Genomic DNA, 230,686 nt, shown 5'->3' with positions numbered 1-230,686 from the left:
GGTGGCATTGGCGCCGTTGTCCCAGTGCTGAACACCCGGGTCGACCATATAGGCGCGCTTGGCGCCGAAGTTCTTGGCGTAGGCCATGGCCGCTTCGTCAGTGGTATTGGGACCATCGAGAATGGCCAGGCCACGCAGCTTGTCGGCCAGGGCCACCAGGGCGGTACCGACCGCCAGGGTCGAGCTGTGCTTGGGGGTAACCAGCAGACGTGGCTGGGCGTTGAAACGGCTCTTGCCGTCCAGCAGCGCCTGCAGACCGGTACGCTTACCGTCGGCCAGCACCCCGCCGATGATCGCCGAAGTCTGCTCGGCCGCGTCGGTCATCTTGGCCACGCCACAGGCGACGATCACCGCCTTGGCCCGCTGGTAGATGGCCTGGCAGGCCTTGGTGATGGCCGCATCCGGGCCCCAGGCCGCAATGGCCTCGCGCTCGCTGGTGATCAGCAGCAGGTCGTTGACCTTGGCGGTGACGCCTGGGCCTTCGGTGAAAGTGTCCACCAGGCCGATGATCGAAGACGACGGCAGCGAAATCGTGCGCGAGCCGGTGTCGACGTTGGTAACGGTAACGCCGTGGAAAAAACCACTCATGGATAAACTCCAGACATGAAAAAGCCCCCGGTGAAGGGGGCTTGTAGGGATGATTGATTAGTGGGAGCGGGAAACAAAACGCCCCGTCGGTGCGGGGCGTTTATTGGGTTTGCTCGGCGATCCAGGAGGGGGCTACCGGGCGGTGCTCGGCTTGTGGGAAGTCCGGGGATTGGGGCCAGTCGCGTAGCGATTGCATGTACACAAGCAGCTCGTTGTACTGATTGTCCGAAAGGGCTGTAGGAACTTTGATTTCAAGCTGATCTCGATGGCGGTCGCGCAACCATGTAACGGCCGCCAACTCGGCAGCTCGCCAGATTCGTTCATCCTCACCCTGGTTGAACGGTTCTACTATAGCGTGGAGCGCATCAGGCAGCGGCAACGTGACAGCTGGTGCCGGCCGCATACCTTCGATGACTTTTGCCAATACCACCGAGTCGATATCGGGGTTAGTCAAGATTTCTTGGGGAATGTAGTGGTTTAACGTCACATTTCCCCAGTCGACAAGCATGGTGCCGGCAGTAGCCGACACAGAGAGAACTTTAAATCCATTCACAAGATATTCCCCTTTACTCGATCAGGGCTATCGCCCCCTTCAAAGATCAAGTTGTTGCCATTTTTCTCAATCGAATAGCCGCCAGCACCAGGTGCATTGGTCGACGCGACACCAGGGCTACCAGGAGCGCCGCCTGCGCCACCGCTCCATCCGGCTGTATACCAGCCCCCAGCGCCACCAGCATCCAAACTGCCTGCCGCTGGGTAGCCATAGCCGTAAGTAGAAACTTGATACATCCCGCCGCCTGCGCCGCCAGGACGTCCAGCGCCGCCACCACCGCCGGTATGCAGTACGTTGGGCCAGTAGGCATCCCCGCCGCCACCTCCGCCACCGAAAATGTAGCCATTGCGGTTATCGAGCGTTGCAGGGAAATCAAGAACAACAGCTGTGGCGCCTGGCAAGGGCCGAGCGGGATAAGCCCCCGCGCCACCCGCACCACGGATGTAGTGTTCATTGACGATTTTTAGCGTGGAGCCTGGTGGAAAGACTCCCGTTCTCAATGAAAACCCCGTACCACCGCCGTAAATCATTGCCCGGTTGATAAAGAGATAACGTCGCGCTTTGGTCGGCTTGCCCATGAGGTCAAAAATGCTCGCACCTGCTCGTTCTACTGTGTTGATAAAGACAACGGTTCGACGCCAGACCGTGCGCCACCCACTTTCGGTTTTGATGAACAGCTCTGCCCCTTCTCGCCAGCCATCTGCAAGCTTTACATAAGGCATAACACCGGGTCGGTAACCTCCATCCAGCTTTACGTGGAAGTTCATTATGGTTCCTCGTATTGCAGCCAAAGCGTACCAACCGACCCGTCAGTTGGTTTAGGGGCATTTGGAGAGTAGATAAAACGGTTGGCCGGCAATGCATCGGTGATGCCGTATCCCGCAAGGGTGGTCGCCTTGTCTGCTTTGTGTGTCGGGTCAAAATTGGCGGCGTCCCATAGCAAGTTGCCAAAGACGGTTGCGGACTTGTTGGCAAGGCTCAGAAGAAGCGGCGTTATTGTTTCCCCGCCATAATTTGCAAAAATCCTCACATTGTCATTCAGAAGATCCATGCGGGCTTCGCTGCTGGGCGTCACCCATCCAAACTCCGGAGAGTCGCTACCTTCACTCGACAGTAATATTGAGCCCTGCAACCGTCCACCCGTTATGGGAAGGAGCTTGCTGACTGCGCTAGTCAGTTCTGCCTTTGTTGCCCCATCTGCAATCCCATAACCAGACAGAGTTGTGGGGTTGATACCACTAACAACTATGCCTCGTTTATCGATCGTGACTTGTCGATAAGTACCAGCCACCTTATCCGCCGGAAGTGCAGCAGACAGGGTGTCGTCCACATACTGGCGGGTAGCAAGCACCACCGCCGGATCAATCTTCAACACGATCTGCGCGGTATTGGCGACGATGAAGTTCATGCGGATGACTTGGGTCTTGCCGGTGCCCTGGGCCAGCAGGGGCTTGAAGCTCGGGGCGCAGTTGGCCACCGCCACCAGGTCGTCGTCTGCGTCGAACAGGCCGATCTCGCGGATCCAGCGACCGCCAACATCAGGCGGGATCACTTGTTCGGTGATGATGATGTTGGGGTTGGCCGGGTCGGTGCGCACTTGGTTGACCGGAGCACGGCGCCATTCGCTGATCAGCTTGGTCTGAGCCCGGTTCGGGATGGGGTCGGTGCCGTTGGCATCGCCGACCGCCATTTCCTTGAAGGTCCAGGGCGTGCCTAGGGCCGTGGCGTTGGCCTGTTTCGCCTCGCCCACTGCCGTGAGGATGGCGAAGAACTGACTGTTGGAATCAATCATGAGTACACATCCAGGGTGTCTGTTTCATCAATACACATGACCTGGCCATAACGGCCGGTCACTTCAATATCGCGGGGTGTCGGGGGATAAACGTCGAGCACTTCGCCTTGATCCACGTAGGCGCTGTAGCCAATGACACCGGAGCTTTCCAGGCTGATGGCAAGCCCGGTCATGTGCCGGCTGACAGGCCTGGCGTCGTCGATGAGCCGGGTCAGCTCCTGGTACGTCTGTTCGCTGATGCCGGTGTCCAGCACCCCAACCTTCAAGGCAAAGGTGGCCGGTTCGCCTTCAGGGACCGTCTGCCACCATTCGACCACTTCGATCAGGTAGCCCAGGGGTTCAACCACCCGGCGCAGCGCACCGATGGTGCCTTTGCGAGCGTGGATGAAGTACGAGGCACGAATGGCGTTGCGCTTGACCGTCTCGCTCCAGCCCGGGTCCCAGCGATCCACCGACCAGGCCCAGGCCAGTTGCGGTAGCAAATGCACCGGGCAGGTGGACGGGTTGTACAGGGTGCGCAGCATGATGGCGGTATCGCCTGCGCTGGCCGCCTCAAGGGCGCGCTCCAGCAGCGTGCTATTGATCGGCAATAGGCTGCTCATCTCAGCTCCCCAGCGTGACGCTGTAACCAGTGCAATACGCCGCTTGAGCCTTGGTTGGGGTGATGTCTTGCCAACCCGCCAGATCGACCCGAGCCACGCCGGCCACATGCAACTGCGCATCAATGGCCGAACGGGCCACCTCGATGCCCAGGCGCCGGCGTGGGTTGACCCAGGCAGCCAGCTTGCGCTCGGCTTCTGCCAGGGCAGCATCACCTTCCGGGCCGGAGCCCTTCATGTGCAGCACCGCGTCGATGCGATACGGCAAGACCTGGGCACTCTGGACCGTGACCCGGTCGCCGAGCGGTCGCACGTCTTCATCATTGAGGGCTGCGGCAACGGTCGCCAGCAAGTCCGGACTGGCCGCGCCATTGCCTTCCAGGCTCAGCACCGTGACCGTCACCCGGGCCGGTGCCGGGCTTTCGGCCTCGGCGTCTGCTACCAGCGCGGAAGCATTGCGGGCATGCAGGATGTAGCTGTTGCGCGGCCCGGCCGTGGTCAGGCCTTCGTAAGCCAACTGGACACGCTCGCGCAGAGCGTCGTCAGCTTCCTTGACCTCCTCCACCGGCGGCACCGCCTGCGGGTCACCGGGCTGGATCACCAGGCGCTGCAGTTTGACGTTGGCCGCCAGGTGATCCAGGTCCGTACCCTGGGCGTGGGCCAGCAGCAACGCCTTGGCGGCGTCGTTGACCCGGGCTCGCAGCAGCATGTCAGCGTAAGCCGAGACCTCCAGCAGTTTGTTCACCGGGTCGCTTTCCAGGTTGGCCGTCCAGTTCTCGCCCATATGCCGACGAAAGGTGTCCAGTTTGCCCTGGTACAAGGCCTCGAAATCCAGGGCTTCAAGCACCTGGGGTGCCGGCAGCGCCGACAGGTCCAACGTACTCATGCCGTCACCTCCAAAACTGCGCTATCGCCCAGGTACTGGCCGGTCAGTTGAAAGCTGATCTGACCCTCCATCACCGCGACGACTCGTACCCGCTCCAGTTTCAAGCGTGGCTCCCAACGCAACAGCGCCCGGGCCACTTCAGCCTGCACCGCGCTTTTCCAGCCGCCGGTTACCGGCAAGTCGACGTAACGGCGCAGGTTGCTGCCGTACTCCGGGCGCATCCGCCGGCTGCCCAGGGGTGTGGTCAGGATGTCCTCGATGGACTGCCGCACATGCTCGATGCCGGACAGCGACAGGCCGGTACGGCGATCCATTCCGATCATCGCCTTACTCCTGTACTTGCAGATCCGGGTGGCTGGCGAGGTAGTCCAGGGCAACGCGGTCGCCGGCCTTGACCGACACCCGCCCCTGGAGCACCAGTAACTGGCGGCCATCCGGCAGGATCAAATTGCGCGAGGTGTAAAGGCTGTCGCGAAACACCACAGCGCCGGCGCCCGCTGGGCGTCCGGGGGTTTTCTTGAGGGTGGGCATTGGATTCTCCGGGTACAAAAAAACCGCTCGGGGCGGGTTGATGGATGTTCGGTGATAGGTGAGCGCCGAGTCGTGAGGACCAAGACCCGCATGGATCACTGCGGCGTTGCAGTTGAACCGGGACCCGGCATCACACCCAGATGGGTGTGGGTCGAACCGACGTTGACCCCGTTATGTTTCAGGCTCCCACCGTTGATGTGCACGTCGCCATTCAAGGTGATCGCTCCGCTCAGGGTGATGCTGTCGGCCTTGCCGGTCAGGGCGCTGTCGGTCACCACCGCCGAGCTGCCGCCGACCTGAATGGTCACCGTGCCGCTGGGCAGGCTGATGCTGTAACTCTTGGCTTGCCAGTCATAGACCAGCGAGCCGCCATCCTCGAAACGCCAGACCTCGACGTGGTCACGGTTGTCCGGCTGGGGACCGGCGTTGCCATACAGCCCGGGAACGAAAGTACCCTGGGCCGGCTCGCCGCTGGGGCTGATCAGCACGCCCTGCTCCCCCAGGCTCGGCGCCCGCCAGTGCCGGGCCTTGCCGGCGGCCTGGCTGTGCCAGCGCAACCAGGCGCTGGTCCAGCCGGCGCCATCGGAAACCCGTACCAGGCCGGCAGCCAGATCCACGCCGACCACGCTGCAAGGCAGGATCAGGCCGGCAATCATGCGGTCGTGGCTTGCAGACACGTAACTCACGCCATGTGCTCCGGCGACTGGTAGCCGCCCTCATGACCGGGGCCAGTGTCGGGACTGAAACCCAATACCAGCGTACCCGGTGGTTGATTCGGCCAGGACCATTGCTCCTGGCCCAAGTAGATAAGCTGCTGCCACTGCACGATCCACTCGGCCCGGTAAACCGACTCTGCAGCCGTACCAACAGGCTTAGCCCACACCGCCGTCGCGCCTTCGACAAAGTCCAGATCCCACTGCTGACCACGCAGCAGCTCGATTAACTGAGCCGCCAGAATGGCCGTCTGCAAAGGTGCCTGTGCAAGCTCGGGGTCAACCCGTACCCGGGCCTCCAAAGTGGCCCGCATGCAGCAGCGACCGTCACCTGGATCGGCTGCCTGGTCCAGGCCGGTGACGGCAAAGTAGAGCGCCGGCTCAGTGACGCCTTCAAACGCCTTGGGGAATGCCTCAACCGTATGCAGATGGGGCATCGCCAGCTTGATCGTGGACGTGATGGCGTCTTTTAGCTGGGTCAGTTCGTTCATTGTCTAGTTCCAGAAAAGGTCGAGGCGGCCCAGCCGCTGGGGCCGATGGACCTTGTTGAAGGCCGGCACTGATCAGGAATCAGCGCTGATCCGGGTTAGAGTCCCGCGAAGGCGGCTCACACACCCCGATACGCTTGGCCGCCCAACGCTCATAGAGCCCGATGGCGACGTCGGCACCAGCCATGGCGGTCAGGCAGCCAAAGGCGCAGGCGGTCCAGATCGAAACGCCGGCGGCATACAGCAGCATGATGGCCGAGACCCCGCAGACCACACAGGCCCCGGAGCGCAGCGCCAGGCGCCGTAGCAGCGACCAGCCACGAGCGCCCTCCTTGTCGGCGCGCCACATTTCGCCGGAAACGCCACCGACCAGCGCCAGGACGATGACCAGCCAGATCGGCATGTCCAGCAACGCTTGTTGCTCGTTTGTCATTCACGTCTCCCGTGCGGATTGAGGCCAGCGAAATGGCCAGTTGGTAGAAGGTTGATAACGGTGGTTCAAAGGGTCCCTGTCTGTTGGTGGCCCACGTTAGGCAGGCATTCCAAAAAGCCCGGTCGCCCGGGCTTTTCAGCAATGCAAACCTTGGTCTTTCGGCACGACTGGTGCGGTACGGACCCATTCAAATTGTTCCTCCGACCGCGACCCTGTCCGCCGGATAACTGCTTCTGGTGCTTTACGCTGCACACCCGGGTCAGTTGCCAACCCTCTGAACCGTCGAGGCCGGTTCATCGCTGCCTTTGCTTTGCCACTAAAGAGCATCGTTGCCGCCGTTGTTGAACGGCTTGAGACGGATAATATGCATTAATGCATGATCAGTCAATGCGCAAATGCATTTATTTATGCGAAAAATTTGCGCTCGTGCATGCAGACCGCATAAATGCGGGGCGGGGGATTTTTCGAGGGCGAAAAAAAACCCGCTCAGTGGCGGGTTTGGTCTGACAGCGAGGACTTAGCGGGCGTACATACCCCACCAGAAGACGTGACCGAGGATACTGATCTGCTCCTCCTGGATCTCCTGGAAGGTGTAGTCCTCATCCGGATGTTCATCGCGGTTGAAGCTGCGCAAGCGAATCCCGGTGGGCAAGCGATACAGCTGCTTCACTCGCAACTGGCCATTGTGGTTGATCGCGTACAGATCGCCATCGACGATATCGCCAATGGCACACTTGCCGGCATTGACCCCCACCGTGGCACCATCGCGCAACACCGGTAACATGCTGTTGCCCCGCACCGTGACGCATTTGGCTTGATCGAACTGCACGCCGTTGTGCCGCAGGCTGCGCTTGCCGAACCGCAGGCTCGCGCGCTCGCTTTCCTCGATGACGAATCTTCCTGATCCAGCAGCCAATTCAACCTCACGCAGAAAGGGAACCGACACCTCGTCGTCATCGACAGGAGTATCGTCGTCCCACAGGCTTATATCCTTGAGTTCCGAATGAATCTCGTCACGGGGCGCAGCAGCCCGAGCAGGCGCGATGTCCACGCGCCCACGCAATTGGTCGGTGCTCACCTGGAAGTATTCGGCAATCCGCGAGATGTGTTTATCCGAGGGATCGACGATCTTCCCGCTGAGAATCCGCGAGAGGGTTGATTGAGGCACACCGGTACGACGGTGAAGCTCCGTGGGGGAGATTCCGTCGCGATCCAGCAGCTCTCTTAAGACGGTAGAAACATTGCGTATTTGCATAAAGCGCATACTGCTCGATCTTTTCGCCAATGACAAATGCTGTTTTGCATGTTTTATGCATTTCTTGAATAAAACGTGCTTGCACCTGGGTGCCTGCGAGCCCTGGGCGCCCGTGGTAACCTTGCCGCCATCTGCAAAAAGCCGAACGCAGCCGTTCTATACAGCTGGCAAGCGCTCCTTTGTGTTACCCATTCAACGAATCCGCCTAAATACCCCAATGAGTAAAAATACTTCCGATCTGTCCTCCCACACGCCGATGATGCAGCAGTACTGGCGCCTCAAGAACCAGCACCCTGATCAGTTGATGTTCTACCGCATGGGCGACTTCTACGAGATCTTCTATGAAGACGCGAAGAAGGCCGCCAAGCTGCTGGACATCACCCTGACGGCGCGCGGACAGTCGGCGGGCCAGGCGATTCCCATGTGCGGTATTCCCTACCACGCCGCCGAGGGTTACCTGGCCAAACTGGTCAAGCTCGGCGAGTCGGTGGTGATCTGTGAGCAGGTGGGCGACCCCGCCACCAGCAAGGGCCCGGTGGAACGTCAGGTGGTGCGCATCATCACTCCGGGTACTGTTAGCGACGAGGCCTTGCTGGATGAGCGTCGCGACAACCTGATTGCGGCCGTGCTAGGCGATGAACGCCTGTTCGGCCTGGCGGTTCTGGACATCACCAGCGGCAACTTCAGCGTTCTGGAGATCAAGGGCTGGGAGAACCTGCTGGCCGAGCTGGAGCGGATCAACCCAGTGGAACTGCTGATCCCCGATGACTGGCCGCAAGGCCTGCCGGCGGAAAAGCGCCGGGGGGTTAGGCGTCGCGCCCCCTGGGACTTCGAGCGTGACTCGGCCCATAAGAGCCTGTGCCAACAATTTTCCACCCAGGACCTCAAGGGCTTTGGTTGCGAAACCCTGACCCTGGCCATCGGCGCCGCCGGTTGCCTGCTCAGCTACGCCAAGGAAACCCAGCGCACCGCCCTGCCTCACCTGCGTAGCCTGCGCCACGAACGTCTGGACGACACCGTGGTGCTGGACGGCGCCAGCCGCCGCAACCTGGAGCTGGACACCAACCTGGCCGGCGGGCGCGACAACACCCTGCAATCGGTGGTCGATCGCTGCCAGACCGCCATGGGCAGCCGCCTGCTGACCCGTTGGCTGAACCGCCCGCTGCGCGACCTCAAGGTCCTGCAGGCGCGCCAGTCCTCCATTACTTGTTTGCTGGACGGTTACCGCTTCGAACGGCTGCAACCGCAGTTGAAGGAAATCGGTGATATCGAGCGGATTCTCGCGCGAATCGGCTTGCGCAATGCCCGTCCGCGCGACCTGGCCCGTCTGCGCGATGCCCTGGCCGCCTTGCCGGAACTGCAACAGGCGATGACTGAACTGGACGCGGACCACCTCAAGCAGTTGGCGGTCACCACCAGCACCTACCCGGAACTGGCCGCGCTGCTGGCCAAAGCGATCATCGACAACCCGCCGGCGGTGATCCGCGACGGTGGCGTGCTCAAGACCGGCTACGACGCCGAGCTAGACGAACTGCAATCCTTGAGCGAGAACGCCGGGCAGTTCCTGATCGACCTGGAAGCCCGCGAGAAAGCCCGCACCGGCCTGGCCAACCTCAAGGTCGGCTACAACCGCATTCACGGCTACTTCATCGAACTGCCCAGCAAACAGGCCGAACAGGCACCTGCGGACTACATTCGCCGCCAGACCCTGAAGGGCGCCGAGCGCTTCATCACTCCAGAACTCAAGGAGTTTGAAGACAAGGCGCTGTCGGCCAAGAGCCGTGCCCTGGCCCGGGAAAAGATGCTCTACGATGCGCTGCTGGAAACCCTGATCAGCCATCTGCCGCCGCTGCAGGACACCGCCGGCGCCCTGGCGGAGCTCGATGTGCTGAGCAACCTGGCCGAGCGCGCGTTGAACCTGGACCTCAATTGCCCGCGCTTTGTCAGCGAGCCATGCATGCGCATCACCCAGGGTCGTCACCCGGTGGTGGAGCAAGTCTTGACCACGCCGTTTGTGGCCAATGACCTCAATCTGGACGACCACACGCGGATGCTGGTGATCACCGGTCCAAACATGGGCGGTAAATCCACTTATATGCGCCAGACCGCGCTGATCGTGCTGCTGGCCCATATCGGCAGCTTCGTCCCTGCAGCGAGCTGCGAGCTGTCCCTGGTTGACCGGATCTTCACCCGGATCGGCTCCAGCGACGATCTGGCGGGCGGGCGCTCGACCTTCATGGTGGAAATGAGTGAAACCGCAAATATCCTGCACAACGCCACTGAACGCAGCCTGGTGCTGATGGACGAAGTGGGCCGCGGCACCAGTACTTTCGATGGACTTTCCCTGGCCTGGGCTGCGGCAGAACGTCTCGCCCAACTGCGGGCCTACACCCTGTTCGCCACCCACTATTTTGAACTGACCGTGCTCCCGGAAAGCGAGCCGCTGGTAGCCAACGTGCACCTCAACGCCACGGAGCACAACGAGCGCATCGTCTTCCTCCACCATGTTTTGCCAGGCCCTGCCAGTCAGAGCTATGGCTTGGCGGTAGCCCAGCTGGCCGGGGTTCCCAGCGCTGTTATCGGGCGAGCCCGTGAACATTTGAGCCGCCTGGAAACCACCAGCCTGCCCCATGAAGCCCCGCGTCCGGCCGCGGGAAAAACCTCGGTTCCGCAGCAAAGCGACATGTTCGCCAGCCTGCCGCACCCTGTCCTCGATGAGCTGGCCAAACTGGATCTGGATGACCTGACACCACGCCGGGCATTGGAAATGCTCTATACATTGAAGACACGCATCTAACGCGAACGCCTTCAAGCTGTTAGAATCTCGCGCGGTTTGGGATGCTGTGGACTATTAGCCTGGTTCGCAGACTATCGCTCCCAAACCTGGCGACCCCGTCCTGTAGGGGCTCCGCTGCCGCCGCCTGAGGAGAGAATTAGAAATGACCTTCGTCGTCACCGACAACTGCATCAAGTGCAAGTACACCGACTGCGTAGAAGTCTGTCCGGTGGACTGCTTTTACGAAGGGCCGAACTTCCTGGTGATTCACCCGGATGAGTGCATTGACTGCGCACTATGCGAGCCTGAATGCCCGGCTGTAGCCATTTTCTCCGAGGATGAAGTCCCGGAAGAGATGCAAGAATTCATTCAGTTGAACGTAGAGCTGGCAGAAATCTGGCCGAACATCACCGAGAAGAAAGAATCGTTGCCGGATGCCGAAGAGTGGGATGGCGTCAAAGGCAAGATCAAAGACCTCGAACGCTGATGCCCCCGCGTTCCAATAAAAGGCCCCTTGCGGGCCTTTTTGCGTTTCTGGAATCAGGGATTGCGCCGGAACTTTTCGACAGGCAAAAAAAGGGGCGGTATGACCCGCCCACATTTTTCCCTAGTCCCTGTGTTCCTTTTCATCGTCCTGATGAATCGCTTCCTGCGATGTCCTGACCATCGTCCTTGATGGTTGTGTCTATCCGTCGACACAGGGTTGATATTAGAGAGTTCCCGGCTAAGAGCAATCGCACCTTTTACAGCAGTGCGCGTCTTAAGCAGGCAGCAAAAAAATAAAATATCCTTATAAATCAATAACATTAAAAATAACTTAACCCAATCTAGACAACTTGGACGTAGTAGATGCCCAAATGCCTACGGAAAAGTAATCTTTGGCTTACACGCCAGTCAAAAATAACTCCATTTGCTAGCGCAATAAGAGAAGCCAATAAAAAGGCTCTTCACGGATTACCGGGAAAGACGCTCTTGATCTTCATGAAAAAGAATTCGCTATCTCGGTAACCGTACGCCATCCGCTTAATGACGTTTATTCGATTGTTTATTCCTTCCAACTGCCCCGTGTGCATCGGCCAGCGAACCCGGCTCACGATGCCCCGCCAGTAATCCTTTAGCCGTTTGGCGAACTGGATCAGTGCTGGTATTTCGCTTTCATGCGCATGGCGCAGCCATTGCTTCCAGGCCGATCGCCAGCCCCAGGCAGTACTCGGGGTCCAGAGTGTTTTGAGTTCAGCCTTCATCAAATAGACCGTCATCAACGCTTGGTTGGCTGCCAGCAGATCCTCCAGGCGGACTTGTTGTTCCGGCGTTTTCAAGTTCTGCGCATTGCGCAGCAACAACCATCGCGCCTGCTTGATAACCTTGCGGGCAGGCTTGTCGTGACGCAATCGATTAGCCTCATCGACGCGGACCCGGTCAATCACCTCTCGGCCATATTTGGCCACCACATGGAAGAGGTCGTAGACCACTCGCGCGTTGGGACAGTGCTGACGAACCTCCAGGTCAAAAGCGGTGTTCATGTCCATCGCCACTGCTTCGATTCGAGCACAACCCTCTGGCCCCAGCTCTTCGAAGAAAGGCCTGACCGCTGCTCGGCTGCGACCTTCACCGATCCACAGCACTCGCCGTGTATCGGCATCCAGGACAACGCTGGCGTAACGATGACCTTTGAACAGAGCAAACTCGTCCATCACTAGACGTCGCGGTTGCGCCTTTGGCAAAACGCTCAACGCCGCTTGCAGGGCTCGACGCTCCAGCAACCGAACGGTGTCCCAGTGCAGCCCAAACAGTTGGGCCACGTGCAGCGTGGGAAGGCGCTCGCAGGCTTGAATGACCGCCTCGGCCAGACGCCGCGTCATGCGGGCATAGCGATCCAGCCAACTGACGGCCTCCATGCGTTTACCGCAGTCACGACAGCCAACACGTCTGAGCAACACGTTGAGGCGCACCGCACGGCCGAGAATCGGTAAATCGCGGACAACTCGCTCGCAATACTCATGGGTGGTTGAACAGGTTTTTTGGCAGCCGCTACAGGAAGGGAGTCGGGTGGCGTGGGGAATCAGGTCGATCTGAAGCGCATCGCCATCAGGCTTGATGGTGACGACAGAAAAGCCCTCCCAAAAAGGAAGGAAAGTATTAATATCGCGCATAAGAACGCCGGTTTTTTAGATGTGTTTGCTCGCACGAACATCATCAATCAAATCGGCGTTCTTGTTTCTATGTTTCCCGGGATTCCGTGAAGAACCAAAAAAAAGCCCCGAACGCGTCGGGGCTTGGGTGCATCAGAACGAGCGGCTACTGAAACAGTGACTCGCTGGATAATCCATTCTTTTCGAGGATCTCCCGCAGGCGCTTGAGCCCCTCAACCTGAATCTGCCGAACCCGTTCGCGGGTCAGGCCAATCTCCAGGCCAACATCTTCCAGGGTACTGCTCTCATGACCGCGCAGCCCGAAGCGACGTACCACCACCTCACGCTGCTTCTCGGTCAACTCGGAAAGCCACTGATCGATGCTCTGTGACAGATCGTCATCCTGCAGCAGTTCACAGGGGTCCGTTGGACGATCGTCGGTCAGGGTGTCAAGCAGGGTTTTATCAGAGTCAGGGCCCAGCGAGACATCCACCGAAGACACCCGCTCGTTCAGGCCGAGCATGCGTTTGACTTCGGCCACCGGCTTCTCCAGCAGGTTGGCGATTTCTTCGGGAGAGGGTTCATGATCGAGTTTTTGCGTTAACTCACGGGCGGCGCGTAAGTAGACGTTGAGTTCTTTGACGACATGAATCGGCAATCGAATGGTCCGGGTCTGATTCATGATTGCCCGCTCAATGGTCTGCCTGATCCACCACGTCGCATAGGTTGAGAAACGGAAACCGCGTTCCGGGTCGAATTTCTCTACTGCTCGAATCAGGCCGAGGTTGCCCTCTTCGATAAGGTCCAACAGCGATAACCCTCGATTGACATAGCGTCGAGCGATTTTCACCACCAGTCGCAAGTTGCTTTCAATCATGCGTTTTCGCCCCGCAGGGTCGCCACTTTGCGAAAGACGCGCAAAGTGCACTTCCTCTTCGGGAGAGAGCAATGGAGAAAAACCGATTTCATTGAGATACAACTGCGTCGCATCAAGTGCGCGCGTGTAATCAATGTATTTGTGTTGCTTGAGTGAAGCGGAGCTTTTGGATTTGGCGCGAACGGAAGGTGGAGTTGCCCCCTCATTATTCGACATCGAATCCATACCGATACTGCTCTCCATAAGGAGAACTTCATCGTCGATGTCAAACTCCGGCACTTCTTTACTGAGAGCCATTGTTATAGTCCTTTGGTGAGTTCGACCTCAGGCTCAAGCGGCGCCTCTATCCTTGGCAACGCTGGAGCCTGTTCCCTCTACGCGAGTGGAACAGGCTGGTAACGGATCAACGACGTGGCAGGAATTGCAGCGGATCTACAGGTTTACCTTGTCGGCGAATCTCAAAGTGCAGTTTCACCCGGTCAGTACCAGTTGATCCCATCTCGGCAATTGTCTGTCCGACTTTGACCTGCTGCCCCTCCCGAACCAATAGCTTGCGGTTGTGGCCGTAAGCACTGACGTAGGTTTCGCTGTGCTTGATGATGACTAATTCGCCGTAGCCCCTTAAGCCACTCCCGGCGTAAACAACTGTCCCATCAGACGCAGCTAAAACAGGCTGTCCCAAATCCCCGGCGATATCAATGCCTTTATTCAAACTACCGTTTGAAGAGAATTTTCCAATAAGAACGCCGTTGGAAGGCCAGCCCCAACCCGTGGGAGCGGGGCCTGCAGGGGTGACCGGAGCAGGCGCAGGCTTGCTTGCCGGATTCGCCGTGGCGCCCTTGGATGGCGCTGCTGTTGTCCCCGCAGGACGACGGATCACCGTAGTTTTACTGGAGGACGAAGTGCTGGATCGAGTGCTGGTAACCACCGTAGTCGGCGCCGCGCCGCTGCGTCCATCAAAACGGATGGTTTGTCCTGGATGAATGGTGTACGGCTCGGCAATCCTGTTACGGGCCGCAAGAGCCTTGTAATCCCAGCCATAACGAAAGGCAATGGAAAACAGCGTATCGCCGCGCCGCACGACATATTGGCCAGTGGTCACCGTAGGACGTTGAGGCGTCGCATTACTATTGCGCTCAACCACACTCACGCTGCTGGACTTGGTGCTGGAGCAACCGACCAACAAGGAACTCAAGACAAGGCCAATCATCAGTCGCTGAAAGCTTGTTATACCCATACGCTGCGCAATGACTGTGAGACTCACCCGCCGCTCCCTTTGTGGTAGTTGACGATATAGATTGCCCTGCTCAGGCGTGAAGTGACGCAAGTATAACTGGAGGCCGAAGCTTTACCGCTGGCAAAGGACAACAGGCCGCTGCAAGACGTTGCCACAGGTTGGCGCCCCATTCATTGACGATCAGTACGGCACTAAGACACAGCCAATCAAACAGAATTCACCCAGGCTCAACAAATGCTCAGGCTAATGGACCATTGAGCAGAGGCACAAAACGCACCGCCCCCAGCACCTGCCGGGAAAAACCGTGCTCGTCACGAATGATCAGCATCAGTTGTTGCACTTCCCCTGCGCCCACCGGGATCACCAAGCGCCCGCCGGGTGCCAGTTGATCGAGCAGAGCCTGAGGAATGTCAGTGGCCACGGCGGTAACAATGATGCCGTTGTAAGGCGCCAATGCCGGCCAGCCTTCCCAGCCATCGCCCCAGCGGAACACTACGTTGCGCAAGTTCAGTTCTTGCAAGCGCTCTTTGGCCCGGTCTTGCAGCACCTTGATCCGCTCCACCGAAAACACCCGTTCCACCAGTTGCGACAAGACCGCCGTCTGATAGCCGGAGCCCGTCCCGATCTCCAGTACCTTGTCCAACGGGCCGGCCGCCAACAGCAGCTCGCTCATGCGGGCCACCATGTAAGGCTGGGAGATGGTCTGGTTGTGGCCGATTGGCAGTGCGGTGTCTTCATAAGCACGATGGGCCAGCGCCTCATCGACAAACAGATGCCGCGGTGTGCGACGAATGACTTCCAGTACCTGGGGATTGGACAAGCCTTCATCATACAAGCGCTGAATCAGGCGTTCACGGGTACGCTGGGAGGTCATGCCGATTCCCCGACGCAGTAGATCGTCTTGCTCACGGGCCATCAGCGCAGCCCCTCCAACCAGCCATCCAGGCTCCTGAATGCGTCATTGAAGGTACGGTCCAACTGCAATGGCGTGATAGATACGTAGCCTTGCATGACCGCATGAAAATCAGTACCTGGCCCGCCATCTTCAGCGTCGCCGGCAGCAGCAATCCAGTAACCCGACTTGCCGCGAGGGTCGACGACCTTCATCGGCGCAGCGGCGCGTGCGCGGTGACCCAGGCGGGTCAGTTGGATGCCACGAATATGATCGAGTGGCAGATTCGGGATATTCACGTTCAACACCGTCCGTGGTGGTAAATCCAGCAAGCGCTGTGCTTCGACAAGCTTGCGCGCGAAATGGGCTGCGGTCGCGAGGTTTTCCACCTGACGCGACACCAGCGAAAAGGCAATCGCCGGACGCTGCAGGAAGCGCCCTTCCAGGGCGGCAGCGACAGTCCCGGAATACAACACGTCATCCCCGAGGTTGGCCCCCAGGTTGATTCCTGACACCACCATATCCGGCTCATGCTCCAGCAGGCCATTGAGCCCCAGGTGAACACAGTCGGTTGGTGTGCCGTTGATGCTGATATAGCCATTACTCAGGGTATGCGGATGCAACGGACGGTCGAGCGTCAACGAGCTGCTGGCGCCGCTTTTGTCTTGGTCCGGTGCGATAACCACACACTCGGCGTAATCCGCCAGCGCAGCATGCAGCGCAGCGATACCGGGTGCAGTCACCCCATCATCGTTAGAGATCAGAATACGCATGGGCTGTCCGTCTGCCCCACTGGCGCTAGATCGACGAGCTCGCGCACCAATGCGGTGGCGAAGCATCCGGCCGGCAGGACGAATTCCAGTTGCAGAATGTCAGGCACAGGATAATGCCACGTCAAACCGCCAATGGGCAGCCGCAGGATGCGTCGTTCGTGGCTCATGCCGGCTTTTATCAGCCAATCGCACAATGCGGCCTCGCGCGTGGCGACGTCCTGCTCAAGGTCGTGGGTCATGCCGCCAGCGGGAGACGCCCCTTCACCCCACAATGGCCCCGTGGGGTGCAGGTCGAGAATCGCCAATCGTGGGTCCGAGCACTCAGCTTGCCCTGCCATGAAAAAACTGCGGCTATCGGTAAACGCCAGCAGATCGCCCTCCTGGGCCCGCTGCCAACTGCCATCGGCCACTCGCGCCGCCAGCACCTGATTGAATAGGTAGCTGCGGGCCGTGGACAGCAACCTTGAGCGCACATTGCGCTGTTCTGGTAGCGCCTGACGCGCCGCCCAGTCACGGGCATCCACCAGATTGCCGCCCTCATGGCCGAAACGCTGGGCACCGAAATAGTTGGGGATCCCTTGCTGGGCAATGCATTTCAAACGCTCATCGATGGCAGCCTGATCAGCCTTGAGCGCAGTCAGTCGCAGCGTGAAGCCATTGGCCGCATGAGCACCGCGTTGCAGCTTGCGCTTGTGACGGGTGGTCTTGAGAATGTTCAAGGTGTGGTCTTGTGCCGCGCCAAGGTCCGGATCGGCCTTGCCAGGCAGTTGTACGCTGAACCACTGACGGGTCAGCGCTTGTCGGTCCTTGAGCCCGGCGTAGCTGACCGTACGCAATGGTACTCCTGCCGCCTTGGCAATTCGACGCGCCGCTTCTTCGGTGTTCAAGCCACGCTTTTCCACCCACAGCCACAGGTGTTCGCCGTCGCCGCTCAGTGGAATATCAAGCACCTCATCGACCTGGAAGTCTTCGGCGGTGGCTTTGAGTACCGCGCAGCCCAAGGTCTCGCCATAGGCCCGCGGGCCCAAGAGTTGCAGTTCATTCATGGGCGTTGCAACAAGGCTACGGAGTGCACCGCAATGCCCTCTTCACGGCCAACGAAACCGAGCTTTTCAGTGGTGGTTGCCTTCACGTTCACTTGGTCCAGTTCAATTTGCAGATCAGCGGCAATCAAGGCACGCATGGTTTCAATATGAGGCGCCATTTTCGGGGCCTGGGCGATGATGGTGTTGTCGACATTACCGATCGTCCAGCCCTTGGCATGAATCAGCGCCACGACATGCCGCAGCAGTACCCGACTGTCGGCGCCTTTGAATTGCGGGTCGGTGTCCGGAAAATGTAGGCCGATATCCCCGAGCGCAGCGGCGCCCAATAGCGCATCGCTGAGCGCGTGCAACAGCACGTCACCATCGGAATGGGCCAGTAACCCAGAATGATGGGAGATACGCACACCACCCAAGGTGATGAAGTCGCCCTCCGCGAAACGGTGCACATCGTAGCCGTGGCCAATACGCATAAAAAACGCCCCGAAAAAGTCAGGGCGTGATTCTACCCGCTTTGGCAGGTATTAAGGCGCCATGGCCGATGTGCAGCGCGTTTTAGTCGGGCACCTGAGGGTTAAGAGCACGCGCATGGTGCTGTAAGTGCTCGTCAATGAAACTGGCGATAAAGAAATAGCTGTGGTCGTAACCCGGCTGCATGCGCAACGTCAGTTCATGGCCGGCATTCTTTGCCACCTGCTGCAACACTTCCGGCTTGAGTTGGGTGACGAGAAAATCATCACGGTCTCCTTGATCCACCAGCAGCGACAGCTTATGGGGCACCTCGGCAATCAATACGCTGGCATCCCATTCGCGCCAACGTGAGCGCTCGTCGCCCAAGTAACGGGAAAATGCCTTCTGCCCCCAAGGACAGTCCATAGGGTTACTGATGGGTGCGAAAGCCGACACCGACTGGTAGCGCCCTGGATTACGCAATGCACAGACCAAAGCCCCGTGCCCGCCCATGGAATGTCCGCTGATACCCCGCTTCTCCGAGGCTGGGAAATGCGCCTCCACCAACGCGGGCAGCTCATCGACCACATAATCGTGCATCCGATAGTGCTGGGCCCAGGGTTCTTGGGTTGCGTTCAAGTAGAACCCGGCACCCAGACCAAAATCCCAGGCGCCGTCAGGGTCATCGGGCACACCGGCACCACGCGGACTGGTGTCCGGAGCGACGATAATCAACCCAAGCTCGGCAGCCATGCGCTGGGCGCCGGCCTTTTGCATGAAGTTCTCGTCGGTGCAGGTCAGTCCGGACAGCCAATACAGCACGGGCAGCTTGCCGCCCTGCTCGGCTTGCGGCGGCAAATACACGGCGAACACCATGTCGCAGCCCAATACCTGGGAATGATGCTTGTAGCGTTTGTGCCAGCCGCCGAAGCTCTTCTGGCAGGACAGGTTTTCCAGACTCATGACAGGCCTCCAGCCGCAAGCCGCAAGCGCTGAGCTGCAAGTGGGAAACCCGCTTGATGCTCATGGCTTGCAGCTTGTCGCGGCTCTTAGAAGTGAATGACGGAACGAATGCTCTTGCCTTCGTGCATCAGGTCGAAAGCCTTATTGATGTCTTCCAGGCCCATGGTGTGGGTGATGAAGGTATCCAGGGGAATTTCACCGGTCTGGGACATTTCTACGTAGCTCGGCAACTCGCTGCGACCGCGCACCCCGCCAAACGCCGAACCGCGCCAGACGCGGCCAGTCACCAGTTGGAACGGACGGGTGGAAATCTCCTGGCCCGCACCGGCAACGCCGATGATCACCGACTCCCCCCAACCCTTGTGGCAGCACTCCAGCGCAGCACGCATCAATTGCACATTGCCAATGCATTCGAAGGAGAAGTCTACGCCGCCGTCGGTCATGTCGACGATGACGTCCTGGATCGGACGGTCGAAGTCCTTGGGGTTGACGCAATCGGTTGCCCCCAGTTGCTTGGCGATTTCGAACTTGGCCGGGTTGATGTCGATGGCAATGATGCGTCCGGCCTTGGCCTTGACCGCGCCGATTACCGCCGACAAGCCTATGCCGCCCAGACCGAAGATGGCCACGGTGTCACCGGCCTTGACCTTGGCAGTATTGATCACCGCACCAATACCGGTGGTCACGCCGCAGCCCAGCAGGCAGACCTTTTCCAAAGGCGCGTCCTTGGGAATCTTGGCTACGGAGATTTCCGGCAACACGGTGTACTCGGAGAAAGTCGAGGTGCCCATGTAGTGGAAAATCGGCTGACCTTTGTAGGAGAAGCGCGTGGTGCCATCGGGCATCAGCCCTTTACCTTGGGTCGCACGAATCGCCTGGCAGAGGTTGGTCTTGCCCGACAGACAGAATTTGCACTTGCCGCATTCCGGGGTGTACAGCGGAATCACATGATCGCCCACTGCTACCGAGGTCACGCCTTCGCCCACCGCTTCCACCACCGCGCCACCTTCGTGCCCAAGGATCGCCGGAAAAATGCCCTCGGGGTCGGCGCCAGAGAGGGTGTACGCGTCGGTGTGACACACGCCAGAGGCAACAACCCGCAGCAAAACCTCACCGGCTTTGGGCATGGCAACGTCCACTTCGACGATCTCCAGAGGTTTCTTGGCCTCGAAGGCTACGGCAGCACGCGACTTGATCATCCTGACTCTCCAGCGAATAAAAACGAGGCAACGAGTGTAAAACAGTGCGATGCGATGAATAATCCAGGTAAAAGCAAAACATTATTGCTATGCAGGGATAATCAATGATTGAAAACCGCTGGGAGGGTATCGACGAATTTGTCGCCGTCGCCGAATGCAGCCAGTTCACCGCAGCCGCCGAGCGCCTGGGCGTGTCCTCATCCCATATAAGCCGCCAGGTGGCGCGCCTTGAAGAGCGTCTGCAGACCCGACTGTTGTATCGAAGCACCCGCCGAGTGACTTTGACCGAAGCCGGGCAAACCTTTCTTCAGCACTGCCAGCGTCTACAGGACGGACGCGACGAAGCGTTACGAGCCGTGGGCGACCTGACCAGCGAGCCTAAGGGCATGCTGCGCATGACCTGTGCGGTGGCTTACGGCGAACGCTTTATCGTGCCGCTGGTAACTCGCTTCATGGGGCTCTATCCACAACTGCGGGTGGACATCGAACTGAGCAACCGAACCCTCGATCTGGTGCATGAAGGGCTGGACCTGGCAATTCGCCTGGGACGTTTGCAGGACTCACGCCTGGTAGCCACTCGCCTCGCCCCGCGACGCATGTACCTGTGCGCCTCACCTTCTTACCTGGAGCGCTACGGGCGCCCCCACAGCCTCTCGGAACTGAACCGCCACAACTGCCTGGTGGGCAGTTCGGACCTCTGGCAATTGGTACAGGATGGACGGGAGTTTTCGCAACGGGTGCAGGGAAATTGGCGCTGTAATAGCGGGCAGGCGGTACTGGAGGCTGCACTACAAGGGGTTGGACTGTGTCAGTTGCCGGATTACTACGTATTGGAACACCTGCAAAACGGTACCCTGATCTCTTTGCTGGAAGCCCACCAGCCGCCCAACACCGCCGTCTGGGCGCTGTATCCGCAACAACGTCACCTGTCGCCAAAAGTGCGCAAGCTGGTGGATTATCTCAAGCATGGCTTGGCCGCTCGCCCGGAGTACCGCGATTTGTAGCCTCAGCCGCAGACTGCGACAAGGCCCACAACTCCCTCAAGCGCCGCACCGCCCTTCAGCGTCGCTCGCAACCTGCGGCAGTGGCACAAGGTTCAGCGCATCACCACTCAAGGCCGATTGGACCAGCGCTGGCGCAGCCATTCCAGGTCTTCGGGGCGAGTAACCTTGAGGTTATCGGAGCGCCCTTCGATCAGCCGCGGTGCCTGGCCGGCCCACTCCATGGCCGATGCTTCGTCGGTAATCGCCACATCCGCTACCAGGCTGTCGGCCAGAGCACGATGCAAGGCCCCAAGGCGGAACATCTGCGGCGTATAGGCTTGCCAGATCAGGCTGCGATCCACGGTTTCCAGTACCCGACCGTGTTTATCAATTCGCTTCAGAGTGTCACGGGCCGGCACTGCCAGCAGACCACCCACCGGATCCGCCGCCAACTCAGCCAGCAGCTTGTCCAGGTCATCCCGAGAAAGATTCGGTCGTGCGGCATCGTGAACCAGCACCCAATCCTCATCAGCAGCCCCCTGGGCGTGCAGATGGAGCAATGCATTGAGCACCGAACCGGAGCGCTCCGCCCCCCCTTCGACCCGCTGGATGCGCGAATCATCGGCACAGGCCAAGGTCGGCCAATAAGGATCATCAAGCGCCAGACTGACCACCAGTCCCTTAAGGCCAGGGTGATCGAGAAAACAGCCAAGGCTGTGTTCGAGAATGGTACGTCCGCCCAATTGCAGGTACTGCTTGGGACGGTCCGCAGCCATGCGAGCACCAATGCCCGCGGCAGGAATCACGGCCCAGAAGGCCGGTAATTTTTCGCTCATTGGGCCAACTGGTAGAGGGTTTCACCCTCCTTGACCATGCCCAATTCATGGCGAGCCCGTTCTTCAACGGTCTCCATGCCTTTCTTCAGCTCCAGGACTTCCGCATAAAGCACGCGATTTCGCTCCAGCAAACGTTCATTTTCAGAACGCTGGTCGGCAATCTGCTGAGTCAAGTCAGCAACCTGGGCCAAACTGCCGTCCCCCACCCACAGGCGGTACTGCAAGCCAGCCAGCAGCAGGAGCAAGACCAGGAACAACCAATTGGGACTGCGCATCGAATATCGGGTATCCAGTGAAAAAAGACTGCCATGCCAACAACTTCGGAGCTACTGATAGCACGAAGCCTGGAAGACCCAGGCTTGTGCTCTTAAGGCATCAGATTAGTGGTAAAAACTCAGTGTTGAGACTTTCCCGACACAATCCGCTGTCTTTTTACCACCTAAGGCTTAACCGCGAAACTCAGCACGACCGTTGTACTTGGCCTTGCCGTTCAATTGCTCTTCGATACGCAGCAATTGGTTGTATTTGGATACGCGGTCGGAACGGCACAGGGAGCCGGTCTTGATCTGGCCAGCCGACGTCCCCACGGCCAGGTCGGCAATGGTCGAATCCTCGGTTTCACCGGAACGGTGAGAGATCACGGCGGTGTAACCAGCGGCCTTGGCCATCTGGATGGCTTCCAGGGTTTCGGTCAGGGTGCCGATCTGGTTGAACTTGATCAGGATCGAGTTGGCGATCTTCTTGTCGATGCCCTCTTTGAGGATCTTGGTATTGGTCACGAACAGATCGTCACCCACCAGTTGCACCTTTTCGCCGATCTTGTCGGTGAGGATTTTCCAGCCAGCCCAGTCAGACTCATCCAGGCCATCTTCGATGGAGATGATTGGGTAACGCTGGGTCAGGCCTTTCAGGTACTCGGCGAAACCTTCGGCGGTGAACACCTGGCCTTCGCCGGACAGGTTGTATTTGCCGTCTTCGTAGAACTCGCTGGCGGCGCAGTCCAGCGCCAGGGTCACGTCAGTACCCAGGGTGTAACCCGCGTTGGCCACGGCTTCGGAGATGACTTTCAGCGCATCTTCGTTGGAGGCCAGGTTGGGCGCAAAACCACCTTCGTCGCCCACCGCAGTGTTCAGGCCACGGGCCTTGAGCACAGCTTTAAGGTGATGGAAAATTTCGGTGCCCATGCGCAGGCCTTCCGAGAAGGACTTGGCGCCAACCGGCTGCACCATGAACTCCTGGATGTCGACGTTGTTATCGGCGTGCTCGCCACCGTTGATGATGTTCATCATCGGTACCGGCATCGAGTAGACACCTGGCGTGCCATTGAGATTGGCGATGTGGGCGTACAGCGGCAGGTCCTGGTCTTGAGCGGCTGCTTTGGCTGCTGCCAGGGACACGGCGAGAATCGCGTTGGCGCCCAGGGTCGCTTTGTTCTCGGTACCGTCCAGCGCGATCATCGCCTGGTCCAGCGCCTTCTGCTCGATCGGGTCTTTACCCAGCAACAGGTCGCGGATCGGACCGTTGATGTTGGCTACCGCCTTGAGCACACCCTTGCCCAGGTAACGGCTCTTGTCGCCATCACGCAGCTCCAACGCTTCACGGGAACCGGTGGAAGCACCAGACGGCGCGCACGCACTGCCGATGATGCCGTTGTCGAGAAGCACGTCCGCTTCGACAGTGGGGTTGCCACGGGAGTCGAGAACTTCACGACCTTTGATGTCGACGATTTTTGCCATTGTTGTAAACACTCCAAAGTTGACGAAAACGACGCAGCTGTAGGAAATTTTTGACCGTCGGCAAGGCGAGGAAAGCGGGCAGTCTTGCAGACGATAAAACTCAGACCCGAGGGCCTGAGCAATAATCGTGCGGTACTTTACCGGAGAAATCGGATCTAGGCGGTTTCTACCGTCGGAAAACTCTTGACCAGTTCATCCAGAGCCTTGAGCTGGGCCAGGAAAGGCTCCAGCTTGTCCAGACGCAGAGCGCAAGGACCATCGCACTTGGCGTGATCGGGGTCCGGATGGGCTTCCAGAAACAGGCCCGCCAGGGATTGGCTCATACCGGCCTTGGCCAGGTCAGTGACTTGAGCACGGCGACCACCGGCCGAGTCAGCACGACCGCCAGGCATCTGCAGCGCATGGGTAACGTCGAAGAACACTGGGTACTCGAACTGCTTCATGATGCCGAAGCCGAGCATGTCCACCACCAGGTTGTTGTAACCGAAGCTGGAACCACGCTCACAGAGGATCAACTGATCGTTACCCGCTTCTTCGCACTTGCTCAGGATGTGTTTCATTTCCTGAGGCGCGAGGAACTGGGCTTTCTTGATGTTGATCACCGCACCGGTCTTGGCCATGGCCACCACCAAGTCGGTCTGCCGCGACAGGAAGGCCGGCAGCTGGATGATGTCGCAGACTTCGGCGACCACGGCGGCCTGAGCCGGTTCGTGGACGTCGGTGATGATCGGTACGCCAAAGGCCTGCTTCACGTCTTCGAAAATCCGCATGCCCTCTTCCAGGCCGGGACCACGATAAGAGGTCACCGAGGAACGGTTGGCCTTGTCGAAGCTGGCCTTGAACACGTAGGGGATGCCGAGCTTTTCGGTCACCCGTACGTACTCCTCACAGACCTGCATGGCCATGTCGCGGCTTTCCAGCACGTTCATGCCGCCGAACAGCACCATCGGTTTGTCGTTGGCGATTTCGATGTTGCCTACGCGGATGATCTTTTGCGCCATCAGGTTCACGCCTTCTTCTGGTGTTGAGCCAATGCAGCTTTGACGAAACCACTGAACAGCGGGTGACCGTCACGTGGCGTCGAGGTGAACTCAGGGTGGAACTGGCAAGCGACGAACCATGGATGATCCGCCGCCTCGACCACTTCAACCAGCGCGCCATCACCGGAACGACCGGAGACTTTCAGGCCTGCGTCGATCAGTTGAGGCAGCAGCTTGTTGTTCACTTCATAACGATGGCGGTGACGCTCGACGATAACGTCCTTGGCGTAGCAATCGTGAACCTTGGAGCCCGGTTCCAGCAGGCAGTCCTGGGCGCCCAGGCGCATGGTGCCTCCCAAGTCGGAGGCTTCGGTACGCACTTCAACGGAGCCGGTGGCGTCTTCCCACTCGGTGATCAGGCCGACCACTGGATGGCCACTGGCACGATCGAACTCGGTGGAGTTGGCGTCTTTCCAACCCATGACGTTACGGGCGAACTCGATGACCGCCACCTGCATGCCCAGGCAAATGCCCAGATAAGGCACCTTGTTTTCGCGAGCGTATTGCACAGCGGTGATCTTGCCTTCCACGCCACGCAGACCGAAGCCGCCCGGAACCAGGATCGCATCGACGCCTTCCAGCAGTGCAGTGCCCTGGTTCTCGATGTCTTCGGAATCGATGTAGCGCAGATTGACCTTGGTGCGGTTGCTGATGCCAGCGTGACTCATCGCTTCGATCAGCGATTTGTAGGCGTCCAGCAGTTCCATGTACTTGCCAACCATAGCGATGGTGACTTCGTGCTCGGGGTTGAGCTTGGCATCGACCACTGCCTCCCACTCGGACAGATCAGCACCGGCGCATTGCAGGCCAAAACGCTCGACGACGAAATCATCCAGCCCCTGGGAGTGCAGGATGCCCGGGATCTTGTAAATGGTGTCGGCGTCTTCCAGGCCAATCACTGCACGCTCTTCAACGTTGGTGAACTGAGCGATCTTGCGACGCGAGGAGATATCGATCGGATGATCGGAGCGACACACCAGCACGTCCGGCTGCAGGCCGATGGAACGCAACTCCTTGACCGAATGCTGGGTCGGTTTGGTCTTGGTTTCGCCAGCCGTGGCGATGTACGGAACCAGGGTCAAGTGCATCAGCATCGCGCGCTTGGCGCCGACTTCGAAACGCAGTTGACGAATGGCTTCCAGGAACGGTTGCGACTCAATGTCACCCACGGTGCCACCGATCTCGACCATGGCCACATCGGCATCACCGGCACCCTTGATAATGCGGCGCTTGATTTCGTCGGTGATGTGCGGGATCACCTGGATGGTGGCGCCCAAGTAATCACCGCGGCGTTCCTTGCGCAGCACATGTTCGTAGACACGGCCAGTGGTGAAGTTGTTGTTCTGGGTCATGGTCGTGCGGATGAACCGCTCGTAGTGGCCCAGGTCCAGGTCGGTCTCGGCGCCGTCGTGGGTGACGAACACTTCGCCGTGCTGGAACGGGCTCATGGTGCCCGGGTCGACGTTAATGTACGGGTCCAGCTTGAGCATGGTGACCTTAAGTCCCCGCGCCTCCAGGATGGCCGCCAATGAAGCCGAGGCAATGCCTTTCCCCAATGAAGAAACAACACCGCCCGTGACGAATATGTAGCGCGTCATGAAAAACCCTAGAAGTCTGCGTTAAAGCGGTCAGTGCCGCCGGGGAAAGCGAAGGAAGGCCGAAGCCCCCGATCACCTGCATTAATCACAGTGCACCTTTCAAAAAAACCGCCGCGTGGTGACAGACCGGATGCAAAAACACCGGTAGGTTGCTCGCTACACATTTTTTGGAATCGCCCAGCAAAGACTGCTTGGTAATCGGCAACTCCTGTAATTCAGGCGAATCCACAGAAGTTGTATCAAGAAGGGAGCGTAGTCTACCGGAAAGCCCCTTTCAGCTCAAACCTTGATCGCTGGTCGGAGGCATCCAATGCAACTGCCACTCAGCCTGGGCGTTTGCGCCAAACCCTGGCAGGTTAGCCGCCGCAAGCAACCGCTCTTCCTGATACAGCAGCGGCAATCTGCCACGGGCGAAGCTCGGCAACCCGGACTCGTTAAGCAACCGCTTGAGGTCACGATGACCGCGCCCGCCCAGTTGCATCACCTCCCCTCCCTGGCGGTAACGAATGCGCAATGGTCCGCCCGGTGCCTGACCGCTGAAACAGACATAGCCATTCCCAGGCAATGGCAATGGATTGAGCGGATCAACCCATTGCGCCCCTTCGCCAATGGGCTGCAGCCAAGGACCCGACAGCCACCAGATACGTCCTCCTCCACGCCGCAATTCGCCATCTGCCAAACGCCACAGCGGCTGCCCTGATCCGGCAGCGTCCCGCAGGCTTTCCCAGCCGGCCCAGTGATCGGTGTCCGGCAAACGAGTCAACCTGCTGAGCCAATGACTCAACGCATTGCGCTGACGCGCGGGGGACAAATGCTGCAATGGCGCAAGGGCCAGCGAAGGCAAACCTAACCATGGGAAATCGCCCCCACCTTCGGCGGCTGCCAGGTCCATCCGCGCCAAGTCGTCCAGCAAGCCCTGTGCCTCGTTCAAGTGCGCCGCACTGCGACTCATACTGGCCACAGCCTGGGGCCAGCGCGCCAGCAACGACGGCATGACCTGATGCCGCAGGTAATTGCGCGAGTACTGGGGATCGGCATTGGAAGGGTCCTCGACCCATGTCAGGCGATGCTCGACAGCATAACGTTCAAGCTCGGCGCGAGAGGCGCTGAGCAAAGGCCGCAGCAAATGCCCGCGCCCCAGCGGCCGACAGTCCGGCATCGCCGACAAGCCCCGGACCCCAGCGCCGCGTAACAGACGAAACAATAGAGTCTCCGCTTGATCGTCACGGTGCTGCGCCGTCAGCAGCAACTCATTGGCCTGGGTCAATCCTGCAAAAGCGCCATAACGCGCCTCACGGGCAGCGCGCTCCAGGCTGGCACCGGCCCGTACTTGCACATGAACTACCTGCAAAGGCACGCCCAGCGCAGCGCAGACCGCCTGACAATGACTCGGCCAGGCATCTGCAGCGGCTTGCAGACCGTGATGAACATGCACAGCCGACAGGAGCGGAAGACGATGGTTTTGCGCGAGATCGGCGAGAAGATGCAGCAGGACAGTGGAGTCAAGCCCACCTGAGAAGGCCACACGCCAAGTCGTGGCATCGCGCCAGGGCGTAAGGTTTTGCAGCAGTTTGACGGAGAGAGGATTCATACAACTTCAAGACCTGTAGGAGCGGCCGACCGGCTGCTCCTACAAGCGGGAGCGAGGGTCTGTTAGAGACCGTAGCTCATCAGACGCTCATAACGACGAGCCAGCAAGGTGTCGTTATCCATCTCCTTGAGCATCGCCAGTTGCGAGCTGAGCTCGGCACGGATCGACGCCGCAGCAGCAGCCGGGTCGCGATGGGCGCCGCCCAAGGGCTCACCAATGACTTTGTCGACAATCCCCAAGCCTTTCAGGCGCTCGGCAGTGATGCCCATGGCTTCTGCGGCATCCGCGGCTTTTTCCGAGGTTTTCCAGAGGATCGAAGCGCAGCCTTCTGGCGAGATCACCGCGTAGGTGGAGTACTGCAGCATGTTCAACTGATCGCAAACACCAATTGCCAAGGCACCACCCGACCCCCCCTCACCGATCACGGTGGCGATGATTGGGGTCTTCAGGCGCGCCATGACGCGCAGGTTCCAGGCAATTGCTTCGCTCTGGTTGCGCTCTTCGGCGTCGATGCCCGGGTAAGCGCCCGGGGTATCGATAAAGGTCAGGATCGGCATTTTGAAGCGTTCGGCCATTTCCATCAGGCGGCAGGCCTTGCGGTAGCCTTCTGGACGCGGCATGCCGAAGTTGCGGCGAACTTTCTCGCGCACTTCACGGCCCTTCTGGTGACCGATGATCATCACCGGCTGCTCGTCCAGGCGAGCAACACCGCCGACAATCGCCGCGTCGTCGGAGAAGTGGCGATCGCCATGCAACTCGTCGAACTCGGTGAAGATGTGCTGGATGTAATCCAGGGTGTAAGGACGACGCGGGTGCCGCGCCAGACGTGCGATCTGCCAGCTGGTGAGCTTGCCGAAGATGTCCTCGGTCAGGGTATTGCTCTTGTCCTGCAGGCGGGAAATCTCATCGCCGATATTCAGCGAATTGTCATTACCGACCAAGCGCAACTCTTCGATCTTGGCTTGCAGGTCGGCGATCGGCTGTTCGAAATCAAGAAAATTCGGGTTCATAGGCGTCCGTCTGGGCTCGACGTCCAAGGGAGCTTGGGCCGGCCGGTTGTCTATTCGCGCCCTACCTTAAGGGACGGACGCGTTGAGGTCGAGATTAAAAATTCAAGCAACGGCAAGGCCCAATAGTGGCGCCTTACCGTCAACGGTATTGGAGGAAGACGTTGTCTCGCCCGAACTGGTCACGCAGCGCTTGAATCAAGCTGTCCGCCGGATCAATTCGCCAGTTCTCGCCGAACTGCAGCAAGGCTTTGGCGTCATCCCGGGTGTATTCCATGGTAATCGGGCAGGCGCCGCGGTGACGCTTGAACAATTCCCCAAGCCAGCGTAGCTGATCGCCCTTCAGGGCATCGGCATGAACTTTCAGACGCAAGCTTTCTGCCAGATTGGTTCGCGCGTCCTCCATACTCATCACCCGCTTGACCCGCAGACGCAGGCCGCCGGAGAAATCGTCATTACTGACCTCGCCTTCAACGACCACCATGGCATCGGTCTGCAACAACGACTGCGCCGAATGGAACGCATCGGCAAACAACGAAGCCTCGATGCGCCCGGAGCGGTCATCAAGGGTGATGAAGCCCATCTTGTCGCCTTTTTTGTTCTTCATCACCCGCAGGGCAATGATCATGCCCGCCACCGTCTGGGTATCCCGGGCAGGCTTCAGGTCGACAATGCGCTGACGAGCAAAGCGGCGGATCTCGCCTTCGTACTCGTCGATTGGGTGCCCGGTCAGGTACAGGCCGAGGGTATCCTTCTCGCCCTTCAGTCGCTCCTTGAGGGTCAGTTCCTTGGCCTTGCGATGATTGGCATAGACGTCCGCGTCTTCTTCGACGAACACACCGCCGAACAGGTCGTCGTGGCCACTGTCGTGGGTGCGGGCAGTTTGTTCGGCCGCCTTGATCGCCTCTTCCATCGCCGCCAGGAGCACCGCGCGGTTCTGATCGATATTGGCTTGATAGGCCTTGGGTTCATCAAAGAAATGCGGCCCCAGACGATCCAAGGCACCACTGCGGATCAGACCGTCCAGGGTGCGCTTATTGATGCGTTTGAGGTCGACCCGGGCACAGAAGTCGAACAGGTCCTTGAACGGCCCCTGCACACGGGCTTCGGTAATGGCTTCCACCGGCCCCTCGCCCACCCCCTTGATCGCTCCCAGGCCATACACGATGCGCCCTTCGTCGTTCACCGTGAACTTGAACTCCGAGGTGTTCACATCCGGCGCGTCGAGGCGCAGTTTCATGGTCCGCACTTCCTCGATCAAGGTCACGACCTTGTCGGTGTTGTGCATATCCGCGGAGAGTACCGCCGCCATGAACGGCGCCGGGTAGTGAGCCTTCAACCAAGCGGTCTGATACGACACCAGGCCGTAGGCGGCGGAGTGGGACTTGTTAAAACCGTAACCGGCGAATTTTTCCACCAGGTCGAAGATGTTGCCCGCCAGGTCGGCATCGATATTGTTGTTGGCGCACCCCTCGATGAAACCGCCACGCTGCTTGGCCATCTCCTCGGGTTTCTTCTTACCCATGGCCCGGCGCAGCATGTCGGCGCCACCGAGGGTGTAACCGGCCATGACCTGAGCAATCTGCATCACCTGTTCCTGATACAGGATGATGCCGTAGGTCGGCGCCAGTACTGGCCGCAAGCCTTCGTATTGATAGTCCGGATGCGGGTAGGCCAGCTCGGCGCGACCGTGCTTACGGTTGATGAAGTCATCCACCATGCCCGATTGCAGCGGCCCCGGACGGAACAGGGCCACCAGTGCGATCAAGTCTTCCAGGCAGTCGGGCTTGAGCTTCTTGATCAGTTCCTTCATGCCCCGGGATTCAAGCTGGAACACCGCGGTGGTTTCAGCTTTCTGCAACAGGCTGTAGGTCGGCTTGTCGTCCAGCGGGATAAAGGCGATATCCAGCGGTTCCTCGCCAACCTTGGCCCGATCGCGGTTGATGGTTTTCAGTGCCCAATCGATGATGGTCAGGGTCCGCAGACCGAGGAAGTCGAACTTCACCAGACCGGCCGCCTCGACGTCATCCTTGTCGAACTGGGTTACCAGGCCGCCACCCTCTTCATCGCAATAAATAGGCGAGAAGTCCGTGAGCTTGGTGGGCGCGATCACCACACCACCGGCGTGTTTGCCGACGTTACGCACCACGCCTTCGAGCTTGCGCGCCATCTCCCAGATTTCCGCCGCTTCTTCATCGACCTTGATGAAGTCCCGCAGGATCTCTTCCTGATCAAAGGCTTTTTCCAGCGTCATGCCGACTTCGAAGGGGATCATCTTCGACAGACGGTCGGCCAGACCATAGGACTTGCCCTGGACCCGCGCCACGTCACGTACCACCGCCTTGGCCGCCATGGAACCGAAGGTGATGATCTGGCTCACCGCATTGCGACCGTATTTCTCGGCCACGTAGTCAATCACCCGGTCACGGCCGTCCATGCAGAAGTCGACGTCGAAGTCGGGCATGGATACCCGTTCCGGGTTAAGGAAACGTTCGAACAGCAGGTCGTATTCCAGTGGGTCAAGGTCGGTGATCTTCTGTACATAGGCCACCAACGACCCCGCACCCGACCCTCGCCCGGGGCCCACCGGCACGCCATTGCTCTTGGCCCACTGGATAAAGTCCATAACGATCAGGAAGTAACCGGGAAAGCCCATCTGGATGATGATATCCAGCTCGAAATTCAGCCGGTCGACATACACCTGGCGCTTGGCTTCATAGTCCTCGGTGGTGTCTTTGGGCAGCAGCACGCTAAGGCGCTCTTCCAACCCGTCAAACGAAACCTTGCGGAAGTACTCGTCGATGGTCATGCCATCGGGAATCGGGTAGTCGGGCAAGAAGTGCTTACCCAGCTTGACCTCGATATTGCAGCGTTTGGCGATCTCGACCGTGTTTTCCAGCGCCTCGGGCAGGTCACTGAACAGTTCGGCCATTTCCTCGGCGCTTTTCAGGTACTGCTGATCGCTGTAATTCTTCGAGCGGCGCGGGTCATCCAGGGCCCGGCCTTCGCCAATGCAGACCCGGGTTTCGTGGGCTTCGAAATCTTCCTGCTTGATAAAGCGCACATCGTTGGTGGCCACCAGCGGCGCACCGATCTTGTCGGCCAGCGCCACCGCCGCATGCAGGTGCTCTTCATCATTGGGCCGGTTGGTGCGCTGCACCTCCAGGTAGAAACGATCCGGAAAAACCGCCATCCACTCCCGGGCCAGGGTTTCGGCGACCTCCAGGTCGCCGGCGATCAGGGCCATGCCGATCTCGCCTTCCTTGGCCGCCGAGAGCATGATCAAGCCTTCTGCGGCCTGCGCTACCCATTCGCGCTCGATGATGATCTGACCATTGCGCTGACCTTCGATAAAGCCGCGGGAAATCAGCTCGGTCAGGTTGCGATAACCCAAGGCATTCATCGCCAGCAGGCTGATACGGCTCAAGGGGTTATCGGGGTCTTTGTTCGACAGCCACAAGTCGGCGCCGCAGATCGGCTTGATCCCGGCGCCCATGCTGTTTTTGTAGAACTTGACCAAGGAACACATGTTGTTCTGGTCAGTCACCGCTACCGCCGGCATGCCCATGCCGGTAAGGGCCTTGACCAGCGGCTTGATCCGCACCAGACCGTCAACCAGGGAGTACTCAGTGTGCAGGCGCAGATGAACGAATGAAGCCGGCATAGTGATCCTGTAATAAACGCGAAAACAACAAGGCCCGGATTGTACCGGGCCCTGACTAAAACATCAGCCTCAGGACAGCATCTCGCCCTGAGCCTCAAGCGCTTCATAGGCCTGGCGCACGGGGGCAAAGGAGCGTCGGTGAATCGGCGTTGGTCCCAAACGGGCCAAGGCCTCCAGATGCACCGGGGTTGGATACCCCTTGTGACCACCGATGCCATAACCGGGGTAGATGGATTCGAAAGCCGCCATTTCACGGTCGCGGCTGACCTTGGCCAGAATCGACGCCGCGGCGATCGCCGGCACCTTGCTATCGCCTTTGACCACCGCTTCTGCCGGCATGGCCAGCTTCGGGCAGCGATTGCCGTCGATCATCGCCAGCTTCGGCGTCACGCTCAGACCTTCCACCGCCCTCTGCATGGCCAGCATCGTGGCATGAAGGATGTTCAATTCATCGATCTCTTCGACTTCCGCCCGGGCAATGCACCAGCTCAGGGCTTTTTCGCGAATCTCGTCGAATAGCTTTTCACGGCGGGCCTCGGTGAGCTTCTTCGAGTCGTTAAGGCCAAGAATCGGCCGCTTTGGATCAAGAATCACCGCCGCTGTCACCACCGCGCCACACAAGGGCCCACGGCCAACCTCGTCAACACCGGCCACCAGATCCTCGGCATCGGCGACCAAGGTGAAATCCAGGCCCATTTGCATTTTTGATTGACTCACAGAGGTGTACCGATCAGTTCGAGTACCGCTTGTGCGGCTTGGTTGGACGCATCGCGACGCAGCGTGCGATGGATTTCATCAAAGCCACGGGTTTGCTCTTCCCCCCCTTCAATCAGCGGCGACAGCGTCTGAGCCAGCGCTTCGGCAGTGGCATCGTCTTGCAGCAACTCGGGCACCAGCAACCGCTGGGCCAGCAAGTTAGGCAAGGAAATGTAGGGGCTCTTGACCATGCGCTTGAGGATCCAGAAGGTCAGCGGCGCCAAACGATAGGCCACCACCATCGGACGCTTATACAGCAGGGCTTCCAAGGTCGCGGTGCCCGAGGCGATCAACACCGCGTCGCAGGCCGCCAGAGCCTTGTGCGATTGCCCGTCGAGCAAGGTCAACGGCAGGTCGCGGCTGGCCAGCAACTCTTCCAACTGCAGCCGGCGCTCCGCACTGGCGCACGGCATGATGAAACGTACCCCGGGGCGCAAGGCCCGCAGACGTTGGGCCGCGTCGAGAAACAGCGCCCCCAGACGCCCGACTTCACCGCCGCGACTGCCGGGCATCAAGGCCACCAACGGCCCATCCGGCAAGCCCAACTCAACACGCGCTGCCGCCCGATCAGCTTGCAACGGAATGGCATCAGCCAGAGAGTGGCCGACAAACTTCACAGGCACGCCCTTCTCTTCATAGAACCGCGCCTCGAAGGGAAACAGGGTCAGCATCAGATCACAGCCTTCGCGGATCTTCAGCACGCGTTTCTGCCGCCAGGCCCACACGGACGGACTGACGTAATGCACGGTCTTGATCCCGGCCCGACGCAGTTTAAGTTCGATATTCAGGGTGAAGTCCGGAGCGTCGATACCGATGAATACATCCGGTTTTTCGGCGATCAGGGTCTGGATCAGCTTTTTGCGTCGAGCCAGCAGCTCACGCAGACGCCCGAGCACTTCCACCAAGCCCATGACCGCCAGACGCTCCATGGGAAAATAAGATTCCAGGCCTTCTGCCTGCATCAGCGGACCGCCAACACCGATGAACTCGACAGACGGGTGTTGGGCCTTGAGGGCGCGCATCAAACCGGCGCCGAGAATGTCGCCGGAGGCTTCGCCAGCCACCAACGCAATACGCAGAGTGTTCATGATTAACGGGTGATACCGCGAGTCGAAGACTGGATCGAGTCACGAAAGACCGCGACTTCGGGAAACAGCGTAGCCGGCTCAGCCAGCTCGGCCAACGCCTGGTCAACGGTCAGCCCCTGGCGGTAAACCACCTTGTAGGCTCGACGCAGGGCATAAATCGCATCTTCGCTGAAACCACGGCGGCGCATGCCTTCGAAGTTCATGCTACGGGCTTCGGCGGGGTTACCGAACACCGTGACAAACGCTGGTACATCCTTACCAATGGCGGTGCCCATGCCAGAAAAGCTATGGGCGCCAATGTGGCAGTACTGATGCACTAGGGTGAAACCAGAGAGAATCGCCCAATCATCGACGTGCACGTGGCCGGCCAACGCGGTGTTGTTGACCAGGATGCAGTGGTTGCCGATGACGCTGTCATGGCCAATGTGGGCGTAGGCCATGATCAGGTTGTGATCGCCCAGGGTGGTTTCGGAACGGTCCTGTACGGTGCCACGGTGAATGGTCACCCCTTCGCGGATCACGTTGTGGTCACCAATAACCAGGCGGGTTTCCTCACCCTTGTATTTCAGATCCGGTGTGTCTTCACCCACCGAAGAAAACTGGTAGATGCGGTTGTGCTTACCGATCCGGGTGGGGCCCTTGAGGATCACATGAGGCCCGATCACTGTACCCTCGCCGATTTCCACACCAGCGCCGATGATCGACCACGGGCCAACCTCAACGTCGTCGGCCAGAACGGCCGTCGGATCGATGATTGCGCGAGGGTCAATCAAACTCATAGTTTGCGTTCCGCACAGATGATTTCAGCGGAGCAGACTGGTTTGCCATCGACCGAAGCCTGGCACTCGAACTTCCAGATCTGGCGCTTGCAACTGATGAACTTGGCCTCAAGGATCAACTGGTCCCCCGGCAGCACCGGCTGACGGAAGCGCAGCTTGTCGGAGCCCACGAAGTAGTAGAGGGTGCCGTCGGCGGGCTTCACGTCGAGCATCTTGAAACCGAGAATACCCGCAGCCTGAGCCATGGCTTCGATGATCAGCACGCCCGGCATGATCGGATGCGCGGGGAAGTGACCATTGAAGAATGGTTCGTTGATGCTGACATTCTTGTAGGCACGAATGCACTTGCCCTCAACATCCAAGTCCACGACCCGATCCACCAACAGGAAAGGGTAACGGTGGGGCAAGTATTCGCGAATCTCGTTGATGTCCATCATTTCGGGAGGAAGCCTGTAGTAAAGAGTGGGAGCGTGCGCCTAACGCACGCCCCTCTAGCAAATCAAGGAGGCAGTCTAGCGGCTGTGCACACTTGATATGGAAATGGTATCAGCCATCTGATGAAGCATTGCCGTCGGGGGTCACGTCCCCAACGCGCTTTTCCAACTGTCGTAGACGCCGCGCAAGGTCATCGAGCTGACGGATACGTGCCGCGCTTTTGCGCCACTCGGCAGCAGGTTGCATGGCTGTACCGGAAGAATAGGCGCCCGGTTCAGTAATCGAGTGGGTCACCATAGTCATTCCGGTGAGGAATACGTTGTCGCAAATCTCGATGTGCCCCACCAGGCCCACACCGCCGGCGAGCATACAGTGCTTACCGATTTTGGTACTGCCGGAAATCCCCACGCACGCGGCCATGGCGGTGTGATCACCGACCTGGACGTTGTGAGCAATCTGGATCTGGTTGTCCAGCTTCACGCCGTTACCGATCAGGGTATCGGCTAACGCCCCCCGGTCGATTGCCGTATTGACGCCAATCTCGACATCATCACCGATGGTCACGCCACCAATCTGCGCAATTTTCTGCCAGATGCCTTTCTCATTGGCGAAGCCGAAGCCTTCACCGCCCAGCACTGCACCCGACTGGATCACCACACGCTTGCCGATACGCACATCGTGGTACAGGGTCACACGGGGGGCGAGCCAACCACCTTCGCCGATTTCACAGCGCGCGCCGATGAAGCAATGGGCACCAACGGTAACCCCGGCCGCGATCCGCGCACCGCTCTCGATCACCGCGAACGGGCCAATACTGGCCGCAGGATCCACCCAAGCATCGGCAGCGATCACCGCAGAGGGATGAACGCCCTCTGGCGACTTGGGCTTTGGATCGAACAGATGGGAAATGCGCGCGTAGGACAGGTAGGGGTCAGCCACCACCAGTGCATCGCCGGCGTGGGCTTGCGCATCAGCCGCCTTCAACAGTACCGCACCGGCCCGGCTATCCACCAGGTACTTGCGATATTGCGGGTTTGCCAAAAAGCTCAACTGAGATGGGCCAGCCTCCTGCAAGGTGGCTAGCCCAGTGATTTCCTTCTCCGCGTCACCACGTAGTGTGGCGCCGAGGAACTCGGCCAACTGGCCGAGTTTTATGGTCGCGGTCATGGCTTACTTCAGCTGATTCATACGCTCGATAACTTGGCGAGTGATGTCGTACTGAGGTTTGACATCAATCACTGCACCCCGCTCGAAGACCAGGTCGAAACCACCTTTCTTGATGACTTCTTCCACGGCGCGATCCAGCTTCGGCTTCAGTTGCTTGAGCATTTCACGGTCGGCAACGGCCTTGGATTCGTTCAATTCCTTGGACTGGAACTGGAAATCACGGGCCTTCTGCTTGAACTCAAGCTCCAGACGCTCACGCTCGCCTTGCTGCATCTTGTCGCCACCGGCAACCAGACGGTCCTGGATGCCCTTGGCGCTGCTCTCCAGAGTCTTCAGCTTGGTCAGTTGCGGACCAAATTTCTTCTCGGCATCCACTGCGTATTTCTTCGCAGCATCAGATTCCAGCAGTGCCATCTGATAGTTCAGTACGGCAATTTTCATTTCAGCAAATGCTGGGCTCGCGACCAGAACAGTGGCCAGGAGAACCAATTGAGTCAACTTACGCACGATGCACTCCTACAAAATCCATTGTCGTTATCTTGGGTCAGGCTATTAGAAAGTCTGGCCGAGGGAGAATTGGAACACCTGAGTTTCAGCGTTATTCGGTTTCTTCACTGGCATTGCCAAGGCAAAGCTCAATGGACCCAGGGCTGTGACCCACGTCACACCAACACCCACGGAACTGGCCAGATTGCTGAGACTGATGTCGTTGCACTGCGTATTGGAGGAAACGCCATTGGTGTTTTTTACGTTCGAGCATTTGGAGTCGAACACGTTACCCACATCCCAGAACACCGAAGTCCGCAGAGAACGTTGGTCTTTGACGAATGGCAACGGGAACAACAGCTCGGCACCACCTTGGATCAAGACGTTACCACCGAATGGCAGGGGATCCTGATCACTGTCATAAGCCGTTCCAGCATTACCAGTTACGCCAACACCACGACTTGGGGTACTACGTGGGCCCAAGGTGCTGTCCTTGAAACCACGAACCGAGTTGAAGCCACCAGCATAGTAGTTCTCGTAGAACGGCAAGCCGTCGGTCGAACCATAGCCATCACCGTAACCCAGCTCGGTGTGGAAACGCATGGTGTAGTTTTCAGTCAGCGGCTGGAACAGCTGGCCACGGTAGTCAAGCTTGAAGAACGACAGATCGCTACCTGGAGTGGTGGCTTCCAGAACCAGGCTCTGAGAGTGGCCACGAGTCGCCAGCACGCCTTTGTTCAGAGTCGACTCGGACCAGCCGGCAGACGCTTTGAAGTTCAGATAGCTACTGCCCTGCTGGTTAACGAAATCGAAAATCTCGTCAACGGTGTACAGACCCGTCTTGATCTTGTCCTGCTGCGCAGTCAGACCGAAGGTCAGGCGCGAGGTCTCACTGATCGGGTAACCCACGCTGACGCCGGCACCCAAGCTATCTACCGCATAGCTGGCTACGTTGACGTCAAGGTCCTTGTAGTCAGTGGTGCGATAGAAGGCGTTGTAACCCAGGCTCACGCCATCGGCGGTCCAGTAGGGGTCAACATAGCCGAAGTTGTAGCGGCTCTGGTATTCGCTGCGGGTCAGGCCGATGCTGACCTTGTTACCGGTACCCAGGAAGTTGTTCTGGGTAATGGAACCACCGAGGATCAGACCAGCGCTTTGGGCAAAACCAACACTGGCAGTAATCGAACCGGACGCTTGTTCTTCAACCGCGTAGTTCACGTCAACCTGGTCATCGACACCCGGAACGGCCGGAGTCTCAACGTTGACTTCCTTGAAGAAGCCCAGACGTTCAAGACGGGTCTTGGACTGATCGATCAGGTAAGTCGAAGCCCAGCCACCTTCCATCTGACGCATTTCACGACGCAGCACTTCGTCCTCGGACTTGGTGTTGCCACGGAAGTTGATGCGATTGACGTAAGCACGCTTGCCTGGGTCCACCACGAAGGTGATGTCTACGCTGTGATCTTCGTCGTGAGGCTGGGGCACGCCATTCACGTTGGCGAAGGTGTACCCCTCGTTACCCAGGCGACGAGTGATCAACTCAGAAGTGGTGGTCATCAGCTTGCGCGAGAACACTTGCCCCTTCTCAACCAACAGCAGCGCCTTGATCTGATCTTCAGGCACCTTCAAGTCACCGCTGAGCTTCACATCACGAACGCTGTACTTCTCGCCCTCGTTGACATTCACAGTGATATAGACGTGTTTTTTGTCCGGAGTAATGGACACCTGGGTCGAAGCGATATCCATATTGATATAGCCACGATCCAAGTAGTAGGAACGCAAACGCTCCAGGTCACCGGAGAGCTTTTCACGAGCGTACTTGTCGTCGTTCTTGAAGAACGACAACCAGTTGGTGGTTTTAAGCTCGAACAGGCCGATCAGGTCTTCATCCGGGAAAACCGTATTGCCTACCACGTTGATATGCTGGATGGCAGCAACCGTTCCTTCATTGATATTGACCTTCAGGCCAACACGGTTGCGTGGCTGCGGCACAACTTCCGTGTCGACGGTAGCCGAATAACGACCCTGAGCGACATATTGCCGCTGCAGCTCGTTACGCACACCTTCGAGGGTTGCACGCTGGAAGATTTCACCCTCGGCCAGACCAGACTGTTTCAAGCCTTTCATCAGGTCTTCAGTAGAAATCGCCTTGTTGCCCTCGATCTCGATACTGGCAACCGACGGGCGTTCGACTACCGTAATGACCAGGACGTTGCCATCACGGCCCAGTTGGATGTCTTGAAAGAAACCGGTTTTGAACAGCGCACGAGTGGATTCCACCAGGCGACGGTCGTCCGCCTGCTCGCCGACGTTCAACGGCAAGGCACCAAAGACGCTACCCGCGGAAACGCGCTGGAGGCCGTTGACGCGGATATCGGAGATAGTGAAGGACTCGGCGTGAACTTCGGCGATCATCAATACGGTGAGAACCGCAGTTAGCAGCAGACGTTTCATGAAGTCCTTTCTTATTCCAACTGGCAATAAACAAACTGCCGCAAAATGCGGCAGATTCGCAATTCAGCGAAGCGTTACAGACGACCCAGATCGTTGACCAGAGCAAGCAGCATGACTCCGACCACCAAGCTGATACCGATCTGCATCCCCCAACCTTGCACCCGATCCGACAAGGGACGACCACGCGCCCACTCGATCAGATAAAACAACAGATGCCCCCCATCCAATACGGGGATGGGCAACAAATTCAGAACACCCAGACTGATACTCAGATAAGCCAGGAAATTCAAGAAATCAGCCATGCCCGACTGGGCAGAAGCGCCCGCCACTTTAGCAATGGTTATCGGTCCACTCAAGTTTTTTACCGAGAGCTCGCCGAACAACATTTTCTTCAGTGATTCGAGGGTCAGAACGCTCATGGTCCAAGTGCGCCGGGCACCTTCACCGATCGCCTCCAAGGGCCCGTAGCTGACCTCACGAAGCATCTCTGGCGGCCAATCAACGGCCTTCACCCCGGCCCCCAGGTAACCGCTCGGGGCGTTGCTCTCACCACGACGAGCCAAGGTCACGGGGAGGTCGATTTGAGCACCCTCGCGCTCGACCTGCAGCACAATTTTGCTATCAGGGTGCGCGCGCACCCAATCAACCACTTGCTGCCAGTCATTGAGCGCCTGCCCATCAAGGGCCAACAAACGGTCACCCGTTTTCAGACCAGCAGCCTGTGCCGGGCCTTTCGGATCAAGCTCGGCCAATACCGGTGGCAGCGCTGGGCGCCACGGACGAATTCCCAAAGATCGAATCGGGTCTGGCTCATCCGCGCCCTTGAGCCACTTGTCCAACTCCAACTGACGTGGCGAATCGACTGTTGCGCCCTGCTCGCGCACCATTACCTGCAACGCCCCGGTTTCGCCAAGACGACGCACAAGCTGCAGATTCACCGCCGCCCAACCGGAAGTCGGCTCACCGTCGACGGCGACAATTTCCTGGCCGGCGCTGAGCCCGGCCTTGGCCGCGATACTGCCAACCTCGACCTCACCAATAACCGGCCGCACCTGCTGGCTACCAAGGATCGCCAACCCCCAGAAAAACACCAGAGCCAAGAGAAAGTTGGCAATCGGGCCGGCCGCAACAATGGCAATGCGCTGACGAACAGACTTGCGATTGAAGGACTGATCAAGCTCCTCGACGGCGACATTACCTTCACGCTCATCAAGCATTTTCACGTAGCCGCCCAATGGGATCGCGGCGATGACAAACTCAGTGCCACGGCGATCATGCCAGCGCAACAGAGGCATGCCGAAGCCCACGGAAAAACGCAGCACCTTGACGCCGCAGCGACGCGCGACCCAAAAGTGACCGAATTCGTGGAAGGTGACCAGCACGCCCAGGGCTACCAGGGTGCCGACAATCATATAGAGCGCGCTCATCTACTTTCTCCGCAATCCTATCCGCCGTCACTCGCGCGAGTCGCGAACCCTATCGCCCGTTACGCTGCAGCCATTGTTCAGCCAGGAACCGAGCCTGGACATCTGCGGCAAACACCGCATCCAGCTCATTGACCACAACCGTCGGCTCACGACTCAACACTTCATCGATGATACTCGCGATCTCTGGGTAGCGGATGCGCCGCTCGAGAAATGCCGAAACCGCCACTTCGTTGGCCGCATTCAACATCGCCGGGGCACTGCCTCCGGCTTCAGCCGCTTGGCGGGCCAGGCGCAAACAAGGGAATCGCTGCTCGTCGGGCGCCTGGAAATCCAAGCGAGCAATGGCAAACAAATCCAGCGGCGCCACACCCGAGTCGATGCGTTCCGGCCAAGCCAGGGCATTGGCGATAGGCGTGCGCATGTCCGGATTACCCAACTGCGCCAGCACCGATCCATCGACATAATCCACCAACGAATGAATCACGCTTTGTGGATGCACCACCACTTCGACCTGGGAAGGCTCGGCATCGAACAACCAGCAGGCTTCGATCAGTTCCAGGCCCTTGTTCATCATGCTCGCCGAGTCCACCGAGATCTTGCGCCCCATGGACCAGTTCGGGTGAGCGCAGGCCTGCTCCGGGGACACATGCTCCAACTCTGCTAGCGGCGTTTGACGGAAGGGACCGCCAGAGGCCGTCAACAAAATCCGCCGCACGCCCACCTGACTCAGTCCTCGGGCGAAATCCGCGGGCATGCATTGAAAAATCGCATTGTGCTCACTGTCGATGGGCAGCAACACCGAGCCACTTTTACCCACTGCCTGCATGAACAGCGCGCCGGACATCACCAGCGCTTCCTTATTGGCCAGAAGTATTTTTTTGCCGGCCTCGACCGCCGCCAGGGTTGGACGCAAGCCCGCGGCGCCAACAATAGCAGCCATCACCGCATCGACTTCAGGGGCCGCCGCAACCTCGCACAGCCCTTGCTCGCCCACCAGCACTCGAGTCGCCGAACCGGCCGCTTGCAAATCCTCCTGCAAGCGCCTGGCCGCCGCAGCCTCTGGCACCACCGCAAAGCGTGGCGTGTGGCGCACGCACAAAGCCAGGAGTTCAGCCAAACGACTGAACCCGGTGAGCGCAAAGACCTGATATCGATCTGGGTGCCGGGCAATGACATCCAGCGTACTCAACCCAATGGAGCCAGTAGCCCCAAGAACCGTAATCTGCTGCGCTCGTCTCACAGTGCAGCCATCCACAGCAGCACCGCAAACACAGGAATCGCCGCCGTCAGGCTGTCGATCCGATCGAGCACACCGCCGTGCCCCGGCAACAGGTTGCTGCTGTCCTTGATCCCGGACTGACGCTTGAACATGCTTTCGGTCAAGTCGCCAATCACCGAGATAAAGACCACGATAGCGGCGCCCAGCAGCCCCAGAACGATCTGCCCCAGGGTCCAATCACGAAACACCCCAACCACCGCGGTAATCACCAGGCTCAACGCCAGGCCACCATAAACGCCCTCCCAGCTCTTGCCAGGGCTGACTTGCGGCGCCAACTTGCGCTTACCAAAAGCCTTGCCAGAGAAATAAGCGCCGATATCCGCCCCCCAAACCAGCACCATCACCGCCATGATCAGCCAGTTACCCAGCGGCAACTGCTTGATGAACACCAGGCCCTGCCAGGCCGGCAACAGGATCAACAGACCAATCAGCAGCTTGGGAGCCGCGCCGGACCATTGCTCGCTGGTGCGCGGATAAGTGAGCACCAGGAAAGTCGCCAGCCCCCACCACATCACCGCCGCCCCCAAAACCCAGGGCGCAACACCCGGAACCAAGTGCATCAAAAACAACAGCGCCGCCACCGCCAGGGCGTAGCCAAAACGAGCCGGCTGCGCCTCGAAACCCGCCAGGCGCGCCCATTCCCAAGCCCCCAGTGTCACCACCAGGCCGATAAACAGAGCGAACCCCGAACCTGTAAGCAGGAAAAACCCGCACAAGGCGATTGGCAACAGGATCAGCGCAGTAATGATTCGTTGTTTAAGCATTAAACCCGGGCTCCAGCCTCGACTTGCTCGCTCGTTTTACCGAAACGTCGCTGTCGAGATGCATAATCGGCCAGCGCAGTACGCATGGCTTCGTGTTTGAAGTCCGGCCAGAACAGGTCGGAGAAGTACAGTTCGGCGTATGCCAACTGCCACAGCAGAAAATTGCTGATGCGATGCTCACCGCCGGTGCGGATGCACAGATCCGGCAACGGCAGATCGCCCGTCGCCAGACAGGTCTGCAACAGATCGGGAGTGATGTCCTCGGGCCGCAGATGACCGGCCTGAACCTCACGCGCCAGCCGCTGGGCAGCCTGGGCAATGTCCCACTGCCCGCCATAGTTGGCAGCAATCTGCAGAATGAAACGATCGGGGCCGGCAGTGATAGCCTCCGCTTCGCGCATCGCCGCTTGCAGCTCGGGATGAAAACGCGAGCGATCGCCAATGATCCGCAGACTGATGTTGTTCTCATTGAGGCGCTTGGCCTCACGGCGCAGCGCCTTGAAGAACAGATCCATCAAGGCACTGACTTCATCAGCCGGGCGTTGCCAGTTTTCACTGGAAAAGGCAAACAGGGTCAGGACTTCAACCTTGGCCTCGGCACACACTTCGATCACTGCACGCACCGCATCGACACCCGCTTTATGCCCGGCAACACCCGGCATAAAGCGTTTTTTGGCCCAGCGGTTATTACCGTCCATGATGATCGCGACATGACGCGGCACCGAGGACAACACGGACTGCTTGGTCTTTTCCATGAAAACGCCTGACCCTTAAACGGCCATCAAGTCCTTTTCTTTTTCCTCAGTCGCCTTGGCGATCTGAGCTTCAAAGTCCTTGATCAGCTTATCGATTTCGGCGCTGCCACGACGCTCTTCGTCTTCGCTGATTTCCTTGTCCTTGGTCAGTTTCTTCAACTCGCCCAGGGCATCGCGACGGATATTGCGCACGGCAACCCGTGCATCTTCGGCAGCGGCGCGCGCCTGCTTGGTGAAGCCCTTGCGGGTTTCCTCGGTCAGCGGCGCCATCTTGATCAGCAGCAGCTCGCCCAGGTTGGTCGGATTGAGGTTAAGACCGGCACTGCCAATGGCCTTGTCGATGGCTCCGAGCATGTTGCGCTCGAATGGCACCACTTGCAGGGTCTGGGAGTCCTTCACGGTGACGTTGGCAACGCCGCTCAACGGCGTGTCGGCACCGTAGTAAGGCACCATCACACTGCCCAGGATACTGGGGTGCGCCTTGCCGGTGCGGATCTGGCCGAATGCATGGGCCAGCGACTCCACTGATTTCTTCATACGCTCTTGAGCGTCTTTTTTGATTTCGTTGATCATTGCTCGCCTTCCTCGATCAGGGTTCCTTCAGCGCCACCATGCACGATATTCAGCAGGGCGCCAGGCTTGTTCATGTTAAATACCCGCAGCGGCATCTTGTGGTCGCGGCACAGACAGATAGCCGTCAGGTCCATCACTCCCAGCTTGCGATCCAGCACTTCATCGTAAGTCAGATGATCGAACTTCTCGGCATGCGGGTCCTTGAACGGGTCGGCAGTGTAAACACCATCGACCTTGGTTGCCTTGAGCACTACGTCGGCATCGATCTCGATAGCGCGCAAGCAGGCTGCGGAGTCGGTCGTGAAGAACGGGTTGCCGGTACCGGCCGCGAAGATCACCACCTCCTTGGAGTTCAGGTGGCGCATGGCCTTGCGGCGGTCATAGTGATCGGTCACGCCGACCATGGAAATGGCAGACATCACGATCGCCGAGATATTCGCACGTTCCAGGGCGTCGCGCATGGCCAGGGCATTCATCACAGTGGCCAGCATGCCCATGTGGTCGCCCGTAACCCGATCCATACCGGCTGCGCTCAATGCAGCACCACGGAACAGGTTGCCACCACCGATCACCAAGCCCACCTGCACACCGATGCCAACCAACTGGCCAACTTCCAGCGCCATGCGATCCAGCACCTTGGGATCGATCCCGAACTCTTCCGAGCCCATCAGGGCCTCGCCGCTAAGCTTGAGTAGAATGCGTTTATAGCGAGCTTGATAACCACTGCCCTGCTGAGCCATTGCGAATCTCTCCTGCGGCGTATTTTAAAAATTCTTTGCGGGCTGTTTGCAGCCAGCGCGTTCACTCTAGCTTGGCGCTGTCACAGCGCCATCAGAACACGGCTTTGTAAACCGGTTCCGAGGATAAACAACTAAATTACCCTGCCCATTTGAAAAGAGGCTGCGCGCGTGAGCGGGCAGCCTCTTCTGGGCGACAGTTAAAAAACCGTCTTATTGCTTGCTGGCAGCAGCCACTTGAGCAGCAACTTCTTCAGCGAAGTTGTCGACTGGCTTCTCGATGCCGTCACCTACTTTGAAGTAAGTGAAGGAAACGATTTCAGCGTCACCCTGCTTGGCCAGAGTACCAACGGTCACTTCTGGGTTCTTCACGAAGGCTTGCTCGACCAGGCTGGCTTCGGCCAGGAACTTGCTGATACGGCCAGCAATCATCTTCTCGACGATCTCAGCAGGCTTACCTTTCATCTTGTCTTCGTTGAGGCTCATGAACACGCCTTTCTCGCGTTCGATCGCTTCAGCGGAAACCTGCGAAGGCAGCAGGAACTCAGGGTTGCTAGCCGCTACGTGCATGGCGATGTCTTTGGCCAGCTCGGCATTGCCGCCCTTGAGCACCGCAACCACACCGATTTTGTTGCCGTGCAGGTACGAACCAACAACGTCACCTTCAATACGAACCAGGCGACGGATATTGACGTTCTCACCGGTCTTGGCAACCAGAGCCAGACGCGCTTCTTCCTGAGCTTCGATCAGCGGAGCGACGTCAGTCAGTTTCTCGGCGAAAGCCTTGTCAACGCTGGCAGCAACGAAGTTCTTGAAGTCGTCCTGCAGAGCCAGGAAGTCGGTCTGCGAGTTAACTTCGATGATCACGGCAGCTTTGCCGTCTTCTTTGATAGCGATGGCGCCTTCAGCAGCAACGTTGCCTGCTTTCTTGGCAGCCTTGATGGCGCCGGAAGCACGCATGTCATCAATGGCTTTCTCGATGTCGCCGCCAGCCTTGGTCAAGGCCTTTTTGCAATCCATCATGCCTTCGCCGGTACGCTCGCGCAGTTCTTTGACCAACGCTGCAGTAATCTCTGCCATTTTCAAATTCCTCTTGGATAGGTTTTCAACCATTCCACCCGATCGAACGGGCGTTCAATTCTTGGGCACTGCCCCGAACTCACTTCATAGCAGCCCTGCGTTACAAAAACGCTCGGGGCGCAACGGCAAAATGATTTTCGAGCTGGCAAAAAGGGGGCCAAGCCCCCTTTTTGCGTGCTGAGTAACGCTAAGCGTCAGTTACTCAGGCTTCAGCCGCCGGCGCTGCAGCTTCTTCGAACACTTCGGTGCCGCCAGCAACGTTGTTGCGACCACGGATTACAGCATCAGCCATCGAACCCATGTACAGCTGGATGGCGCGAATGGCGTCATCGTTGCCTGGGATGATGTAGTCAACGCCTTCCGGGCTGCTGTTAGTATCGACAACGCCAATGACCGGGATGCCCAGCTTGTTGGCTTCGGTGATCGCGATGCGCTCGTGGTCAACGTCGATCACGAACAGCGCGTCAGGCAGGCCGCCCATGTCCTTGATACCACCCAGGGAACGATCCAGCTTTTCCAGATCGCGAGTGCGCATCAGCGCCTCTTTCTTGGTCAGCTTGGCGAAGGTGCCGTCTTCGGCTTGCACTTCAAGGTCACGCAGACGCTTGATGGAAGCACGGATGGTTTTGTAGTTGGTCAGCATGCCGCCCAACCAGCGGTGATCGACGTACGGCGAACCGCAACGTGCTGCTTCTTCAGCAACGATCTTGCCAGCGGAACGCTTGGTGCCGACGAACAGAATCTTGTTTTTGCCCTGGGCCAGACGCTCTACGAAAGTCAGCGCTTCGTTGAACATTGGCAGGGTTTTTTCAAGGTTGATGATGTGAATCTTGTTACGCGCGCCGAAAATGTACTTACCCATTTTCGGATTCCAGTAACGGGTTTGGTGACCGAAGTGCACACCGGCCTTCAGCATATCGCGCATGTTGACTTGGGACATGATAGTTCCTTAATAAGTCGGGTTAGGCCTCCACGCATCCCAATGACCAACCAACAGCATCCGCTGAGGGCACCCAGGTCATCGTGTCGACACGTGTGTGGGTTTGGGCTTTTCGGGGCATCCCCGGAAAGCGGCGCATTTTATACCACAGCAAGGGCCAAAACGGAACCCGGATTCACACTCTGTGATCGGTACGGTTTTTGCCGTGCCCTTCGAATCGGTCCAAAATACGCCCCTGTACCAAGACAAGCGCCAGCAGAACCTCAGATTTGCGCTGGGCGTCTGTTAGAATCGCACCTTTGCGGCTTCTGAAAACCTCACCGGCCCTACTCAGGTCCAGCCTTGCAAAGGCGTGTTTTCAAGCCATTCCGTGTTTATCGCGCCCTAGGGCGTCAAGAGAGCCTGTATGACCGTCACCCTCAAAACTCCCGAGGACATCGCCAAAATGCGTGTCGCCGGCAAACTGGCCGCCGAAGTGCTGGAAATGATTGCCGAGCATGTCAAACCCGGGGTCACCACCGAAGAACTGGACCGCATCTGCCATGACTACATCGTCAATGTGCAGGGCGCGATCCCGGCCCCGCTGAACTACAAGGGCTTCCCCAAGTCCATCTGCACCTCGATCAACCACGTGGTGTGCCACGGCATCCCCAACGAGAAGCCGCTCAAAGATGGCGACACCCTGAACATCGACGTCACCGTCATCAAGGACGGCTACCACGGCGACACCAGCCGCATGTTCCACGTCGGCACCGTGCCAGTCTGGGCCGAGCGCCTGTCGCAGATCACCCAAGAGTGCATGTACAAGGCCATCGAACTGGTGAAGCCGGGCTGCCGCCTGGGCGACATCGGCGAAGTGATCCAGAAGCACGCGGAAAAGAATGGTTTCTCGGTGGTACGCGAATTCTGCGGCCATGGCATCGGCAAGGTGTTCCACGAAGAGCCGCAGATCCTGCACTACGGCCGCGCCGGTACCGGCATGGAACTCAAGGCCGGCATGACCTTCACCATCGAGCCGATGATCAACCAGGGCAAGGCCGACACCAAGGTGCTGGGCGATGGCTGGACCGCCATCACCAAAGACCGCAAGCTTTCGGCGCAGTGGGAGCACACCCTGCTGGTGACCGAGACCGGCTACGAGATCTTCACCCTGCGCAGCGATGACACCATCGCCCGGGTTTCTGCCTGATCCACAACGCCGCGTCCCGACCTTATAGATAGAAAGGAAAGCCATTCGATGCCGCAGGTGGACCCCGAACTCTTCGACCGCGGCCAGTTCCAGGCGGAACTGGCCCTCAAAGCCAGCCCTATCGCAGCCTTCAAGAAGGCGATCCGTCAAGCACGGGACGTGCTCGACAACCGCTTTCGCAGTGGACGCGAGATTCGCCGGCTGATCGAAGACCGTGCCTGGTTCGTCGATAACATCCTGCAAAAGGCCTGGGACCAGTTCAGCTGGAGCACCGAGGCCGACATTGCCCTGGTGGCGGTCGGTGGCTACGGACGCGGCGAGCTTCACCCCTATTCAGACATCGATCTGCTGATCCTCCTGGACAGTGCCGATCACGAGATCTTTCGCGACTCCATCGAACGCTTTCTCACCCTGCTCTGGGACATTGGCCTGGAAGTCGGGCAAAGCGTGCGCTCGGTGGACGAGTGCGCCGAGGAGGCCCGGGCCGACCTGACGGTAATCACCAATCTAATGGAAAGCCGCACCATCGCCGGCCCCGAGCACCTGCGCCAGCGCATGCTGGACGTCACCAGCACCGCGCACATGTGGCCGAGCAAGGACTTCTTCCTGGCCAAGCACGCCGAACAGAAGGCCCGCCACCACAAGTACAACGACACCGAATACAACCTGGAACCCAACGTCAAAGGCTCCCCCGGCGGCCTGCGGGATATCCAAACCATTCTCTGGGTCGCACGCCGTCAATACGGCACCCTGAACCTGCGTGCCCTGGCCGGCGAAGGCTTCCTGGTAGAAAGCGAGAACGCCCTGCTGGCCTCTTCCCAGGAGTTTCTGTGGAAGGTCCGTTACGCCCTGCATATGCTCGCCGGGCGTTCCGAAGACCGCCTGTTGCTGGATCACCAGCGCTCCATCGCCGAACTGCTGGGGTTCACTGGCGAAGACGCCAAACAGTCGATTGAAAGCTTCATGCAGCAGTACTACCGGGTGGTGATGAGCATCGCGCAACTGAGCGACCTGATCATCCAGCACTTCGAAGAAGTGATCCTCGCCCCCGAGGACGAAGCCCCGCCCCAGCCGATCAACGCCCGCTTCCAACTGCACGACGGCTATATCGAGGCGATCAACGACAACGTATTCAAGCGCACGCCGTTCGCCATGCTGGAAATCTTCGTGCTGATGGCCCAGCACCCGGAGATCAAGGGCGTGCGCGCCGACACCATTCGCCTTTTGCGCGAACACCGGCACCTGATCGACGACGACTTCCGCCACGACATCCGCAACACCAGCCTGTTCATCGAACTGTTCAAGTGCGAAATCGGCATCCACCGCAACCTGCGGCGAATGAACCGCTACGGCATCCTCGGGCGCTACTTGCCGGAGTTCGGCTTCATCGTTGGGCAGATGCAGCACGACCTGTTCCACATCTATACCGTGGACGCTCACACGCTGAACCTGATCAAGCACCTGCGCAAAATGCAGTACACGCCGATCTCCGAGAAATTCCCCCTGGCCAGCAAGCTCATGGGCAAGCTGCCCAAGCCCGAGCTGATCTACCTGGCTGGCCTGTACCACGACATCGGCAAGGGCCGTCACGGCGATCACTCGGAAATCGGCGCGGTGGATGCCGAGGCCTTCTGCGTGCGCCACCAACTGCCGCAGTGGGACACCCGACTGATCGTCTGGCTGGTGCAGAACCATTTGGTCATGTCCACCACCGCCCAGCGCAAGGACCTGTCAGACCCGCAAGTGATTCATGATTTCGCCCAGATCGTGGTCGACCAGACCCGCCTCGACTACCTCTATGTACTGACGGTCGCCGACATCTACGCCACCAACCCGACCCTGTGGAACTCCTGGCGCGCCAGCCTGTTGCGCCAGCTCTACACCGAGACCAAGCGCGCCTTGCGCCGCGGCCTGGAGAACCCGGTGGACCGCGAAGAGCAGATCCGCCAGACCCAGAGCGCAGCCCTGGACATCCTGGTGCGCAACGGCACCGACCCGGACGAAGTGGAGCAACTCTGGTCCCAACTGGGGGACGACTACTTCCTGCGCCACACCGCCGGCGACGTGGCCTGGCACAGCGACGCGATCCTCCAGCAGCCAGCCGAGGGCGGACCGCTGGTGCTGATCACGGAAATCACCCAGCGCGAATTCGAGGGCGGCACCCAGATCTTCATCTATGCCCCGGACCAGCACGACTTCTTCGCGGTGACCGTGGCCGCCATGGACCAGCTCAACCTCAACATCCATGACGCGCGCATCATCACCTCCAGCAGCCAGTTCACCCTCGACACCTACATCGTCCTGGACAACGACGGCGAATCCATCGGCAACAACCCGCAGCGAGTCGAGCAGATCCGCAAGGGCCTGACCGACGCCCTGCGCAATCCCGACGACTACCCGACCATCATCCAGCGCCGGGTACCGCGCCAACTCAAGCACTTCACCTTCGAGCCCGAGGTGACCATCCACAACGACGCCCAGCGTCCGGTCACTGTGCTGGAGCTCAGCGCCCCGGACCGCCCCGGCCTGCTGGCGCGGATCGGCAAGATTTTTCTGGAGTTCGACCTGTCGCTGCAAAATGCCAAGATCGCCACCCTGGGCGAGCGCGTGGAAGACGTGTTCTTCATTACCGATGCGCACAACCAGCCCCTTTCCGACCCCCAGCTGTGCAGCCGCTTGCAGGACGCGATCGTCGAACAACTGAGTGTCAGTCACGAACCAACGGTCGAAATGACCCGCCTGAGCATCTGATGGCTCTGAACCAGCGCTTTGAGTGAGATACCGCACCGATGAACAACGCTCTGAACCAGTTGCAGCCCTACCCGTTCGAAAAGCTGCGCGCCTTGCTTGGCACCGTGACGCCCAACCCGGACAAGCGCCCCATCGCCCTGTCCATCGGCGAACCCAAGCACCGCTCACCGAGCTTTGTCGCCGAGGCCCTGGCCAGCAACCTCGATCAGATGGCGGTCTACCCCACCACCCTGGGTATCCCGGCGCTGCGCGAAGCCATCGCCGGCTGGTGCGGACGGCGCTTTGGCGTGCCCGCAGGCTGGCTCGACCCGGCGCGCAACGTCCTGCCGGTCAATGGCACCCGCGAAGCGCTGTTCGCCTTCACCCAGACCGTGGTCAACCGCGGTGATGACGCCCTGGTGGTCAGCCCCAACCCGTTTTATCAGATCTACGAAGGCGCGGCCTTCCTCGCCGGAGCCAAGCCGCACTACCTGCCGTGCCTGGACGAAAACGGCTTCAATCCGGATTTCGACGCCGTGCCGGCCGAGATCTGGCAGCGCTGCCAGATCCTCTTCCTGTGCTCGCCGGGCAACCCCACCGGCGCGCTGATCCCGCTGGACACTCTGAAAAAACTGATCGCCCTGGCCGACGCACACGACTTCGTGATCGCCGCCGACGAGTGCTACAGCGAGCTGTACTTCGACGAACAGACCCCACCGCCAGGCCTGCTCAGCGCCTGCGTCGAACTGGGCCGCAAGGACTTCAAGCGTTGCGTGGTATTCCACAGTCTGTCCAAGCGCTCCAACCTGCCAGGCCTGCGCTCCGGCTTCGTTGCCGGCGACGCCTACATCCTCAAGGGCTTCCTGCTGTACCGCACCTACCACGGCTGCGCCATGCCGGTACAAACCCAACTGGCCAGCGTCGCCGCCTGGAACGATGAAGTGCACGTACGCGCCAACCGTGCCCTGTACCGTGAGAAGTTCGACGCGGTGCTGGCAATCCTCGCGCCAGTCCTGGACGTGCAGCGCCCGGACGGCAGCTTCTACCTGTGGCCGAACGTGGCCGGGGATGACGCCACCTTCTGCCGGGACCTGTTCGAGCAGGAGCACGTGACCGTGGTTCCGGGCTCCTACCTGTCACGAGAGGTGGACGGCAGCAACCCGGGCGCCGGACGGGTGCGCATGGCGCTGGTCGCGCCGCTGGCGGAATGTGTTGAAGCCGCCGAGCGGATTCGCGATTTCGTATTGCGTCGCCGCTAAGCGAGTTCGCCGGCCAGCCAGCTCCGGGGGGAGTGACACTGGCTGGCCAGCACCTCACCGCATCACTTCACCTGCCCCAGATTCGCCTCGCTCATGTCCAGGTCCGCCAGCACTTCGCGCAGCACATCATCACCGATCTGGTGATGTCGGCTCAGGCGGTACAGTTCCAACCGTTGCGCACGCAAGGCCTTGAGCCGTAGGCGCTGCTCCAGCAAATCCATCTGCAACGCCAGGGCCTGGGCCTCGGCAGAATCGTTGTAGACCTCCAACTGATGCCGATACTCAGCCATCAAGCGCCCTTTGAGCTCTATGGCCAATGCCGCTTGGGCAGCGTCCGGGACCTCACTGGTTTCGCCGACCTCTTCCCCTTCCAGCGCGTGGATCGCTGCTTCGGCCGTCTTGCGCCAGGCATCACGAACCTCACCACGGCGCTTGTCGTCAGGGCTTTTCACAAGCCCGCGCAACAGCAAAGGTAGAGCGATGCACGCAGCCACCAGGGACAGCAGGATCACCCCGGCGGCAATGAAAATCAGCAGATCACGCTCCGGGAATGCTTCGCGCCCGCCGAGGAATAAAGGCACCGACATCACGCCGGCCAGGGTCACCGCCCCGCGCACACCTCCCAGAGTCAGCAGCCAACAGGAACGCGCCGTGGGCACCAGGGTCAGTTCGCCCTTGCCACGCCAGCGCCGCAGCAGGCCGGACAGACGCCAGATGCTCTGCACCCAGATGAAGCGCAACAGCAGCAGCACCAGGAAAATCGCCAGCACATCCAGGCAACGAAAGAACAGGGTCGGCCAGAGCGAGGTTTCGTGACTGACCGCCGCCTTGATGATGTCTGGCAGTTGCAGGCCCAGCAGCAGGAAAATCAACCCGTTGAAGGCAAATTCCAACAGCGACCAGACGCTGCGGTTGAGCAACCGGGTGCTGGTCTGGCGTGGCAGCAGGTCGAGCCAGCTCTGCATCATCCCGGCCGCCACCGCCGAAAGGATGCCCGAAGCGCCCAGACGCTCGGCCACGACATACGCGGCGAACGGCAGCAGCAACATGAACACCACATGAGTCGCCGGATCATCCCAGCCACGGCCGATCATCCAGGCCCTCAGGCGTCCCACCAGCCAGCTCAGGGCCACACCCACGGCCAGACCACCTACCGCCACCAGGACAAAAGCCAGACTGGCATTGGCCAGGGAGAACACCCCAGTGATGGCTGCCGCCAACGCGAACTTAAACGTCACCAGGCCGGTGGCGTCATTCATCAGCGCCTCGCCCTGGAGCATATGCATCAACGGGGTCGGCAGGCGGTGCTGAGAAATGGCCGACACCGCCACGGCATCGGTGGGCGACAGCACGGCGGCCAGGGCGAAGGCCACCGACAAGGGAATGGTCGGCAACAGCCAGTGAATGAAGTACCCGGCCCCCACCACGGTGAACAACACCAAGCCCACCGCCAGCGTCAGAATCGGACCACGCAGGTGCCAGAACTCACGCTTTGGCATACGCCAACCATCGGAAAACAGCAGCGGTGGCAAAAACAGAAAGAGGAACAGCTCCGGGTCCAGGGCCACATGCAAACCCAGGGTCGGCCAGGCGAGCAAGGCTCCAGCAGCAATCTGCAGCAGGGGCAGAGGCAGTGGAATCAGCCGTCCGACAAGGCGCGATAGGCTCACCAGCATCAGCAGGATGAGGACGGTATAGGCGGTTTGCATAAAGCGAAAATCCAGGGTTTAACAGGAAAAATCGTACACATCTCAGCCGAGAATCGCCGACGAAGTGCCATATTAGCCCCTTAAACTCATCACCGACCGCTGCACAAAAGTCGCAAGCCCCGTCACCCGCTGCGCAACAACCTGCGACAAAGCCGAGTTCAGGCCGACGCCGAAGCGCCGTGGTCGTGGCATAATCCGTGACCTTTCATCTCCGGCATCTCCAAAGGGGGCAATTCCTTGACCGCTTCAAGCAAAACGTTGCACCTTTTCGGCATCAAAGCCTGCGACACCATGAAAAAGGCGCGCACCTGGCTCGATGAACACGCTGTCAGCTATGACTTCCATGATTACAAAACCTCCGGCATTGACCGTGAGCACTTGAACCAATGGTGCGACGAGCACGGCTGGCAGGTGGTGTTGAACCGCGCAGGCACAACCTTTCGCAAACTCGATGACGAAAGCAAAGCCGATCTCGACCAAGCCAAAGCCGTTGAACTGATGCTCGCGCAACCTTCGATGATCAAGCGCCCGGTGCTCGACCTCGGAGACAAGACCCTGATTGGCTTCAAGCCAGACCTTTACGCAGCGGCGCTCAAGTAAGCCTGCTCACTCAATTTCGCAAGAGGTAACTGCATGTCCACTACTCTGTTCAGCCTGGCATTCGGTGTCGGCACCCAAAATCGTCAAGGCGCTTGGCTGGAAGTGTTCTACGCATCGCCACTGCTCAATCCTGCCGCCGAAATCGTTGCCGCTGTCGCACCGATCCTCGGTTACAGCGAAGGCAACCAGGCCATCACCTTCAGCACCGCCCAAGCCGCGCAGATGGCCGATGCGCTGAAAAGCATCGACGCCACCCAAGCCGCTCTGCTGACCCGCCTGGCCGAAAGCCACAAGCCGCTGGTCGCCACGCTGCTGGCTGAAGACACCCAACTGACCTCCACCCCCGAGGCCTACCTCAAGCTGCACCTGCTGTCCCATCGCCTGGTCAAACCCCACGGCCTGAGCCTGGCCGGGGTGTTCCCGCTGCTGCCGAACGTGGCCTGGACCAGCCAGGGCGCCATCGACCTGGGCGAATTGGCCGAGCGTCAACTGGAAGCCCGCCTGCGCGGTGATCTGCTCGAAGTGTTCTCGGTGGACAAGTTCCCGAAAATGACCGACTACGTGGTGCCGAGCGGTGTGCGTATCGCTGACAGCGCGCGGATCCGCCTGGGTGCCTACATTGGCGAAGGCACCACCGTGATGCACGAAGGGTTCGTCAACTTCAACGCCGGTACCGAAGGCCCGGGCATGATCGAAGGCCGTGTCTCGGCTGGCGTATTCGTCGGCAAGGGCTCGGACCTGGGCGGCGGCTGCTCGACCATGGGCACCCTGTCGGGCGGCGGCAACATCGTGATCAAGGTCGGCGAAGGCTGCCTGATCGGCGCCAATGCCGGTATCGGCATTCCCCTGGGCGATCGCAACACCGTGGAGTCGGGCCTGTACGTGACCGCTGGCACCAAGGTCGCACTGCTGGACGAGCACAACCAACTGGTCAAAGTGCTCAAGGCCCGGGAACTGGCCGGCCAGCCGGACCTGTTGTTCCGCCGCAACTCGGAAACCGGCGCCGTGGAGTGCAAGACCCACAAGTCGGCGATCGAGCTGAACGAAGCGCTGCACGCTCACAACTAGGCCTGTAGGACAACTCGCCGAGCAAAGATCAGGCAAGACAAAAGCGGGCGAGGAAGCGCAGTGTAGGGACCTACATGAGCATTCCGAGCCTGCTTCTACGTAACGCCGAAGGCGCCCAGCGCGCCAGCGCGATCGAAGCGCAGGCAGTTTTCCTGCAGAGCTGAAGCAGTGATTCGGTTTCATCGGAACCGGCCGGGCGCTTATTATCAGCGCCCGGCCGGTTCAAACGAGTTCTACCACCATGCTTGTAGCCTCCCTCTGGCGCGCCGATTTCCCGGCCATCGCCGCCCTGCAACGCCAGGACCAGACGTACCTGGACAACGCCGCCACCACACAAAAGCCCCAAGCCCTGCTGGATGCACTGGCCCACTACTACGCCAATGGCGCGGCCAATGTGCATCGCGCGCAACACTTGCCCGGCGCCCATGCAACCCAAGCCTTCGAGAACACTCGCCACAAAGTTGGCCATTGGCTCAATGCCGGTGACCGCGGGCAGATCGTCTTCACCCACGGCGCCACATCCGCGCTGAATCTCCTGGCTTACGGCTTGGAGCACCAATTCGACAGCGGCGACGAGATTGTCATCAGCGCCCTGGAACACCACGCCAACCTGCTGCCCTGGCAACAACTGGCCCAGCGCCGTGGCCTGACGCTGATCGTCTTGCCCCTGGATGCCGACGGCCTGATCGACCTCGATACGGCGAGCCGCTTGATCGGCCCGCGTACCCGCCTGCTGGCCGTCAGCCAACTGTCCAACGTGCTCGGCGCCTGGCAGCCCTTGCCTGCGCTACTGGCCATGGCCCAAGCCCAAGGTGCGCTGACCGTCATCGACGGCGCCCAGGGCGTGGTCCACGGCCGCCACGACGTGCAGGCCCTGGGCTGCGACTTCTATGTGTTCTCCAGCCACAAGCTCTACGGGCCGGACGGAGTCGGCGTGCTGTTCGGCCGTCATCAGGCGCTCAAGCAACTGCGCCACTGGCAGTTCGGCGGCGAAATGGTCCAGGACGCCGACTACCAGCACGCCAGTTTCCGCCCGGCGCCCCTGGGCTTCGAGGCCGGCACGCCGCCGATTGCCGCAGTCATCGGCCTGGGCGCCACCCTGGATTACCTCGCCGGCCTGGATCAGCAAGCGCTGAGCGAGCATGAAGCGGCACTGCATGCCTACCTGCTGCATGGCCTGCAGGCGCGCAATGGCATCCGCTTGTTGGGCTCGCCGCAGGTGGCCCTGGTCAGTTTTGTCGTCGATGGCGTGCACAACGCCGACCTGGCCCACCTGCTGACCGAACAAGGCATCGCCGTGCGCGCCGGGCATCACTGCGCCATGCCACTGATGAAAAGCCTGGGGCTGGCCGGAGCGATCCGGGTGTCCTTGGCCCTGTACAACGACTCCGAAGACCTGGAACGCTTCTTCGAAGCCCTGGATCAAGCCCTGGAGTTGCTGCGATGAGCCTGCCGGCGGAAGCTCTCGCCGCCCTGGAGGTGTTCCAGGGGGCTACCGGCTGGGAACAGCGGGCACGCCTGCTGATGCAATGGGGCGAGCGCTTGCCGGCCCTGAACGAGGCCGACAAGGTCGAAGCCAATCGGGTGCATGGCTGTGAAAGCCAGGTCTGGCTGGTGGCGGCCCTGGAGAACGGTCATTGGCAATTTGCCGCCGCCAGCGACGCGCGGCTGATTCGCGGTTTGGTGGCCTTACTGCTGGCCCGGGTCAACGGCCTGACGGCGCAGCAATTGCACGAAGTGGACCTGGCGGACTGGTTCAACCAGCTGGGCCTGTCGCGCCAGCTCTCGCCATCGCGCAGCAATGGTCTGAACGCCGTGCTGCAACGCATGAACCAACTGGCCGCCCCCCTGTAGCCGCTGCCGAGCCTGCGAGGCTGCGAAAAGCTCCACAGGACCTTGCTTGGCGATCTCCCGCCAGACCTCTAGCGGCCTCAAGCCCCCACGGCCCGCCGGGCCGCTCGCGGCAGCAGCGGCTACAGAGGGTTGCTGCGTTCAGATGGGCGACGCACGCCGGCAACGATCTTGTCCACCGCCTTGGTCGCGGCCACCATGCCGAAGGTTGCGGTGACCATCATCACCGCGCCGAAGCCGCCAGCACAGTCGAGCTTGACCCCATCGCCGACAAAGCTCTTTTGCAGGCAGATGCTGCCGTCCGGCTTCGGATAGCGCAGTTGTTCGGTGGAGAACACGCAAGGCACGCTGTAATGTCGGGTTACGGTGCGCGAAAAACCGTAGTCGCGGCGCAAGGTGGAACGCACCTTGGAGGCCAGCGGGTCATTAAAGGTGCGGTTCAGGTCACAGACCTGGATCAGCGTGGGATCGATCTGCCCGCCGGCGCCGCCGGTGGTGATGATCTGAATCTTGCGCCGCTTGCACCAGGCGATCAGCGCCGCCTTGGCGTTCACGCTGTCGATGCAATCGATCACGCAATCGATGTTCGGGGTGATGTACTCGGCCATGGTGTCGCGGGTGACGAAATCCGCCACCGCGTGCACCCGACAATCCGGGTTGATCCCGCGCAGGCGCTCGGCCATGACCTCGACCTTGGGCCTGCCCACGGTACTGTCCAGGGCATGCAGTTGCCGGTTGCTGTTGCTGACGCAGACGTCGTCCAGGTCAAACAGCGTGATTTCACCAACGCCGCAACGGGCGATGGCTTCCGCTGCCCAGGAACCGACGCCACCGACGCCGACGATGGCCACATGGGCCGCCCGCAGCCGTTCCAGACCATCAGTCCCATACAAACGGGCGACGCCGGCAAACCGTGGATCTTCTGTACTCATGACCATCACCTAAAAAACCGGCGCGCATTATAGAGCTTCACCGCGACAAGTTCTCAGCCGCCAGCTACAAGTTAAGAACTTAAACGCAAATACAGTGCCCAAGGCCCGCTTTCCTTTGTGCGCTGTACGCTCAGTTGAAGGCCGGTGTAGGATGCCCGCCGTTTGGCCCCCGCCAACCTTTCCCTCGTTCCACACCCTTTGGAACCCGAAATAGCTATGTCATCGCGTAAATTTGGACTCAACCTGGTGATCGTGCTGGCCATCGCCGCACTGTTCACTGGCTTCTGGGCGTTAATCAATCGCCCGGTCTCGGCTCCTGACTGGCCGGAACAGATCTCCGGCTTCTCCTATTCGCCTTTCCAGCAGGGCCAGTACCCACAAAAAGACCAGTACCCGTCCGACGATGAAATGCGTCGTGACCTGGAGATCATGAGCAAGCTGACCGACAACATCCGTACCTATTCGGTGGACGGCAGCCTGCAGGATATTCCCAAGCTGGCGGAAGAGTTCGGCCTGCGGGTGACCCTGGGGATCTGGATCAGCCCGGACCTGGAACGCAACGAACGGGAAATCATGCGCGCCATCGAACTGGCCAACAGCTCGCGCAGCGTAGTCCGCGTGGTGGTGGGCAACGAGGCGATTTTCCGTAAGGAAATCACTGCTGACCAACTGTCGGTGGTGCTCGACCGAGTCCGTGCTGCGGTGAAAGTACCGGTGACCACCTCGGAGCAATGGCACGTCTGGGAAGAAAACCCCGGACTGGCCAAGCACGTCGACCTGATCGCCGCGCATATCCTGCCCTACTGGGAATTCATCCCGGTGGACAAAGCCGGCCAGTTCGTCCTCGATCGCGCCCGGGACCTGAAAAAGATGTTCCCGAAAAAGCCGCTGCTGCTGTCCGAAGTCGGCTGGCCGAGCAATGGCCGCATGCGTGGCGGGGCAGACGCCAGCCCTGCGGATCAGGCGATCTACTTGCGAACCTTGGTCAACGAGCTCAATCGCCAGGGCTACAACTACTTCGTCATCGAAGCCTTCGACCAACCGTGGAAAGCCAGCGACGAAGGTTCGGTGGGCGCCTACTGGGGCGTGTTCAACGCCGCGCGCCAGCAGAAATTCAACTTCGAAGGGCCGGTGGTGGCGATCCCGCAATGGCGAGTGCTGGCCATCGCTTCCGGGGTGCTGGCACTGCTGTCGCTGACCCTGCTGATGATCGACGGTTCGGCCCTGCGCCAGCGTGGCCGCACCTTCCTGACCTTCATCGCGTTTCTCTGCGGCTCGGTGCTGGTATGGATCGGCTATGACTACAGCCAGCAATACAGCACCTGGTTCAGCCTGACCGTGGGCTTCCTGCTGGCCCTCGGCGCGCTGGGGGTGTTTATCGTGCTGCTCACCGAAGCCCACGAACTGGCGGAAGCGGTGTGGATCCACAAGCGCCGGCGCGAATTCCTGCCGGTGGAAGGCGACTCCAGCTACCGACCGAAAGTCTCGATCCATGTGCCCTGCTACAACGAGCCGCCGGAGATGGTCAAACAGACCCTCAACGCCCTCGCCAACCTCGATTACCCGGACTTCGAAGTCCTGATCATCGACAACAACACCAAGGACCCGGCGGTCTGGGAACCGGTGCAGGCCTATTGCCAAACCCTGGGCCCGCGCTTCAAGTTCTTCCACGTCGCGCCATTGGCCGGCTTCAAGGGCGGCGCCCTGAACTACCTGCTGCCGCACACCGCCAAGGATGCCGAAGTGATCGCGGTGATCGACTCCGACTACTGCGTCGACCGCAACTGGCTCAAGCACATGGTGCCGCACTTCGCCGATCCGAAGATCGCCATCGTGCAGTCGCCCCAGGACTACCGCGACCAGAACGAAAGCACCTTCAAGAAGCTCTGCTACGCGGAATACAAAGGTTTCTTCCATATCGGTATGGTGACCCGCAACGACCGTGACGCGATCATCCAGCACGGCACCATGACCATGACCCGGCGCTCGGTGCTGGAAGAACTGGGCTGGGCCGACTGGTGCATCTGCGAAGACGCCGAGCTGGGCCTGCGAGTGTTCGAGAAGGGCCTGTCGGCTGCCTACTACCACGAAAGCTACGGCAAGGGCCTGATGCCCGACACCTTCATTGACTTCAAGAAACAGCGTTTTCGCTGGGCCTATGGCGCGATCCAGATCATCAAGCGTCATACCGCCAGCCTGCTGCGCGGCAAGGACACCGAGCTGACCCGTGGCCAGCGCTACCACTTCCTTGCGGGCTGGCTGCCGTGGGTGGCGGACGGCATGAACATTTTCTTCACCGTCGGCGCCCTGCTGTGGTCGGCAGCGATGATCATCGTGCCGCAACGGGTCGACCCGCCGCTGCTGATTTTCGCCATCCCGCCGCTGGCGCTGTTCGTGTTCAAGGTGGGCAAGATCATCTTCCTCTACCGCCGGGCGGTGGGGGTCAACCTCAAGGACGCGTTCTGCGCGGCCCTGGCCGGCCTGGCCTTGTCCCATACCATCGCCAAGGCGGTGCTGTACGGTTTCTTCACCAGCAGCATTCCGTTCTTCCGCACGCCGAAGAACGCCGACAACCACGGCTTCTGGGTGGCGATCTCGGAAGCCCGGGAAGAGCTCTTCATCATGCTGCTGTTGTGGGGCGCGGCGCTGGGGATCTTCCTGGTGCAAGGCCTGCCGAGCAACGACATGCGCTTCTGGGTGGCCATGCTCCTGGTGCAGTCGCTGCCCTATGTGGCGGCTCTGGTCATGGCCTTCCTTTCGTCGCTACCAAAACCTGCGGAACACCCCGAGCCGGCTCCAGCCGCCTAAATCGATGCAAAGCACTAAACGGCGGCCTCAGGCCGCCGTTTTGCTTTAAGATATGCGCCATTTTGCGCGCCACGCCCACCACTTGTAGGAGCTGGCTTGCCAGCGAACAGAGCGCCACGGTATGTCTGCCCAACCGCCATTGCCGCCCCGCCGGCACCTACACAATGCCTTGCACCGGAGTTACCCATGACGGCCCACGCCGAGCTTTCGCCGACCCTGCAACTTGCCTGTGATCTGATCCGCCGCCCCTCGGTGACGCCGGTCGACGCCGACTGCCAGAAACTGATGATGCAGCGCCTGGGCGACGCCGGCTTCAAGCTGGAACCGATGCGCATCGAGGACGTGGACAACTTCTGGGCCACCCATGGCCGGCATGAAGGCCCGGTCTTGTGCTTCGCCGGTCACACCGACGTGGTGCCCACCGGCCCAGTCCAGGCCTGGCAGAACGACCCGTTCGAAGCCCTGATCGATGAGCACGGCATGCTTTGCGGTCGTGGCGCGGCGGACATGAAAGGCAGCCTGGCGGCGATGCTGGTGGCTGCCGAACGCTTCGTCGCTGATTACCCGGATCACAAGGGCTCGGTGGCCTTCCTCATCACCAGCGACGAAGAAGGCCCAGCGCACCACGGCACCAAGGCGGTGGTGGAACGCCTGGCGGCGCGCAAGGAGCGCCTGGACTGGTGCATCGTCGGCGAGCCTTCGAGCACCAGCCTGGTGGGCGACGTGGTCAAGAACGGCCGCCGCGGCTCCCTCGGCGCCAAGCTCACGGTGCGTGGGGTACAGGGCCACGTGGCCTACCCGCACTTGGCAAAGAACCCGATCCACCTGGCGGCTCCGGCCCTGGCGGAACTGGCGGCCGAACATTGGGACGACGGCAATGCCTTCTTCCCGCCCACCAGCTTCCAGATTTCCAACCTCAACTCCGGCACCGGTGCCACCAACGTGATCCCCGGTGAGCTGGTGGCGGTGTTCAACTTCCGCTTCTCCACCGAATCCACCGTCGAAGGCCTGCAACAGCGGGTCGCGACGATCCTCGACAAACATGGCCTGGACTGGCATGTGGAGTGGGCCTTGTCCGGCCTGCCGTTCCTCACCGAACCCGGCGCCCTGCTGGACGCGGTCTCGGCCAGTATCAAGCAGGTCACCGGCCGCGAGACCCAGGCGTCCACCAGCGGCGGCACCTCCGACGGACGTTTCATCGCCACCCTGGGCACCCAAGTAGTGGAGCTGGGCCCGGTCAACGCCACCATCCACCAGGTCAACGAGCGGATTCTGGCCAGCGACCTGGATGTGCTGACCGAAATCTACTACCAGACCCTGATCAAGTTGCTCGCCTGATGCTCGCCTGCCCTCTTTGCAGCGCCCCGCTGAACGCCCTGGATAACGGCGTGGTGTGCCCGGCTGGGCATCGTTTCGACCGCGCACGCCAGGGCTACCTGAATCTGCTGCCGGTGCAGCACAAGAACAGCCGTGACCCGGGTGACAATCAGGCCATGGTCGAGGCCCGTCGCGACTTTCTCAACGCCGGCCACTACGCGCCGGTGGCCAGGCGCCTGGCGCAACTGGCGGCCGAGCGTGCGCCCCAGCGCTGGGTCGACATCGGCTGTGGCGAGGGTTACTACACCGCGCAACTGGCCGAGGCCCTGCCCGACGCCGATGGCTATGCCCTGGATATTTCCCGGGAAGCGGTGAAACGTGCCTGCCGCCGGGCGCCGCAGCTGACCTGGATGGTCGCCAGCATGGCGCGCATTCCCCTGGCCGATGCCAGCTGCCAGTTCCTCGCCAGCGTCTTCAGCCCCCTCGATTGGCTGGAGGCCAAGCGCCTGTTGAGCCCCGGTGGCGGCCTGATGAAAGTCGGTCCGACCAGCGGCCACCTGATGGAGCTGCGCGAGCGCCTGTACGACGAAGTGCGCGAATACAGCGACGACAAGCACCTGGCCCTGGTGCCGCCAGGCATGGCCCTGGCCCACAGCGAAACCCTGGCGTTCAAGCTGAGCCTGGAGCGCCCGGAAGATCGCGCCAACCTGCTAGCCATGACGCCCCACGGCTGGCGCGCCAGCGCCGAGCGACGGGCCGCGGTGATCGAGCAAGCCGAGCCTTTCGAGGTCAGCGTATCGATGCGCTACGATTACTTCGTGCTGCAATAACCCCACTTAATCCACGACCTCGGGCATGAGCCCGGGGCCGAATAAATCCGCGAATGGATTTTTCAGACCGGCAATGAGGACATCCATGCGCCAGCCCGATATCGAGATTTACCTGAAAGACGCCGACGTCGACTACAAGGCCATCGCCGCCTGGCTTGGCGCCGTGCTCGGCCCATGCAGCGAGTGGGTGCAGAAGGGCCAGACCTACAAATGCACCGCAGGCAGCGTACCGGTGACCTGGCTGCCCAAAGCGGTGGGCAAATGGAACAGCCTGTACCTGGAAAGCGACCAGACCCCGTGGGACGACGACATCGCTTGTGCCCGTGCCGCATTCGCCGCGCTGAATGTCGAAGTGCGCTGCGCACCGGGCAGTTGGGTCGAGGAAGAAGGTGAAGAGTCCGCCGATCGCTGGATTCGCATCAGCACCGACGGTGAAGAAGAGATTACCTGGCGCACCGCCTGACAGCTGCGCCATTCAAACCTGTAGCAGCCGGCGAAGAGGCCTTGGAGACAGACGCTGCCTTCGCTGACCAGCCAGCCGCTACAGGATCGGTTACAAGCCGACGACGTCTTCGGCTTGTAGACCTTTCTGGCCTTCGACCACGGCGTATTCCACCTGCTGGCCTTCAGTCAGGGAGCGATGGCCTTCGCCACGAATCGCCCGATAGTGGACAAATACGTCCGCCCCGCCTTCACGCTGAATAAAGCCGTAGCCCTTGGCGTCGTTGAACCACTTCACGTTGCCGGTCTCACGAGTAGTCATGCATCCATACCTCATTTTTTTATTATTGGATTGGCGCGCTGCAACCAAACCTTGAGAACTTTCCCTCGGGCAGCCTCTCTATGACTGGAAGCGATACGACCGCGGGAGAGTCGGCCGAGTATATGACAGGCGTAAAAACTCTCAACTCAATCTTGTTTCGGCGCTTTTTTGCCGATTTTCGACGAATACGGCACACTACCGGCCCCGAGCGCGTGCTCGGTTTTATATTCACTCATGCAGAAGCCGTATGACCCGCTCCCCGATTCGCCGTCTTGTGTTTGGCACCTTGCGCCGACTGCTGTACCTCTGGGTCCGCTCGGAAACCATCAACCAGTCGTCCTTTACCCTCGACCTCGACCGCAGCCGACCGGTGTTCTACGTCCTGCAAAACCCGTCCCTGACCGACTTGGCAGTGGTGGATAGCGAATGCACCAAAGCCGGCCTGCCCCGCCCGGTACTGCCAGTGTCAGTGGGCAATCTGCTGGAACCTGCGGCGTTCTTTTATCTGACGCCCGACCCCGACTGGCTCGGCCGCCAGGACAAGCGCGGCGCACCGCCGACCCTGACGCGACTGGTCAGCGCACTGACGCAAAATGCCGCCGAGGATGCGCAGATCATTCCGGTCAGCGTGTTCTGGGGACAGTCGCCGGACAGTGAATCCAGCCCATGGAAACTGCTGTTCGCCGACAGTTGGGCCGTCACCGGACGCCTGCGCCGGCTGCTCAGCATCATGATCCTGGGACGCAAGACCCGCGTGCAGTTCTCGGCGCCGATCAACCTGCGCGAGTTGATCGAGCACGACAAAGGCCACGAACGCACGGTGCGCATGGCCCAACGCATCCTGCGGGTGCACTTTCGCAACCTCAAGAGCGCAGTCATTGGCCCGGACATTTCCCACCGACGCAACCTGGTCAAGGGGCTGCTCAACCAGCCCCTGGTGAAACAGGCCATTCTCGACGAAGCCGAACGCGAGAACATCTCCCCGGAAAAAGCCAAGACCCAAGCCCTGCGCTACGGCAACGAAATCGCCTCGGATTACACCTACACCGCAATCCGCTTCCTGGAAGTAGTGCTCAGTTGGTTCTGGAACAAGATCTACGACGGGATCAAGGTCAACCACCTCGAAGGCGTGCAAAAGATCGCCCAGGGCCACGAAGTGATCTACGTGCCTTGCCACCGCAGTCACATCGATTACCTGCTGCTGTCCTACCTGCTGTTTCGCAACGGCCTGACCCCACCGCACATCGCCGCCGGAATCAACCTCAACATGCCGGTGATCGGCAGCCTGCTGCGCCGCGGCGGTGCCTTCTTCATGCGCCGCACGTTCAAGGGCAACCCGCTGTACACCTCGGTGTTCAACGAGTACCTGCATACCCTGTTCACCAAGGGTTTCCCGGTGGAGTACTTCGTCGAAGGCGGCCGCTCGCGCACCGGACGCATGCTGCAACCCAAGACCGGGATGCTGGCCATCACCCTGCGCAGCTTCCTGCGCTCCTCGCGCATGCCCATCGTCTTCGTGCCGGTGTACATCGGCTACGAGCGGGTCCTGGAAGGCCGCACCTACCTGGGCGAGCTGCGCGGCGCGAGCAAGAAGAAGGAGTCGATCTTCGATATCTTCAAAGTCATCGGTGCCCTCAAACAGCGCTTCGGCCAGGTGGCGGTGAACTTCGGCGAACCGATCAAGCTCGCGGAGTTCCTTGACCAGGAGCAACCGGACTGGCGCTCCCAGGAGCTGGGCCCGCAGTACCGTCCGGCCTGGCTCAACGAGACCACCAACCGCCTGGGCGAGCGGGTGGCCCAGCACCTCAACGAAGCCGCGGCGATCAACCCGGTGAACCTGGTGGCCCTGGCCCTGCTCTCCACCAGCCGCCTGGCATTGGATGACCGCGCCATGGCCCGAGTCCTGGACCTGTACCTGGCCTTGCTGCGCCGCGTGCCCTACTCGCCCCACACCACGCTGCCGGAAGGCAATGGCCAGGCGCTGATCCAGCACGTCATGGACATGGACCTGCTGGCCGAGCAAAGCGACGCCCTGGGCAAGATCCTCTACCTGGACGAGCAGAACGCCGTCCTGATGACCTACTACCGCAACAATGTGCTGCACATCTTCGCCCTGCCGGCGCTGCTGGCGAGCTTCTTCCAGAGCTCGTCGCGCATGAGCCGCGAACAGATCCTGCGCTACACCCGTGCGCTGTATCCCTACCTGCAGTCGGAGCTGTTCATTCGCTGGTCCCTTGATGAGCTGGATGCGGTGGTGGATCAGTGGCTGGAGGCCTTTGTCGAACAAGGCCTGCTGCGCTTCGAGAAAGACCTGTACCTGCGTCCGGCGCCCAGCTCACGGCATTTTGTCCTGCTGACGCTGCTGTCCAAAAGCATCGCCCAAACCCTGCAACGCTTCTACATGGCCATTTCCCTGCTGCTCAACAGCGGCCAGAACAGCATCAGCGCCGAAGAACTGGAAGACCTGTGCACCGTCATGGCCCAGCGCCTGTCGATTCTGCATGGCCTCAATGCCCCGGAGTTCTTCGACAAAAGTCTGTTCCGCCACTTCATCCAGACCCTGCTGGATGAGGGCGTACTGCGCCGTGATGACGCTGGCAAGTTGAGCTACCACCCGCTGTTGGGCGAATTGGCCGAAGGCGCTGCCAAACGTGTACTGCCGGCGGAAATTCGCCTGTCGATCCGCCAGGTCGCCCTGCACCGCACCGAGGATGCCGCCGAGCAACTCGCGGCTCCCGAACATACCGACTAGATTCTTATGGGCGCCGCAGAGCCTGCGGCGCCCTCGATACGGAGATTCACGATGAAAAAACTCATCCTGCTGGCCGCCACCGCACTGCTGGGAGCCTGCCAATCCATGCAGCCTGCAGCCACCGCCAGCCTCGACGGCGAAGTCTTCTACCTGCAACGCATCGCCCTGCCCCCTTCGGCCACCCTGAGCGTCACCTTGCAAGACGTGTCCCTGGCGGACGCTCCCGCCGTGGTCCTGGCCAAGCAAAGTGGCCCGATCAAAGGCCAGGTGCCACTGCCTTTCCACCTCAGCTACGACCCGGCCCAGGTCAAGCCCGGCCACCGTTATGCAGTCAGCGCGCGGATCGAACTGGACGGTAAGCTGATGTTCATCACCACCGAACACAACGGGGTCAATCTCGACGGCAAGGACCCGCAGCCGTTGAAACTCCGTGTCGACGCCGTACGTTAACTTTCATTGCCCAAGGAAGCCGCCATGCTCCGTACCTCACTCCGTTTTACCAGCCTGTGTGCTGGCCTGATGATCTCCGCCAGCGCCCTGGCCCTGTCCCTGAGCGACCTGTCCCAGGGTGACGCCAGCGGCGGCCTCAAGGACGCCCTGACCCAGGGCGCACAGATCGCCGTCAAACAGCTGGGCACGCCCGGCGGTTTCAGCAACAACCCCGATGTGCGCATCGAGCTGCCGGGCAACCTCGGTAAAGTCGCGAAAAAGATGAAGATGTTCGGCATGGGTGACCAGGTCGATCAGCTGGAAACCAGCATGAACAAGGCCGCGGAGGCTGCCGTGCCCCAGGCGCAGGCGTTGCTGGTGGATGCCGTGAAGAAGATGACCGTGGCCGACGCCAAGGGCATTCTCAGCGGTGGCAAGGACTCCGCCACCCAGTACCTGGACAAGAGCAGCCGCGAGCAGATCCGCGCCAAGTTCCTGCCTATCGTCAAACAGGCCACCGACCAGGTGGGTCTGGCCAAGCAGTACAACGCCTTCGCCGGCCAGGCCGCGAGCCTGGGCGTGCTGGATGCCAAGAGCGCGAATATCGAGAACTACGTGACCGAGCAAGCGCTCGACGGCCTGTTCGAGATGATTGGCAAGCAGGAAGAAGCCATTCGCCAGAACCCGGCGGCCGCGGCCACCAGCCTGGCCAAGAAAGTCTTCGGCACCCTGTAAGACCTACCCCTCACCTGTAGGAGCCAGCTGGCTGGCGAAGGCGTCTGCAGACAGACGCGGCCTCAAGGGCCACTTCGCCGGCAAGCCGGCTCCTGCAGGAGGCAACCCTGCGTAACGCTTCCTAGGTTTTCTTGACGCGGAACCATGCCGCATAAAGTGCTGGCAGAAACAGCAGGGTCAGCGCCGTCGCCACGATCAGCCCGCCCATGATGGCCACCGCCATCGGCCCGAAGAACACACTGCGCGACAGCGGAATCATCGCCAGCACCGCCGCCAGGGCGGTCAGCACGATGGGCCGGAAACGCCGCACCGTGGCTTCGATGATCGCGTCCCACGGCTTGAGCCCCGCCTTGATGTCCTGCTCGATCTGATCCACCAGAATCACCGAGTTGCGCATGATCATCCCGGACAGCGCGATGGTCCCGAGCATCGCTACAAAACCGAAGGGTTGACGGAACACCAGCAGGAACAAGGTGACGCCAATCAACCCCAAAGGCGCGGTGAGGAACACCATGGCCGTGCGCGAGAAGCTGCGCAACTGGATCATCAGCAAGGTCAGCACCACCACGATAAACAGCGGCACTCCAGCCTTCACCGAATTCTGACCACGGACCGAGTCTTCAACGGTGCCACCCACTTCCAGCAGATAGCCATCCGGCAATTGGGCTCGGACCGATGCCAGGGTGGGCAAGATCTGCTGCACCAGGGTCGCGGGTTGTTCCTTGCCGTAAATGTCGGCACGCACGGTGACGTTCGGCAGACGGTTGCGGTGCCAGATCACCCCTTCCTCAAAGCCGTATTCCAAAGTCGCCACCTGGGACAACGACACGCTCTGACCGTTATCGGTGGGCACCGCCAGACTCGGTAGCAACGACAGCTCACCGCGCTCACGCGGGGTACCGCGCAGCAGAATCTCGATCAACTCGTTGTCTTCACGGTACTGGCTGACAGTGGAACCGATCAGCGTGCTCTGGAGGAACTTCGACAGGTTTGCGGTGCTGACACCCAGGGCCCGAGCCCGATCCTGGTCGATGTTCAGGTAGACCATCTTGCTCGGCTCTTCCCAGTCCAGGTGCACGTTGACCACGTGGGGATTCTGGCGAACCTTGGCCGCTACCTCGCGCGCCAGGGCGCGCACCTTTTCGATGTGCTCACCGGTGACCCGGAACTGCACCGGATACCCCACCGGCGGACCGTTCTCCAGACGCGTAACCCGCGAACGCAAGGCCGGGAACTGCTCGTTGAGGGTCTCGATCAGCCAACTGCGCAGGTCCTCGCGCTCCTCGATGCTTTTGGCCAGCACCACGAACTGGGCAAAGCTGGTGGCCGGCAGTTGCTGGTCCAGCGGCAGGTAGAAACGCGGTGAACCCGTGCCCACGTAGGCCACGTAGTTATCGATGCCCGGATGTTCCTTGAGCATCGCTTCCAGGCGCTTGACCTCGTCGGCGGTGTTGCTCAGGGAGGCGCCTTCCGCCAGTTTCAGATCGACCATCAGTTCCAGGCGCCCGGAAGCCGGGAAGAACTGCTGTGGCACAAAGCGGAACAGCATCACCGAGCCGATGAACAGCAAGAGGGTCAAAACGATCACCGTCTTGCGCCGCTCCACGCACCAGCCCACCACCCTGCGCACGCGCTGATAGAACGGCGTGCCGTGGGGATTGGATTCAGCGCCGTGCTTGGCGGCGTGGATCTTCGCCAGGTCTGGCAACAGTTTCTCCCCCAGGTAAGGCACGAACACCACCGCGGCGATCCACGAAGCCACCAGGGCAATGGTCACCACCTGGAAGATCGAGCGGGTGTACTCGCCGGTGCCGGACTGAGCCGTGGCGATCGGCAGAAAACCCGCCGCCGTGATCAAGGTGCCGGTGAGCATCGGAAAGGCCGTGCTGGTCCAGGCAAAGCTTGCAGCCTTGATCCGGTCGAAGCCCTGTTCCATCTTGATCGCCATCATTTCCACCGCAATGATCGCGTCGTCCACCAACAGGCCCAGCGCCAGTACCAGGGCGCCGAGGGAGATCTTGTGCAAGCCGATCCCCAGGTAGTACATGGTGGCGAACGTCATCGCCAGCACCAGGGGAATCGCCAACGCCACTACCATCCCGGTGCGCAACCCCAGGGAGAAGAAACTCACCAGCAGCACGATGATCAGGGCTTCGGCCAGCACCTGGACGAACTCGCCGACCCCGCTCTTCACCGCCGCCGGTTGGTCGGACACCTTGCGCAGCTCCATCCCCAGCGGCAGGCTTTTCTGCAGACGATCGAACTCGCCTTCCAGGGCCTTGCCCAATACCAGGATGTCGCCCCCTTCCTTCATGGCAACGGCCAGGCCAATGGCGTCTTCGCCCATAAAGCGCATGCGCGGTGCGGGCGGATCGTTGAAGCCACGACGCACATCCGCCACATCACCGATGCGGAAGGTGCGACCAGCGACTCGGATCGGGAAATGACGGATCTGTTCAACGCTCTGGAAGTTGCCGGACACCCGCAACTGCACCCGCTCGCTGGGAGTCTCGAAGAACCCGGCGGTGGACACCGCGTTCTGTTCTTCAAGGGCCTTTTGCACCGCCGCAAGCGGCAGCCCCAGGGTGGCCAGCTTGACGTTCGACAGCTCGATCCAGATTTTCTCGTCCTGCAGGCCCAGCAGATCGACCTTGCCCACGTCCTTGACTCGCTGCAACTGGATCTGGATGCGGTCGGCGTAATCCTTGAGCACCGCGTAATCGAAGCCCTGCCCCGTCAGCGCGTAGATATTGCCGAAGGTGGTGCCGAACTCGTCATTGAAGAACGGGCCCTGGATACCCGGCGGCAAGGTATGCCGGATATCGGCAATTTTCTTGCGCACCTGATACCAGAGTGCGGGGATTTCGTTGGAATGCATCGAGTCCCGGGCGATGAAGGTCACCTGGGACTCCCCGGGGCGGGAGAAGGACACGATACGGTCGTACTCACCGGTTTCCATGAGCTTTTTTTCAATGCGCTCAGTCACCTGGCGCGAGACTTCCTCGGCGGTAGCCCCTGGCCAATTGGTGCGAATCACCATGGCCTTGAAGGTGAAAGGCGGGTCTTCACTCTGTCCCAGCTTGGTGTAGGACAGCGCGCCGACAACGGCCAGCAACAGCATCAGAAACAAGACGATCTGGCGATTGCGCAACGCCCAGGCGGAAAGGTTGAAACCCATCGGGGATTACTCCTTGTCCGCCAGATTGACCACGCGGTTGGAACGATCCACCGGGCGCACCTGCATGCCCTCGTGGAGCACATGAACACCCGCCGCCACCACCCAGTCGCTGACCGCCAGCCCCTCCAGCACCGGCACGCTCTTCTCGCCGAAAGCACCAACGCGCACCGGGGTCTTGTGCAGGGTATTGTCGGCATCGACCCGCCAGACGTAGGTCGCGCCGTTTTCCGCAGTCAGGGCTGACAAAGGCACTGACAGCGACATCGCGTCGCCGTTCTGGATGAACACTCGGGCACTCTGGCCCAACTCGGCCGGGACCTTGCCGGCAGTGAACGCAATGCGTGCGGCAAAGGTACGCGACTTGGGATCGGCAGCGGGCGACAGCTCGCGGATGTGCCCGTCAAAACGCTGCCCCGGCTGGGTCCAGAGTTCCACCGTCACCGGCTGGCCAATTTTGAAACGGCCAAAATTCTGTTCGGGAATGCTGATCAGGACCTCACGCTCGCCGTCGGTGGCCAAGGTGAAAACCGTCTGCCCGGCCGCCACCACTTGCCCGACTTCCACCGCACGCTTGGCCACCACGCCATCCTGTGGCGCCCGCAGTACGGCATAACCGGCCTGATTGTTGGCCACATCGAATTCGGCCTGGATCTGCTTCAGGCGAGCCTTGCCCGAACGGTAGAGATTCTCGGCGTTGTCGTATTGCGAATGGCTGACCATCTGCCGGTCCAGCAGGGTCTTGTAGCGATCACGTTCGGCGCGCACCAGATTGAGGTTGGCGCTGGCGGCACTGACCTGAGCACGGGCGGCTTCCAACCGCAAGCGCACATCCTGCGGATCGAGTTCGGCCAGAGGCTGATTGGCCTTGACCCGCTCGCCCTCTTCGACCCAGCGACGATTGACCTTACCGCCGATCCGAAATGCCAGGTCCGGTTCATAGCGGGCCCGGACCTCGCCGGGGTAGCTGTCCATGCCCCTCGCCGAGGGTTCTGGCTGAACCACCATGGCTGGCCGAACACCAATTTGGACGGGCTCTTCATGCCCACAAGCAGACAGAAAAAAAGCCAGGCTGACTGGCAAGGCATAGCGGAACATGGCGGCGACCTTTCGCTAATGGTGCTTGGAATAATTATACTGGCGGGCATGTTATTAATAGCAAACTCACCAGTCCAGTATTAAAAGCGAAAAAATGTCCGCCAATACTTCCGCAAACATTGGGCCAGGCAGGCCCAAGGATCTGGCTAAACGCCAAGCCATTCTCGAAGCAGCGAAACGGCTGTTCCTGAGCAATGGCTACGCCAGTACCAGCATGGATGCGGTCGCCGCCGAAGCCGGCGTGTCAAAACTCACGGTGTATAGCCACTTCAACGACAAGGAGACCCTGTTAACCGCCGCAGTCATGGCCAAATGCGAAGAACAGTTGCCTACGCTGCTCTACGAATTGACGCCTGACACGCCGGTGAAAACCCTCTTGTTGAACATCGCCCGCGGCTTTCATCAACTGATCAACAGCGACGAGTCGGTCAACCTGCACCGCCTGATCATAGCCCTGGGCAGCCAGGACCCCAAACTTTCGCAAATCTTCATCGAAGCCGGCCCCGAGCGGGTGCTGCAGGGCATGGAGGGGCTGCTGGGCAAGATCAATCAGATGGGTGCGCTGCACATCGACAAACCGCGCAACGCCGCCGAGCACTTCTTTTGCATGCTCAAGGGCGGAGCGAACTTTCGCCTGTTGTACGGCTATGGCGCGCCCTTGACCGGAGAGGCGGCGGAGGCGCATGTGCAGGAAGTGGTAGACCTGTTCATCCGCGCCTACCGCCCCGAGCCGGGCTGACAGCGCCGACGCCTGGCGGACATGGTCAGGCTTTGAGCGCCTTCTTCGGATAAATGTCGTAGCGACTGGATTTGCCTTCAATCCCATGGCTGGGCTTGGGCCCCTCGATGCAAGGCGCCTTGCGCGGGCGCTTGACCACCACCCGATGACTGGCCAGGGCCAACGCCGCCGCCAATAGCGCTGGAGCATCGTTGTCATCCCCCACCAGCGGCCGGAACAGGCGCATTTCCTTTTTCACCAGGGCGCTTTTCTCCCGATGGGGAAACATCGGGTCGAGGTAGATCACCTGGGGCGGCTCGCCTTGCCAGTTGCGCATCAGCTCGATGGAGTTGCCTTTAAGCAAACGCATGCGGGCCACGATCGGCGCCACCTCGGCATCCAGCGCGCCGCGGGCCAAGCCGTCTTCCAGCAGCGCGCCGATCAGCGGCTGACGCTCGATCAGGCTCATTTCGCACCCCAGGGTCGCCAGGACAAACCCGTCCTTGCCCAGCCCCGCCGTGGCGTCCAACACCCGAGGCCGCACGCCAGAAGCCACGCCCACCGCCTTGGCGATCATCTGCCCGCTGCCGCCACCGTACAGCCGTCGATGAGCGGCGCCCCCTTCTACGAAATCGACCCGTACCGGCCCCGGGGCGTCTGCTCCCAACTGTTGCAATTGCAGGCCTTGTTCACCGATCTGCAGAGCGAACTCGGCCTCCTCCATCTGCAACGGCAGCCCCAGGCGCTCGGCCCATTGCTGGGCTTGAGGCTCAAACCCTGCGCCCAACGCCTCGACTTTGATGCGGCAGACCGCGGGATGCTCATTCATCTGAAAACACACTCAAAAAATTAATGATCGGCAAAAACTGCCGATAACAGAACTATCGGCCATTTTGCCAGAGCTCAAGCGTCGACCGAGAGCAATGTCAGACATTCAACGCACATCGATAGGTTATCTCTCGCCCCACGGCGACTATGGCCTGCGCAATTCCCAGGCACTGAGCGGCGTCAGCCATCTGTGGCAGGACTTCTTTGCCCAGGCCCTGGCCGAGCAACGAGGTGATGGCGCCGGCGTTGAAGCGGCACCGGCGGTGGCCATCGACGGCCCGGTGGAGCCCGTAGGCGGCAACGATGTACTGAGCCAGATCGTCAGTCAACGCCATTGCGATGTGCAAGACACCGAAATCCGCCCACCCGAGCCGCTGTTCCTGCCCATCGCCGAGTTCGAGCTGGAACTGCTGGACAAGCCGGCAGCGCCCTTCCCGCCAGAAGAAATCGTCGCCCAGCAACGCCAACAGGATTTTGAAAGTGGCTGGGTCCGGCCGATCGTGCTCAATGCCGGTCAACCGCTGCCTGAGCCAGGCCCAGCGCCAACCCCACGCGCACTGCACTTACCCATCGCCGAGTTCGAACTGGATCTGCTGGACAAGCCGGCCGAACCGTTCCCACCGCAGGCGCTCATCGAACAGCAACGGCAGATGGACTTCGACATGGGTTGGGCGCGCCCGCTGATTCTGCAGAATCTGCGCATCGCCGCCTGAACCAATTCCTCAGCGACACACCCACCAAGGCCCGACATCCAGGTGAAAGTGATTGCGATGGGCCGCGTTGTAATCTGGTCCCAGCACGACATTGAACGCATCGCAGGCACCGTCCCGGGCCAGCCTTAAAAAGCGTCCCTCTTTACTGTCCTTCGGCCAATCCTTGAGCACGCTGATGCTGCGTCCGTCCGCCAGTCGAAAGCCGGCGATATCCAGGGCGTTGGCACTGGCATGCTGACTGCGCGCGCCACTCTGGCGGTTGTACATATTGCGACAGGCGAAGCTGCCTAGATGATCGACCCGAGCGACTCGCTGCCCATACACCGCCTGTGCCGCCGGCTGCAGACCATGACGCTGGTACAGGGCGAAGGCCACCGCCAGCGGGCAACTGGCCAGGAAGCTGCTGTTCAGGGCAACCGCACCACCTTGCACCCGCAAGGTATTGCGCAAGGGGCAGGCGACATCATCTCGACTGTCGGCCAGGCGCGTGGTGCGCAGACCGGAGCGGGCAAGCACCAAGTCACACAACGGCGGATCATCCCGCAGACGCGCCAGCTTGAAGCGGGTCAACAGATTCGGCCTGGCCTGCACATCCAGCGGCGCCCAGGGATTCCAGGCATCCGCCAGCGGCAGCCAGCCCAGGCGCACGCCCAGCAACAACAGCGCCCCCAGTAACAACAAGGCGCCCAAGATCTTTACCCCCCGCACGAAAACGACCTCTATGGCTGCTTGAACATTTGATTGATCTGGCCAAACGGCATTGCTCGATCGGCAAAATCGAAGCGGCCATGCTCGCGGATATCCTCCGCTGCGCGGTAGAAGGCACCGTAGGCCGCCAGGGCCAGGGCTGAACCGACGCTGATACGCTTGACGCCCAACTCCGCCAGCTGTGCGACGCTCAGCGTGAGGCCGCCGGACATCAGCACGTTCACCGGCTTGGGCGCCAGCGCCCGCACCACTTGCGCAATCTGGTCGGCGCTGCGCAAGTTCGGCGCATAGAGCACATCGGCACCGGCTTCGGCAAAGGCCTGCAAGCGGCCAATGGTCTCCGACAAATCATCAGGACCGTGAACCGGGCTCTCCGCTCGGGCCGTCAGGGTAAAAGGGAACGGTAAGCTGCGCACGGCGGCAACACACGCCTCGATACGCTCCACAGCCAGATTGAACTCGTAGATTGGGTCGTCAGCACGTCCGCTGGCGTCCTCGATCGAGCCGCCCACCACACCTGAGGCCGCCGCCCGCAGCACGGCCTGGGCACACCCTTGCGGACTGTCGGAAAACCCGTTCTCCAAGTCCACGGCCACAGGCAGGTTGCTGGCACCGACAATGGCGCGCACGTTGTTCAAGGTGTCCTCCAAACTGACCGCGCCCTCGGCATCCGGACGCGCCAGAGAAAAGGCATATCCGGCACTGGTGGTGGCCAGCGCCTCGAATCCGAGCCGGGTCAACATGCTCGCGGAACCGGCATCCCAAGGGTTGGGAATAACAAAGGCGCCCGCACGCTCATGCAGGGCCTTGAAGGCATTGGCTCGTAGGGTTTGCGCGTCCATTTGCTCGCTTCAGTAGAAGGCGATGAAAACGCCTCAGAGCAAGCCGAGCTGCTCCGCGGCGGGCTCTCTGTATAACTCAGGCAATGCACACAAGCCAGGCAAACGTTGCATCAGCCGGGCGTGAAAGCGCCGGGCCAGTTCGGCGGCCAGGCGGTTGTCAGAGGTGTGCAGGAACACATAAGGCGCGCGCCCTTCTTCGATCCAGCCGGCGACCTTGTCGATCCAGGGCAGCAGAAACGGATCGTTGGCCTCAAGCTCTGGATGACCGATGAAACGCACTTGGGGAAACTGAGTGAACGCCGCCGGACGCGGCGGCACTTTGGGCTTTTTCGACTGCGCGTGGAGCACCGCAGGCGCGGTTGAGGTGCAACTGAACAACGCTCGCGGGTCCAGGCAGATACGCTCGACGCCGCGCTCGCGTAACAATCGGTTGAGGCTGCGTTCGGCATCCCCCCTGGCGAAGAACTCAGGATGCCGGACTTCCACCGCCAACGGCCGCTCCAGCCCATCGATGAACCCCGCCAACTCCGCCAGACGCTGCGGAGCGAAACTGGCCGGCAGTTGCAGCCACAAGGGCGACACCCGCTCTCCCAAAGGGCTAAGCAATTGGATAAAGGTTTGTGCGGCACTCAGTTGCTCGCGCAGATCACCACCGTGGCTGATATCGCCGGGAAACTTGGCGGTGAAGCGAAAGTGCTCGGGCATGATCTGCGCCCAACGCTGCACCGTGCTCGGCGCAGGCCGGGCATAAAAGGTGGTATTGCCTTCTACGGCATTGAAGACCTGGGAATACAAGCCGAGAAAATCATTCGGGCGCGCATCTTCCGGGTACAGGTACTCACGCCAGGCATTTTCGCTCCAGGAAGGACAGCCAAGAAAATAAGGCAGCATCAGATGTGCAGGTCGAGCCCCACCACTTCCATGTCCCAATCGACGAAACCGGCGGTGGTCAGGTAACTGGCCAGGGCATTGGCCACGCTCTTTTTCATCGCTCGCTGGAAGATCATGTCCTGAGGACGGGCGGGAAGGTTATTGGTACGGGACGCCGAAGCCTGGGAGCGGCTTTGCGACGAAGACTCGGGCTGAACATCAATGGCATCGGCATCTTCCAGCGACTCGTCTACCTGCGCCCTGCCTTTGCGAGGCTTGCGCTTGATGGGGTAGGAATGAGAGGAAATGCCTTCTATGCGCATACTGAAAAGCCCGGAGTCAATGATGGCAATTTAGCGGCACCGCTTCCACTTAGCAATTGCCCAAGTGATAACTAGAACACAGAAACAAGAAAAGGTTTAAAACCGGGCGGAATCAGACCTTGAAACCTGACGATTGGCGGTTGTACACCGAAGTTATCCGCACAACCGCTTACCGTTCGGACCGCTTCAACGAGCCTTGGGCGTGGCAACCTTGTCCCGCAGGTAGACTGGCTGCGCGTCGTCGGCGGCTATGGTCTCGCCCCGCTCCCAGGCGAATTGCGCCAGGGTCAGCAGGTCTTGGGCGTGGGGCAGCATGCCGGCATCCTGCCCAGTGAGATCGACCGCGATACGCTCGCCATAACCCCAGCCAGTACCCGCGCCAAACCAATCGCCGCCGGCGCCTTCGGGCAAGCGGGCGACTTCCGGCGGCAGCACGGCCTCAACCCCGACCAGACGCATCTCACCGGCGCTTTCCCGGTAGCATCCCCAATAGACTTCATCCATGCGGGCGTCGATGGCGGCCGCGACCTGGGTTGCGCCGTGTTCACGCAAAGCGCGTTGAGCCAGCACCGCCAGATTGGACACCGGCAGCACCGGACGCTCCAGGGCAAAAGCCAGACCTTGCACCACACCGATAGCGATGCGCACGCCAGTGAACGCACCCGGCCCGCGCCCAAAGGCGATGGCATCAACGGCCTGCAAGGTCGTACCGGCATCGGCCAGCAGTTGCTTGATCATCGGCAATAATTTCTGCGCATGCAGGCGCGGGATCACCTCGTAATGGCTCGTGACCTTGCCGTCATGCAGCAAGGCAACAGAGCAAGCTTCAGTTGCGGTGTCCAGGGCCAGCAAGGTGCTCATCGGGGGTTCCATTGGCATTGAAAAAGTGACGCATTATAAACAGCAACGGCCCGCAAGCGGGCCGTTGAACGAACAAAGGATCAGGTCAATCAGCTCAGGGCTTCAAGCACCTTGGCGGTGATCACTTCCACCGAGCCCACGCCAGGAATATGGCTGTACTTGGGCTTGCCCTGAGTCGCGGCCAGCTCCTGGTAGAACGCCACCAACGGCTTGGTCTGGGAGTGGTAGACCGACAAGCGATGACGCACGGTTTCTTCGGTGTCGTCTTTACGTTGCACCAGATCTTCACCGGTGATGTCGTCCTTGCCAGCGATCTTCGGCGGGTTGTAGACGGTGTGGTATACACGGCCCGAAGCTTCGTGCACACGGCGGCCGGCAATACGCTGGACGATTTCTTCATCATCAACGGCGATTTCCACCACGCTGTCCAACTCGACACCGGCTTTGACCAGGGCTTCAGCCTGAGGAATGGTGCGCGGGAAGCCATCGAACAGGAAACCCTTGGCACAGTCAGGCTGGCTGATGCGTTCCTTGACCAGGTTGATGATCAGGTCATCGGACACCAGGCCACCGCTGTCCATCACGCTCTTGGCCTTGAGGCCCAGCTCGGTGCCGGCCTTGACCGCTGCACGCAGCATGTCGCCGGTGGAGATCTGTGGAATGCCGAACTTTTCGGTGATGAACTTTGCCTGAGTACCTTTACCGGCCCCGGGAGCTCCCAGCAGAATTACGCGCATCGATGTGCTCCTCAATTTTTTATTTAGAAACGCTCAGATTCGCCTCGTTGGGCCAATCTTAAAAATAGGGTTGTGGCCGCCCAAACGGCCAAAGGCTGATCAAGATACACAGCCGACACAGTGCACACAAGCAGTCGAAAGTCGGAGGAACCCGGCCCTTTTGTGCCGTTGTGGCGAGGTAGAACAAGTCGCAACCCCCTCACAAAGTGTCGCCAGAGGAATCCGCTCGACACCTTGTGATTGGCCTGATAAGGGCTGCGCCAACGCCGGAAAAGCGCCGTGGCGGACCTCAGCCGGTATTGCGTAAACCGGCAGCGATACCCGCCACGGAGACCAGCAATGCCTGTTCCACGGGGTTTCCTTGTGGCGCGTCCTGCTGGCGCGAACGCGCCAACAGTTCGGCCTGCAACAGATGCAACGGATCGAGGTAGGTATTGCGCAGGCGGATGAACTCCAGGGTGTCGGGGCTGTGCGCCAACAGTTGCGACTGTCCAGTCAGGCCCAGGACTACCTTGCAGGCCTGCGACAATAGGTCGCGTAAACGCGCGCCCAATGGCAGCAACTCTGGCTCAACCAGACGCTCGTCATAGGAGCGGGCGATGTCCGCATCGGCTTTGGCCAGGACCATTTCCAACATATCGATGCGGGTGCGGAAGAACGGCCACTGCTCACGCATTTGCGTGAGCAGTGGCCCTTCACCCCGCTCCAGGGCGTTGCTCAGGGCCGTCTCCCAACCCAGCCACGCCGGCAACATCAGACGGGTCTGAGTCCAGCCGAAAATCCACGGGATTGCCCGCAGGCTTTCAATTCCACCTGCACGGCGTTTGGCCGGACGGCTGCCCAACGGCAAACGCCCCAGTTCCTGTTCTGGCGTGGACTGGCGAAAGTACTCGACGAACTGTGGATTCTCCCGCACCACCGCGCGGTAGGCCTGAACCCCATCTCGGGCCAGCTCATCCATCAGATGACGCCAGGACGGTTGTGGTGGCGGCGGCGGTAATACGGTGGCTTCCAGTACCGCGGCCAGATAGAGGTTGAGGTTCTGTTCGGCGATGTCTGGCAGTCCGAATTTGAAACGGATCATTTCCCCTTGCTCGGTGGTACGGAAACGCCCCGCCACCGAACCCGGCGGCTGCGACAAGATCGCCGCGTGCGCCGGACCGCCGCCACGCCCCACGGTGCCACCGCGCCCGTGGAACAGCAGCAGTTCCACCTGTTGCTCACGGCAGATGTCCACCAGTCGCTCCTGAGCCCGGTATTGCGCCCAGGCCGCGGCGGTGGTACCGGCGTCCTTGGCCGAATCGGAGTAGCCGATCATCACTTCCTGAGGCCCTTGCAGACGCGAGCGGTAACCCGGCAGGTGCAGCAGCTTTTCCATCACGGGACCGGCATTGTCCAGGTCGGCCAAGGTCTCGAACAGCGGCACCACGCGCATCGGCCGCAGCACGCCAGACTCTTTGAGCAGCAACTGCACCGCCAGCACATCGGAGGCCGCGCCGGCCATGGAAATCACATAGGAGCCCAGCGAGGCCGCGGGCGCCGCAGCGACCTCGCGGCAGGTAGCAAGCACTTCGGCGGTATCTGCCGACGGCTTGAAATAACCCGGCAGCAATGGCCGTCGATTGTTCAATTCCCGCGAGAGGAAGCTGATGCGGTCTTCTTCGCTCCAGTCCTCATAACGCCCCAGGCCCAGGTAGTCGGTGATCTCCGTCATCGCCGAGGTATGCCGACTGGAGTCCTGGCGCACGTCGAGGCGTACCAGGAACAGGCCGAAGGTCACCGCACGCCGCAAACAGTCGAGCAACGGGCCATCGGCAATGACCCCCATCCCGCATTCATGCAGGGACTGGTAGCACAACTGCAATGGTTCGAGCAGTTCACAGTTGTTGTGCAAGACCTCGGCGCCCGGAGCCACGGCGCCGGCAAGGGAGGCCTGGGCCCAATTGCGCGTGGCCCGCAGACGCTCGCGCAGTTGCTTGAGCAGCGCCCGATACGGCTCGGCACTGTTCCCGGCCCTGGCCAGCAGGGCTGCACTGGCCTGCTGCATGGACAGCTCGGCGGCCAGGTGGTCGATGTCTCGCAGGTACAAATCCGCCGCCATCCAGCGCGCCAGCAACAGCACTTCGCGAGTCACGGCGGCCGTGACATTGGGGTTGCCGTCGCGGTCACCGCCCATCCACGAAGCGAAGCGGATCGGCGCCGACTCCAGCGGCAGATGCAAGCCGGTGGCGTCGAACAACGCCTTATCGGCCTTACGCAGGTAATTGGGAATCGCTTGCCATAGCGAATGCTCGATCACCGCAAATCCCCACTTGGCCTCATCCACCGGCGTGGGCCGGGTGCGACGGATTTCCTCGGTGTGCCAGGCCTCGGCGATCAGGCGCTGCAAGCGCTCCTGGATCTGTTGACGTTCAACGCGGGTGAGGTCGCGGTGATCCTGGGCCGCCAGTTGCGCGGCGATGGCGTCGTATTTCTGGATCAGGGTGCGGCGTGCCACTTCAGTGGGATGCGCGGTCAGCACCAGTTCGATCTCCAGGCGCCCCAACTGACGGGCCAGCGCATCGGCGCTGTGCCCTTCGGCCAGCAGACGAGCGAGCAATTCCGGCAAGACCCGGGCCTCGAACGGTGCTGGCTGCGCATCGTCGCGACGGTGGATCAATTGATACTGCTCGGCAATATTCGCCAGGTTGAGGAACTGGTTGAAGGCCCTGGCCACCGGCAGCAGCTCGTCCTCGCTCAACGCGTCCAGACTGGCGCTCAATTCGGCCCCCGGCGAGCCCCGGCGGTCGGCCTTGGCGCCCTTGCGAATCTGCTCGATCTTGTCGAGGAATGCCTCCCCATACTGATCTCGGATGGTATTGCCCAGCAGTTCACCCAGGAGGTGAACGTCTTCGCGCAAGCGCGCATCAATATCGGTCATCGAAGTGTTCTCCAGCAGACTCAAGGCGGCACGCAAGGCTCAAGAGTGCCGCCTGCACGCCTTGCTTAGCAAGCCTGCGGCGAACCGGCATCAAACCTGCGAGCAAGGGCTAGTCTCAAGAGTAGGCCGCACAAGGACCGCATACCGGCCCAGGCCGGGCCACTCAAGCCAACCTGCCACGAGCAGGCGTTCATTGAGGTCATCATGAAAATCCGTGAACTCGCGCAACATTGGGAAGAAACCGCCAAGGGTCGCCTGACCAAGACCGGCTACCGCATTCACCTGGACCTTGAAGCCGCCGCGCGCCTGGCGGCACTGGTAGAGATGTACCCCAAGCGTCAGGCCGAAGAACTGCTTGGCGAATTGATCGGCGCCGCCCTGGAAGAACTCGAAGCCAGCTTCCCCTACATTCAGGGGCAGCAAGTGGTGGCCCTGGATGAGGAAGGCGATCCACTGTACGAAGACGTCGGCCCCACCCCGCGCTTCCTGGCCCTGTCACGACAGCATCTAGGGCTGATATCGAGCCACCTGGACAAACCGAAACACTGAGTCCACAGCGTCTCTGCCTGGGTAGAAAAGCACTGCTCCCGCCCCTGAAACAGGGCCGGGAGTACCTCCGTACGGCGCAAAAGTTCCCAGGTTAGCGGCCTGTCCGAGCAGTCAGTTTTTTTCCGGCCAGTTGCCATCTTTCTCTGAACTATTCAAAAACGCCTCGGGTCACACCCATTAGCCATCACTGGAACGGCCGTTTCAAATGGGCCAACAGCGCTGGTCGCCAGCCAGGCGTCACGGCGCCAGAACCGGGATGGATTTTGATGTTTTCCAGGAGTTACCCAATGGAGTTGAAGACCATGAAGATCAGCACAGCCAAATCCTCGTTCACTTCTCTGCGCGGGCTGAAACTGGCCGCGCTGGCCCTCGCGAGCAGCATGGTCCTGGTCGGTTGCGCCGGGAACCCACCTTCCGAGCAGTACGCCGTCACGCAGTCTGCGGTCAATAGCGCAGTCAGCGCCGGAGGCACTGAGTTCGCCGCGGTGGAAATGAAGTCTGCACAAGACAAGCTCAAGCAAGCCGAGATTGCCATGCACGACAAAAAATACGACGAGGCCCGGCGCCTGGCTGAACAGGCCGAGTGGGACGCCCGTGTCGCCGAGCGTAAAGCCCAGGCCGCCAAGGCCGAGCGAGCGCTGAAAGACTCGCAGAAAGGCGTTCAGGAACTGCGTCAGGAAGGCATGCGCAGCGTGCAGTAAGCCGCCGCTGATTCCCACGTACTCGTAAATGATTGAAAGGACGAACACTATGCGCAAACAACTGATGATCCCTGCCCTGCTGGCCATGAGCGTAGCCCTGGCGGCGTGCTCCACCCCACCTAACGCCAACCTGGAAAACGCCCGTACCAACTTCTCCGCCCTGCAGGCCAACCCGCAGGCCAGCAAGGTCGCCGCCCTGGAAACCAAGGATGCCGCCGACTGGATGGACAAGGCCGACAAAGCCTACATGAACAAGGAAGATGAGAAGAAAGTCGACCAACTGGCCTACCTGACCAACCAGCGGGTTGAAGTGGCCAAGGAAACCATCGCCCTGCGTACCGCCGAGGCCAAGCTCAAGGACGCCAGCGACCAACGCGCCCGGGCCATCCTCGAAGCCCGTGATGCGCAGATCAAACAACTGCAGCAAAGCCTCAACGCCAAGCAGACCGATCGCGGCACGCTGGTGACCTTTGGCGACGTGCTGTTCGCCACCAACAAATCCGACTTGAAATCCAGCGGACTGATGAACATCAACAAGCTGGCGCAGTTCCTCCAGCAACACCCGGATCGCAAGGTCATTGTCGAGGGCTACACCGACAGCACCGGCAGCGACGCCTACAACCAGTCGCTGTCCGAACGCCGCGCCGGCTCGGTGCAGATGGCGCTGATCCGCATGGGTGTCGACCCAGCGCGCATCGTCAGCCAGGGTTACGGCAAGCAATACCCGGTGGCGGATAATGGCAGCGTGTCCGGCCGGGCCATGAACCGTCGCGTGGAAGTGACCATTTCCAACGACAACCAACCCGTGGCACCGCGCTCGGCTGCCAACAACTGATCGAGCGTTCTGCTTTATATAGGCCCATCAACCAAAACGCCGCTGACCTCTTCAGGTCAGCGGCGTTTTTTTATGCGTGGGTGCCTGTGGTAGCCGGCTTACCGGCCAACAGATCACTGCTCCAGCTGTGGCGTCTCCTGCCCCATGCAGCGCACCGCCTGCTTCTTCTTGTTCACCAGCACCCCGGTCAGGCCCTTCTGCTGGGTGTCGAACAGCACCAGCACGCCATCGATACACTGGGCCACCTCATCGGCCGGTTGCAGGGAAATCTTGTAGTCCTCGCCAGGCACAGTCTTGAGCATGGTGAAGTCGCTGAGCAGCAAGGCATCCTCCGGCTTGGCGAAGTGCAGGTAACCGTAGTACCACAGGCTGCCCACGGTAACGATGATGCTGCAGATACCGGTGATGATCATTGGAATGGCGTTGCGTTCTTCACTCATTGCGGACTCTCTGGAGGTTCAACTGCTGAATTCGGGGTCGCCGGGTAATTGGGGATTTCCCCCAGGCGGCGCAACCCGTCGAAATGCTGCGGATCATCGAGGTAGCGCAGCATCACGCGGCGCCAGGTCGGATCGGCAAAGGTTTGTACATGCCCGCCGCGGGTCAATTGCAGGACCCTGGGCGGGGGCGCAGCTTGATACAGACGGATGCCATTGGAAAGGGGCACGATCGGATCGTCGAGGCTGTGGTAGATCAGTTTCGGCACTCCGGTCAGGCGCGGCATGAAGCGGATTGCACTGTCGGCGTCGGGTACCAGCCACGACAAGGGCACCTGAAACGGCCAGGTCAGCCAGGAGGTACCCAGGGCATAACGACCGACATCGCGGTAACTGGCGGGCACGCCATCAAACACGACAGCCTTGAGCCGGGCCTGACGCTCCGGGTGCTCCACCAGATAGTGAATGGCCAGCGCGCCGCCCAGGCTCTGCCCCAACAGGATCAGCGGCTTGCCCTGCACTTGCGGGGCCTGATCCAGCCATTTGAACGCGGCATCCAGATCCTGGTAGATCGCCGGCAGCCTCGGCGCGCCCTCAGACAGGCCATAGCCGCGATAGTCCAGCAGCAGCACTTGATAGCCCTGTTCCGGCAGCCACCAACTGCCGCCCAAGTGCCAGGCCAGGTTGCCACCGTTGCCATGCAAGTGCAGCACCGTGCCCTTGAGCGCCACGCCCGGCTTGGCCGGCAGCCACCAGCCATGCAGCTTGAGGCCGTCGGCGGTGGTCAGGGTCACGTCACGGTATTCGAGCTTGGCCCGCTCAGGGGTAAAGGGCAGACCGGGTTCGGGATAGAACAGCAGCGAGCTGCAGCCCTGCAGGCCCAGTAGCAGGGCAAAGGCCGCGCAACGCCTGACGAGCCAACTCATCCATGGCTCCCGGTCACAGGCTGCGATCGAACACAAGCCAGGCCTGCTCGCAGGGATCGCCGAAGGCCTTGCGGGCCGCTTCGCCGCCTGCGGCAGCGACGACAGGTGTCTGTGGATACGTCCATGTGCGCCCCCGAAAAGAGTCAAAGGATATTGGAGTAGTCCGCCTCGATCCGGTCCAGGCTCAGGTGGTTGAGAAAGTTGGAGAAACACATCCAGGCCGACAGTGCGTTCATGTCGCGAAACTGTTCGGGCAGGTATTTGGGCGCTACCACCAGGCCTTCATCCACCAATTGGCGCAAGGTGCGCATGTCTTCCAGGGTGGTCTTGCCGCAGAACAGCAAGGGAATCTGCTCCAGCTTGCCCTTGCGCACGGCCAGCTGAATGTAGTTGTAAACCATGATAAAGCCCTTGAGGTAGGACAAGTCTTTGGTAAACGGCAACCCGTTGGGCACCGAACCGCGGAACACCCGGCTGGCGTTGCCGTAGCTCTCGGCCATCTCGAAGCCTTGTTCGCGGAAGAACTCGAATACCTGCAGGAAATCCGCGCCCTCCTCCACCATGTGAATGGCCCGGGTGCGGTTGGTCAGCTTGCGCAAACGGCTGGGGTAGGAGGCAAAGGTGATGATTTCCATCAGGATCGCCAGGCCTTCCTGGGTCACCGTGGACGAGGGCGGGCCCTTGGCCAGGAAGGTGCAGATCGGCTGGTTCAAACCATTGAGGGTGGTGCCGACATGCACCAGCCCTTCATGGACTTCCAGGGCCCGCACATCGCGCTCGTTGAACATCGCGTCGCTGCGGATCTTGATGTAGTCGGCACCCGCCGCCGCGTCGGCGACGATGCCGTCGGATTCAAACACACGGATGGTTTCCTCGGCCTCGCCAAACACCTTGTTCAAGCGATGTTGCAGCAGGCTCACCGTTTCCTTGGCGCAGAGGGTCTTGGGTTCGTCCTTGAGGTCGCCTCGGCCGTCAATGTTGTTCAAATAGTCGGACATCATCAGCCCGAGATCGGCCAGGGTCGGATCGCCCGCATGGAAAGCGTCGGAAGCGGCGCCGTACAATTCCTGGGAGATCAAGCCGAAATCACCGGTGCCGCGAGCTTCGAGCATGCGCACCACCATGCGGTATTCCTTGCACATGCGACGCATGATCTGCCCCACCGGGTTGAACTGGCCCAGTTGCCGGGTAATGTCACGCTCGATGTTCTGGAACTCCAGCTTCACCGCGCCAGCGTCGAAAGACAGCGGCCGTCCTTCGTAATAAGCGCGATCCACCGCCGGCATTTCCTTGCCCTTGGCCTTGAGAAAGCCATTGCGGATGTTTTCATCCCACTTCACCGCATCCAGCACACGAATCGGTGTCTGTGCCAGCACTATGCGATCGGACAAAGTGCGTATCGTCTGCTGGTAATCGTCCACCCGAAATTCCTCTTTAAACCGCTATGGCACGTGACTACTTGGCGGCTCGCTGGAAACGCGCCGCCTCGACGAAGACGTCGGAATTGGCCGGATCGTCCAGATAGGCAAACACCTCGGACAGCGGGCTGTCGATCAGCACGCCCTCGCCGGCATCGCTACTGAACGACTGGCCACGCAGGGTGTTTTGTTCAAGGGCTTGATTGATTTGCTCCAGGTCCAGGCTATAGAGCACCAACTCATGCTGGTCGTTGAGTTCAAAGCCAGCCAGGGCGAAATGCCCGCCGAAGCGGTCCGGCACGGCTGCCGACAAGTACCAGCGATTGCCGTGGCGGGCCACGGTGAACTCATAAATGTCGCGCATCCGCGATTGGCCGTTGCCGTTGCCGTTGCTGATGGCCTGGTAGCGGTTGCCGGGCAGACGCTTGAGGTGCAGGTTCAGCGGCTCCCCCCAAGCGTTCTTGCTGGTCCACTTGCCCAGCAGCGTAGCCGGCGCGGCCTGCTGCGCCGGCAGCGGCTCTTTGAAGGACACCAGGCAACCGCCCAGCAGGAGAAACGACAGAGCCATCAGCACGCGCCAGACTTTCATGCAACTCTCCTATGAACACCCCAATGACTGGAACGAGCCGCCCACCCGTGACCTCAGACGGAGGCCAGCACCAGATGCATGTAGCGGGTGAGGATGCCGAGCATCTCTGCTTCACTCATGGGCGCGGCACCGTCGAGCAGGCCTTGATATTCCATCTGGCCGATTATAGACGTCAACACTTTGGCATCTTGCTGCGGTTCACGAGAGCCCAAGACCTGGAAGAACTGGCAGGTGCCGTGCAGAAGGATCTGCTGGTGCGAACGCACCAGTTGCGCCAGGCGCGGATTGAGCAGCGCCTCCTGACGAAACGCCTGCTCGGCCATCAGGTGCTCACGGCGGTTGTGCAACTGGCGCTGCACATAATCGGCGGTGAGCCGGGCGATATCGTCGGCCAGTTGCGAGCGCGACGCCGGGCTGCCATCACCGTAGGCCACCATCTCGCGCAACAGCCCTTCATTGTTGGCCCACAGCTTGCCCATGAACGCCGCGCTACGTTCGACGTACTGGGCAAAGGTATCGGTGAGCAGGTCATCGATATCCTTGAAGTAATAGGTGGTGGCCGATAACGGCACACCGGCTTCTGCGGCCACGGCGCGATGGCGCACGGCCCGTACACCGTCACGCACGACAATGCGCATGGCGGCATCGAGAATGTCCTGTCGACGCTGTTCACTGCCCTGCCGGCTGGCCTTGCGGCCCTGGTACTGAACACTTTCAGCCACCGCAGTGGCGATGCCAGCTGCACCTTCTTGAGCAATTGCACGGTTCACGACAGGTATTCCCTCTTAAAAATCACACAGAATCAGAAGCGGTACGTCAGTTCCAGCCAGACAATAAAAAGCCGCCTGTCAAAGGCGGCTTCTTATTCACGACATTTAAGCTTGTGGCCGCATGTGCGGGAACAGGATCACGTCGCGGATCGACGGCGAGTTGGTCAGCAACATCACCAGGCGGTCGATGCCGATGCCTTCGCCGGCGGTGGGCGGCATGCCGTATTCCAGGGCACGGACGAAGTCGGCGTCGTAGTGCATGGCTTCGTCGTCGCCGGCGTCCTTGTCCGCCACCTGGGCCATGAAACGCTCGGCCTGGTCTTCTGCATCATTGAGCTCGGAGTAGGCATTGGCGATCTCGCGGCCACCGATGAACAGTTCGAAGCGGTCGGTGACGTTGGGGTTTTCGTCGTTGCGACGGGCCAGCGGCGACACTTCGAACGGGTACTGGGTGATGAAGTGCGGCTGTTCCAGCTTGTGCTCCACCAACTCCTCGAAAATCATCACCTGCAACTTGCCCAGGCCTTCGAAGCCCAACACCTTGGCCCCGGCCTTCTTGGCGATGGCGCGCGCCTTGTCGATGTCGTTCAGATCATCGGCTGTCAGCTCAGGGTTGTACTTGAGGATCGAATCGAACACCGACAGGCGGGCGAACGGCTCGCCGAAGTGGAACACCTTGTCGCCGTACGGCACGTCGGTGCTGCCCAGCACCAACTGCGCCAGTTCACGGAACAACTCTTCGGTCAGGTCCATGTTGTCTTCGTAGTCGGCGTAGGCCTGGTAGAACTCCAACATGGTGAATTCAGGGTTGTGGCGAGTCGAAACGCCTTCGTTACGGAAGTTGCGGTTGATCTCGAACACTTTCTCGAAACCACCAACCACCAGACGCTTGAGGTACAGCTCAGGCGCGATACGCAGGAACATTTCCATGTCCAGCGCATTGTGGTGGGTTTCGAACGGCTTGGCCGCGGCGCCGCCAGGAATGGTCTGCAGCATCGGCGTTTCGACTTCGAGGAAGTCGCGCTTCATCAGGAAGCTGCGGATGTGGGCAATCACTTGCGAACGCACGCGAAAGGTCTGGCGCACGTCTTCGTTGACGATCAGGTCAACGTAGCGCTGGCGGTAACGCTGCTCGGTGTCGGTCAGCCCGTGGTGCTTGTCCGGCAGCGGGCGCAAGGACTTGGTCAGCAGGCGCACGTGGGTCATTTCAACGTACAGGTCGCCCTTGCCGGAGCGGGCCAGGGTGCCTTCGGCGGCAATGATGTCGCCCATGTCCCAGGTTTTCACCGCGGCCAGGGTCTCTTCGGACAGGGTCTTGCGGTTGACGTAGACCTGGATGCGACCGGTCATGTCCTGGATCACCATGAACGAGCCACGGTTGAGCATGATGCGACCGGCAACCTTGACCGGGATTGCAGCCTCCGCCAGCTCTTCCTTGGTCTTGTCGGCGTACTGCTTCTGCAGATCTTCGCAGTAGTTCTCGCGGCGGAAGTCGTTCGGGAAGGCATTGCCCTTGGCACGCTCGGCAGCCAGCTTTTCCTTGCGCAGGGCGATCAGGGAATTTTCTTCCTGTTGCAGGGCTTGCGGGTCGAGTTGTTGGTCGCTCATGTCTTTAAATATTCCATCACAGGTTCGTTGCCCCCGGCCCGCGGCCGAGGATCGCCGGGCAAGGACTAGGCGTCCCCCCGGCTCCTACAGGATCGTGTTGAATCAATCCTGTATTGCATGCCTTACAGGCCTGATTTCAGGCTGGCTTCCAGGTATTCGTCGATGTCGCCGTCGAGCACCTTGTCGCAGTCGCTGCGCTCGATGTTGGTGCGCAGGTCCTTGATCCGCGACGCATCGAGCACGTAGGAGCGGATCTGATGCCCCCAGCCGATGTCAGACTTGGTGTCTTCCAGGGCCTGGGAAGCCGCGTTGCGCTTCTGCATTTCCATCTCGTACAACTTGGCCCGCAACATTTTCATCGCGGTGTCCTTGTTGGCGTGCTGGGAACGCTCGTTCTGGCAACTGACCACGGTGTTGGTCGGTACGTGGGTAATCCGTACGGCCGAGTCGGTGGTGTTTACGTGCTGACCACCGGCACCGGAGGAGCGATAGGTATCGATCCGCAGATCGGCCGGGTTGATCTCGATTTCCACCTTGTCATCGATCTCCGGCGAGACGAATACCGCGGAAAACGACGTGTGGCGACGGTTGCCGGAGTCGAACGGACTCTTGCGCACCAAACGGTGGACGCCGATTTCGGTACGCAGCCAGCCAAAGGCGTATTCACCCTTGATGTGCACGGTCGCACCTTTGATCCCGGCGACTTCACCGGCCGACAGCTCCATGATGGTCGCGTCGAAACCGCGTTTGTCGGCCCAACGCAGGTACATGCGCAGCAGGATGTTGGCCCAGTCCTGGGCTTCGGTACCGCCGGAACCGGCCTGGATGTCCAGGTAGGCGTTGTTCGGGTCCATTTCGTGACTGAACATGCGGCGGAATTCTAGCTTGGCGAGGTTTTCCTCGAGGCGGGCCAGTTCAGCGATAACATCGCCCACTGCGCCTTCGTCGTCTTCTTCGACGGCCATGTCCAGCAGATCGCGGCAATCGGCCAGACCAGCGTTCAATTCGTCCAGGGTTTCGACGATCTGCGCCAGTGCAGAGCGCTCGCGGCCCAGCTCCTGGGCGTATTCAGGTTTGTTCCAGACACTCGGATCTTCAAGCTCGCGATTGACCTCGGTCAGACGCTCATGCTTTTGATCGTAGTCAAAGATACCCCCGAATAGTTTCGGAGCGCTCGGACAGGTCCTTGATGGTGTTCAGGATCGGGTTGATTTCCATGGGGGGCGGCACTCGTTGGCGAACTTTTGAAAGCCGACGATTATAACGGAATCACTGGATCACGGCAGCCCGCTTAGCGGTTCCAGGGGCGAATCAATCATCTAATTTTGCCGTCAGCGCCAGCGCAATCCAGGTGCACGCCGAGTTTTATCCCAGGCGCGCACCGGTGGCGGCTTGACTGGCAACGCCCGCACTGCCGCCAAGGGAAGCTTGAGGCTGGTCAAGGCTGTACAATCGCCCGCCGAGATCACGAGCAAGCCACGGCCCCATGGAAAGATCACTCAGCAACGCCGAGATCGAAGACATCCTGCGCAAGGAACGCCGAAACTGGAGAGGCGTCCAGGCTTTTTTCGCCGTGTTGTTCAGCGCGCTGGCGTTTATGCCGCTGATGGGAATCTGGCTGGTGATCTCACCGGCGCTGGCCTGCGCCCTGGTAGTGCCCTGGCTTGTTTTCCTGTGGTGGTGGATCTACTACCGCACCCGAATGCTGGTGGATGAGGTCGGTGAGCGAACCCAATGGCTGCAAGCCAGGTTCAGCTGTCGCTGGGTCAACGCCCACAGGTGCGGCTACATGGACTACCGCTTTGGCAACTACCCGATTGCCCCTAGCAACTTGTTGAACAACTGGTTCATCGACAAGACACTGAACACCTACACCACCTACCGCATTGAAGCGGTGAAGCTCACCTGTCGGCACACCGCGAGCTACAGCTACTACCTGTTCAGAGACACCCTGGTGGAAGTTGCGCAGGATCAGACGCCCGCCACGGACATAGCCGACGTCTAGAGCGCACGCTGAAAGGGCCTACTCGATCCCGACTTGATTGCGACCGTTGTGTTTGGCCAGGTACAAGCCCTTGTCCGCTGCCGAGATCAACTGCCGACAATGACTGTTGGGCTGTGGGGTAACGGTGGACAAGCCAATGCTGATGGTCAGGCTGGCACCTTCCACCGGCGCAATATGCGGGATCTTCAGGGCTTCGACGGTCTGACGCAGCTTCTCCGCCACCAGCCGCGCCCCGCCCGGCGAGGTATTGGGCAGTACCAGCACGAACTCTTCGCCGCCGTAGCGCGCCGGCAGGTCCGAGGGCCGGCTGCTGGCTTCACGAATCGCCGTGGCCACCTTACGCAAGGCCTCATCGCCCTCCAGATGGCCAAAAGTGTCGTTGTAGGTCTTGAAGTAATCGACGTCGATCATCAACAACGACAATTGGCTCTGCTCGCGCATCGCCCGGCGCCACTCCAGTTCCAGGTATTCATCGAAGTGCCGGCGATTGGACAGCCCGGTCAGGCCATCGGAGTTCATCAAGCGCTGCAACACCAGGTTGGTGTCCAAGAGCTGCTGCTGGCTGACCCGCAGCGCCCGGTAAGCGGCGTCGCGCTGCAACAGGGTCATGTAGGAGCGCGAGTGATAACGGATGCGCGCCACCAGCTCGATGTTGTCCGGCAGTTTGACCAGGTAGTCGTTGGCCCCGGCGGCAAAGGCCGCGCTCTTGATCAACGGGTCCTCCTTGGTGGAGAGGACAATGATCGGGATGTTCTGGGTCGCCGGATGATTGCGGTATTCACGTACCAGGGTCAGGCCGTCCAGGCCGGGCATCACCAAATCCTGGAGGATCACGGTCGGCTTGATGCGGATCGCCTGGGCAATCGCCTGATGAGGATCGGCACAAAAGTGGAAGTCGATGTTCTCTTCATTCGACAACCCCCGCCGAACCGCCTCGCCGATCATCGCCTGATCATCCACCAGCAACACCATGGCGGCGTTTTCGTCAGTCTTGAATTCATCGAGCTGTAAATCATTCATGGGTTGTCACCTGAATTGCTACCTGGCCAGGACAGCTGCGTTTATCGGTCATTTGGCAAATATCTCCAGCAAACGTGGAGCGATCTTGTCCAGTGGGCGAATCTCTGCAGCGGCGCCGATGGCAGCCGCCGCCTTGGGCATGCCGTACACCGCGCTACTGTTCTGATCCTGAGCGATGGTCAGATAACCCTGATCACGCATCAGCTTCAAGCCTTGGGCGCCGTCACGGCCCATGCCGGTCAACAGCACCCCTACCGCATCACCATTCCAGTAACTGGCGACACTCTCGAAAAACACATCGATGGAGGGCCGGTAGATCTCGTTCACCGGCTCGGCGGTATACGCCAGGGTGCCGTTTTTCAACAGACGGATGTGGTGGTTGGTGCCCGCCAGCAATACCTTGCCGTTTTGCGGCGGCTCACCCTCTCGGGCCAGGCGCACCTCCAGGCCGGAGGCGCTGCTGAGCCATTCGGCCATGCCTGCGGCAAACACCTGGTCGACATGCTGGACCAGCACGATGGCGGCGGGGAAGTCCCTTGGCAAGCCCTTGAGCAGCATTTCCAGGGCCGCCGGGCCGCCTGCGGAGGAGCCAATGGCCACCAGACTCTGGCGTGGCGCACCGCTGCGCAACGGCTGCGGCGCGGAACGTACCCGGCTACCGCGCTGGCCGATCAACCAGCCAATATTGAGGATCTTGCGCAACAGCGGCGCCGCCGCCTCCTGGGCATTGCCCGCCCCCAAAGCCGGTGTGTCCACCACATCCAGGGCGCCGTGCCCCATGGCTTCGAAGACCCTGTGCACGTTCTGCTGACGGTCGACGGTGACAATCACGATGGCGCATGGCGACTCCGCCATGATCCGCCGTGTCGCCTCGACACCGTCCATCACCGGCATGATCAGGTCCATGAGAATCAGATCCGGGGTCAGCTCGGCACAGTATTTGACCGCGTCGGCCCCATTGGTCGCGACCCACACCACTTCGTGGCTGGGGTCGAAAGCCAAGGCACGACGCAAGGCCTCCACCGCCATGGGCATGTCGTTGACGATTGCGATCTTCATGCCCGCGCGCCTCCAATCAGCTCCACCACCGCATCGAGCAGAGCGTCGTCATGGAAGCTGGCTTTGGCTAGATAATAGTCGGCACCGGCGTCCAGCCCACGACGCCGGTCTTCCTCGCGATCTTTGTAGGACACCACCATCACTGGCAGCGATTGCAGACGATTGTCACGGCGCAAGAGTGTGACCAATTCAATTCCATCCATTCGCGGCATGTCGATATCGGTGATCAACAGATCAAAACTGTCCGAACGCAGGGCATTCCAGCCGTCCATGCCATCCACCGCCACCGCCACGTCATAGCCCCGGTTGATCAGCAGCTTGCGCTGCAACTCGCGCACTGTCAGCGAATCGTCGACCACCAGAATACGTTTGCGCGCAGCCAATGCATGCTGCTGGTGTTGTCCGGCAATGCGCTCCAGGCGACCGGTATTGAGCAGTTTGTCCACCGATCGCAGCATGTCTTCCACATCAACGATCAACGCCACTCGGCCGTCATCAAGCAAGGCTCCGGCGGAGATGTCCTGGATCTTGCCCAGGCGCTCGTCCAGGGGCAGCACCACCAGGGTGCGCTCACCGATGAAGCGCTCCACGGCGATTCCGTACATGGCGTCGCGTTCGCGAATCACCACCACTTTCAGAGTCGGCGCGCTGTTCGCGGTGGTCGGGCGCTGCAACAACTGGCTGGCCGCCACCAGGCCGACGTGCCGCCCCTCATGCCAGAAGTGCTGGCGCCCTTCCACCTGCACAATCGCCTCGGGCGCCAGGTCGCACATGCACTCGATATGGGCCAGCGGGAAGGCATAGGCCTCGTCGCCAACCTCCACCACCAGGCTGCGCACCACCGACAGGGTCAACGGCACTTCCAGGTGGAAGCGACTGCCCTGGCCGCAGGTCTGCTCCAGCAGCACCGCCCCGCGCAATTGGCGCACCATGTGCTGCACCGCATCCAGACCGACACCGCGCCCGGATACTTCGGTGACCTTGTCCCGCAGGCTGAAGCCCGGCAGGAAGAGGAAGGTCAGCAGCTCTTCTTCACTGAGCTGCGTAGCAGTCTCGGCCGGTGACAACTGGCGCTCGACAATGCTTTGACGCAGGCGCTGCAGATCCACACCGTTACCGTCATCACTGAGTTCCAGCATCAAGAGGCCGGCCTGGTGGGACGCCCGCAGGCGAATCACCCCTTGTGCCGGTTTGCCGGCCAGCAAACGCTGCTCGGGCAATTCGATGCCGTGGTCGACGGCGTTGCGCAACAAATGAGTCAGTGGCGCTTCTAGCTTTTCCAGCACGTCGCGATCGACTTGGGTTTTTTCGCCCTCGATCTCCAATCGCACCTGTTTGCCCAGGCTGCGCCCCAGATCGCGAACCATGCGCGCCTGGCCACTGAGCACGTCGGCAAACGGCCGCATGCGACAGGCCAGGGCCGTGTCATACAGCACCTGGGCACGCTGGCTGGCCTGCCAGCCGAACTCATCGAGCTCGGCGGTTTTCTCCGCCAGTAACTGTTGCGACTCGGCCAGCAAGCGCCGCGCATCTGCCAGGGCTTCCTGAGCCTCCAGGCTCAGCGCATGCTCCTTGAGGTGCAGGTTGAGGTTTTCCAGGGCCGTCAGGCTGTTGCTCTGAATCCGCTTGAGACGCTGCATCGTGGCCAGGTAAGGCTTGAGCCGCTGGGTTTCCACCAGCGACTTGCTCGACAGGTCCAGCAGGCTGTTGAGGCGCTCAGCGGTCACCCGCAACACTCGCTCGCCGCCTTCCGTCATGCGCTTGCCTGGGCGCGTGGCGCTCGCCAAGGAATCCTGGACGGCTTCGCTGGACTGCGACTGGGGCTCGGGGTCTGGCTCGCCCAGTGGCTCCGGCGCCGTGTCGAGCGCAACCGTCGGCTCAGACGAGGGAACCGCCGCCCTCGGGGCCTGCGGGCCCTGAGTCAACAACCCCTCCATCAACGCCACATAGACCGGGATGTCCGGCGCGACGGTGGCCGCGCCGCCCGGCGTAGCAATGCGCATCAACAGGTCGGTGCCCCGCAACAAGGTATCAATGTGCTCTGGCTGCAGGTACAAACGCCCTTCCTGGGCGCTGACCAGGCAATCTTCCATCACATGGGCGACGCTGACCCCAGCATCGACTCCGACAATCCGCGCCGCCCCCTTGAGGGAGTGGGCGGCGCGCATGCAGGCCTCCAACTGATCAGCCTGGGTCGGGTTGCGTTCCAGGGCCAGCAGCCCGGCGCTGAGCACCTGGGTCTGGGCCTCGGCTTCCAGGCTGAACAGTTCCAGCAACGAGGCATCGCGCATTTGATCGGGGGTCATGTCAGGCTCCGGGTCACAGCCAAGAGCAATTGCTCTTCGTCCAGCAAACGCAGGCTGCGGCCCTGCCATTGCAACACGCCGCGGGTGAACTTGGCATTGGCTTGTTCACCGGAAAGCGACGCGCCGCCGAGAATCCGCTCGTCGATGGCGTGGATGCCCTGCACTTCATCCACCGGCACCACCACCGGCCCACCCTCGGCGCCGATGATCAGCATCCGGGGCATGATCCGGCCCGCGGCGGCGGGGGCAAGGGTTGGGTCCAGGCCCAAGAGTTCGGTCAAAGACAGGCAGGCCACCAACGCCCCACGCACATTGGCCACGCCCAGCAACGCCCGCGAACGCTGGTGGGGCAAGGAGTGAATCGCCTCCAGCGGGGCCACCTCCAGCAGACAGCGGGTCGCCAGAGCCAGCCATTCCTCGCCAAGGCGGAACATCAGCAGCGAACGGGTCACCAGATCAGTGGCAGCCTCCTGCGCCACCGATTGTTCCCGGTCCTCCTGACGCAGCGAGTAGCGATCCAGCAGGCTCGTGGCAGCCGCGGAATACACCGAGCAGTTACGGCAATGGATGTGTTCGACGAGCAGCGGGCAGGACCTGTCGCCGTGGATACCGATGCGGTTCCAGCAATCATCGATGGCCTGCGCATCTTCGCGGGTCACGCCCAATGAATAGGAATGGCTCATCGTTTCAACTCATGGTCGGCAGTGCGCATGCTGCGGGCAGCGCGCTCCTGCAATCGTTGGGCTCCGGCGACATCGCCCTGGGACGCCAACAGCGCCGCCAGGTGCGCCAGGGCTTCAGGGTGCTGCGGCGCCAGGTACAGGGCCTTGCGATAGAAACCCTGGGCTTCCAGGGCATTGCCGGCCACATCACTGAGCAGCCCCAGCCAATAGAACACCTGGGCCACCGGTTCATGCTGTTGCAGATAGCCTTCACAGGCTGCGCGGGCCTCGGCGCTTTTACCTTCGTTGGCCAGACTGGCGATGTGCGCCAGCAGGCTCGCCGCGTCATTGACCGCCGGCGCACTGGCCGGCACGGAAGCGGTCGCAGACCGCGCGGCAAATGGCCGCTGACGCGGTGCCGGGGGGAGCACCTTGCGAGAGGGCAGCGGCAAGGACAAGGGCACGGGTTGCGGCAGAAGTACGGCAGGCGGTTCGGGTTCGCTGTAACGGCTGAAAGCAAAGGACTGCGCAATGCCAATCGAGCGCATGCCCAGACGCCCCAACAGGCTGCCCTCGGCAGGGCCGATGAACAGCACCCCGTCTTCATGGGTCAGGCGCTTGAGCACTTCGAACACTTGGCGCTGGGTCGGCTGGTCGAAATAGATCAGCAGGTTGCGGCAAAAGACAAAATCAAAGGGCGGCTCGGCGGCCAGCAGTCCCGGATCCAGTACATTACCCACCTGCAGCCGCACCTGTTCGCGGACCCGCTCGCTCAAAAGAAAACGCTCGCCCTCGGCGCTGAAGTGGCGCTCACGAAACGCGGTGTACTGACCGCGAAAAGAGTTCTTGCCGTAGCTCGCGCCGCGGGCTCGTTCCACCGACAACGGGCTGACATCCAGGCCATCGACCTTGAACTGATGGGGTGCCAGCCCAGCGTCGAGCAGGGCCATGGCGATCGAATAGGGTTCTTCACCGGTGGAACACGGCAGGCTCAGCAGGCGCAAGGCGCGCATGCCCTTGATCTGTGCCAGCCGGGCCTTGGCCAGCTTGACCAGGGTGGCGAAGGACTCCGGATAACGGAAAAACCAGGTCTCCGGAACGATCACCGCCTCGATCAGCGCCTGCTGCTCATCCCGGGAACCTTGCAAGGTGTGCCAGTACTCATCGCTGCTCACGCCATCCAACGCGTTACAGCGCTGGCGCACCGCTCGCTCGATGATCGCCGAACCCACGGAGGCGACATCCAGGCCGATACGCTCTTTGAGGAAATCGAAAAACCGTTGCTCGCCGCTCATGGAGACTCCTCAAACGACGCCGGGTCCAGGGGGACCGCCGGAAACAGCAACTCACGCACCTCACGGCCCAGCAGGTCATCGACCCGCACCCATTGCAGCAATCCGTGGGCATCTTCACGCACCGGCCCCAGGTACGGCGCCTCGCGGTTGTCCAGGCCATAAGGCTGAAATTGCGCCGGGTCGCAACGCAAGGTGTGGTTAGCCTGCTCCAGCAGCAAGCCCAACACCCGGGGCCGCTGCCCGGCCGTGCCGCGGTAGTGCACCAGCACCAGCCGGGTGCTGGTGCGCAATTGCGCCGCACGGCCAAAGGTCAACTCACACAGGTCAATGACCGGCACCACCTGGCCACGGTAAGCGAACATCCCGGCCACCCAGGACGGCGCCTGGGCAACGGGTTTGAGCGGCAGGCGCGGCAACACTTCCACCACATCGACAGCCTGCAACGCATAGCGCTCCTCGCCAATGTGAAATATCAGGAACAGCAATTTTTTTGCCCCGACTGCGCCACTGCGCTTATGTGCGAACTCATCCATCAGACTTTGAAACGCGAGACGCCACTGCGCAGGCCTACGGCCACCTGGCTCAGCTCATCAATGGCAAAGCTGGCTTGGCGCAGGGACTCGACCGTCTGGCTGCTGGCATCCCCCAGTTGCACCAGGGCGTGATTGATCTGCTCGGCGCCGGTGGCCTGAGCCTGCATGCCTTCGTTGACCATCAACACCCGTGGGGCCAGCGCCTGGACCTGATGAATGATCTGCGACAGCTGCTCGCCCACCTGCTGCACTTCGGCCATGCCGCGGCGCACTTCCTCGGAAAACTTGTCCATGCCCATGACCCCCGCCGACACCGCCGACTGGATCTCGCGGACCATCTGCTCGATGTCGTAGGTGGCCACCGCGGTCTGGTCAGCCAGGCGTCGCACTTCGGTGGCCACTACCGCAAAACCGCGGCCGTACTCGCCAGCCTTCTCTGCCTCGATGGCCGCGTTAAGCGACAGCAGGTTGGTCTGATCCGCCACCTTGACGATGGTCACCACCACCTGATTGATGTTGCCGGCCTTCTCGTTGAGGATCGCCAGCTTGGCGTTCACCAGGTCCGCCGCGCCCATCACCGAGTGCATGGTGTCTTCCATGCGCGACAAACCCTGCTGGCCGGAACCGGCAAGCACCGAGGCCTGATCGGCGGCGCTGGAGACTTCGGTCATGGTGCGTACCAGATCTCGCGAGGTCGCGGCAATTTCCCGCGAGGTGGCGCCGATTTCCGTGGTGGTCGCGGCGGTTTCGGTGGCGGTGGCCTGTTGCTGCTTGGAGGTGGCGGCGATTTCGGTCACCGAGGTGGTGACCTGTACCGACGAGCGTTGGGCCTGGGATACCAGGGCGGTGAGCTCGCTCATCATGTCGTTGAAACCGGTCTCCACGGCACCGAACTCGTCTTTGCGATCCAGGTCCAAGCGGCTGCTCAGATCGCCGGTACGCATGACATCGAAAATTTCCACGATGCGCTTCATCGGCGCCATGATCGCCCGCATCAACAGCAGGCCACACAGCCCGGCAGCGAGAACCGCCAACAGCAACGACACGCCCATGCTGACCTTGGCCGCGGCCACGGCATCATCAATGGCGACGATCGCGGAATCAGCGACCGCCTTGTTCTCTCTGATGATGTCGTTGAGTTTCAAGCGCCCCACCATCCAGGCCGGGGTCAATTGTTCGTTGAACAGGCGGATCGCCTCGGCGTCCTGCCGACGTTGATGCAGATCGAGCACCGCAGCCTGGATGCGGTTGTACTCCTGATGGTCCTTATAGAAGGCATCGAACTCGCTCTCGTCCTCGCGAGTGTTGATGGTCTGCTTGTAGTTGTTCATCTGGGTCTGCAGCTCTTGCTCGAAGACCTTGAAGTCCTCCTTGTCCTCGGAGCTGATGGCCTGATTTTGCTTGAGCCCGATGATTTCCTGGGTCTGCAGGTAACTGTCGACCCAGGCACTGCGAATCATCGAACTGAAATAGACGCCGGGCACCGCGTCATTGCGCATGCGTTCCTCGCCGGCCTCGATCTTCAACAGCCGTGAGTACGAGACGACGACCATCAACAGCATGATGGCGATAATCACCGCAAAGCTCGCCAAAATGCGTTGGCGCAACGTCCAGTTCTTCACAGTCAGTCCTCGAGGCCATTCAAAAATGGGGGGAGTATAGCCGAGGACGATGCAGGTTTTATGGGTGGTTTAGCGACACCATCGGCACTTTTCACACATCTGCTGATCCGCTCTGGATGGCCGCTTAGGGGGCTTTTTCCGGACTAAAAAGGCATTTCGGCAAATCTGCCAGACAGAAACGCCATCCTTGGCGGGAGGCAGAATCGAGACGGGCTCACAGACCGCTCTGACGCACCTGATTTTCCAGTTCGGCCTTGAGCCCCGGGGCCAATTGCAGTTGTCGCGCCAGCTCGTCCAGATAGGCCTTTTCCATGAAATGCTGTTCATCGACCAACATCACGCTGGCCAGGTACATCTCGGCGGCCATCTCCGGCGTGCTGGCCGCTCGGGCCACATCCGCCGGGTCCAGGGGTTTGTTCAGCTCACGGTGTAACCAGTCTTGCAAGTGCGGATCGTTGTCCAGCTTGCGGAACTCGCCCTCGATCAGTGCCCGCTCGCGCTCGTCCACATGCCCATCGGCCTTGGCCGCCGCCACCAACGCCTTGAGGATCGCCTGGCTGTGCTGCTCCACCTGCGGCGCCGGCAGCCGATCGAGGGTCTGCGGCTCGTTGCGTGGGGCCGTGCCCTGCTGCGCCTGCCAGTTACCGTAAGCCTTGTAGGCCAGTACCCCGAGGGCCGCCAGCCCCCCATAGGTCAGGGCCTTGCCGCCGAACTTGCGGGCCTTCTTGTTGCCCAGCAGCAAGCCCATGGCGCCGGCCGCCAAGGCGCCGCCCCCCGCCCCGGACAACAACCCGCCCAGGCCGCCGAACTTGCCACCGAGCAAACCGCCAAGAGCACCCGGATCGCTCTTGGCCGCGTCCGTCGCCGTTGCCCCCGTCTTGTTCTGCAGCAACTCCTGGCCGGACCTGAGTAATTGATCGAGCAATCCGCGAGTATTCATCTACGGCCTCCGGAACATTAAGTGTCACGCCGACACATCAGGCCATAAGCCTAGAGAGAAGTGCCCTGACCCAGGCAGGGATAGTGCTTCTGAATGTTGCTTTCGCCGAAGCGCGACATCCACGGAACACGGCATCGGTTCAGCCATAAAGCGCACTGATCAGCCCTGTAAAGCGAGCCGGCTTGCACAGCCCCCCAGGCAGACAGCGTTGACGCCTTGCCAGACTGGATAAGCCCCCCCAGTTACGGCACTATCGCCGCCTGAAAGCCCGGCACCGCTGACCGGAGTTGCTCAAGCCCCTCCGGCAGCAAGGATGCGCCCCATGCCACGACCTCCTCCCTCCATCGCCCACGAGTGCCGCCCATGAGCCTGGACGCCGTAAGCCGTTATCACCTGATACGCATCATCACCGGCCTGGTGCCCCTTTCCCTGCCGGCGCCGCTGTTCTATCTGGCACATTTCTGGGGCATATCGGTGTATCGCAGCCACTTCGGTTCCATCGCCAAGGGCTTCGGCCTGGGAATCATGGTGGAACTCCTGCTCCAATTGCTGATCCTCGTCAGCGTGCTGGTGGCCCTGGTGCCCAAGCTGAAGGCCAAGCTGGGCCTGGTCGGCGCCCTGGTGCTGTTTACCGCCTGGGCGATGTTTCCCGACCATCCGATACGTGGCTACATCTATTGCTTCCTGATGAGCGTGCCGCTGCTGCTGGCAATCTGGCTGGCGCAGTGGCTGTGTCGATTGTTCGCCCCTCAGGAGAGCGTCCATGGCTGTTGAGCGTCAAAGCATTTCGCCAGTCGGAGCGCTGCTCCTGCTGGCCCTCGGCAACCCTTGCCTGGCCATGACACTGGATGAACAGTTCGCCAACCTCGCCACCTGCGGGATCGAAAACGTCTACCTCGACCCCAACGATCACCAGCCCCAGGGCGAATACTTCGTTGAGCGCCAATTGCAACCCTGCGAACTCGACGAAGCCGCTCGCTACTGCATCGACGACACCTACCAGGGCCTGGCAGTACGCGCAGTACTGATCCCTTACAGCGGTCCATTTTCGGTGCACGCCCTGTACCTCAAGGACAGCGTTGCAAGCGTGCGCCGGCGCCTGGGGCGGACATTTTTCGGCGACGGGCGCCAGCGTCCGCTGCTGAGCGTCGACCGCCAGCACCCTGGCGGCTCAGTGCTGTATTGCGACCCGCAAAGCCAATGACCCCACGACCGCCCTACCCTCGGATGACTCCGTCGATGCCTCTTGCTCGTCACCTGTTGTGCCTGATCACCCTGGGCCTGTCACTGGCCAGCGGCGCCCAGACGGCCATGGCCGCCGCGCCCGCCTGCCCGTCCAACGACCTGCCGACCTTCCTCCGGGCCTTTGCCAGCAGCCCGCAGCTGCAGCAGGCGTTCACCGATTCGCCGCTGATCGAACAACGCCCGGCCCGTGACGAATACGGACGCGAGATCACCACCCGGCACAAGCTGACGGGCGATACCCGGCACCTGCTGAGCCTGCTCGATCCACAGGCTCAGGCCCGTGCCGGGCTGCAATCTTTCTGGGAGAGCCAGACCCTGGTGCTGCATGACCCCATGGGCGACGTGGTCCAAGCCTTTGTCTTTCAACAGGGCGCCTGCTGGCAACTGGTACGGGTCGAGCAGTGGTCCATGACCGGCCTGCTCGACCAGGACGCCCCGGCCAACGAAACCGCCTTGCAACGGCAGATGCGCAAGGCCGATCTGTTCCTGGGCTACGGCGGCCGCGAGCAATACCTGTTGACCGGGTACTTCTTCGATCTGGGCCAGCAGCTTCTGCTGGACGCCGCCCGGCATGGCTCGGCCAAGGCGGCCGTGCAGGCAGTGAGCCTGGGCTACTCGGGCATGGCGCCGGCGCTCAAGCCCGGGGAGCCGGAAGAACTGCTGCGGCCTTATGCCCCGACCGATGCCGAGGCGGCGTTGATGTTGTCGATGTACTACTGCGATCCCCTCGGCGATGGCTCCGTCAATAAATGCCAGCAACCCCGCAAGTCCGAAGAGCTGGTGCTGCGCACCGCCCGGGAACTGGACTCGGCCACCGCCTATTACTACCTGGGCAGCGGCTACGCCGAGGGCCAGTGGGGCACCGCCGATGGCCCCCGGGCCCTGGCCTGCTACCAGGAAGCGATCAAGCGCGGCGACCTGAACAGCATCAGGCCCCTGACCTGGTGGACTAAAAAAGGCGAAACGCCCGCCGCCGGTGCCCAGTGCCTGCCGGCGCCGTCGCAGAGCTGAACCCGGAGCGGCGTGCCAACCCTGGGGCGGACAGGGCCGCGCAGGTTCATTGACTTTTTTTCACAAGAGTTTGATTGCCCCCGCGCCGCCTGATCGCGTTAATTGAGCCTTCACTCCACTCACCGACAGGCCGCCCCATGCCCCTCGTCCCTCTGGAACACGCCCTGTTGCCCGGGTCCCGGAAATGAACGCGCCGTTGCCGCGCCAAGCGGCACGCCTGCAGCAGGTGGACGCCATGCGCGGCTTCGCGCTACTGGGCATCCTGGCGGTGAACATCTGGTCGTTCGCCGATCCCTACTACGCCTCGCCGGTCAGCAACCCGGCCTACGCCAGCGACCTCGACCACCTGATCCGCTGGCTGGTGTCAGTGCTGTTCGAGGCCAAGTTCTACCTGCTGTTCTCCTTCCTGTTCGGCTACAGCTTCACCCTGCAGATGGCCTCCGCCGAGCGGGCGGGCGAACGTTTCGTGCCGCGCATGCTGCGCCGGCAACTGGCCTTGCTGGCCATCGGCCTGATGCATGGCGCGCTGCTGTTCTACGGCGAAATTCTCACCCTGTACGCGCTGCTGGGCCTGGTGCTGCTGGCCTTGCGCGGGCTGACAGCGCGGGTCGCAGCCATCCTGGCGAGCCTGTTGATCGGCGCCACGGCGCTGCTGATTCTGCTGTTTGGCATCGAGCTGCTGAACGCCGGCCTCTATACCGGAGCCGCCGACGGCCAGCCACTGCTCAAGGAGCTGGCCATGGGCGCCGATGCGCTGGACACCCTCAGCTACAACGCTGCGCATTTGCTGGAAACCGCCTCGGCCCTGTGGCTGCTGCAAGGGCCCAGCACCCTGGCGATGTTCCTCCTGGGCTATGTGGCCGGACGCAAAGGCCTGCTGGTGGCGCCCGAGCGCTTTGCCGCGCGGGTGCCCAGGCTGCTGGCCCTGACCCTGCCCATCGGCCTGGGCGGCGCCCTGCTCTACGGTTACTGGAGCGCCTACGCACCCGGCGGCGGGCTGGAAGTCATCGGCTACGGCATCAGCCAAGTCAGCGCACCGCTGCTCTCGGCCAGCTACGCCATGCTGCTGCTTCGGGCCTTCGACTCGCCTCTGGGCCAACGCCTGTGCCAACGCCTGGCGCCGCTGGGGCGCATGTCATTGAGCAACTACCTGCTGCAATCGCTAATCCTCTGCCTGTTGTTCACCGGCTACGGGCTGGGGCTGATCAACCACCTGCCGCCGCTGTGGATTCCCCTGCTGGTGATCGCCATCTACCTGTTGCAAATGCAACTCAGCGCCCTGTGGCTACGCACTCATCAGTACGGTCCCTGCGAGTGGCTGCTGCGGGCGGTGACCCTCGGTGCCTGGCCGCACTGGCGCAAGCGCGCGCCGGCTTAAATCAGCCGCAGACAGAGGTGGATATCCTCGGGCTCGATGCGCAGCAGCGCAGGGTTCGGGACGGCCAGCAGTTCACAGCCCAGGCCGGTATAAAAATCCACCGTGTGCCGCGACGGCGTGGCCGACACGTAAAGGCCCTGGGCGCCCATGGCCAGGGCCTGCTCCCGGGCCAGGGCGAACAGCTGCCGGCCCAGGCCAAGGCCGCGATAAGCCAGGCTCACATGAAGGAATTTCAACTGCCGCAAATCCAGCCCGGCGCACTTGATCGCCAGGCAATCGACCACCGCTGCCGCCACCAGCACCTCAGCGTCGAAGATCCCGTACAACCAGCCGCCACGCTGGTAACACTGCTGCAAGATCAGCGCGTCATGCTCAGCCTCGCCCTCCGGCCAGCCGCTGACCACCTCATGCTGGGCATAGCTGATCAGACGGCCATTCTGCACACGGTAGAAGCCGTCGATGACTTCGGCGCGGTCGATCCCTTTAAGGCGCGGGATATCGTTTTCGGTGAGGGCACGCGGGTGCAACATGAGTCCGGTTCCTGATGCGTTTCAAGTGGTTACCAATGGACACAAGCTAAGCGTTTTTTTGCCCTGGGCGAACCGTTTATTCTACCGAGCCTCTATTTATCGTCCGCTGCGTTTGGCCAATGGCATGGCCGGACCTCACCTCGCGCCCCCCCTGGTCAGCCAGGAGCCGCTGACGAGCCCAGCCTCCCCCACAAGGTTCATCTATGCACCGCAGGCACCTCCTCAAAGCTTCCATGGCCCTGGCGGCCTACACCGGCCTCTCGGCCAGCGGGCTGCTGGCCGCCCGAGCCTGGGCTGGCGCCGCTGACGGTGACGCCCAGGCCTTCGATTTCGAGCGCCTCAAGGCTCAAGCCAAGCAGTTGGCCGGCAACCCGTATGTGGACACCAAGCAAGTGCTGCCGCCAACCCTGGCGACGATGACGCCGCAACACTTCAACGCCATCCGGTACGACGGCCGGCACTCGCTGTGGCATCAGTTGGACGTGCAGTTCTTCCACGTCGGCATGGGCTTCAGGCAGCCGGTGCGCATGCACAGCCTCGACCCCAAGACCCGCCTGGCCAGGGAGGTGCACTTTCGCCCGTCGCTGTTCAACTATCAGGACACCAGCGTCGACACCGCCCAGCTCAAGGGCGACCTGGGCTTTGCCGGGTTCAAGCTGTTCAAGGCCCCGAAACTGGACAAGCACGACGTGGTGTCCTTCCTCGGCGCCAGCTACTTCCGCGCGGTGGACGCCACCGGCCAGTACGGACTCTCGGCCCGGGGCCTGGCCATCGACACCTACGCCAAGCGCCGCGAGGAGTTCCCCGACTTCACCCAGTTCTGGTTCGAGACCCCAAACCAGGACAGCACCCGCTTCGTGGTCTACGCCCTGCTGAATTCGCCGAGCGCCACCGGTGCCTACCGCTTCGACATCGACTGCCAGGCCGAGCGCGTGGTGATGGACATCGACGCCCACATCAATGCCCGCACCGCCATCGAGCAACTGGGCATTGCACCGATGACCAGCATGTTCAGTTGCGGCACCCATGAACGGCGCATGTGCGACACCATTCACCCGCAGATCCACGATTCCGACCGCCTGGCCATGTGGCGCGGCAATGGCGAATGGATCTGCCGCCCACTGAACAACCCGGCGACCCTGCAATTCAACGCCTTTGCCGACAAGGACCCGAAGGGCTTCGGCCTGGTGCAAAGCGACCATGAGTTCGCCAGCTATCAGGACACCGTGGACTGGTACAGCCGCCGCCCGAGCCTGTGGGTCGAACCCACCACCGCCTGGGGCGAAGGCAGCATCGACTTGCTGGAAATCCCCACCACCGGCGAAACCATGGACAACATCGTGGCCTTCTGGACCCCGAAAAAACCCGTGGCCGCCGGCGACTCCCTGAACTACGGCTACCGGCTCTACTGGAGCGCCCTGCCGCCGGTGGGCACGCCGTTGGCGCGAGTGCATGCCACCCGCTCGGGCATGGGCGGCTTCGTCGAAGGCTGGGCCCCGGGCGAGCACTACCCGCCAGTCTGGGCCCGACGCTTTGCCGTGGACTTCACCGGCGGCGGCCTCGACCGCCTGCCCGCCGGCACCGGCATCGAGCCGGTGATCAGCGCCTCCAACGGCGAGGTCAAGGATGTCAGCGTCCTGGTACTGGACGAGATCAAGGGCTACCGCATCCTCTTCGACTGGTACCCGACCAACGACAGCGTCGAACCGGTGGAGCTGCGGCTGTTCATCCGCAGCCACGACCGCACCCTGAGCGAAACCTGGCTGTACCAGTACTTCCCGCCGGCGCCGGACAAACGCAAATACCCGTGATTCTGCGCTGAGAGAGCCAGTCGCTGATCGTGGCGAGCAAGCTTGCTCCCGCTGGGGCGACTGGTCGCCCCCAATGGCCGCCACCACCAGATACCAGGCGCAAGCCCCGCACTCAGGTTTTACGGCCGCTGCGCGACCGAGCGGGAGCAAGCTCCCTCACCACTTAAGATGCAAAAAAACGCCGCTTTATCTTGAGATAAAGCGGCGTTTTTTATCCCCAGTCGCTAATCGCGCAAGTCCGACTCATGAATCGGCTGATCCCTGTGGGTGGCCCGCTGGTATTGCGCCGGCCAGATCGCCTTGCGCCCGCCCAGGTCATCATCGGCATGCAGCGGCCAGTACGGGTCGCGCAACAGCTCACGAGCCAGAAAGATGATGTCCGCCTGACAGGTACGCAGAATGTGCTCGGCCTGGGCCGGTTCGGTGATCAAGCCCACAGTGCCGGTGGCCATCCCCGACTCCTTGCGCACCCGCTCGGCAAAACGGGTTTGATACCCGGGCCCGATAGGAATTTCGGCATTGGCCGCCGTGCCACCGGACGATACATCGATCAAATCCACGCCCAGGTCCTTGAGCCGTCGCGCCAGTTCCACCGTTTCGTCGGGGTTCCAGCCGTCTTCCACCCAGTCGGTGGCCGACACCCGGACAAACAGCGGCAGCTCTTCGGGCCAGACCGTCCTCACGGCCTCGGTCACTTGCGACACCAGGCGAATGCGATTTTCAAACGAGCCGCCGTACTGGTCCTGGCGCTGATTGCTCAAGGGTGACAAGAACTGATGCAGCAGATAGCCATGGGCGGCGTGCACTTCCACCACCTTGAAGCCCGCCTGCAGCGCACGTTTGGCGGCATCGACAAAGGCTTGGATGATTCCGTCAATCTGCCCTTGGTCCAATTGGGTCGGTGCCGTGTGCTGCGGGTCAAAGGCGATTCGCGACGGTCCCACCGGGACCCAACCACCGTCCTCGGGCTTGAGGCTACCGGACTTGCCGAGCCAGGGCCGATGAGTACTGGCCTTGCGCCCGGCATGGGCCAACTGAATGCCGGCCACGGCGCCCTGGGCAGTGATGAAACGGGTGATGCGCTGCAAAGGTTCGATCTGGGCGTCGTTCCACAGCCCCAGATCCTGGGCGGTGATGCGGCCCTCGGCGGTGACCGCCGTGGCCTCGGTGAACACCAACCCGGCGCCGCCGACAGCGCGGCTGCCCAAGTGCACCAGATGCCAGTCGTTGGCCAGTCCGTCCACCGACGAGTATTGGCACATGGGCGACACCGCGATGCGGTTGAGTAAGGTCAGTTGACGAAGGGTATAGGGTTCAAGCAGCAGACTCATGGGGCACCTCTCGGTCAATGGTCAGGCTCCAGGGTTCTGTTTGAACGGTCGACAAGTGACGGCGAAGTTGAGCGCCCGCCCCCCCGCGGGTAGAAGAATGACAAAAGGTCACAAGGCCAATCAGACAGTGCTTAGAGACTAGTCGACAACACTGCCGCCAGCAGGGTTCCTGATGATTGCCCGGGCAAAAACCTTGCGCCCTAGGGCCACAAACGCCAGCCGCTGCGGCGGGGCAGCGACTGGCGGCGCGTCAAATCGCAGGGCTCCTGCGATTGCCATCGAGCAAGGCCTCCACCCCGCCACCGGCCATCTCCACCGAATGCACCAGTGACCAGATCAACCCGCGCTCCTCGCCGCTGGCGTATTCGGTGATTTCATCGGACACCTCCTCGGCGGCCTTGAGCAGCATGGCAACGTGGAGCAGCGTGTCTTCGGTACTGATGCCGGGGCGCACAGCGAAGAGGTTATCAGGCCCAGCGGGGCCGGCCACGGTGGGTTTCAGGGTTGCGATCAACGAGCCTTTTACGCCAGTGTTGGCCAGGACATGGCGCACGGTTTCATTGGCCAGATCGTGGTCTGGATTACGACGGGAAGAAGGATCGGAAACGGGTGGATCGGGGACGATCTTTTTCATGGGGCAGTTCCTTGGAATGGAGCCACCACCCCACGCGGCTAAACGTAAGGGTGACAGTGGTACGCGGGTTAGCAGACCGCTCCAAGGAACCCGGTGCGCCCAAGGGCGCCCCACGCACAGCCGCCATAACAGAACTCAGCAGGCAGGGGAGCCAACTGGGCTCACGGCAACATTCACGTGTCTGGGTATCAGGCTGCTAAACCCGATCACTGAACATTCAGCGACGATCCGAGCCTAGTGAGCCGCCCCCCCGCCGCAAGCGCCGGAGAGTGTCTCGGAAACCCCTTACAAAAAAAGAGACATACCACCGCCCCGCTTTCCCAAAATCCGGCAAAACCAACCGCATCACCTACTGCCAGTCAGTTAAGGACAAGCACTGTTCTTGCTCGCTCTAGCGTTGAGCTGATCGGCAGTACCGGCCTCAACGCGGTTCGATATGGGCAATCATCAACTGCACGGTTTCCTGGCCGCGGAACTCGTTGAGGTCGAGCTTGTAGGCCAGTTCGACCCAGCGGATGGTCGGGTTGGGCCAGACTTCACGGTCGATGCCGAAGGCGATGCCGTCCAGCTTCAGCGAGCCGCATTCGCTGCGCAGCACCACTTTCAGGTGACGCTCGCCAACGATGCGCTGCTCCACCAGCTCGAACACGCCATGGAACATCGGCTCGGGGAAGTGCTGGCCCCAGGGGCCGGCGTGGCGCAGGGCGCGGGCCAGTTCCAGGTGGAATTCTTCCACCGCCAGGGTGCCGTCCGACAGCAGGCGCCCGGTGAGGTCTTCTTCGCGCAGCTGGCGCCGCACTTCTTCGTCGAAGGCCTCGGCAAAGGCCGGGAAGTTCTGCTCCGGCAGCGACAGGCCGGCGGCCATGGCGTGGCCACCGAACTTGCTGATCAGTTGCGGATGACGCGCGGCCACGGCGTCCAGGGCGTCGCGGATATGAAAGCCCGGCACCGAACGCGCCGAGCCCTTGAGCATGCCCTCGCCGGCATCGGCAAAGGCGATGGTCGGCCGGTGGTAACGCTCTTTCAGGCGCGAGGCGAGAATCCCGATTACCCCCTGGTGCCACTCGGCGTCGAACAGGCACAGGCCGAACGGCATGGATTCCACCGGCAGTTCCTTGAGCTGGGCCAACGCTTCGCGCTGCATGCCCTGTTCGATGGATTTGCGGTCCTGGTTCAGCTCGTCGAGCTGGGCGGCCATGGCCCGGGCCGCCGAAGCGTCGTCGCTGAGCAGGCATTCGATGCCCAGGCTCATGTCGTCCAGGCGTCCGGCGGCGTTGAGCCGTGGGCCGAGGATGAACCCCAGGTCGGTGGAGGTGATACGCGAATGATCACGCTTGGCCACCTCGAGAATCGCCTTGAGCCCCGGCCGCGCGCGACCGGCGCGAATCCGCTCCAGGCCCTGGTGCACCAGGATGCGGTTGTTGGCGTCCAGGGGCACCACGTCCGCCACGCTGCCCAGGGCCACCAGGTCCAGCAGCTCGCCGATGTTCGGCTGCGGCCGGGTTTCATAGCGACCCAGGCTGCGCAGGCGCGCGCGCAGGGCCATCAGCACATAGAAGATCACCCCGACCCCGGCCAGGGCCTTGCTGGGAAATTCGCAGCCCGGCTGGTTGGGGTTGACGATGGCGTCCGCCGCCGGCAGTTCATGGCCGGGCAAGTGGTGGTCGGTAACCAGCACTTGCAAGCCTGCGGCCTTGGCCGCGGCCACGCCTTCGACGCTGGAGATGCCGTTGTCCACGGTGATCAGCAGCTGCGGCTCGCGCTGCAGGGCCACGGCGACGATTTCCGGGGTCAGGCCGTAGCCGTATTCGAAGCGGTTGGGCACCAGGTAATCGACGTGGGCCGCGCCCAGCAGGCGCAGGCCCAGCACGCCTACGGTGCTGGCGGTGGCGCCGTCAGCGTCGAAGTCGCCGACGATGAGGATGCGCTGGCGCTGGTTGAGGGCGGTCACCAGCAGGTCCACCGCGGCGTCGATGCCCTTGAGCTGCTGATACGGGATCAGCCGCGCCAGGCTCTTGTCCAGCTCCTCCACCGACTGCACGCCCCGGGCGGCGTAGAGGCGGGTCAGCAGTGGTGGCAGATCGCCAAGAAAGGGCAGGACGGCGGGCAACTCACGGGGTTCGATACGCATGGGCTAGCAGCAACTTCTCTGGGGGGACGGTGGATCGTTCAGGGGCAGCGCGGGCAATCAGCCGCGCTCGCCCAGCAGCCATTCCAGCTGCACTTCATGCTGGCCGCGATCGTCGGTGACGAAGATCGTGCCTTCGCTGATCATCACGTCCCACTTGATGACGCGCGGCATGTCCTTGGCCAGGGTCTCGAGGACCTCCTGGGGCACGCCGGCGATGTTGAGGTTCTTCAGGTTCTTCACCGCGTCCACCACCCGGGTCTGCCAGACCCGCAGGCTGCCGTAGGCCAGCAAGCTGGTGCGCTCGGTGCGGCGCGAGCACCAGGTCAGGCGATCGGCGTCCGGCTGACCGACTTCGATCCAGTGCAGGACGCGGTCATCCAGGCTCTTTTCCCACAGGGCGGGTTCATCCACATCCGACAGACCCCGACCGAACGACAGGTGCTCGTTGTACCAGAAGGCGTAGGCCAGCAGCCGCACTGTCATGCGCTCTTCGGTTTCCGAAGGATGACGGGCGATGGTCTGCTTGACGCTTTCGTAGACCCCGCGGTCGAGGTCGGTCAGGTTCAGTTCAAATTTGTAGGTGGTGGACGGCTGGGCCATGTGCGGGCTTCTTGAGTGTGCGAAAAGGCCGCAAGTCTAACCCGAAACCTGCCGCCCTGCCCGAGCGCTGACCGGTCAACAAACCCAGGGATGACATCCTCTGAAATGCATTTGCTCGGTAAAGTCGGTTGCCAGCCTGCCACCAGGGTTTTATAACCCCCGCGCAAATCGGCTGGCGCGCACCGCGCCGGCGCCGCCGCTCAATAGAAAAGGACGTCCATGGCCATCTTTGCCACCCTTCTTGTCATCGTGTTGATGTTCAGCGCTCTGGCTTTATACACCCGCAGAAAAATCGCCGAACAGCGCCTGGGCCTGGACATCACCCCCAATCTCACCGCCCATATCAATCAGACCCTGCTGCTGAGCAAGGCCGAACCGCTGCTGGCGCAGAAACTGGCAGAGCGCTTGCCCGGCGAAGCCCGGGAACTGGCCTTGCAACTGGTGGTCAACGAGCTCTACCTGGCAGGACACAGGGCCCAGGCTCAAGAGGTATACCGGCAACTGCCGCCTCACGCCCGGGAGTACGTGCTCAATACCCTGATCGAAACGCTGCTCGACACCGACGATACCCGAGCCTGCCTGGAACTCCTGGAGAACTGGGGGGAAGCCCTGCCCAGCTGGCCGCTGCTGCAAGTGCGTATCCTTCAGGCCCGCGGCGAACAGGCCCAGGCCCTGGCCGTACTGGGCGAACTGAGCGATCCGCGCCAAGCGGCCGCCCAGGAACGCCAGAGCATCGGCAACCTGCTGATCCTGGCGCGCCTACAGCATCAGGCCGGGATGCAGGATGCGGCGCTGGCCAGCGTTGAGCAGGCGTGGTCGGCGTTTGAAGAAACCAAAGAGGGCCATCGCCAATCGACGCTGCGCAGCCTCTTCGAAGCCTGCGCAACCCTGGGTCAGTTCGACACGATCCTGACCCGGGCCGCGCCATTGCCGGCAGAAGAACAGGCCCAGGCAGTCGCCGCCCTGATCAAGGCCGCTCAGCTGGACTCAGCCCTCAACCTGCTGGCCCCCATCAACGACGCACTCTACTCCACCACGTACAGCGAACTGATGGACCTGACCCTGGCCCTGCCGCCGATCGATAACGCCCTGCGTCTGCTGGACAAAGCCCCCGACCAGGATCGCTACAGCCTGCTGCTGAGCCTGCTGAACTATGTGGCGACACAAGGCCAGACCGCAGAAGCCGAAGCTCTGCTGCTGACTCTGGAACCTGAACCGAGCCAGCATCCCGGCCTGATGCTCAGCCTGTGTGAACAGCACCACGCCACCCAGCCGCAATGGGCCGAGGCACTGCTGGCCAAGGCGCTGCAACAGATCGACGGCTACAAGAATGACCACGAGTTCTGGAGCGGCATACGCATGCAGGCCCTGCGCACCCAGCTACAGCTGCAAAGCCGGCTGCCGGCCCATCGCCGGGACAGCTGGCTGGTACGCAGCGGCCTTGAGGAATTGCACAGCCTGCACCAACAGGAGGAAGGCGAACAGCAATTGCTGTGCATTGGCGAGCAGACCAAGCTGCTGCACGACCTGGGGCAGACGGCCCAGGCCAGGACCCTGCTGGAGCAAGCCCTGGCATTGCTGGACAGCGACCGCCTGCCAGAGGTCGATGAGATGGACAAAACCTTCTACCTGGAGGACATCGCCAGTGCCTACCTGAGCCTCGGCGAGGCGGAACCGGCCCAGGCCCTGCAGGATCGATTGCACAGCCTGGAGGCCGGCAGTCGCTGCCTGGAAGAGGACCTGCTGCTCAATCACATCGAGCACCAGCGCTTCGCCCAGGCCATCGAGGCCCTGACCCTGAGCGTCCTGCTCAGCGACAAGAAGCCTCTGTCACGCCTGTATCAGGCCCTGGAAGAGCTGCACCAGCGTGCCCCCGAGCGCGCCACCGAACTTCAGCAACGGTTGATGGAGCGGCTGACCAGCGGCATGGCCATGCGCCCCTTTCAGGCGAACTGAGCCCCCCGGACTTATACCCGCCTAGCTGCAACCCGGTGGTCCAAGACGACTCCGTACCACGCGCCAGGCCCCGACCCGCAACAGAGGAATATGGAATCATGGAAGTGCTTATCATCCTGCTGCTCATTACCGGCGTGATCTCGCTGCTGGTGGTGTACTCCCACAAGAGCCGCAGCGGCAATGACCTGGGCATCACCCTGGACGAGGCAGCGCAGATCAATCGCGCGGCCCACCTGAGCGTCATCGAGCCGCAAGTGGCCTTGCAACTGGCACAGCGCCTGACGGGCAAAGCCCGGCAACTGGGGCTGATGCAAATGCCGGCGGCGCTGTACCGACAAGGCGACCAGGAGCAGGCCCTGGAGGTGCTGGCCGAACTCGATGAAACCTACCAGCCCATGGCACTGAACGAACTGCTCGGAACCTTGCTCGACAAGGAAGGCCCGCAGGCTGTGCTGAGCCTGCTGGAGCGCCTGAATCAGCCCCTGCCGACTGCGCCCATGCTGCGCCTCCCTCTGCTGGTGGCCAGCGGTGAACACGAGCAGGCCCGCGCATTGCTGATGACCTTCGGTGTCGAGCAGTTGAGCCAGGACTGCGTCAGAGAGCACCGGCAGTTGGCCGCCCTGCAACGCAGTTTGGGGCTGGCTGACAAAGCCGCCATCAGCCTCGGCCTGGCCTGGCAACTGCTACTGAAACAGCCGGCCAACGAACTGGAACTGCATGAACTGGAACAGACCCTGCTCGAATACCGCGCCCAGGGGCAGGACGCACAGTTCCCGGCCATGGCCGCGCAATTGCCCGAGTCGGCGCAAATCATCGTCGTGACCCTGCTGATGCAAGCCGGGGCATTCGACGCTGGGTTCGAACTGCTGGCGCAAAACCCTGAGCCCGACGACTACTTCGGCTATCCGCCATTACTCACGCTGATTCTGGAGGCCAACCGTCCGGACCTGGCTCAACAACTGATCGCCCTGGTGCCGGAAACCTATGCCAGCGAGCTGCTCTTGAGCCTGTTGAACTGGCATGTCGGGCGCAATGAAATGGCCGAGGCCGAGGCGGCCTTGCAGGCCTGCGCCGTCTCGACCCCGCAGCGTATCTGGTGCCTGGTCTGTCTCTGGGGCACTTACGTCGAGGAACACTCGCAATGGTGCGCCCATCTGCTGGAGCAAGCCTTGCGGGCACTGGAAACCTTGCGTGGCGATGAGCAATGGCCGTGGTTGCGCCTGCTGGTCCTGGAAAGCCAACTGCGGGTCCAGGCAGACCTGCCGCGCCTGCGCCGCGACAGTTGGTTGATCCGCAACAACCTGGAGGAAATGGCGCGTCTCAACTCGCAGCTCGAATACGCCGAACGGCCGATGAAACTGGCGTTGCAGGCCAAGCTGCTACACGACCTGGAACAAACCCGACAAGCCGGCGAACTGCTGGAGCAGGCTGTGCAAGCCCTCGACGACGAGCGGCAAAATGCGCCGCTGGCCCCCGCGGAAAAAACCTTCTTCCTGGAACAGCTGGCGCTGAGCTACGTCTACATCGACGACCAAGCAAAAGCCGCCGAGCTAAAGACCCGCCTGGAACAGCTGGCGGCCTATACCAGCCAGTTGAGCCTGGCCATGGTGCTGAAACATATCCACCAGCAACGTTTCGAGGAAGCCATTGCCGGCCTTGAACTGCGCAACCTGTTTATCGGCGAAAACCCGGTGCAGCAGTTGCATCTGGCCCTGGAAACCATGAGCCAGAGCGCCCCGGAAAAAGCCCATGAACTGCGCCAGAAGCTGATCGACAGCCTGGCCGCCGAGAGCGCCTGGGGTTACCCGAACGCCGCCTGAGGCCTCATTGAGGCCAGCCGCTGCCCGCCTCAACGCGGCGCGTAGCGGCTCCAGAGTTCGTTGAACACCTTGAGATAACTGGCCACCAGTTGCGGATGGTCGATCACCAGCAGGTTTTCTTCATTGCCGGTGGTGGCGCTGCGGGTCCAGTTGAAGCTGCCGTTAAGCAGGGTGCGGTCGTCGAACACGGCAAATTTGTGGTGCATGTGGAACGGCGTGTCGTCGATCCGTACCGGCACTCCTAGCTCGCGCAGTCGGGCGATGTCGCTGCCGACGTCGAATTGTTTTTCACTGTCGCTGATCACCCGCACCGCCACGCCACGCTGGTGGCAGGCGTAGATCTCGTCGCTCAGTTGATCGTCGGAAATGGTGAACACGCAGATCGCCAGCGTGCGCCGGGCCTGACGACAGAGGTCGCGGATCTTGCGCCGGCAGTCTTCGCCAGGGCTGAAGTGGGCACTGGCCATGTCGCGCACCGGGGCGGCGTGCGTGTCCAGGGTCTTGATCACCTGCTCCAGCCACTTCAGCGCCGGCAGTACATGGGCGCTGTCGGCCAGGCTCAGTTCGCGTACCAGATCGAAGGCGCGATTACGCATGTAACGCACCTGATCGAGACTGAGCTCACTGCCCAGTTGGCGCAGTTCGTTGCGCTCTTCGTTGCTTAGTTTCAGGTCCAGCAGGCTGTCGCGCAGTTGCTGGTCCAGGTGGGCAAAATCCATGTCCTGATCCTTGGGTTGTCGCCGGCGAGCCGGCGGCTGCACAGGCTGTGTGAAAACGTCACGAGTGAAGGCAAGACAAGGCAAAAACAGGCGAGGAACGGCCAGGGTCGCGCTCGACTTTACTGGCTGTAAATGAGCACTCCGATCGGACTCGCACACAAGCCTGTTTTTAACGCAGTACTGCCAAACGCAGTAGTTTTCACACCGCCTGCTAGGGTTGGGTGTCCTTGAGGGTCGGGACATCACCGTGGCTGAGCATGCGGCTCAGTTCGTCAAGACGCTTGGCGATGTCGCCGATGCGTTGGTGGCCGTGCAGGTCGATGTCGATCTTCTTGTGCATCACCTGGATCAACGGCAGGAAGCTGGTTTCCAAGTGCTCGGCGAGGTTTTCCAGCACATCGCGCACGCCCGGCTGTTCCGCCGGCCGGGCCAGGCCGCGCACGCCTTCCACCAGATCGTTGAGCTGGGCCACGACGCGAGTGCCAACATCGCTGTCGCTGCCGCCCATGGAGCGGTTGCGCACGAAGTCGCGCTTGATCCGGGCCCAGCGCTCGCTCTGTTCCGGGGTCTGGTTGCCGCGCAGCTCGGCGAGCTTGAGCAGGTTTTCCTCGGCGCCGGTGGTCAGCAGCTGGGATTCGCCCTGGTAGTGGTCGGCCAACAGTTGCAGGAGTTCGGCGTCGTTCATCACCGCCGAGATCTTCTCCGCCATCTTGTTCATGTTGCGGTAGCTGCCCTGCAGCTTGAACGGCGGCTCGCTGCGGTACTGGTCGGCCTGGGCGGCGCTGGCGATGTACTGCTGGTTGACCCGTAGCACCACGTCGCGCACCTGCATCAGGCGTTGCAGGGTGGTGGTGATTTCGTTGATCTCGGCGCCGCTGTAGCTGTGGCTCAGTTCGTTGCTGGAGAAGGCCTTGCCTTCGGCCTTGGCGACGAAGCGGTAGACGTCCGCCATGTCGCGGGTGGCCAGGGGCGCCAGCACCGGGTTGGAGGTCAGGCCGTTCTCGATGTAGCTCAGGGCGAAGGCTTCCTGCATGCCGCCCAGGGTGTCGCCGAGGTTATAGATGTCGGCCCGGTTGGCCAGCATGTCAGGGATCTTGAACACCTCGCCGGACTCGGTGTACGGGTTGCCCGACATCACCACGCAGAACTTCTTGCCGCGCATGTCGTAGGTCTTGGTCCGGCCTTTCCACACGCCTTCGATGCGTCGGGTGCCGTCGCACAGCGAGATGAATTTCTGCAGGAACTCGGGGTGGGTGTGCTGGATGTCGTCGACATAGAGCATCACGTTGTTGCCCATTTCCAGGGCCAGGTTGAGCTTCTCCAGTTCCTGGCGCGAAGTAGCGTCCGGTGCCTGGGCCGGGTCCAGGGAACGCACCTGATGACCCAGGGCCGGGCCGTTGATCTTCATGAAGATCAGGCCCAGGCGGTGCGCCACGTATTCCATCAGGGTGGTCTTGCCGTAGCCCGGTGGCGAAATCAGCATCAACAGGCCCATCAGGTCGGTGCGCTTGTTCTCGCCCACGGTGCCCATCTGTTTGGCCAGGTTGTCGCCGATAAAGCCCAGGTACACATCGTTGATCAGCTTGTTGCGCACGAACGAGCTCAGCGGCCGCGGCTTGAATTCGCTCAGGCGCAGGGCCGAGCGCTCACGCGCGATGATCCCCTGACGCAGGCTCTGGTAACGCTGCAGACCGGGCAGGAACTGCTCGCGGTGGGCCCGCAGGCGGGCAAAGAAGCCGTCCACCGTCAGCGACAGGCTGCGCTCCTGGATACGCGGGTGTTCGCCCATCAGGTTGTCGACCAAAAACCGCAGGTCGACTTCGGTGACGCGCTTGGCAAAGTCGTTGCCCAGCAGCGACAGGGCCACCGCCTCGGGCACGTAGTCGAGCCACTCGGCGAACTCGCCCTCGGCGCACAAGGCCGACAGCCAGTTTTCGGTCAGCGCCCACTGCGCCGCCGGGCGCTGCGCCAGACGCGCCAGGGCCTGTTGGTAGTCGTCCCACATCCGCGCGCCTTGCAGGCGCAAGGTCAGGGCTTCCTGGAGTTGCTTGGCGTACTTGCTGAAAGTGAACTCGATACGCTCGGCGGCCAACTCCTGGACCAGGTACTCGGCCGCTTCAGGCAGCAGGTCGACGGCCAGAGTGAAGGCGTGCTGCTGGTGCCAGTCGCGCAGTGCCAGGAGGATTTCTTCCTGCAGTTGCAAGAGGCCTTCGCGGCGCCCGAACAGTTGCTGGATATGCCGGCTGGTACGCGCCCGCTCGACCCACTGCTGAGGTTGCGGCTGCGTCTGCTGGCGGTCCCAGTAGAGCGCGGCAAAGGCACGGGCCGCGGCGCCGAAACGCAGGAGCCCGGCGCTGTCGCGCAGGGGCAGCAACTGCACAAGAATCGCCGCTGCGTCGTGGTCGTGGATACCCTTTTCGTAGCCTTCCTTGTAACGCGGCGCAGCGAAATCGCGGATCACCCGGGCCAGCTCATCAGGCTGGGCCAATAGTGATTTGAGGCTGTCCAGGCTCAGGCCGTCACGGCCCTGATCAGCGGCGTCCAGCACGTGTCCGGCCAGGTACTCGGCGCGGTACAACTGGGCCGATTCCGACTCCAGGGCCACCTGCCAGAAGTCGCGCAAGGCTTCCAGCTCGGGGTCGCGCAGGGGTTCGAGGAAATCCGTGCCGGTCAAGTGCAGGTGCAGTTCATCGCCCCGGGGCATCAGGGTCAGGTCCAGCTCCTGGGTGTTGACGCTGAAGCGATGACGCGGCCCCAGCTTGATGACGTTGCCGCCCTCTTCAAACAGCTCGGTCTTGTCGCGCAGGGCCCGTACGGCCTGATCCCGGGCGCCCTTGAGGCGCGACTCGACATCGTCGGCCTTGACGCTGTCCTTGAGCTCGCGCAGGCGCTCGGCCAGCTCCCGCAACTTGAGGATCAGCGGGTCGGCGGCGAAGAACGCATTGAGTTCTTCGGCCTGGGTGAACTTGGCGGTGCGCCGGCCGAGGCTGTCGAGAATCCGCCGCGCCGCGTCCAGCAGGCCCTGGGCCTTGCGCTGGCGCTCATCGAGCAGCGATTGCTTGTGGGCCTCGAAGGTTTCCAGCAACTCCTCGCGCTTGCCGAGGATGTCGCCGAGGAACTGTTCGTGATCGCCAAAGCGACTCTCCAGTTCTTCAAGCTGCACCAACAGGCGCGACAGTTGCTCGTCACAACGTTCGGGGTCCTGGGCCTGGGCCAGGGCGTTGGTGATGCCCTGGCTGAAGAGTTTGAACTGGGCCCCGAACTGGGCCACGGTCTCGGTCGAACCCAGGGCCTTGCGGCGCTGTTCGGCGCGGGCCTTGGCCTGGTTCAGGCGGGCGTAGATCTGCGAGATGGATTCGATGATCCGGGTGCGCTGGGTGGCGTCGTCGATCTGCAACGAGGCCATCAGGCTCGACAGCATGTCCAGGTCACCGGCCATGGCTTGCAAGGCGGCCAAGGGCTCGCTGAGCTGGGCCACGGTCTCGGCTTTCTGCGCCTGGGCGTCGAGGGTTTCCAGCTGGGTGACGAAGGGTTGCAGGGCCTGGTCGCTGGCGAGGAAGGTCGCGGTGCCGGCGGCGGTGCGTTCCTGGGCCTTGAGCAGGTCGGCTTCCATGGCGTCGATGCGCGCCACGTCGATGTAGCGGTAGTCGCGAATGGTCAGCAGCAGGCCGCGCTGGGCGGTGATGCCGTTGAGCGCATCGACGAAGCTCTGCACCTGGTCCCAACTGTCCACCAGCAGACTGTCGAGTAGGGCTTTCTGCTTGGCCTCAGCGGCCACCATGGCCTGGTCCGACTGGCGGCGGATGCTTTCGACTTTCTCGTACTCATCCAGCACCAGCTCAGAGGTGGAAGCCACCTCGCGCAGCAGCGGTGCCAACCCTTCAAGTTCGGCGCTGCCCAACCAGTGGTAGACGTCGAACAGGCGCCGGGTGTTCTGGCACAGCAGTGAATAGCGCTGCACCGACACCGACGGGGTGTCGATCTCGCGGCACAAGTCGTACAGATCGGAAACGCTGCGCACCAGTTCGGCATTGCCGATGCGCCCCAGGAAGCCGCTGCGGGTCGGTTGTCGCGCGGCGAACTCCTCGGAGAAGAATGGCGTCTGCCAGACCTGCATCGGATGCACCCGGGTCGGTTCTTCGCCTTCGGCGGCGAAGATCACCATGCGCCCGTCTTCCAGGCGCGCATAGCCGTGGCCGAACAGCGGGTTCTGCAACTGGCGGTTGATCATGTTGTAGGTCAGCAGCACCGAGCGGCCCTGCTCCGGGTGGTAAAAGATGTACTGCACATCTTCACCGTTGGGCGAGCGCACCGAGCGCTTGAAGCGCATGCCTTCCATGGACTGTTCGAAGGTCTTGTACTCGCCGCTCTGCAGGTAGTAGCCGCCGGGGAAAATGATCCCGTGATCTTCCGGCAACTGCACGCAGGCCAGGCCGATGGCGTCGATGCGCTCCACCTGGCGGGTCAGGCTGTTGAACACCAGGTAGCGCCACTGCTCTTCGCGGTACGGCAGGACCTTGAGCAGGATCAGGCTGCCCAGGCGGACGAATTCGATCTGCGAATCGTCCAGGGACTGGGTCTTGTCCAGCACCTCTTCGCGGTAGATGCCCAGGCCCGACTCGGTGTTGTTCTCGACCTTGATGGTCAGGTCGCCACCGAGGGTTTCGACGAACACCGTGTCGAGGATATTCAGGTGCGGGAAGCGGCCTTCCACCACCATCTCGCGGGTGGCCTTCTTCCATTCGAAATCGAAGGGCGCTGGCAGGGCGATATCCCGTTCACCGCGGTTATCGATGTAACGCACGTCTCGGCCGTCCACCGAGATCGACCAGCGAAACACCCGCACATCAGTGACCCGTTCGCCAATCTGGAAACTGGCCAACAGCTTGCCGTCACGGATCGCCAACTGCAGCAGGCGGGTGTTCTTGTAATAGGTGTAGAGCTCGTTGAAATCGTTGAGGAAGCCCTGTGCCGCCAGAAAGCTGTCTTCCAGCGCCACCGGCTCGGCTTCGTAGCCTTCGCCCTCTTGCACCAGCCGGTAGAGGGAAAACACGTCGTCGACGCGGGTTTCCTTCTTCAGGCCGATAAATACGTTGTAGCCGAACAGCAGGCAGTCACCGACTTGGACAATGTCCCGGGCGATGCAGTTGTTCTCGGTGCGGATACGCACCCGCCCGACCACTTCCATGCGGCTGTTGCCGAACTCGTCGAGACGCCGTTGGTTGAGGCTCTCCGTGGTGGCCCGCAGGCGTTGGCCCTGGTCCAGCAGGCGCTTGTGCAGCACCTCATAGGCGCCGCCTTCGGCGACGGCCTTGTCCAATACGTCCTGTGGGGGAGTTACGACTTGAGCGTCCGACATCGTGGCCTTCCTGGATCTGCGGCGGTGTGCAAAAAAACGGGCTCCTCAAACCTCGGGCCCGGTGCCCGACACGGGCCGGTAGCCGCTGCCGCGGGCTGCGTGCTTGAGGGCCCGAAGGCCCTCAAGGGCTGCGCCTCCTACGGAGTCGGTCGCAGCCTTCGGCAGCGGCTACAGGTGTGTCAGGTGTGGGTCAGGCTTCGGCAGACGGCGCGTCGACCTTGCGCGCAGCGGCTGCCGCCAGTTCAGCGGCGACGGCCGGCGCAGTCTTGCCATTGAGCAGGCGTGCCAGGACGTCCTGGACCACCGGGCTCTTGCCCACCACGCCTTCGATGGCCTTGCCCACCGACAGCGACTTGGCGAAGGAATTGAAGAAGTCGCCTTCGCCACCGACGATCTCGATCTTGGCCTTGCTGAGGGCGGCAGACAGTACTTCGGCCTGGTCCTTGGCGATGTCCTTGTTGGCGGCGATGGCGGCCATCGCTTCCTCAAAGTTCTTCTCCAGTTGCATGCGGAACTCTTCGTGCTGACGGGCGCTGTCGCTGAGGGAGTCCAGGGCACCGAATTTCTTGCCCAGGCCTTCGGCTTCGGCATTCAGGCGCTGCAGCAGCACGTCGGCTTCGGCCGAACCCAAGTCCTTGGTGGCTTTGGCCTTGGCCGCGCCGAGCTGTTCTTCACCTCGGGCCTGGGCACCGAGTTTCTCTTCCATGACCTTGGCTTCGGCCAGGCCATCTTTCTCTTTGGCGGCGGCCTGGGCTTCCATGATCCGCGCGTCGGCCAAGCCTTTTTCCTGCTCGCCACGGGCTTCGGCAATCAACTGCTCGGCGCGCACGCGAGCCTGGGCCAGGCCTTCTTTTTCCTGAGCCGCGGCAGTGATTTCCAGCACCCGGGCGTCGGCCAGGCCCGGCGCAGCGCGCTCGGCTTCCAGACCTTCGGCCAGACGCTTCTTGGCTTCGGCCTGCTTGGCCGCGGCTTCCAGTTCAGCCTGGGCCAGGTTGTTGATTTCCACAGCCTTGTGCTTGGAACGGGTTTCGTCGGCTTCGGCTTGTTTGACCTGGCGCACCAGATCCTGCTCGGCTTCGGCCTGGGCCTGAATGATAACGACTTGCTTGAGGCGCTCGGCTTCGGAAATCTCGCGCACTTCCTTGATCCGCTCTTCTTCCTGAGCCACGGTCTTTTCCACCACGACCCGCTCACGAATCACCGTGGCGATGTTCTTGCGCTGCTCTTCCAGAGCCTTTTCTTTCTCGATGCGCTGCAGTTCCACTTCACGCTCGCGGGCCACTACTTCCAGGTCCTTGGCGCGGGTGACTTTTTCCACCTCGATGACCACCGCACGCTGGCGGTTCTGTTGGGCCACTTCGACTTCGCGCTGATGGTTCTCGGTGCGCACGTCGATTTCCTGCTGGGATTGAATGCGCGCTTGCTCGGCCTTCAGGCGCTCCTCTTCCTTGACCTTGGCGGTCTCGGCTTCTTCACGGGCACGGATGGTTTCAATCTCGCGTTTCTGCCGGGCTTCGGCATCGGCCTGCTGGCGCTCAAGGGACAGCGAAGCTTCACGGGTTTCGACGTTCTTTTTCTGGATCGCCAGTTCCTGGTTACGTTCCAGCTCGTTGGTGATGACGTTCTGCGCCGCGGTCAGCTCGGTGATTTTGCGGATACCTTCGGCGTCGAGGATGTTGCTCGGGTCCAGGGAGTGCTTGGCCGTCTGTTCCAGGTAGTCGATGGCCACGTCTTCAAGCACATAACCGTTGAGGTCGTTGCCGATGATTTCGATGATGCGGTCACGGAATTCCTGGCGGTTCTCGAACAGCTGAACGAAGTCGAACTGCTTGCCCACGGTCTTCAGCGCTTCGGAGAACTTGGCGTTGAACAGCTCGTTGACCGCAGCGCGATCAGAGGCGCGATCAACGCCGATGGCCTTGGCCACCTTGAGCACGTCTTCCTGGGTTTCATTGACCCGCAGGTAGAAGGCCACGGTGATGTCGGCGCGCATGTTGTCGCGGCAGATCAGACCATCCTTGGCCCGACGGTCGACTTCCAGGGTGATCAGCGAGATGCGCATGAACTCCTTGAGGTGGATGACCGGGTACACCAAGGCGCCAGTGAAGTGCACCTTGGGGGTCGAGGACATGTCGTTGACGATCAACGCCGTACCCTGGGGGACCTTGATGTAGAAGGCCTTGAACAGGGCCAGCAGGCCAAAGACCACCAGAACGACGAGGCCGATCCCGAGCAGGATGGGCAGCAGCGACGGTAAATTCATGCAATCAATCTCCTTTGATTCTGAGGAAGTCCGGGTTCAGAGACCGCGAAACTCGTCCTCGGTAATGACCCGATAGGCGTGTTGCGCCTGCAGATATTCCAGTAACACGACACGATCGCCGCGTTTGAAAGCTCGTGCCTCATCGGCTCGCACACGCAGGATCAGGCCCGCGCCGCCGTTCTCGAGCACGGCTTCGCCATGCTCAAGGGTGACTCTGCCGCTACGCACCACTGCGGTCTGCCCCAGCACTGACTGGCTGGTGGTGGCCTCCATCTTGCGAAACAGCGGGCGCAGCGGGCGGCAGATCGCCGCACAGACAGGCGCCGCCAGGAACAGCGCCAGCACGGCCAACAACAGGCCCAGGGGATAACGCAGCCAACCCAGGGGCAGGTGGCTGAGGACGTAGAGTTCGACGAAATAGGTCAAAAACCAGCTGAAGAACATCAGTAGGGTCAGCACCAGGGTGACCGGCACCCCGTTGAGCTTGAACTTGATCAGCAGCCCGGCCAGGCCTTCAGTGGCGTGGGCGCCTTCGAGCAGCGAGTCGGCCTCGAAGTCCAGCAGGTCAACCTCGACCATGCCCATGGCCACCACGGCCCAATAGATCACAGCCAGGCAGAGCATGAAACTGAACAGCACGGTGGGAAACGACAACACTGTCTGCAGGAAGATTTCCATTGCTTTCCTATCCCTGAAAAAGCCAGGCGAAACCCAACGGCCCCGCCCCTAAAACACAGCGGTGAATCAGGACTTGCCACGGTCCTTGAGGCGCGCCAGCACACTGTCGGCGCTGGTGCTGCCGGCAACGATCCCGGCCTCGCGCAACTTGGCATCCAGCGCATCGTCCGGGCTGCTGGAACTGGCCAGTTGCGCTGCGGCCTCCATCTTCGCCGCGCGCTCGGCCTGCTTCTGCTTGATCCGCTCCAGGGACTCCACGGCCGTGTGCAGCTTGCTCTGCGAGCCACCATAGCGCTGGGCCACGGCCTGCTGAGCCTTCTGCACACTTTCGGTGGCCTTGACGGTATCCACCTGTTGTTTCAAATGCTTGATGTTGCCTTCGGCCTGGGTCACGGCCTTGCGCAACTGGGCCACGCTGGCGGCGAAACCGTCGGCCTGCTCGCGTTCCACGGCCAGGTCGTTTTCCAGGTTGGCGATTTTCTGCGCCACTTCCTGGGCGAGCTGTTCGTTACCCGACTCCAGCGCCTTGAGGGCGTAGCTTTCATATTCGGCGATCTTCGCCGCGCTGCCATTGGCGCGCTCGGCGGCGAGTTTCTGCCGGGCCATGATTTCGGCCAGGGCTTCCTTGGACTTGCGCAGTTCCTGATCGGCGTCGCGGATTTCCTGATCGAGAATCCTCAGGGCCTGGCTGTCCACCATGGCCTCGCCCGCCTCATTGGCGCCACCGCGCAGGGCGGTAAGCAACTTGCTCCATACGTTCATGTGCATTCCTCCAGGTCAGGCCTGAGCCTTCAGGTAGCCTTCGTAGGCCTCGGTAGCCCTGATCACATTGCTGGCCAGGGTTTCGATCTCGTAGAGCACGTTGGAGAGGATCGAGGTGGCGCTGAGCGCACCGAACATCATGTAGAAGCGCTCCCCCCCCTTACGGGCTTCAAGGCCGATGCTCGACAGCGGGAACAACTGGCGGCTGAGCAGCACTTCTTCGTTGAACGCCACCACGTCGGTCACTTCGCTTTGCGGCCAGAGCAGGGCTTCGACCAGGATCTGCTCGCCGGAGAGGGCGACGAACAACGGCAGATCACCGTATTCGCGCATGGTCACGTGCAGGCTCGGCTCGGCACCTTCGAGCAGCTCAATACTGGCCTCGCCGCTGCTGAACAACTCGGTGGCCTCCAGGGCTTTGCACAACGATCGGGCATTCCAGATCTGCGGCATGCTCATTTCTCCATCCTTTTCCACAGGAGCCAACCCCTCGAAGGGCTGACGCAGTTTGCGTTCAACCGCCAGCAACGCCTGGGCGTTCTCCGGCAGTATCCAGACTTCCTTTTTCACCAAACCCTGATCACGCAGGCGCTGGCGGAATAAACGTTGGTAATGGGCTGAGGATTTATTGTCCATGGCGCAGAGCCTAAAGCATCACATGTAAGACTTTCAATTCATCACATGTAATTTTTAAAAGGAGTGTTTGTAACAAAATTCGTCAAGCAATCAGCGACACTTGCCCGCGAAAGCAACCGCACAATCGGCGAAAAAGACAGTCAGCCCCTCCTCCGGAAAGCGACGCCGTCTATCGAGCGGCGCTATTAAACCCGCCATCAACGAGAATGAGAAGCGCGATGAGCCCAAGATTGGCAAGGAAATAATCGATAATAGGCGCCGCCGACCGCTGCCTTAATTGTGATCAATGCTCTAGGCTAGGCAGATTTTCCTGCCACGCGGATGCCCCATGAACAGCCTCAGCAAGCCTCTCGCCGGATTAAAGGTCATCGAACTCGGCACCCTGATCGCCGGCCCCTTCGCGTCACGCATCTGCGCCGAGTTCGGCGCCGAAGTGATCAAGGTCGAATCCCCGAATGGCGGCGATCCACTGCGCAAGTGGCGCAAACTGTATGAAGGCACTTCACTGTGGTGGTTCGTCCAGGCGCGCAACAAAAAATCCCTGACCCTGAACCTCAAGCACCCGGAAGGCCTCGCGGTACTCAAGCAACTGCTGGGCGAAGCGGACATCCTGATCGAGAACTTCCGCCCCGGCGTGCTGGAAAAACTCGGCCTGGGCTGGGACGTGCTGCACGCCCTCAATCCGAAACTGGTGATGGTGCGCCTGTCGGGCTTCGGCCAGACCGGGCCGATGAAGGACCAACCCGGCTTCGGCGCGGTGGGCGAATCCATGGGCGGGCTGCGCTACATCACTGGTTTCGAGGACCGCCCGCCGGTGCGCACCGGGATTTCCATCGGCGACTCCATCGCCGCCCTGTGGGGCGTAATTGGCGCCCTGATGGCCCTGCGTCATCGCGAGGTCAACGGCGGTCAGGGACAAGTGGTGGACGTGGCGCTGTACGAGGCGATCTTCGCCATGATGGAAAGCATGGTGCCGGAGTTCGACGTGTTCGGTTTTATTCGCGAGCGCAGCGGCAACATCATGCCCGGCATCACCCCCTCGTCGATCCACACCAGCCTGGACGGCAAACACGTGCAGATCGGCGCCAACGGGGATGCGATCTTCAAGCGTTTCATGCTGATCATCGGTCGCGAAGACCTGGCCACCGACCCCACGCTGGCCAGCAACGACGGACGTGACAGCCGCCGCGACGAACTCTACGGCGTGATCGACCGCTGGGTGGCTTCCCTGCCCCTGGATCAGGTACTGGAGCAACTGAATCAGGCCGAGGTCCCGGCCAGCCGGATCTTCAGCGCCGAGGACATGTTCCACGACCCGCAGTTCCTCGCCCGGGAAATGTTCCTCCAGGCCAAGCTGCCGGACGGCAAGGGCTTCAAGATGCCCGGCATCGTGCCGAAACTCTCTGAGACGCCCGGCTCCGCGGACTGGGTCGGACCAGAGCTTGGCGAGCACTCGGTCCAAGTCCTGACGGCGCTGGGCTACAGCAACGAGCAGATCCAAGACTTACGCACCATCGGGGCAATCTAAACTGAAACAGCGGTTTTCCACAGGCGCCTCGGCGCGCGTCCCGGGCTTTATGCGCAGCTACCGACAAGGCCTTGTCCGCCGCGCGCTGACGCTCATGCTTGTATTGTTCTGGCCGCTCTGTGCCTCCAGCGAACCGCAGGAAACCCTGATCTGGCTGATGCGAGACTTACCACCTTCGAGCATTTTCGAGGGCGAGCTGAAGGGGCGCGGCGTGATCGACCTGCTGATGCCGCAACTGATCGCCAGCCTGCCGGAATATCAGCAGCAGGTTGTGCGGGTCAATCGAGCCAGGGGCATGCAGATGCTGCGTGAATCGACCTTCGTCTGCGACCCGGCCATGATCAAGACCAAGGAGCGCGAACAGTGGATAACCTTCTCCATTACCAGCTTTCGGGTGCTGAGCAATGGCCTGGTGATCCGCCGCGCTGACCGTAAACAACTGGCCCGCTTCATCCAGAACGGCAAAGTCGACCTGCACGCCCTGCTCAACAGCGGCGAGGAAAAAGTGGGTGTAATCGCCGAGCGCAGCTATGGCCAGCACATCGACAGCCTGCTGCAACAAGCCCCCGTAGGCACCATCAACGCACACCATGGCAACGAAGCCTTGGGCAGCCTGTTACAAATGCAGCGCCTGGGTCGCTTGCGCTCGCTGCTGGGTTATTTGCCAGAAGTTCGTTATCTGGCCATACAGCAAGGCATCGACCCGCAGGACCTTGAGTTCTACCCGATCCAGGGCATCCCTAAATACCAAGAGGTTCACATCGGCTGCAGCAAGACCGCTCAAGGCCAGCAAGCCATCGCCCGACTCAACCAGACCTTGCTGACGCTGCGCGAAGATCGCCTGGTGGAGCTGTACGCCCAATGGCTGGAGCCCGGAATGCGCGACGAATACCGCGCCGAGGCCCGGGCTTATTTCCAGGGCCTGAAAGCGCACTGAAAAACACCAGGCAAAAAGAAACCCCGAGAAGTGGGGAAGCGACTCGGGGTTAAACGTGGCCTTTTTTCCAGGCCCGTACCAGCAGGCTACAAGCACCGGAGCACAATGCTTGACCCTGCTGGTAACAAGTCCGACTGACAGAATGACCGGAAGGTTCCGTAAGAAAGCGCATCAGTTGTGCTGATCGAACACCTTGCCAGCAGCGGCATGACGCAACGCAGCAATCACGCAAGGCTCCAGGCGCCCCTCGGCAATCAGCAGATCGCGGTGCAGACCATCGACGACATCAGTGAGCAAACGCTTGTCGGTGAGCTGTGCCTGATTGACCTCGCGTTCCACAACGATCGCGCCTGCAGCATTCTTCAAAGTGACCTGACATTCGCCGTGGGCACCCGACGGAGTCAGAGCTACCTGATACGGACTCAGCGACTCGCTCAACAAAAGACTGATACTTTCCATCTCGATCACCACTCAATAGTCCGAAAACAAATGCCCGAGGGCGCGTCCACAGTAAATGACCACCGGCCCGAGAAGAAAGTTCGCACCGTAAAAAAGCCTGTTACGCGGTATGTATTCGAGCATGCATGGACAAGATGACAAGGATAAAACGGCGACCACCTCTGATCGCCAGCCCCCCCTGTTGGACTTGCCTCTGCCTTGAGCACTTTTGCGCAGCGGCGCCCCCTGCTTGCGGGCAATAAAACAAAGCCCGTCAGGAGACGGGCTTCGTGGACGACAAGACCAAGGTATCAGAGCGGCTTGCCACGGTTGCCGTGCTGGCTGACGAAATCCTGCACGGCTTTGAGGTCGTTGGCCAGGACCGTGCAGCGCTCTTCGCGCTGGAACAGGTCGGACAAGTGCGCCGGCAGCTCCAGAGCCTTGCCGACACCGGCCTTCTCCACCGCGTCCGGGAACTTGACCGGGTGTGCAGTGCCCAGGATCACCATCGGTGTATCCAGGCTGCGACGGCACTCACGGGCAGCCTTGACCCCGATCGCGGTATGCGGGTCAAGTACCTCACCGGTCTGTGCGAAGACTTCGGCGATGGTTTCGCAGGTCTGCTCGTCGCTCACCGCCTGGGAGTCGAACAGCTTGCGCGCTTCGGTCCAGCGATCTTCTTCGACGCTGAAACCGCCGCTTTGCTTGAAGCTGTCCATCAATCCCGCCAGCGCCGCGCCATTGCGACCGTGCAGGTCGAACAGCAAGCGCTCGAAGTTCGACGAGACCATGATGTCCATGGACGGCGACAGGGTCGCGTGCAGGGTTTCCTTGACGTACTGATTGCCGCTCATGAAGCGGTGCAGGATGTCGTTGCGGTTGGTGGCGACGATCAGTTGGCTGATGGGCAGGCCCATGTTGCGCGCCAGGTAGCCGGCGAAGATGTCGCCGAAGTTGCCGGTGGGCACCGAGAACGCGATGGAGCGCGCCGGACCGCCCAGCTGCAGGGCCGCATGGAAGTAGTAGACGATCTGAGCCATGATCCGCGCCCAGTTGATCGAGTTCACCGCCACCAGGCGCGTGCCCTTGAGGAAGCCCTGGTCGGCGAAGCTGGCCTTGACCATTTCCTGGCAGTCGTCGAAGTTGCCCTCGATGGCGATGTTGTGGATGTTCTCGCCAAAGATGGTGGTCATCTGCCGACGCTGCACTTCCGAGACACGGTTGTGCGGATGCAGGATGAAGATGTCGACGTTGTCGCAACGCTTGCAGCCTTCGATGGCCGCCGAACCGGTGTCACCGGAGGTGGCGCCGATGATCACCACGCGCTCGCCACGCTTCTCCAGCACGTAGTCCAGCAGGCGACCCAGCAGTTGCAGGGCGAAGTCCTTGAACGCCAGGGTCGGGCCGTGGAACAGCTCCAGCACCCACTCATTGCCGTTCAGCTGACGCAGCGGGGCAATGGCGTTGTGAGAGAAGGCCGCGTAGGTTTCTTCCAGGATTTTCTTGAAGTCGGCATCCGGAATGCTGCCGGTGACGAACGGGCGCATGACCCGGAACGCCAGCTCGTGATACGGCAGGCCGGCCCAGGAAGCGATTTCTTCCTGGGTAAAGCGCGGCAGGTTCTCTGGCACATAGAGACCGCCATCACTGGCCAGACCGGCCAGCAGCACCTCTTCGAAATTCAGGGCCGGTGCCTGGCCACGAGTACTGATATAGCGCATAAGGGCAAACCTTCGGTTTGAGCTGCAAGTTGCAAGCTACAAGCGACAAGTCAGAGCAGTTGCGCTTCTGGCTTGCCGCTTGGCACTTGAAGCTTGCCGCTGCTTCAATTGAGATGTTCGACACGGATACGGACCACTGGGCCGACGACGCCCTGCAGGGCCTCCAGGGCGGTGATCGCATCGTTGATGTGCTGCTCCAGAACGCGATGGGTCAGCAGGATCATCGGCACCAGGCCGTCCTGCTCTTCCACTTCCTTCTGCATGATCGATTCGATGTTGATGCCGCGCTCCGAGAGGATGCTCGCTACCTGGGCCAGTACGCCCGGGTGATCCTTGGCCTGGATGCGCAGGTAGTAGGCGCTTTCGCAGGACTCGATCGGCAGGATCGGGTGATCAGACAGGGAGTCCGGCTGGAAGGCCAGGTGCGGCACGCGGTTTTCCGGGTCGCTGGTCATGGCGCGAACCACGTCCACCAAGTCGGCCACCACCGAGGAAGCGGTCGGCTCCATGCCGGCGCCGGCACCGTAGAACAGGGTCGAACCGGCGGCGTCGCCATTGACCATGACCGCGTTCATCACGCCATTGACGTTGGCGATCAAGCGATCGGCCGGGATCAGGGTTGGATGAACCCGCAGCTCGATACCGGCCTCGGTGCACCGCGCCACACCCAAGTGCTTGATGCGGTAGCCCAGGGCTTCGGCGTAGTTCACGTCGGCAGTGGTCAGCTTGGTGATGCCTTCGGTGTAGGCCTTGTCGAACTGCAGCGGGATACCAAAGGCAATGGAGGCCAGGATGGTCAGCTTGTGCGCGGCGTCGATGCCTTCGACGTCGAAGGTCGGGTCGGCTTCGGCGTAACCCAGGGCCTGGGCTTCGGCCAGCACGTCTTCGAAGGTACGACCCTTCTCGCGCATTTCCGAGAGGATGAAGTTGCCGGTGCCGTTGATGATCCCTGCCAGCCAGTTGATGCGGTTGGCCGACAGCCCTTCGCGGATCGCCTTGATCACCGGAATGCCACCGGCCACGGCGGCTTCGAAAGCCACGATCACGCCCTTTTCCTGGGCCTTGGCGAAGATCTCGTTACCGTGCACGGCGATCAGCGCCTTGTTCGCGGTGACCACGTGCTTGCCGTGCTCGATGGCCTTGAGCACCAGCTCGCGGGCCACGGTGTAACCGCCCACCAGTTCGATGACGATATCGATCTCAGGATTGGTGGCCACGGCGAAAACATCGTTGGTCATCGCAATACCGGTCGTCTGGTACTGAGGCTTGGGCGTACGGGTAGCAATTTGCGCTACTTCGATTCCACGCCCGGCACGGCGGGCAATCTCCTCGGCGTTGCGCTGAAGTACGTTTAAGGTACCGCCACCGACAGTACCCAGCCCACAGATGCCTACTTTGACCGGATTCACTCTGAACTCCCCATAAAACGGCCGACTCAAGGCCGGCCGTGGAAAACAGCCGCAAACAGCGCGGCTCTCTATTAATGGCCCGCCGGTCGTAACCTGCGGGCCATGATCGTCAAAGGCTAGCGTGACGATGCAGGATTATTTCGCACCCAGCGCCAGTTTGGCGATCTGCGGTGCCGGCTGGTAGCCCGGAATCACCTGGCCGTCAGCCAGGACGATGGCTGGCGTGCCGTTGACACCGATCGACTGGCCCAAAGCGAACTGCTTGGACACAGGGTTGGCGCACTTGGCGGCCTTGACTTCCTTACCCTCGACCATCTTGTCCATGGCGGCTTTCTTGTCCGCCGAGCACCAGACCGCTTGCAATTGCTCATCGCCTGGCGAGCCCAGGCCCTGACGCGGGAACGCCACATAACGCACTTCCACGCCCTGCTTGTTCAGCGCCGGTATTTCCGCGTGCAACTTGTGGCAGTAGGGGCAGGTGGTGTCGGTGAACACAGTGATGTGGGTCTTGGTCTCGCCGATGGCCGGATAGACCACAGTTTCTGCGACCGGGATGCCGTTGATCAACTTGGAAATGCCCAGGCGTTCGGTTTTTTCCGTGAGATTCACCGGCTTGCCGTCCTTGAGCTGGAACAGATAGCCCTGAACCACGAACTGGCCGTCGGCGCTGGCGTACAACACGCGGCTGCCCTTGAGCTTGACTTCGTACAGGCCGCTCATGGGGCTGGCGGTAATGCTCTCCACCGGGGTTTCGAGCTGCAGGGTCTCGAGACTCTTACGGATGGCTTTTTCGGCACTGTCATCGGCCATGGCGAAAGTGCTGAGCAACGCCAGGGAGGCGGCGGCAATAATCTGGGTCAAACGCATGGGAACTCCTGAAGGCGGGCAAATGGGCAAACGCCAACGCCGGTCGGGACCAAACGCAGACAAACACCCTTTTTGCAAACCGGCAAAGCCTATCACATCTGCTTGCCGGCACCGACTACGGACGACGCAAAGCGCCGCACGGACGCCCAATCAGCCCCTTGGATGATGTTTGGCGTGCAGATCCTGCAGCCGCGCGCGGGCCACATGGGTGTAGATCTGGGTGGTGGACAGGTCGCTGTGCCCTAGCAGCATCTGTACCACCCGCAAATCGGCACCATGGTTGAGCAGGTGCGTTGCAAACGCGTGGCGCAGGGTATGGGGCGACAGCGCCTTGCCGATTCCGGCGACCTTGGCCTGATGCTTGATCCGGTGCCAGAACGTCTGCCGGGTCATCTGCTCGCCACGCTGACTGGGAAACAGCACATCGCTGGGTCGCCCCCCCAGCAACTCGGCACGGCCATCACGCATGTAGCGCTCGACCCAGACAATCGCCTCCTCGCCCATGGGCACCAAGCGCTCCTTGCTGCCCTTGCCCATGACCCGCAACACCCCCTGGCGCAGGTTGACCTGTTCCAGGGTCAGGCTGATCAGCTCGGTGACCCGCAGTCCGCAGGCGTAGAGCACTTCCAGCATCGCCCGATCCCGCTGGCCGATGGCCTCGCTCAGATCCGGGGCCGCTAGCAGCGCCTCAACATCCGCTTCCGACAACGACTTGGGCAGCGGACGCCCCAGTTGTGGCATGTCGATCCGCAGGGTCGGATCGACCTCAATGAGTTTTTCTCGCAGCAAATAGCGATAGAACCCACGCACGCCGGACAGGAATCGCGCGGTCGAACGAGGCTTGTAGGCCTGCTCCACGCGCCAGGCCAAGTGATCGAGGATCAACTCGCGACCGGCCCGCGGCAACTCCAACCCTTGCTCCTGCAACCATCCATTGAATAACGCCAAGTCACTGCGATAGGCATCGCGGGTGTTGTCGGACAGGCCTTTCTCCAGCCACAGGGCGTCGAGAAAGCGGTCGATCAAAGGATGGTCGATGGCAGGCATAAAGACTCGAAAGGCGCGACCCAGGGCAACGCGAAAAAAGTAGTGAACTGATTAGAGGGTCGCTAGTCTTTCATAGCCAGCCATTTCAAGGAACAGGGTGCGTTGATGAGTGAACAACAGATTTTGCTGGCTTTCGGCGGCATCGGCGTCGCGGCACTGGGCTGCCAATGGCTGGCCTGGAGACTCAAGCTACCCGCCATTCTGTTCCTGCTGCTCAGCGGCATTCTCGCAGGCCCGGTGCTGGGCTGGCTCGACCCGCAAGAGATGTTCGGACCGCTGCTGATGCCGCTGGTATCCCTGGCAGTAGCGCTGATTCTGTTCGAAGGCAGTTTGACCCTGCACCTTTCGCAATGGCGGGAGATCGGCAGCGTGGTGCACCGCCTGGTGACCATCGGCGCCTTGTCGACCTGGGCCGTCATTACCCTGGCCACCCACTGGTTATTGGGTTTCGACTGGATGCTGGCCCTGCTGTTCGGCACCCTGACCCTGGTCACCGGGCCGACGGTGATCGTGCCCATGCTGCGCGTGGTGCGACCCAAGGCGTCGATTGCCAACATCCTGCGCTGGGAAGGCATTGTCATCGACCCCATCGGCGCTCTGCTGGCGGTAGTGGTCTACAGCTTCATCATCGCCAGCTCTGCCGGCGAGGGCCTGAGCCACAGCCTGCTGACCTTTGGCGGCGTGATTCTCTGCGGCAGCCTATTCGGTATCGCCGGCGGCTGGGTTCTAGGCAGCATCATGCGTCGCCAGTGGCTGCCGGAATACCTGCACAACCTGGCCACCCTGGCCGCGGTGCTGGGGATTTTCATTGTCTCCAACCAAGTGATGCACGAATCCGGCCTGCTGGCGGTGACCCTGATGGGCATGTGGATGGCCAACATGAAAGGCGTGGATGTGCGACACATCCTGCACTTCAAGGAAAACCTCAGCGTACTGCTGATTTCCGGGCTGTTCATCCTGCTGGCAGCACGCCTGGACCTCAATGCACTGATCGCCCTGGGCCCACTGGTGCTGATTCTGCTGCTGGTGATCCAGTTCATCGCCCGCCCGCTAAACGTGCTGCTGTCCACCGCCGGCTCCAGCCTGAACTGGCGTGAGCGCGCCCTGCTGTCCTGGATTGCCCCAAGAGGAATTGTCGCAGCGGCGGTGTCGGCGATCTTCGCCATTCGCCTGGATGAAGCAGGCCATCAGGGCGCGCTGCTCCTGGTGCCGCTGACCTTCGCGGTGATCATTGGCACCGTGGTCTTGCAAAGCGCCACCGCCCGGCCCTTGGCACGCCTGCTGAAAGTCGCGGAGCCCGCCCCCAGCGGCTTCCTCATCGTCGGCGCCAACAGCCCGGCCCGCGTCATTGGCAAGGCCTTGCAACAACTGGGCAGCCGGGTGCTGTTGACCGACTCCAGCTGGGAGAACATCCGCGCTGCTCGCATGGAAGGCCTGCCCACCTATTTCGGCAATCCCGCCTCACAACACGCCGACGCCCATCTGGATCTGGTGGGCCTGGGCCACTTGCTGGCCCTGTCACCCTCCGGCGAGCTGAACACACTGGCAGCGATGCGCTTTCGCCATGATTTCGGCCACCAACGCCTGTTCGCCCTGGCCAACAGCCAGGAAAGCCGGCGCACCGACAAACACCGCACCAGCCACGAACACCGTGGCCAGCTACTGGGCAGCGAGGCCCTGACCTACACCAAGCTGGCCAGCCTGCTGGGCCAGGGCGCGGAGCTGTACAGCACGCACCTGACCGAGGCCTTCGGCTGGGATGACTACCAGGCCCTGCACGGCGAACGCGCAACCTTGCTGTTCGCCCGTGACAGCAACGGCTGGGTGCACGTAGTCACCCCAGAGAGCGACCTCAAACCGGCACCGGGCTGGACCCTGCTGGCCCTGATCCAGCCCGAGTCCCCATAACCTGTCCCCGTAGATCCCGTTGATGCTTGATGAGTGAGTGCTGGAAGGCTGGAGCACAATCTATTGCAGGCTAGAAGCCCGAGGAACTGGGCGGCGTCCGGACACGTCCCTGGATGATCAGTCGAGAACGTTCGCGCCTTACGCAGCGATAGCCGAGATACAAGGAGCTGGCTGCCAGCGAAGAGCCCCGAGGCCCATTCTCCAGCCAGCAGCCTGCTACGCCACCAATTCCGGCAGCACCGGCACCGGGCGCTTTTCGTCATTGATGGCAACAAAGCTGAACAAGCCATGGATGGCTTTCTCCCGCCCATCACAGCTCATGCTTTCGACAAACACCTCGACTTCGACCTTGAGGCTGGTGTTGCCCACCTTCACCACTCGCCCGACCAGTTCGACAATCGAACCCGCGGCAATCGGATGCTTGAAATCAATGCGGTCGGTGGACACCGTCACCAGCGGCAAGCGACAGAAACGCGTGGCCGCGATGAACGAAACCTCATCCATCCAGGCCAGGGCCGTGCCGCCGAACAGGGTGTTGTGATGGTTGGTGGTGGACGGGAATACCGCCTTGGTCACGCGGGTCACCGAGAGTTCGGTACGACGCTGGATTTCTTGCTCACGAAGGGTCATCGGATTACGGCCTGAATGAATAGATCCGCGCAGGGACACGCTGCGGGCATGGAAGGCCGATGAGCGCTGTCGGGCAGCGACCAAAGGCTTGAGGGAAACAATCGGAGGGCCGCCTGCCTGTGGATAACAACAGGCCAGGAGCGCCGGGAGGGTGTCACGCGCCCTGGGCGTCCATGCAGGCTGCACGGTCTGGGCGATCACACATTATTGGGCCGGCGAGTATATCGCCGCCTGGCAGGGGCTGAAAGAACCCCGCATGGCCCAAGTGCCACGATCGGCAATAGACAATGCGATCATTCGCCCACTGAAAAGGAGACCCGCCACCATGGATGCCCCGCTCGCGCCTTCGCTCATCGCGCAGTTGCAACAACGCCTGAACGCCGACCGCGTGGATCACCCTCACTTTATCGGCCCGCCGCTCGACATCAGCCCACTGACACCCGCTCAACTGGGCAGCCTGTGGCCAGCCATCCGCCGGGCTCTGCGCGACCACGCCAACCCGGCGGTGCAGCAGCTGGCGACCGCGATCGTGCAGCAGGCCACGCAATTGGAGCTGAGCCCGGCCCTCGATCACACCAACCTGCTGGAGACGCTGCGCAGTGGCGTCAACTGGCAGGAGGCGGTGGAGCAACTGACCTGGTTCAGCGGGACACCGAGCGCGGCCCTGGCCGGGGAGCTGCGCAGGCTCCTCGCTGAACCCTCCAGACAGTGGGCGGTGAACTACCCCCAGGCCTACATGCTGACGCAATGGGTGGATGAAGAGGCCCGGACAGCGCTGCGGCGCTGCGTAGAACAACACTATGCGAATGCGCCCTATGCCCGGCAGGAGTTCGAGCTGTTCGGGCAACTGGAGCCGCGCTCACAGCAGGCCCTGGCCGGTAGCGAGTACTGGACCGGCCATCATCACCTGAGCGCCGACCCGGCCAGGGTGTTGATGGATGACGCGGCGTACGTCGAATTCTCACAGCAGGTTCTCAGCACAGCGGCCCAGCGCCTGGACGCTATCCACAGCGGTGCCGAGCCCTATGTGGCCGATGGCGCCTTTACCACCGATGACACCCCGGTGATCGCCCGCGCCGCCCGGGTCGCCCTGCTGCGCGATGCCTCCTGGCTGCCGCCGTTGATGGACATTTTGCTGCCCAAGGCCTGCGTCGCCCCGACCCAGGCCAAGACCGCCCCGTCGCAGTCCCTGGCCATTGCCCTGGGTCACTGCATCGAGCAGGTGCCCACCCCGGAAAGCGTGCAGGCACTGCGCAATGCCCTGAGCCTGGTGCGGCATGCCAGCATCCAGAAAAAATTCACGCGCAACCTCAAGCCCGCCGAACGCGGCTTGGCCCAACGCCCCGAGATCGCCCTGCGCCTGCCCCCCAACAGCACGCCGGGCAAGGCTCAGCACAGGCTTCTGGCCAGTTGCCTGGAATCCGGACTGTGGCACGCCTTTGAACTGTCTTTGCGCGACTGGCGAGCGCAACTGGCGGACACCGCCGTGGGCTCGCCCTTTGCCCGCTCATTGGTTTGGGTTACCCATGGCGAGAATGGCCAACGCTGCAGCTTCCTGCTGGAAGCGGATGCGCAAGCGCTAGACCCCTGGGGCCAGCCGCTGAGCCTGGAGGCCGGGTGCAGGGTCTCGCTGTGGCACCCGCTGTCGGCCAGCGCCGAAGAGCGTCACGCCTGGCAAACCCTGATCAGCCAACGTCGGATCAAACAGCCGCTGCGCCAGGTATTTCGCGAGTACTACCTACCACCCCCGCAAGAGCGGGAAAGCCACAACTGCCAGGCATTCGCCGGCTACAGCCTGTCCATCCGCCCACTGATCGGCCTGGCACGCCGCGAAGGCTGGAAGATCGACAGGGACAGCGGCCTGAGCCGGCATCTGGGTGATATCCGGGTGAGCTTTGCGGTGGACGCGGCGCTCTATCCAGGGCGGCAGGGGCACTGCCTGTCGGGTAGCACAAGCTTTGCCCGGCGCACCGACAAACACTGGCAGCCGATACCGCTGCAAGATGTGCCGCCACAGGTGTTTTCAGAAGCCTGCCGGGCCATCGACCTGCTGGTCAGCGTCAGCAGCTTCGCCATCGAGGAATTGGCCCGGACCGCGACGGGCCAGCCACTGCCGCAAATGCCGGCAGCCAGGCGCGAGCAACGCCTGAATCTGTTGGCCGGGCAGAATCTCACCCAGATGACGCTGACGCGCCGCCACGTGCTGGGCATGGCGTTCGCCACGCTGATCGAGGAGGGGAAGTTGTCGCTGGAGGGGCACCATGTCCGGGTCGGCGAGCATGCGGTGCATCTGGTCACCGGGCGCGTGACGCGCAATGGGGCACCGGTGGAAGTGGCCCTGGCAGGGCAAAGTGGCAAATTGGCCGCCCTGCCCTGGCTGCCTTACGACGAGGTTCTGCTGGAACGGATCGCCAATACGGTCTGCGCCCTGCTCAACCGCCCGGGGACTAAATGACAGGCAACAAAAAAGCAGCCCGTAGGCTGCTTTTTTCTGCATCGGAAGCTGGACTTAAGCCAGTTTTTCCTTGATGCGAGCTGCTTTACCCGACAGGTCGCGCAGGTAGTACAGCTTGGCTTTACGCACGTCACCGCGACGCTTGACAGCCATGCTGTCGATCTGCGGGGAGTAGGTTTGGAAAGTACGCTCTACGCCAACACCGTTGGAGATTTTACGTACGGTGAACGCGCTGTTCACACCGCGGTTGCGCTTGGCGATCACTACGCCTTCGAACGCCTGCAGACGCGAACGATCGCCTTCCTTCACTTTCACCTGAACGACAATGGTGTCGCCCGGGGCAAAGGCTGGGATCTCTTTGGTCATCTGCTCTGCTTCGAGTGCAAGGATGATTTTGTTGGTCATGCTGTGCTCCTAAGGTAAATCGTCGGATCTACCATCGATACGTTGTTAACTATCGTCCCGCTCGCGGAGGTATTCCTCGAGCAGCTTCTTCTCTTCTCCAGAAAGCGAGCGGCTTTCCAGAAGATCGGCGCGTCGTTCATAGGTCCGACCAAGGGACTGCTGTAAACGCCAACGCCGGATGTGTGCGTGATTGCCACTTAGCAACACGTCGGGAACACGCTGATCCGCATACACCTCAGGTCGGGTGTAGTGCGGGCAATCCAGCAGACCGTCCGTGAAGGAATCTTCCTCCGCGGAATCCACATGCCCTAAAGCTCCGGGCAGCAGTCGCGTAACCGCATCAATCAGGACCATCGCCGGTAGCTCGCCACCGGAGAGTACATAGTCGCCAATCGACCACTCTTCATCGACATGAGCGTCAATAAACCGCTCGTCAATGCCTTCATAACGACCAGCAATCAGGATCAATGCATCCTCATTCGCCAACTCGCGCACCGCCGACTGATTCAGTTGGCGGCCTTGGGGCGACAGGTAGATCACCTTCGCACCCTCCCCGGCTGCGTTTCTGGCCTGAACCAGCGCATCCTCCAGGGGCTTGATCTTCATCACCATGCCCGGACCACCGCCAAACGGGCGATCGTCCACAGTGTGATGTCGATCCGTGGTGTAGTCTCGCGGGTTCCAACAGGTGAGCTGCAACAGCCCCTGTTTCACCGCGCGGCTGGTTATGCCGTACTCGCTGATGGCGGAGAACATCTCGGGAAACAAACTGATCACTTCTACGCGCAAATTAGCCACGCTTAGAAATCCGCGTCCCATTCCACCTTCATCTGGCCTGCGACCAAGTCGACGGCCAACACGCATTGCTCGGTATAGGGCAACAGGCGTTCGCGATCATCCAGGCTGCCAGCGCAAGGCTTGACCACCATTACATCGTTCGAGCCGGTCTCCAGCAGGTGATCGATCTGCCCGAGCAATTGCCCGAGGGTGTCGATGACCTTGAGACCTTGCAGCTGGTACCAGTAGTACTCGCCGTCGGTCAGTTCAGGGAACAGGTTGCGCGGCACGCAGATCTCGTAACCGGCCAGAAGACGAGCTTCTTCGCGGTCATCAAGACCCTTGAGCTTTGCGACCAGGAACTTGTCGTTCCCGCGTCCGCTGACCAGCTCAACCTGCTTCACGCTACCTTCGCGCTTGAGCGTCCAGGTTTTGTAGTCCAACAGGTTTTTAATCGGATCAGTAAAGGAAAAGACCTTCACTTCGCCGCGAACGCCATGAACAGAGTAGATTTTGCCGATAACGATCAAATCATCAGCAGGAGCTGGCGTCGCGTTCATAGGCTTCAGGCTGCAGCCTTAGCCGATTCCTTCAGCAACTGAGCAACACGCTCAGAAGGCTGCGCACCCACGCTCAGCCAGTAGGCTACGCGCTCTTGGTTCACGGACAGACGGACTTCTTGACCACGAGCGATCGGGTTGAAGAAGCCAATTTGTTCTTTGTGCGAACCGTCGCGTGGGTTACGGCTGTCGGTCACGGTCAAGTGGTAAAACGGGCGCTTTTTGGAGCCGCCAAGGGCAAGACGGATTGTTAGCATGTGAACATCGTTCCTGTAGTCGGTGCTGCAAATCTAAATGCACAGCGGGCATGGGTGCCCGAAAGGCCGCATATTCTAAGGAATATCCGGACTTTTGCAAATGACTTTTTCCGGCGCCTATCGGCTGCCACTCAGATTTGCCATGGAGCCGCCGCAAGCGGCAGCGAGTGAGCGCACCCCAAGCGGGGGCTTGCTCCAGATTCCACGTCCCCGTGGAAAAGCGCCGACATGACTGCCGACGCGGATTCTTTACATTTTCGGCATGCCGCCGCCGGGCAGCATTCCGCCCATGCCGCGCATCATCTTGGCCATCCCGCCCTTGGCGGAGAACTTTTTCATCATCTTCTGCATCTGCTTGTGCTGCTTGATCAAGCGACCGATGTCCTGCACCTGAGTGCCGGAACCCATGGCGATCCGGCGCTTGCGCGAACCGCTGATCAGCTCAGGGTCGCGGCGCTCGGCCGGGGTCATGGAATTGATGATGGCTTCCATCTGCTTGAACTGCTTTTCCGCTGCGCTCTGCGCGTTACCCATCTGCGACAGGTTGACCCCGCCCATGTTCGGCAGCTTGTCCATCAGACCGCCCAGACCGCCCATGTTTTTCATTTGCTGCAACTGATCACGGAAGTCTTCGAGGTCGAAACCCTTGCCCTTCTTCAGCTTCTTGGCCAGTTTGTCGGCCTTGTCCTTGTCGAGGGTCTGCTCGGCCTGCTCGATCAGGCTGAGCACGTCGCCCATGCCGAGAATCCGCGAAGCGATCCGCTCAGGGTGGAACGGCTCCAGTGCTTCGCTCTTCTCGCCCATGCCGATGAACTTGATCGGTTTGCCGGTGATCGCCCGCACCGACAGTGCTGCACCGCCACGGGCATCGCCGTCGACCTTGGTCAGGATCACCCCGGTCAGCGGCAGCGCGTCGCCAAAGGCCTTGGCCGTGTTAGCGGCGTCCTGGCCGGTCATGGCGTCGACCACGAACAGGGTTTCCACCGGATTGATGGCCGCGTGCAGCGCCTGGATCTCATCCATCATTTCGCTGTCGACGTGCAGACGACCGGCGGTATCGACGATCACCACATCGATGAACTTGAGCTTGGCTTCTTTAATGGCCGCTTCGGCGATGGCCACCGGCTTCTGGCTCAGGTCCGACGGGAAGAAGGTCACCCCGATGTCGCCGGCCAGGGTTTCCAGCTGTTTGATTGCCGCCGGACGGTAAACGTCGGCAGACACCACCATCACGCTCTTTTTCTTACGCTCTTTAAGGAAGCGTGCGAGCTTGCCGGCCGTGGTGGTCTTACCCGCGCCCTGCAGACCGGCCATCAGCACCACCGCTGGTGGCACCGCGCTCAGATTCAGGTCTTCGTTGGCCGCGCCCATCAGGCTTTCCAGCTCGGCCTGAACGATCTTCACAAACGCCTGGCCCGGGGTCAGGCTACGGGACACCTCGGTGCCGACCGCACGTTCCTTCACCGAGTTGACGAAGTCCTTGACCACCGGCAATGCGACGTCAGCCTCAAGCAGCGCCATGCGCACTTCGCGCAGGGTGTCTTTGATGTTGTCCTCGGTCAGTTTGGCCTTGCCAGTGACATGGCGCAGCGTCTGCGAGAGACGGTCGGTTAGGTTTTCAAACATGCTCGATCCTTTCAGGCCCAAGGAAGACCGGGGTAATGGCGGCCCAGAGCGGAATAAACACGTGCTCGATGAGCCTGCGGCGTGGGCAGGGCGCGGATTATAGCGAAGACTGGGCGTGGCGGACACCTCGCCGTCTGCTTGCGTGGTCTTTCAGGGCTGTGGGTTCTATGCCAAACTCAGCGACTTTCGGGCCTGCCTAACAGGATTTATGCTCCCCTTGCCACCCAGTTTGCTACCCACCCTCGCCGCCGCCGTCCTTTATGCCGCTGCGACCTTCTACCAAGGTTCCCGCCTGGCCACAGGCGCCAAGGCAAACAGACGCCTATTGGTTACGCTCGGCATCCTGGCCCTGCTGGCCCACGGCGTCAGTCTGCTGGCCCACCTGCTGACCCCGATTGGCCTGGGCCTGGACTTTTTCAGTGCCGCCAGTCTGATTGCGGCCGCGGTCATCGCCCTGAGCCTGCTGGCTTGCTGGCGAATCCCCGTGGAAAACCTGCTGGTGCTGCTGTTTCCGCTCGGCGCACTAACCGCCCTGCTGGCGCAGTTCGTCCCCACCGGCACGGTGCCGGTGATTGATGAGGAACCCGGGATTCTCGCCCACATCCTGCTGTCGATCCTGGCCTACGGCATGTTCACCATCGCGGTGTTCCAAGCCTTGCTACTGCTAGTGCAGGACCATCAACTGAAAAACAAGCACCCTTCCGGACTGATCAAGAACTTCCCTCCACTGCAGACCATGGAAAGCCTGCTGTTCGGGTTTCTCTGGGCCGGCTGGACCCTGCTCTCGCTGTCGCTGATCTCCGGCTGGTTGTTCGTCGAGAACCTGTTTGCCCAGCACCTGGTGCACAAAACCCTGCTGGCCTGCCTGGCCTGGGTCGTGTTCAGTGTGCTGCTGTGGGGCCGCAATCGTCTCGGCTGGCGCGGGCACAAGGCGATTCGCTGGACCCTCGCGGGTTTCTGCCTGCTGATGCTGGCCTACTTCGGCAGCAAGCTGGTTCGTGAATACATCCTGCATATCTGACGACCGGCCATGACCGACTCACTGCCCACCGGGCCCATGCTCGCGGTAATTACCCTGCTCATCGTCTGGTCGGGGCTGTTCACCGCCATCGATGCCGCCCAACAACAGCTGCTGGGCCTGCGCAACGGCTCGCGCGCAGGCGACAAGCAGACTGCGCAACTGGCCTTCCCCAAGGAGAGCCTGATCCTGTGCAACACCCTGTGCCGAGTTCTGGCGGTGATCATCAGCACCTTGCTGGGATTGTTCTATTGGGCAGAAAACGGCCCCTGGCTGGCCTGCCTGATCAGTGCCTGCGCCTTGCTGATCCTGGCCGAATACCTGCCCCGGACCCTGGCCGTGCGCTACCCGCAAAGCACCCTGAGTTTCGGCAACAGCCTGCTCGCCATCCCCATGAAGATCGTCTATCCAGCGGCCTGGCTGCTCAATGCCATCGGCCAGTTACTGCTGCAGCCTTTCGCCGCCAAGGTCAACGCGGTCAAGCACAGTGATGACGATCCGACGCAGCGCGATGATGCACCGCCCCCTCAAGAGCACCCAGCCCTGGCCGGGATCCACGCGCTGGACAACATTACCGTCAACGACATCCTGGTACCGCGCAGCGAAGTCGACGGCATCAACCTGGACGAGCCGATCGAAGACATCGTCACCCAACTGCGCCTGAACAAGCGTACGCGCCTGCCGGTCTTCCACAGCGACATCAATCAGGTTGAAGCGGTACTCAATACTCGACAGATCAACCACTTGCTGCCAGACGCCAGTCTGACCAAGGAAAGCTTGCTGGCGGCCTGCCACGAGCCTTACTTCGTTCCGGAAAGCACCCCGCTGCAGCTGCAGTTGCTGAATTTCCACAAGCAGCAACGACGCTTGGGCATGGTGGTGGACGAGTACGGCGAGGTGCTGGGCATCGTCACCCTGGAAGACATTCTCGAAGAGATCGTCGGCGAGTTCGAGAGCGAGCACAGCCTGGACAATCCGCACATCCATCCGCAGGCCGATGGCCGCTATGTGGTGGAAGGCGCGGCATCGATTCGCGAACTGAACAAAAGCCTCGGCTGGCACCTGCCCAGCGACGGCCCCAAAACCCTCAATGGCCTGGTCACCGAAGCCCTGGAAACCATCCCGGACAGCGCCGTGTGCCTGAAGATCGGCCGCTACCGCCTGGAAATCCTCGAAACCGAGGAGAACCGCGTGAGCCGCGTACTGATCTGGCACACCAGCAGCGTCCCTGCGCTTCTCTAACGCTCCCCTTGCATGAGGCGCCAGGCATGCAAAGCCCCCCCCCCGCAAAGCAGCGCCTCTTCGATTCGATAGCTACCTGCAAGACAGTACCCAATCCGGCATCCCTCTAAACGCTTGTTGGATCGTTAGGAGCCTTTCTATAATCAGGCCGCTTACCCAAGCCCCGCAGCCCCGCGTGCTACCCGCACACAGCGCAATCCTGCCGGCATCAACCGCTTGAAGTTCGACGCCACTCCCACCCGGAGCGGCGCCCGCGCCAAACCCACATCCCTGGGTGCTCACCTCTAATCATTCGCTCCACCGGAGCACCGACTGTCAGGGATAACCGCATGACAACCCACACGGCCTGCAGCGCCGCCGCGAGCGCTGAACCCAGCAACTCCACAACCCGCGTGGCCACTGCCAGCTTCATCGGCACCGCCATCGAGTTCTATGACTTCTATGTTTACGCCACCGCCGCCGCACTGGTGATCGGACCGGTGTTCTTCCCACAGACCTCCGGCACCGCCCAGATGCTTTCGGCATTCCTGACCTTCGGTATTGCATTTCTGGCCCGCCCCTTGGGCTCGGCGCTGTTCGGCCACTTCGGCGACCGCATCGGGCGCAAGTCGACCCTGGTGGCGTCCTTGCTGCTGATGGGGGTATGTACCACGCTGATCGGCGTGCTGCCTGGCTACGACAGCATCGGCGCCTGGGCACCGATCCTGCTGTGTGTACTGCGCTTCGGTCAGGGCCTGGGGCTGGGTGGCGAATGGGGCGGAGCGGCGTTGCTGGCCACGGAAAACGCCCCGGAAGGCAAGCGCGCTTGGTTCGGCATGTTCCCGCAACTGGGGCCCTCCATCGGCTTTCTTGCCGCCAACGGTTTGTTCCTCGGCCTGGCCATGGGCTTGGACGACGAGCAGTTCCGCGCCTGGGGCTGGCGCATTCCGTTCCTGCTCAGCGCAGCCCTGGTGATGGTGGGCCTGTATGTACGCTTGAAGCTGCATGAAACCCCGGTGTTCGCCAACGCCGTGGCACGCCAGGAGCGGGTGAAAATGCCGCTGGTCGAGCTGTTCAGCCAATACTGGCTGCCGGTACTGCTGGGCGCCGCAGCGATGGTGGTGTGCTACGCACTGTTTTACATCTCCACGGTGTTTTCCCTGAGCTACGGCGTCGCTACCCTGGGCTACAGCCGGGAAACCTTCCTCGGCCTGCTGTGCTTCGCGGTGCTGTTCATGGCCGCGGCCACGCCACTGTCGGCCTGGGCCAGCGACCGCTTTGGGCGCAAGCCGGTGCTGATTGTCGGCGGCGTGCTGGCAATTTTGTCTGGCTTTGCCATGGAACCGTTATTGACCCAGGGCTCAACCGCCGGCGTGGCGCTGTTCCTGTGCATCGAGCTGTTTCTGATGGGAGTGACCTTCGCCCCGATGGGGGCGCTGCTGCCGGAACTGTTTCCAACTCATGTGCGTTATACCGGCGCTTCGGCGGCGTATAACCTGGGCGGCATTGTCGGCGCCTCAGCAGCCCCCTTCTTCGCCCAAAAACTGGTGGCGATGGGCGGCTTGAGCTGGGTGGGGGCTTACGTGTCGGGGGCGGCGATCCTGAGCTTGATCGCGGTGTTGTGCTTGAAGGAAACCCGCGGCAACGACCTGAACCGGGTGCCCTGAACAACCGCTACGCGAGCAGACGAAGCACCGCCAGGCTCGCTCCTGCATGGTTGGTATGGAACCGCCAGGAGCGAGCCTGCTCGCGCTACTTTTTACAGCTCGACGACGACTGCTTGAGAGGCGCGGGTCGCCTTGGCCCGAGCAGCCTCAATCGACTCATCCCGCGCCAGGGCCACCCCCATGCGCCGCTGGCCGTTGACTTCCGGCTTGCCGAACAGGCGCAACGCGGTGTCTGGCTCGCTCAAGGCGACCCCCAGATTGGCGAAGGCGGTCTGGGTGGAGCTGCCTTCCACCAGAATCACCGCCGAAGCCGAAGGCCCGAACTGACGGACCAATGGAATCGGCAGGCCGAGAATCGCCCGCGCATGCAGGGCGAACTGCGACAGATCCTGGGAAATCAGGGTCACCAGACCGGTGTCGTGAGGACGCGGCGACACTTCGCTGAACCACACCTGGTCCCCCTTGATGAACAGCTCCACGCCGAACAGGCCGCGACCGCCCAGGGCTTCGGTGACCGCCTTGGCCACGCGTTCGGACTCGGCCAGGGCTTTCGGGCTCATGGCCTGAGGCTGCCAGGACTCCTGGTAGTCGCCCTTCTCCTGACGATGGCCGACCGGCGCACAGAACGTGGTCCCGCCCACATGGCGCACGGTCAGCAGGGTGATTTCGTAGTCGAAATCGATAAACCCTTCGATGATCACCCGACCCTTGCCCGCACGCCCGCCCTCCTGAGCGTAGTCCCAGGCCTTCTGCACATCATCGACACTGCGCAGCAGGCTCTGGCCCTTGCCCGAAGAACTCATTACGGGCTTGACCACGCAAGGGAAACCCAGGTCTTGCACGGCCTTGGCATAGTCTTCGAAGGTATCAGCGAAGTGATACGGCGAAGTCGGCAGGTCCAGCTCTTCCGCGGCCAGACGACGGATGCCTTCACGGTTCATGGTCAACGAAGTCGCCCGAGCGGTCGGGATCACGGTAAAGCCTTCGGCTTCCAGCTCCACCAGCGTCGCCGTGGCGATGGCTTCGATTTCCGGAACGATGAAGTGCGGCTTCTCGGCCTCGATGACCGCCCGCAAGGCTGCGCCGTCGAGCATGTTGATCACATGGCTGCGGTGGGCGACCTGCATGGCTGGCGCGTTGGCGTAGCGGTCCACGGCAATCACCTCGACGCCCAGGCGTTGCAGCTCGATCACCACTTCCTTACCCAACTCACCACAGCCACAAAGCAAGACGCGGGTCGCGGTTGGCGACAATGGAGTTCCGATACGAGTCATCTGAAGGTCCTCAAAGGAGCGGATCATCGAGGGCCGAGCGCCAGGCGGGCGACCCACGGGGAAAGAGCGCGGCATTTTACATGAACCGTAGCCTTTGGCTCAGCCGGCGCACGCCGCTTTGCGCAAACGCCAGGCCATGGCCAGCCAGACCACCGTGACCCCGGCAAACTTCGAGCCCAGGGCGGTCAGGATCACTCCCGGGGTCAAGACACCGATCATGCCGAAGAAGATAAAGGTGTCCAGGGGAATGCTCAGGGCCGAACTGATCCACAGGCGATCATGCAGCGGTCGCTTGGTGATACTGAACACCAGCCAGTCGATGCACTCCGAGACGGCAAAAGCGGTGGCGCTGGCCAAAGCGATGGTCGGGTCCGAGGTCACATAAGACAGCACCAAAGCCGCCAGCATGGCGATCACGGCACCGTGACCAAAGCGCGTCTGCACCATGTCGCGCAGGACAAATACCAATCCGCCCCAGGCCGACCAGATGATGTCCAGGTGCGGGGCCGAGGAAAAGGCGTAGTTGATCAGCACGACACTGCTGATATAGGCGATCAGGAAGAGCATGGGAGCGAGGAGTACCTGTCAGGAAGGTGCACAGGGTACTTCAGGCACCGCGATCGGGCCAAGGACGTCGAGCCCTCGTGGCGGGGCCAGCCCGTCGCTCAGGGCGAAGGGCCAGATCAACCGTCAGCATGGACGCCCACCCTCAACAGCAAGCCGCTGGACCTGGCCCGCTCATGGCATAACGCCAAAACCTCGCGCCGCTCGTTATTGTCCATGCGACTCCAACGGGTGATCTCATCCACCGTGCGCTGGCAGCCGGTGCACATGTCCTGCTCATCCAGGGCACAAATGCTCACACAGGGCGAGGCGATGGGTCTTTCTGGGGCTGTCATTGTTCTTGCTCAACCAAGTCTCGGGCATACCGCTGGGCATTATGAACGTAGTGAGCGGCACTGGCTTCGAGCATTTTCTTTTGCGCCTCGGTGAGTTCGCGCACCACTTTGCCGGGAGACCCCATGACCAGCGAACCGTCAGGTATCTCCTTGCCTTCGCCGATCAGCGCATTGGCGCCGATGATGCAGTACTTGCCGATCCTGGCGCCGTTGAGAATCACCGCGTTGATGCCGATCAGGCTGTAGTCGCCAACGGTGCAGCCATGCAGCATGGCGTTATGGCCCACGGTCACGCCAGTACCGAGAGTCAGCGGATAGCCCATGTCGGTGTGCATCACCGCACCATCCTGAACGTTGCTGTGCTTGCCGATCAGAATCAGTTCGTTATCGCCACGCAGCACCGCGTTGAACCACACACTGGCGCCTTGCTCCAGCTTGACCTTGCCGACCAGCGTGGCATTCGGCGCCACCCAGCTCTGCGGGTGGGTGTCGACTCGGGCGTCGCCCAGACGGTATTTCATCTTGTTGTCCTCATGGCTCAGGCAGCCGCAGATGGATGCCATGCGCGGTGATGGCTTTCAGGGATTGATAAAGGTTTTCGGTGGTTGGTGCAGGCTGATGCGGGTGTCGTACAACAGATTGACCAGTTCAACGATCATGATCGCGGTCAGCCCCCAGATCTTGTACTCGCCAAAGCGGTAGCTGGGGACGTACCAACTGCGTCCCTGGTAGTCGATGCGATGAGTGTGCTCACGAGGGTCCTGGCGGAAGAACTCCAGCGGGACATTGAAAACAGCGGCGATCTCGGCGTCATTGGGCTGGTATTCGACATAGTCGGGAATCAGCCCGACATAAGGCGTGACCCTGATCCCGTGCAGAGATATCAGGGGGCTCAAGGGGCCGATCACTTCCACCAGCCCAGGCGGCAGGCCAACTTCCTCCTCGGCCTCACGCAACGCGGTGAAAATCAGATCCGGATCTTCCGGATCGCGGCGACCACCGGGAAACGCTACTTCGCCGCCGTGGGTCGACAGGCCGCTGGCGCGCAACGTCAACACCAGTTCGGGATCATCGCTGCGGGTGATGGGCACCAGCACCGCAGCTTCAGGGAAACGTCGGTCGGTTTCCAGTGTTCGAGGCGTGTAGTGGCTTACCCGATGAAGTAGCTCGTCCAGCATGAGGCATCTCGATCTGTTGGCTACCGTGCATCATGCACCAATCCCATCACTGGCCCAACCCCCGCCCCGGGCTCTGTCGCTTAACGACAACTTGCCGACCATGGGCCGCCCGCGCCAAGATAGCCGCAGCCTTTTCGGATACCTCAGATGAAATTTTGCAGCCAGTGTGGCAACCCGGTAACCCAACGCATACCCGACGGCGATTCGCGCCTGCGCTTCGTCTGTGATCACTGCCAGACCATCCATTACCAAAACCCCAATATCGTTGCCGGCTGCCTGGCCACCTGGGAAGGCAAGGTGCTGCTATGTCGACGCGCCATCGAGCCACGCCTGGGCTATTGGACCCTGCCGGCCGGCTTTATGGAAAACGGCGAGACCGTCGAACAAGGCGCAATCCGCGAGACCTTTGAGGAAGCCTGCGCCCGGGTACGCGACTTGGCGCTCTATACCCTGATCGACGTGCCACATATCAGCCAGGTGCACGTGTTCTTCCGGGCGCAATTGGCCGACCTGGATTTTGCCGCGGGCCCCGAAAGCCTGGAAGTGCAGTTATTCGACGAGGCCGACATCCCCTGGTCAGAGCTGGCTTTCCGCACCGTCGGTCGTACCTTAGAATGCTTCTTCGCTGACCGGCGGACACAGGCCTTTCCTGTGCGCTGCGAATCCATTCCGCCGCTCGCTCAGCCGGCCATCAGTTAACAATAAAACGTGCACAGAGACCTGTGCGCGCCTGGGGATATCGTGTCAATGCGCTGGTTGCTTGCCCTGCTGTGCTACTCCTTCGTTGCTGTATGCCAGGCCTCTGCGGGGGCCACCCTGGACGGCAAGACCATCGAGAAAATCCTGGTGCTTAAGTCCGCCCATCAATTGCAATTGATCAATGGCGGCAAACCCCTGAAGACCTACCGCATCTCCCTGGGCAAGAAACCCAAGGGCCCCAAGCTCATGGAAGGTGATAAACGCACCCCGGAAGGCCTCTACTGGCTCGACTGGCGCAAGACCAGCGATCGCTACAACCTGGCCATGCACATTTCCTACCCGAACATCACCGACTCAGCACGCGCCCGCCGTGAAGGGGTCAACCCCGGCGGCATGATCATGATCCACGGCACCCCGGACACCGAGGAGTTTCCAGAGCAGTACTTCCACACCCTGGACTGGACCGACGGCTGCATCGCCATGCGCAATGTCGACATGCGCGAAGTGTGGAGATTGGTAAAAGACGGCACCCTGATCGAAATACGCCCTTAATTCCCCTCCCGCCGAATAATATTTCGCCCCCCTCGCGCCCTCCCGGGCGCGCATACCACTTCGCGACCCGCTACGGGTCGCCACCAGATACCATGGCCCTCGCCGCCAGACCTACCTAATACCACTTAAGTGATTTTAGCCGTCAACCTCAGCCGCCTCCCTTGCCTATCGCAAAATCTGCAGACCGACGGCGTTGACATGGTATTTAAGTGGTATTAGTTTTTTCAGCACTACCGGGCGACAACAACCTAAAAACCGCATCGGAAACCCTACAGATGAATCACCTCCTGACCCTGCGTCCCGACGACACCCAGCCGACCCCGCTGTACCTGCAACTGGCCCGCAACCTGGAAGCGGCGATTCACGCCGGCCAATGGAAAGCCGAACAAGCGCTGCCATCGGAGCGCAACCTCAGCGAATTGCTGGGCATCTCCCGCGTCACCGCCCGCAAAGCCCTTGAGGTGTTGTTCGAACAAGGCCTGATACGCCGCAGTCAAGGCTCGGGGACGTTCATCACACCGCGTCTTGAGCAACCTTTGTCACGCCTTTCCAGTTTCAGCGAGATGCTGCGTCTAAAAGGCTTCGTCCCAGGCTCCCAATGGCTGGAGCGCACCATCACCCCACCGACCCACGAAGAGCTGATCCGCCTCGGCCTGTCGCCCAACGACAAGGTGGCGCGCCTCAAGCGCCTGCGCAAAGCCGACGATGCGGTGATGGCCATTGAGATGAGCACCCTGCCGGCCACCCTCATTGCTCAGCCCGAGGCTGTCGGCGACTCGCTCTACGAGTACCTCGACAGCATCGGTCGCCCCGTGGTTCGGGCCCTGCAACACATTCAGGCGATCAATGCCTCTGACGAATTCGCCGCCCTGGTGGGCATCGCTCCCGGCACCGCCATGCTGCTGATGACCCGGGTCGGCTACCTGGAAGACAACACCCCGATCGAAGTCACCGACACCTACTGCCGTAACGACTACTACGACTTCGTCGCCGAACTGCGACGCTGAATCCTCCCCCTGGAGCCAGAGAAACGCCCATGTCCGAAGACAATATCCTCACGCCCCAAGGCTGGGTTCGCGGTCGGCTGATCCACCAGGACGGCAAGGTCAGCGCCATCCAAGGCAGCCCCTGCGACCCGGCGGACAACGACCTGCCCTACCTGCTGCCGGGCTTTATCGACCTGCACGTCCACGGCGGTGGCGGCAAGGACGTGATGCAAGGCCGCGACGCCTTCCAGACCATCACCCGCACCCATCTGAGGTTCGGCACCACCTCGCTGCTGGCCACCACCATGACTGCGCCGCGAGCAGAAATCGCCCAGGTCCTGACGCAGCTTGGGACCTTCGCTGAGCAACGCCTCCAAGGTTGCGCACGGGTGCTGGGGGTGCACCTGGAAGGGCCTTACATCAACCCCGGCAAGCTCGGCGCCCAGCCCAATTTCGCGCACACCGCGCTACTGGCCGAGGTGGAGAACTACCTGGAACTGGCGCCGATCCGTGTCATCACCATTGCCCCGGAAATCGCCGGCCACGACGACTTGATCCGCGCCCTCAGTGCCCGTGGCGTACGCATGCAGATCGGCCACACCCTGGGCAGCTACGAAGAAGGCGTTGCCGCCCTCGCCGCGGGCGCCACCAGCTTCACCCACCTGTACAACGCGATGAGCCCCCTGCATCACCGTGAGCCAGGGATCGTCGGCGCCGCCCTGGCCCACGCCCAGTACGCCGAACTGATCCCCGACCTGCTGCATGTGCACCCCGGCGCCATGCGCGTGGCCCTGCGCTCGATCCCGTGCCTGTATTGCGTCACCGACTCTACCGCCGCCGCCGGCATGCCCGACGGTGAATACCAGCTTGGCAGCCACACCGTGACCAAGTGCCTGGGCGGCGTGCGCCTGGCGGACGGCACCCTGGCCGGCAGCACCCTGACCATGGACCAGGCGCTGCGCAACCTGGTGAAGATCGGCCTGCCCCTGGCCGAGGCTTCCCAGCGCCTGTCGCAATTTCCCGCCGACTACCTCGGCCTCCCTGAACGCGGCCGCCTGCAACCTGGCAGTTGGGCCGACAGCGTGCGCCTGGACCGCGCACTCACACTGACCGCCGTCATGGTCGAAGGAGAAGACATTGACTTCAAAAATGCTTGAAGAGGCGCTGTCCTCGCACGCTAGCGTCAGTAGCCAACTGCAACATCTGGACCCGTCGCTGATCGAGGTCGCCGGCCGTCTGCGCCGTCAGCCACCGCAGGTAGCAATGACCGTGGCCCGGGGCAGTTCCGACCATGCCGCCAGCTACTTCGCCTACCTGACCATGCAACAGGTGGGCATCCCGGTGGCCTCGCTGCCGATGTCGGTGGTGACCATGCAACAGGCCCCCTTGCGGGTCAGCGGCCAAGCGGTGTTCGCCTTCTCGCAATCAGGGCAAAGCCCCGACCTGGTGAACAGCGTGCGCCTGCTGCGCAAGCGCGGCGCCCTGAGCGTGGCCATGGTCAATGCGCAAAACAGCCCACTGGAAGCCGCCAGCGAATTCTCCCTGGCGCTGTACGCCGGTGCGGAGCAAAGCGTGGCCGCGACCAAGAGTTTTATCGCCACCCTCAGCGCCAGCGCCCGGCTGATTGCTCACTGGAACCAGGACAGCCCTCTGCTGGAGGCTGGCCTGGCCCTGCCAGAGGGACTGCAACAAGCCGCGACCCTGGACTGGAACCTGGCGGTCAACGCCCTGCGTGATTGTCAGCGACTGATGGTGATCGGTCGCGGCGCCGGCTTTGCCATCGCCCAAGAAGCCGCGCTCAAACTCAAGGAAACCTCAGCCATCCAGGCTGAAGCCTTCAGCAGCGCCGAAGTGCGCCACGGCCCGATGGCTCTGATAGACCGCGACTACCCGTTACTGGTATTCGCCCCTCGCGGTGCCGAACAGGGCGGGTTGCTGAGCCTGGCCGCCGACATGCGCCAGCGCGGCGCCAAGGTCCTGCTGGCAGCCCCGGATGACATCGGTGAACGGGACCTGACCCTGAACCGTGCGGAACACTCGGCACTGGACCCGATCCTGGCGATCCAGAGTTTCTATGTGATGGCCGCCAGTCTGGCCGAGGCCCGCAGCATGGACCCTGATCAACCACGCCACCTGAGCAAAGTGACCCGCACTCACTAAGCCCCTTTGATGGATGAGTACTGCGCCATGCACAACAACAATAACGACCTGACGCTCAGTGCCCCGTTAAGTGGGCCCGTCCTGCCCCTGCACAGCGTCCCGGACCCAGTGTTCGCCAGTGGTGCCATGGGTGACGGAATTGCCATCGACCCGCTCAACGATACGCTTCACGCCCCCTGCGCCGGCCGGGTGATCCAAGTGGCCCGCACCGGGCACGCGCTGACCCTGCGCGCCACCAATGGTGCCGAGTGGCTATTGCACCTGGGCCTGGACACCGTCGAGTTGCAAGGTGAGGGCTTTGCCTTGCTGGTCAAGGAGGGCCAGGAGGTCAGCGCTGGCCAACCGCTGCTGCGGGTGGACCTGGACCACGTGGCCCAACATTGCCGGAGCCTGATCAGCCTGCTGATCCTGACCAATGGCGAAGGTTTCGAGCTGCGCCCGCTGAGCGGGTCGACGGTCAAGGTGGGCGAGCCGTTGCTGCACATCAGCCGACGCGCCGGCGCCGGTGCGCGGCCGGCGACAGCAGACACCAGCAGCCGGCAGGCCAGCGCGCGGGTCAAGGTCGCCCATCACGGCGGTCTGCATGCCCGCCCCGCGGCCCTGGTGCGCCAGACCGCCGCACGTTTCGACAGCCACTCGCAATTGACCTTCAAGGACAACAGCGCGCCCTGCTCCAGCTTGATCGCCCTGATGGGCCTGGGCATCGGTGAACAGGATGAAGTGCAGGTCGATTGCCAGGGCGCCGATTGCGAGCTCGCCTTGCAGGCACTGCTCAAAACCCTCAGCACCGCCATGGCGGTGCACGCCCATGAGGCAATGCTGCCCCCTGCCCCAGCGCCCCGGCGACCCGCAGAGGACGGAGTACTGCACGGAGTCTGCGCCGCCCCCGGCTTGGTTAGCGGGCCGCTGATGCGACTGCGCGCCATGGTCCTGGCAGAAGATCATGACCAGCACCCGCCCGCGCCCCAACGGCAAGCCTTGAGCGCCGCACTGGAGCAGGTGCGCGGGGAAATCCGCCACACCCTGGAACAGGCCAGACAGCGTCGGGACCAACAGGAACAGGACATCTTCAACGCGCACCTGGCCTTGCTCGAAGACCCCACCCTGCTGGATGCCGCCGATGCCGCCATCGCCCGGGGCCGCGCCGCCGCCCATGCCTGGAGTGCCGCGATCACCGAGCAATGCCGGGTCTTGCAGCAACTGGGCAACCCACTGCTGGCGGAACGTGCCAATGACCTGCGGGACCTGCAGCAACGGGTCCTGCGCGCCCTGCTGGGGGAAGCCTGGCACTACGATCTGCCGCCCGGGGCAATAGTCGCCGCCGAAGAGCTGACCCCGTCCGATCTGCTGCAGCTCAGCGCCCAAGGCGTGGCCGGGCTGTGCATGGCCGCCGGCGGCGCCACGTCCCATGTAGCGATCCTCGCCCGAGGCAAGGGCCTGCCTTGCCTGGTGGCCCTGGGCCCGGAGGTGCTGGCCATTGCCCATGAGCGCCAGGTGGTGCTGGACGCCAATGGCGGACGCCTGGAACTGGCGCCCGACCCGCAACGCATCAAACAGGTGCAACAGGCCGGCGACACCCTGCGCCAGCGGCGCGCCTGGCAACAGCAAAGGGCCCATGAGCCCGCCCTGACCCGTGACAACCAACCGATCGAGGTGGCGGCCAATGTTGCCTCCGGCGATGAAGCCCGGGACGCGTATCGAGGTGGCGCCGATGGCGTTGGCCTGTTGCGCACTGAGTTCCTGTTCGTTGATCGCCACACCGCGCCAGATGAAGCGGAACAGTGCCAGGCCTACCAAGCGGTATTGGACGCCATGGGCGACAAGCCGGTGATCATCCGCACCATTGACGTGGGCGGCGACAAGCAACTGGACTACCTGCCATTGCCGATGGAAGCCAACCCAGTGCTGGGCCTGCGCGGCATCCGCCTGGCCCAGGCGCACCCGCAACTGCTGGAGCAACAGCTGCGGGCGCTGCTCCAGGTCGCACCGGTGCAGCGCTGCCGGGTGATGTTGCCAATGGTCACCGAAGTGGCCGAGCTGCTGCACATCCGCCAGCGCCTGGAAGAACTTGCTGCCGAACTGGGCCTGAGCCAGCGCCCGCAACTGGGGGTAATGATCGAGGTCCCGGCGGCGGCGCTGATGGCCGAACAGTTGGCCGAGCACGCCGACTTTCTGTCCATCGGCACCAACGATCTGTCCCAGTACACCCTGGCCATGGATCGCGATCATGCGGGGCTGGCGGCACGGGTCGATGCCCTGCACCCGGCCCTGCTGCGACTGATCGCCCAGACCTGCGCCGGCGCCGAGCGCCATGGACGCTGGGTCGGGGTCTGCGGCGCCCTGGCTTGCGATCCCCTGGCCACCCCGGTGCTGATCGGCCTGGGCGTGCGCGAACTGTCGGTGAGCCCGCCGCAGGTGGGGGAAATCAAGGACCGGGTGCGCCAGTTGGATGCCGCCGAATGCCGCCGGCTGAGCCAGCCGCTGCTCGACCTCCCAGGTGCCGCCGCGGTCCGCCAGGCCTGCGCCCGGCATTGGCCTCTGAACCCATAAGAAAAATTCCCGGAGAGACGCCATGTACCAGTACTTCATCGAAGGCCTGCAACGCCTCGGCCGCGCCCTGATGCTGCCCATCGCCATCCTGCCGATTGCCGGCCTGTTGCTGCGCCTGGGTGACACCGACCTGCTGAACATCGCCATCATCCACGACGCTGGTCAGTCGATCTTCGGCAATCTGGCGTTGATCTTCGCCATCGGCATCGCCGTGGGCTTTGCCAAGGACAATAACGGCACCGCCGGACTGGCCGGGGCCATCGGCTACCTGGTGATGATCTCGACCCTCAAGGTGCTGGACGCCAGCATCAACATGGGCATGCTCGCCGGGATCATCAGCGGGTTGATGGCCGGAGCCCTGTACAACCGCTTCAAGGACATCAAGCTGCCGGAGTACCTGGCGTTCTTCGGTGGCCGGCGCTTCGTGCCCATTGCCACCGGTTTCAGCGCCGTTGGCCTGGGGGTGGCGTTCGGCCTGATCTGGCCGCCAATCCAGCACAGCATCAACAGCTTCGGCCAGTTGCTGCTGGAGAGCGGCAGCTTCGGTGCCTTCGTCTTCGGGGTGCTCAATCGCCTGCTGATCGTCACCGGCCTGCACCACATTCTGAACAACATGGCCTGGTTCATCTTCGGCAGTTTCACCGACCCGAGCACCGGCGCCGTGGTCACCGGCGACCTGACTCGCTACTTCGCCGGCGACCCCAACGGCGGCCAGTTCATGACCGGAATGTTCCCGGTGATGCTGTTCGGCCTGCCCGCCGCGTGCCTGGCCATGTACCGCAATACCCGCCCGGAGCGGCGCAAGGTAATGGGCGGGATCTTCCTATCCATGGCCCTGACCTCGTTTCTGACCGGGGTCACCGAGCCCATCGAATTCGCCTTCATGTTCCTCGCCCCGCTGCTGTACCTGGCGCATGCACTGCTGACCGGCCTGGCCATGGCCCTGACCAATCTGCTGAACATCCACCTGGGCTTCACCTTCTCCGGAGGCGCCATCGACATGGCCCTGGGCTGGGGCCGCTCCACCAATGGCTGGAAGGTGTTTCCAGTGGGGCTGCTGTATGCGCTGGTGTACTACCTGGTGTTCGACTTCTGCATCCGCCGCTTCAACCTGAAGACACCGGGACGCGAAGACACCCCCTCCGGCGAGAAACCCGAACTCAACGCCGATCAGCGCGCCGCGGCCTACATCAAGGCCCTGGGCGGCGCGGGCAACCTGATCACCGTCGGCGCCTGCACCACGCGCCTGCGCCTGGAACTGGCCGATCGCAGCCTGGCTGCGGACGCCGAACTGAAAACTTTGGGCGCCATGGCTGTGGTCCGACCCGGCAAGGGTGGCAGTTTGCAGGTGGTGGTAGGGCCGATGGCCGACAGCATTGCCGATGCAATCCGTCAGGCCCTGCCGACCTCGACCGGCACAGTGGCAGCGCCGCTCCGTGAAGGGGATCCACAGCCGATCGACATCCCCCCCCAAGAAGCCCAGCAATGGCTCAACGCCCTGGGTGGCCGCGACAACCTGCTACAGACCGACTGCGTTGCGCTGACCCGCCTGCGGGTGCAGTTGAGCGACAGCCAGGACTTGTCGGAGTCGGCACTCCAGGCACTGGGTTGCCAGGGTACGCGGCGACTGGACGGGGATGTCTGGCACGTGCTGATTGGTGAGAAAGCCGGAGGATTACAAGCGGCCTTGCAAACCCTGCTGCGCCAGGAGGTAGTGGCGGACGCTTGACGATGCTGTCGCTGGCAAGTCGGCCGCGACTGCACTCCCGCCGGCGCCGGCTTGCGGGCGAAAAGGCACAAAAAAACCCGCTGAGCGTCTCCGGTTCAGCGGGCTTTTTATCGGTGGATAACTTCAGAACGCTTCCAGGCGCCAGACCTCATAAGCCGGCGTCTCATAGGGATGGCTGTGCTTGAGGGCCGCCACTGCGTCAGCAATCAGTTCATCGGCCACCACCAGCTCGACTTTCCATTCCTCCACTCGCTCCACCTGACCGGTCTGCCCGAGAAACGGCTGGCTGCCGTCCAACGGGCGAAACTGGCCCTGGCCGAGCACCTGCCAGGCGCACTGGTCGTAAGTGCCGATGCATCCGCCACCGGCGGCGAACACAGCGCTCTTGACCAGCTCCACATGGCTGGGAGGCACGAAGAAGCTGAGCTTGTACATCCGCCTCAATTCACCCAGGCACGAGCGTTGCGGAACATGCGCATCCACGCCGCGTCTTCGTTCCAGTCATCCGGACGCCAGGAGTTCTGCACGGCACGGAACACCCGCTCAGGGTGCGGCATCATGATGGTGACGCGACCGTCGCGGCTGGTGAGACCGGTGATCCCGCGTGGCGAACCGTTCGGGTTGGCCGGGTAACGCTCGGTGACCTTGCCGTGGTTGTCGACGAAGCGCAGGGCCACGCAACCGGACAGATCGGCTTCCAGCAGTGCTTCTTCGCTTTCGAACTCCGCATGGCCTTCACCGTGGGCGATGGCGATCGGCATCCGCGAACCGGCCATGCCCTGCAGGAAGATCGAGTTCGACTCCTGGACCTGGACCATGGCCACCCGGGCTTCGAACTGCTCGGAGCGGTTGCGCACGAAGTGCGGCCAGAACTCGCTGCCCGGGATCAACTCGTGCAGGTTGGACATCATCTGGCAACCGTTGCACACACCCAGGGTGAAACTGTCGGTCCGCTCGAAGAAGCCCTGGAAGGCATCCCGCGCACGACTGTTGAACAGCGCCGACTTGGCCCAGCCCTCACCGGCGCCCAGTACGTCGCCGTAGGAGAAGCCACCGCAGGCAACCATGCCCTTGAAGTCGTTGAGGTCGACACGACCGGCGAGGATATCGCTCATGTGCACGTCGATGGCGTTGAAGCCGGCGCGGTCGAAAGCCGCAGCCATTTCCACCTGGCCGTTGACACCCTGCTCGCGCAGCACCGCCACCTGGGGACGCAGGCCTTTCTTGATGTAAGGCGCGGCGATGTCCTGGTTGACGTCGAAGCCCAGCTTGACGCTCAGGCCCGGATTGTCTTCTTCCAGCAGGGCATCGAATTCCTGCTCGGCGCACTCGGCGTTGTCCCGCAGGCGCTGGATCTGGTAGCTGGTCTCGGACCACTGACGCTGCAGCAGACGGCGCTGGCCGGTGAATACGCTTTCGCCGTTATAGGAGATGCTCACTTCACCGTTGTTGATCGGTTGACCGATCACCGCTACACAGTCGCCCAGGCCGGCGGCACTGAACTGCGCCAGCACGTCTGGAGTCGCGTCCTGATGCACCTGGATCACCGCACCCAGTTCTTCGTTGAACAGGATGGCGGCGATTTCCCCCGCATTTTCCGCTACGGCATCGAGGGTCAGGTTCAGCCCGCAGTGACCGGCGAAGGCCATTTCCACGGCGCTGACCAGCAGACCGCCATCGGAACGGTCGTGGTAGGCCAGCAGGTGGCCGTCGGCGTTGAGGCCCTGGATCACGGCGAAGAAGGCTTTCAGGTCTTCGGCGTCGTCGACGTCCGGCGCCTGGCTGCCAAGCTTGCCGTGGGTCTGGGCCAGGATCGAGGCGCCCATGCGATTCTGCCCGCGACCGAGGTCGATCAGGATCAGGTCGGTAGTGCCCTTGTCCATGCGCAGTTGCGGGGTCAGGGTCTGACGGATGTCCGTCACTGGCGCGAAGCCGGTCACGATCAGCGACAGCGGCGAGGTGACGCTCTTGTCCACGCCCTCTTCGTTCCAGCGGGTGGCCATGGACATCGAGTCCTTGCCCACCGGGATGGTAATGCCCAGCTCGGGGCACAGCTCCATGCCCACCGCCTTGACGGTGTCGTACAGACGTGCGTCTTCGCCCGGGTGGCCGGCAGCGGACATCCAGTTGGCGGAGAGCTTGATGTCGCTGATCTTGTTGATCCGCGACGCCGCGATGTTGGTCAGGGTTTCGCCGATCGCCATACGGCCGGACGCCGGGGCATCCAGCAGGGCCAGCGGCGTGCGCTCGCCCATGGCCATGGCTTCACCGGTGTAGACGTCGAAACTGGTGGCGGTCACGGCCACATCAGCCACCGGCACCTGCCATGGGCCGACCATCTGGTCGCGAGCCACGAGGCCGGTGATGGTGCGGTCGCCGATGGTGATCAGGAAGCTCTTGCTGGCCACGGCCGGGTGATGCAGGACGCGCTTGATGCTCTCGGCGATATCCAGGGTGCTTGGATCGAAATCATCACCCAACTCGGTTTCCCGAACCGCCGAACGGTGCATGCGCGGGGCCTTGCCCAGCAGCACTTCCAGCGGCATGTCCACCGGGCTGTTGCCGAAGTGGCTGTCGGTCACGGTCAGCTGTGGCTCGGCAGTGGCTTCGCCGACCACCGCGAATGGGCAACGCTCGCGCTCGCAGATGGCCTTGAAGCGCTCGAAATCCGCCGCGCCCACCGCCAGGACATAACGCTCCTGGGATTCGTTGGACCAGATTTCGTGCGGGGCCATGCCCGGCTCGTCGTTGGGAATGTTGCGCAGTTCGAAGCGACCGCCGCGGCCGCCATCGTTGACCAGCTCCGGGAAGGCGTTGGACAGGCCACCGGCGCCGACGTCGTGGATGAAGCTGATGGGGTTGTTGTCCCCCAGTTGCCAGCAACGGTCGATGACTTCCTGGCAACGGCGTTCCATTTCCGGGTTTTCACGTTGTACCGAAGCAAAATCCAGGTCCGCCGAGCTGGTACCGGTGGCCATGGAGGATGCCGCGCCGCCGCCCAGGCCGATGAGCATCGCCGGGCCGCCGAGGACGATCAGCTTGGAGCCGACAGTGATCTCGCCTTTCTGCACGTGTTCGTCACGGATATTGCCCATGCCGCCTGCCAGCATGATCGGCTTGTGGTAACCACGAACTTCATCGCCACGAGGCGTGGCAATGGATTGCTCGAAGGTACGGAAATAACCGGTCAGGGCCGGACGGCCGAATTCGTTGTTGAACGCAGCGCCGCCCAGCGGTCCTTCGATCATGATGTCGAGGGCGGTGACGATGCGTTCTGGCTTGCCATATGGCACTTCCCACGGCTGCTCGAAGCCCGGGATCTGCAGGTTGGACACGGTAAAACCGGTGAGGCCGGCTTTGGGCTTGGCGCCGCGACCGGTGGCGCCTTCGTCACGGATTTCGCCGCCGGAACCGGTGGAGGCGCCAGGGAATGGAGCAATGGCGGTCGGGTGGTTGTGGGTCTCGACCTTCATCAGGATGTGCACCGGCTCCTGCACCGCGCCGTACTGGCGAGTTTCAGGGTTCGGGTAGAAACGTCCGGCAACGGAACCGACGATCACCGCCGCGTTGTCCTTATAAGCCGACAGCACACCTTCGCTGTGCATCTGGTAGGTGTTCTTGATCATGCCGAACAGGCTTTTTTCCTGGCTCTGGCCGTCGATGTCCCAACTGGCGTTGAAGATCTTGTGGCGGCAGTGCTCGGAGTTGGCCTGGGCGAACATCATCAGTTCGATGTCGTGGGGATTACGCTTGAGGCCCTGGAAGGCGGTCATCAGGTAATCGATTTCGTCTTCGGCCAGGGCCAGGCCCAGTTCGCTGTTGGCTTGTTCCAACGCGGCGCGGCCGCCGCCGAGGATGTCGATGGCGGTCAGCGGCTTGGGTTCGGCGTGGCTGAACAGCCCGGCGGCCTGTTCCAGATTGGCCACCACGATCTGGGTCATGCGGTCGTGCAACGCATCGGCAATCAACTGCGCATCGGCGTCGCTGAACTCACCGGCGACGTAGAAGGCGATGCCGCGCTCCAGGCGCAGGACTTTCGCCAGGCCACAGTTACGGGCGATGTCGCTGGCCTTGCTCGACCAGGGCGAGATGGTGCCGAAACGCGGCAGGACCAGGAACAAACGACCGCTCGGTTCTTGTACCGGAACGCTGGGGCCGTACTTCAGAAGGCGCGCAAGCACCTGCTGTTCGTCGCCGGTCAGGACGCCGGTTACCTCGGCGAAGTGAGCGAATTCAGCATACAGGCCAGTGACAGCTGGAACCTTCTGGCTCAGTTGTTCAAGGAGCTTGCTGTGGCGAAAGGCAGAAAGGGCAGGAGCGCCGCGCAGGATCAACATCTTCGGGACAGCCTCGGGAAGGGGGTGTGCTTTGAGGCCGTGCATTCTAACGTAAACCGCTGGCATCGGCACTCGAAACGCAACCTCCCTCGCCTCCGGATGTCGGCCCGGGCCCCTGGTCTTATAACAAAGGTTTATTGGTGCGATTGCCGCAGGTTATTTTAATCGTCATTTGCGCGCCCGAGGCCCCATTCTTGAGGGCTCCAGCCCAGTTCGCCAAGCGCTAGCAGACAAGCCCTTCACTGTCGAGATATGGCGGCCGTTATCCTTTGCGTATACTGCGCCAATGTTTTCCCCTATGGCTTTACGTCCGCGCTGCGCCAAATGGCTCATCGCTACCGGACTCTTCCTGATGCTCGGCGCCTGTGTTGAAAAACCCAGCACCCTTGAGCGCGTAAAGGAGGATGGCGTTTTGCGGGTGATCACCCGCAACAGCCCCGCCACCTATTTTCAGGATCGCAACGGCGAAACCGGCTTCGAATACGAGCTGGTGAAACGCTTTGCCGACGATCTGGGCGTGGAGCTGAAAATCGAGACCGCCGACAATCTCGACGACCTGTTCAATCAACTGGGCCAGCCCAAAGGCCCGGTGCTGGCTGCCGCCGGCCTGGTGAGCAGCGAGCAGCGCAAGCAGCAAGTCAGATTCTCCCACCCCTATCTGCAAGTCACCCCGCAAGTCATCTATCGCAACGGCCGCTCTCGCCCTACCAGTGCAAAAAACCTGGAGGGCAAGCACATCATGGTGCTCAAGGGCAGCAGCCACGCCGAGCAATTGGCGCAGCTCAAGCTCAAATACCCCGCTATCGAATACGAAGAGTCGGACGCCGTTGAGGTGGTCGACTTGCTGCGCATGGTGGATGAAGGGCAGATCGACCTGACCCTGGTGGACTCCAACGAATTGGCGATGAACCAGGTGTACTTCCCCAAGGTCCGGGTGGCCTTCGACCTGGGCGACGCCCGCGGCCAGAGCTGGGCGGTAGCCGCCGGCGAAGACAACAGTCTGCTCAACGAGATCAACAGTTTCCTCGACAAGGTCGATAAGAACGGCACCCTGCAACGCCTGAAAGATCGCTATTACGGCCACGTGGACGTGCTGGGCTATGTGGGTGCCTACACCTTCGCCCAACATCTGCAGCAACGCCTGCCCAAGTATGAAAAACAGTTCAGAGCCTCGGCCAAGCTGGAAAAGCTCGACTGGCGCCTATTGGCGGCCGTCGGCTACCAGGAATCGATGTGGCAGGCCGAAGTGACCTCCAAGACCGGCGTACGCGGGCTGATGATGCTGACCCAGAACACTGCCCAGGCCATGGGTGTATCCAATCGCCTGGACCCCAAGCAAAGCATCAGCGGCGGCGCCAAGTACCTGGCCTACATCATGGAGCAGTTGGACGACAACATTGAGGAGCCGGACCGCACCTGGTTTGCCCTCGCCGCGTATAACGTCGGCGGCGGCCATCTGGACGATGCCCGCAAGCTGGCGGGAAAGGAAGGGCTGAATCCGAACAAGTGGCTGGATGTGAAGAAAATGCTCCCACGCCTGTCGCAGAAGCAGTGGTACAGCAAGACCCGCTACGGTTACGCTCGGGGCGGCGAGCCGGTGCACTTCGTCGCCAACATCCGTCGTTACTACGACATTCTGACCTGGGTAACCCAGCCACAGCTTGAAGGCGATCAGGTCGCCGAAGGCGAGCTGCATGTGCCGGGCGTCAACAAGACCAAGCCGCCGGAAAACAGTCCGCAGCTCTAAACAGATTCGCCGGCCAGCCGGCTCCTACAGAGGTTGTGCAGGAGCCGGCTGGCCGGCGAAGGTCATTCAGGCCTTGGCCGCAGCCGCCAGGATCAAGGCTTTCATTTCCGCTACCGCCCCCTTGAAGCCGACGAACAAGGCATGAGCCACCAGAGCGTGGCCGATGTTCAGCTCGTTGATGCCCTTGATCGCCGCCACCGCTTCGACGTTGTGGTAATGCAGGCCGTGACCGGCATTGACGATCAGTCCCTGGGCCAGCCCCACGGCAACCCCGTCAACGATGCGCTGCAACTCATCGGCCACGTCAGTCGGCGTCTGGGCATCGGCATAGCGGCCGGTGTGCAACTCGATGGCCGGCGCGCCGACCCGTTTGGAGGCCTCGATCTGACGCTCGTCGGCATCGATGAACAAGGACACTTCGCAACCGATCTGCGACAAGCGCTCCACCGCTGCCTTGATCCGCGCTTCCTGCCCTGCTACATCCAAACCGCCTTCGGTGGTGAGCTCCTGGCGGGTTTCCGGCACCAGGCAAATGTGCGCCGGACGGATGCGCTCGGCAAAGGCCATCATCTCTTCAGTGACGCCCATCTCGAAGTTCATCCGTGTCTGCAGCACATCTTTGAGCAGCAGCACGTCGCGCTCCTGAATGTGTCGGCGATCTTCGCGCAAGTGCACGGTGATGCCGTCAGCACCTGCCTCTTCCGCGTCCAGCGCTGCCTTGACCGGATCAGGATAACGAGTACCTCGGGCCTGACGCAGAGTGGCAACGTGGTCGATGTTCACGCCAAGAAGAATGCGATTGCTGGTGGTCACGGAAGCGCTCCTGAATAAATGAAGATGCGGCGCACAGCATACGGGGAGACTAAGGCTTGCGAAACAATTCGCGACTGACCAGAGGCCGGCCGCCCAGGTGCACGGCCAGGGCCTGGCGCATCAGCCGCTTGGCCGCCGACAGCGCGCCGGGCGCACTCCAGTCAGCCTCGGCCATGGCCAGCAACTCCGCGCCATTGAACAAACCCGGCTGCAGCAGGAAGACCTGCTCCAGTCCAGCGTCCACCTGCAGTCGGTAAAGACCGTCGGCAGCAATGGGCGCGCCGTGAATGTCACTGTCCAACGCAAAGCCATAACCCAGGTCGTCCAGTAGTCGCCACTCGAAAGCTCGCAGCAGCGGCTCCAGCGGCCGACCTTCAGCCAGGGCCTGCAAGGTGGCCGCGTAGTGATCGAAGACGGCTGGATGGGGATCTTCGGCAGGCAACAGGCGAATCAGCAGTTCATTCAGATACAGGCCACTGAACAGCGCTTCGCCATTGAGCCACCCGGCGATCCCCGCACTGTCCATGCGACCGACATTCTTCAACTCGCCACGGCCGCGAAACTCGACTTCCAGAGGAACGAAGGGCCGGGCCAGGGTCCCGGCTTTGCCCCGAGCGTTGCGCAATACGGCACGCAGACGACCTTGAGGGGTAAGAAAGTCCACCAGCGCGCTGCTTTCGCGATAGGCGCGGCTGTGCAGGACGTAGGCGAGTTGGCCGACCGGGGCGTTGCTAGACATCAATGTCCAACTTTCAAGTGAGATGCGCTGAGGGGGGCGGGCTCGCGCCGAGGCGCGTAGCAGCCGCGACACGAGCCATCGCGACGCCTCTAACACGTCGCGATCAACAGGTCCTGAGAGCGTTTTGCACTACGGCGCAAGCAAGCCCGCGCCACATCAGAGCCGGGCGCTTAGAGGTCGCCGTAGCCCAGGGAACGCAGGGCGCGCTCGTCGTCGGACCAGCCACCCTTGACCTTGACCCAAAGGTTGAGCATGACCTTGGAGTCAAACAGCAGCTCCATGTCCTTGCGCGCTTCCATGCCGATGCGCTTGATTCGTTCACCTTTGTCGCCAATGATGATTTTTTTCTGGCCGTCGCGCTCGACAAGGATCAAGGCGTGAATATGCAGGGTCTTGCCCTGCTGCTTGAACTCTTCGATTTCCACCGTGATCTGGTACGGCAGTTCGGCGCCCAACTGGCGCATGATCTTTTCACGCACCAGTTCCGCGGCGAGGAAGCGGCTGCTGCGGTCGGTGATCTGGTCTTCCGGGAAGAAGTGATCATTCTCCGGCAGATGCTTGGCAATCAGGCCTTCCAGGGCTTCGAGGTTGTGCCCCTGCTGAGCCGACACCGGGACGATCTCGGCATTGGGCAACTGCTCCTGCAGCCAGGTCAGGTGCGGCATCAACTCGGCCTTATCCTCGATGCGATCGGTCTTGTTGATCGCCAGGATCACCGGGCCCTGCACGTATTGCACACGCTCCAGCACCAGTTGGTCCTCGTCGGTCCACTTGGTACGGTCCACCACGAAGATCACCACATCAACATCTTTCAAGGCCGCCGAGGCGGTCTTGTTCATGTAACGGTTCAGCGCCTTCTCGTTGCTCTTGTGCATGCCGGGGGTGTCGACGTAGATCGCCTGGATCGCGCCTTCGGTCTTGATCCCGAGCATGTTGTGACGAGTGGTCTGAGGCTTGCGCGAGGTGATCGCCAGCTTCTGGCCGAGGATGTGGTTGAGCAGCGTCGACTTGCCCACGTTGGGGCGGCCGACGATGGCGACATAGCCACAGCGTGTTGCGGTTGAATCAGTCATGGCCATTCTCCACGCCCAGGGCAATCAGTGCTGCAGCGGCCGCTACCTGTTCGGCAATACGACGACTCACACCCTGACCTCGGCTTTTTTCGTTCAATAAGGTGACTTCACATTCCACGAAGAATGTCCGGCAGTGCGGCTCGCCCTGGATATCCACCACTTCGTAGCGTGGCAGTTCGCAGGCGCGGGACTGGAGGAACTCCTGCAGCCGGGTCTTGGGGTCTTTGTTGGTGTCCACCAAGGTCAGGCTCTCGAACTCCGAGGTCAGCCAGGACAGTACGCGGTCACGGGCCGTTTCCATGCCGGCATCCAGGTAGATCGCGCCGATCAAGGCCTCCAAGGCATCGGCCAGGATCGATTCACGACGAAAACCACCGCTCTTCAATTCGCCGGAACCCAGGCGCAGGTACTCGCCCAAGTCGAACCCCCGGGCCAGCACGGCCAGTGTTTCACCTTTCACCAGGCGCGCACGCAAACGCGACAACTGGCCTTCGCGGGCCTGGGGGAAACGCTCAAACAACGCCTCGCCCGCCACGAAGTTAAGAATCGCATCACCGAGAAACTCCAGGCGTTCATTATTACGCCCGGCAAAGCTGCGGTGAGTCAGGGCCAGGATCATCAGTTCCTGGTCCTTGAAGGAATAACCGAGCTGACGCTCGAGACGGCTCAAAGAAACGCTCACGGTTTACCCACACTGATTTCGTTACCGAAACTCGCCATCCTAGGGGCCGCGCACGAGGTGCGGGTGGCAATTAACGCTGTGTTCAAATCCACATCCTGAATATCGTTGACTGCATGCTGCTGGCAATAAACCTGTCACGGGCCGCCCGAAGGCAAGGCCGTTTTACACAAGAGCCAGAAAAGCATTCGGCGCTGTGTTCAACAGCGCCGTGTGTGATTACTTGATCAGGCCAACCCGCGAGAAATTCGGCAGGTGGCTGAGTTTCGGTTCGGGCCAGCTCATCCAGACTGCGAAGGCCTTGCCGACGATATTTTTGTCGGGAACCATGCCCAGCAACTCTTTGGGAATGTTCGGGTCATCCCAGTAGCGACTGTCGTTGGAGTTGTCGCGGTTGTCGCCCATCATGAAGTAGTGCCCGGCCGGCACGGTCCAGGTATGGTCAGGCGCGGCATGGTAGCGACTCATTTCCTTGCGGATCAGGTGCTCTGCCTCGCCGAGCTGCTCCTTGTACAGCTCGGCAGTGCCGAGCATGCCTGGCTCCGATCCGACCAGTTGTTCGGCAACCGACTCGCCATTGACGAACAGGCGCTTATCGGCGGTGTAACGCACCGTGTCGCCCGGCAGGCCAACCACACGCTTGATGTAGTTGACGCTCGGGTCGCTAGGGTAACGGAACACCATCACATCACCGCGCTGCGGATCACCGACATCGATGACTTTCTTGTCGATCACCGGCAGACGGATCCCGTAAGAAAACTTGCTCACCAGAATGAAGTCGCCAACGTCCAGGGTCGGCTTCATCGAGCCCGATGGAATCTGAAACGGTTCCACCAGGAACGAACGCAGCACCAGAACGAGGAACAACACTGGAAAGAACGACTTGCCGTATTCAACCAGCAACGGCTCCTTGTTCAGTTTCTCGAGCACCAGCCCATCCGGCTGGCTGACGCTGCCCTGATAGTTGGCGATGGCCGCGCGTCGACGAGGCGCCAGAAACACCAGATCGAGCAACGCCAAGAAACCGCACACGAAGACAGCGATGACCAGCAACAGCGGGAAATTTAGTGACATAGGACCTAACTATCCAACCTGAGCACAGCAAGGAAGGCTTCTTGTGGAATTTCCACGTTGCCCACTTGCTTCATGCGTTTCTTACCGGCCTTTTGCTTTTCCAACAGCTTGCGCTTACGGCTAACGTCACCACCGTAGCATTTGGCCAGTACGTTCTTTCTGAGCGCCTTGACGGTTGTCCGCGCCACAATCTGCCCACCAATGGCGGCCTGGATTGCCACGTCAAACATCTGCCGAGGAATCAGTTCCTTCATCTTCTCGGTCAACGCACGCCCTTTGTAGTGGGCGTTGTCACGGTGGACGATCAACGCCAGGGCGTCGACCTTCTCACTGTTGATCAGTACATCGAGCTTGACCAGATTAGCCGACTGATAACGGTCGAAGTGGTAATCCAGCGAAGCATAGCCGCGACTGGTGGATTTCAAACGGTCGAAGAAGTCCAACACCACTTCGTTCATCGGCAAATCGTAGGTCACCTGGACCTGGCTGCCGAGGAACAGCATGTCGTGCTGCACACCGCGTTTCTCGATGCACAGGGTTATGACGTTGCCCAAGTGCTCTTGCGGCACAAGAATGTTGGCCCGCACGATCGGCTCGCGCATGTCTTCGATGGCCGACAGATCCGGCAGCTTGGATGGGTTATCGACGTAGATCGTCTCGCCATTTTTCAGCAACAACTCGAAAATAACCGTCGGCGCGGTGGTGATCAGGTCCAGGTCGTATTCGCGCTCCAGGCGCTCCTGGATGATTTCCATGTGCAGCATGCCGAGGAACCCGCAGCGGAAGCCGAAGCCCAGGGCATCGGAGCTTTCCGGCGTGTACTGCAGCGACGAGTCGTTGAGAGTGAGCTTCTGCAAGGCTTCGCGGAAGTCCTCGAAGTCGTCGGAGCTGACCGGGAACAGACCGGCGTACACCTGCGGCTGGATACGCTTGAACCCCGGCAGCACTTCGACGTCCGGGGTCGAGTTCAAGGTCAGGGTGTCGCCCACCGGCGCCCCGTGAATGTCCTTGATACCGGCAATGATGAAGCCCACTTCACCGGCCTTCAGGTCGGCGGTCGCGGTGTGCTTCGGGTTGAACACACCGACGCTGTCCACCAGGTGGATCTTGCCAGTGGATTTAACCAGGATCTTGTCGCCTTTCTTCACCCGGCCATGACGCACACGCACCAGGGACACGACCCCCAGGTAATTGTCGAACCAGGAGTCGATGATCAACGCTTGCAGCGGGTCTTCAATGTTGCCGGTTGGCGCCGGGATGGTGGTCACCAGGCGCTCAAGCACCTCGCCCACACCCAGACCGGTCTTGGCGCTGCAAGTCACGGCGTCGGTGGCGTCGATGCCGATGATCTTCTCGATCTCTTCCTTGACCCGTTCCGGATCGGCCTGTGGCAGGTCGATCTTGTTCAGCACCGGCATCACTTCCAGGCCTTGCTCGATGGCGGTGTAGCAGTTGGCCACCGACTGGGCTTCAACACCCTGGCCGGCATCCACCACCAGCAGAGCACCTTCACAGGCCGCCAGGGAGCGGCTGACTTCATAGGTGAAGTCGACGTGGCCCGGGGTATCAATGAAGTTCAGCTGGTAGGTCACACCATCTTTGGCTTTGTAATAGAGGGTAACGCTGTGGGCCTTGATGGTGATCCCGCGCTCACGTTCAAGGTCCATGGAGTCCAGAACCTGGGCCTCCATTTCGCGATCGGCCAGGCCGCCGCACATCTGGATAAAGCGATCGGCCAGAGTCGACTTGCCATGGTCAATGTGGGCGATGATGGAGAAATTGCGGATATGACTCAAATCACTCACGGATGAACACTCAAAAAGGCTGCAGGCATGGCCCGCCGAAAAATAGCCGGGAATTGTACCTGATACTCGGCACAAGCGTCACGCTTGCCTGTCAGCGTTTGTCAAATGCAAAAACGCCCCGGACCAAAGACCGGGGCGTCGCGCTGCATCACTGGCAAAGCGGCAAGATCAGCCGGCCCGGCGCAACAGCCAGAGGCCGGCAATCGCACAAATACCCGCCGGCACCAATACGGCGAACAAGGGCGAGAAACCAAATACCAGGCTCGACGGCCCCAACAGGTCCTGAGCGATACGAAACGTGAAACCCACCAGCACGCCGGTAAACACCCGCTGACCAAGAGTCACCGAACGCAGCGGACCGAAAATGAAGGAAATCGCCATCAGCACCAGGGCCGCCGTGACCAGGGGCTGCAGCACCTTGATCCAGAATGCCAGCCAGTAGCGACCGTTATTCAACCCCTGGTCAGCCAGGTAGTGGATATAACCCCACAGCCCGCTGATCGACAGCGATTCCGGCGCCATCACCACGGTACTCAGCAGTTGCGGGCTCAACGCCACATTCCAACGCTCTTCGGGCTGCTTGACCACTTCGGTGTGGCCGTCACGGAAGTAGGTGGTGGTGACATCCGTCAGTTGCCAGTAGCTCTCATGAAACCGCGCCTGACGAGCAAAGCTCGACGACAGCATGTGGCGACTGTCATCGAAGCGGTAACGGGTCACACCGTACAACAGACCATTGGGCTGCACCGCGTTGATGTGGATGAACTCGTCACCCTGGCGATGCCACAGGCCGTGCTTGGAACTTTGCGCATCACCGGAACCCTGGGCCAGGGCACGACTGGCCTGGGCTTGGGTTTCGGTGGCCGGGGCGACGTACTCACCCACCAGCACACCCACCAGCATCAGCACCAGCATTGGTTTCATCACCGCCCAGACGATACGCCCAACGGAGACACCCGCAGCGCGCATGATGGTCAGCTCGCTATTGCTGGCCAAGGTGCCGAGACCGATCAGGCAGCCTATCAGGCCCGCCATCGGCAACATTTCGTAGACCCGACGCGGCGCGGTCAGGACCACATAGCTCATCACATCGACGACGGTGTAGGTGTCACTGACATTGCCCATCTCGTCGATGAACGCGAACAACGAGGCCAGGCCGAGGATAATCCCCAGAACCGCGAGAATGGCCATGAACACACTGCTACCAATGTAGCGATCGAGCTTAGCCACGAGCCATCTCCTTCATGCTGCGACGACTCGCCATGTTCAAGCGCAACGGTTCCCAATACATCAACCCCAGCCCTATCGCCAGGAACAACAGGTGCACCCACCACAGCCCGAAGGCCGGAGAAATCTTGCCTTTTTCCATCGCGCCACGAACCGCGATGAGGATGGTCAGGTACGCCATATAAAGAAGGATCGCCGGAATCAACTTGAGAAAGCGGCCCTGGCGCGGATTGACCCGGGACAACGGCACCGCCATCAGGGTCACGATGAACACCAGCAACGGCAGGGACAGGCGCCATTGCAACTCGGCGCGGGCCCGCAGGTCATCCTTGCCAAACAGCTCGGCAGTAGGCATGGCATCACGATCAGTGACTTCGTCGCTGACATCCGGGCGCTCCAGCAATACACCATATGTGTCGTACTTGATCACTCGGTAGTCGGCCTCGCCCGGGTTACCGTCATAGCGATAGCCGTTTTCCAGAATCAGGTAGCGGTTGCCGTCCGGGCGAATGTCCTGATGCCCCTTCTCGGCCACCAGCACGGAAATACCCTGGTCTTTCTTCTCTCGACTCAGGCGTTTCTCGGAGATAAACACCCCGGAAAGGTTGGTCCGGTCCTCAGACAACTGCTCGGTGTAAGTCACCCGAGTACCATCGTTGAGCGCCTGAAAGCGCCCAGCGACCAAGGTATCGAACTCGGTCAACGCATCCTGTTTGTTCAGCAGCAACTGGAACTGATTGGCGCCCTGCGGTGCCAGGCTCAGACTCAGCCAAGCCACTACCAGGGCCACCAGGGCCGCTGGAATCATGGTCAGGCCCAGCAGGCGCTGCTGACTCATGCCGGTCGCGGACAACACGGTCATCTCGCTTTCGAGGTAGAGCCGGCCATAAGCCAGGAGGATGCCGAGGAACAAACCCAGCGGCAGGATCAACTGCAGGAAGCCCGGCAGGCGAAACCCCATGATCAGGAACAGCGAGCCCGGATCCAGGGCGCCCGAGGCGGCTTGGGCGAGGAACTTGACGAAGCGCCCGCTCATGATGATAACCAACAGCACCGCGCTCACGGCACTCAGGGTCAGCAGGATTTCGCGGGACAGATAACGAAAGACGATCAAACCAGACACTCCAGGGTTGTCAGGCTAAGGCGGCCGAACAAGCAACGTATCGAGCCGGCCCAGAACGCCGGGCCGCCGAAAAAAAGATGGCGCATTATCCTGTGATTGCATGCGCCTGTCACGGAGGATGCTCACCCGGCGCTCTAAAGCGGCGTACTGGGCCAAAACGAGGGTTGTCAGCCGCAAGCGGCGAGGTTCAAACTGGCGGCTTTGTCGTCGCCCACAGGCGACGTCTTCTTTTATACAGATAAGCCCCGCGCCGGAGTCTTTCCTGCGCTCTTTGACCATTTATTCAGGGACCCGGACATGGAACTGGTTGTAAAAAGCGTTAGCCCGGAAACGTTGAAGACCGCCACCCTGGTGGTCGCCGTCGGTGAAGGCCGCAAACTCGGCAACGTCGCCAAACAACTCGATGAGCTCAGTGGCGGCGCCATCAGCGCGGTGCTCAAGCGCGGCGACCTGGCCGGCAAAGTCGGCCAAAGCCTGCTGCTGCACGGTGTGGCCAACCTCAAAGCCGAGCGCCTGTTGCTGGTGGGCGTGGGCAAGGAAGGGGAACTGAGCGATCGCCCATGGCGCAAAGTCATCAGCGGCGCGCTCGCCACCCTCAAGGGTCTGGGCGGTGGTGACGCCACGCTGGCGCTGGACGAAGTCGTGGTCAACGGTCGCGACAGCTACGGCAAGACCCGCCTGCTGGCGGAAACCCTGGTAGATGGCGGTTACACCTTCGACCGCTACAAGAGCCAGAAAGCCGAGCCCCGCGCACTGAAGAAAATCACCTTGCTGACCCTCAAGGCCGCCCAAGCCGAGGTGGAACGCGCCGTGACCCACGCCCGCGCCATCGCCAAAGGCATGGCCTTCACCCGTGACCTGGGCAACCTGCCACCGAACGTCTGCCACCCAAGCTTCCTCGGCGAGCAAGCCAAGGCACTGGGCAAGGAATTCAAGGGTTTGAAAGTCGAAGTCCTCGACGAGAAAAAGATCAAGGAACTGGGCATGGGCTCGTTCTATGCCGTGGGCCAGGGCAGCGACCAGCCGCCACGCCTGATCGTCATGCACTACAACGGCGGCAAGAAGTCCGAGAAGCCGTTCGCCCTAGTCGGCAAGGGCATCACCTTCGACACCGGCGGCATCAGCCTCAAGCCGGGTGCCGGCATGGACGAAATGAAGTACGACATGGGCGGTGCCGCCAGCGTGTTCGGCACCCTGCGCGCCGTACTTGAACTGCAACTGCCGATCAACCTGGTGTGCATCCTCGCCTGCGCCGAGAACATGCCCAGCGGCGGCGCCTCCCGCCCTGGCGACATCGTCACCACCATGAGCGGCCAGACCGTGGAAATCCTCAATACCGACGCCGAAGGCCGCCTGGTGCTGTGCGACGCCCTGACCTACGCCGAACGCTTCAAGCCTCAGGCGGTGATCGACATTGCCACCCTCACCGGTGCCTGCATCGTCGCCCTGGGCGCCCACACGTCGGGCCTGCTGGGCAACAACGACGAACTGATCGAGCAATTGCTCAGCGCAGGTCGGCAAGCCGACGATCGCGCCTGGCAACTGCCGCTGTTCGACGAGTACCAGGAGCAACTGGACAGCCCGTTCGCCGACATCGCCAACATCGGTGGGCCGAAGGCCGGCACCATCACCGCCGCCTGCTTCCTCTCGCGTTTCACCAAGAACCTGAACTGGGCGCACCTGGACATCGCCGGCACCGCCTGGACCAGCGGCGGCAAGGACAAGGGCGCCACCGGCCGTCCCGTGCCCCTGCTGACCCAATACCTGCTGGACCGCGCCAAAGCCTGAAAATCATGACCGCACGAGGCGTCGCTCAAGGCGGCGCCCCGCGCGTCTCAGGAACCCCAATGACCAAAGTCGACTTCTATATTCTTCCCAGCGCCGACCCTGCGGCACGCCTGGATTTTGCCTGCAAGCTCACCGACAAGGCCTGGCGCATGGGCCACCGCATCTACCTGCACTGCAGCGACACCGCGCAACGGGACGAACTCGATGCCCGCCTGTGGCGCTTCAAAGGTGAAACCTTTATTCCCCATGGCCCGGCGGAAAGCGAACCCGAAGGCCTGATCGTACTGGGCCTGGGCCAGGACCCCGGCGAGCACAACGATCTGCTGGTGAACCTGGACCTGAAAGTACCGGCCTTCGCCCCGCGCTTTGCCCGAATTGCCGAGGTGGTAGTGGAGGACCCGACTATTCGTCAGGCAGCCCGCGAGAGTTTCCGTTTCTATCGCGAACAGGGCTATCCTCTGCAAGATCACCGTTTACAGCGACTCTGAGCACCCGATGGACACTCCCAACCCGCAGCAAAAACCCGCACATCTGCTGGACGACCTCGAGTCGATCCGCCAACTGCTCGGCGATGACAACCTGCAACCACCGCTGCTCACAGAGACCGTAAGCGGTGAAACCGTGAGCGGCGAAGCGCAAATCCCCTTGCTGTTCGACATGGTGGGGAGCGCACAACCCGCGACCGAAGCAGCTCCGGCCTCGCCTGCCAAACCTCAGCCAGCTCCCGCACCAATGCAGGCTGTGGAAGCCAAGCCGGCTCCAGCCCCGACGCCACGCCCTCAACCCGCCCCCACCAGCAACAGCGCCGACGCCTTGCTGCACCTGGACACCGAGCTGCGCGCTGCCGCGCAGTTAATCATGCAAGACGTGATCGACGACTTCGCCCCGCACATCGAGACCGAAATCAAGCGCCGCCTCGACGCCCGCCTGGAACGCCTGCTCGCGGCAGCCACCAGCGGCAAACCATAAGTCACCCGCAAAAGCCGGGCATGGCCATCTTGTCGCTTGCCGCTTGTGGCTTGCTGCTGCCCCCCTCCGCTATACTTCCCGGCTTTTCCTGAATAAATGCCAATAGGGTCCCGCCGCGCATGGATAAGACCTACCAGCCGCACGCCATTGAAACTTCCTGGTACCAGACCTGGGAGTCCGAGAACTACTTCGCCCCGCAAGGCGCGGGCGACTCCTACACCATCATGATCCCGCCGCCGAACGTCACCGGCAGCCTGCACATGGGCCACGGCTTCAACAACGCGATCATGGACGCCCTGATCCGTTTCCGTCGCATGCAGGGTCGCAACACCCTGTGGCAGCCGGGCACCGACCACGCCGGTATCGCCACCCAGATGCTGGTGGAGCGTCAGATCGAAGCCCAGGGCCTGAATCGCCATGATCTGGGCCGGGAAAAGTTCCTCGAAAAAGTCTGGGAGTGGAAGGATCAATCCGGGGGCAACATCAGCCGCCAGATCCGCCGCCTGGGTTCCTCTGTGGACTGGAGCCGCGAGCGCTTCACCATGGACGACGGCCTCTCGGAAGCGGTCAAGGAAGCCTTCGTGCGCCTGCACGAAGATGGCCTGATCTACCGCGGCAAGCGCCTGGTGAACTGGGACACCAAGCTGCACACGGCGATTTCCGATCTGGAAGTGGAAAACCACGACGAGAAAGGCTTCCTGTGGAACCTGAAATATCCACTGGCCGACGGCGCCAAGACCGCTGAAGGCAACGACTACCTGATCGTCGCCACCACTCGCCCGGAAACCATGCTCGGCGACTCCGCCGTGGCGGTGAACCCTGAAGACGAGCGCTACAAGGCGCTGATTGGCAAGTTCGTCGAGCTGCCCCTGGTGGGCCGGCGTATCCCGATCATTGCCGATGACTACTGCGATCCTGAGTTCGGCACCGGCTGCGTGAAGATCACCCCGGCCCACGACTTCAACGACTACGAAGTCGGCAAGCGCCACAACCTGCCGCTGCTCAACATCTTCGACAAGAACGCCGCCGTGCTGCCGGCCTGCCAGGTGTTCAACCTGGACGGCAGCCTCAACGAAACCGTCGACGGCAAGATCCCGGCCGAGTACGTGGGCCTGGACCGCTTCGAAGCGCGCAAACAGATCGTGGCCGCCTTCGACGCCGCCGGCCTGCTGGTCAGCGTCGACGACCATGCCCTGAAAGTGCCAAAAGGCGACCGTTCCGGCACCGTCATCGAGCCGTGGCTCACCGACCAATGGTACGTCTCCACCAAGCCGCTGGCCGAGCCTGCCATCGCGGCGGTGGAAGACGGCCGCATCGCCTTCGTGCCCAAGCAGTACGAGAACATGTACTTCTCCTGGATGCGCGACATCCAGGACTGGTGCATCAGCCGCCAACTGTGGTGGGGCCACCGGATTCCGGCCTGGTACGACGAGTCGGGCAAGGTCTATGTCGGCCGCGATGAAGCCGAAGTCCGCGCCAAGCATAACCTCGGTCCGGACGTTGCCCTGCAGCAGGACAACGACGTACTCGACACCTGGTTCAGCTCGGGCCTGTGGACCTTCTCCACCCTGGGCTGGCCGGAACAGACCGACTTCCTCAAGACCTTCCACCCGACCGACGTGCTGGTCACCGGCTTCGACATCATTTTCTTCTGGGTCGCCCGGATGATCATGCTCACCATGCACCTGGTGAAGAACGAAGACGGCACACCGCAGGTTCCGTTCAAGACCGTGTACGTGCACGGCCTGGTCCGCGACGGCCAGGGCCAGAAGATGTCCAAGTCCAAGGGCAACGTCCTCGACCCGCTGGACATCATCGACGGCATCGACCTCGAAACCCTGGTGCAAAAACGCACCACCGGCCTGATGCAGCCCAAGCTGCAGAAAGCCATCGAGAAGCAGACCCGCGCCGAATTCGCCGACGGCATCGCCAGCTACGGCACCGACGCCCTGCGCTTCACCTTCTGCTCCCTGGCCACCACCGGCCGCGACATCAAGTTCGACATGGGCCGCGTCGAGGGTTACCGCAACTTCTGCAACAAAATCTGGAACGCCGCGCGCTACGTGCTGGACAAGGGCGAAGACTGCGGTCAGAACGGCGAAGCCGTTGAGCTGTCCCTGGCGGACCGCTGGATCATTTCCCAGCTGCAGCGCACAGAAGCCGAAGTCACCCGCCAGCTCGACCAGTTCCGTTTCGACCTGGCCGCCCAGGCCCTGTACGAGTTCATCTGGAACCAGTACTGCGACTGGTACCTGGAGCTGTCCAAGCCGGTGCTGTGGGACGAGAACGCGCCGGTTGAACGCCAGCGCGGCACCCGTCGCACCCTGGTGCGGGTACTGGAAGTGGCCCTGCGCCTGGCCCATCCGTTCATGCCGTTCATCACCGAAGAGATCTGGCAGCGCCTGGCGCCGCTGGCAGGCAGCACGGGCAAGACCATCATGCTGCAACCTTGGCCGGTGGCCGTTGAGGCACGCATCGACCAGGCCGCCGAGGACGACATCGAATGGCTCAAGGGCCTGATGCTCGGTACGCGCAACATTCGCGCGGAAATGAACATCGGCCCGGGCAAGCCCCTGGCCCTGTTCCTGAAGAACGTCAGCGCCGAAGACCAGCGGCGCCTGACCGAGAACGAAGCCTTGCTGAAGAAACTGGCCCGCCTCGAATCCATCACTGTGTTGGCCGCCGGCGACGAAGCACCGCTGTCCGCCACCGCCCTGGTGGGCGAGATGGAAGTGCTGGTGCCGATGGCCGGCCTGATCGACAAGGGCGCCGAACTGGCGCGCCTGGACAAGGAAATCCAGCGCCTGCAAGGCGAAGTGCAGCGCGTGGGCGGCAAGCTGTCCAACGCCGCCTTCGTCGACAAGGCTCCGGCGGAAGTGATCGAGAAGGAACGCGCCAAACTGGCCGAGGCCGAACAGGCCCTGGGCAAGCTGGCGGAACAGCACGCACGGATTTCCAGCCTGTAACGGCGATTCGCGCGATGTGAAAAAGGGAGGCCCATACAGGCCTCCCTTTTTTATACGCCTTGTCTTAGGCGGCGCGGAGGCAGGCATGCATCACTTGTCGCTGGTTGCTTGAAACATACCGCCGCTCCTGTGGGACAATGCCCGCCACTTTGAACCACCCTCGAATCGATCCCCCATGACCGCCCCCAACACTCCCAAGCCTGCGCGCAAAAAACCCAAGCCTGCCTCCCCAGCCAAAGCCGCCATACCCCGGGAAAAGGCCAGCCTGCACCCGCGCAATCGTCACCAGGGGCGCTACGACTTCCCGCAACTGATCAAGAGCACCCCGGAGCTGGGGCAATTCGTGATCCTCAACCCCTACGGCAAGGAAAGCATCGACTTCGCCGACCCGGCAGCCGTGCGGGTGTTCAACCGGGCCCTGCTCAAGACGTTCTACGGCATCGACCACTGGGACATTCCAGCGGACTTTCTCTGTCCGCCAGTCCCTGGACGCGCCGATTATGTGCATTTTCTCGCCGACCTGTTGGCCAGCCACAACCAGGGCGAGATCCCTCGCGGCGCGGCGATCCGAGTGCTGGACATTGGCGTTGGCGCCAACTGCATCTACCCGCTGATCGGTTACAGCGACTACCGCTGGCAGTTCCTCGGTTCAGACATCGACAGCACGGCCCTGGCCGCCGCCAAGGCCATCGTCCAGGCCAACGGCTTGAACAAGGCCGTCAGCCTGCGCCAACAGGGCAATCCCAAGCAGATCCTCAACGGCCTGCTAGAAAGCACTGAGCGCTTCGACCTGACCCTGTGCAACCCACCCTTCCACGCCTCGCTGGAAGAAGCTACTCGCGGCAGCCAGCGCAAGTGGCGTGCCCTGGGCAAGGCCGATCCCAAGCGCAAGCTGCCGGTGCTGAACTTTGGCGGCCAGGCACGGGAACTGTGGTGCGAAGGTGGAGAGATCCGCTTTGTCAGCCAGTTGATCCGCGAAAGCACCAGCGTCGGCCAGCAAGTGCTGTGGTTCAGCACCCTGGTGTCGAAGGCCTCGAACCTGCCGGCCATTGAACACGCGCTGAAAAAAGCCGGGGCGGTGCAAAGCCAGGTGGTGGAAATGTCCCAGGGACAGAAACAGAGCCGCTTCGTCGCCTGGACCTTCAAGGACAAGGCACAGCAACAAGCATGGGTACAGGAGCGCTGGGTAAGAAAGAACTGAGGGAGGGGATTTGGCGACGATTCACCTTGCGTGAATCGGTGTCACACAAACCGTGCCCGAAAGACTTCTGAGCACGGTTTCACTGCAAGTCTTACTTGTTAACAGCGTCGGTCAGGCCTTTAGCCACAACCAGCTTGATAACTTTCTTGGCAGCGATTTCGATGGCAGCGCCAGTCGATGGGTTACGGCCAGTACGGGCAGGACGCTCAGTCACTTTCAGTTTGCCGATACCCGGCAGAGTGATTTCGCCGCCATTTTCCAATTGATCAGCAACGATCTGAGCCAGCTGGTCCAGAGCGTTACGCGCGGTGGTTTTCGGCGCGTCGATAGCTTCAGCGATATCAGCGATCAGTTGGTCTTTAGTAATAGCCATTGTGGTGTTCCTTCCCTATCAAATTCATTTGGATTGCAGAGTGCAGTGTCAGCCATCGAGCCAGATCTTGTGGACCTGGCACCCCGGTTACAACCACGACGGATCGGGGTTATAGATACCGAAATCAGGGTTTGGTTCGACCCGACAAATGCTGAATGCACGCTTAACGCTGAGACATCGCGTAAGACCGGGCAAAACTAGCACAGAGGCGGGGAAATATCCGCTTCTACCTAGCCATTTGGTCAGCTTTATTGCGCTAAATCGGTAAAAAAATGCATAAGCCCTACCGACCAGCCGTTCATCGCCTGGCAAACCGCGCCGAAACCCGTGGGTGCGGTACACTGGGCACTTTTTCGGGGAGCCCGCCCTCCCCCTTCAATCAGCCGAGAAGCCCATGCCGATCCGTCATTGCATCGTCCACCTGATCGACAAAAAACCCGACGGCAGCCCAGCAGTTCTGCACGCCCGTGATTCCGAACTGGCCGAGTCCGCAGCCATCGAAAACATGCTCGCCGACCTCAACGAAAGCTATAACGCCAAGCAAGGCAAAGCCTGGGGCCTGTTCCATCCCGAGTCCGGCGCTTTCCCCTTCAGCGGCTGGCTTAAGGAGTACCTCGATGGTGGCCAGGACTTCACCGCATTCAGCCGGGTGGCGGTGGAGCACCTGCAAAAACTGATGGAGGAATCCAACCTGTCGGTCGGCGGCCACGTGCTGTTCGCCCACTATCAACAAGGCATGACCGACTACCTGGCCATCGCCCTGCTGCACCACAGCGAAGGCGTGGCCGTGACCGACCAGCTGGACGTGACGCCGTCGCGCCACCTGGACCTGGGCCAACTGCACCTGGCGGCGCGAATCAACGTCTCCGAATGGCAGAACAACAAGCAGTCCAAGCAGTACATCTCCTTTATCAAAGGCAAGAACGGCAAGAAGGTGTCGGAGTACTTCCGCGACTTCATCGGCTGCCAGGAAGGCGTCGACGGCCCGGGGGAAACCCGCACCCTGCTCAAGGCCTTCAGCGATTTCGTCGAAAGCGAGGACCTGCCGGAAGACTCGGCCCGGGAAAAGACCAAGACCCTGGTGGACTACGCCAGCAGTCAGGCCAAGCTCGGCGAGCCCATGGGCCTTGAAGAACTGTCCGAACTGATCGACGAAGATCGCCCCAAGGCGTTCTACGATCACATCCGCAACAAGGACTACGGCCTGTCGCCGGAGATTCCCGCGGATAAACGCACCCTCAACCAGTTCCGCCGCTTCACCGGCCGTGCCGAAGGTTTATCCATCAGCTTCGAGGCACACCTGCTGGGCTCGAAGATCGAGTACGACGAAGAAGCCGGCACCCTGATCATCAAGGGCCTGCCCACTCAGTTGACCGACCAGCTCAAGCGCCGCAACTGATGCTCCAGGGGGTATTGAAGAAGTTCTTGCTGATCCTGCTGGTGGTGGTGATCTACCAGCACTGGGGCAAGATCGAGCGGCTGTTCAATCCTTCGGCGGTGGTCAGCCAAGAGATCCGCAACCAGGCCCGGGTGGTGTTGTACGCCACCGACTGGTGCGGCTACTGCAAGGCCACCCGGCGCTTTCTCGATCAGAAGGGCATTCCCTACCGGGAGTTCGACATCGAAAAAGAGGCCGAGGCGCGCAAAGCCTATATCGAGTTGGGCGGTGCCGGGATTCCGATCCTCGATGTCAACGGCACCCTGATCCGCACCTACGACCCCGATGCCATCATGGCGGCGCTGAAACCGCAGTAGGTGCGGGCTGCGTGGCGCTTCGCTGGCCGGCGAAGACGCCATCAAGTCGCTGGCCGACCTTGAAGACGCCTTCGCTGGCAAGCCAGCGTCAACCCACAGCGGGGTGTATCACTGGGCCTGAATGCAGAAACCCATCCGTGGGAAGTGCACATGCACCACCCCGGCCCGCGGATCTTCGCGGCGCAGGATCAGCTCTTCAGTGCCGGCAAACAGCAACTCGCCCAGCACCGGGTCGACTCCGTAGTCGGTAGCGGCAATCGCCACCTGTTGCCCCGCCTCGAAGCCATTGGGGTCAACCAACGACTCATCCGGCAAAGGCGCCGGCGTGGCATTGCGCGACACCTCCAGCGCCTCTTCGGCACTCATCTGGGTGAAGGAGCCGTGACCAAACCCCAGCACTCGGGCCAACCAGGCCGTCACCGCCGGATATTCGTCGACCAATGGCGCCGTCACCGGCGTGCCCTTGAGGAACCACAGTGGGTGAGCCAGGGCGATGTCGGCAATGGATGGTTCGCCGAACAGAAAGTCCCCCGACTCGCGCTGCAACTGTTGCTCCAGGCGCGCCATGATGGTCGGCCATTGATGCTTGGCCTGTTCCAATGGCATGCGAGTGGCACTGCCACCACTGAACAGCCCGGCGCGATCGGCCATGAACGCCTTGACCGCTTCTGGTGGCAGCTTGCTGAAACGCGCAGCCGCGGACTCCGGCTGGAACACCAGGCTCACGGTGTGCTGGAACACCACCGAATCGGCCCAGGTCGCGAAGACCGCGCTGATCATTTCCTGGCCCTCGGGGAACAGCGCCGGCGAAGCTTTTTCCTGCTCCAGGCGGCGGGCGATCAAGGCCGTGTCGCAGTAAATATCGGCGCCGATCTGCAGCACCGGGGTCTTACGATAACCACCGGTCAGGGCGGTCAGATCGGGCTTGGGCATCACCGGGGAAATGTTCACGGAACGCCAGGACAAGCCCTTGAAGCCCAGCAGCAGACGGGCTTTTTCCGCGAAAGGCGAGGTCGGGTAATGGTGAAGGATCAACTCTGACATGCTCGGGGTCCGCTGGAAGAGAGGGAGACTGAGCTTAGCGCGCAATCAGCGAGCAGCCTACAGTTGCAACTCATGAGCCCTTATCAGTCAGCGTGATACCTGAGCCGCAGTCGAAGCCACCAGACATTCCTTGGCACTCTTCTTGAGTTTCTTGATCAATCGCTCCTGGCGCAGCGCCTCGCGTTTGTCCCGGCAACGCTCGGTATAGACCAGGGCGACTGCCGGGCTGGAGAGAAAAAACCGTGCGCCCTTGCCACTCTGATGCTTGGCAAAACGCCGCTGTGGATCGTCACTGATGCCGCAATACAAGGCGCCATTGGCGGCACGCACCAGGTAGACGAACCAGGGTTTGCTGTCCGCCACTGGCGAGGCGACGGCAACGACGGGGAATGAATCGGGGCTGGTCACAGAGGGGATCGTGGCTTGTGGATGACAAGCCGCGATCTTAGCAGAGGAAGGCTTTCAACGACCGTTTTGGAAGGCCTTCAGACCTTTGAGCGCCTGGGCGCGAACGGCATTTCTCAACAGCGGCGTCCAGCCCAGCAACAGGCCCTTGGCGCCCAGCGCTTGGCGAGCCCAGCGCCACATATCGAAATGGTCGTGGTGCTCGCAGATCTTGCCGTCGCGAAACTCGAAGCGCGCCTGAATGTCATTGACCACGGTGTTGCCGGTCTGACTGAACAGATAGGTGGCCACCCAGTGCGCGCTGCCGCTGTCCGCATCGGCACGCACCTGATCGAAGGTCAGGGAAAAATCCTTGGCCCGCGTGGTGAGCATGCGCCACATGTCGCCGGCGTCGCGGCCGCGTAGCTCGCCGAAGGCCGGATCACTGAACAGCACATCCTCGGTGTAGCAGGCACTCATGGCTTCGGCATCCAGCCGTTGGAAGGCTTGATAAAACTCAGTGATCAGGGCGTGGTGGGCATCGCTCATGGACAGACTCCGCAAGGGCAAGGGAATGCCAGCACAATAATCCCCAGGCCTTAGGAAGACTATCGGCATTTGCCGGACAAATATCGACAGCGAAGCCCGTCAGATTCTCTCGCTTTGCACCTGTACATACAACGAACGACCAGCGCCCAGCCCGGCGATGATCGCCCCACTGCCCAACACAGCGAAGATCCAGCCCACGGCGTTCCAGCCGCCGGTCCAGTCATGCACCAGCCCCACCGCAAACGGCCCCATGGACGCCAGAGTGTAGCCGATGCCCTGGGCCATGCTCGACAGGTTGGCCGCCACATGGGTGTCCCGAGAGCGCAGCACGATCAGGGTCAGGGCCAGGCTGAACGTGCCGCCCTGCCCCAGGCCCAGCAGAATGGCCCAGCCCCACAAGCCGTCCAGCGGCGCATACAGGCAACCGAACAGGCCACCCAGGGTCATCAGCATGACCATCACGATGGCCAGGCGCTGGTCCTTGCCCCGGGTTGCCAGCCAGGGCGCCGCCAGGGAGCTGGCCAGTTGCACGATCACCGATCCCGAGAGCACCAGTCCGGCCTGGGTCGGACTCAGCCCGCGGCCGATCAGGATCGATGGCAGCCAGCCAAACACGATGTAGGCCAGGGAGGACTGCAGGCCCATGTACAGGGTCACCTGCCAGGCCAGGCGATCACGCAGCAACCCGCGCACCCGGAAAGCGACATGGTGGGCGCCGTGTTTCTGACCCACCTGAGGCAACCAGAACAGCGCCGCCACTAACGCTGGCACCGCCCAGAAGCCCAGGCCCATGGCCCAACGATCGTCAAAGTGATGGCTCAAGGGCACCGTGGCGCCTGCTGCCATGGCCGCCCCCAGGCACAAGGCCATGGTGTAGACCCCGGTCATGGTGCCTGCATGGCGGGCAAAATCGCGCTTGACAATGCCCGGCAGCAGCACCCCGATCACCCCGATGCTGGCCCCTGCCAGGAGGCTCCCAGCAAAGACACCGAACTCACCGAGCGAGCTGCGTAGGACAATGCCCAGGGCCAGAGTCAGGAGAATCCCCAGCACCACCCGTTCAGCGCCGAAACGCCGGGCCAGCAGCGGTGCCAAAGGCGCGAACAACCCCAGGCACAACACCGGCAAGGTGGTCAGTAACCCCGCCTTGGCCGCCGACAACCCCAGGCTCCGGGATACATCATCGAGCAACGGCGCCATGCTCGACAGCGCCGGACGCAGGTTCAGCGCCACCAGGATCAGCCCCAGCAGCAACAGCCAGGGCCGGCGCACCGCGGGTGGGGCCTGCTCAAGCTCCTCGTCATTGGCCTCGGCGTCGATCAGCAGTTCTTCGAGCTCGGCAGGACGCCGAGGAGCAGACGGGGTATTCGGGGGTACCTGGTGGTTGGACATAAAGGTCTCGGATTCAGGATTCGTTGATCAACTGGCGGGAGAGGTTCTTGGCCCGCTCGGGGTCGCCCTGTTCGATGGCATCCAGCAGGTGCTGATGGAGATCGAAGACGTCCTGGCGACGCGGAGCCTGGGTCAAGGTCTGGCGCAACTGCGCGCCCACCACGCTGGAAAAATAGCGGTACAGCTGGCTGAGGGTCGGGTTGTGGGCGGCATCCACCAGGCGCTGGTGAAAGACCAGGTCGCAGGCGATGTAGCTTTCCAGGTCGCCATGAAAATGCCCGCTGCTGGCCTGCAAGGCTTGGTTCAGGGCCAGCAGGTCCTCGCCGCTGCGGCGCAGGGCCGCCAGGCCGACCGCCTCCACTTCAAGGATCTGCCGGGTTTCCCGGGCCTGCTCCAGGGAGCACTGGGACAGCGCCTGGAGCATGTCCAGGGGGTCGGCCACGGCTCGCAGGTAGCTGCCATCGCCCTGGCGAATCTCGATCAACCCAGAGAACGCCAGCACGCGCATGGCTTCACGTACGGTGTTGCGGCTGATGCCCAGCTCACTGGCCAGCTCCGGCTCGGTAGGCAGACGCTGGCCGACGGCCCAGGCGCCCTTGGTAATGCGCAGGCGCAACTGCTCCAGGGCCTGGTCGACCAGGGAACGTTTGATCAGGGGGGAAATTTCGCTCATTGAACTCACTCTTTCATCCAATCATCGGATGAATTGTCCGACATGGTATTCAGGCTTTTCAGAGAGTTCAACGATTTAGGCTGGAGTAGGCACTTTCGCCATTGCAAACAGGTCTTGATAAAAATAAACCCGGAGCCAGTCCGGGTTTATCGTCAGCGCCAGCCGTGCATCAGGATCAATGCAGGATCTGGCTCAGGAACAGCTTGGTGCGATCGCTTTGTGGATTGTCGAAGAAGTCGTTAGGCGCCGCCTGTTCGACGATCTCGCCCTTGTCCATGAAGATCACCCGGTTGGCGACAGTACGGGCAAAGCCCATTTCATGAGTCACGCAGAGCATGGTCATACCGTCTTCGGCCAGGCCGATCATGGTGTCCAACACTTCCTTGACCATTTCCGGGTCCAGGGCCGAGGTGGGTTCGTCGAACAGCATGATCTTGGGCTTCATGCACAGTGCCCGGGCAATCGCCACGCGCTGCTGCTGACCACCGGAGAGTTGGCCGGGGTACTTGTTGGCCTGCTCTGGAATCCGCACCCGCTCCAGGTAGTGCATGGCAATTTCCTCGGCCTTGCGCTTGGGCATCTTGCGCACCCACATCGGCGCCAGGGTGCAGTTCTGCAAGATGGTCAGGTGCGGAAACAGGTTGAAGTGCTGGAACACCATGCCCACTTCCCGGCGAATGGCCTCAATCTGCTTGAGGTCATTGGTCAGTTCCACGCCGTCCACCACAATGCGCCCTTGCTGATGCTCTTCCAGGCGATTGAGGCAACGGATGGTGGTGGATTTTCCAGACCCCGAAGGCCCGCACAGAACGATGCGTTCGCCCTGTGTGACGTTAAGGTTGATGTCCTTCAACACGTGGAACTGGCCGTACCACTTGTTCACACCCTGCATCTGAATAATGCCTTCAGGGCTCACAGGCTTTTTGTTCGCTTCACTCATGGAGGTACTCCTAACGCTTGTGGCCTGTGTCCAACTTACGCTCCAGGTGCATGGAGTAGCGGGACATACCAAAACAGAAAATCCAGAACACCAGGGCCGCGAAGACATAACCTTCGGTGGCCATGCCCAGCCATTTGGGGTCGGCGGCAGCTTGCTTGACGCTGTTGAGCAGGTCGAACAGACCGATGATGATCACCAGGCTGGTGTCCTTGAACAGGGCGATGAAGGTGTTGACGATGCCGGGAATCACCATCTTCAGTGCCTGTGGCAGAATCACCAGGCCCATGGCACGCCAGTAACCCAATCCCATGGCGGCCGCAGCTTCGTATTGCCCCTTGGGAATGGCTTGCAGCCCCCCGCGCACCACCTCGGCCACATAGGCCGACTGAAACAGAATCACCCCGATCAGCGCCCGCAGTAGCTTGTCGAAGTTCATGCCTTCGGGCAGAAACAACGGCAGCATCACCGACGACATGAACAACACCGTGATCAATGGCACGCCGCGCCAGAACTCGATGAAGGTCACGCACACCACGCGAATCGCAGGCATGTCAGAACGCCGCCCCAACGCGAGCAGAATGCCCAAGGGCAACGCCCCGGCAATGCCCACAGTGGCAATCACCAGGGTCAGCATCAAGCCGCCCCATTGACTGGTGGCGACATTGGCCAGGCCCAGGTAACCGCCGTGCAACAAGGTGTAGGCGACGATGGGGTAGCCCACCAGGAAGCACAGCCCGTAGATCGCCTTGCGCGGGAAGCGCGAGATGAACAGCGGCGCCACACCAATCACTGCCAGCCACACGGTCAGGTCCACTCGCCAGCGCATCCCCATCGGGTAATAGCCGTACATGAACTGCCCGAAACGCTGCTGGATGAACACCCAGCACGCGCCATCCTTGGTGCAATCGGCCCGTGTGGTGCCGACCCAGTTGGCGTCGAAGATCGCCCAATGCAGGAGCGGTGGTACCACCAGGTAGATCAGGTAGAAGGCAAACAGGGTCAACAGGGTGTTGAGCCCGTTGGAAAACATGTTGGCGCGCATCCACGCCAGCACCCCGATGCTCCTGTTGGGCGGCGGCATATCGGGTTTGAAAGTATGAGTTGTCATGGGCGCCTCCTCACCGCTCGATCAGCGCAATGCGCTTGTTGTACCAGTTCATCAGCAAGGAAATGCTGATGCTGATCGCCAGGTACACGCTCATGGTGATGGCAATGACTTCGATCGCCTGGCCGGTCTGGTTGAGTACCGTACCGGCAAACAGCGAAACCATTTCCGGGTAACCGATACCAGCCGCCAGGGACGAGTTCTTCGCCAGGTTCAGGTATTGGCTGGTCAACGGTGGAATGATCACCCGCAAGGCCTGAGGAATGATCACCTTGCGCAAGGTCGGACCATTGCGCAGCCCCAGAGAGCGCGCCGCCTCAGTCTGGCCGTGGCTCACCGACTTGATCCCGGAACGCACGATCTCGGCGATGAACGCCGCGGTATAGACGGTCAGGGCCAAGGTCAACGCCAGCAGCTCGGGAATCAGCACCCAACCGCCGACGAAGTTGAAGCCTTGCAGTTTTGGCAGTTCCCAATACACGGGTGAACCGAAGATCAGCGTACACAGGGCTGGAATCACCAGCAGCAACGCCAGGCCGCTCCAGAACTTGTGGAATGGCACCCCGGTGGCTTCAAAACGCTTGTTGGCCCAACGGCACATCAGCACGATGGCGACGATGGCCACGACCAGACTGACCACGAAAGCCCAGAACCCTGGAGCCATATTCGCCCCCGGCATGTTCAGGCCCCGACTGCTGACGAAGAAACTGTCACCCAGATTATAGCTGTTGCGCGGACCCGGCATGGTCAGGAACACCGCGAAGTACCAGAACAGAATCTGCAGCAACGGCGGAATGTTGCGGAATACTTCCACATACACCGTCGCCAGTTTGTTGATGATCCAGTTCTGCGACAGCCGCGCCACACCGATGATGAAGCCAAGCACGGTCGCCAGAATCACCCCGATAAAGGTCACCAGCAGCGTGTTGAGCAGGCCGATCACGAACACCCGGGCATAACTGTCCGACTCGGTGTAGGCAATCAAATGTTGAGCGATGCCGAAACCGGCGCTGCGCTCAAGAAAGTCGAAACCGGAGGTAATACCCCGGTGCTGGAGGTTGGTTTGCGTGTTGTTGAACAGAAACCAGCCCAGCGAAACCACCGCCACAAGGGTGATGATCTGGAATAACCACGCGCGCACACGTGGATCGCTGAGACTCAGTCTCTGCTTGGGTGCGCCGATTGATTTTTGCATGAAGTGCCCCAGAAATAATGGAACAGAACATCACCCGGCAGTTGGCCCACCGGGTGATAGAACCATCAGCGCACGGGTGGTGCGTATTGGATGCCGCCGTTGTTCCACAGCGCGTTCAGGCCGCGGTCAATGGCCAGTGGCGTGTCCTTGCCGAGGTTTTTCTCGAACACTTCACCGTAGTTACCTACTTGCTTGACGATCTGTACTACCCAGTCCTTCGGCAGCTTCAGGTCTTTGCCGTATTCACCGTCCGCGCCCAGCAGACGTGCAACATCAGGGTTCTTGGTGGACTTGGCTTGCGCTTCGACGTTTTTCGAAGTGATACCGGCCTCTTCGGCATTGATCATCGCGAACAGGGTCCACTTGACGATGCTGAACCAATCTTCATCGCCTTTACGCACCACAGGGCCCAGAGGCTCTTTGGAGATGGTTTCCGGCAGCACGATATAGTCGTTCGGCGAAGCCAGCTTGCTGCGCTGTGCGTACAGCTGGGATTTATCGGAGGTCAGCACGTCACAACGACCGGACTCCAGCGATTTAGCGCTTTCATCGGACGTATCAAAAGTGATCGGGGTGTATTTCAGACCGTTGCCGCGGAAGTAGTCCGACACGTTCAGCTCAGTAGTAGTACCGGCTTGAATACAGATGGTCGCACCGTCCAGTTCTTTGGCGCTTTTCACACCCAGCTTTTTGTTCACCAGAAAGCCAACACCGTCATAGTAAGTGACGCCGGTGAATACCAGGCCCATGCCCGCATCGCGGGAGCTGGTCCAAGTGGTGTTGCGCGACAGCACGTCGATTTCGCCAGATTGCAGCGCGGTGAAGCGCTCCTTGGCATTCAACTGACTGAATTTGACCTTGGTCGCATCGCCGAAGACTGCAGCTGCCACAGCACGACATACGTCGGCGTCGATGCCGAGGATCTTGCCGGTGGCGTCCGGTACCGAGAAGCCCGGCAGGCCATCACTGACGCCGCACTGTACGAAACCTTTCTTCTGTACCGCATCCAGGGTGGCCCCTGCCTGCGCGAACCCGCTCATACCCAGAACCGTGGCAGCCGTCACGACGGCCAGGGTGGATTTCAGCATCTTCATTCAAACCTCCAGTTTTGCTCTTGTTGTGTCGGAGCTTGAGTCTTGCCGCACCCTTATGAGGCGCTGTTGACCCGTGTCGGCTTTTTATAGGGTCAAGCGGCGTAAGACCTTCGCTATGAGTCTAGTAGGAGAAATCCACATGTAGGGGGACCTACGTCTCACCAATCGGCCGAACGGGCTTTAGCCCTTTGCAGTTCGCAGCGCCCGTAACGGCCATTAGCGAACATTCATCAGAGGAGGTGGCTATCCCATCGCCCGCGGTAGCCTGTTAGTGTTACCGCCAGCAGAGAGGGCTATCACTTAAACGCCTCTTCCTGTTCAAAAGCAAAGCCCGTACCAAAACTTCGGCTAAAGCGTTTCAGCCAAAGGTCAATAGCCAAACATTCAACCTTGCGACATCTTTTTCACAGATCAACCCGGCGCGCCCCTCCATCACGCACTCAATAGGCGCGCATGCACACAATTGGAGCAGCCATGACCGAGCCCTTGATTATTCAGCCCAGCAAGCCCGCGGACGCCTGCGTGATCTGGCTTCACGGCCTGGGAGCGGACCGCTACGATTTTCTGCCGGTCGCCGAGATGCTGCAGGAAACACTTCTGAGTACCCGCTTCGTCATGCCCCAGGCACCGACCCGCGCGGTGACCGTCAATGGCGGTTATGCCATGCCCAGCTGGTACGACATTCTGGCCATGACCCCGGCTCGCGCGATCAATCGCGAGCAGCTTGAGGAATCATCTGAAGAGGTCATCAGACTAATCGAGGAGCAGCGCACCAGCGGAATAGACGCATCGCGAATTTTCCTCGCCGGTTTTTCCCAAGGCGGCGCGGTGGTACTGCACACCGCCTTCCTCAAATGGCAGGGTCCGCTCGGTGGCGTACTTGCCCTCTCCACCTACGCCCCAACCTTCACCGATGAACTGCAACTTTCCGCCAGTCAGCAGCGGATTCCGGTGCTGTCGCTGCACGGTCAATACGATGAGGTGGTGCAGAACGCCATGGGGCGCACGGCGTATGAGTACCTCAAGCAGCATGGTGTCACCGTGACATGGCAGGAATACCCAATGGAACATGAGGTGTTACCAGAAGAAATCCGCGACATCGCCAATTGGCTGAGCGAACGTCTGCGCTAGAAAAGCCGCCGCCCCCCATCCTACGAGCAACAGACTACGCCGCGCCCGTTTCTTGCATTACACTGGCCGGCGTACATTCCTTAACCAATTGATGAGATGACCGTGCTCAAAGCACTCAAGAAAATCTTCGGTAAAAGCGAGGCTGAGCCGCTCGCGCCAAGCCCCAGCGCCCCTTCCCCCAGTTCCAGCAGCCGCAATGACGGCCGTCAGCCGGAACGGAGCGCACCCGCTACCGCAGCTAAAAAAGAACCGGTGAACACACCGGCCGCTCCTTCTGCTCGCAAAACGCCGCGCCAAGAGAAGCCCAAGGCCGAGCCCCCCAAACCTGAGCAACCGCGCCGCCCACGAACGCCAAAACCTGCGGTCAGCACCTGGAAACTCGACAACTTCGTGGTCGAACCCCAGGAAGGCAAGACCCGCTTCCACGACTTCAAGCTGGCACCGGAACTGATGCACGCCATCCAGGACCTGGGCTTTCCTTATTGCACACCGATCCAGGCCCAGGTCCTGGGCTTCACCCTGGCGGGCAAGGACGCCATCGGCCGGGCCCAGACCGGCACCGGCAAGACCGCCGCGTTCCTGATCTCGATCATCACCCAGTTGCTGCAGACCCCACCGCCCAAAGAGCGCTACATGGGCGAGCCACGGGCGCTGATCATTGCCCCGACCCGGGAGTTGGTGGTGCAGATCGCCAAGGACGCCGCGGCCCTGACCAAGTACACCGGCCTCAACGTCATGACCTTCGTCGGTGGCATGGACTTCGACAAACAGCTCAAGCACCTGGAAGCTCGCCATTGCGACATCCTGGTGGCCACCCCGGGCCGTCTGCTGGACTTCAACCAGCGCGGCGACGTGCACCTGGACATGGTCGAAGTGATGGTGCTGGACGAAGCCGACCGCATGCTCGACATGGGCTTCATCCCGCAAGTGCGGCAGATCATTCGCCAGACCCCACCCAAGAGCGAGCGCCAGACCCTGCTGTTCTCCGCCACCTTCACCGATGACGTGATGAACCTGGCCAAGCAATGGACCACCGATCCGGCGATTGTCGAGATCGAGGCCGAGAACGTCGCCAGCGCAAACGTCGAACAGCACATTTATGCCGTGGCCGGGGCCGACAAGTACAAGCTGCTGTACAACCTGGTCACCGACAACGGCTGGGAACGGGTCATGGTCTTCGCCAACCGCAAGGATGAAGTGCGGCGCATCGAAGAACGCCTGGTGCGCGATGGGGTGAACGCCGCCCAACTGTCCGGCGACGTGCCCCAGCACAAGCGGATCAAGACCCTGGAAGGTTTCCGCGAAGGCAAGATCCGGGTGCTGGTGGCCACCGACGTGGCCGGCCGCGGCATTCACATCGACGGCATCAGCCACGTGATCAACTTCACCCTGCCGGAAGTGCCGGACGACTACGTGCACCGCATCGGCCGTACCGGGCGTGCCGGGGCCGACGGCGTGTCCATCAGCTTCGCCGGCGAGGACGACTCCTACCAACTGCCATCGATCGAAGCCCTGCTGGGGCGCAAGATCAGCTGCGAGATGCCACCTGCCGAGCTGTTGCGCCCGGTAGAGCGCAAACGTCCGCAAGCCTGATAACCGGCGCACCGGAAAAACGCAGCCCATCATCGGCTGCGTTTTTTTTCGCCTGGATATTGCCCGCCAAAACTAAAAGTCCATAATAGACAAATTAGTTTAATTTGATGGGAGCTCTTGCATGTCCAGCACGCCCTACCTGATTGCCCGGCCCGAAGCCCGCCAGTTGCTCGCGCAAATCGACGTCCCGCAGATTCTGCGCAAACTGTTCCGCGACCTGGCCGCCGGGCTCGCCGTGCAACCGGCGCAGCAATTGGTGGAGTTCCCCCAGGGCGCCGGCGACTTCATCAACTACCTCGGGGTGCTGGCTGAAGATCGGGTGTACGGGATCAAGACTTCGCCCTACATCGTTCGCGCCGAAGGCCCGCTGGTCACCGCCTGGACCCTGCTGATGTCCATGGACAGCGGCCAGCCGCTACTGCTGTGCGACGCCGCTGAACTGACCACCGCGCGCACCGCCGCCACCACGGCGGTCGCCGTCGAGGCACTGGCGACGCCCGAGGCCCGACACCTGGCAATCATCGGCAGCGGCGCGGTGGCCCAGGCTCACCTGCACTACGTGAAAGACCTGCGCCCCTGGCAGAGCATCCGCCTCTTTTCCCCAAGCCTGGCCCGCAAGTCCGCTGAGGAGCTTGCGCGGCTCAAGGCCCTCGATCCGCGCCTGCAAATCGTCCCACGGTTTGAAGAGGCTGTCGAAGATGCCGAGGTGATCATGCTTTGCACCTCGTCCGCCGGACCGGTCATCGACCCACGCACCCTCAACCAGCCGGCGCTGATCACCTCCATCAGCACCAATGCGCCACAGGCCCATGAAATACCGCCCGCAGCGCTGCACGACATGCAGGTCTATTGTGACTACCGGCGTACCACCCCGGGCTCGGCCGGCGAGATGCTGATTGCCAGTGAACAGCACAACTGGGACAGCACGGCGATTCTCGGCGACCTGCCGGAACTGCTGAGCAACCAGGCTCAACGCCCCAACGCCGAGCGCCATGTGTTCTTCCGCTCCATCGGCCTGGGCCTGGAAGACATCGCCCTGGCCAATGCCCTGTACCACTTGCAACACCAGCCATAAGCACCCGTTACCTGCATCTTTTCCGGAGTTATCCATGACCCAGGCAGACTTCATCATCATCGGCGGCGGTATCGCCGGGGCCTCCACCGGTTACTGGCTGTCGCGCCATGGCCGGGTCATCGTGCTGGAACGCGAATCCCATCCGGCCTATCACTCCACCGGCCGCTCCGCCGCGCTCTACACCGCCGCCTATGGCACTGCCCAGGTGCGTGCCCTCACCCTGGCCAGCCGGGACTTTTTCGACCATCCGCCGGAGGGCTTCTGCGACCACCCGCTGCTGACGCCACGGGGCGAAATGACCGTGGACTTCAACGGTGACCCGGCCGAACTGAACAATCAGTACCTCAGCGCCAAGGCCACGGTGCCGGAGATGCAACTGCTCAGTGCCGACCAAGCCTGCGCCCGCCTGCCGATCCTGCGCCGGGAAAAGGTCCACGGTGCCCTCTACGACCCCAGTGCCTGCGACATCGACACCGATGCCCTGCACCAGGGCTACCTGCGCGGCATCCGCCGCCATCAGGGCCAGGTCTACACCGACCATGAAGTGCTGGGGCTGCAGCGTGATGAACAAGGGCTGTGGCAGGTCCAAACCAGCGGCCAGACCTTCAGCGCACCGCTGCTGATCAACGCCGCCGGAGCCTGGGCCGATCAGATCGGCGCCATGGCCGGCGCCCGCCGCCTGGGCCTGCAACCCAAGCGCCGCGCGGCGTTTATTTTCGCCAGCCCGGAAGGGGTCGATATTCACCAGTGGCCGATGCTGGTGAGCCTGGACGAATCCTTCTACATGAAACCCGACGCCGGCATGTTCCTCGGCTCGCCGGCCAACGCCGACCCGGTGGAGCCTCACGATGTGCAGCCCGAGGAGCTGGACATTGCCCTGGGCATCTACCAGATCGAAGAAGTCACCACCTTGAGCATTCGTCGTCCGACCCGGACCTGGGCCGGCCTGCGCAGCTTTGTCAGCGACGGCGATCTGCTGGCCGGCTTCGATCTACAGGTGCCCGGGCTGTTCTGGGTCGCCGGCCAAGGCGGTTACGGCATCCAGACCTCACCCGCGATGGGCCAGGCCAGCGCTGCCTTGGTGCGGGGCGAGCCGTTGCCGGAACAACTGACCCGCTTCGGCCTGGAGTCCGCCATGCTGTCCCCTGCCCGCCTCGGCTGAACCGGCCCTCAAGGTGACGTGCCCGAGCGATTGCGGCACACTCCCAGCGCCCGCCAATGACGGGCGCCGATGCCGCTTGGAGTACAACCCATGACCTCACCCGCAAAGGACCCTGCCCTGGACAATTTCCGGGCGATTGCCGATGCCATTGCCACGCTGTTCTTCCCTCACGCCGAGGTGGTGCTCCACGACCTGCGCACGCAGAAGATCGACTACATCGCCAACAACCTGTCCAAGCGCGAAGTGGGCGACGATGCGGCCCTGGAAGACCTGCTCAGCGGCGACAGCGCTGAACGCAATATCGGCCCCTATGAAAAGCTCAACTGGGACGGTCAGAAGATCCGCAGCCTCAGCAGTGTGCTGCGCGACAGCCAGGGCCAGCCCATGGCCGTGCTGTGCATCAACCTGAACATCTCGCTGCTGGAAAACGCCAAGGCGGCGCTGGACCTGTTTCTCTCACCCAGCCAACTGATTCCCCAGCCCGATTCACTGTTTCGCGACGACTGGCAGGAACGCATCAACACCTTCCTGCACAACTGGCTGCGCGAGCGCCAACTGGGGCTGAACCTGCTGACCCGCGACCACAAGCGCGAACTGGTACTGGCGCTGCACGCCGAGGGTGCCTTCAAGGGCAAGAGCGCCTCCAACTATGTGGCCAACGTGCTGAACATGGGCCGGGCGACGGTGTACAAGCACCTGAAGGAATTGAAAGGACAGTAAAGGTTCGCGAGCAAGCTCGCCCCTACACGGAATAGCCTATTCCTGCAGGAGCGAGCTCGCTCGCGAAAGCGCCCTCAAGCACGGCGCAATCTCTCAATCGCCATAAATATCCGACTTGAAGTACTTGGCCTGGATCTTCTGATATTCACCCTTGGCGCGAATCTCATCGATGGCCTTGTTCAACTCGCCCACCAGCTCACTGTTGCCCTTGCGCACCGCGATCCCCGCGCCCTCGCCGACGTACTTCGGATCCTTCAACTCGGGCCCGACAAAGGCGTAGTCGGCGCCCCGTGGCATCGACAGGAAATCCTCCAGGGGAATGGTGTCGGCGAAGATCGCGTCCAGGCGCCCGGCCGCCAGGTCCATGTAGATCTCTTCGTTGTTGCTGTAGCGCACCACCTTGATGCCCTTGGGCTCGAAGACTTCGGTAGCAAAGCGGTCGGTGGTGGTGGAACGCTGCACGCCCACGGTCTTGCCCTTGAGGCTGGCGTACTGGTCATCCACCACCGCGCCCTTCTTCATCACCAGGCGCGACGAGGTAAAGTAGTACTTGTGGGTGAAATCCACCGATTTGCGGCGTTCCGCGGTGATGGTCATGGAGGACAGCGCGGCGTCGATCTTCTTCACTTTGAGCGAAGGAATCAGGCCGTCGAACTCGCCCTCGATCCACTCGCACTTGACCTGCATCTGCGCGCACAAGGCATTGCCGATGTCGTAGTCGAAGCCACCAATCTTGCCGTCGGCGGTCTTGAAGGCGAACGGCGGATACGCCGCCTCGATGCCCAGGCGCAAGGTTTTCTCGGCAGCCATCAGGCTGCTGCACGCCAACAAGCTCAAGGCCAGGCCACTGATGAGGGGGAATTTTTTCATGTTCGTTCTCTCGCGGGTTGTTGTTGGTTTGGCAAGACAGAAAGAAAGGGTGAAACGGGAGACGCTGTATTTGTACTTGTAAATCCATACTGGACTTTTACGTACACATCGTCAACGGCGCGCGCAGCGACTTTTCCCCACCGGTCAGCGGGAACAGTCGCAGTCGATTGCAGGTGGGATTGCGGCGGGATCCGGCCCCGCCGGCAGGCTTCAGGGGATCAGTCTTTCCAGCGCGCGGCCGCCGCGTGATCACTGTCGCGGCCTTCTACCCAGCGCGGGCCGTCGGCGGTGTTTTCCTTTTTCCAGAACGGCGCGCGAGTCTTCAGATAATCCATGACAAAGGCGCAGGCATCGAAGGCCGCCTGGCGATGGGCACTGGCCGCGCCGACAAAGACGATGGGCTCGCCCGGCTCCAGGGCGCCGATGCGGTGCAGCACCTCCAACTGCAACAATGGCCAGCGCTGCTCGGCTTCAGCCACGATCTTGCCCAGGGCCTTTTCGGTCATGCCCGGGTAGTGCTCCAGGAACATGCCGTGCACGTCCTGGCCGTCATTGAAGTCGCGCACGTAACCGACAAAACTGACCACCGCGCCCACCCCGGTATCGGCGGCGTGCATGGCGTTGACTTCGGCGCCGGGATCGAAGGCCGCGGATTGCACACGGATCGCCATCTCAGCCTCCGGTCACGGTGGGGAAGAACGCCACTTCATCGCCGTCCGCCAGGAGTTCGTCCAACTGGCATAGCTCTTCGTTGCGGGCGCACATCAGGTTCTGTTCGGCCAATACGCTGGCGCCCTCGCGGGACAGCAGCGCCTGGCGCACATCGTCGACACAGGCAAAGTCGCCCTCGACAAGCACGCCATCGAGCCCCAGGGCCTCACGGTAGCGGGCAAAGAACTTCACCGAGATCCTCATGCGTCAGCCACCCGGTAATCGCCGCTCTTGCCGCCGGATTTCTCCAGCACCCGCACACCCTCGATGGTCATGCCGCGATCCACAGCCTTGCACATGTCATAGATCGTCAGCGCAGCGACGCTAGCGGCGGTCAGCGCCTCCATTTCCACCCCGGTCTGCCCGGACAACTTGCAACGCGCCACGATACGCACGCAGTCCTCGCCTTCGGCACTGAGCTCGACCTTGACGCTGGTCAGCATCAACGGATGGCACAGGGGAATCAGGTCACTGGTTTTCTTCGCCGCCTGGATTCCGGCGATCCGCGCCACGGCGAACACATCGCCCTTGGGGTGACCGCCACTGACGATCATCTGCAACGTTTGCGCAAGCATGCGCACCCGCGCTTCGGCGACCGCCTCACGAAAAGTCACGGCCTTGTCGGTGACGTCGACCATATTGGCGCGCCCTTGGGAATCGAGATGAGTCAGCACGGGGTTACTCCTGATCAGGTGGGCCGATTGTAAACCTACGGGTCAGTTTTTCGCATCCTCGCCCCCGGTTTCCCGCAGGGAAACATTATCGCCGACGATCCTCACACCCACGGCCTGGGGCAAAACAAGAGGAACAATCAGCGTGGCGAATACCGGCCATAAGAACAAATGATTGGCATCAGCATATTATTAAAAGTACAAATCTCTGCGAAAAATGGAGTGAAAAAAATATGGCATTTTTAATATCAATTTTATTGAGCCTTCTAGCCGGCTTCGCCGTACCACTTCAAGCAGGAACAAACTCAAAACTTGGAAATCTACTCGGCCATCCACTGTGGGCAACTGGAGTGTCTCTAGTTGTAAGCTTAGTGGCACTTACTGCAGTAATCGTATTCATAAAAGTTCCGCGCCCCAACTTTGCGGCTGCCCAGGAGGGACCTTGGTGGATCTGGATGGGCGGGATCGCCGGGGTGTTCTACATCACCGTTGCGTTGCTTATGGCTCCGCGTCTCGGGGCTCTGAATTTCATTATGACGGTGATTGTCGGACAGTTGATCATTTCCTTGCTGATCGACTACTTCGGTTTGGTCGGTCTGCCACGCCAAACAATAAGCATGCAAAAACTGATCGGAGTACTGGTGGTAATCGGCGGATTCATCATTACCACTCGCGGCTAAAAACAAGAACAGCACAACACTATAAGAAACCCAAAGAGCACACCTAAACAACCTTGTATCGACAGGTTATAAACAGCCGACCATAGAGGTAAATATGTCCAGCCAAACTGCAACTTATGACTCAATTGGTGAACGTTTTGAAGACTTCACTGATACGGCTTCACAACGCTCAGTAGAAACAGAAACGTTCTTCCATATGGTCGGAGACATCAAGGGCAAGTCCATCCTGGACCTGGCTTGCGGCTTCGGCTATTTCGGCCGAGAGCTGTACCACCAAGGGGCCAGCAAAGTAGTCGGTGTGGACATTTCCTCATCGATGATCGAACTGGCGCGCAAAGAGTCGGCGCGTAACCAAGAGGCCATTGAGTATCACGTGGCCAACGTCTGCGACATGGGTGTACTGGGGCAGTTCGATCGCGTTACCGCAGCCTGGCTATTCAACTACGCGCAAACACCTCAAGAGCTGGAAAAAATGTTCCAAGTGGTGGCCAAGAACATGGTGTCCGGCGGCAAGCTCATCGCCTACACCGTGGACCCGGGCTTCCAACTGCAACGCGGCAACTTCACCAAGTACGGCGTCCACGTGCTCAGCGAAGAACCCCATGCCGGTGGTTTCCGGCATCACGCCGAGTTCGTCACCCAACCGCCCAGCGCCTTCACCTTCCATCGCTGGAGCCGCGAGACCTACGAGAACGCCATCCTCAAGGCCGGCTTCTCGAAGCTGCAATGGCAGAAACCGATCATCTCCGCCGCCAACCGCGCCAAACACCCCCAGGGTTACTGGGACGATTTTGAGCGCAACTGCCTGCAGACCGGGCTGATCTGCACCTTGTAAGCGGCCACCGCCCCTGCCCACCTCAACCAGAACCAGGACAAGAAGTACTATGAATCCCAAGGGTTTTGCTCACTGGCCAGTGTTCGACGGCCCCCTGACAGCTGACATGACCGACAGGCAATTGATGGGCCTTGAGGAGCACTTTCAGCCAGGTGTCGAGCTTTCGCTGCCGCTGGCTGTCTGGCGGCAACTGTCCGACAAAACGGCAGATCAGCTCGCTCTGGGGGTGGAGAACCCCGAAGCCCCGCTGTCATGGCGCCTGGCGTCGGCGCGCTTGCTGGCCCATACCATGGACCCGCGCCTGGATGTACTCAACCCACCGATGATCAGCATCGAAGGCGGCCAGGTCGAGATCGGCCTCGAAACCTCGGCAATCGACCAGGTGATGCAGCGCATGCAAGGGCTGGGGCTGGATCGCAGCTGGATCGAGAAAGAGGCCCCCCGCCACCGAGTTGAGCTCATGCCCTATGCCATCGGCAAATACCCTGTGACCAACCTGGAATACCGGGCATTCCTGGAGGATTCGCAACACCCTGCCATACCGGGCAACTGGCTGTTCGGCCAGTTCCCCGGCGAACGCGCCAACCACCCGGTCTACGGACTCGACGCCAGTGACGCCGACGCCTACTGCCAGTGGCTGTCGAGCCGTACCGGCCGTTCGTTCCGCCTGCCCAGCGAAGCGGAATGGGAATTTGCCGCCGCCGGCCACGAAAACCTCGAATACCCCTGGGGTCAGGACTTTGCGCCCCTGCACGCCAACACCGCAGAAATGGGCTTGTTCACCACCACGGCGGTGGGCGCCCTGCCCGAAGGTGCATCCCCTTTCGGCTGCATGGACATGGCCGGCAATGTCGAGGAGTACGTCGCGGACAACTACGCCCCCTACCCCGGTGGCCAAGCCGTCGTAGACGACCTGGTAACGGTGGTTGGCACACACCGGATCGCCCGCGGCGGCAGCTTTACCCGCTTCCGCGACCTGACCCGCAACTGCCGTCGACACGGCAAATACCCCAGGGAGATTTACGTGATGGGCTTCAGGCTAGCCGAGAGCCTCTGAATCAAGACCTTTACCCACGCCACTCAACAATTACACGTTCAACGTCAAAGAACGGAAGGGATTTCCATGAACAGACTCAGCATCAGAAACCAAGTCGACATACCGCTGAACGACTCCTCAACGCCCGGCACTTTCTACAGCTTCACCGGACTGGAAGCGGCTGATGAGCACATATTGATCAAGCTGGGCCCCGTCAGCGGGCATAGCCCTCTGGTACGCATTCATTCCGAATGCCTGACCGGCGATGTCTTCAACTCTCAACGCTGCGATTGCGGCCCGCAGCTCAGCGAATCCATCTCGCGCATGCACGAAGAAGGCGGCTACCTGATCTACCTGCGCCAGGAAGGCCGTGGTATCGGCCTGTACGCCAAGTTGGATGCCTACCGCCTGCAAGACCGTGGCATGGACACCTTCGAGGCCAACAGCCACCTGAACTTCCCCGAAGACGGCCGAGACTTCTCCATGGCCGCCAGGATGCTCAAGGCCGTGGGCGTGCATCAATGCCGTCTGATTACCAACAACCCGGACAAGGTCCAGGCCCTGAAGGACAACGGCATCAAGGTGGATAGCAGCATCCCCACTGGCGTCTTTCTTACGCGGCACAACAGCCACTACCTGCAAGCCAAGAAAGACAAGAAGAACCACATCATCGACCTCATCCGATAAAAGAGCAGGCCTCCCCGTCCTATTGGACGGCGGACGGCCGCCAGTCATCCGCCAAGCGCATTATTAAGGACAATAATCATGAGACATTTCGGACCCATCAGCGGTATCGCGACGTACAAGGACCACTACATAGCCACCGCCGGCTACGACAATCAGGTCATCCTCTGGGACGCCAGAAACCAGACCCCGATCCAGCGCGTCCTGCACGACCACCTGGCCAACCAATGTGCGTTCAACCCATCCGGAACGCTGCTGGTAAGCGCCAGCAGTGACTACACCGCTCGGGTCTGGGAGGTTCCGTCACTGCGCCTCAAGAGCGTGCTCATCGGGCATGACGACGACATCGAAATGGCCGCCTTCTCTCCGGACGGCCAAACCATCGCCACTTGCTCCAGGGACCACAGCATCCGCCTGTTCGACCTCAGCGGTCAGACCCTGAACATCCTCCTGGGCCACACCGCCGACGTGATCTCGGTGTGCTGGTCGGCCGACGGCCAGACCCTGGTATCGAGCAGCGATGATGGCTCGATCCGCCGCTGGGATGCCGCCACCGGACAGCAAGTGGAGATCATCGACCTGGGCGGTGTGGAAACCGATACCGTGGCGCTGTCGCGCGAGGGCATCATTTTCGCCGGCGACGACGAGGGCAAAATTTCCATCATCAGCGCCCAGGGCACGCAACTGCAGCCCGCCCATAGCGCCGGAATCAAGCGAATCATCTGGGACGACAACCAACGCCTGCTGATCAGCCTCAGCTACGACCGCTCCGTGATGCTCTGGCACCTCCAGCAAGACGGCTGCCTGGTCAAGACCGCGGAAACCTCCCTGCCGAGCATTATCTGGCCCCGCAGTTGCGCCCTGCTGGGCAGCCACCGTATCGCCTTCGTGACCTTCGGCTCGCGTTATGCCACCTGGGATTTCGCCACCCAGACCTGGGACTTGAGCGGTATCGAGCCGGCAGTCAGCCTCAACGCCGTGGCCGTGGTGGGTGAAGAGGTCTACAGCATTGGCGATGCCGGTATCCTGCACATCAACGGCCAGCCGAGTGTCAAAGCCGGCAGCCTGTGTAACTTCCTCCTGCCCTTTGGCGACAACGTGCTGACCGGCGGCCAGATGGGCACGGTGTTCGACGCCCGCACCGGCGCCACCTTGTACCAGCACCGCTCGCCCCTGAACTGCGGCACCACCTTCATCAAGAACGGCGTCTTGCATGCGGCCATCGGTACCTACACCGGTGAAGCGTTGATCTTCGCCCTGGACCAGCAGCAACCGCGCTTCGTCACCCAGGTGAGCATGCATGAGAACGCCATCAAGGGCATCGCGGCCGACGAAACCTACATCTTCAGTGTCTGCGCTACCGCGGCCGCAGCGTTCTTTCGGATTGCCGACTTCACGTTGGAAACCTACCTGGACAAGGCCCACAAACGGATCTCCAATGGCTGCACGCAGATCCAGGGTGGCTTCGCCAGCATCGGCCGCGACTTGAAATTACGCCTGTGGCGCGACGGCAACAGCGAAGTGTTCGACACCCCCCACAGCCACTCGATCAAGTGCATCGCCATCTCCCGGGACCGCTCGATGATCGCCACTGGCAGTTATGGCGGCACCGTGGCACTCTTCGACCTGAAGAAACGCGTCTGGACCCGCGTCGAGAAACCCACCGCCAGCGGTATTTCCTGCCTGACCCATGACGCCAGTGGCGAGGGTTTCCTGGCCAGCGCCTATGACGGCCGGATCTACCCGATCACGCCCCGGGCCGCTGTGCAGCCGTCACACCCATGAGCTACTTCAGCGAGGTCGATTTCCAGCACATGCAACGCGCCCTGTCCCTGGCGGAACGGGGCAGCCACTCCACCTGGCCCAATCCGCGGGTGGGTTGCGTGATCGCCCACGGCCTGCAGGTCGTCGGTGAAGGCTGGCATCGACGGGCCGGCGGGCCCCATGCCGAAGTGTTCGCCCTGCGTCAGGCCGGTGGCCTGGCGCGGGGCGCCACCGCCTACGTGACGATGGAGCCCTGCAGCCATGTCGGACGCACCGGCGCCTGCCACCAGGCGCTGATCGACAGCGGTGTGAGCAGCGTGGTGGTGGCCCATCAGGACCCGTTCAAGCAGGTCGACGGCCAGGGCATCGCCCAACTGCGCAACGCGGGCATCGAGGTCAGGGTCGGTTTGCTGGAATCGGCGGCCCAGGAGTTGAACCGAGGCTTTCTGTCCAGCGTGCAGCGCCAGCGGCCCTGGGTACAACTGAAGATGGGGATGAGCCTGGACGGGCGTACCGCCCTGGAAAACGGACGCTCGAAGTGGATCACCAGCGCCCGGGCCCGGGACGACGTGCAGTACTGGCGGGCCCGCAGCTCGGCCATTCTCACCGGCAGCGGCACTGTGCTTGCGGACGACCCACTGCTTACGGTACGCCAGTTGTCCTCTGCGGAAGCCTTGGCCCCGGTCCGCGTGGTGCTCGATGGCCAGGGCCGGGTGCCCGCCACTGCACGGGTGTTCAACGACCAGGCACCCAGCCTGCACGTGGTCAACCAGGACTGCCCGCTCGCCACCACCGACAGCGAGCGGGTCATGGCGCTGCCGGGAGACGAGCTGGGCCTGGACCTTGAGCAGTTGCTGCGCAACCTCAGCCAGCGCGGCTTGCACGACCTAATGGTGGAAGCCGGGCCGACACTGGCCGGCAGCCTGCTCAGGGCGCAGCACGTGGATGAGTTGCTGCTGTACGTGGCCCCGCGCCTGTTGGGCGATCTGGCCCGGCCGCTGGTGCACCTGCCGGCCTTCGAGCACCTGGAAGAGGCCCTGGACTTTACCCTGTATGACGTCAGCCAACTGGGACCGGACCTGCGCTTGCGCCTGCGTCCGGCTCAGCCGTCGGGCGAGCGATGAGCGACCACCTGCTTGACCTGTTCACGCAACCAGACATGAGCCGGCTCATTGTCGAAACGCTGATGCCAGATCTGCACGAAAGGAAAAGGTGGAATCGGCAGCGGTGGCCGAAGCTGGATCAGGTCCTGGTTGAGCAGCGCTTCGTCCAGGGTGCGGGTGGCCACCGTGAGGATCAGGTCAGTGTTGTGAATCATGCTGGGGGCGGTACGCCAATGGGGCACGCTCACGGCGATCCGTCGTTGCAGCCCCTCATCGCGCAGCAGGCTGTCCACTTCTCCGTTGGCACTGCCATCCATCGACACCAGGATGTGCGGTCGCGCCAGGTAGCTGTCCAGGTCCAACCTGCCGTTGGCCGGCAACGTGCGCCGGTCGAGGAGGCAGGAGAAGGTTTCCTCGAACAGCACTTCAGTAGAAATGTCATTCGACAGATTGGGGAACACCCCCAGGGCCAGGTCGATCTTGCCTTGGGACACTTGCTCAAGCATGCCGTGCCGGGTGTCCTGGGTCACCAGCAAGGTGGTGTTCGGTGCGTCGCGGCGCAAACGCACCATCAGGCTCGGCAGCACCAGCGCCGCACCGTAGTCGGACATCGCCAGGGTGAAGATGCGCTGAGAGTTCGCGGGGTCGAAGTCGATGGACTTGCCGAACAGGGTTTCGATCTGGCTGAGAATTTCCCGCAACGGTTGCTGAATGTTCTGGGCCAGGGAACTGAGCACCAGCTCGCTACCACGGCGGATCAGGATCGGATCGTCCAGCAGCCCCCGCAACTTGCTCAAGGAGTGGCTGATCGCCGGCTGGCTCAGGTGCAGGCGCAAGGCCGTGCGGGTGACGTGTTTTTCCGTCAGCAGGGCATCAAGCACCACCAACAGGTTCAAATCGATATTGCGCAGTAAGACCGTGACCATCCTGTCATTTCCAACTCAGGGAGCAACGTCCCAAAAGGAGCAACACATGCTGCAACTCAAACGAATCATTGAAACAGCCCTTTATGTGAACGATCTCGACATTGCGAAAGAATTCTACGCAAAAACCTTCCAGCTGGAAGTCATGGTCGAGAGCGACGAACTCGTGGCGCTGAACATCGGCGACCAGAATACCCTCTTGCTGTTCAAGCGGGGCGCCTCGTTGCACACCAAGTACCTCAGCGGAGGCGAGATCCCTCCCCACGATGCCAGCGGACGGATCCACGTGTGCTTCGCCATCGACAAACAGGATCTGCCAGGCTGGAAGGAGCGGCTGAACCGCTTCGACATTGCCCTGGAAGGCCGGACCGAGTGGCCCAAGGGCGGCTCCAGCCTGTATTTCCGCGATCCGGATGAAAACCTCGTCGAACTGCTCACCCCCGGTTGCTGGCCGATCTACTGAAACTGCAACAGACTTCAAGGAGTGAATGTCATGGTGTCCGTCGGTGTAACCAAGCCCACTTCCCTGCGCGCGCGACTGGTGCTGGCCGCTGCACTGTTGATCATCGGTCTGCTGGCCGGGTGGCTGTGGCACGCCACCCGGCCCGAGCGCCCGGTCTATGCACAGGCACCCATCAAAGTGGCAGTGGCCACGGCCAGTACCCAACCCTTCCCGCGGTACCTGGAGGCCATCGGCGAGCTGGAGGCGATCGAGCAAGTCAGCGTGCCGGCGGAAATTGGCGGACGCATCGTCAGCCTGCCGATCCAGTCCGGGCAACGCGTCGAGCGCGGTCAGGTCCTGGTCCAGCTCAACGACGCCCCCCAGCGTGGCAACCTGCTGCGCCTGCAAGGGGAAATGGAAAACGCCAAGGTCAGGCTCGAACGCTCACGGCGCCTGCTGTCGGTCAACGCCACGTCGCGCGAGGCGTTCGACAACGCCCAGACCGAGCTGTCCACCGCCAAGGGCGCCTTGCAGGCCCTGACTGCGGAAATCGAGCAGCGCACCATTCGTGCGCCCTTCGCCGGCACGCTGGGCATCCGCAAGGTGCACCTGGGCCAATACGTGAACCCCGGGGACGTACTGATCAACCTGATTGGCGACAAAGGCCTCTATGTCAACTTCAGCGTGCCGGAGCAAGCACTGTCCCAGGTCAGCGCGGGAGCGACCTTGGAGGTGCTCCTCGATGCCTTGCCCGGACAGCCGCTGAACGCCCGGGTAAGCGCCGTCGATCCGTTCCTTGACCGGTCCCGTACCCTGAATATTCAGGCGCGCCTGCAAGACCCGCCGCCCAGTGCCCTGCCTCACATGTTCGCCCGTGTGCGCCTGGCCCAGCCGATGCCCAGTGGCACCTTGAGCGTGCCGGAAACCGCCGTGACCTTTAACGCCTACGGTGAAGAACTGTTCGTGGTACAGCCGGCCACGGACGCCCAGAGCGCGCCAACCGTGCAGCGGGTCTCGGTCAAGACCGGCGCGCGTCATGCCGGCCGGGTGGTGATCGACAGCGGCCTGGCGCCGGGGACCCAGGTGGTGACTGCCGGGCAGCTCAAACTCAGCGATGGCGCCCCGATCGAAGCCGTGCCGCACAGTGTGCTCAGCGACGCCCCCGGGGATGCGCTGCCCCTCGCCGCAGGAGAACGACCGTGAAGTTCACCGATCTGTTTGTCCGCCGTCCGGTCCTGGCGCTGGTCGTCAGCCTGCTGATCCTGCTGGCCGGCCTCAAGGCCTACAGCAACCTACCCGTGCGCCAGTACCCGCTGCTGGAGAGCTCGGTGATCAGCGTCACCACCGACTATCCCGGGGCTCCGGCGGAGTTGATGCAGGGTTTTGTCACCCAGCCGATCAACCAGGCCCTGGCTTCGGTGGAAGGGGTTGACTACGTCAGTTCGTCCTCGGTCCAGGGACGCAGCCTGATCACCTTGCGCATGGCCCTCAACCAGGACTCGGCAAAGACCCTGAGCGAGGTGATCGCCAAGGTCAACCAAGTCAAATACCGCCTGCCCGAACAAGCCTACGACCCAGTGATCGAACGTTCCGCCGGGGACGCCACCGCCGTGGCCTATGTCGGTTTCGCCAGCCGTTCGCTGTCGGCCTCGGCGCTCAGCGATTACCTGAGTCGAGTGGTACAGCCGCTGTTTTCCAGCATCGAAGGCGTGGCCAAGGTCGATACCTTCGGCGGCCAGCGCCTGGCCATGCGCCTGTGGCTGGACCCCCAGCGCATGGCCGGCCATGGCATTAGCGCACTCCAGGTGGAACAGGCGATCCGCGCCAACAACTTCCAGGCCGCTCCCGGGCAGATCAAGGGTCAGTACGTGGTCTCCTCGATCCAGGTCAACACCGACCTGGGCAGCCTGGACGAGTTTCGCGACATGGTCATCAGCAACCGCGGCGATCACCTGCTGCGCCTGCGGGATGTCGCACAGGTCGAGCTGGGATCGGCCGCCTATGAAACCAGTGCGCTAATGGACGGCAAGCCGGCGGTGCACCTGGGTCTGTACGCCACGCCCAAAGGCAACCCGCTGCTGATCGTGGCTGACATCAAGCGCCTGTTGCCGGAGATCCAGAAAACCCTGCCGCCAGGCGTGGAGGTGGCCCTGGCCTTCGAGACCGCCCACTTCATCCAGGCCTCGATCATCGAGGTCATCGAAACCCTGATCGAAGCCATCCTGATCGTCGTGGTGATCATCTACCTGTGCCTGGGCTCGGTGCGCAGCGTACTGATCCCGGTGGTCAGCATCCCGCTGTCGATGGTGGGAGCCCTGGCGCTGATGGACCTGTTCGGCTTCAGCATCAACCTGCTGACCCTGCTGGCCATGGTGCTGGCCATCGGCTTGGTGGTGGACGATGCCATTGTGGTCATGGAAAACATCCACCGCCATCTCAAGGAAGGTCGTACCCCGCTGCAGGCAGCCTTTGTCGGCGCCCGGGAAATCGCCTCGCCGGTGATCGCCATGACCATCACCCTGGCCGCGGTGTACATGCCCATCGGCCTGATGACTGGGCTGACCGGCGCGCTGTTCAAGGAGTTCGCCCTGACCCTGGCCGGGGCGGTGCTGATCTCCGGGGTAGTGGCCCTGACCCTGACCCCGGTGATGTGCGCCAAGCTGTTGCCAGCAGGCCAGCAGGAAGGCCGCATGAGCCGCTGGGCCGAACGGTTTTTCCAGCACCTGGCGCGCCTCTACCAGCAAGCCCTGGTGCGTTCCCTGCGCTGGCGCGGCGCGGTGCTGGCGTTTGCCGCGCTGGTGCTGGTCAGCCTTCCGTGGCTCTACGGCCACGCAAGCAAGGAGCTGGCGCCCAACGAAGACCAGGGCAACCTGCTGCTGGCGATCAAGTCGCCGCAGCACGCCAATCTGGATTACGTCGAGCGCTATGCCTACCAACTGGATGCGATCCTTCAAGGGCTGCCGGAAACCGTCAGCACCTGGATCATCAATGGCAGCGATGGAGTCGCGGCCAGTTTCGCCGGGGTCAACTTCAGCGAGTGGTCGCAGCGCCAGCGCAGCGCGGCCAGCATCCAGCAACAGCTGCAACAGGAAGTCGACGCGGTCGAAGGCAACTCGATCTTCGTCTTCCAGTTACCGCCCCTGCCGGCCTCCACTGGCGGCCTGCCGGTGCAACTGGTGATCCGTAGTACCGAGGACTATCGCTCGCTGTTCCAGGCCATGGAAGAGATCAAGCAGCAAGCACGGGCCAGTGGGTTGTTCGCCGTGGTGGACAGCGACCTGGAGTTCAACAACCCGGTGACCGAGGTGCGCATCGATCGCAGCAAGGCCAACAGCCTGGGCGTCCGCATGCAGGATATCGGCACCACCCTGGCGGTGCTGATCGGCGAAAACTACACCAACCGCTTCGCCCTCCAGGGCCGCTCCTATGATGTGATCCCGCAGAGCGCCGCCGCCCAGCGCCTGACACCACAAGCCCTGAACGGTTTCTATGTCGACACCGACCGTGGCGCGCAGGTGCCGCTGTCCACCGTGGTCAGCCTGCATGACAGCATCCAGCCCAACAAGCTCAAGCAGTTCAACCAGCAGAACGCCGCGACCTTCCAGGGCATCCCTGCGCCGGGGGTCAGCCTGGGTCAGGCGGTGGCGTTCCTGCAGCAGCAAAGCCGAGCGCTGCCCGCCAGCTTCAGCCATGACTGGCAAGCCGACTCGCGGCAGTTCATCCATGAAGGCAATGCCCTGCTGCTGACCTTCCTGTTCGCCCTCATCGTGATCTACATGGTGCTGGCCGCTCAGTACGAAAGCCTGAGCGACCCGCTGATCATCCTGATCACCGTACCGCTGTCGATCTGTGGTGCACTGATTCCCCTGGCGCTGGGCCTGGCGACCATCAACATCTATACCCAGATTGGCCTGGTGACCCTGATCGGCCTCATCAGCAAGCACGGCATCCTGATGGTGGAGTTCGCCAACGAACTACGCGCCACTCAGGGCGGCAGCGCGGCCCAGGCGATCATCCGCGCGGCGAAGATTCGCCTGCGGCCGATCCTGATGACCACCGCCGCCATGGTCGTGGGGCTGGTGCCGTTGCTGTTCTCCTCCGGCGCCGGTGCCAGCAGCCGCTTCGGTCTGGGCCTGGTGATCGTCATCGGCATGTTGGTGGGCACCCTGTTCACCCTGTTCGTGTTGCCTGCGATCTACAGCCTGATGGCCCGTGCCCACGGCCGCTCACAGGCATTGGAGGAACTGCAACAGCTGGCGTGAACCTGCGCCCGAATGCAAAACGGGCGGCCCGAAGGCCGCCCGTGGTGTGCAAGGGTTGGGTTACAGATGGCTTTCCGCGTACTCCGCCAGGATCGAGCGCGGCACCCCTTGCAGGGTGATGTGCACGCCGTTGGGGAAGTCCTTGAAGCGTTCGGTGAGGTAGGTCAGGCCCGAGCTGGTGGCCGACAGGTAAGGGGTATCGATCTGTGCCAGGTTGCCCAGGCACACCACTTTGGAACCGGCGCCGGCACGGGTGATGATGGTTTTCATCTGGTGCGGGGTGAGGTTCTGGCATTCGTCGATCAGGATCAGGCTCTGCTGGAAGCTGCGACCGCGGATGTAGTTCAGGGATTTGAACTGCAACGGCACCTTGCTGAGGATGTAGTCGACGCTGCCGTGGGTGTTCTCGTCATCCATGTGCAAGGCTTCGAGGTTATCGGTAATGGCGCCCAGCCAGGGTTCCATCTTCTCCGCCTCGGTGCCCGGCAGGAAGCCGATCTCCTGGTCCAGCCCCTGCACGCTGCGGGTGGCGATGATGCGCCGATAGCGCTTGCTGACCATGGTCTGCTCGATGGCGGCGGCCAGGGCCAGGATGGTCTTGCCGGAGCCGGCGGCGCCGGACAGGTTGACCAGGTGGATATCCGGATCGAGCAGCGCGTACAGCGCCAGGCCCTGGTAGATGTCACGCGGTTTCAGGCCCCAGGCTTCCTGGTGCAACAGGGGTTCCTGATGCAGGTCGAGGATCAGCAGCACATCGGCGCGGATTTCCTTGATCCAGCCGACAAAGCCCTGTTCGTCGATGATGAATTCATTGATATGCACCGCCGGCAGGTTGTCGATCAACTGCACCTGATGCCAGGTGCGGCCATGATCCTGACGGGTTTCAACCTTGCTCACACGGTCCCAGAACGAGCCGCTCATGTTGTGGAAACCATTGGGCAGCAGGGATACGTCGTCCACCAGCTGGTCGGTGCTGTAGTCCTCGGCGGCGATCCCGCAAGCCCGCGCCTTGAGGCGCATATTGATGTCTTTGGTGACCAGCACCACGGACAACTCCTTGTTGCGCGCGTGCAGGTCGATCAACTGGTTGATGATGATGTTGTCGTTGAGGTTGTCCGGCAACAGGCTGTTGGGCTCGTTGCGCTTGCTCATCAGGATCGACAGCAAGCCCTTGGGCCCGCTCTTGCCGCGCTGGATCGGCACGCCCAGCTCGACGTCTTCGGGCGAGGCTTCGCCCAGGGTCTTGTCAATCAGACGGATCGCCTGCCGGCATTCGGCGGCCACGCTGTGATGCCCGCTCTTGAGCTTGTCCAACTCTTCGAGGACGGTCATGGGGATGGCGACGTGGTGTTCTTCGAAATTCAGTAAGGCGTTGGGATCGTGAATCAATACATTGGTATCGAGTACATAAAGGATTGGCTGGTTGGAGGAAGCGCTACGTCCGTGGTCATCCATACTCGGTCACCTTATGTGGGGGCCAGTCGACGCAATACCTGAGGTATCGCGCCTCGAAGGGCCACCGAATTCACCCGTGGGAATGAGGTGACCTGCACACACAAGGAGTCTTGGGAGACGCCACCTGTGTCGCAGGTTTCGGCGGTCTGAGTTCGTAATACTCCAAAAACCGTGACAGGAAAACGCACTTTGACGCTTTTTTGATGTTTATTTTTCAGAGTGACGAAAAACCCTTGGCGCACTGCCCGGTCACCGTTAAAGTCGGAAGTCCGCCTGCCTCCAATTCCCGCTGAAATCCACCGCCTTTGCGCCCCACGCTCCGTGTTTACGGGCACTTGGCCGTTTCAGCGAAACGCATCCTGACACTCATCCCAGCCAATGCCGCTCTGCGCGGTCTGCGCCAGCAACCAGGGCAGGCTGGTCTTGACCGCATCCTGCTTGGCATTGAAGGCAATCACCCCACGCCGCCACAGCAGCATCAGCGTCAGTACCCGCTGGCCGCTGTCCTCGGCCTTGAGCTTGCCGGCGCCGTCCTGGGCGTCGATGTCCCACAGTGCCACCTGAAGCCCCTGGGCATTGAAGAAGCCCTCGGCGTCGGCGCGGCGCTGGCCAAAAGGCGGACGAAACAGCGGCACGTAGTTTTCCGGCAACTTGCTCTTCACCAGGTCGGCGCTGCGCTGGATCGAATACTGCCAGTCCTGCCAGTGGCTGTGGGAGCGGAACTCCCAGCCCTGGACCCCGACGCACTGCCGGGAATACAGCGACTGCAGGCTGGCCACCGAAGCCTTGTCGAGGCGGTTCTGGATATCGTTGCCGAGGACAAAGAAGGTGCCGTTGAGGTTGGCCTTGCGCAAGTAGTCGGTGAGCCAGGGCGTGTTGTCCGGCGCCAGGTTGGCGGCGCTGTCGAAGGTCAGCAGAAACAGCCGGTCATTGAATTCGTCGCCATTGCGCTCGTAATCGCCAAAGCGCGCAACCTCGCTGCTGATCTGCGGCAACAGCGCCGCCTTGCGCAGCAACTCATCCAGGTACTGCTCGTGAAAACGGCGGCTCGGCTCGGCCCAGCGAGCGTAGTAGGAGTCCTCTCCCAAGTGGAATTTGCCAGCCTGCTTGCGCAACTGCTGCAGGTTTTCCACCAGGAAGCAGAACGAAGCGTCCTGATCGCAGCTTTGCTGGGCAAAGTTGTAGTTGTCCAGCAGGCGTTTCCAGAGATGCTCGCGTAGTTCGTTGATCGCATCCATGTTGATCATGCGCAAGCCCAGGCGCTGCTTCAGGGACGCCTCGTCCCAGGCCTCGCTGACCAGCAAGGCGCGGGCAAAGGTCAGGATCTCGGCCCGCGAGGCGACGTCGAACAGGGTCGGATTGTCGAGCTTTTCCGGCCAGGTGCTGCGATCCAGGATCGCCACATCATTGGGCGCCGCCAGCACACTGAGACTCAGAAGCCAGGCCGAGAAGAAAAACGCGATACGCAAAAGGGATGCCTCCAGAACAGAACCCGCGCCGCACTATAGCCGATCCGCTGCGCAGCCAAGGCATTCACCCGGCATCGGCCACGCGTCAGCTATCGCCTTGATAGGTGGAGTCCCGGCGCCCCAACCCCTAGAATCCCCCGACGCTTAAAGGAGACGACCCCATGCTGATGGTGATTTCACCCGCCAAGACCCTCGATTACGAAACACCGCCGGTCACCCAGCGCTTTACCCAGCCGCAATACCTCGACCATTCCCAGGAACTGATCCAGCAACTGCGGGAACTGAGCCCGGCGCAGATCAGCGAACTGATGCACGTGTCCGACAAGATCGGCGGCCTGAATGCCGCGCGCTTCGGCAGCTGGACCCCGGCCTTCACCCCGGACAACGCCAAGCAGGCGCTGCTGGCGTTCAAGGGCGACGTCTACACCGGGCTCAACGCCGAATCCTTGAGCGAAGCGGATTTCGACTACGCCCAGCAGCACCTGCGCATGCTCTCCGGCCTCTACGGCCTGCTGCGCCCCCTGGACCTGATGCAGCCCTACCGCCTGGAGATGGGCACCAAGCTGGCCAACGCCCGCGGCAAGGACCTGTACGCCTTCTGGGGCAACCGCCTCAGTGAATGGCTGAACGAAGCCCTGGCTGAACAGGGCGACGACCTGCTGCTGAACCTGGCCTCCAACGAGTACTTCTCGGCGGTCAAGCGCACGGCCCTGAACGCGCGGATCATCAACACCGAGTTCAAGGACCTGAAGAACGGCCAGTACAAGATCATCAGCTTCTACGCCAAGAAAGCCCGGGGCCTGATGAGCCGTTTCGTGATCCAGGAACGCATCAACGACCCGGACCAGCTCAAGCAGTTCGACGTCCAGGGCTACCGCTTCAGCGCTGAACACTCCAAAGCCGACAACCTGGTCTTCCTGCGCGACCACGCGCCGCAATAACGCCTTCCCCTGGCGCGCTCGTTGCTTCTGAACAAGCGCGCCGTCATCCGCCCCTCCCCCGCCTTGCACAAGCCATTTTCCTGGAAGTCCTGAACGGGCATCCCTCCCATGACTTTTCTTTCACTCGACAACTGATTTTTTCAGTAGTGGCACCAGTTTTTTTATTCGGTAGTGGCAAAAAAGTATCTCCGCATTTTATCCCCCCACAACTAAAGGGCAAAACCATAAGTGCTATCAGTTTGAAAGCAGTGCCATCTTTTTCAATATTTCAATGAATTAATAAAAACAGGATGAGTGGATTGGAACTATGCCTACAGACGCCGCTCATACCACCGGTAACGATTCTCAACGAGCGTGTAAGAGATGACTTACACGGCATCAGGCAAACCTAGCCAAGTTGTGAAAGCCGCCTGACCCGCCGTTCAGGAACTTGAACTAATGATTGACCATCAGGAGATAAAGCAGCACAACTATCCCCTTATGAGCCAAGGAACAGCCGGCCTTCAAGGGTCAGGAGAAACTGCCGGAGCCTCTTATTACAGAGGGCTCCAACCACCTCAAGGACAAGGGCTGGTGTTTCTCCACGAACCTGCAGCAGGAGCCGCCGGCGCTATTCAAAGGGCCATTCAAACAACAAGGATCAGTTGTGAATAACTTGAGTGCAATTATTTAGCCACTCGACACTTAACCTGCCTTAACGCGGTACTACAACGTCTTTTCGTTGTACTTCCGAGTGCGCAATAACTGCTGGCAAACATTAACTCCAGCCATTTAATGGCGTGAATAACACTGAGGTAAATGCGATGCGCATCAGCATATTTGGTTTGGGCTACGTCGGCGCAGTCTGTGCCGGGTGCCTGTCTGCACGGGGCCATGAAGTCGTTGGCGTAGATATCTCCAAAGATAAAATCGACCTGATCAACGCCGGCAAATCACCCATCGTTGAACCGGGTCTGGGTGAACTTCTGGCGCAAGGAATCCGCACCGCTCGTCTGCGCGGCACCACCCACTTCGCCGAAGCCATCCGCGATACCGACCTGTCGATGATCTGCGTCGGCACCCCGAGCAAGAAGAACGGCGACCTGGAACTGGATTACATCGAATCGGTGTGCCGCGAGATCGGTTTCGTCCTGCGCGACAAGGCCACCCGCCACACCATCGTGGTGCGCAGCACGGTGCTGCCGGGCACGGTGAAAAATGTGGTGATTCCGATTCTCGAAGACTGCTCGGGCAAAAAGGCCGGGGTGGATTTCGGCGTCGCGGTGAACCCCGAGTTCCTGCGTGAAAGCACCGCGATCAAAGACTATGACTTCCCACCCATGACCGTGATCGGCCAGTTCGACCAAGCCTCCGGTGACGTGCTGCAAGCGCTGTACGAAGAGCTCGACGCGCCGATCATCCGCAAGGACATCGAAGTCGCCGAGATGATCAAGTACACCTGCAACGTCTGGCACGCGACCAAGGTCACCTTCGCCAACGAGATCGGCAACATCGCCAAGGCGGTGGGTGTGGACGGGCGTGAAGTGATGGACGTGGTCTGCCAGGACAAGACCCTCAACCTGTCCCAGTACTACATGCGCCCGGGCTTCGCCTTCGGCGGCTCCTGCCTGCCCAAGGACGTGCGCGCCCTGACCTACCGCGCCAGCTCCCTGGACATCGAGGCGCCACTGCTCAACTCGCTGATGCGCAGCAACGAATCCCAGGTGCAGAACGCCTTCGACATCGTCGAAAGCCACGACAAGCGCAAGGTCGCCCTGCTCGGCCTGAGCTTCAAGGCCGGCACCGACGACCTGCGCGAGAGCCCGCTGGTGGAACTGGCGGAAATGCTCATCGGCAAGGGCTTCGACCTGAGCATCTACGACAGCAACGTCGAGTACGCCCGGGTCCACGGCGCCAACAAGGACTACATCGAGTCGAAGATCCCCCACGTCTCGTCCCTGCTCAACTCGGACTTCGACGCGGTGATCGGCAACTCCGACCTAATCATCCTCGGCAACCGTGACGAGAAGTTCCGCGCCCTGGCCGAACACGTGCCCCACGGCAAGCAGGTCATCGACCTGGTGGGCTTCATGGCCAAGGCCACCAGCGCCCAGGGCCGTACCGAAGGCATCTGCTGGTAAGGCTTCGCTGGCCAGCCGGCTCCTACCCCATCCCCGTAGGAACTGGCTGGCCAGCGAACAGGCCCACTCCAATTTCCATGCCTGCCTTAACCCCCCCTCGGGCCACCCCACTGGCTCGCCCGAGACCTTGATGGACGCAGATTATGCACAGGCTAAAGCACGGCCTGCTTCAGGCCGCCGGTTGGCTGTTTTACTTGAGTTTGCTGATGAGCATGGCGCTGTTGCTGCCGGCCTCGACCTTCGACTCGCAGTCCAAGGACTTCATTTTCCTGATTGGCGCCGTGGGCATCTGGCGCTACTCCATGGGTGCCACGCATTTCGTGCGCGGCATGCTGTTTCTCTACGTGGTCTACCCGCACCTGCGGCGCAAGGTGCGCAAGCTCGGCAGCGCGGCGGACCCGTCCCAGGTGTTCCTGATGGTCACCAGCTTTCGCATCGACGCGCTGACCACCGCCCAGGTCTACGGCTCGGTGATCCGCGAAGCCATCGACTGCGGTTTCCCCACCACCGTGGTCTGCTCGATCGTGGAGATGTCCGACGAGCTGCTGGTGAAAAGCCTGTGGACGCGGATGAACCCGCCGGAGCGGGTCAAGCTGGACTTCGTGCGCATCCCCGGCACCGGCAAGCGTGACGGCCTGGCTTTCGGCTTCCGCGCCATCTCCCGCCACCTGCCGGACAGCCGCGCCGTGGTGGCGGTGATCGACGGCGACACCGTGCTCGGCGAAGGCGTGGTGCGCAAGACCGTGCCCTGGTTCCAGCTGTTCGGCAATGTCGGCGGCCTGACCACCAACGAATTCTGCGAAGTGCGCGGCGGCTACATCATGAGCCAATGGCACAAGCTGCGCTTCGCCCAGCGCCACATCAACATGTGCTCCATGGCCCTGTCCAAGCGCGTGCTGACCATGACCGGGCGCATGTCGGTGTTCCGCGCCAGCGTGGTCACCGACCCGGACTTCATCGCCGACGTGGAAAGTGACTCCCTGCAGCACTGGCGCCTGGGCCGCTTCAAGTTCCTCACCGGCGACGACAAGTCCAGTTGGTACAGCCTGATGCGCCTGGGCTACGACACCTTCTACGTGCCGGACGCGGCGATCAACACCGTGGAACACCCACCAGAGAAGAGCTTCATCAAGGCCAGCCGCAAGCTGATGTTCCGCTGGTACGGCAACAACCTGCGGCAGAACGCCCGGGCGCTGGGTCTGGGCATGAAACGCCTGGGCCTGTTCACCAGCGTGGTGCTGTTCGACCAGCGCGTGTCGATGTGGACCTCGCTGCTGGGCCTGACCGTGGCCATCATCGCCAGCGTCAAGTACGGCACCGCCTTCATCCTCGCCTACCTGCTGTGGATCGGCATTACCCGCCTGATTCTGACCCTGTTGCTGTCCTGCTCGGGGCACCGCATCGGCCCGGCCTACCCCTTGATTCTCTATTACAACCAGATCGTCGGCGCCCTGGTGAAGATCTACGTGTTCTTCCGCCTCGACCAGCAATCCTGGACCCGCCAGGACACCAAGCTGACCCGCGACCTGGCCAGTTTTCAACGTTGGTTCAACACCTGGTCGTCTCGGACCATGACCTTTTCGGCCGGCAGCGTGTTCGTCGCTGTCCTGCTGCTGATGGTCTGAACCGCCTTGCCTGAATTAACTAGGGTCTGTTCCCGTTTGGTGACGAGCCGCGTTGCTCGCGCCTTGCCCTGCGCCAAGCGGGCCGCCGTCGCGGCCTGTCACCAAACGGGAACAAACCCTCAAGGAAATCGACCCTATGAACACCGCCGTGAACGTCAATGTAGTGCATGAATCCGAAGCCCAACGCCAGCACGCCCGGGTCAAGATCCCGGCCAAGCTGCGCTTTTTCGGCAACGAGGCCAAACCGCTGGAAGTGCGGGTCCACGACCTCTCCGCCGGCGGCCTGAGCTTCAACGCCGGGCAGCAGATGCTGGCCCTGGGCGCCGTGCACAAAGGCCGCTTGCAATTTGTCATCGACAACCTCGGCCTGGCCATGGACGTCGAACTGCAGATTCGCTCCTTCGACCGCCAGAGCGGCCGCGTCGGTTGCCAGTTCCAGAACCTGGAACCCCAGGACATCTCCACCCTGCGCCACCTGATCACCTCGCACCTGGCCGGCGACATCGTCAGCATGGGCGACGTGCTCGCCACCTTGCAGCGCGACAACTTCACCAAGGCGCGCAAGGTCAAGGACAGCGGCAGCGGCATGAGCGCCATGGGCCGCCTGCGGGCCATAACCTTCAGCGCCGGGATCTTCATCGTTGGCCTGGCCGCCTTCGGTTTCGTGCTCAAGTCGGTGTACGGCATGTACTTCGTCAGCCACGCCCAGGCCGGACTGGTCAGCGTGCCGGGGATGAACGTGACCATGCCCCGCGACGGCACCGTGCAAAGCCTGGTGCAGACCGATGGAGCGGTGGCCAAGGGCGCGCCCCTGGCCAGCTTCAGCACCAGCATGCTCGACCTGCTCAAAGGCCACCTGGACGACAACCAGCTGCAACCGGCCAAGGTCGAGGAACTGTTCGGCAAGCAGATGACCGGCACCCTGACCTCCCCCTGCGACTGCACCGTGGCCCTGCAGTTGGTGGCCGACGGTCAGTACGCCAGCAAGGGCGACGTGATCTTCCAACTGGTGCCACGGGGCAGTTCGGCCAAGGTCGAGGCGCGCTTCTCCTATCGCCAGTTGAGCGACGTGCGCCCGGGCACCCGGGTCAACTTGCAGATCGCCGGCGAGGATGAGCTGCGCACCGGCACCATCGTCAGCAGCACCAGCCTCAACAGCGATGACCTGTCCTCCGATATCCGCGTGCAGATCAAGCCCGACCTGCCACTAAGCAGCGCCTTCGCCGGCCGCCCGGTGGACGTCAGCAGCGATCGCGGCCCGTCGATGAACGGGCTGATCGACAAAGCCATGGCTGCGGGTCTGTAACCATGACAGTGCCTACCCAGCTCTCTGGAGCCGCTGCCGCAGGCTGCGCCCAGCCGCGCAGCGGACGCCATCCGGCCGACTCGATGCTCCCCGACAACCGGCACGAGCGCTGCGCGCTCGATCGCAGCCTGCGGCAGCGGCTACAGGGTTCGGTGTTGTCCTTGGTCGCCGCCCTGGCCCTGGCCGGTTGCGCCGGCCTGCCCGACCAGCGCCTGGCCAATGAAGCCCTGAAGCGCGGCGACACCACCCAGGCCCAGCAGAACTACCGCCAGTTGGCGGACCTGGGTTACAGCGAAGCGCAAGTGGGCCTGGCCGACATCCAGGTGCAAAGCCGCGACCCGGCGCAGATCCAGCAGGCCGAGGCCACCTACCGCGCCGCCGCCGACACCTCGCCCCGGGCCCAGGCCCGCTTGGGCCGGCTGCTGCTGGCCAAGCCCGGCGCCACCAAGGCTCAGCAGCACGAAGCCGAGGGCCTGCTGAAGAAAGCCTTTGCCCAGGGCCAAGGCAACACCCTGATTCCCCTGGCGCTGCTGTACCTGCAATACCCCCATAGCTTCCCCACCATCAACGCCCAGCAGCAGATCAGCCAATGGCGCGCCGCCGGCTACCCGGAAGCCGGGCTGGCCCAGGTCCTGCTGTACCGCACCCAGGGCCGCTACGACCAGCACCTGGACGATGTGGAGAAGATCTGCAAGGCCGCCCTCAACAGCACCGACATCTGCTACGTCGAATTGGCCAGCGTCTACCAGAAACGCGGCCAGCCAGAACAACAGGCCGAGCTGATCCAGCAACTGCAGGCCGGTTACAGCCGTGGCACGGTCAGCGCCCAGCGAGTCGACAGCGTGGCCCGGGTGCTGGGCGACGCCAGCCTCGGCAAGCCGGACGAAAAAACCGCCCTGGCCCTGCTGAAGCAAGTGGCACCGGGCTACCCGGCGTCCTGGGTCAGTCTGGCGCAACTGCTCTACGACTTCCCCGAACTGGGGGACGTCGACAAGATGATGCAGTACCTGGACAACGGCCGCGCCGCCGACCAGCCCCGGGCCGAACTGCTGCTGGGCAAGCTCTACTACGAAGGCAAATGGGTGCCGGCCGACGCCAAGGTGGCCGAGGAACACTTCAAGAAGGCCCAGGGCCGGGAAGTCGCCGCCGATTACTACCTGGGGCAGATCTACCGCCGTGGCTACCTGGGCCAGGTGTACCCGCAAAAGGCCCTGGACCACCTGCTGACTGCCGCGCGCAACGGCCAGAACAGCGCCGATTTTGCCATCGCCCAGTTGTTCTCCCAGGGCCGCGGCACCCAACCCAACCCGGTCAACGCCTACGTCTTCAGCCAACTGGCCAAGGTCCAGGACACGCCTCAAGCCAACGAACTGGCCCAGCAGTTGGAAAGCCAATTGCCCCCCGGCCAGCGCGCCGAAGCCCAGCGCCTGCTGCAGCAGGAACAAGCGGTGCGTGGCGCCCAGACCCAGAACACGCTGCAACTGCACGCCCTGCAGGAAGAAGACGGCGAGGAATCCCTATGAAGCTCACCCCATACAACGCCCCCCCTGTAGCCGCTGCCGCAGGCTGCGACCGAGCGCACCGCGCTCGCCAAGCCTGCACCCGCGCCCTGTCTGACCAGGCTCAGGCCGCTGCATCACCGCCGCTGCGCGCCCCTACGCATCCTGCGGCCGTTTCGACAGGCAAGTGCTTCAATCTGTCGAAACTGGGCATGGCCCTAGGTGTTGCCATGCTCTGGTCCAACCCGACCCTGGCGGCCCTCACCGACACCCAGAACTTCGGCCTGGACGTGAAGGTCACCGGCCAGTCCGAGGACGATCGCGACCTGGGCACCCAGAGCGGTGGCGACGTCAACGGCGTCGGTCTCGACCTGCGCCCCTGGGTCTATGGCGAACGCGGCAACTGGAGCGCCTACGCCATGGGCCAGGTGGTGACGTCCACCGACGTGATCGAAACCGACACCCTGCAACCGTCCGGCGACGACGCCAGCCAGCCATCGAGCAATGACGACCGCAAACCCCAGAAGAACTACCTGGCGATGCGCGAGTTCTGGGTCGGCTACAGCGGCTTCACCGCCTACCCCGGCGAGCAGTTGAAGTTCGGCCGCCAGCGCCTGCGCAACGACGACGGGCAATGGCGCGACACCAACATCGAGGCGTTGAACTGGACCTTCGACACCACCCTGCTGCGGGCCAACGTCGGCGCCGCCGAGCGCTTCAGCGAATACCGCACCGACCTCAAGGAATTGGCGCCCAAGGACAAGGACCGCCTGCACCTGTACGCCGACGCCGCCTACCAGTGGACGCCCGGCCAATGGGTGGGCATCCGCGCCCACCACACCCACGACGACGGCAAGCTCGACGATGCCCAGCCCGGCGTGGCAAGCGACCCGCTGGACAAGAAACACAACGGCGACCTGACCTGGCTCGGCCTGGAAGCCAACAGCGACGCCTACAACTTTCGCAACACCCATACCGTCAACTACTGGGCCAGCCTCACCGGCATGCGCGGCGACCGCGACACGGTCAACCCGCTGAACGCCGACGGCAGCCGCCCGACTCAAACCAAGCGGGGCGACAACCTCGACGGCTGGGCCACCGACCTGGGCGTGCGCCTGCGCCTGGACCCGAACTGGCAAGTGGGCGCCGCCTACGCCCGGGCCAGCGCCGAGTACGAGCAGAACGGCCTGCAGAGCAACCGCTCCAACTACACCGGCACCCGCTCCCGGGTGCACCGCTTCGGCGAAGCCTTCCGCGGCGAAATGAACAACACCCAGAGCGCCACCCTGTTCGGTTCCTGGCAATTGCGCGAGGACTACGACGCCAGCCTGGTCTACCACAAGTTCTGGCGCGTGGACGGCAACAAACCGGTGGGCAGCAACGGCATCAATGCAGTGGACAACAACTACGACGACGCCACCGGAGCCCTGCTCGGCAGCACCTCGCTGCCCTTGCAGGACGGCAAGAAAGACCTCGGCCAGGAGATGGACCTGGTGGTCACCAAGTACTTCAAGCAAGGCCTGTTGCCGGCGGCCCTGAGCCAGTCGATCGATGAACCCTCGGCCCTGGTGCGTTTTCGTGGCGGCGTGTTCAAGCCCGGCGACGCCTACGGCAAAGAGGTCGACTCCTACATGCACCGCGCCTTTATCGACGTGATCTGGCGCTTCTGATGCAAGCCGCCAAAGGAGTGCCCGAAATGAATGGCTCCCCCCTCAACAGCCCGCGCGGCCAAGGCTCCCTGAGCCTGCTGGCCGGCGCCCTGCTACTGGCCAGCAGCGCCGCCTTCGCCACTGTCGAGCCGGCCAAGGCGCCGATCATCGCCAAGGGCCTGCAACAGGCCAAGACCTACACCGTCAGCAGCGCGCCCACCGAGCCCCTGGCCCTGGCCAAGCCGACCCTGCCCGACCTGTCCGGCTACACCGCCGAAGCCGTCGCGGCGAAGATCGTGCGCAGCCAGCCGGGCAAGATCAGCGTGCGCCGGATGATGCAGGAAGACGCCCTGAAGGACTTTATCGGCGGCGACAACAAGATGGCCGAATGGGTGGTGCGCCAGCACGGCATCCCCCAGGCGATCTTTATCGACGACGGTTACATCAACCTCAAGGAGCTGGCGCGCAAGCTGCCCAATCAGTACATCAGCGAGACGGCGCCCGGGGTCTACCTGGCCCGGGTGCCGATCGTGGTCGGTCGCAAGGGCATCCTGGAAATCGACCAACAGACCCAGGAACTGCGCCTGTCCCAGGAAGGCGGTTCGTTCCTGGTCAACGATGGCCAGCTGTTCGTGCGCGACAGCAAAGTCACCGGCTGGCGCGAGCAGGACAACGGCCCGTCGACCTTCCGCTCGCCCAAGGAATTCCGCCCGTTCCTGCTGGCCTGGGGCGGCACCGAGACGTACATCATCAACAGCCAGATGGCCAGCTTCGGCTACGCCAACTCCAAGTCCTACGGGGTGAGCATTTCCCAGTACACGCCGAACATGGCCAAGGTGCTCAAGCGCCCCGAGCCCACCGGCTGGATCATCGGCTCGACCTTCTCCGACATGTGGTACGGCTTCTACTGCTACGAAACCCGGGATTTTGTGCTCAAGGGCAACACCTACAAAGACAACATCGTCTACGGCATCGACCCCCACGACCGTTCCCACGGCCTGATCATTGCCGACAACACCGTCCACGGCACCAAGAAGAAGCACGGCATCATCATTTCCCGGGAAGTGAACGACAGCTTCATCTTCAACAACCGCAGCTACGACAACCACCTCTCGGGGCTGGTGATCGACCGTAACAGTGTCAACAACCTGATCGCCTACAACGAGATCTACCGCAACCACAGCGACGGCCTCACCCTCTACGAGAGTGCCGACAACCTGATCTACGCCAACAAGGTGATCAGCAACCGCCGCCACGGCATCCGCATTCGCAACAGCGTGAACATCCGCCTGTACGAAAACATCGCCATGGCCAACGGCCTGACCGGCGTCTACGGCCACATCAAGGACCTGTCCGACACCGACCGCGACATCAAGCTCGACCCGTTCGATGCCCAGGTCTCGCTGATCGTGGTCGGCGGCGAGCTGGCGGCCAACGGCAGCGGGCCGCTGTCCATCGACTCGCCGCTGAGCGTGGAGCTGTACCGGGTGTCGATGCTGGCACCGACCAAAAGCAGCGGCATCAGCTTCTCCGGGGTCCTGGGCGAGCGTCAGGATGAAATTCTCGACCTGCTGGTGCGCCAGCAGAAAGCCGTGTTGATCGACCCCGTCGAACGCCAGACCGAAATGCGCGATTGAGGATGACTTGCATGCACCCACACCTGATCAAACTCCTGGGCCTGTCGGCCCTGACCGCGGGGATACTCGCCACCAGCGCCGGCGCCCGTGCCGATACGGCCAGCGCTCCGAGCGCCGCGCCCAGCTTCAAGGCTGAGCCGTGCTGCAACCTGTGCCCGGCCGCCCATGATGCGAAGAACTACACCACCCGCTACCAGCAGAACTTCACCACCCTGGTGCAAGCCCAGGGCGACTGGCTGTTCCGTACCCAGGAAGACCTGCGCACCGAATTTGACACCACGCCGCAAGGCTATCGCCGCCTCAAGCAACTGCACCAAGCCTTCAAGAGCAAGGGCGTGGAACTGGTGCTGGTCTACCAACCGACTCGCGGCCTGGTGAACCGCAACAAGCTCAACCCGGCAGAGAAAGCCCGCTTCGACTACGACAAAGCGCTGAACAACTACCAGGCCATGCTCGGGCGCTTTGCGCAGATGGGCTACGTGGTGCCGGACCTGTCGCCGCTGACCAACGAACAACTGCCCGACACCCTGCCCGCCCACGACTTCTACTTCCGTGGCGACCAGCACTGGACCCCTTACGGCGCCCAACGCACGGCGAAGATCGTCGCCGACAAGGTCAAGCAACTGCCGGCCTTCGCCGACATTCCCCGGCGTGAATTCGAGACTCACAAGTCCGGGCGCATGGGCAAGACCGGCACCCTGCACAACATGGCCGGCCAGCTGTGCGGCACCAGCTACGCCATCCAGTACATGGACCAGTTCACCACCGAGCCCAAGGGCGAGGCCGGCGACGGCGACCTGTTCGGTGACTCCGGCAACCCGCAGATCACCCTGGTGGGCACCAGCCACAGCGGCAAGAACTACAACTTTGCCGGCTTTCTGGAAGAAGCCATCGGCGCCGACATTCTCAACGTCGCCTTCCCCGGCGGCGGCCTGGAAGGCTCGATGCTGCAGTACCTGGGCAGCGACGAATTCCAGAAAAGCCCGCCGAAGATCCTGATCTGGGAGTTCTCGCCGCTGTACCGCCTAGACCAGGAAACCATCTACCGGCAGATGATGGCCCTGCTGGACAACGGCTGCGCGGGCAAGGCTGCGCAGCTGAGCGCCAGCGCCACCCTCAAGCCGGGCAAGAACGAATTGCTGGTCAACCGCCAGAACCTGGACCTGCGCAACAGCGGCCATCAGGTCGACATCCGCTTCGCCGACCCTTCGGTGAAAACCCTGCAAGCCACCCTCTGGTACATGAACGGGCGCCACGAAGACATCAAGATCGAAAAACCGGAAACAGCCGACACCGACGGACGCTTCGCCTTCGAACTGCGCACCGACGAAGACTGGGCCTCGCAGAACCTGCTGGCGCTCGAAATCCAGGGCCCGGAAGCGGGCAGCGACGGGCAGAAGGTCGAAGCAAAAATTTGCAAACGCAACGTATTCCCGAGCGCCGAGCAACGCACCGCGCAGATCGGGCAATGAGGTTTCCTATGCAAAGCAGATCCTTGAAACAGCTACTGATGCCCAGCCTGCTGGGCCTGGCCATCCTCGCCGGCAGCGCCCAGGCCGCCGCGCCACTGCGCCCGCCCCAGGGCTATTTCGCCCCGGTGGACAAATTCAAGAGTGGTGACGACAGCGAAGGCTGCGACGCCATGCCGGCGCCCTACACCGGCGCCCTGCAGTTTCGCAGCAAGTACGAAGGCTCGGACAAGGCCCGGGCCACGCTCAACGTGCAGTCCGAACAGGCCTTTCGCGACACCACCGCGGACATCACCAAGATCGAGCGCGGCACCAGCAAGCGGGTCATGCAGTTCATGCGCGACGGCCGCCCGGAGCAGTTGGACTGCACCCTCGCCTGGCTCAGCGCCTGGGCCCAGGCCGACGCGCTGATGTCCAAGGACTTCAACCACACCGGCAAGTCGATGCGCAAATGGGCCCTGGGCAGCATGGCCTCGGCCTACCTGCGGCTGAAGTTCTCCGACTCCCACCCGCTGGCCAGCCACCAGGAACAGGCACAGAAGATCGAGGCCTGGTTCAGCAAGATGGCCGACCAGGTGGTCAGCGACTGGGACGACCTGCCCCTGGAAAAAACCAACAACCACTCCTACTGGGCCGCCTGGTCGGTGATGGCCACTGCCGTGGCCACCAACCGCCGCGACCTGTTCGACTGGGCGGTCAAGGAATACAAGGTCGGCGCCAACCAGGTCGACGCCGACGGCTTCTTGCCCAACGAACTCAAACGCCAGCAACGGGCCCTGGCCTACCACAACTACGCCCTGCCGCCCTTGGCGATGATCGCCAGCTTCGCCCAGGTCAACGGCGTCGACCTGCGCCAGGAGAACAACAGCGCGCTCAAGCGCTTGGGTGACCGAGTGCTGGCTGGGGTGAAAGACCCGGAGCTTTTCGAGCAGAAGAACGGCCAGCAGCAGGACATGACCGACCTCAAGGTCGATTCCAAGTTCGCCTGGCTGGAACCCTACTGCAGCCTCTACACCTGTGCCCCGGAGGTACTTGCGCGCAAGCACCAGATGCAGCCGTTCAAGACCTTCCGCCTGGGGGGCGACCTGACCAAGGTCTACGACCCGGCCCATGACAAGGGTTCCTGATTCGAATCGTTGCAACACCCCTTTGTAGGAGCTGGCTTGCCAGCGAAGAGGCCCTCAAGAACGGCTTCACATCCAAGGCCGCCTTCGCCGGCAAGCCGGCTCCTACAGAAGACGCACTACAGGCAATACCGCCTCCCCGTTTTTCATGGGGGGGTTTGGGGGGGCTGCGGCCTCTGACTATGAGTTAAACATGGAGAGATCGGGATGGTTTTCTCGTCCAATGTGTTCCTGTTCCTGTTCCTGCCGATCTTTCTCGGCTTGTACTACTTGAGCGGGCAACGCTATCGCAACTTGCTGCTACTGATGGCCAGCTATGTGTTCTACGCCTGGTGGCGAGTGGACTTCCTGGCGCTGTTCGCCGGGGTCACCCTGTGGAACTACTGGATCGGCCTGAAAGTCGGCGCCGCCGGGGTCCGCACCAAGCCGGCCCAACGCTGGCTGCTGCTCGGCGTCGGCGTCGACCTGTGCATCCTCGGCTACTTCAAGTACGCCAACTTCGGCGTCGACAGCATCAACGCGATCATGACCTCCATGGGGCTTGAGCCGTTCATCCTGACCCACATCCTGTTGCCGATCGGCATCTCGTTCTACATCTTCGAGTCCATCAGCTACATCATCGACGTCTACCGCGGTGACACCCCGGCCACCCGCAACCTCATCGACTTTGCGGCGTTCGTGGCGATCTTCCCGCACCTGATCGCCGGCCCGGTCCTGCGCTTTCGCGACCTGGCGGAGCAGTTCAACCACCGCACCCACACCCTGGACAAGTTCTCCGAAGGCTGCACCCGCTTCATGCAGGGCTTCATCAAGAAGGTGTTCATCGCCGACACCCTGGCGGTGGTCGCCGACCATTGCTTCGCCCTGCAAACCCCCACCACGGGCGATGCCTGGCTCGGCGCCCTGGCCTACACCGCGCAGCTGTATTTCGACTTCTCCGGCTACAGCGACATGGCCATCGGCCTGGGCTTGATGATGGGTTTTCGCTTCATGGAAAACTTCAAGCAGCCCTACATCAGCCAGTCGATCACCGAGTTCTGGCGGCGCTGGCACATCAGCCTGTCCACCTGGCTGCGCGACTACCTGTACATCACCCTGGGCGGCAACCGCAAAGGCACGTTGATGACTTACCGCAACCTGTTCCTGACCATGCTCCTGGGTGGCCTGTGGCACGGTGCGAACATCACCTACATCGTCTGGGGCGCCTGGCACGGCCTGTGGTTGGCCATCGAAAAGGCCCTGGGCATCAACACCACCCCACGCAGCCTGAACCCGATCCGCTGGGCCCTGACCTTCCTGCTGGTGGTGATGGGCTGGGTGATCTTCCGCGCCGAGAACCTGCACGTGGCCGGGCGCATGTACGGCGCGATGTTCAGCGTTGGCGACTGGTCGCTGTCGGAACTCAACCGCGCCAGCCTCACCGGCCTGCAAGTGGCGACCCTGGTCCTGGCCTACGCCACCCTGGCGTTCTTCGGCCTGCGTGACCTGTACCGCAACCCGGCGCCGGCCAAGGCCAAGCCCGACACCCCGGCCGATGGTCCGGCCAGCGCCCAGCCCGGCCTGATCAAGGCGGTGCCCGGCGATACCCCCGGCAGCGTTCACCAGCCGGGCTACATCGTCGGCACCGAGGCCCAAGTGCAACCGGCCTACTGGAGCGCCGACTGGTCGCGCTACGTGATGCGCGCCCTGGTGCTGCTGCTGTTCATCGCCTCGATTCTCAAACTCTCGGCGCAAAGCTTCTCGCCGTTCCTTTACTTCCAGTTCTGAGGGATCTGCCCATGACCCGCTCATTACGTGTGTTCTACATCGCCCTGTTCCTGGTGACCCTGGCGGTCCTCGGGCTGTGGTCGGTGCGCAGCTTCTTCGGCTTCAGTACCGACAACGACGCCAGCGTGCTCAACGGGCGCTGGGCCAAGGCGGTGGAAACCCACTACGACGACCAGTTCCCGATCAAGCGCCTGGGCACCAACCTGTGGGCCGCACTGGACTTCACGCTGTTCAACGAAGGCCGCCCCGGGGTGGTGCTGGGCCGCGACCAGTGGCTGTACAGCGATGAAGAGTTCAACCCGGTGGTCAACGAGGAACTCAACCTGCAAGGCAACTACGCCCTGGTGCAAGGCGTGCGCCAGACCTTGAAGGCGCACGGGGTGAAGCTGGTCATGGCCATCGTTCCGGCCAAGGCCCGGCTGTACCCGGAACACCTGGACCAAGTACGCCCGGCGCGCATCCACGCCAACCTCTACCAGGACTTCCACGCCCGGGTCGCCGCCGACAAGATTCTCGCCCCCGACCTGCTGGCCCCCCTGCAACAGGCCAAGCGACAGGGCCAGCCCGTGTTCCTGCGCACTGACACCCACTGGACCCCGGCCGGCGCCGAAGTCGCCGCCCGGCAACTGGCGCAAAGCATCGCCAGCAAGACCCCGCTCAGCGGCCCGCCACAACGCTTCGTCACCGAGACCCAAGAGACGGTGAAGCACCAGGGCGACCTGCGCCGCTTCCTGCCCCTGGACCCGCTGTTCGACAACCTGATGCCCGCCGCAGAACCGCTGCAAAAGCGCGTGACCCGCGCCAGCGAGGAACCACCGGCCGCCGACGATGCACTGTTCGCCGACCACGAAGTGCCAGTGACCCTGGTGGGTACCAGCTACAGCGCCAACCCCAACTGGAACTTCGTCGGCGCCCTGAAACAGGCCCTGCACAGCGACGTGCTGAGCTACGCCGAAGACGGCCACGGGCCGATCCTGCCGATGCTCAGCTACCTGAAAAGCGACGACTTCAAGCACCACCCGCCCCAGGTGCTGATCTGGGAATTCCCTGAACGCTATCTGCCTGTGAACAACGAAATCGGCGACGCCGACCCGCAGTGGGTCGCCGAACTCAAGCAAGCCGGTGCTCAAGCCGGACCGGGTAGCAGCGTCGCGAGCGAAGGCAAGACAAGGCAAGAACAGGCGAGGACGCGGAGTTTACGAGCTGTAAACGAGCAATCCGAGCCTGTTTTTAACCCCAGATTGCCGAGCGCAGCAGCCTCTACCCAGGCCGGCCAGCACAACCTAGCCAGCAACACTCCGAAATCCGAGACGCCCGATCGGGCGCAAAACTAAAAAGAGGTAACACTCATGACGTTCACTACCACTCCTCGCCGTCTCGCTACCAAATCCCTGAAAGCTGCCGTATTGGTCGCGGGCCTGAGTCTGCTATCCGCCCCGGTATTCGCCGGTGGCGACGCCGCGCTGTACGGCCCCACCGCGCCCAAGGGCTCGACCTTCGTACGCCTGTACAACGCCAGCAACGGCGAAGTCAGCGCCACCATCGGCAGTACCCACGTCAACGACGTCGCGCCCCTGGCCAGCAGCGACTTCAGCTTCATGCCCGGCGGCGACTACACCGCCAAGGTGGGCAGCCAGAGCGTGCCGGTGAATCTTGCCGCCGAGCACTATTACACCCTGGTCAACAACGCCAGCGGCCAGCCGCAACTGATCGAAGAGCCACCGTTCAAGAACAAACAGAAATCCCTGGTGCGAGTGCAGAACCTCAGCGACCAGGCCCTGAGCCTGAAGACCGCCGATGGCAAGACCGACGTGATCAAGACAGTGGCCGCCAAAGGCCGCGGCGAACGCGAAATCAACCCGGTGAAGGTCAGCTTCGCCCTGTATGACGGCGAGAGAAAAGTCAGCGGCCTCAAGCCCGTAGCCCTGGAGCGCGGCGAAGCGGCGGTGCTCTACGTCACCGGCAACGGCAGCAACCTGTCGCCAGTCTGGGTCAAGCGCCCCGTCTCCACCCGCTAAGACCTGTAGCCGCTGCCGAGGCCCGAGGCTGCGACGCGGTCCGCAGGAGCGCCCTCAGGGGCCGCTTCGCAGCCCATCGCAGCCTCGTACCTGGGCAACGGCTACACCGAGACAAAAACAAGAGTGAAACGACAGAACGCAGT

The 230,686-nt window shown here is 61.6% G+C and carries 203 protein-coding genes and 1 pseudogene (1 of these 204 running past the window's edge); 78 read left to right on the top strand and 126 right to left on the bottom strand.

The annotated features are described in order from the left end of the window. The 12 genes from PLD_RS21330 to PLD_RS21275 form a co-directional block, all read right to left on the bottom strand. Positions 1–588 carry the 5' portion of a phage tail sheath family protein gene (locus PLD_RS21330; RefSeq protein ID WP_159896205.1) on the bottom strand. The gene continues 579 nt to the left of window position 1, outside the view, so the window shows 588 of its 1,167 coding nt (coding positions 1–588); the start codon lies at positions 586–588; its stop codon lies off the left edge, out of view. A 100-nt stretch (positions 589–688) separates the two neighbouring features. Beyond that, positions 689–1,141, bottom strand: a complete 453-nt coding sequence (locus PLD_RS21325) for a phage tail assembly chaperone (protein WP_256674709.1) — start codon at positions 1,139–1,141, stop codon at positions 689–691. Further along, positions 1,138–1,908 carry a hypothetical protein gene (locus tag PLD_RS21320; protein WP_159896203.1) on the bottom strand — a complete coding sequence of 257 codons (771 nt, stop codon included), beginning with the start codon at positions 1,906–1,908 and terminating at the stop codon, positions 1,138–1,140. Before PLD_RS21320 ends, PLD_RS21325 begins: the two co-directional genes overlap by 4 nt. Then, complete coding sequence (locus PLD_RS21315; RefSeq protein WP_159896201.1) at positions 1,908–2,933, bottom strand: phage tail protein; 1,026 nt, start codon at positions 2,931–2,933, stop codon at positions 1,908–1,910. Before PLD_RS21315 ends, PLD_RS21320 begins: the two co-directional genes overlap by 1 nt. Next, entirely contained in the window at positions 2,930–3,535 is a 606-nt protein-coding gene (locus tag PLD_RS21310; protein WP_159896199.1) for a phage tail protein I, read from the bottom strand. The genes PLD_RS21315 and PLD_RS21310 overlap by 4 nt, the downstream gene beginning before the upstream one ends. Before the next feature lies 1 nt (position 3,536). After that, positions 3,537–4,418 (bottom strand): baseplate J/gp47 family protein, encoded by an 882-nt coding sequence (locus tag PLD_RS21305; protein ID WP_159896197.1) that lies wholly within the window; start codon positions 4,416–4,418, stop codon positions 3,537–3,539. Further along, on the bottom strand, positions 4,415–4,741 hold the full coding sequence (locus PLD_RS21300) for a GPW/gp25 family protein (RefSeq protein WP_159896195.1): 327 nt from the start codon (positions 4,739–4,741) through the stop codon (positions 4,415–4,417). The genes PLD_RS21305 and PLD_RS21300 overlap by 4 nt, the downstream gene beginning before the upstream one ends. 4 nt (positions 4,742–4,745) lie before the next feature. Further along, complete coding sequence (locus PLD_RS21295) at positions 4,746–4,949, bottom strand: hypothetical protein (protein WP_159896193.1); 204 nt, start codon at positions 4,947–4,949, stop codon at positions 4,746–4,748. A 95-nt stretch (positions 4,950–5,044) separates the two neighbouring features. Continuing rightward, entirely contained in the window at positions 5,045–5,635 is a 591-nt protein-coding gene (locus PLD_RS21290; protein WP_159896191.1) for a phage baseplate assembly protein V, read from the bottom strand. Further along, on the bottom strand, positions 5,632–6,153 hold the full coding sequence (locus PLD_RS21285; RefSeq protein WP_159896189.1) for a hypothetical protein: 522 nt from the start codon (positions 6,151–6,153) through the stop codon (positions 5,632–5,634). The genes PLD_RS21290 and PLD_RS21285 overlap by 4 nt, the downstream gene beginning before the upstream one ends. A 79-nt stretch (positions 6,154–6,232) precedes the next feature. After that, the gene (locus tag PLD_RS21280; protein WP_016967167.1) at positions 6,233–6,583 is read right to left on the bottom strand and encodes a phage holin family protein; all 351 of its coding nucleotides are present in this window, start codon (positions 6,581–6,583) and stop codon (positions 6,233–6,235) included. A 517-nt stretch (positions 6,584–7,100) separates the two neighbouring features. Continuing rightward, positions 7,101–7,847, bottom strand: coding sequence for an XRE family transcriptional regulator (locus PLD_RS21275; RefSeq protein ID WP_159896187.1), 747 nt, complete (start codon positions 7,845–7,847; stop codon positions 7,101–7,103). Positions 7,848–8,055: 208 nt separating this feature from the next. On the opposite strand from PLD_RS21275, the gene mutS reads away from it, so the two are divergent. Together mutS and fdxA are read left to right on the top strand one after the other, a co-directional pair. Further along, on the top strand, positions 8,056–10,635 hold the full coding sequence (gene mutS, locus PLD_RS21270) for a DNA mismatch repair protein MutS (RefSeq protein ID WP_159896185.1): 2,580 nt from the start codon (positions 8,056–8,058) through the stop codon (positions 10,633–10,635). A 142-nt stretch (positions 10,636–10,777) separates the two neighbouring features. Beyond that, a complete protein-coding gene (gene fdxA / locus PLD_RS21265) occupies positions 10,778–11,101 on the top strand; it encodes a ferredoxin FdxA (RefSeq protein ID WP_007908827.1) in 324 nt (107 codons plus the stop codon). Positions 11,102–11,561: 460 nt separating this feature from the next. On the opposite strand, the gene PLD_RS21260 is transcribed toward fdxA, so the two are convergent. The 9 genes from PLD_RS21260 to PLD_RS21220 all read right to left on the bottom strand — a co-directional run bounded on the left by PLD_RS21260 (position 11,562) and on the right by PLD_RS21220 (position 20,180). Next, positions 11,562–12,767, bottom strand: a complete 1,206-nt coding sequence (locus PLD_RS21260) for an ISL3 family transposase (protein ID WP_159896183.1) — start codon at positions 12,765–12,767, stop codon at positions 11,562–11,564. A 145-nt stretch (positions 12,768–12,912) separates the two neighbouring features. Then, on the bottom strand, positions 12,913–13,920 hold the full coding sequence (gene rpoS, locus PLD_RS21255; RefSeq protein ID WP_159896181.1) for an RNA polymerase sigma factor RpoS: 1,008 nt from the start codon (positions 13,918–13,920) through the stop codon (positions 12,913–12,915). Between the two features lie 106 nt (positions 13,921–14,026). Further along, entirely contained in the window at positions 14,027–14,887 is an 861-nt protein-coding gene (locus PLD_RS21250; protein WP_159896179.1) for a peptidoglycan DD-metalloendopeptidase family protein, read from the bottom strand. Between the two features lie 211 nt (positions 14,888–15,098). Further along, a complete protein-coding gene (locus PLD_RS21245; protein ID WP_178116239.1) occupies positions 15,099–15,734 on the bottom strand; it encodes a protein-L-isoaspartate(D-aspartate) O-methyltransferase in 636 nt (211 codons plus the stop codon). A gap of 41 nt (positions 15,735–15,775) precedes the next feature. After that, the gene (surE, locus tag PLD_RS21240) at positions 15,776–16,525 is read right to left on the bottom strand and encodes a 5'/3'-nucleotidase SurE (RefSeq protein ID WP_159896175.1); all 750 of its coding nucleotides are present in this window, start codon (positions 16,523–16,525) and stop codon (positions 15,776–15,778) included. Further along, a complete protein-coding gene (gene truD, locus PLD_RS21235) occupies positions 16,513–17,571 on the bottom strand; it encodes a tRNA pseudouridine(13) synthase TruD (RefSeq protein ID WP_159896173.1) in 1,059 nt (352 codons plus the stop codon). The genes surE and truD overlap by 13 nt, the downstream gene beginning before the upstream one ends. Next, positions 17,568–18,041 carry a 2-C-methyl-D-erythritol 2,4-cyclodiphosphate synthase gene (gene ispF, locus PLD_RS21230; protein ID WP_159896171.1) on the bottom strand — a complete coding sequence of 158 codons (474 nt, stop codon included), beginning with the start codon at positions 18,039–18,041 and terminating at the stop codon, positions 17,568–17,570. Before ispF ends, truD begins: the two co-directional genes overlap by 4 nt. Positions 18,042–18,123: 82 nt before the next feature. Further along, positions 18,124–18,981, bottom strand: coding sequence for an S-formylglutathione hydrolase (gene fghA / locus PLD_RS21225; RefSeq protein WP_159896169.1), 858 nt, complete (start codon positions 18,979–18,981; stop codon positions 18,124–18,126). A gap of 86 nt (positions 18,982–19,067) precedes the next feature. Next, on the bottom strand, positions 19,068–20,180 hold the full coding sequence (locus PLD_RS21220) for an S-(hydroxymethyl)glutathione dehydrogenase/class III alcohol dehydrogenase (protein WP_159896167.1): 1,113 nt from the start codon (positions 20,178–20,180) through the stop codon (positions 19,068–19,070). 104 nt (positions 20,181–20,284) lie between these two features. Here PLD_RS21220 and PLD_RS21215 point away from each other — a divergent pair, with 104 nt between their 5' ends. Then, a complete protein-coding gene (locus PLD_RS21215; protein WP_159896165.1) occupies positions 20,285–21,184 on the top strand; it encodes a LysR family transcriptional regulator in 900 nt (299 codons plus the stop codon). 107 nt (positions 21,185–21,291) lie between these two features. On the opposite strand, the gene ispD is transcribed toward PLD_RS21215, so the two are convergent. The 23 genes from ispD to rpsB all read right to left on the bottom strand — a co-directional run bounded on the left by ispD (position 21,292) and on the right by rpsB (position 47,355). Further along, a complete protein-coding gene (ispD, locus tag PLD_RS21210; RefSeq protein ID WP_159896163.1) occupies positions 21,292–21,999 on the bottom strand; it encodes a 2-C-methyl-D-erythritol 4-phosphate cytidylyltransferase in 708 nt (235 codons plus the stop codon). Continuing rightward, on the bottom strand, positions 21,996–22,274 hold the full coding sequence (gene ftsB / locus PLD_RS21205; protein ID WP_159896161.1) for a cell division protein FtsB: 279 nt from the start codon (positions 22,272–22,274) through the stop codon (positions 21,996–21,998). The genes ispD and ftsB overlap by 4 nt, the downstream gene beginning before the upstream one ends. 171 nt (positions 22,275–22,445) lie before the next feature. Further along, positions 22,446–23,735, bottom strand: coding sequence for a phosphopyruvate hydratase (gene eno / locus PLD_RS21200; protein ID WP_159896159.1), 1,290 nt, complete (start codon positions 23,733–23,735; stop codon positions 22,446–22,448). 155 nt (positions 23,736–23,890) lie between these two features. After that, a complete protein-coding gene (kdsA, locus tag PLD_RS21195) occupies positions 23,891–24,736 on the bottom strand; it encodes a 3-deoxy-8-phosphooctulonate synthase (protein WP_042940934.1) in 846 nt (281 codons plus the stop codon). Between the two features lie 5 nt (positions 24,737–24,741). Beyond that, positions 24,742–26,373 carry a CTP synthase gene (locus tag PLD_RS21190; RefSeq protein ID WP_159896157.1) on the bottom strand — a complete coding sequence of 544 codons (1,632 nt, stop codon included), beginning with the start codon at positions 26,371–26,373 and terminating at the stop codon, positions 24,742–24,744. Positions 26,374–26,647: 274 nt separating this feature from the next. After that, entirely contained in the window at positions 26,648–27,964 is a 1,317-nt protein-coding gene (gene tilS / locus PLD_RS21185; protein ID WP_159896155.1) for a tRNA lysidine(34) synthetase TilS, read from the bottom strand. A gap of 62 nt (positions 27,965–28,026) precedes the next feature. Then, complete coding sequence (locus tag PLD_RS21180; RefSeq protein ID WP_159896153.1) at positions 28,027–28,974, bottom strand: acetyl-CoA carboxylase carboxyltransferase subunit alpha; 948 nt, start codon at positions 28,972–28,974, stop codon at positions 28,027–28,029. 139 nt (positions 28,975–29,113) lie between these two features. Continuing rightward, positions 29,114–32,635 (bottom strand): DNA polymerase III subunit alpha, encoded by a 3,522-nt coding sequence (gene dnaE, locus PLD_RS21175; protein ID WP_159896151.1) that lies wholly within the window; start codon positions 32,633–32,635, stop codon positions 29,114–29,116. A gap of 69 nt (positions 32,636–32,704) precedes the next feature. After that, positions 32,705–33,337 (bottom strand): ribonuclease HII, encoded by a 633-nt coding sequence (gene rnhB, locus PLD_RS21170; RefSeq protein WP_159898183.1) that lies wholly within the window; start codon positions 33,335–33,337, stop codon positions 32,705–32,707. Between the two features lie 11 nt (positions 33,338–33,348). After that, positions 33,349–34,479, bottom strand: coding sequence for a lipid-A-disaccharide synthase (gene lpxB, locus PLD_RS21165; RefSeq protein WP_159896149.1), 1,131 nt, complete (start codon positions 34,477–34,479; stop codon positions 33,349–33,351). A gap of 2 nt (positions 34,480–34,481) precedes the next feature. Continuing rightward, complete coding sequence (lpxA, locus tag PLD_RS21160) at positions 34,482–35,258, bottom strand: acyl-ACP--UDP-N-acetylglucosamine O-acyltransferase (RefSeq protein WP_159896147.1); 777 nt, start codon at positions 35,256–35,258, stop codon at positions 34,482–34,484. Further along, positions 35,255–35,695, bottom strand: a complete 441-nt coding sequence (gene fabZ, locus PLD_RS21155) for a 3-hydroxyacyl-ACP dehydratase FabZ (protein ID WP_007924058.1) — start codon at positions 35,693–35,695, stop codon at positions 35,255–35,257. Before fabZ ends, lpxA begins: the two co-directional genes overlap by 4 nt. A gap of 109 nt (positions 35,696–35,804) precedes the next feature. After that, on the bottom strand, positions 35,805–36,860 hold the full coding sequence (gene lpxD / locus PLD_RS21150; protein ID WP_159896145.1) for a UDP-3-O-(3-hydroxymyristoyl)glucosamine N-acyltransferase: 1,056 nt from the start codon (positions 36,858–36,860) through the stop codon (positions 35,805–35,807). A 3-nt stretch (positions 36,861–36,863) separates the two neighbouring features. Then, entirely contained in the window at positions 36,864–37,367 is a 504-nt protein-coding gene (locus tag PLD_RS21145) for an OmpH family outer membrane protein (protein WP_159896143.1), read from the bottom strand. A 45-nt stretch (positions 37,368–37,412) separates the two neighbouring features. After that, a complete protein-coding gene (gene bamA / locus PLD_RS21140) occupies positions 37,413–39,800 on the bottom strand; it encodes an outer membrane protein assembly factor BamA (protein ID WP_159896141.1) in 2,388 nt (795 codons plus the stop codon). 74 nt (positions 39,801–39,874) lie between these two features. Continuing rightward, the gene (gene rseP / locus PLD_RS21135; protein ID WP_159896139.1) at positions 39,875–41,227 is read right to left on the bottom strand and encodes a sigma E protease regulator RseP; all 1,353 of its coding nucleotides are present in this window, start codon (positions 41,225–41,227) and stop codon (positions 39,875–39,877) included. A gap of 49 nt (positions 41,228–41,276) precedes the next feature. Then, entirely contained in the window at positions 41,277–42,467 is a 1,191-nt protein-coding gene (gene ispC / locus PLD_RS21130; RefSeq protein ID WP_159896137.1) for a 1-deoxy-D-xylulose-5-phosphate reductoisomerase, read from the bottom strand. After that, positions 42,464–43,270: a phosphatidate cytidylyltransferase gene (locus PLD_RS21125; protein WP_159896135.1), complete on the bottom strand. Its 807-nt coding sequence runs from the start codon at positions 43,268–43,270 to the stop codon at positions 42,464–42,466. The genes ispC and PLD_RS21125 overlap by 4 nt, the downstream gene beginning before the upstream one ends. Next, a complete protein-coding gene (gene uppS, locus PLD_RS21120; protein WP_159896133.1) occupies positions 43,270–44,025 on the bottom strand; it encodes a polyprenyl diphosphate synthase in 756 nt (251 codons plus the stop codon). Before uppS ends, PLD_RS21125 begins: the two co-directional genes overlap by 1 nt. A gap of 15 nt (positions 44,026–44,040) precedes the next feature. Further along, on the bottom strand, positions 44,041–44,598 hold the full coding sequence (gene frr, locus PLD_RS21115) for a ribosome recycling factor (protein ID WP_159896131.1): 558 nt from the start codon (positions 44,596–44,598) through the stop codon (positions 44,041–44,043). Next, positions 44,595–45,338: a UMP kinase gene (gene pyrH, locus PLD_RS21110; RefSeq protein ID WP_011059526.1), complete on the bottom strand. Its 744-nt coding sequence runs from the start codon at positions 45,336–45,338 to the stop codon at positions 44,595–44,597. The genes frr and pyrH overlap by 4 nt, the downstream gene beginning before the upstream one ends. A 210-nt stretch (positions 45,339–45,548) precedes the next feature. Further along, entirely contained in the window at positions 45,549–46,415 is an 867-nt protein-coding gene (tsf, locus tag PLD_RS21105; protein WP_159896129.1) for a translation elongation factor Ts, read from the bottom strand. Between the two features lie 202 nt (positions 46,416–46,617). Beyond that, a complete protein-coding gene (rpsB, locus tag PLD_RS21100; RefSeq protein WP_011059524.1) occupies positions 46,618–47,355 on the bottom strand; it encodes a 30S ribosomal protein S2 in 738 nt (245 codons plus the stop codon). 406 nt (positions 47,356–47,761) lie between these two features. Between rpsB and map the strand changes: the two genes are divergently transcribed. From map to dapC, 3 genes are read left to right on the top strand one after another with little or no spacing between them, the layout of a single operon-like run. Next, entirely contained in the window at positions 47,762–48,544 is a 783-nt protein-coding gene (gene map, locus PLD_RS21095; RefSeq protein ID WP_068580424.1) for a type I methionyl aminopeptidase, read from the top strand. Positions 48,545–48,592: 48 nt separating this feature from the next. After that, positions 48,593–51,295: a [protein-PII] uridylyltransferase gene (locus PLD_RS21090; RefSeq protein ID WP_159896127.1), complete on the top strand. Its 2,703-nt coding sequence runs from the start codon at positions 48,593–48,595 to the stop codon at positions 51,293–51,295. Between the two features lie 38 nt (positions 51,296–51,333). Beyond that, on the top strand, positions 51,334–52,533 hold the full coding sequence (gene dapC / locus PLD_RS21085) for a succinyldiaminopimelate transaminase (protein ID WP_159896125.1): 1,200 nt from the start codon (positions 51,334–51,336) through the stop codon (positions 52,531–52,533). A gap of 62 nt (positions 52,534–52,595) precedes the next feature. Here dapC and PLD_RS21080 read toward each other — a convergent pair whose 3' ends face one another. Then, positions 52,596–54,242: a Na+/H+ antiporter gene (locus tag PLD_RS21080; protein WP_159896123.1), complete on the bottom strand. Its 1,647-nt coding sequence runs from the start codon at positions 54,240–54,242 to the stop codon at positions 52,596–52,598. A gap of 237 nt (positions 54,243–54,479) precedes the next feature. Between PLD_RS21080 and PLD_RS21075 the strand changes: the two genes are divergently transcribed. The 4 genes from PLD_RS21075 to PLD_RS21060 all read left to right on the top strand — a co-directional run bounded on the left by PLD_RS21075 (position 54,480) and on the right by PLD_RS21060 (position 57,764). Next, complete coding sequence (locus tag PLD_RS21075) at positions 54,480–54,842, top strand: ArsC family reductase (RefSeq protein ID WP_011059519.1); 363 nt, start codon at positions 54,480–54,482, stop codon at positions 54,840–54,842. Between the two features lie 33 nt (positions 54,843–54,875). After that, a complete protein-coding gene (gene dapD, locus PLD_RS21070; protein WP_159896121.1) occupies positions 54,876–55,910 on the top strand; it encodes a 2,3,4,5-tetrahydropyridine-2,6-dicarboxylate N-succinyltransferase in 1,035 nt (344 codons plus the stop codon). A gap of 241 nt (positions 55,911–56,151) precedes the next feature. Continuing rightward, the gene (locus tag PLD_RS21065; protein WP_159896119.1) at positions 56,152–57,357 is read left to right on the top strand and encodes an aminotransferase class V-fold PLP-dependent enzyme; all 1,206 of its coding nucleotides are present in this window, start codon (positions 56,152–56,154) and stop codon (positions 57,355–57,357) included. Beyond that, a complete protein-coding gene (locus tag PLD_RS21060) occupies positions 57,354–57,764 on the top strand; it encodes a SufE family protein (RefSeq protein ID WP_159896117.1) in 411 nt (136 codons plus the stop codon). Before PLD_RS21065 ends, PLD_RS21060 begins: the two co-directional genes overlap by 4 nt. Positions 57,765–57,883: 119 nt before the next feature. On the opposite strand, the gene tcdA is transcribed toward PLD_RS21060, so the two are convergent. Next, on the bottom strand, positions 57,884–58,699 hold the full coding sequence (tcdA, locus tag PLD_RS21055) for a tRNA cyclic N6-threonylcarbamoyladenosine(37) synthase TcdA (RefSeq protein ID WP_159896115.1): 816 nt from the start codon (positions 58,697–58,699) through the stop codon (positions 57,884–57,886). A gap of 210 nt (positions 58,700–58,909) precedes the next feature. On the opposite strand from tcdA, the gene PLD_RS21050 reads away from it, so the two are divergent. The 4 genes from PLD_RS21050 to PLD_RS21035 all read left to right on the top strand — a co-directional run bounded on the left by PLD_RS21050 (position 58,910) and on the right by PLD_RS21035 (position 64,111). Continuing rightward, the gene (locus PLD_RS21050) at positions 58,910–61,501 is read left to right on the top strand and encodes a glycosyltransferase (protein WP_159896113.1); all 2,592 of its coding nucleotides are present in this window, start codon (positions 58,910–58,912) and stop codon (positions 61,499–61,501) included. A gap of 186 nt (positions 61,502–61,687) precedes the next feature. Further along, positions 61,688–62,839: a succinyl-diaminopimelate desuccinylase gene (gene dapE, locus PLD_RS21045; RefSeq protein ID WP_159896111.1), complete on the top strand. Its 1,152-nt coding sequence runs from the start codon at positions 61,688–61,690 to the stop codon at positions 62,837–62,839. Beyond that, the gene (locus tag PLD_RS21040) at positions 62,839–63,648 is read left to right on the top strand and encodes a putative RNA methyltransferase (protein WP_159896109.1); all 810 of its coding nucleotides are present in this window, start codon (positions 62,839–62,841) and stop codon (positions 63,646–63,648) included. The genes dapE and PLD_RS21040 overlap by 1 nt, the downstream gene beginning before the upstream one ends. Before the next feature lie 85 nt (positions 63,649–63,733). Continuing rightward, positions 63,734–64,111: a hypothetical protein gene (locus tag PLD_RS21035; RefSeq protein ID WP_159896107.1), complete on the top strand. Its 378-nt coding sequence runs from the start codon at positions 63,734–63,736 to the stop codon at positions 64,109–64,111. A 90-nt stretch (positions 64,112–64,201) separates the two neighbouring features. On the opposite strand, the gene PLD_RS21030 is transcribed toward PLD_RS21035, so the two are convergent. Next, positions 64,202–64,411 carry a cold-shock protein gene (locus tag PLD_RS21030; protein WP_011059510.1) on the bottom strand — a complete coding sequence of 70 codons (210 nt, stop codon included), beginning with the start codon at positions 64,409–64,411 and terminating at the stop codon, positions 64,202–64,204. 247 nt (positions 64,412–64,658) lie between these two features. Between PLD_RS21030 and plsB the strand changes: the two genes are divergently transcribed. From plsB to PLD_RS21015, 3 genes are read left to right on the top strand one after another with little or no spacing between them, the layout of a single operon-like run. Beyond that, the gene (plsB, locus tag PLD_RS21025; protein ID WP_159896105.1) at positions 64,659–67,163 is read left to right on the top strand and encodes a glycerol-3-phosphate 1-O-acyltransferase PlsB; all 2,505 of its coding nucleotides are present in this window, start codon (positions 64,659–64,661) and stop codon (positions 67,161–67,163) included. A 51-nt stretch (positions 67,164–67,214) separates the two neighbouring features. Further along, the gene (locus tag PLD_RS21020) at positions 67,215–67,613 is read left to right on the top strand and encodes a YbaY family lipoprotein (protein ID WP_159896103.1); all 399 of its coding nucleotides are present in this window, start codon (positions 67,215–67,217) and stop codon (positions 67,611–67,613) included. Between the two features lie 24 nt (positions 67,614–67,637). After that, entirely contained in the window at positions 67,638–68,327 is a 690-nt protein-coding gene (locus tag PLD_RS21015; RefSeq protein WP_159896101.1) for a DUF4197 domain-containing protein, read from the top strand. 121 nt (positions 68,328–68,448) lie between these two features. Here PLD_RS21015 and PLD_RS21010 read toward each other — a convergent pair whose 3' ends face one another. Together PLD_RS21010 and PLD_RS21005 are read right to left on the bottom strand one after the other, a co-directional pair. After that, complete coding sequence (locus tag PLD_RS21010) at positions 68,449–71,505, bottom strand: efflux RND transporter permease subunit (protein WP_159896099.1); 3,057 nt, start codon at positions 71,503–71,505, stop codon at positions 68,449–68,451. 6 nt (positions 71,506–71,511) lie between these two features. Beyond that, entirely contained in the window at positions 71,512–72,600 is a 1,089-nt protein-coding gene (locus PLD_RS21005) for an efflux RND transporter periplasmic adaptor subunit (protein WP_159896097.1), read from the bottom strand. 94 nt (positions 72,601–72,694) lie between these two features. Here PLD_RS21005 and PLD_RS21000 point away from each other — a divergent pair, with 94 nt between their 5' ends. Continuing rightward, a complete protein-coding gene (locus tag PLD_RS21000; RefSeq protein ID WP_159896095.1) occupies positions 72,695–73,339 on the top strand; it encodes a TetR/AcrR family transcriptional regulator in 645 nt (214 codons plus the stop codon). A gap of 25 nt (positions 73,340–73,364) precedes the next feature. Here PLD_RS21000 and PLD_RS20995 read toward each other — a convergent pair whose 3' ends face one another. Next, the gene (locus tag PLD_RS20995) at positions 73,365–74,147 is read right to left on the bottom strand and encodes a class I SAM-dependent methyltransferase (protein ID WP_159896093.1); all 783 of its coding nucleotides are present in this window, start codon (positions 74,145–74,147) and stop codon (positions 73,365–73,367) included. A gap of 94 nt (positions 74,148–74,241) precedes the next feature. On the opposite strand from PLD_RS20995, the gene PLD_RS20990 reads away from it, so the two are divergent. Beyond that, positions 74,242–74,859 (top strand): energy transducer TonB, encoded by a 618-nt coding sequence (locus PLD_RS20990; RefSeq protein WP_178116197.1) that lies wholly within the window; start codon positions 74,242–74,244, stop codon positions 74,857–74,859. Positions 74,860–74,868: 9 nt separating this feature from the next. Here PLD_RS20990 and PLD_RS20985 read toward each other — a convergent pair whose 3' ends face one another. The 7 genes from PLD_RS20985 to ppc form a co-directional block, all read right to left on the bottom strand. Beyond that, entirely contained in the window at positions 74,869–75,567 is a 699-nt protein-coding gene (locus PLD_RS20985) for an extensin family protein (protein ID WP_159896089.1), read from the bottom strand. An 11-nt stretch (positions 75,568–75,578) separates the two neighbouring features. Beyond that, a complete protein-coding gene (locus tag PLD_RS20980) occupies positions 75,579–76,409 on the bottom strand; it encodes an oxaloacetate decarboxylase (protein WP_159896087.1) in 831 nt (276 codons plus the stop codon). A 33-nt stretch (positions 76,410–76,442) separates the two neighbouring features. Next, positions 76,443–77,303 (bottom strand): DUF72 domain-containing protein, encoded by an 861-nt coding sequence (locus PLD_RS20975; protein ID WP_178116237.1) that lies wholly within the window; start codon positions 77,301–77,303, stop codon positions 76,443–76,445. Then, complete coding sequence (locus tag PLD_RS20970; RefSeq protein WP_159896083.1) at positions 77,300–77,602, bottom strand: hypothetical protein; 303 nt, start codon at positions 77,600–77,602, stop codon at positions 77,300–77,302. The genes PLD_RS20975 and PLD_RS20970 overlap by 4 nt, the downstream gene beginning before the upstream one ends. 186 nt (positions 77,603–77,788) lie before the next feature. After that, the gene (tsaB, locus tag PLD_RS20965) at positions 77,789–78,463 is read right to left on the bottom strand and encodes a tRNA (adenosine(37)-N6)-threonylcarbamoyltransferase complex dimerization subunit type 1 TsaB (protein ID WP_159896081.1); all 675 of its coding nucleotides are present in this window, start codon (positions 78,461–78,463) and stop codon (positions 77,789–77,791) included. Positions 78,464–78,552: 89 nt separating this feature from the next. Then, on the bottom strand, positions 78,553–79,200 hold the full coding sequence (gene adk / locus PLD_RS20960; protein ID WP_159896079.1) for an adenylate kinase: 648 nt from the start codon (positions 79,198–79,200) through the stop codon (positions 78,553–78,555). A 289-nt stretch (positions 79,201–79,489) separates the two neighbouring features. Next, positions 79,490–82,120, bottom strand: a complete 2,631-nt coding sequence (gene ppc / locus PLD_RS20955) for a phosphoenolpyruvate carboxylase (RefSeq protein ID WP_159896077.1) — start codon at positions 82,118–82,120, stop codon at positions 79,490–79,492. A 204-nt stretch (positions 82,121–82,324) separates the two neighbouring features. Here ppc and PLD_RS20950 point away from each other — a divergent pair, with 204 nt between their 5' ends. From PLD_RS20950 to PLD_RS20940, 3 genes are all read left to right on the top strand, one after another. Beyond that, positions 82,325–82,669 (top strand): pilin assembly protein, encoded by a 345-nt coding sequence (locus tag PLD_RS20950; RefSeq protein ID WP_159896075.1) that lies wholly within the window; start codon positions 82,325–82,327, stop codon positions 82,667–82,669. A 287-nt stretch (positions 82,670–82,956) separates the two neighbouring features. Beyond that, positions 82,957–83,370: a DUF4398 domain-containing protein gene (locus tag PLD_RS20945; protein WP_159896073.1), complete on the top strand. Its 414-nt coding sequence runs from the start codon at positions 82,957–82,959 to the stop codon at positions 83,368–83,370. A gap of 49 nt (positions 83,371–83,419) precedes the next feature. Further along, complete coding sequence (locus PLD_RS20940) at positions 83,420–84,205, top strand: OmpA family protein (RefSeq protein WP_159896071.1); 786 nt, start codon at positions 83,420–83,422, stop codon at positions 84,203–84,205. Positions 84,206–84,318: 113 nt separating this feature from the next. On the opposite strand, the gene PLD_RS20935 is transcribed toward PLD_RS20940, so the two are convergent. The 7 genes from PLD_RS20935 to prfB form a co-directional block, all read right to left on the bottom strand. Continuing rightward, the gene (locus PLD_RS20935; RefSeq protein WP_011059491.1) at positions 84,319–84,645 is read right to left on the bottom strand and encodes a hypothetical protein; all 327 of its coding nucleotides are present in this window, start codon (positions 84,643–84,645) and stop codon (positions 84,319–84,321) included. After that, a complete protein-coding gene (locus PLD_RS20930; RefSeq protein WP_159896069.1) occupies positions 84,642–85,568 on the bottom strand; it encodes an alpha/beta hydrolase in 927 nt (308 codons plus the stop codon). Before PLD_RS20930 ends, PLD_RS20935 begins: the two co-directional genes overlap by 4 nt. A 143-nt stretch (positions 85,569–85,711) precedes the next feature. Further along, positions 85,712–86,989 (bottom strand): flavohemoglobin expression-modulating QEGLA motif protein, encoded by a 1,278-nt coding sequence (locus tag PLD_RS20925; protein WP_159896067.1) that lies wholly within the window; start codon positions 86,987–86,989, stop codon positions 85,712–85,714. A gap of 34 nt (positions 86,990–87,023) precedes the next feature. Next, complete coding sequence (locus PLD_RS20920) at positions 87,024–87,575, bottom strand: hypothetical protein (RefSeq protein ID WP_159896065.1); 552 nt, start codon at positions 87,573–87,575, stop codon at positions 87,024–87,026. A gap of 53 nt (positions 87,576–87,628) precedes the next feature. Continuing rightward, positions 87,629–88,345, bottom strand: a complete 717-nt coding sequence (locus tag PLD_RS20915; RefSeq protein WP_159896063.1) for a TetR/AcrR family transcriptional regulator — start codon at positions 88,343–88,345, stop codon at positions 87,629–87,631. Between the two features lie 105 nt (positions 88,346–88,450). Next, positions 88,451–89,953, bottom strand: a complete 1,503-nt coding sequence (gene lysS, locus PLD_RS20910) for a lysine--tRNA ligase (RefSeq protein WP_159896061.1) — start codon at positions 89,951–89,953, stop codon at positions 88,451–88,453. Positions 89,954–90,075: 122 nt separating this feature from the next. Beyond that, positions 90,076–91,171 (bottom strand): peptide chain release factor 2 gene (gene prfB, locus PLD_RS20905; RefSeq protein ID WP_159896059.1). Its coding sequence is split into 2 segments (ribosomal slippage): positions 90,076–91,098 and positions 91,100–91,171, totalling 1,095 coding nucleotides; the frame shifts between segments, so codons are not numbered across the junction. Between the two features lie 268 nt (positions 91,172–91,439). Here prfB and PLD_RS20900 point away from each other — a divergent pair. Continuing rightward, positions 91,440–91,958, top strand: coding sequence for a hypothetical protein (locus PLD_RS20900; protein WP_159896057.1), 519 nt, complete (start codon positions 91,440–91,442; stop codon positions 91,956–91,958). 18 nt (positions 91,959–91,976) lie between these two features. Here the strand turns inward: PLD_RS20900 and PLD_RS20895 are convergent, their stop codons facing one another. The 8 genes from PLD_RS20895 to PLD_RS20860 form a co-directional block, all read right to left on the bottom strand. Continuing rightward, positions 91,977–92,978, bottom strand: a complete 1,002-nt coding sequence (locus PLD_RS20895) for a PleD family two-component system response regulator (protein ID WP_159896055.1) — start codon at positions 92,976–92,978, stop codon at positions 91,977–91,979. A 48-nt stretch (positions 92,979–93,026) separates the two neighbouring features. Next, entirely contained in the window at positions 93,027–94,037 is a 1,011-nt protein-coding gene (locus tag PLD_RS20890) for a chemotaxis response regulator protein-glutamate methylesterase (RefSeq protein ID WP_159896053.1), read from the bottom strand. Beyond that, the gene (locus tag PLD_RS20885) at positions 94,034–96,343 is read right to left on the bottom strand and encodes a hybrid sensor histidine kinase/response regulator (RefSeq protein WP_159896051.1); all 2,310 of its coding nucleotides are present in this window, start codon (positions 96,341–96,343) and stop codon (positions 94,034–94,036) included. Before PLD_RS20885 ends, PLD_RS20890 begins: the two co-directional genes overlap by 4 nt. Then, positions 96,340–97,026 carry a chemotaxis protein CheW gene (locus tag PLD_RS20880; protein WP_159896049.1) on the bottom strand — a complete coding sequence of 229 codons (687 nt, stop codon included), beginning with the start codon at positions 97,024–97,026 and terminating at the stop codon, positions 96,340–96,342. The genes PLD_RS20885 and PLD_RS20880 overlap by 4 nt, the downstream gene beginning before the upstream one ends. Next, a complete protein-coding gene (locus tag PLD_RS20875) occupies positions 97,023–98,300 on the bottom strand; it encodes a protein-glutamate O-methyltransferase CheR (RefSeq protein WP_159896047.1) in 1,278 nt (425 codons plus the stop codon). The genes PLD_RS20880 and PLD_RS20875 overlap by 4 nt, the downstream gene beginning before the upstream one ends. Continuing rightward, the gene (locus PLD_RS20870) at positions 98,297–98,833 is read right to left on the bottom strand and encodes a chemotaxis protein CheW (protein WP_159896045.1); all 537 of its coding nucleotides are present in this window, start codon (positions 98,831–98,833) and stop codon (positions 98,297–98,299) included. Before PLD_RS20870 ends, PLD_RS20875 begins: the two co-directional genes overlap by 4 nt. Beyond that, the gene (locus tag PLD_RS20865) at positions 98,833–100,455 is read right to left on the bottom strand and encodes a methyl-accepting chemotaxis protein (protein ID WP_159896043.1); all 1,623 of its coding nucleotides are present in this window, start codon (positions 100,453–100,455) and stop codon (positions 98,833–98,835) included. The genes PLD_RS20870 and PLD_RS20865 overlap by 1 nt, the downstream gene beginning before the upstream one ends. A 214-nt stretch (positions 100,456–100,669) precedes the next feature. Next, positions 100,670–101,395: a tellurite resistance TerB family protein gene (locus PLD_RS20860; RefSeq protein WP_159896041.1), complete on the bottom strand. Its 726-nt coding sequence runs from the start codon at positions 101,393–101,395 to the stop codon at positions 100,670–100,672. Positions 101,396–101,758: 363 nt separating this feature from the next. Here PLD_RS20860 and PLD_RS20855 point away from each other — a divergent pair, with 363 nt between their 5' ends. The 4 genes from PLD_RS20855 to PLD_RS20840 all read left to right on the top strand — a co-directional run bounded on the left by PLD_RS20855 (position 101,759) and on the right by PLD_RS20840 (position 105,029). Further along, complete coding sequence (locus PLD_RS20855; RefSeq protein ID WP_159896039.1) at positions 101,759–102,169, top strand: hypothetical protein; 411 nt, start codon at positions 101,759–101,761, stop codon at positions 102,167–102,169. Further along, positions 102,159–102,599: a hypothetical protein gene (locus tag PLD_RS20850; RefSeq protein ID WP_159896037.1), complete on the top strand. Its 441-nt coding sequence runs from the start codon at positions 102,159–102,161 to the stop codon at positions 102,597–102,599. Before PLD_RS20855 ends, PLD_RS20850 begins: the two co-directional genes overlap by 11 nt. A gap of 35 nt (positions 102,600–102,634) precedes the next feature. After that, a complete protein-coding gene (locus PLD_RS20845; protein ID WP_256674705.1) occupies positions 102,635–103,651 on the top strand; it encodes a hypothetical protein in 1,017 nt (338 codons plus the stop codon). Between the two features lie 184 nt (positions 103,652–103,835). Further along, a complete protein-coding gene (locus tag PLD_RS20840) occupies positions 103,836–105,029 on the top strand; it encodes a DUF418 domain-containing protein (RefSeq protein ID WP_159896033.1) in 1,194 nt (397 codons plus the stop codon). On the opposite strand, the gene PLD_RS20835 is transcribed toward PLD_RS20840, so the two are convergent. Beyond that, a complete protein-coding gene (locus tag PLD_RS20835; RefSeq protein WP_159896031.1) occupies positions 105,026–105,559 on the bottom strand; it encodes a GNAT family N-acetyltransferase in 534 nt (177 codons plus the stop codon). The genes PLD_RS20840 and PLD_RS20835 overlap by 4 nt on opposite strands. 203 nt (positions 105,560–105,762) lie before the next feature. On the opposite strand from PLD_RS20835, the gene PLD_RS20830 reads away from it, so the two are divergent. Beyond that, positions 105,763–107,370, top strand: coding sequence for a glucan biosynthesis protein D (locus PLD_RS20830; RefSeq protein WP_159896029.1), 1,608 nt, complete (start codon positions 105,763–105,765; stop codon positions 107,368–107,370). Positions 107,371–107,594: 224 nt separating this feature from the next. Here the strand turns inward: PLD_RS20830 and PLD_RS20825 are convergent, their stop codons facing one another. The 4 genes from PLD_RS20825 to PLD_RS20810 all read right to left on the bottom strand — a co-directional run bounded on the left by PLD_RS20825 (position 107,595) and on the right by PLD_RS20810 (position 112,066). Next, positions 107,595–108,701, bottom strand: coding sequence for an NADH:flavin oxidoreductase/NADH oxidase (locus PLD_RS20825; protein WP_159896027.1), 1,107 nt, complete (start codon positions 108,699–108,701; stop codon positions 107,595–107,597). Positions 108,702–108,951: 250 nt separating this feature from the next. Then, positions 108,952–109,335 carry a hypothetical protein gene (locus PLD_RS20820; RefSeq protein WP_159896025.1) on the bottom strand — a complete coding sequence of 128 codons (384 nt, stop codon included), beginning with the start codon at positions 109,333–109,335 and terminating at the stop codon, positions 108,952–108,954. Positions 109,336–109,756: 421 nt separating this feature from the next. Continuing rightward, positions 109,757–111,466, bottom strand: coding sequence for a single-stranded-DNA-specific exonuclease RecJ (gene recJ, locus PLD_RS20815; protein ID WP_159896023.1), 1,710 nt, complete (start codon positions 111,464–111,466; stop codon positions 109,757–109,759). 57 nt (positions 111,467–111,523) lie between these two features. Continuing rightward, positions 111,524–112,066, bottom strand: a complete 543-nt coding sequence (locus tag PLD_RS20810; RefSeq protein ID WP_103289938.1) for a YaeQ family protein — start codon at positions 112,064–112,066, stop codon at positions 111,524–111,526. 219 nt (positions 112,067–112,285) lie between these two features. Between PLD_RS20810 and PLD_RS20805 the strand changes: the two genes are divergently transcribed. Together PLD_RS20805 and PLD_RS20800 are read left to right on the top strand one after the other, a co-directional pair. Next, the gene (locus PLD_RS20805; RefSeq protein WP_159896021.1) at positions 112,286–114,022 is read left to right on the top strand and encodes a hypothetical protein; all 1,737 of its coding nucleotides are present in this window, start codon (positions 112,286–112,288) and stop codon (positions 114,020–114,022) included. 98 nt (positions 114,023–114,120) lie between these two features. Next, positions 114,121–115,842, top strand: a complete 1,722-nt coding sequence (locus PLD_RS20800) for a hypothetical protein (protein WP_159896019.1) — start codon at positions 114,121–114,123, stop codon at positions 115,840–115,842. A gap of 29 nt (positions 115,843–115,871) precedes the next feature. On the opposite strand, the gene PLD_RS20795 is transcribed toward PLD_RS20800, so the two are convergent. The 6 genes from PLD_RS20795 to PLD_RS20770 all read right to left on the bottom strand — a co-directional run bounded on the left by PLD_RS20795 (position 115,872) and on the right by PLD_RS20770 (position 126,259). Beyond that, complete coding sequence (locus PLD_RS20795) at positions 115,872–116,561, bottom strand: phospholipase D-like domain-containing protein (RefSeq protein WP_159896017.1); 690 nt, start codon at positions 116,559–116,561, stop codon at positions 115,872–115,874. Positions 116,562–116,772: 211 nt separating this feature from the next. Then, entirely contained in the window at positions 116,773–121,920 is a 5,148-nt protein-coding gene (locus PLD_RS20790) for a DNA repair ATPase (protein ID WP_159896015.1), read from the bottom strand. Positions 121,921–122,110: 190 nt separating this feature from the next. Continuing rightward, positions 122,111–124,183, bottom strand: coding sequence for a flotillin family protein (locus PLD_RS20785; protein ID WP_159896013.1), 2,073 nt, complete (start codon positions 124,181–124,183; stop codon positions 122,111–122,113). A gap of 36 nt (positions 124,184–124,219) precedes the next feature. Then, positions 124,220–124,861 carry a hypothetical protein gene (locus PLD_RS20780; protein WP_159896011.1) on the bottom strand — a complete coding sequence of 214 codons (642 nt, stop codon included), beginning with the start codon at positions 124,859–124,861 and terminating at the stop codon, positions 124,220–124,222. 66 nt (positions 124,862–124,927) lie between these two features. Then, a complete protein-coding gene (locus tag PLD_RS20775) occupies positions 124,928–125,623 on the bottom strand; it encodes a PspA/IM30 family protein (protein ID WP_159896009.1) in 696 nt (231 codons plus the stop codon). A gap of 15 nt (positions 125,624–125,638) precedes the next feature. Beyond that, complete coding sequence (locus tag PLD_RS20770; RefSeq protein WP_159896007.1) at positions 125,639–126,259, bottom strand: YjfI family protein; 621 nt, start codon at positions 126,257–126,259, stop codon at positions 125,639–125,641. Between the two features lie 328 nt (positions 126,260–126,587). Between PLD_RS20770 and PLD_RS20765 the strand changes: the two genes are divergently transcribed. Further along, positions 126,588–127,787 carry a CaiB/BaiF CoA-transferase family protein gene (locus PLD_RS20765; RefSeq protein WP_159896005.1) on the top strand — a complete coding sequence of 400 codons (1,200 nt, stop codon included), beginning with the start codon at positions 126,588–126,590 and terminating at the stop codon, positions 127,785–127,787. 94 nt (positions 127,788–127,881) lie between these two features. Further along, entirely contained in the window at positions 127,882–128,724 is an 843-nt protein-coding gene (locus PLD_RS20760) for a TIGR02285 family protein (protein ID WP_256674703.1), read from the top strand. Positions 128,725–128,895: 171 nt separating this feature from the next. Here PLD_RS20760 and PLD_RS20755 read toward each other — a convergent pair whose 3' ends face one another. The 5 genes from PLD_RS20755 to xerD all read right to left on the bottom strand — a co-directional run bounded on the left by PLD_RS20755 (position 128,896) and on the right by xerD (position 134,206). Further along, positions 128,896–129,183, bottom strand: coding sequence for a DUF3509 domain-containing protein (locus PLD_RS20755; protein WP_159896001.1), 288 nt, complete (start codon positions 129,181–129,183; stop codon positions 128,896–128,898). 290 nt (positions 129,184–129,473) lie between these two features. Further along, positions 129,474–130,883, bottom strand: coding sequence for a threonine synthase (gene thrC, locus PLD_RS20750; RefSeq protein ID WP_159895999.1), 1,410 nt, complete (start codon positions 130,881–130,883; stop codon positions 129,474–129,476). A 104-nt stretch (positions 130,884–130,987) separates the two neighbouring features. Continuing rightward, positions 130,988–132,292: a homoserine dehydrogenase gene (locus tag PLD_RS20745; protein WP_159895997.1), complete on the bottom strand. Its 1,305-nt coding sequence runs from the start codon at positions 132,290–132,292 to the stop codon at positions 130,988–130,990. A 135-nt stretch (positions 132,293–132,427) separates the two neighbouring features. After that, positions 132,428–133,159, bottom strand: coding sequence for a thioredoxin fold domain-containing protein (locus tag PLD_RS20740; protein ID WP_159895995.1), 732 nt, complete (start codon positions 133,157–133,159; stop codon positions 132,428–132,430). A gap of 150 nt (positions 133,160–133,309) precedes the next feature. Beyond that, positions 133,310–134,206, bottom strand: coding sequence for a site-specific tyrosine recombinase XerD (gene xerD, locus PLD_RS20735; protein ID WP_159895993.1), 897 nt, complete (start codon positions 134,204–134,206; stop codon positions 133,310–133,312). A gap of 105 nt (positions 134,207–134,311) precedes the next feature. Here xerD and PLD_RS20730 point away from each other — a divergent pair, with 105 nt between their 5' ends. Then, on the top strand, positions 134,312–136,114 hold the full coding sequence (locus tag PLD_RS20730; RefSeq protein ID WP_159895991.1) for a sodium:proton antiporter: 1,803 nt from the start codon (positions 134,312–134,314) through the stop codon (positions 136,112–136,114). 216 nt (positions 136,115–136,330) lie between these two features. Here the strand turns inward: PLD_RS20730 and PLD_RS20725 are convergent, their stop codons facing one another. Continuing rightward, entirely contained in the window at positions 136,331–136,744 is a 414-nt protein-coding gene (locus PLD_RS20725; protein WP_159895989.1) for an acyl-CoA thioesterase, read from the bottom strand. Positions 136,745–137,069: 325 nt separating this feature from the next. On the opposite strand from PLD_RS20725, the gene PLD_RS20720 reads away from it, so the two are divergent. Further along, complete coding sequence (locus PLD_RS20720; RefSeq protein ID WP_159895987.1) at positions 137,070–139,199, top strand: DUF4132 domain-containing protein; 2,130 nt, start codon at positions 137,070–137,072, stop codon at positions 139,197–139,199. A gap of 54 nt (positions 139,200–139,253) precedes the next feature. Here the strand turns inward: PLD_RS20720 and rplS are convergent, their stop codons facing one another. From rplS to ffh, 5 genes are all read right to left on the bottom strand, one after another. After that, on the bottom strand, positions 139,254–139,604 hold the full coding sequence (rplS, locus tag PLD_RS20715; RefSeq protein ID WP_009047143.1) for a 50S ribosomal protein L19: 351 nt from the start codon (positions 139,602–139,604) through the stop codon (positions 139,254–139,256). 45 nt (positions 139,605–139,649) lie between these two features. Then, on the bottom strand, positions 139,650–140,423 hold the full coding sequence (trmD, locus tag PLD_RS20710) for a tRNA (guanosine(37)-N1)-methyltransferase TrmD (protein ID WP_178116196.1): 774 nt from the start codon (positions 140,421–140,423) through the stop codon (positions 139,650–139,652). Beyond that, positions 140,405–140,941 (bottom strand): ribosome maturation factor RimM, encoded by a 537-nt coding sequence (gene rimM / locus PLD_RS20705; RefSeq protein ID WP_159895985.1) that lies wholly within the window; start codon positions 140,939–140,941, stop codon positions 140,405–140,407. Before rimM ends, trmD begins: the two co-directional genes overlap by 19 nt. Positions 140,942–140,946: 5 nt before the next feature. Then, positions 140,947–141,198, bottom strand: coding sequence for a 30S ribosomal protein S16 (rpsP, locus tag PLD_RS20700; protein WP_058436577.1), 252 nt, complete (start codon positions 141,196–141,198; stop codon positions 140,947–140,949). Between the two features lie 249 nt (positions 141,199–141,447). Beyond that, positions 141,448–142,824 carry a signal recognition particle protein gene (gene ffh, locus PLD_RS20695; protein ID WP_159895983.1) on the bottom strand — a complete coding sequence of 459 codons (1,377 nt, stop codon included), beginning with the start codon at positions 142,822–142,824 and terminating at the stop codon, positions 141,448–141,450. A gap of 208 nt (positions 142,825–143,032) precedes the next feature. Between ffh and PLD_RS20690 the strand changes: the two genes are divergently transcribed. The 3 genes from PLD_RS20690 (at position 143,033) to PLD_RS20680 (ending at position 146,730) form a co-directional block, all read left to right on the top strand. After that, positions 143,033–143,845 (top strand): inner membrane protein YpjD, encoded by an 813-nt coding sequence (locus tag PLD_RS20690; RefSeq protein WP_159895981.1) that lies wholly within the window; start codon positions 143,033–143,035, stop codon positions 143,843–143,845. Between the two features lie 9 nt (positions 143,846–143,854). Continuing rightward, positions 143,855–145,084 carry a transporter associated domain-containing protein gene (locus PLD_RS20685; protein ID WP_159895979.1) on the top strand — a complete coding sequence of 410 codons (1,230 nt, stop codon included), beginning with the start codon at positions 143,855–143,857 and terminating at the stop codon, positions 145,082–145,084. 329 nt (positions 145,085–145,413) lie between these two features. Next, positions 145,414–146,730 (top strand): MFS transporter, encoded by a 1,317-nt coding sequence (locus PLD_RS20680; RefSeq protein WP_159895977.1) that lies wholly within the window; start codon positions 145,414–145,416, stop codon positions 146,728–146,730. A gap of 92 nt (positions 146,731–146,822) precedes the next feature. Here the strand turns inward: PLD_RS20680 and purT are convergent, their stop codons facing one another. The 5 genes from purT to PLD_RS20655 form a co-directional block, all read right to left on the bottom strand. Further along, positions 146,823–148,004: a formate-dependent phosphoribosylglycinamide formyltransferase gene (gene purT / locus PLD_RS20675; RefSeq protein WP_159895975.1), complete on the bottom strand. Its 1,182-nt coding sequence runs from the start codon at positions 148,002–148,004 to the stop codon at positions 146,823–146,825. A gap of 99 nt (positions 148,005–148,103) precedes the next feature. After that, complete coding sequence (locus tag PLD_RS20670; RefSeq protein ID WP_159895973.1) at positions 148,104–148,571, bottom strand: VUT family protein; 468 nt, start codon at positions 148,569–148,571, stop codon at positions 148,104–148,106. Positions 148,572–148,687: 116 nt separating this feature from the next. Beyond that, complete coding sequence (locus PLD_RS20665) at positions 148,688–148,903, bottom strand: DUF1289 domain-containing protein (RefSeq protein WP_159895971.1); 216 nt, start codon at positions 148,901–148,903, stop codon at positions 148,688–148,690. Then, complete coding sequence (locus PLD_RS20660; RefSeq protein ID WP_159895969.1) at positions 148,900–149,424, bottom strand: gamma carbonic anhydrase family protein; 525 nt, start codon at positions 149,422–149,424, stop codon at positions 148,900–148,902. The genes PLD_RS20665 and PLD_RS20660 overlap by 4 nt, the downstream gene beginning before the upstream one ends. 57 nt (positions 149,425–149,481) lie before the next feature. Next, positions 149,482–150,081 (bottom strand): CoA pyrophosphatase, encoded by a 600-nt coding sequence (locus PLD_RS20655; RefSeq protein ID WP_159895967.1) that lies wholly within the window; start codon positions 150,079–150,081, stop codon positions 149,482–149,484. Positions 150,082–150,228: 147 nt separating this feature from the next. On the opposite strand from PLD_RS20655, the gene PLD_RS20650 reads away from it, so the two are divergent. The 7 genes from PLD_RS20650 to nagE all read left to right on the top strand — a co-directional run bounded on the left by PLD_RS20650 (position 150,229) and on the right by nagE (position 158,757). Beyond that, positions 150,229–150,780 carry an NUDIX hydrolase gene (locus tag PLD_RS20650; protein WP_159895965.1) on the top strand — a complete coding sequence of 184 codons (552 nt, stop codon included), beginning with the start codon at positions 150,229–150,231 and terminating at the stop codon, positions 150,778–150,780. A gap of 48 nt (positions 150,781–150,828) precedes the next feature. After that, positions 150,829–151,332 (top strand): murein L,D-transpeptidase family protein, encoded by a 504-nt coding sequence (locus tag PLD_RS20645; RefSeq protein WP_159895963.1) that lies wholly within the window; start codon positions 150,829–150,831, stop codon positions 151,330–151,332. Positions 151,333–151,607: 275 nt separating this feature from the next. After that, positions 151,608–152,339, top strand: a complete 732-nt coding sequence (locus PLD_RS20640; RefSeq protein WP_159895961.1) for a GntR family transcriptional regulator — start codon at positions 151,608–151,610, stop codon at positions 152,337–152,339. Between the two features lie 29 nt (positions 152,340–152,368). Continuing rightward, positions 152,369–153,475, top strand: coding sequence for an N-acetylglucosamine-6-phosphate deacetylase (gene nagA, locus PLD_RS20635; protein ID WP_159895959.1), 1,107 nt, complete (start codon positions 152,369–152,371; stop codon positions 153,473–153,475). After that, entirely contained in the window at positions 153,456–154,478 is a 1,023-nt protein-coding gene (locus PLD_RS20630) for an SIS domain-containing protein (RefSeq protein WP_159895957.1), read from the top strand. Before nagA ends, PLD_RS20630 begins: the two co-directional genes overlap by 20 nt. A 27-nt stretch (positions 154,479–154,505) precedes the next feature. Beyond that, complete coding sequence (gene ptsP, locus PLD_RS20625; RefSeq protein ID WP_159895955.1) at positions 154,506–157,028, top strand: phosphoenolpyruvate--protein phosphotransferase; 2,523 nt, start codon at positions 154,506–154,508, stop codon at positions 157,026–157,028. Positions 157,029–157,050: 22 nt separating this feature from the next. After that, complete coding sequence (nagE, locus tag PLD_RS20620; RefSeq protein WP_159895953.1) at positions 157,051–158,757, top strand: N-acetylglucosamine-specific PTS transporter subunit IIBC; 1,707 nt, start codon at positions 157,051–157,053, stop codon at positions 158,755–158,757. A 123-nt stretch (positions 158,758–158,880) separates the two neighbouring features. On the opposite strand, the gene PLD_RS20615 is transcribed toward nagE, so the two are convergent. Both PLD_RS20615 and purL read right to left on the bottom strand, forming a co-directional pair. Continuing rightward, positions 158,881–159,192, bottom strand: coding sequence for a YqfO family protein (locus tag PLD_RS20615; RefSeq protein WP_159895951.1), 312 nt, complete (start codon positions 159,190–159,192; stop codon positions 158,881–158,883). Positions 159,193–159,197: 5 nt separating this feature from the next. Next, positions 159,198–163,094 (bottom strand): phosphoribosylformylglycinamidine synthase, encoded by a 3,897-nt coding sequence (purL, locus tag PLD_RS20610; RefSeq protein WP_159895949.1) that lies wholly within the window; start codon positions 163,092–163,094, stop codon positions 159,198–159,200. Positions 163,095–163,380: 286 nt separating this feature from the next. Here purL and mltF point away from each other — a divergent pair, with 286 nt between their 5' ends. Further along, positions 163,381–164,841, top strand: a complete 1,461-nt coding sequence (mltF, locus tag PLD_RS20605; RefSeq protein ID WP_159895947.1) for a membrane-bound lytic murein transglycosylase MltF — start codon at positions 163,381–163,383, stop codon at positions 164,839–164,841. A gap of 66 nt (positions 164,842–164,907) precedes the next feature. Here the strand turns inward: mltF and pdxJ are convergent, their stop codons facing one another. The 8 genes from pdxJ to lptF all read right to left on the bottom strand — a co-directional run bounded on the left by pdxJ (position 164,908) and on the right by lptF (position 173,365). Then, a complete protein-coding gene (gene pdxJ, locus PLD_RS20600; protein WP_159895945.1) occupies positions 164,908–165,654 on the bottom strand; it encodes a pyridoxine 5'-phosphate synthase in 747 nt (248 codons plus the stop codon). Positions 165,655–165,703: 49 nt separating this feature from the next. After that, positions 165,704–166,393 (bottom strand): DNA repair protein RecO, encoded by a 690-nt coding sequence (recO, locus tag PLD_RS20595; RefSeq protein ID WP_159895943.1) that lies wholly within the window; start codon positions 166,391–166,393, stop codon positions 165,704–165,706. A 170-nt stretch (positions 166,394–166,563) separates the two neighbouring features. After that, entirely contained in the window at positions 166,564–167,466 is a 903-nt protein-coding gene (era, locus tag PLD_RS20590; RefSeq protein WP_019094760.1) for a GTPase Era, read from the bottom strand. Then, entirely contained in the window at positions 167,459–168,148 is a 690-nt protein-coding gene (gene rnc / locus PLD_RS20585) for a ribonuclease III (protein ID WP_159895941.1), read from the bottom strand. Before rnc ends, era begins: the two co-directional genes overlap by 8 nt. A 216-nt stretch (positions 168,149–168,364) precedes the next feature. Continuing rightward, positions 168,365–169,219: a signal peptidase I gene (gene lepB / locus PLD_RS20580; protein WP_159895939.1), complete on the bottom strand. Its 855-nt coding sequence runs from the start codon at positions 169,217–169,219 to the stop codon at positions 168,365–168,367. A 5-nt stretch (positions 169,220–169,224) separates the two neighbouring features. Further along, positions 169,225–171,024: a translation elongation factor 4 gene (gene lepA, locus PLD_RS20575; protein WP_159895937.1), complete on the bottom strand. Its 1,800-nt coding sequence runs from the start codon at positions 171,022–171,024 to the stop codon at positions 169,225–169,227. 168 nt (positions 171,025–171,192) lie between these two features. Beyond that, positions 171,193–172,254, bottom strand: coding sequence for an LPS export ABC transporter permease LptG (gene lptG / locus PLD_RS20570; protein WP_159895935.1), 1,062 nt, complete (start codon positions 172,252–172,254; stop codon positions 171,193–171,195). After that, positions 172,247–173,365, bottom strand: a complete 1,119-nt coding sequence (gene lptF / locus PLD_RS20565) for an LPS export ABC transporter permease LptF (RefSeq protein ID WP_159895933.1) — start codon at positions 173,363–173,365, stop codon at positions 172,247–172,249. Before lptF ends, lptG begins: the two co-directional genes overlap by 8 nt. Before the next feature lie 306 nt (positions 173,366–173,671). On the opposite strand from lptF, the gene PLD_RS20560 reads away from it, so the two are divergent. From PLD_RS20560 to rlmF, 5 genes are all read left to right on the top strand, one after another. Next, positions 173,672–175,162, top strand: coding sequence for a leucyl aminopeptidase (locus PLD_RS20560; RefSeq protein WP_159895931.1), 1,491 nt, complete (start codon positions 173,672–173,674; stop codon positions 175,160–175,162). A 59-nt stretch (positions 175,163–175,221) separates the two neighbouring features. Beyond that, positions 175,222–175,650 (top strand): DNA polymerase III subunit chi, encoded by a 429-nt coding sequence (locus PLD_RS20555; protein WP_159895929.1) that lies wholly within the window; start codon positions 175,222–175,224, stop codon positions 175,648–175,650. A gap of 7 nt (positions 175,651–175,657) precedes the next feature. Beyond that, complete coding sequence (locus tag PLD_RS20550) at positions 175,658–176,131, top strand: DNA polymerase III subunit chi (RefSeq protein WP_159895928.1); 474 nt, start codon at positions 175,658–175,660, stop codon at positions 176,129–176,131. Between the two features lie 119 nt (positions 176,132–176,250). Further along, positions 176,251–179,097 carry a valine--tRNA ligase gene (locus PLD_RS20545; protein WP_159895927.1) on the top strand — a complete coding sequence of 949 codons (2,847 nt, stop codon included), beginning with the start codon at positions 176,251–176,253 and terminating at the stop codon, positions 179,095–179,097. A gap of 175 nt (positions 179,098–179,272) precedes the next feature. Further along, a complete protein-coding gene (rlmF, locus tag PLD_RS20540; protein ID WP_159895926.1) occupies positions 179,273–180,298 on the top strand; it encodes a 23S rRNA (adenine(1618)-N(6))-methyltransferase RlmF in 1,026 nt (341 codons plus the stop codon). 91 nt (positions 180,299–180,389) lie between these two features. On the opposite strand, the gene PLD_RS20535 is transcribed toward rlmF, so the two are convergent. Beyond that, positions 180,390–180,671 carry an HU family DNA-binding protein gene (locus PLD_RS20535; protein WP_003440137.1) on the bottom strand — a complete coding sequence of 94 codons (282 nt, stop codon included), beginning with the start codon at positions 180,669–180,671 and terminating at the stop codon, positions 180,390–180,392. A 394-nt stretch (positions 180,672–181,065) separates the two neighbouring features. On the opposite strand from PLD_RS20535, the gene yejK reads away from it, so the two are divergent. Continuing rightward, a complete protein-coding gene (gene yejK / locus PLD_RS20530) occupies positions 181,066–182,070 on the top strand; it encodes a nucleoid-associated protein YejK (RefSeq protein WP_159895925.1) in 1,005 nt (334 codons plus the stop codon). Further along, positions 182,070–182,426, top strand: a complete 357-nt coding sequence (locus PLD_RS20525; protein WP_159895924.1) for a glutaredoxin family protein — start codon at positions 182,070–182,072, stop codon at positions 182,424–182,426. Before yejK ends, PLD_RS20525 begins: the two co-directional genes overlap by 1 nt. Before the next feature lie 108 nt (positions 182,427–182,534). Here PLD_RS20525 and PLD_RS20520 read toward each other — a convergent pair whose 3' ends face one another. The 9 genes from PLD_RS20520 to PLD_RS20480 form a co-directional block, all read right to left on the bottom strand. Further along, positions 182,535–183,470, bottom strand: a complete 936-nt coding sequence (locus PLD_RS20520; RefSeq protein WP_159895923.1) for a glutathione S-transferase family protein — start codon at positions 183,468–183,470, stop codon at positions 182,535–182,537. Positions 183,471–183,557: 87 nt separating this feature from the next. After that, complete coding sequence (locus PLD_RS20515; protein ID WP_159895922.1) at positions 183,558–183,878, bottom strand: GIY-YIG nuclease family protein; 321 nt, start codon at positions 183,876–183,878, stop codon at positions 183,558–183,560. Between the two features lie 54 nt (positions 183,879–183,932). Continuing rightward, a complete protein-coding gene (locus PLD_RS20510) occupies positions 183,933–184,403 on the bottom strand; it encodes a nuclear transport factor 2 family protein (RefSeq protein ID WP_159895921.1) in 471 nt (156 codons plus the stop codon). Between the two features lie 99 nt (positions 184,404–184,502). Then, positions 184,503–185,795: a CynX/NimT family MFS transporter gene (locus PLD_RS20505; RefSeq protein WP_159895920.1), complete on the bottom strand. Its 1,293-nt coding sequence runs from the start codon at positions 185,793–185,795 to the stop codon at positions 184,503–184,505. A 13-nt stretch (positions 185,796–185,808) separates the two neighbouring features. After that, positions 185,809–186,468: a FadR/GntR family transcriptional regulator gene (locus PLD_RS20500; RefSeq protein WP_159895919.1), complete on the bottom strand. Its 660-nt coding sequence runs from the start codon at positions 186,466–186,468 to the stop codon at positions 185,809–185,811. A gap of 175 nt (positions 186,469–186,643) precedes the next feature. Beyond that, positions 186,644–187,408 carry an amino acid ABC transporter ATP-binding protein gene (locus PLD_RS20495; protein WP_159895918.1) on the bottom strand — a complete coding sequence of 255 codons (765 nt, stop codon included), beginning with the start codon at positions 187,406–187,408 and terminating at the stop codon, positions 186,644–186,646. Between the two features lie 10 nt (positions 187,409–187,418). Further along, on the bottom strand, positions 187,419–188,516 hold the full coding sequence (locus PLD_RS20490) for an amino acid ABC transporter permease (protein WP_159895917.1): 1,098 nt from the start codon (positions 188,514–188,516) through the stop codon (positions 187,419–187,421). Between the two features lie 10 nt (positions 188,517–188,526). Then, positions 188,527–189,708: an amino acid ABC transporter permease gene (locus PLD_RS20485; protein ID WP_159895916.1), complete on the bottom strand. Its 1,182-nt coding sequence runs from the start codon at positions 189,706–189,708 to the stop codon at positions 188,527–188,529. Between the two features lie 65 nt (positions 189,709–189,773). Next, complete coding sequence (locus tag PLD_RS20480) at positions 189,774–190,802, bottom strand: amino acid ABC transporter substrate-binding protein (RefSeq protein ID WP_159895915.1); 1,029 nt, start codon at positions 190,800–190,802, stop codon at positions 189,774–189,776. A gap of 474 nt (positions 190,803–191,276) precedes the next feature. On the opposite strand from PLD_RS20480, the gene PLD_RS20475 reads away from it, so the two are divergent. The 5 genes from PLD_RS20475 to PLD_RS20455 all read left to right on the top strand — a co-directional run bounded on the left by PLD_RS20475 (position 191,277) and on the right by PLD_RS20455 (position 196,483). Continuing rightward, positions 191,277–191,933, top strand: coding sequence for an alpha/beta hydrolase (locus PLD_RS20475; protein WP_159895914.1), 657 nt, complete (start codon positions 191,277–191,279; stop codon positions 191,931–191,933). Between the two features lie 96 nt (positions 191,934–192,029). After that, the gene (gene rhlB / locus PLD_RS20470) at positions 192,030–193,526 is read left to right on the top strand and encodes an ATP-dependent RNA helicase RhlB (protein ID WP_159895913.1); all 1,497 of its coding nucleotides are present in this window, start codon (positions 192,030–192,032) and stop codon (positions 193,524–193,526) included. 121 nt (positions 193,527–193,647) lie between these two features. After that, positions 193,648–194,601, top strand: coding sequence for an ornithine cyclodeaminase family protein (locus PLD_RS20465; protein WP_159895912.1), 954 nt, complete (start codon positions 193,648–193,650; stop codon positions 194,599–194,601). A gap of 34 nt (positions 194,602–194,635) precedes the next feature. Next, positions 194,636–195,763, top strand: coding sequence for an FAD-binding oxidoreductase (locus tag PLD_RS20460; RefSeq protein ID WP_159895911.1), 1,128 nt, complete (start codon positions 194,636–194,638; stop codon positions 195,761–195,763). Between the two features lie 90 nt (positions 195,764–195,853). After that, complete coding sequence (locus tag PLD_RS20455) at positions 195,854–196,483, top strand: transcriptional regulator (RefSeq protein ID WP_159895909.1); 630 nt, start codon at positions 195,854–195,856, stop codon at positions 196,481–196,483. Positions 196,484–196,576: 93 nt separating this feature from the next. Here PLD_RS20455 and PLD_RS20450 read toward each other — a convergent pair whose 3' ends face one another. The 4 genes from PLD_RS20450 to moaC form a co-directional block, all read right to left on the bottom strand. Next, positions 196,577–197,353: an ABC transporter substrate-binding protein gene (locus tag PLD_RS20450; RefSeq protein ID WP_159895907.1), complete on the bottom strand. Its 777-nt coding sequence runs from the start codon at positions 197,351–197,353 to the stop codon at positions 196,577–196,579. 218 nt (positions 197,354–197,571) lie between these two features. Then, positions 197,572–198,024 carry a molybdopterin synthase catalytic subunit MoaE gene (gene moaE / locus PLD_RS20445; protein ID WP_159895905.1) on the bottom strand — a complete coding sequence of 151 codons (453 nt, stop codon included), beginning with the start codon at positions 198,022–198,024 and terminating at the stop codon, positions 197,572–197,574. A gap of 1 nt (position 198,025) precedes the next feature. Beyond that, the gene (locus PLD_RS20440) at positions 198,026–198,268 is read right to left on the bottom strand and encodes a MoaD/ThiS family protein (protein ID WP_159895903.1); all 243 of its coding nucleotides are present in this window, start codon (positions 198,266–198,268) and stop codon (positions 198,026–198,028) included. Then, positions 198,265–198,738 carry a cyclic pyranopterin monophosphate synthase MoaC gene (gene moaC, locus PLD_RS20435; protein ID WP_159895901.1) on the bottom strand — a complete coding sequence of 158 codons (474 nt, stop codon included), beginning with the start codon at positions 198,736–198,738 and terminating at the stop codon, positions 198,265–198,267. Before moaC ends, PLD_RS20440 begins: the two co-directional genes overlap by 4 nt. Positions 198,739–198,968: 230 nt before the next feature. On the opposite strand from moaC, the gene PLD_RS20430 reads away from it, so the two are divergent. The 6 genes from PLD_RS20430 to ribD all read left to right on the top strand — a co-directional run bounded on the left by PLD_RS20430 (position 198,969) and on the right by ribD (position 204,858). Beyond that, positions 198,969–199,415 carry a DMT family transporter gene (locus PLD_RS20430; protein WP_159895899.1) on the top strand — a complete coding sequence of 149 codons (447 nt, stop codon included), beginning with the start codon at positions 198,969–198,971 and terminating at the stop codon, positions 199,413–199,415. Positions 199,416–199,509: 94 nt separating this feature from the next. Further along, entirely contained in the window at positions 199,510–200,250 is a 741-nt protein-coding gene (locus PLD_RS20425) for a class I SAM-dependent methyltransferase (RefSeq protein WP_159895897.1), read from the top strand. Between the two features lie 49 nt (positions 200,251–200,299). Continuing rightward, entirely contained in the window at positions 200,300–201,307 is a 1,008-nt protein-coding gene (locus PLD_RS20420) for an SUMF1/EgtB/PvdO family nonheme iron enzyme (protein WP_159895895.1), read from the top strand. Between the two features lie 66 nt (positions 201,308–201,373). Then, on the top strand, positions 201,374–201,973 hold the full coding sequence (ribA, locus tag PLD_RS20415) for a GTP cyclohydrolase II (RefSeq protein ID WP_159895893.1): 600 nt from the start codon (positions 201,374–201,376) through the stop codon (positions 201,971–201,973). A 78-nt stretch (positions 201,974–202,051) separates the two neighbouring features. Then, positions 202,052–203,755: a WD40 repeat domain-containing protein gene (locus tag PLD_RS20410; protein ID WP_159895891.1), complete on the top strand. Its 1,704-nt coding sequence runs from the start codon at positions 202,052–202,054 to the stop codon at positions 203,753–203,755. Further along, on the top strand, positions 203,752–204,858 hold the full coding sequence (gene ribD, locus PLD_RS20405; RefSeq protein ID WP_159895889.1) for a bifunctional diaminohydroxyphosphoribosylaminopyrimidine deaminase/5-amino-6-(5-phosphoribosylamino)uracil reductase RibD: 1,107 nt from the start codon (positions 203,752–203,754) through the stop codon (positions 204,856–204,858). Before PLD_RS20410 ends, ribD begins: the two co-directional genes overlap by 4 nt. Here ribD and PLD_RS20400 read toward each other — a convergent pair. Then, positions 204,837–205,763, bottom strand: a complete 927-nt coding sequence (locus tag PLD_RS20400) for a LysR family transcriptional regulator (RefSeq protein ID WP_159895887.1) — start codon at positions 205,761–205,763, stop codon at positions 204,837–204,839. The genes ribD and PLD_RS20400 overlap by 22 nt on opposite strands. 46 nt (positions 205,764–205,809) lie before the next feature. On the opposite strand from PLD_RS20400, the gene PLD_RS20395 reads away from it, so the two are divergent. From PLD_RS20395 to PLD_RS20385, 3 genes are read left to right on the top strand one after another with little or no spacing between them, the layout of a single operon-like run. Further along, on the top strand, positions 205,810–206,223 hold the full coding sequence (locus PLD_RS20395) for a VOC family protein (protein WP_159895885.1): 414 nt from the start codon (positions 205,810–205,812) through the stop codon (positions 206,221–206,223). Positions 206,224–206,253: 30 nt separating this feature from the next. Continuing rightward, positions 206,254–207,405 carry an efflux RND transporter periplasmic adaptor subunit gene (locus PLD_RS20390; RefSeq protein WP_159895883.1) on the top strand — a complete coding sequence of 384 codons (1,152 nt, stop codon included), beginning with the start codon at positions 206,254–206,256 and terminating at the stop codon, positions 207,403–207,405. Beyond that, positions 207,402–210,464: a MexW/MexI family multidrug efflux RND transporter permease subunit gene (locus tag PLD_RS20385; RefSeq protein WP_159895881.1), complete on the top strand. Its 3,063-nt coding sequence runs from the start codon at positions 207,402–207,404 to the stop codon at positions 210,462–210,464. The genes PLD_RS20390 and PLD_RS20385 overlap by 4 nt, the downstream gene beginning before the upstream one ends. Positions 210,465–210,524: 60 nt before the next feature. Here the strand turns inward: PLD_RS20385 and PLD_RS20380 are convergent, their stop codons facing one another. Beyond that, positions 210,525–211,919 (bottom strand): PhoH family protein, encoded by a 1,395-nt coding sequence (locus tag PLD_RS20380; RefSeq protein ID WP_159895879.1) that lies wholly within the window; start codon positions 211,917–211,919, stop codon positions 210,525–210,527. 344 nt (positions 211,920–212,263) lie between these two features. Then, on the bottom strand, positions 212,264–213,388 hold the full coding sequence (locus PLD_RS20375) for a polysaccharide deacetylase family protein (RefSeq protein ID WP_159895877.1): 1,125 nt from the start codon (positions 213,386–213,388) through the stop codon (positions 212,264–212,266). Between the two features lie 161 nt (positions 213,389–213,549). On the opposite strand from PLD_RS20375, the gene yaaA reads away from it, so the two are divergent. From yaaA to PLD_RS20315, 12 genes and pseudogenes are all read left to right on the top strand, one after another. Beyond that, a complete protein-coding gene (gene yaaA / locus PLD_RS20370; RefSeq protein ID WP_159895874.1) occupies positions 213,550–214,329 on the top strand; it encodes a peroxide stress protein YaaA in 780 nt (259 codons plus the stop codon). Positions 214,330–215,132: 803 nt separating this feature from the next. Beyond that, positions 215,133–216,449 (top strand): nucleotide sugar dehydrogenase, encoded by a 1,317-nt coding sequence (locus PLD_RS20365; protein WP_159895872.1) that lies wholly within the window; start codon positions 215,133–215,135, stop codon positions 216,447–216,449. Positions 216,450–216,592: 143 nt separating this feature from the next. Next, positions 216,593–218,074: a mannuronan synthase gene (gene alg8, locus PLD_RS20360; protein ID WP_159895870.1), complete on the top strand. Its 1,482-nt coding sequence runs from the start codon at positions 216,593–216,595 to the stop codon at positions 218,072–218,074. 136 nt (positions 218,075–218,210) lie between these two features. Beyond that, entirely contained in the window at positions 218,211–219,380 is a 1,170-nt protein-coding gene (locus tag PLD_RS20355; protein WP_159895868.1) for an alginate biosynthesis protein Alg44, read from the top strand. 83 nt (positions 219,381–219,463) lie between these two features. Continuing rightward, positions 219,464–220,903: an alginate biosynthesis TPR repeat lipoprotein AlgK gene (gene algK, locus PLD_RS20350; RefSeq protein WP_159898182.1), complete on the top strand. Its 1,440-nt coding sequence runs from the start codon at positions 219,464–219,466 to the stop codon at positions 220,901–220,903. Between the two features lie 188 nt (positions 220,904–221,091). Beyond that, positions 221,092–222,549 (top strand): alginate export family protein, encoded by a 1,458-nt coding sequence (locus PLD_RS20345; RefSeq protein ID WP_218575875.1) that lies wholly within the window; start codon positions 221,092–221,094, stop codon positions 222,547–222,549. After that, positions 222,549–224,165, top strand: a complete 1,617-nt coding sequence (gene algG / locus PLD_RS20340; RefSeq protein ID WP_371929076.1) for a mannuronan 5-epimerase AlgG — start codon at positions 222,549–222,551, stop codon at positions 224,163–224,165. The genes PLD_RS20345 and algG overlap by 1 nt, the downstream gene beginning before the upstream one ends. 11 nt (positions 224,166–224,176) lie before the next feature. Continuing rightward, positions 224,177–225,637, top strand: a complete 1,461-nt coding sequence (locus PLD_RS20335) for an alginate O-acetyltransferase (protein WP_159895862.1) — start codon at positions 224,177–224,179, stop codon at positions 225,635–225,637. Positions 225,638–225,645: 8 nt separating this feature from the next. Then, a complete protein-coding gene (locus PLD_RS20330) occupies positions 225,646–226,761 on the top strand; it encodes a mannuronate-specific alginate lyase (protein ID WP_159895860.1) in 1,116 nt (371 codons plus the stop codon). A gap of 204 nt (positions 226,762–226,965) precedes the next feature. Beyond that, positions 226,966–228,525 (top strand): MBOAT family protein, encoded by a 1,560-nt coding sequence (locus tag PLD_RS20325; protein WP_159895858.1) that lies wholly within the window; start codon positions 226,966–226,968, stop codon positions 228,523–228,525. Positions 228,526–228,536: 11 nt separating this feature from the next. Then, a pseudogene (locus PLD_RS20320) lies at positions 228,537–229,655 on the top strand (alginate O-acetyltransferase); the annotation flags it as partial. A 219-nt stretch (positions 229,656–229,874) separates the two neighbouring features. Continuing rightward, on the top strand, positions 229,875–230,543 hold the full coding sequence (locus PLD_RS20315) for an alginate O-acetyltransferase AlgF (RefSeq protein ID WP_159895856.1): 669 nt from the start codon (positions 229,875–229,877) through the stop codon (positions 230,541–230,543). Positions 230,544–230,686: the final 143 nt, after the last annotated feature.

The sequence above is a fragment of the Pseudomonas sp. LD120 genome (assembly GCF_009861525.1).
In the GTDB taxonomy this organism is placed as follows: domain Bacteria; phylum Pseudomonadota; class Gammaproteobacteria; order Pseudomonadales; family Pseudomonadaceae; genus Aquipseudomonas.
This window is presented reverse-complemented; position numbering and strand designations above follow the sequence as displayed.

Coding starts and splice junctions, on each gene's coding strand:
- PLD_RS21320 (WP_159896203.1), bottom strand. CDS start 1,908: ATGAACTTCCACGTAAAGCTGGATGGAGGTTACCGACCCGGTGTTATG.
- PLD_RS21315 (WP_159896201.1), bottom strand. CDS start 2,933: ATGATTGATTCCAACAGTCAGTTCTTCGCCATCCTCACGGCAGTGGGC.
- PLD_RS21310 (WP_159896199.1), bottom strand. CDS start 3,535: ATGAGCAGCCTATTGCCGATCAATAGCACGCTGCTGGAGCGCGCCCTT.
- PLD_RS21305 (WP_159896197.1), bottom strand. CDS start 4,418: ATGAGTACGTTGGACCTGTCGGCGCTGCCGGCACCCCAGGTGCTTGAA.
- PLD_RS21300 (WP_159896195.1), bottom strand. CDS start 4,741: ATGATCGGAATGGATCGCCGTACCGGCCTGTCGCTGTCCGGCATCGAG.
- PLD_RS21295 (WP_159896193.1), bottom strand. CDS start 4,949: ATGCCCACCCTCAAGAAAACCCCCGGACGCCCAGCGGGCGCCGGCGCT.
- PLD_RS21285 (WP_159896189.1), bottom strand. CDS start 6,153: ATGAACGAACTGACCCAGCTAAAAGACGCCATCACGTCCACGATCAAG.
- PLD_RS21280 (WP_016967167.1), bottom strand. CDS start 6,583: ATGACAAACGAGCAACAAGCGTTGCTGGACATGCCGATCTGGCTGGTC.
- PLD_RS21275 (WP_159896187.1), bottom strand. CDS start 7,847: ATGCGCTTTATGCAAATACGCAATGTTTCTACCGTCTTAAGAGAGCTG.
- mutS (WP_159896185.1), top strand. CDS start 8,056: ATGAGTAAAAATACTTCCGATCTGTCCTCCCACACGCCGATGATGCAG.
- fdxA (WP_007908827.1), top strand. CDS start 10,778: ATGACCTTCGTCGTCACCGACAACTGCATCAAGTGCAAGTACACCGAC.
- PLD_RS21260 (WP_159896183.1), bottom strand. CDS start 12,767: ATGCGCGATATTAATACTTTCCTTCCTTTTTGGGAGGGCTTTTCTGTC.
- rpoS (WP_159896181.1), bottom strand. CDS start 13,920: ATGGCTCTCAGTAAAGAAGTGCCGGAGTTTGACATCGACGATGAAGTT.
- PLD_RS21245 (WP_178116239.1), bottom strand. CDS start 15,734: ATGACCTCCCAGCGTACCCGTGAACGCCTGATTCAGCGCTTGTATGAT.
- surE (WP_159896175.1), bottom strand. CDS start 16,525: ATGCGTATTCTGATCTCTAACGATGATGGGGTGACTGCACCCGGTATC.
- truD (WP_159896173.1), bottom strand. CDS start 17,571: ATGAATGAACTGCAACTCTTGGGCCCGCGGGCCTATGGCGAGACCTTG.
- ispF (WP_159896171.1), bottom strand. CDS start 18,041: ATGCGTATTGGCCACGGCTACGATGTGCACCGTTTCGCGGAGGGCGAC.
- fghA (WP_159896169.1), bottom strand. CDS start 18,981: ATGAGTCTGGAAAACCTGTCCTGCCAGAAGAGCTTCGGCGGCTGGCAC.
- PLD_RS21220 (WP_159896167.1), bottom strand. CDS start 20,180: ATGATCAAGTCGCGTGCTGCCGTAGCCTTCGAGGCCAAGAAACCTCTG.
- PLD_RS21215 (WP_159896165.1), top strand. CDS start 20,285: ATGATTGAAAACCGCTGGGAGGGTATCGACGAATTTGTCGCCGTCGCC.
- ispD (WP_159896163.1), bottom strand. CDS start 21,999: ATGAGCGAAAAATTACCGGCCTTCTGGGCCGTGATTCCTGCCGCGGGC.
- ftsB (WP_159896161.1), bottom strand. CDS start 22,274: ATGCGCAGTCCCAATTGGTTGTTCCTGGTCTTGCTCCTGCTGCTGGCT.
- eno (WP_159896159.1), bottom strand. CDS start 23,735: ATGGCAAAAATCGTCGACATCAAAGGTCGTGAAGTTCTCGACTCCCGT.
- kdsA (WP_042940934.1), bottom strand. CDS start 24,736: ATGGCGCAAAAGATCATCCGCGTAGGCAACATCGAAATCGCCAACGAC.
- PLD_RS21190 (WP_159896157.1), bottom strand. CDS start 26,373: ATGACGCGCTACATATTCGTCACGGGCGGTGTTGTTTCTTCATTGGGG.
- tilS (WP_159896155.1), bottom strand. CDS start 27,964: ATGAATCCTCTCTCCGTCAAACTGCTGCAAAACCTTACGCCCTGGCGC.
- PLD_RS21180 (WP_159896153.1), bottom strand. CDS start 28,974: ATGAACCCGAATTTTCTTGATTTCGAACAGCCGATCGCCGACCTGCAA.
- dnaE (WP_159896151.1), bottom strand. CDS start 32,635: ATGCCGGCTTCATTCGTTCATCTGCGCCTGCACACTGAGTACTCCCTG.
- rnhB (WP_159898183.1), bottom strand. CDS start 33,337: ATGCAAATGGGCCTGGATTTCACCTTGGTCGCCGATGCCGAGGATCTG.
- lpxB (WP_159896149.1), bottom strand. CDS start 34,479: ATGAACACTCTGCGTATTGCGTTGGTGGCTGGCGAAGCCTCCGGCGAC.
- lpxA (WP_159896147.1), bottom strand. CDS start 35,258: ATGAGTTTGATTGACCCTCGCGCAATCATCGATCCGACGGCCGTTCTG.
- fabZ (WP_007924058.1), bottom strand. CDS start 35,695: ATGATGGACATCAACGAGATTCGCGAATACTTGCCCCACCGTTACCCT.
- lpxD (WP_159896145.1), bottom strand. CDS start 36,860: ATGACCGCGACCATAAAACTCGGCCAGTTGGCCGAGTTCCTCGGCGCC.
- bamA (WP_159896141.1), bottom strand. CDS start 39,800: ATGAAACGTCTGCTGCTAACTGCGGTTCTCACCGTATTGATGATCGCC.
- rseP (WP_159896139.1), bottom strand. CDS start 41,227: ATGAGCGCGCTCTATATGATTGTCGGCACCCTGGTAGCCCTGGGCGTG.
- PLD_RS21125 (WP_159896135.1), bottom strand. CDS start 43,270: ATGCTTAAACAACGAATCATTACTGCGCTGATCCTGTTGCCAATCGCC.
- uppS (WP_159896133.1), bottom strand. CDS start 44,025: ATGGAAAAGACCAAGCAGTCCGTGTTGTCCTCGGTGCCGCGTCATGTC.
- frr (WP_159896131.1), bottom strand. CDS start 44,598: ATGATCAACGAAATCAAAAAAGACGCTCAAGAGCGTATGAAGAAATCA.
- pyrH (WP_011059526.1), bottom strand. CDS start 45,338: ATGGCTCAGCAGGGCAGTGGTTATCAAGCTCGCTATAAACGCATTCTA.
- tsf (WP_159896129.1), bottom strand. CDS start 46,415: ATGGCAGAGATTACTGCAGCGTTGGTCAAAGAACTGCGCGAGCGTACC.
- rpsB (WP_011059524.1), bottom strand. CDS start 47,355: ATGTCCCAAGTCAACATGCGCGATATGCTGAAGGCCGGTGTGCACTTC.
- map (WP_068580424.1), top strand. CDS start 47,762: ATGACCGTCACCCTCAAAACTCCCGAGGACATCGCCAAAATGCGTGTC.
- PLD_RS21090 (WP_159896127.1), top strand. CDS start 48,593: ATGCCGCAGGTGGACCCCGAACTCTTCGACCGCGGCCAGTTCCAGGCG.
- dapC (WP_159896125.1), top strand. CDS start 51,334: ATGAACAACGCTCTGAACCAGTTGCAGCCCTACCCGTTCGAAAAGCTG.
- PLD_RS21080 (WP_159896123.1), bottom strand. CDS start 54,242: ATGCAAACCGCCTATACCGTCCTCATCCTGCTGATGCTGGTGAGCCTA.
- dapD (WP_159896121.1), top strand. CDS start 54,876: ATGTCCACTACTCTGTTCAGCCTGGCATTCGGTGTCGGCACCCAAAAT.
- PLD_RS21065 (WP_159896119.1), top strand. CDS start 56,152: ATGCTTGTAGCCTCCCTCTGGCGCGCCGATTTCCCGGCCATCGCCGCC.
- PLD_RS21060 (WP_159896117.1), top strand. CDS start 57,354: ATGAGCCTGCCGGCGGAAGCTCTCGCCGCCCTGGAGGTGTTCCAGGGG.
- tcdA (WP_159896115.1), bottom strand. CDS start 58,699: ATGGTCATGAGTACAGAAGATCCACGGTTTGCCGGCGTCGCCCGTTTG.
- PLD_RS21050 (WP_159896113.1), top strand. CDS start 58,910: ATGTCATCGCGTAAATTTGGACTCAACCTGGTGATCGTGCTGGCCATC.
- dapE (WP_159896111.1), top strand. CDS start 61,688: ATGACGGCCCACGCCGAGCTTTCGCCGACCCTGCAACTTGCCTGTGAT.
- PLD_RS21040 (WP_159896109.1), top strand. CDS start 62,839: ATGCTCGCCTGCCCTCTTTGCAGCGCCCCGCTGAACGCCCTGGATAAC.
- PLD_RS21035 (WP_159896107.1), top strand. CDS start 63,734: ATGCGCCAGCCCGATATCGAGATTTACCTGAAAGACGCCGACGTCGAC.
- PLD_RS21030 (WP_011059510.1), bottom strand. CDS start 64,411: ATGACTACTCGTGAGACCGGCAACGTGAAGTGGTTCAACGACGCCAAG.
- plsB (WP_159896105.1), top strand. CDS start 64,659: ATGACCCGCTCCCCGATTCGCCGTCTTGTGTTTGGCACCTTGCGCCGA.
- PLD_RS21020 (WP_159896103.1), top strand. CDS start 67,215: ATGAAAAAACTCATCCTGCTGGCCGCCACCGCACTGCTGGGAGCCTGC.
- PLD_RS21015 (WP_159896101.1), top strand. CDS start 67,638: ATGCTCCGTACCTCACTCCGTTTTACCAGCCTGTGTGCTGGCCTGATG.
- PLD_RS21010 (WP_159896099.1), bottom strand. CDS start 71,505: ATGGGTTTCAACCTTTCCGCCTGGGCGTTGCGCAATCGCCAGATCGTC.
- PLD_RS21005 (WP_159896097.1), bottom strand. CDS start 72,600: ATGTTCCGCTATGCCTTGCCAGTCAGCCTGGCTTTTTTTCTGTCTGCT.
- PLD_RS21000 (WP_159896095.1), top strand. CDS start 72,695: ATGTCCGCCAATACTTCCGCAAACATTGGGCCAGGCAGGCCCAAGGAT.
- PLD_RS20995 (WP_159896093.1), bottom strand. CDS start 74,147: ATGAATGAGCATCCCGCGGTCTGCCGCATCAAAGTCGAGGCGTTGGGC.
- PLD_RS20990 (WP_178116197.1), top strand. CDS start 74,242: ATGTCAGACATTCAACGCACATCGATAGGTTATCTCTCGCCCCACGGC.
- PLD_RS20980 (WP_159896087.1), bottom strand. CDS start 76,409: ATGGACGCGCAAACCCTACGAGCCAATGCCTTCAAGGCCCTGCATGAG.
- PLD_RS20970 (WP_159896083.1), bottom strand. CDS start 77,602: ATGCGCATAGAAGGCATTTCCTCTCATTCCTACCCCATCAAGCGCAAG.
- tsaB (WP_159896081.1), bottom strand. CDS start 78,463: ATGAGCACCTTGCTGGCCCTGGACACCGCAACTGAAGCTTGCTCTGTT.
- adk (WP_159896079.1), bottom strand. CDS start 79,200: ATGCGCGTAATTCTGCTGGGAGCTCCCGGGGCCGGTAAAGGTACTCAG.
- ppc (WP_159896077.1), bottom strand. CDS start 82,120: ATGACCGATATTGATGCGCGCTTGCGCGAAGACGTTCACCTCCTGGGT.
- PLD_RS20950 (WP_159896075.1), top strand. CDS start 82,325: ATGAAAATCCGTGAACTCGCGCAACATTGGGAAGAAACCGCCAAGGGT.
- PLD_RS20945 (WP_159896073.1), top strand. CDS start 82,957: ATGGAGTTGAAGACCATGAAGATCAGCACAGCCAAATCCTCGTTCACT.
- PLD_RS20940 (WP_159896071.1), top strand. CDS start 83,420: ATGCGCAAACAACTGATGATCCCTGCCCTGCTGGCCATGAGCGTAGCC.
- PLD_RS20935 (WP_011059491.1), bottom strand. CDS start 84,645: ATGAGTGAAGAACGCAACGCCATTCCAATGATCATCACCGGTATCTGC.
- PLD_RS20930 (WP_159896069.1), bottom strand. CDS start 85,568: ATGAGTTGGCTCGTCAGGCGTTGCGCGGCCTTTGCCCTGCTACTGGGC.
- PLD_RS20920 (WP_159896065.1), bottom strand. CDS start 87,575: ATGAAAGTCTGGCGCGTGCTGATGGCTCTGTCGTTTCTCCTGCTGGGC.
- lysS (WP_159896061.1), bottom strand. CDS start 89,953: ATGAGCGACCAACAACTCGACCCGCAAGCCCTGCAACAGGAAGAAAAT.
- PLD_RS20900 (WP_159896057.1), top strand. CDS start 91,440: ATGGAAAGATCACTCAGCAACGCCGAGATCGAAGACATCCTGCGCAAG.
- PLD_RS20895 (WP_159896055.1), bottom strand. CDS start 92,978: ATGAATGATTTACAGCTCGATGAATTCAAGACTGACGAAAACGCCGCC.
- PLD_RS20890 (WP_159896053.1), bottom strand. CDS start 94,037: ATGAAGATCGCAATCGTCAACGACATGCCCATGGCGGTGGAGGCCTTG.
- PLD_RS20885 (WP_159896051.1), bottom strand. CDS start 96,343: ATGACCCCCGATCAAATGCGCGATGCCTCGTTGCTGGAACTGTTCAGC.
- PLD_RS20880 (WP_159896049.1), bottom strand. CDS start 97,026: ATGAGCCATTCCTATTCATTGGGCGTGACCCGCGAAGATGCGCAGGCC.
- PLD_RS20875 (WP_159896047.1), bottom strand. CDS start 98,300: ATGAGCGGCGAGCAACGGTTTTTCGATTTCCTCAAAGAGCGTATCGGC.
- PLD_RS20870 (WP_159896045.1), bottom strand. CDS start 98,833: ATGGATGAGTTCGCACATAAGCGCAGTGGCGCAGTCGGGGCAAAAAAA.
- PLD_RS20860 (WP_159896041.1), bottom strand. CDS start 101,395: ATGAATACTCGCGGATTGCTCGATCAATTACTCAGGTCCGGCCAGGAG.
- PLD_RS20855 (WP_159896039.1), top strand. CDS start 101,759: ATGAGCCTGGACGCCGTAAGCCGTTATCACCTGATACGCATCATCACC.
- PLD_RS20850 (WP_159896037.1), top strand. CDS start 102,159: ATGGCTGTTGAGCGTCAAAGCATTTCGCCAGTCGGAGCGCTGCTCCTG.
- PLD_RS20845 (WP_256674705.1), top strand. CDS start 102,635: ATGCCTCTTGCTCGTCACCTGTTGTGCCTGATCACCCTGGGCCTGTCA.
- PLD_RS20840 (WP_159896033.1), top strand. CDS start 103,836: ATGAACGCGCCGTTGCCGCGCCAAGCGGCACGCCTGCAGCAGGTGGAC.
- PLD_RS20835 (WP_159896031.1), bottom strand. CDS start 105,559: ATGTTGCACCCGCGTGCCCTCACCGAAAACGATATCCCGCGCCTTAAA.
- PLD_RS20830 (WP_159896029.1), top strand. CDS start 105,763: ATGCACCGCAGGCACCTCCTCAAAGCTTCCATGGCCCTGGCGGCCTAC.
- PLD_RS20825 (WP_159896027.1), bottom strand. CDS start 108,701: ATGAGTCTGCTGCTTGAACCCTATACCCTTCGTCAACTGACCTTACTC.
- PLD_RS20820 (WP_159896025.1), bottom strand. CDS start 109,335: ATGAAAAAGATCGTCCCCGATCCACCCGTTTCCGATCCTTCTTCCCGT.
- recJ (WP_159896023.1), bottom strand. CDS start 111,466: ATGCGTATCGAACCCCGTGAGTTGCCCGCCGTCCTGCCCTTTCTTGGC.
- PLD_RS20810 (WP_103289938.1), bottom strand. CDS start 112,066: ATGGCCCAGCCGTCCACCACCTACAAATTTGAACTGAACCTGACCGAC.
- PLD_RS20805 (WP_159896021.1), top strand. CDS start 112,286: ATGGCCATCTTTGCCACCCTTCTTGTCATCGTGTTGATGTTCAGCGCT.
- PLD_RS20800 (WP_159896019.1), top strand. CDS start 114,121: ATGGAAGTGCTTATCATCCTGCTGCTCATTACCGGCGTGATCTCGCTG.
- PLD_RS20795 (WP_159896017.1), bottom strand. CDS start 116,561: ATGGATTTTGCCCACCTGGACCAGCAACTGCGCGACAGCCTGCTGGAC.
- PLD_RS20790 (WP_159896015.1), bottom strand. CDS start 121,920: ATGTCGGACGCTCAAGTCGTAACTCCCCCACAGGACGTATTGGACAAG.
- PLD_RS20785 (WP_159896013.1), bottom strand. CDS start 124,183: ATGAATTTACCGTCGCTGCTGCCCATCCTGCTCGGGATCGGCCTCGTC.
- PLD_RS20780 (WP_159896011.1), bottom strand. CDS start 124,861: ATGGAAATCTTCCTGCAGACAGTGTTGTCGTTTCCCACCGTGCTGTTC.
- PLD_RS20775 (WP_159896009.1), bottom strand. CDS start 125,623: ATGAACGTATGGAGCAAGTTGCTTACCGCCCTGCGCGGTGGCGCCAAT.
- PLD_RS20770 (WP_159896007.1), bottom strand. CDS start 126,259: ATGGACAATAAATCCTCAGCCCATTACCAACGTTTATTCCGCCAGCGC.
- PLD_RS20765 (WP_159896005.1), top strand. CDS start 126,588: ATGAACAGCCTCAGCAAGCCTCTCGCCGGATTAAAGGTCATCGAACTC.
- PLD_RS20760 (WP_256674703.1), top strand. CDS start 127,882: ATGCTTGTATTGTTCTGGCCGCTCTGTGCCTCCAGCGAACCGCAGGAA.
- PLD_RS20755 (WP_159896001.1), bottom strand. CDS start 129,183: ATGGAAAGTATCAGTCTTTTGTTGAGCGAGTCGCTGAGTCCGTATCAG.
- thrC (WP_159895999.1), bottom strand. CDS start 130,883: ATGCGCTATATCAGTACTCGTGGCCAGGCACCGGCCCTGAATTTCGAA.
- PLD_RS20740 (WP_159895995.1), bottom strand. CDS start 133,159: ATGCGTTTGACCCAGATTATTGCCGCCGCCTCCCTGGCGTTGCTCAGC.
- xerD (WP_159895993.1), bottom strand. CDS start 134,206: ATGCCTGCCATCGACCATCCTTTGATCGACCGCTTTCTCGACGCCCTG.
- PLD_RS20730 (WP_159895991.1), top strand. CDS start 134,312: ATGAGTGAACAACAGATTTTGCTGGCTTTCGGCGGCATCGGCGTCGCG.
- PLD_RS20725 (WP_159895989.1), bottom strand. CDS start 136,744: ATGACCCTTCGTGAGCAAGAAATCCAGCGTCGTACCGAACTCTCGGTG.
- PLD_RS20720 (WP_159895987.1), top strand. CDS start 137,070: ATGGATGCCCCGCTCGCGCCTTCGCTCATCGCGCAGTTGCAACAACGC.
- rplS (WP_009047143.1), bottom strand. CDS start 139,604: ATGACCAACAAAATCATCCTTGCACTCGAAGCAGAGCAGATGACCAAA.
- trmD (WP_178116196.1), bottom strand. CDS start 140,423: ATGGGACGCGGATTTCTAAGCGTGGCTAATTTGCGCGTAGAAGTGATC.
- rimM (WP_159895985.1), bottom strand. CDS start 140,941: ATGAACGCGACGCCAGCTCCTGCTGATGATTTGATCGTTATCGGCAAA.
- rpsP (WP_058436577.1), bottom strand. CDS start 141,198: ATGCTAACAATCCGTCTTGCCCTTGGCGGCTCCAAAAAGCGCCCGTTT.
- ffh (WP_159895983.1), bottom strand. CDS start 142,824: ATGTTTGAAAACCTAACCGACCGTCTCTCGCAGACGCTGCGCCATGTC.
- PLD_RS20690 (WP_159895981.1), top strand. CDS start 143,033: ATGCTCCCCTTGCCACCCAGTTTGCTACCCACCCTCGCCGCCGCCGTC.
- PLD_RS20685 (WP_159895979.1), top strand. CDS start 143,855: ATGACCGACTCACTGCCCACCGGGCCCATGCTCGCGGTAATTACCCTG.
- PLD_RS20680 (WP_159895977.1), top strand. CDS start 145,414: ATGACAACCCACACGGCCTGCAGCGCCGCCGCGAGCGCTGAACCCAGC.
- purT (WP_159895975.1), bottom strand. CDS start 148,004: ATGACTCGTATCGGAACTCCATTGTCGCCAACCGCGACCCGCGTCTTG.
- PLD_RS20670 (WP_159895973.1), bottom strand. CDS start 148,571: ATGCTCTTCCTGATCGCCTATATCAGCAGTGTCGTGCTGATCAACTAC.
- PLD_RS20665 (WP_159895971.1), bottom strand. CDS start 148,903: ATGACAGCCCCAGAAAGACCCATCGCCTCGCCCTGTGTGAGCATTTGT.
- PLD_RS20660 (WP_159895969.1), bottom strand. CDS start 149,424: ATGAAATACCGTCTGGGCGACGCCCGAGTCGACACCCACCCGCAGAGC.
- PLD_RS20655 (WP_159895967.1), bottom strand. CDS start 150,081: ATGCTGGACGAGCTACTTCATCGGGTAAGCCACTACACGCCTCGAACA.
- PLD_RS20650 (WP_159895965.1), top strand. CDS start 150,229: ATGAAATTTTGCAGCCAGTGTGGCAACCCGGTAACCCAACGCATACCC.
- PLD_RS20645 (WP_159895963.1), top strand. CDS start 150,829: ATGCGCTGGTTGCTTGCCCTGCTGTGCTACTCCTTCGTTGCTGTATGC.
- PLD_RS20640 (WP_159895961.1), top strand. CDS start 151,608: ATGAATCACCTCCTGACCCTGCGTCCCGACGACACCCAGCCGACCCCG.
- nagA (WP_159895959.1), top strand. CDS start 152,369: ATGTCCGAAGACAATATCCTCACGCCCCAAGGCTGGGTTCGCGGTCGG.
- ptsP (WP_159895955.1), top strand. CDS start 154,506: ATGCACAACAACAATAACGACCTGACGCTCAGTGCCCCGTTAAGTGGG.
- nagE (WP_159895953.1), top strand. CDS start 157,051: ATGTACCAGTACTTCATCGAAGGCCTGCAACGCCTCGGCCGCGCCCTG.
- PLD_RS20615 (WP_159895951.1), bottom strand. CDS start 159,192: ATGTACAAGCTCAGCTTCTTCGTGCCTCCCAGCCATGTGGAGCTGGTC.
- purL (WP_159895949.1), bottom strand. CDS start 163,094: ATGTTGATCCTGCGCGGCGCTCCTGCCCTTTCTGCCTTTCGCCACAGC.
- mltF (WP_159895947.1), top strand. CDS start 163,381: ATGTTTTCCCCTATGGCTTTACGTCCGCGCTGCGCCAAATGGCTCATC.
- recO (WP_159895943.1), bottom strand. CDS start 166,393: ATGTCTAGCAACGCCCCGGTCGGCCAACTCGCCTACGTCCTGCACAGC.
- era (WP_019094760.1), bottom strand. CDS start 167,466: ATGACTGATTCAACCGCAACACGCTGTGGCTATGTCGCCATCGTCGGC.
- lepB (WP_159895939.1), bottom strand. CDS start 169,219: ATGTCACTAAATTTCCCGCTGTTGCTGGTCATCGCTGTCTTCGTGTGC.
- PLD_RS20560 (WP_159895931.1), top strand. CDS start 173,672: ATGGAACTGGTTGTAAAAAGCGTTAGCCCGGAAACGTTGAAGACCGCC.
- PLD_RS20555 (WP_159895929.1), top strand. CDS start 175,222: ATGACCAAAGTCGACTTCTATATTCTTCCCAGCGCCGACCCTGCGGCA.
- PLD_RS20550 (WP_159895928.1), top strand. CDS start 175,658: ATGGACACTCCCAACCCGCAGCAAAAACCCGCACATCTGCTGGACGAC.
- PLD_RS20545 (WP_159895927.1), top strand. CDS start 176,251: ATGGATAAGACCTACCAGCCGCACGCCATTGAAACTTCCTGGTACCAG.
- rlmF (WP_159895926.1), top strand. CDS start 179,273: ATGACCGCCCCCAACACTCCCAAGCCTGCGCGCAAAAAACCCAAGCCT.
- PLD_RS20535 (WP_003440137.1), bottom strand. CDS start 180,671: ATGGCTATTACTAAAGACCAACTGATCGCTGATATCGCTGAAGCTATC.
- yejK (WP_159895925.1), top strand. CDS start 181,066: ATGCCGATCCGTCATTGCATCGTCCACCTGATCGACAAAAAACCCGAC.
- PLD_RS20525 (WP_159895924.1), top strand. CDS start 182,070: ATGCTCCAGGGGGTATTGAAGAAGTTCTTGCTGATCCTGCTGGTGGTG.
- PLD_RS20520 (WP_159895923.1), bottom strand. CDS start 183,470: ATGTCAGAGTTGATCCTTCACCATTACCCGACCTCGCCTTTCGCGGAA.
- PLD_RS20510 (WP_159895921.1), bottom strand. CDS start 184,403: ATGAGCGATGCCCACCACGCCCTGATCACTGAGTTTTATCAAGCCTTC.
- PLD_RS20505 (WP_159895920.1), bottom strand. CDS start 185,795: ATGTCCAACCACCAGGTACCCCCGAATACCCCGTCTGCTCCTCGGCGT.
- PLD_RS20500 (WP_159895919.1), bottom strand. CDS start 186,468: ATGAGCGAAATTTCCCCCCTGATCAAACGTTCCCTGGTCGACCAGGCC.
- PLD_RS20495 (WP_159895918.1), bottom strand. CDS start 187,408: ATGAGTGAAGCGAACAAAAAGCCTGTGAGCCCTGAAGGCATTATTCAG.
- PLD_RS20490 (WP_159895917.1), bottom strand. CDS start 188,516: ATGACAACTCATACTTTCAAACCCGATATGCCGCCGCCCAACAGGAGC.
- PLD_RS20485 (WP_159895916.1), bottom strand. CDS start 189,708: ATGCAAAAATCAATCGGCGCACCCAAGCAGAGACTGAGTCTCAGCGAT.
- PLD_RS20480 (WP_159895915.1), bottom strand. CDS start 190,802: ATGAAGATGCTGAAATCCACCCTGGCCGTCGTGACGGCTGCCACGGTT.
- PLD_RS20475 (WP_159895914.1), top strand. CDS start 191,277: ATGACCGAGCCCTTGATTATTCAGCCCAGCAAGCCCGCGGACGCCTGC.
- rhlB (WP_159895913.1), top strand. CDS start 192,030: ATGACCGTGCTCAAAGCACTCAAGAAAATCTTCGGTAAAAGCGAGGCT.
- PLD_RS20465 (WP_159895912.1), top strand. CDS start 193,648: ATGTCCAGCACGCCCTACCTGATTGCCCGGCCCGAAGCCCGCCAGTTG.
- PLD_RS20460 (WP_159895911.1), top strand. CDS start 194,636: ATGACCCAGGCAGACTTCATCATCATCGGCGGCGGTATCGCCGGGGCC.
- PLD_RS20455 (WP_159895909.1), top strand. CDS start 195,854: ATGACCTCACCCGCAAAGGACCCTGCCCTGGACAATTTCCGGGCGATT.
- PLD_RS20450 (WP_159895907.1), bottom strand. CDS start 197,353: ATGAAAAAATTCCCCCTCATCAGTGGCCTGGCCTTGAGCTTGTTGGCG.
- moaE (WP_159895905.1), bottom strand. CDS start 198,024: ATGGCGATCCGTGTGCAATCCGCGGCCTTCGATCCCGGCGCCGAAGTC.
- PLD_RS20440 (WP_159895903.1), bottom strand. CDS start 198,268: ATGAGGATCTCGGTGAAGTTCTTTGCCCGCTACCGTGAGGCCCTGGGG.
- PLD_RS20430 (WP_159895899.1), top strand. CDS start 198,969: ATGGCATTTTTAATATCAATTTTATTGAGCCTTCTAGCCGGCTTCGCC.
- PLD_RS20425 (WP_159895897.1), top strand. CDS start 199,510: ATGTCCAGCCAAACTGCAACTTATGACTCAATTGGTGAACGTTTTGAA.
- PLD_RS20420 (WP_159895895.1), top strand. CDS start 200,300: ATGAATCCCAAGGGTTTTGCTCACTGGCCAGTGTTCGACGGCCCCCTG.
- ribA (WP_159895893.1), top strand. CDS start 201,374: ATGAACAGACTCAGCATCAGAAACCAAGTCGACATACCGCTGAACGAC.
- PLD_RS20410 (WP_159895891.1), top strand. CDS start 202,052: ATGAGACATTTCGGACCCATCAGCGGTATCGCGACGTACAAGGACCAC.
- ribD (WP_159895889.1), top strand. CDS start 203,752: ATGAGCTACTTCAGCGAGGTCGATTTCCAGCACATGCAACGCGCCCTG.
- PLD_RS20400 (WP_159895887.1), bottom strand. CDS start 205,763: ATGGTCACGGTCTTACTGCGCAATATCGATTTGAACCTGTTGGTGGTG.
- PLD_RS20395 (WP_159895885.1), top strand. CDS start 205,810: ATGCTGCAACTCAAACGAATCATTGAAACAGCCCTTTATGTGAACGAT.
- PLD_RS20390 (WP_159895883.1), top strand. CDS start 206,254: ATGGTGTCCGTCGGTGTAACCAAGCCCACTTCCCTGCGCGCGCGACTG.
- PLD_RS20380 (WP_159895879.1), bottom strand. CDS start 211,919: ATGGATGACCACGGACGTAGCGCTTCCTCCAACCAGCCAATCCTTTAT.
- yaaA (WP_159895874.1), top strand. CDS start 213,550: ATGCTGATGGTGATTTCACCCGCCAAGACCCTCGATTACGAAACACCG.
- PLD_RS20365 (WP_159895872.1), top strand. CDS start 215,133: ATGCGCATCAGCATATTTGGTTTGGGCTACGTCGGCGCAGTCTGTGCC.
- alg8 (WP_159895870.1), top strand. CDS start 216,593: ATGCACAGGCTAAAGCACGGCCTGCTTCAGGCCGCCGGTTGGCTGTTT.
- PLD_RS20355 (WP_159895868.1), top strand. CDS start 218,211: ATGAACACCGCCGTGAACGTCAATGTAGTGCATGAATCCGAAGCCCAA.
- algK (WP_159898182.1), top strand. CDS start 219,464: ATGCTCCCCGACAACCGGCACGAGCGCTGCGCGCTCGATCGCAGCCTG.
- PLD_RS20345 (WP_218575875.1), top strand. CDS start 221,092: ATGGCCCTAGGTGTTGCCATGCTCTGGTCCAACCCGACCCTGGCGGCC.
- algG (WP_371929076.1), top strand. CDS start 222,549: ATGCAAGCCGCCAAAGGAGTGCCCGAAATGAATGGCTCCCCCCTCAAC.
- PLD_RS20335 (WP_159895862.1), top strand. CDS start 224,177: ATGCACCCACACCTGATCAAACTCCTGGGCCTGTCGGCCCTGACCGCG.
- PLD_RS20330 (WP_159895860.1), top strand. CDS start 225,646: ATGCAAAGCAGATCCTTGAAACAGCTACTGATGCCCAGCCTGCTGGGC.
- PLD_RS20325 (WP_159895858.1), top strand. CDS start 226,966: ATGGTTTTCTCGTCCAATGTGTTCCTGTTCCTGTTCCTGCCGATCTTT.
- PLD_RS20315 (WP_159895856.1), top strand. CDS start 229,875: ATGACGTTCACTACCACTCCTCGCCGTCTCGCTACCAAATCCCTGAAA.